We start from the raw sequence: 224956 nt of genomic DNA on the forward strand, positions 1-224956 counted from the left end.
CGGCACCGCCGCCGTACTGCTCGCCGTGCTGGTGTTCGCCCTCGGCGGGCTGCCGCTGCTGGCCATCCGGGTCGGCAAGCTGCCGCTGCCGCCGCTCACCCTGCCCAGCCCGGCCGGCACCCGGGACCTGCCGGACCGGGGGCGGGTGCACGCGGCGGTGGCCCGCGCGGAAGAGGTGCTGACCGGGATGCTGCTCGGCCACGCGGTGCTCGCGGTCGGCGCGGTCGCGGTGCTGGTCTCCGTCGGCCGGACCGCAGGGCTGCTGTTGGCGGCAGTCGCGTGCGGGGTGCTGCTGCTGCGTTCGCGCCTGTTCGTGGCGGTACGGCACCGGGTGCCGGCGATAGTCGCCGGGCTGACCGGGTTCGCCCTGCTCGGCGTGGTGCTGGCCGACCGGGCCGGTCCGGGTGGCCGGCTGGCGCTGACTGTGGGCGGGCTGGCCCTGGCCCTGACGGCGGTCACCGCCGGCGCCACCTACGCCCGGCGCCCGGTCTCCCCGTACCTCGGGCGGCTGGCCGACCTGACCGACACCGCGCTGGTGGTCGCGGTCGTGCCGGTGGCCTGCGCGGTGCTGGGCCTCTACGACCGGGCCCGCGACCTGCTCACCTGAGACACGCCGAGGCCCGGGTCGCGCGTCGCGACCCGGGCCTCCGGCGAAAGCGTGGGTGTCAGTGCAGCGTCTCGCCGCGCTCCTCGGCCTCCTTGGCCCGCCGGTACGAGTTGGCGATCTCCGCCTCGGCCTCGACCCGGCCGACCCAGGTCGCGCCCTCGACCGACTTGCCCGGCTCCAGGTCCTTGTAGACCTCGAAGAAGTGCTGGATCTCCAGCCGGTCGAACTCGCCCAGGTGGTGGATGTCGCGCAGGTGCTCCTGGCGCGGGTCCTCGTAGGGCACGCAGAGGACCTTGTCGTCGCCGCCCTTCTCGTCCGTCATCCGGAACATGCCGATGGTGCGGCAGCGGATCAGGCAGCCCGGGAACGTCGGCTCGGGCACCAGCACCAGCGCGTCCAGCGGGTCGCCGTCCTCGCCCAGGGTGCCCTCGATGAACCCGTAGTCGGCCGGGTACTGCGTGGAGGTGAAGAGGGTGCGGTCCAGCCGGATACGGCCGGTCGCGTGGTCTACCTCGTACTTGTTGCGGTGACCCTTGGGGATCTCAACCGTGACGTCGAAATCCATCTTCCACGCTCCCTCGTTTGCCCACGCTGGCTAACGGAAACCAGCGGCTCACCCCCGGCGCGGGGTGAACGCCCCCCGTCGGCTCCGGCCGCCGCATAGTGTTCGGACCGAAGTAGTGTCGCCCAAGGCGATTTCGAGCGGGGAGGAGGGGGCCGTGGGGAGGGAAGATTCACACTACCGCCCCGAGAGGGTTGACGGGCGCGGGTCCGCCGGTTCCGGTTCCGGCGGGGCCACCGGGCGGGTGTCCGTCCCGGGTGCCAACATCCCTCATCGTCCGGCTCCGGCCGCCGGGTCCGCCCGCGTCGGCCCGCCGCACGATCCGGCAGGCCCGGTGAGCCGGCCCGGCGTCCCGGGCTCGATTCCGGTCAGCCCGCCGGTTCCGCCGTCCGGCGCCGCGCCGCCCGTACCCTCCGGTCCGCCGCCGGGCCGGCCACGACGCCGCTCGCGGCTGCTCGCGGCGCTGGCCTGCGTGCTCGTGCTGGCCCTGGCGGTGGCCGGGCTCGCGGTGCTGCGCCCCGGCCCGGTCGCCGGGTGGCTGGGCGACCCCGACAGCACGGGTACGGCGGTCGCCGCGCCGCCCGAGCCGACCCCGCCGGCAGTGCTGGCCGGGCCGGACGGCAACGCCCCGCTGCCCACCGAGGCCGGCATCCGCGCGGCCCTCGACCCGCTGGTCCGCGCCGCCACGCTCGGCGACCGGGTGCACGTCTCGGTGGCCGACGTGAGCACCGGCCAGGCGCTCTACGGCAGGGGCCAGGACACCCCCACCGTGCCGGCCTCGGTGACCAAGCTGGCGACCGGGGTGGCGGTGCTCGCGGCACGCGGCCCGGCGTACCGGATCCCGACCCGCGCGGTGGCCGGGGCCAACCCGGGCGAGGTGGTCCTGGTCGGCGGTGGTGACCCCACGCTCGCCGTGAACAAGGACGGCTTCTACCCGGGCGCGGCCCGCCTGGACGACCTCGCCGCCCAGGTGCGCGACGCGCTCGGCGGCACCGCGCCGACCAAGGTGATCGTCGACTCGTCGCTGTTCAGCGGCCCGGTCTTCGAGCCCGGCTGGGACGCCGACATCCCCACCGGTGGCTTCGGCGCGGCGATCACCGCGTTGATGACCGACGGCGCTCGGAAGAACCCCGCCGAGGCGCGGCGCACCGCCGAGCAGACCAACCACGCCGCCGAGCGGGTGCCGCAGCCCGACCTGACCGCGGGCCGGCAGTTCGCCAAGCTTCTCGGCCTGACCGGCGCGGCCCAGGTGGCCCGGGGCACCGCGCCGGCCGAGTCCGGCGCCACGGGTACGGCTCCCGGCGCCGAGCTGGGCACTGTCGAGTCCCTGCCGATGATCCGGCTGGTCGACATCATGATCAGCGAGAGCGACAACGTGATCGCCGAGGCGATGGCCCGGCAGGTGGCGCTCGCCAAGGGCAAGCCCGGCTCGTTCGCCGGCGGCGCGGCCGCCACCGACCAGGTGCTCGGCGAGCTGGGCCTGCCCGCCGGTGAGATCAGCCTGGCCGACGGCAGCGGGCTGTCCCGCACCAACCGGATCAGCCCTTCGCTGCTCACCGACCTGATCACGATGGCCGGCAACGGCAGTCACCCCGAACTCGCCGCGATCTTCGGCGGCCTGCCCGTCGGCGGCTGGTCGGGCACGCTCGGCGAGCGCTACCGGGCGGCGGCCACGAGCGCCGGGGCGGGTGTGGTGCGGGCCAAGACCGGCACGCTGAGCGGCGTCAACGCGATCGCCGGCACGGTGACCACCGCCGATGGCCGGTTGCTCACGTTCGCCGTGCTCACCGACCGGACCCAGGGCTCGCTGGACGAGAGCCGCGCGGCGCTGGACCGGATCAGCTCGGCGCTGGCCGGGTGCGGCTGCCGCTGACCGACGGGCGTCGATCGGCCGGCGCGACCCCGGGTGGGGGTGTTCCGGCGCGGGTACGGTGGGTTCATGGCGCAGTTCGTGGACTGGGATCTGGCCGCCGCGACCGCGGGGGCGCTGAGTAAGTCGGGCCCTCGGGTGTCGTACGCCGAGGCCACCGACGTGGTCGGCGACCTGCGCCGGCTGACCGAGGAGGCGGCCGGTCACGTCGCCGACTACACCGGCCTGCGTGCGCAGGTCGCCCACCCGCCGGTACGCGTGGTCGACCGCCGCGACTGGGCGGCGGCGAACATCGCCGGGCTGCGTGAGGTGGTCTCCCCGCTGGTCGAGCGCCTCTCCGGCGACAAGCGGCCGGGCGCGCTCACCGAGGCGATCGGCTCCCGGGTGACAGGTGTGCAGGCCGGCACCGTGCTGGCGTACCTCTCCGGGCGCGTGCTCGGCCAGTACGAGGTCTTCGCCGGCGACCCCGGCCAGCTGCTGCTGGTGGCGCCGAACATCCTCGAGGTCGAGCGGAAGCTCGGCGCGGACTCGCGCGACTTCCGGCTCTGGGTGTGCCTGCACGAGGTCACCCACCGCACCCAGTTCACCGCCGTGCCGTGGATGCGCGCGTACTTCCTCGGTGAGGTGCAAGCGTTCGTGGACGCCTCGCAGGGCGGGGAGCACCTGCTGGAACGACTCCGCCGTGGGGTGGCCACGCTCTCCGACGCGGTCAAGGACCCGGAGAGCCGGGCCAGCGTGCTGGACATCGTGCAGACCCCGGCCCAGCGCGCGGTGCTGGACCGGCTGACCGCGCTGATGACGTTGCTCGAGGGCCACGCCGAGTTCGTGATGGACGGCGTGGGCCCGCAGGTCATCCCCAGCGTCGAGTCGATCCGCGCGGCGTTCAACCGCCGTCGCGAGTCCGGCAACCCGCTGGAGAAGGCGATCCGGCGGCTGCTCGGCATCGAGGTCAAGATGCGCCAGTACGCCGAGGGCCGCAAGTTCGTGCACGGCGTGGTCGACCGGGTGGGGATGCAGGGCTTCAACAAGATCTTCTCGTCCCCGCTGACGCTGCCCCGGCTGGACGAGCTGGGCGACCCGGACGCCTGGGTGAACCGCGTACACGGGCCCGCCGGTGCCACCCCGCCCGTCGTCTGATCCGGTCGTTTCGGCTGGTCCGGCCGGCTCGGCTGGTCCCGGCTCGGCCGACGGCACCGGCCCGGCTGATTCCGGCGCTCGGTCGCGGCGATCTCCGTCGCCCGCTCCCGCCGTCGCGGCCGTGCGGCTCGCCGTACGCCGGTTGCTGACCCGTCTGCCCGGCGGCGGCCCGGTGCTGGTGGCCTGCTCCGGCGGGGCCGACTCGCTCGCGCTCGCTGCCGCCACCGCGTTCGTGGCCCCCCGGCTCGGGCGCCCGGCTGGCCTGGTGACAGTCGACCATGGCCTGCAACCCGGGTCCGCCGAACGGGCCGAGGCGGTCGCCGGCTGGGCCCGCGCCGCCGGGCTCGACCCGGTCGAGGCGCTCACGGTACGGGTGGACGGCCGGCCCGGCGGCCCCGAGGCAGCCGCCCGGGAGGCCCGGTACGAGGCGCTGGTCACCGCCGCCCGCCGGTACGACGCGGCCGGGGTGCTGCTCGGGCACACCCGCGACGACCAGGCCGAGACCGTCCTGCTGGCACTGGCCCGGGGCGCCGGACCGCGCGGGCTGTCCGGGATGCCGGAACGGCGCGATCTCGACGGGGTGCCCCTGTTGCGCCCGTTGCTCGACGTCCCGCGTGCCGACACGCGGGCCGCCTGCGCCGCGCTCGGACTCGACCCGTGGGCGGACCCGCACAACGCCGATCCCGCGTACGCCCGGGCCCGGGTCCGGGCCGAGGCACTGCCCGCCCTCGTCGACGCGCTGGGCCCGGGGGTGGTGGCGAACCTGGCCCGTACCGCCGGGCTGCTCGCGGCCGACAACGCCGCGCTCGACGCGCTCGCCGCCGCCGCGCTGGCCGACGTCCGGACCGAGGGGAGCGGCCTGTCCGTCGCCGGGCTCGCCGGGCTGCCGGCCGCCGTCCGCACCCGGGCGCTGCACGCCTGGGCCCGTGAGCTGGGCGCGACACCGGCCGCCCTGTCCCACAGTCACGTGGCGGCGCTGGACGCCCTGGTCACGGCCTGGCACGGACAGGGCCCGGTGCACCTGCCCGGCGGCCTCCAGATCCGCCGCCGGGCAGACCACCTCCAACCCTGACCCGCTGTACCCGGCGCTGCGCCCGCCCTCACCCCTGCCTGCCCGCCGCCGTTCCGACCCTCCCCACCCCCCGGCCCCGCTGATCAAGGAGTTTGGGTCACGTTCCGGCCCTCCCCACCCCTCAAACTCCTTGATCACCGCTCCAGGCGTGCCGGCCGGGGCGTTGATCATGAGGTTGGCGGGGAGAAAATGGGCGGAAAGCGCGGTCAACCTCATGATCGACGAAGTGAGCGCGCCGGGGAGGGGGTGCACGAGACGGGGGTGGGTCAGGTGGATTGGCGGTCTCGGAAGGTGGTGCGGTAGGCCAGCGGGGTGGTGCCCACCCGGCGGGTGAAGTGGTGCCGCAGGGCCGCCGCGTCGCCGAATCCGGCCTGCTCGGCGACGCCCTCCACGCTCAGCGCGGTGTCCTCCAGCAGGTGCCGGGCCAGCAGCACCCGCTGGTTGGTCAGCCAGTCGTGCGGGGTGGTGCCGGTCTCGGCGCGGAACCGGCGGGCGAACGTACGCGGGGCCATCCCGGCGCGCGCCGCCAGCTCGTCCACTGTCACCTGCCGCCGGAGGTGACCCATCAGCCACTCCAGCACCGGTTCCAGGGTGGGCGCCTCCGGTGCCTTGGGGATGGGCGCCTCGACGTACTGCGACTGGCCGCCGTCGCGGTGCGGTGGCACCACCATCCGGCGGGCCAGCCGGGTCGCCACCGCCGAGCCGTGTTCCTGGCGTACGAGATGCAGGCAGGCGTCGATGCCGGCGGCGGTGCCGGCGCTGGTGAGCAGCCGGTCGTCCTGCACGTAGAGCGAGTCGCACTGGACCCGGGCGGCCGGGAAGCGCCGCTGGAGTTCGTCGGTGTACCGCCAGTGGGTGGTGCAGTCGCGCCCGTCGAGCACGCCCGCCTCGCCGAGGACGAACGCGCCGGCGCAGACGCTGAGCAGCCAGGCGCCCCGGTCGGCGGCGCGGCGCAGCGCGGCGAGCACCGGTTCGGGCACCGGGGTGCCGTCGGCGTGCGCGGGCACCGCCACCAGGTCGGCGTCCTCGACCGGGCCCAGGTCGGCGGTGGGGGTGAGCAGGAACCCGGAGCGGCTGCGTACCGCGCTGCCGTCGGCGGTGCAGACGTCGAACCGGTAGCCGGGGAAGCCGTCGGCGGTGCGGTCGGTGCCGAAGACCTCCGCGAGCACGCCGAGTTCGAACGCGGCGACCTGGTCCAGGGCGATGACGGCGACCGTGCGGAGCATGTGACGAGGGTAACCCGCCGGATGGCAGGAAATCGATGCCCACTGGCTTTCCTGCCACTGTCGGCCTCGGTCGGTGGTCCGCAGAATCAATGGTGTCCGGTGCGCACCGGCGGCGAAAACAGTCTCAACCATGTGAAAGCGAGCGCCGCCATGACCGTTCTCCTGCTTCTGCTCTTCCTGCTCCTCCTCGTTGGCGCCAGCGCCTTCGGGTTCACCGCCGACACCCGCGACTCGGCCGACTGGAAGCCGAGCGACGACGGGCAGCGCTGGCGCTCCCGTACCTGCTGAGGTGATTTGGTCACTTCGCGCCGAAAATCCCCGGCGGGACCGCGCCAAAAGGGGCGGCCCCGCCGACGGCGGCGCGGGCGCGTACGGCAGGCTAGGAGCATGGCTGACGGCTCCTGGTACGACGCCGACATCGACCACGTGATCATTTCGGAGGCGCAGATCCGCGACAAGACCGCGGAGCTGGCCAAGCAGGTCTCGGCGGACTACGCCCACGTCGAGGACGGCCTGCTGCTCGTGTGTGTGCTCAAGGGAGCGGTCATGTTCATGGCCGACTTCGCCCGCGCGCTGGGCCGCCAGGGCCCGCCCGCCGAGCTGGAGTTCATGGCCGTCTCCTCCTACGGCCAGGGCACCACCTCGTCCGGCGTGGTCCGCATCCTCAAGGACCTCGACCGCGACATCGCCGGCCGGCACGTGGTGGTCGTCGAGGACATCGTCGACTCCGGCCTGACACTGTCCTGGCTGCTGCGCTACCTGGAGTCGCGCTCCGCGGCGAGCGTCGAGGTGGTCGCGCTGTTCCGCAAGCCGGACGCGGTCAAGGTCCAGGTTCCGGTCAAGTACGTCGGGTTCGACATCCCGACCGAGTTCGTCGTGGGCTACGGGCTCGACTTCGGCGAGCGGTACCGCGAGGTGCCCTACGTCGGGGTGCTCAAGCCCGAGGTGTACGCCCGGGCCTGACCCTGCCGAGCCCTTCGTCAGCTGACATTCAGCGGGCTCTCAGTCTTCCGGTCTACGGTAGGGGCCGGTGACGTGGAGGCACCCTCCACGCCCGGCCCCTCGAACCGCGTGACCGTGCGGTGTGGGCGGGCCGGGTGGGAGCTCCCCGCCACGCCGGCTCAAACCCAGGTTCGCCCTACGCGTAAGCGCCGGGCTCGCAAGCTCGCTCAACGTGCGCGCCGAGGTTCCGAATGTGCGCGACTGCGGGGCTCGCAAGCTCACTCCTCGCGCGCACGGTGTACCGTCGAATGACCGTGGTGCGGCAGTTTGCGTGCCCCGGGGGTCGGGCCGGCCCGCACGGCGGCCCCGGCCGCCGCTCAAGGCGGCGACACCATTCAGACGGTCAGGACGTCGATCAGGAGGATGCGGGCGCCTCGGCACCCGACTACAGCATGGAACGTACGCGTTTCTTCCGCCGACCGGTGGTCTGGATCATCCTGGTCATCCTCGGCGCCGTCGTGCTCAGTCAACTGTTCACCGCTGGTCCCAGCTACCACCGGGTGGATACTTCCGTCGCGCTCGACCAGCTCAACAAGGGCGGCATCGAGAAGGTCGTCTTCCAGGACAAGGAGCAGACGCTCCAGCTCGACCTGAAGGACAAGGCCAAGTTCGGCGACGACACCACCACCGACAAGATCGAGGCGCAGTTCCCGTACGAGGTCGGCGGCCAGGTCTGGAACCAGGTCCGCGAGGCCGAGGCGGCGGACCGGATCACCGGCCCGGTCGACACCAAGGTGTCGTCGGACAGCATCTGGGTCAGCCTGCTGGTCAACCTGCTTCCCATCGCGCTTCTCGTGCTCCTGCTGCTGTTCTTCATGTCGCAGATGCAGGGTGGCGGCTCGCGGGTGCTCAACTTCGGCAAGTCCAAGGCGAAGATGATCACCAAGGACACGCCGAAGACCACCTTCGCGGACGTGGCCGGGGCCGAGGAGGCCGTCGAGGAACTGCACGAGATCAAGGACTTCCTGCAGAACCCGGCGAAATACCAGGCCCTGGGCGCCAAGATCCCGAAGGGCGTGCTGCTGTTCGGCCCGCCCGGAACCGGTAAGACGCTGCTCGCCCGCGCGGTGGCCGGCGAGGCCGGGGTGCCCTTCTACTCCATCTCCGGCTCCGACTTCGTCGAGATGTTCGTCGGTGTCGGCGCCAGCCGGGTCCGCGACCTGTTCGAGCAGGCGAAGTCGAACGCCCCGGCGATCGTCTTCGTCGACGAGATCGACGCGGTCGGCCGGCACCGTGGCGCCGGCATGGGCGGCGGTCACGACGAGCGGGAGCAGACGCTCAACCAGCTCCTGGTCGAGATGGACGGCTTCGACACCAAGGGCGGCGTCATCCTGATCGCCGCCACCAACCGGCCGGACATCCTCGACCCGGCGTTGCTGCGCCCGGGCCGGTTCGACAGGCAGATCCCGGTCGACGCCCCCGACATGGAGGGCCGCAAGGCCATCCTGCGGGTGCACGCCAAGGGCAAGCCGTTCACGCCCGACGTCGACCTCGACGCGGTCGCCCGGCGTACCCCGGGCTTCAGCGGCGCCGACCTGGCCAACGTGATCAACGAGGCCGCGCTGCTCACCGCTCGTAAGGAGCAGCGGGCGATCACGAACGACTCCCTGGAGGAGTCGATCGACCGGGTGATCGCCGGCCCGCAGCGCCGGACCCGGGTGATGAGCGACCAGGAGAAGAAGATCACCGCGTACCACGAGGGTGGGCACGCGCTTGTCGCCTGGGCGCTGCCGCACGCCGCGCCGGTGCACAAGGTGACCATCCTGTCCCGGGGTCGCTCGCTGGGCCACACGCTTGTCCTCCCGACGGAGGACAAGTACACCCAGACCCGGGCCGAGATGATCGACACCCTGGCGTACGCGCTGGGCGGCCGGGCTGCCGAGGAGCTGGTCTTCCACGAGCCGACCACCGGCGCCGGCAACGACATCGAGAAGGCCACCCAGCTGGCCCGCGCGATGATCACGCAGTACGGCATGAGCTCCAAGCTCGGTGCGATCAAGTACGGCACCAGCGGCGACGAGCCGTTCCTCGGCCGCAACATGGGCCACGAGCGGGACTACTCCGACGCGGTGGCCGCCGAGATCGACGGCGAGATGCGTGCGCTGATCGAGCTGGCCCACGACGAGGCCTGGGAGATCCTGGTGGAATACCGGGACGTCCTGGACAACATGGTCCTCGAGCTGATGGAGAAGGAGACGCTCTCCACCGCCGACATGGCCCGGATCTGCGCGCGCGTGGTCAAGCGCCCGCCGATGGCGCCGTACCACGGCTTCGGCAAGCGTCAGCCCTCCACCGAGCCGCCGGTGCTCACGCCGGCCGAGAAGGAGGCGCTGGCCGCTCAGGCCCGCGCCGACGGTGCCGCCTCGATCGGTGGTTCCAGCAACAACTCGGACGGTATGCACTGAACAGCGATCCGACGACGGCCGGCTCCCCGCACAGGGAGTCGGCCGTCTCCGCGACCGAGCCCGACGGCGACGACGCGCTCGACTACGTGGCCGCGCGGCTGATCAGCGGCAAGCTCACCGGTGGCCCGGTGGAGGAGAGCGTCGACCTCGCCCGGATCGAGAAGGCGGTCCGCGAGATCCTCATCGCGGTCGGCGAGGACCCGGACCGCGACGGTCTCCAGCAGACGCCGGCCCGGGTGGCCCGTGCGTACGCCGAGCTCTTCGCCGGCCTGCGGGTCGACCCGGCGCAGGTGCTCCGCACCACCTTCGAGGCCAACCACGAGGAGCTGGTGCTCGTCCGGGACATCGACGTGATGAGCCTCTGCGAGCACCACCTGCTGCCGTTCCGGGGCAGCGCGCACATCGGCTACATCCCCGGCCCGGACGGCCGGATCACCGGCCTGTCCAAGCTGGCCCGGCTGGTCGAGGTGTTCGCCCGCCGGCCCCAGGTGCAGGAGCGGCTCACCTCGCAGATCGCCGACCTGCTGATGTCCAGCCTCGCCCCGCGCGGCGTGATCGTCGTGCTGGAGTGCGAGCACATGTGCATGGCGATGCGCGGCATCCAGAAGTCGGGCGCGAAGACCATCACGTCCGCGGTGCGCGGCGGCCTGCAGAACGACGCCAAGTCGCGGGCCGAGGCGATGGCACTGATCATGGCCCGCTGACCCCGGACCGCCACCGACGGCCGCGTACTCCCGCCGGGAGCGCGGCCGTCGTCAGTCCGGCAGCATGGCGAGCAGCAGCCCGGCGGCGGTGAGCACCGCCGGCACCAGACAGACCAGGGCGCCGAAGCGGGGCGTCCGGTCCACCCGGTCGGTGGGACGCGGACGGAAGACACGCCCCACCGCCAGCCAGCCCAGCATGAACGCGACAGCCGGCAGCGGCAGCCCGACCAGCAGCGCCAGCACCGTCACCGGGCCCGGGCCGGCGACCGCGTACAGCACGAGCTGGAGCAGCGGCACCACGAGCGCCAGCGGCCCGTACACCAGCAGGTTACGGGGACGGGCCGGCCACCGCGCCAGCCGGGGCAGGCCACGCGCGCTCAGCGTGTCGTCCGCCGCGTCCGCCCAGTCTCCGGCCGCGCGCAGCGCCGCCAGCACCGCCGACGGCCCACCCGCCATCGACCGGGCCGCCTCGGTCACCTCCGGCGGCGTCGGAACCAGCGACAACGCCGGTACGCCCAGCTCACGCAGCCGGGACTGCTGCGGCGCCAGCCGTTCCCGTACCACGGTCAGCTCCTCGCGGGCCGCAGCCACCGACCGTGCCTGCTCCCCGGCGGCGGTGGCCGCCGCCCGGCGTACGCCGTCGAGCGCCCGCGCGGCGGCGACATACTCCGCCCAGGCCGACTCGGCGGGATCCGCCACCGTGGCCGGCCCACCCGAGCGGGGCCCCGGTACGGTCGTGCCGGTCTCACTCATGCCGTGCCCTCCCCGGTGCGGTCCGTCGGCCGCCGGTCCGGCTCGACCCGCGCGGTCGCCGCCGCCCCGGTCGTGCCGAACGGCACGAAAACCGTGCCCTGCTCGTCCGGGCCGTCCCAGAGCACCGCGCGGCCCGGCCGGGGCCGCCACCACACCGGGCGGTCGAAGAGCTGCTCCAGCCGGCCGCCCGGCACGTCCGTGACCGCCACGGCGGTGAGCTTGTCCACCTCGCCCTCCGGGCCGAGCAGCCCGGCCAGCGGAGCCGGCGCCCGCCACCAGCCGAGCAGGTGCCGGCCGGCCGGCGGGCCCTCCACCAGCAGCGACCGAAGCAGGTCGGGCGGCAGCTCGGAGGCGTCCGGCACGTCCAGCCCGAACACCACCAGGTAACCCGGCTCGTCCGACGCCATGGCGTCCCTCAGCCCGGCAGCGTCGACGGTCTCCACCCGGTGCCGTCCGGCCAGCTCGGCGGCGAGCGCCCCGGCCGGCTCGGCCGACCCGTTCGCCAGCGGCGCCAGCACGAACCGGACCGCGCCCGGCTGTGCCGCCGCCGCACTGCGAACAGCCGTCACCAGCAGGCGCTCCGCCTCCTCGTCCCGCCCCAGGACGGCCAGGTTCCGTCCCGCGCCCGGCCCCAGCGGCACCGTCACCGTGGACCGGCGCACGTCCACCGCCCGGCCCAGCAACGCGGCGGGCCCGTGGGCGCGGCCGGCGAGCGCGGCCCGGTGCCGAGGATCGTTCGCCAGCAGCGGGCGGGCGTACCCGGCGAAGACCACCGGCGGCGTCGCCGCCTCGTCCCGCGCCTCCCAGAGCCGTCGCCGCAGGTCGGTGAGGACCTCGGGGTCCTCGTACGGATCCGGGAAGCGGATCATCCGCTCGTGCCCCCGGGTCGCGCCGCGCGGCCCGCCAAGGCCACCCGCCGTGTTCACCACCGCGCTGCCCACCGGCAGCCCGGCCGCCGAGTCGTTCGCCGGTTCCAGCACCGCCGAGCCGCCGGGCAGCGCCACCCGCACCGGGAACTGCCCGAGCAGCGGGTCACGCGGACCGCCGATGCCCAGGTCACCCTCGCCGGCCAGCACCAGGTGGATCCCGTACGACCGGCCGGCGCGGGCGAGCGCGTCCAACCGGGCCAGCAGGTCGGCGGCGAGGCGGTCCCGCTCGCGTAGCGCCAGCGGGAAGTTGTCGACCACGCAGACGATCCGGGGCAGCGGCTGGTGCTGCCGCAGCTCGGTGTAGCGCTGCCCACCGGCCCGCCGGGACGCTTCCTCGCGGCGGCGCAGTTCCGCCTCCAGCTCGCCGAGCAGGTCGGCCACGTACTCCCGGTCGGCGGCCATCCCGGCGGCGCGCACCTGCGGCACCCAGGAACGGTCCCGCTCGGTCTGGAGGAACTCCACGAACGACTCGCCGTCGGCCAGGTCGGCCAGGTAGAGCGCCAGCTCGTCCGGGCCGTACCGGGCGGCGAGGCCAAACAACGCGTCGGTCAGGAACGCCGACCGGCCCGCCTGGCCCCGGCCGCTGACCAGCCAGTGCGGGGTCAGCTCGGTGAAGCCCAGGCTGACCGGACGCCCGGCGGCGTCACCCACTGTGGTGCTCAGCCCGTCCGCCGAGCCGGCGGCCCAGAAACCGTCCGCCGGCAGCAGGTCACGCAGGGACAGACGCGAGCCGTCCTCGATCTGCCGGGCCAGCCGCGCACACACGTCGGCGACCAGCTCGGCGGGCGGGTCCTCGTCGAGGAACACGGGCGAGTTCAGCCCGCCCGGCGGCTCGGCGCCGGGACTGCTGAAGCCGGCACCGGGCGGGTCGCCGACAAGCGCGTACGCGGTGCGCACCGTCACCGGTGTGGCACGCGGCAGCGGGCTGCCGTCCGGCCAGCCGGCGAGCACCAGATGCAGCCCGGCGCGCGGCCCACCCTCGGCCAGTCCGGCGAGCCGGTCCAGGTCGGCTGTGGTCGTACCGTCCGGCAGCGCGGCGACCACCAGCAGCAGCGTCCGGTCGTGCCCGCGCTGCCGGGCCGTTCCGGCCGCCATCCACTGCTCGGCCTCGGCCAGCACCGCGCGCATCCCGGCGAGGTCGGTGGCGGGCGGGGGCAGCAGGCCGGCGTCGGCCAGCGGCGCGTAGCCGGCGAATGTCGCACCGGAACAGCCGTCGACCGCGCGGGCCAGCAGCGCACCCGCCGGACTGGCGGCGAACACCCGCAGCAGCAGCGCCCGGAGCAGCCCGGCCACCCGGACGTCCGAGGCGTCGGCGTCGAGGCTCAGGTGGCCGCTGCCGAGCAACGGCACCAGCGCCGGGAAGCGGGCGTCGTCGAGCGGCGCGGCCGTGCCCACCCGGACCAGTGGCGGCAGGCCGTCACCGGGCGGTGTCGCCGCGCTGAGCGATTCCAGCGGCCCGCCGGCCCAGCCGGGTGCCGCCAGGTCGGCCGCCGACCGCAGACGCTCGGCCAGCTCGTACTGCCGGTGGTGGTCGGCCGGCGCGGGCCGGATCCGGACCTTGGGTGCGACAGCGGCCGGCGGGCTGGACAGCACGCCGTCGTCACCGGCCTCCGGGTCGGCTGTGCTGATCGGCTGGGAGGGGCGGCTGGCCAGGCCGGGGCCGGTGTCGCCCGGCCCGGCGACCAGACGCGCCGCGCCGATCACCCCGAAGACCAGTACGGCGATCACCAGGGCGACACCGATCCGGGATCGGAGGACCCGGGTGAAGAGGAATTCCAGCGCCCGACGCACCGGACTCACCGGGCCTCGGAGCGGACACGGGGCGCCGGCCGGGCCGGGGAGGTGCCGCGGCCCGCCGAGTCCGGCCGGTAGACGGCGTAGGAGGGCGACTCCTCCGGCACGTCCGGCTCGGTCCAGGTCGACGGCGCACGCCGGGGCCGGGGCGTGGCGGTGGGACGGCCGCCCGGCCGCCCGGTCGCGGGCGGGTCCTCCGGCCGTTCCCGTCCGTCCGGCCGTTCCCGCTCGGCGGGCGTGGCGCTGTGCGCCGGATCCTCGTGCCGGGCCTCCGGCCGGAGGCTGCGCTGGTCGGCCGTGACGGTGCGGCGCTTGCCGATCGCCGGCTCGTTGGTGCCACCGGGCTCGGCCACGTCCAGCCGGGCGGCGATCCGCATGTCCCGGAAGAACCGGCGGTGCCAGGACCCGGCCGAACTGACCGCCTCGCTGCTGTCCTTGCCGCCGAGCTGGGTGATCCGGCGGTACGGCCGCAGCAGCAGCCAGCCGACCACCCCGCAGAGCCAGACCAGCACCACCTGGAGCCAGCCGGGCAGCGTCGCGGTATTCATGATCAGGTCGACGGCGAAGAGGTAGATGGCCGCCCCGGTGCCGAAGATGGCGATGTTGAAGACCGCGGCGACCACCGCGTTCGCCAGCCGCCGGAGGCCGGCGCTGGCCGGGCGCATCAGGCCGACAGTGCCGAGGATCGGCGCGGCGATCACCGCCCAGCGGAAGATCAGGAAGCCGAGCAGCACCAGCAGCGACGCGGTGAGGTCGAACATGGCGAACAGCACCGAGGCCAGCACCGCGATGAACCCGGCACCGATCCGGTCCATGTCTTTAGTGCCCTGAAGGTACTCGTACGCCTCCGGATCCTCGGTTTTGATCTGCTCGGCGACCTTGGCCCACTGCTGCTGCTTGGCCTTGATGACGACATCGCGGGTGGCCGGGTTGGACCGGATCGACTCCGCCTCGTCCCAGTTGAGCGACTTCGCGTCGTAGAGCGCTTGGCCGTACTTCTTGGCGGTCTCGCTGTCCGCCGAGCCGAGCACACCGCGCAGCCAGTTCCGGTAGAGCATCGTCTCGGTGGCTGTGTCACTCGCGCGCACGGCGGGTGGCCGCTTGTCGACACAGGCGCTCGGGTTCGGCAGCGCGCACTTGTCCGGCGGAACGGTCTTGGAGGAGGGGCCGACCGCGTCGTGCACCACGCCCAGCGTGCTGATCAACGTGTTGTCGGCGATGTTCGCGGACTTGACCGGCCAGGCGGCCAGCGCGGTCACCGCCACCATCACCAGCAGCGCCCAGCCCGCTGTGGTCATCGCGTTGCTCATGTCCGACTGGCGGGACCGCCAGAGCAGGTAGAGGCCCACCACGCAGACGGTGATGATGCCGAAGACGCTGAACACCTTCTGGTAGACGGCCTTCGTGGCCTGTTCCACAAGCGGGTCGGCCCAGCTCCACATCGTGCGCGGATCCCACGCGCGCTCACGCAGCGCATTCGAGGCGCCGATCACCGCGTTGGCGAACATGAACTCGCCGTTGGCGACCATCGTGGTGAACCGGTAGTCCGGATGCAGCACCGAGGAGGCGCAGCCGCCGTCGATGTCGTACGTGTTGTAGCTGTACCCGGCGTAGCCGTAGTCGCTGTAGAGGCCCTTCGGGCCGGGCTCCTTCGCCGAGTCGGGCCGGGACGCGAACCAGCCGGCCAGGCCCGAGTCCGGCGCGGCGGGCACCGGCGCGTTGCGGCACTCGACCTGGTCCTCGCTGACGGCCTTGAGCTTGCCGACGCAGGACCGGAAGTCGGCCTGCCACTCCTTGGTGCTGCACAGCTCGGCGCGCGCCTGGGCGACCGGCGCGGCGGCGTACGCGGGTGTGGCACCCCCGATCACCGGCCAGGAGATCGTGGCCCCGGCGAGTACGCCGAGCGCGAGGAGGAGCGCCGTGATCCGTGCCCGGGCCCTCGCCATGTCACGCCTCCAGATCAGCCAGGACGGTCGGCAGTATCCCGGCGGCCTGGGCGACCGCGGCGGGGGTGGTGTCCAGGTGCTCCAGCAGCCCGTCGACGTACGACACGTCGACCCGGACCTTCTGCACGCGCCCGTCGACGTCGCGCATGACGAACTCGCGGAAGCCGAGCCGGTTGGCCGACCCGCTGTCGGCCTGGGAGAGGGAGGCGAGTGTCGCCTCGTACCCGTCGTCCACGGGCACCCGCAGCAGGCGTAGCGCCTCGGAGGCGATCTCGCTGTCCTCGGCGATCCGGCCGACGAAGACGGTGGAGACGAGGTTCTGCACGTCGAGGCCGAGGATGTCCTTCGGGTTCTGCGAGGCGACCAGCGCGGCCAGGTTCCACTTGCGGGAGTCGCGGGCGAGCCGGACCAGGAACGACCGGCCGGAGCGCCAGCCCTCCATGAAGTGCGCCTCGTCGAGGCCGACCAGCTTCCGCGAGGACATCGACCCGCCGTAGCAGCGGCGTACCGCGAGCCGGTGCGCGGTGTGCAGCATCGGCAACGCGAGGGCCTCCTCGGCCGACCAGTACTCCCGCTCGATCTTGAGGTCGGGGAGCCGCAGGCCGGCCATGGTGATGACGGTGAGCGCGGCGTCGGCACCGAGCAGCCCCTCCGGCGGCCGGCCGAAGAAGAGCATGGCCAGCGGCATCTCGGCGGTGTCGAGCAGCAGGTGGGCCAGCTCGCGACCGGCGTCGTCGTCGAGCCCTTGCAGGCAGGTGACCACGTCGTCGAGCGTGGAGGTCTCCTCGGCGGGCACCTGGCGTACGGCGTGCCGGAACAGCGTGGCGGTGGACGCCTCCCGGGCCACCTGCGGCGGCACCAGCATCATGCAGATGTCCTGCACCAGCATCCGGCGCTCGGCGCGGGCGTTCGACACGGCGATCTCGAACTCGCGGTCGCCCGCCGGGCCGGCGCCGAACTCGCTGCGCAGCGGCGTCGGGATCAGCGCGTACGGCGCGAGCGTGCCCTGCTCCGAGCCGGTCAGGTTGAGCACCCGGGAGTACGGTGCCAGCTCGGGCATGGCGCACAGCCGGGCCAGCGGACCGGACGGGTCGAGCAGCGTCACCTGTACGCCACGGCGTGCGGCCAGGTAGCCGAGCGCGCCGAGCAGCGTCGACTTGCCACCGCCGGGTTCGGCGACGAAGACGGCGAGGCCGGAGCGCTCGCGTACCTCCATCGGGAAGTGCAGGTCGAGGAAGACGGGCCGGCGGCAGGTGCCGGCGGTGCGCCCGATCAGGTCGCCGCGCCGGTCGCCGACAGTGGACGCGGCCTGCGGCAGCGCGGCGGCCAGCAGGTTGACGGGCATCCGCCGGACGTAGCCGGTGTTGGCGATCGGTTCGCCGGGGATGAACTCGCGGGCCAGCCAGTCCTGGTTCTTCGGGTGCTGGAGCGAGATCCGCAGCTCGCGGGAGTAGAGCTGGATGAGCCGCCGGGCCCGCTCCAGGCACTCCTCCCGGGTCCGCCCGCCGACCGCGATGCGGTGCCAGCCGTGTGCCCGGGCCGAGTCGACGGGCAGGCCGGTGGTCATCTCATCGCCGATCACCAGCGCGCGCTTGGCCAGCCGTTCCAGCTCCGGTGGCGCGTCGATGCCGTGCTCGGCGTAGTCGAGCTGCTGGGAGCGGATCATCCGGAGCCGGTGTTCGAGGTTCCGGAAGGAGTCGTTGGGACCGAGGATGTCGACCCGGGTGGACAACTCCATCGGCCACGGCAGCCGCTCGTGGAAGTGCAGCCAGGGCTCGTGCCGTTCGGGGATCTCCAGCGGCTCCATCCGGCCGACCGCGAGCACCGCGACGTGGCGCTCCTCGCCGGTCATCCGGTTGACCAGCTTCACCGTCGAGCCGTACGGGGTGCGGTAGCGCTCGACCTGCTCGGTGAGGGCCAGCAGATCGCCGCGTTCCCACCGGCCGTTCGTGATCGGGGAGAGGACGCCGGGCGGCGCCATGCACAGCGCCACCGACCGGTAGAGCAGCCATTCCAGCTCGGGCGCGGTGACCCGCCGCCCGCGCATGCCGAACGCGCCGAGGACCTCGTCGAACTGCTCGACGGTACGGCTCAGCCGGCGCCGCTCGCCGTCGGCGGTGCCCCGGCCGAACGTACGCAGCAGTCGTTCGGTGAGCGAGTCGCCGAGTGACCGGCGGGCGAACGTGACACCGAGGTAGGTCTGGCCCTCGGCGTGGTTGACCGCCATCAGGTGCCGCTGGGCGGCGACCAGGTGATCGGCCCAGCCGGTGGTGCCCGGCACGTCGGGCAGCGGGGCGACGGTGTGCGCGTCGATGGTGCGGGCCCACTCGTCGGCCGGGAAGGGCCTCGTGGTCCGGCGCAGGTGCAGCCGGAAGCCGGCGAGGCCGGCGTACTGCTCGGAGATCGCCGAGAGCAGCGCCTCGCGTTCCGCGTCCGGCCGGAACGCCCACCGCACCTCGGGCAGCCAGTACCAGGCGGTGACCGTGTTCGGAGTGAAGGTGAGGTGACCGGCGATCTCGGTGATGGCCAGCTCGACCGACGGGTCCCGATCGCCGAACTTGATCTTCGGGGCGCGGACCCGGGCCGGTTTGGTCGGCCGGTTCCGGCGTTCCGGCGTGCGTTGCCGGGGCGGCGTCACCTCGCGGTGCTCCGGGCGGCCCACCTCACGCGAGGGCGCCGTGCCGGCCGCGAGCGGCCCGGCCGGGGCGAGGTCCGGTTCCCGGTGCTCGGCCGGGGCGGGCGCGGCGACGGGCACGGGCGGCGCGGGGATCTGCGGGGGCGGCGGTAGCGCCGGCTCCGGCTCGGCCGGAGGGCGGAGCACGGGCAGCCGGTCACCGGCCTGCTGCGGAACCCGGCTACGGGACGGCGGCGGCGGGGCGAGGACCGCTGGCGGGTCGGGCAGGGACGGCTCGACCGGCGGCGGCGCGGCGTGCGTGGGCGCGGGCCGGGGACGCCCGACGGCGCGTACCCCCGGGGCCTGCTCGCGGACCGGCGGTTCCGGTTCGGGCCGCGGGGCCGGCTCGATCGGGACGGCGGGCTGGTGCGGGATCGGCAGGGGCTCGCGGCCGACGCCGCGGCGGGGCGGCGCCACCACCGGCTCGACCGGAGAGGGCGGCGCGGACGCGGCGGGTCGCCGCCGGGGCTGCGCGCCGCCGAACAGGTCGAGGAAGGGCGAGTCGATGTCGCCGTCGGGGCGTACCGGCTCACGCGGTGTCATCGGACGCGGCGGCTGGAAGACGCCGACGCGGCCGTGCCCGGGGCTGGTGACGAGCGCGCTGTCCAGGACCACCTCGTCCAGATCCTCGTCCGGTGGGTAGTCGAACGATCGCGCACGGTTACCGCTGGGCCCGGCCGGGCGCCCGGCCGGGGAACCCGGCGTGGAAGAGCGACTCATGCGACCGCCTCACCCGCATCGTTCGTCTGCACGGTTGTCGTACGCCCGGTCATGCCAGTTCCTCCCGGATCCTGATCCGGCTCGCCACGAGCCGCGGATCCCGCTGCTCGGTGGCCGGTTCCCGGGTGCGTCGCCAGTCGGTCAGCGCGGTCCGGATGACCATTCGCGCGGGCCGGTCCGGGTCGACGTACCGGAAGATGAACGAGGTCGTCACGATCGCCAGCGAGATCTCCCAGGCGGGGAACAGCTCGACCTGGAGCGTGAACAACCAGTGGATGAACATGTAGAGGGGTACGAGCAGCATGAACAGGCCGTACTGGGCGTACGGCAGATGGACGGGAAGGGTGTACCCGGGTGGCCCCAGGTAGACGAGGCGTGCCCGGTAGATGTCGTCGTCGGTGCGCAGCCGCATCGTCGCCCGCGCCCTACTCGAAGATCAGGTTGATCAGGTAGTCGCCGACGAAGAACAGTGTTGCCGCCCCGGCGATGAAGGCCAGGCCGATGATGGCGATGGCCGAGCTGGTCAGCACCTTCGAGATCTCACCCCGGCTGGCCCGGCCGATGAAGATCACGCCGAGGACCGCGAGCAGGATCGGCGCGATCTTGCTGGCGAAGAAGGTGACGACGTTGTCGGTGTCGATGCCCTTCGGGGCCGGCTCGGCGAGTGGAGTCGACGCCAGGGTGTGGAGCGCGTGGTCGACGGCACTGGATGCCGTTGCCATGAGCTCGATGGCGATCACTGGAAACCTCCCCAAGGTCGCGGCCGGCGGCGCCGCGTTGGTGCAAGTAGGCAAGCCTGGCGGGATGGTGCTCGTCAGAGACAGCGCCGTAAACGCTGCGTCCGTCACCCACCACGCAGAGTGGTGAGTTTTGGGGGGATTCTTCCCGCTTCGGCCCTCCCTCCAGGCTTCGCCATCTCGATGCTGGGCAATTCCAAAGCGTACGGCCCGGCCACCTTTGCGACAAGCCGTGAAGAGTCGACCCCCGAATGCCCGGATGACCGATCGTACACCTGTTCCAATGCGCACGTCAGGGGTGCCGCGTTCCGCGTTCGCCCGGTGGCCGGAAGCCCTGGCGGCGAACGGTACTGTCGGGCCGTGACCGATCTGGTACGGGCGGAGAACCCGGTGGTGATGGGCGTCCTCAACGTCACGCCCGACTCCTTCTCCGACGGCGGCAGATACGCCGATCTGGACGCGGCCGTCGCACACGGGGTGCGACTGCGCTCCGACGGCGCGGACCTGATCGACGTGGGTGGCGAGTCCACCCGGCCGGGCGCCGACCGGGTCGACCCGGAGACGGAGACCGCCCGGGTGCTGCCTGTGGTCCGCGAGCTGAGCGCCGCCGGGATTCTGGTCAGCATCGACACCAGTCGCGCCCGGGTCGCCGAGGCCGTTCTCGCCGCCGGCGCGTACGCGGTGAACGACGTCTCCGGCGGCCTCGCCGATCCGGACATGGCCCGGGTGGTCCGCGACGCGGGCTGCCCCTGGGTGCTCATGCACTGGCGGGGGCACTCCCGGGGGATGCGTGAGCTGGCCACGTACACCGACGTGGTGGCCGACGTCCGGGACGAGCTGAGCCGGCGCGTCGACGCCGCGCTCGCCGCCGGGGTCGCCGCCGACCGGATCATCGTCGACCCGGGCCTGGGCTTCGCCAAGACCGCCGCGCACAACTGGGCGCTCAGCGCCCGCCTGCCGGAGCTGGTCGAGCTGGGCTTCCCGGTGCTGTTCGGGGCCAGCCGCAAGTCCTACCTGGGCCGGCTGCTCGCCGACCCGGCGGGCGAACCCCGGCCCACCGCCGGGCGGGAGGCCGCGACCGTCGCGACCAGCGTGCTCGCCGTCGCGGCCGGCGCCTGGGGGGTGCGCGTGCACGACGTCCGCGGCACCGCCGACGCGCTCGCCGTCTGGCGGGCCACCGGCAGCCCCCGGCTGGCCACCGCGAGCGGCGCGCGGCCGGCGACCGCGTCGCGGACAGCAGCGACCACCGGCCTGAGCGGAGGCGACAGGTGACCGACCGGATCGAGCTGACCGGCCTGCGCGCGCACGGCCGCCACGGCGTCTACGACTTCGAGCGCGCGCAGGGCCAGGAGTTCGTGGTCGACGCGGTGCTCGAACTGGACCTCGGCCCGGCCGCCGGCTCGGACGAGGTGACCGACACCGTGCACTACGGCGAGCTGGCCGAACGTCTGGTCGCGGTCATCACCGGCGAGCCGGTGAACCTGATCGAGACACTCGCCGACCGGCTGCTCGCGGTCTGCCTGGCCGAGCCGCTGGTGGAGGCCGCGACGGTGACCGTGCACAAGCCCGAGGCCCCGATCCCGCACGCCTTCCGGGACGTCGCCGTCACGATGCGGCGTACCCGGTGACCCGGGCCGTGCTGTCGATCGGCAGCAACCTGGGCGACCGCCTCGGCCACCTGCGTGGCGCCGTGGCCGCGCTCGGCGACCGGGTGCTGCTGGTCTCCGGCGTCTACGAGACTCCACCGTGGGGGGACGCCGACCAGCCCGCGTACCTGAACGCGGTGGTGATGGTCGCGGACCCGGCGGCGGCGCCCGAGGACTGGCTGGCCCGCGCCCGGGCCGCGGAGGCGGCGGCCGGGCGCGACCGCGACCCGCGACGGCGGTACGGGCCGCGCACGCTGGACGTGGACGTGATCGCGGTCTGGGACGACGCCGGTGAGCCGGTGCTCCGCGACGACGCCGAGCTGACGGTGCCGCACCCCCGGGCCCACCTGCGCGCCTTCGTGCTGCGCCCGTGGATCGACATCGAGCCGCACGGCCGGCTACCCGGGCACGGCTGGCTGACCGACCTGCTCAACGCCGAGCCGCTGGCCGGGGACGCGCTGGAACTGAGCCCGCGACCGGATCTGACGCTAGAGTCGGAAACATGACCCGCTGGAGTGCGGCCCCGCCGTCGCGAGCCGAGGAGGCGCGGTGAGCACCGCGCGCTCCCCGCAGGGGCCCGACCGCTTCCGGATGGGCCCGACCCGGGCCTCCACGCTGGTGGTGGCCGGTCTGGCCGCCGCCGCGGTGGCCTGGCTGCTGATCAGCAGCTTCTATGGAGACCTCGGCTCCGACCTGCCCTGGCTGCCGGTGATCACGCTGGCCGGGCTGGCCGTGCTGGAGGGCTACGCCGCGGTCAACACGCGCGGCCGGATCGAGCGGCGGCCCGGCCGGGAGCCGGTGAACCCGCTGCTGGTGGCCCGGTTCGTGGTGCTGGCCAAGGCGTCCGCGCTGGCCGGCGCCATCTTCGCCGGCTTCTACGCGGGGCTGACCGGCTGGCTGTTCGTCGAGCGCACGAACGCGGCCATGAACGACCGGCCCGCCGCGCTCGGCGGCCTGATCGCCGCGCTCGCGCTGGTCGCTGCCGCGCTCTGGCTGGAACGCTCCTGCCGCGTCCCGGAGCAGGAGGACGACGAGGACCGCGAGCCGGGCGACCGGGAGACGCCCCGCGGCCGTCTCTGAGGGTTCCCCCCACCCCGGCCCGGCGGTACCGTCCCTGGGCGACCGGAGAGCGACGGCCGCCACCGGTCCGCCCGCCCGTGGGCCGGACGCGGCCACCTGGGGAGGCGCGAGCCAATGGCGTACGACGATGCGGGCCGGACAGCGCCGCCGGAGACGTCGTCCGGGGTGCCCGCTGCCGTACTGGAGAACGTCTTCGACGACCCGGCACACGGCGAACCCGGCCGGGACCGGATCGCGGTGCACGTGCTCTGGGAGTTCGTGCTGCTGGCCGCGCTGGTCGCGATGGCCTGGCTGCTCTGGCGGGAGGACTCGGACGCGCTGCGCGGCGGCGCCCTGAAGACGCTGCTCGTCGACGTGGCCGCGCTCGGCCTGTTCACCCTCGCCGCCGGCCTGAGCCTGCGGGCCGGCGCGGTGAACCTGGCGATCGGCCCGGTCGCGCTGGCCTCCGCGCTGCACTTCGCCGAGCAGGGCGACCGGGGCGTACGGGAGGCGCTGCTGCCGGCGCTCGGGGTGGCGGCGGTGGCCGGGCTGGCACTCGCCCTGGCCGTCGTGGTGCTGCACGTGCCCGGCTGGGCGGCGAGCCTGGCCGGGGCGGCCGGCGTGATCGTCTACCTGGAACGGCGGACCGGCCCGGTCACCGTGCAGGGGGACTACGACCCCCGCCGCAGCGCGCTGTACCTCTTCGTCGGCTTCGCCGCGGTCGCCGTCCTCGGTGGCCTGTTCGCCGCGATGAAGCCGGTACGCCGGCTGATCGGCCGGTTCCGGCCGGTCGCCGACCCGGCCCGGCGGCGCGGCGCGGTGGCCGCCACGGTGACCGCGCTGGCGCTCGTCGGGTCCACCGTGCTGGCGATGCTCGCCGGCGTGCTGCTCGCGGCGAACGGGGACGGTCAGGTCGCGCCCGGCACCGGGCTGGACTGGACCCTGCTGGCGGTCGGCACGGCGATGCTCGCCGGCACCAGCGCGTACGGACGCCGAGGCGGCATCTTCGGCACCCTGTTCGCGGTCTGCCTGGTGGTGGTGTTCCTGGCCTGGACCGTGCCGTACGGCTGGACGGTCAGCCGGTGGGCGCTGGGTGGTGCCGTGCTCGGCGTCGGCCTGCTCGTCACCCGGCTGGTCGAGACGTTCGGCCGGCCGCGCCCGGCGGCGCCGGTCGGACCCGGTCCGGTCCGCCCGGCCCGGGACGGCGCGTCGAGTGGCGGCTGGACGATGACCCCGGCGCCCCAGCCGGGCGACACCTGGCCGTCGGTGCTGCCGGTACGCGAGCACGACACCCCGGTCGAGGCATGGGAGGCCCAGCGCTGGGACAGCGAACCCCGGCGCTGGGACGCCGACGATCGCTGACCCGGCGGTGGCCGTGCGTCCCGCGCGCCGGGACTGATCTCTCCGGTTAGGCTCGGCGGCATGACCGATACTCCTGCCCCCGGCGGCCGCACCTTCGACGAGCTCGACAAGCTCTCCACCGAGGAACTGCGCGAGCAGGCGTTCAACCTGGCGCGCGACCGCCGCGACGTGGGCTTCTTCTGGTCGGTCCTGCGGCACCTGCCCAACGCAGACGAGGCCGCCGCGCTGGACGGGGCGCCGAACTCGATCGGCCCGACCATCGACGAGGCGAACGCGCTCTGGCGTGAGCTGACCGGGCACGGCTACGACGAGTCCGCGCCGCTGCTGCGCGCCGCCTTCATCGACTACCTGATGAAGCACTGAGGTCGATGACGGCCCGCCGGCCGGCGGCAGCCGCCCGCCTACGCAGGTTTGCCCGGCGGGACCGGCCGGGAACTGACCGCCGCATGGCTCTGAGCAACCGCCCTCGTACCGTCTCCCAGTACGGCACGGCCGCCGGCACCGGGATGCTCGCCGCGTTCCTGCTCGTCGCCGTCGGTGGCAGCCCGATGTACGTGGACTGGGCGCAGCGCGGCACCGACCCGACCGGTGCCGGTGGCTGGTTCCTCCGGCTGCTCGCCTGGCCGTCCTGGCGGTGGCAGGCCGACGAGGGCGTGTTCGCCACCAATCTCCGGGCGATCCTGCTCCTCGTGCTGGCCGCGGCGCTGCTGTACCTCCTGCCCGGCCCGCAGGTCGACCGGGTGACGTCCTCGGGCAGTCAGTTCCTCTCCGGCTGGGGCGCGTACGCGCTCGCCGCCGGGCTCAGTGCCCTGCTCGCCACGCTCCTCGGCCCGCACGGCTCGCTGTACGCCGCGTTCCAGGCCGCCAGCACCGGTGTCACGTACGGCTTCTTCGCGGGCTGGATCGTCGGCCTGGCCAGCCTCGGCGGCCGGGCCTGAGGTCAGTCCACAGCGCCCAGCGTCAGCACCCGGGCGCGGGCGAGCAGCCCCACCGCCCGGCCCTCCTCGGTGACCACCGCGTGCTCGGCGCCGGAGGTGAGCAGCGCGCCGAGCGCGTCGTACGCCGAGTCGCCGAGCGCCACAGTGGGCAGGCCGGCGCCGCCGTCGGCCGGGAGCGGGTCGAGCACCGCGCGGGTCACCGGGGTGACAGCGAGCCGCCGGATGCCCCGGTCGGCGCCGACGAACTCGCGGACGAAGTCCGAGGCGGGCGCGCCGAGCAGCGCGGCGGGCGTGTCGTACTGCTCCAGCCGGCCGCCCTCGGAGAGCACCGCGATCCGGTCGCCCAGCCGGACCGCCTCGTCGAGGTCGTGGGTGACCAGCACGATCGTCTTGCGTACCTCGGCCTGCAACCGCAGGAACTCCTCCTGCAGGCGGGTCCGGACGATCGGGTCCACCGCCGAGAACGGCTCGTCCATCAGCAGCACCACCGGATCGGCGGCGAGCGCCCGGGCCACGCCGACGCGCTGCCGCTGCCCGCCGGACAGTTCGTGCGGGTACCGCCTGCCGAACTGAGCCGAGTCCAGACCGACGAGTTCCAGCAGTTCGCCGACCCGGGCCCGGGTCCGCTGCTTCGGCCAGCCGAGCAGCCCCGGCACGGTCGCCACGTTCGCGGCGACGGTCTGGTGCGGGAAGAGGCCGACGTTCTGGATGACGTAGCCGATGCGGCGGCGTAGCGCCACCGGATCGACCCGGGTGACGTCGTCGTCGCCGAGCAGGATCCGCCCGCCGGTCGGCTCGATCAGCCGGTTGACCATCCGCAGCACAGTCGACTTGCCGCAGCCGGACGGGCCGATCAGCACCACCAACTCGCCGGCGGCGACCTCCAGGCTCAGCTCGCGTACCGCCTCGGTGCCGTCCGGGTAGCGCTTGCGGATGCGCTCCAGCGTGATCGACGCCGCGCCGCCTCCGGCGGTGCTCCCCGGGGTACCGTCCACGTGTGTCCCTCCACCTGAGCTACCGGGCCGACCCGGGTAATCCGTGGTTCTCCTGGCAGTACGTGCGGGACAACTCTGACACGATCCTGGCCGCGCTGCGGGAGCACACCTGGCTGACCGGCCGGGCCGTGGTGATCGCCGCGCTGGTGGCGCTGCCGCTGGCGGTGCTCGCGTACTGGTTCCGGTCGCTGTCGGCACCCATCCTGGCGGTGACCGGGGTGCTCTACACCGTCCCGTCGCTGGCGTTGTTCGCGTTCCTGGCGCCGTACCTGGGCATCGGCGCGATCACCGTGCTCACCGTCGTGGCGCTGTACGCGTTGCTGGTCATCGTGCGCAACGCGCTGGCCGGGCTGAACCAGGTGCCGCCGGAGGTGCGCGAGGCCGCCGAGGGCATGGGGTACGGCAGGTGGGGGCGGCTGCTGCGGATCGAGCTGCCGCTGGCGCTGCCGGGCATCCTCACCGGCGTACGGCTGGCGACCGTGTCCACCGTCGCGCTCGTCACGGTCGGGGTGGTGGTCGGCCGGGGCGGCCTGGGCCAGCTCATCTTCGCGGGCTTCCAGAACAACTTCTACAAGGCCCAGATCATGACCGGCACGGTGCTGTGCGTGCTGCTGGCGCTGGTGCTCGACCTGGTGCTGGCGGGCGTGGGCCGCCTGCTCACCCCCTGGCTGCGCGGGAGGTCCGCCCGGTGAACCCCGTCGAGCAGGCAGTGGTCTGGCTGAACGACCCGCTGAACTGGACCAACCCCGGCGGCGTGCTGGACCGCCTCGGCGAGCACCTGAGCATGTCCGCGCTGGCGGTGCTGCTGGGCTGCCTGGTGGCCTGGCCGATCGGGCTCTGGCTCGGGCACAGCGGCCGGGGCGGCGGGCTGGTCCTGCTGGTCTCCAACGTCACGCTGGCGATCCCGACGCTGGCGCTGCTGACCATCCTCCCGCTGACGTTCCTCGGCTTCGGCCGGCCGGCAGTGGTGGTGGCGCTCGCGGTCTTCGCGGTTCCGCCGCTGCTGGCGAACGCGTACACCGGGGTGCGGCAGGCCGACCCGGAGGCCCGGGACGCGGCCCGGGGGATGGGCCTGTCCGGCGGCCAGGTGCTGCGCCGGGTGGAGCTGCCGCTCGCGGTGCCCTACCTGGCGGCCGGCTTCCGTACCGCGGCGGTGCAGGTGGTGGCCACCGCGGCGCTCGCCTCCTTCGTCAACGGCGGCGGGCTGGGCCAGATCATCCGGGCCGGTTTCGGGCTCGACATCGCCGCCGGAGGGGGGCAGATCATCGCGGGCGGGGTGCTGGTGGCCGGGTTGGCGCTGCTCGTGGAGGGGGTGCTCGCGCTGGTGGAGCGGGCGGTCACGCCGCGCCCGCTGCGCCGGGTACGCCGGCGGGCGAACCGCCGCGCGACGGCGGCGACGACCGGCGGTTGAGCCGTCGGTGACGATCAGGTGACGAAAACCGCTCCGAGTTTGTCGGTCGGGTCTGGAGGATATTGGCTGGAGTCGCGGGTGGCCGTCCGGGTCGCCCGTCGGACACGCGGCCGGCCCGACGGGTCGCGCCGGGACACGGAAGGCGGGCACTCATGCGTGCGCGTACACGAATGGCCGCCGGGGCGATCGGCGCTCTCACCGCGGCCGCGCTGCTCACCGGCTGCGGCGACGCCGGCTCGTCCGGCACCGACGCGCCCGAGCAGGGCGCCTCGGGGGCGGGCTGTGCTCCGGTGGCCGGTGACCAGCTCGTCGTCCTGACCGACGACAAGAAGCTCCAGAACACCGACAACGTCATTCCCGCGATCAACGCGAAGGCGGCCACGCCGCAGCTCGTCGCCGCGCTCGACAAGGTCTCCGCGAAGCTCGACACCCCGAAGCTGATCCAGCTCAACCGGGCGGTCGACGTCGACCGCAAGACGCCCCAGGTCGCCGCGCAGGAGTTCGCCTCCGCCAACGGCGTGACCGACGGGATCGAGAAGGGCCCGGGCGGCCAGATCACAGTCGGCGCGGGCAACTTCAGCGAGAGCCAGACCATCGCCGAGCTCTACAAGATCGCGCTCACCGCCGCCGGCTACCAGGTCAAGGTGCAGACCATCGGCAACCGGGAGCTCTACGAGCCGGCGCTGGAGAAGGGCCAGATCCAGGTCGTCCCGGAGTACGCCGCCACCATGGCGGAGTTCCTCAACACCAAGAACAACGGCAAGGACGCGCAGCCCGTCTCCTCGCCGGAGCTGGACAAGACGGTCGCGGCGCTGAAGAGCCAGGGTGACAAGAACGGCCTGGTCTTCGGCCAGCCGTCCCAGGCGCAGGACCAGAACGCGTTCGCCGTCACCAAGGCGTTCGCCGACAAGTACGGCGTCTCGACGCTCTCCGAGCTGGCCGCCAAGTGCTCCGGCCAGGCGACCGTGCTGGCCGGGCCGCCGGAGTGCCCGCAGCGGCCGAAGTGCCAGGCCGGCCTGGTCGAGGTCTACGACTTCAAGGCCGGCTCGTTCAGCTCGCTCGACGCGGGCGGCCCGCAGACCAAGAACGCGCTGAAGACCGGCTCGGCGAGCGTCGGCCTGGTCTTCTCCTCCGACGCCGCGCTGGCCACGAGCTGACGCACCACCGCCGGCCGGTGCCACGCGTGCCGGCCGGCGGCCCGGGCATCGAGTCGTGCCGACCCGTTCCCCTCGGGTGGAACTCTCGGTAATCTGCTCAGCCATGCCCGCCTCGGTCGCGCCCACCGACAAGAGCACGCCCACAGTGCTCACCGTCCTGTTCTGGGTCGGTGTGGGGCTGGCGCCCCTGGCCGCGCTCATCCTGCTGATCGCCGACGGCAACGGCTCGCTCCGGTTCGGCGCGGTCCTGGCGATCCTCGCCGTCGTGCTCATCGGTTTGTCGATGGCGCTGCGGCCGGAGGGCGGTTCCGACGACGCGGCCACCGAGGAGCTGCGCGAGGAGCTGGCGCAGCTCCGGCGGGAGTTGCGAGCCGAGATCGTGGCCGCCGCGCAGCGCGGCAACCAGGCACTCGACCAGGCCCGCCGGGCGGAGGAGGCGGCCGGCGCGGTACGGCACCGGCTCGACGCGGCAGCCGCCGGACTGGCCGCCGCGCCCGCGCCCGCCGCAGCGCCCGTGCCCGCGTCCGTCGCCGTGCCCGCGTCCGCCGCCGTGCCCGCGTCCGCATCCGCCGCCGTGCAGGAGCGCCCGAGCGGTGCGGCACGGGTGCCGGTCACCGGCAGGTCCGACGCGGGACGGGCGCAGCCGACCGGCCGGGACGACGACGAACCGGCCTGGCCGGCGGGCGCCGCGAGCCGCTACGGAACCGACTCCGACTCACCCAGGGCGGGCGCCGAGCCGCCCCGGACCGGCCGTTACGACGATGAGCCGTCCCGGGCGGATTACTACGAATCCGAACAGCCCCGGTCCGGCCGTCACGAACCCGACCCGGTGCGGACGGGCCGGCACGACGCCGAGCCGGCGCGGGCCACCGTACGTCCGGACCGGCCGGCGAGCGGGGTGTACGGCGCGGCGCGGGTCTCCGATCCGGCGGCCCGTCCGGTCGGCGTGGTCCACCACACCGAGACGGTGCACGTCACCACCCGGCACACGATCGTCGGCGGTGGTGAGCCGGCCGGAAACCGGTACGGCGGATTCCCCGGCGGCTGGTCGGACGAGGACCGGTCGCGTGGCACGGACCCGGCCGATCACTGGCGTGCGGGACACCGCGACCCGGGCGACCGGCCGGGCCGTCGGGCCGCTCCTGATGATCGTGGTCGGGGTGCGGAGTCCGGCGACGACAGGCACTCGTGGAACGACCCCGGACGCCCAGGTGCCGACCATCCGTGGGCGGGCGTCGGCCGGACCGCGGACGGTGAACAGGGCTGGTCCGCGCGCACCGACGGTGAACAGGGCTGGTCCGCGCGTACCGATGGTGAACAGGGCTGGTCCGGGCGCACCGGCGGGGAACCGGGCTGGTCCGCGCGGACCGCCGGGGGCGGCTGGTCGAGCGACCAGGGCCGGACGGCGGCGGAGGAGCAGCGGCAGTGGCCCGGCGGGGGTGACGACCGGGCGGCGGGCGCGTGGCCGGCGGGCGGGCCGGGCGCCCCGGCGGGCCGGGCGAGCGACGGCGACCAGTGGTCCGAGATGAGTGCCGGCAACCGGTGGGCCGCCGTCCGCGACGACGGCGCGGGCCGGGAGATCCGGCTCGGAGAACGACGGGCGGCTGTGCACGCCGACGGCGGCGGCACCGAGTACCGGGTCGAGGACCGGTGGGCGTCGGTACGCGGCGGCGGTCCGGCCGCGAGCGGGCCGGGCGAGCCGGAGGGCCGCTGGTCGGCGGAGAGCAACCCGGCGCTGCCGGCCGGCGGGGTGCCGGTGCCGGAGGAGTGGCGGCCACCGGCGCGGCGCGGCGGCCAGCCGGAATGGCGGCAGCCGCCCCCCGAGTGGCGTCAGCCCGAACCGGAGTGGCGTCAGCCGGAGGAACGGCACCAGGCCGAGCCGGAGTGGCGGCAGCCGGAGACGCCGCAGCCCGAGTCGCAGTGGCGTCGGCCCGAGCCGGAGTGGCGGCCGGCGGAACCGGAGTGGCGCAGCCCGGAGCGCGGTGGACACGGCCGGCCGCACCGGGACGCCACCGACCGCTGGCGCTGAACCGCCCGCATCGACCGACAGCGCCCGGACGGCTGTTACTTGTCGATGTCGCCCACCACGAAGAACATCGAGCCGAGGATGGCGATCAGGTCGGGCACCAGGCAGCCGGGCAGCAGCGACGACAGGGCCTGCACGTTCGCGTACGAGGCGGTGCGCAGCTTCATCCGCCACGGCGTCTTCTCGCCCCGGGACACCAGGTAGTAGCCGTTGATGCCGAGCGGGTTCTCGGTCCAGGCGTACGTGTGCCCCTCGGGCGCCTTCAGCACCTTCGGCAGCCGGGTGTTCACCGGCCCGCTGATCCGGTCCACCCGGTCCAGGCACTGCTCGGCGAGGTCGAGTGAGACGTACACCTGGTCGAGCAGTACCTCGAAGCGGGCGTGACAGTCACCGGCGGTCTTCGTCACCACCGGCACATCGAGCTGGTCGTAGGCCAGGTAGGGCTCGTCGCGGCGCAGGTCGAGGTCGAGCCCGGAGGCGCGGGCGACCGGACCGGACGCACCGAACGCGGCGGCGTCGGCGGCGGACAGCACGCCGACCCCGACGGTACGGGCCAGGAAGATCTCGTTGCGCCGGATCAGGTTGTCGAGGTCGGGCATCCGTCGGCGTACCTCGGCGATGGCGGCGCGGGCGCGTCCGGTCCAGCCGGACGGCACCTCCTCCTTCAGGCCGCCGACCCGGTTGAACATGTAGTGGATCCGGCCGCCGGAGACCTCCTCCATCACGGCCTGGATGGTCTCGCGTTCCCGGAACGCGTAGAACATCGGCGTGATCGCGCCGATCTCCAGCGGGTACGAGCCGAGGAACATCAGGTGGTTGAGCACCCGGTTCAGCTCAGCCAGCGCCATCCGCAGCCAGGTGGCGCGCTCCGGCACCTCCATGCCCATCAGCCGCTCGACGGCGAGCACCACGCCCAGTTCGTTGGAGAACGCCGACAGCCAGTCGTGCCGGTTCGCCAGCACGATGATCTGCCGGTAGTCGCGTACCTCGAAAAGCTTCTCCGCCCCCCGGTGCATGTAGCCGACGATCGGTTCGGCGGCGACCACCCGCTCCCCGTCGAGCACCAGCTTGAGCCGCAGCACGCCGTGCGTCGACGGGTGTTGCGGCCCGATGTTGAGCACCATGTCGGTGCCGAGCTGCTCACCGCCCGCGCCGGTGCCGACTGTGAGCTCGCGGAGGTCGGCGGCGTCCGTGGTCATGCCCGTCATCGTGCCACGACCGCGTCGAGCGCGACGCCGACCGGCTGCCGCAGCCACAGGTGCCCGCCGAGCCCGGCCGGGTCGGTCAGTTCGGCCGCCGCCGACGCCGCGGCCAGCGCCCGCAGGTAGCCGGCCGGGTCGCGGGAGGCCAGGCTCAGCGGCGGTCGCCCGCCGTCGGCCCCGAGCGCCCGCAGCGCCTCCCGCTGCGAGACCAGGGAGTACGCGCACCGCGCGACCCGCTCACCGGCGGAGGCGACCGAGTCCATGGCGACGTGCGCCGTCACGTCGCACGATCCGTCCGGCACCGGCGGCACCTGCCGTCCACCCCGGTACCCGGTCAACGTCCCGTCCAGCGGACGCGAGTCCCGCAGATGCCCGTAGTCCACGGCGAGCGCCAGCCCCCGCGCGACCTTCCCCACGGCCCCCGCCCAAGCCAGATCCCGCCCCACCCCGATCTCCCCCCGTCCCCAGCCCTCGCGGCGACTCCCGCCCTCGCCCACCCCGGTGATCAAGGAGTTCGTGTCCTGATCCGGGCCCTCCGCCGACACGAACTCCTTGATCATCGGGGAGGGAGGCGGGGCGGACGGTGAGGGCCACCAGTGGGTCAGCCAGGTGGTGCCGGTGGGGGACGGGGGCGGGCCCACCGTCTCCTCGCCGGTTTTCGGGTTCACCAGGAGGAGACGCCAGCCTGCCTCGGTGTGGACCGCCACGTCCACGGGGACGTTGTCCAGCCACTCGGTCGCCAGGAGCAGGCCGGTTATCGCGTCCGGGATGTCGGCCTGCCAGGCGATCTCCGGCGGCAAGCCGGCCGGGCGGGGCGACAGTTCCACCGCTACCGGGTTGATCCGGGCGGCCAGCTCGGGTGCGGCCTGTGCCAGCAGCGCCCGGAGCAGTTCGCCCCGGCCCGCACCCACGTCCACCACGTCCAGCCGCGCGGGGTGGCCCAGCGCCGCGTCCACCAGTTCGAGTTGCCGCAGCAGGCAGGCGGCGAACGCGGGCGAGGCGTGCACGCTCGTGCGGAAGTGCGCGGCGGGCCCGCCGCCGGAGACGAAGAAGCCGTCCGGCCCGTACAGCGCCCGCTCCATCGCGTCGCGCCAGCGCAGCGGGGAGGTCACCGGGCCGACCCTACGGGACGTACCCGAACGGGCGGTTTGCCCGCCACCGCAGCGGCCGGTTCCGGCGGCCGGTGAAGGTTTTCACACCTCCTTGTTTCCGGTCTGTCACCCGGGCGCATACTTGCCATCGACCGGTACCCCCTTCGAGGACTGGATCGCTGCCATGAGCGCACCGCTGCGCCCTCGGGCCACCGCTGCCCCGCTCGTCTCTCCCCGTACCCTCACCGTCGGCGTGCTCGGCGCCGGCCGGGTCGGCGCCGTGCTGGGCGCGGCCCTCGCCGCCGCCGGCCACCGGGTCGTCGCCGCGTCCGGCGCCTCGGGCGCGACAAGGGCCCGGCTGGCGCTGCTGCTGCCCCGGACCCCGCACCACGAGGCGTCCGCCGTGGCGCGCGCCGCCACCGACCTGCTGATCGTCGCGGTCCCGGACGACGCGCTCGCGGACGTGGTCGCTGACCTGGTCGCGAGCGGCGCGCTGCGCCCCGGCCAGGTGGTGGCGCACACCTCCGGCGCGCACGGGCTGGCCGCGCTGGCCCCGGTCGTCGAGGCGGGCGCCCGGCCGCTCGCGCTGCACCCGGCGATGACCTTCACCGGTACGCCGGACGACCTGTCCCGCCTGCCGGGCATCTCCTACGGCGTGACCGCCCCGGCCGAGCTGCGTCCGTTCGCGGCGCGGCTGGTGGCCGACCTGGGCGGTGTGCCGGAGTGGGTGGGTGAGGCGGACCGGCCGCTCTACCACGCGGCGCTGGCGCACGGCGCCAACCACCTGGTGACGCTCGTCAACGAGTCCGCCGACCGGCTGCGTGACGCCGGGGTGGAGCGGCCGGAGAAGGTGCTCGCCCCGCTGCTGCGGGCCGCGCTGGAGAACGCGCTGCGGCTGGGCGACGACGCGCTGACCGGTCCGGTGTCGCGGGGTGACGCGGGGACCGTACGCCGGCATCTGGACCGGCTGGCGCGGACCGCGCCGGAATCCGTACCCGCGTATCTGGCGTTGGCACGACGGACGGCGGACCGCGCCGTCGCGGTCGGCCGCCTGCGCCCGGCGGACGCGGCCGCGCTGCGCAACGTGCTCGACGGAATCGAGGTGGCGGCCTGATGGCCGAGGTGCTGCACACGCGCAAGGAGCTGGCGGCGGCCCGCGAGGCGATGGCCGGCACCGTCGGCGTCGTCATGACCATGGGCGCGCTGCACGCCGGGCACGAGGCGCTGCTGCGGGCCGCCCGCGAGCGCGCCGGCCACGTCATCGTCACGATCTTCGTGAACCCGTTGCAGTTCGGCCCGAACGAGGACTTCGACCGCTACCCGCGCACGCTCGACTCCGACTTGGAGATCTGCCGCCGGGCCGGGGTGGACGTGGTATTCGCGCCCTCGGCGACCGAGATGTACCCAGAGGGACGCCCGACAGTGGGGCTGAACCCGGGGCCGCTGGGCGAGGACCTGGAGGGCCTGAGCCGTCCCGGCTTCTTCCACGGCGTGCTCACGGTGGTCATGAAGCTGCTCCAGCTCACCCGGCCCGACCTGGCGTTCTTCGGCGAGAAGGACTATCAGCAGCTCACCCTGGTGCGCCGGATGGTCCGCGACCTCGACGTGCCGACTGAGATCGTCGGCGTGCCGACCGTACGGGAAGCGGACGGGCTGGCCATGTCGAGCCGGAACCGGTACCTCTCGGCGGAGGAACGGCGGACCGCGCTGAGCCTGTCCGCCGCGTTGCGGGCCGGCGCCGAGGCGGCCGAGCGGGGCGAGGACGCGGGCGCGGTGCTGGCCGCCGCGCACCGGGCCTTCGACGCGCCGGACGCCCGCCTGGACTATCTGGTGCTCACCGACACCCAGCTGGAACCCGGCCCGGTCGACGGCCCGGCCCGGCTGCTGATCGCGGCCTGGGTCGGCGCCACCCGCCTGATCGACAACACGGCGATCCACCTCGCGCCGCGTCCCTGACCCCACCACGAATGCGGAAAGGCACCCCGATGTTCCGGACCATGCTCAAGTCGAAGATCCACCGGGCCACGGTGACCCAGGCCGACCTGCACTACGTCGGCTCGGTCACGGTGGACGAGGATCTGCTCGACGCGGCGGACCTGCTCCCCGGCGAGCAGGTCGCGATCGTGGACATCACGAACGGCGCCCGGCTGGAGACGTACGTGATCCCGGGGCGGCGGGGCAGCGGCGTGATCGGCATCAACGGCGCCGCCGCGCACCTGGTGCACCCCGGCGACCTGGTCATCCTGATCTCGTACGGCCAGATGGACGACGCCGAGGCGCGCGCGTACCGCCCCCGGGTGGTGCACGTCGACGCCGACAACAGGGTCGTCGACCTCTCGGCAGACCCGACGACGGCGGCCCCCGGCACCGCGGGCGCCCCCGTCCCCAACCCCCTCGCCGCCTCCCTGAGCTGACCCGCCCCGCCGTTCTCGCCCTTTCTCGCCCTTTCTCACCCCGTCGATCTTGCACTTTCGGCCCCTCGGATGCGTCTTTTGTCCGGCTGCCGGGGCGGCTAGTGCAAGATCGACGAGGGTGGCGGAGTGGGGAACGCGGTCTGTCACCGGAAGGTCATTTTCGGCTACCCTGAGCGGACCGTCGGGGATCGACGGTCGTCGGCTGGGGGAGGCCGCGATGCGCCGTGCGATGAGCGCCCTGGTCGCCGCGATTGTCGCGAGCGCCGCCCTGGCCGGTTGCGCCGGCACCGGCGGGCTGGACGGCGACCTCACCGACGACTGGGCCGCGATGGCGGCCCCCGCGCCGTTCACCCCGGCTGCCGGGGTCTGCCAGGTCGCCGACTTCACCGCGAGCGTCGGGCTGGCCGCGTACGCGCCGGTCGGCTGCGAGCTGCCGCACCGGGTGGAGACGGTGCACGTCGGCGCGTTCACCGCGGACCGGCCCACCCCGCCACCGCTCGCCTCACCCGAGCTGCGTACCGCGTTCGCCGACTGCGACAAGCGGGCCGCCGGGTACGTGGGTGACGACTGGCGGGCCGGGCGGCTCCGGCTGGCGGTGGCGCTGCCGACGGGTGTCGGCTGGACGGCCGGCTCCCGCTGGTACCGGTGCGATCTGACCGAGCTGACCACCACCGAGGCGGCGGCCACCGTGGTGACTCGGACGGGCAGCCTGCGCGACGCGCTCAGGACGCCGTCCCCGTTGCGGCTGGGCTGCCAGCGCACCATCCGGGAGACGGGCCGGGTGCAGCGGCTCACCCCGGTCGACTGCGCTGTCGCGCACGACGCCGAGTTCGTCGGCGTGTGGGCCGCGCCGGAGCGCCCGTACCCGAAGAAGCCGGAGGACTGGGTTCCCCTCTACGACGGCTGCTTCGGCGTGATCGCCCGCTACACCGGGGTGCCCGCCGACGCGTTCCTGCGCTACCGCAGCGACGTGGTGGTCCGCCCGCCCGCGGCCGGTCGCTGGGCGGTCGGTGACCGGGGCGTGCGCTGTTACCTGTGGCTCAGCGACCGTACGGTGACCACCTCGCTCAAGGGCGCCGGACCGGCCGCCCTGCCGCGCCGGACGAGGTAGCCGACCGCACTCGTCACGCCCCCCGCGCCCGAGCCGAGGACGCTTCGGGTTGACTGTGCTCATGGACCTACCCACAGTCGGCCTGCCGGCGCTGCCCCGGCTGCTCGCCGCGCCCGCCCCCGGCTGGGTGGAGACCACAGACGTGATCGTGGTCGGCTCCGGTGTGGCCGGGCTGACCGCCGCGCTGCACCTGCGCGAGGCGGGCCTGCACGTCACGGTCGTTACCAAGGTCGACATGGACGAGGGCTCCACCCGCTGGGCGCAGGGCGGGATCGCCGCCGTGCTGGACCCGGCGGACACGCCGGCCGCGCACGCGTACGACACGGAGGTCGCCGGCGTCGGTCTGTGCGCCCCGGCGGCGGTCCGCGCGCTGGTGGCCGAGGGGCCGACCCGGCTGCGTGAGCTGATGCGGATCGGGGCGGAGTTCGACCGCAACCCGGACGGCTCGCTGATGCTGACCCGCGAGGGCGGCCACCGGGCCGACCGGATCGTGCACGCGGGCGGTGACGCCACCGGCGCGGAGGTGCAGCGGGCGCTGCACGACGCGGTGCGCCGCGACCCGTGGATCCGGCTGGTCGAGCACGCGCTGGTGCTGGACCTGCTGCGCGCCCCCGGCGACGGGCCGGGCGGACTCGGCCCGGCCTGCGGCATCACACTGCACGTGCTCGGCGAGGGCAGCGAGGACGGCGTCGGCGCGATCCTCGGCCGCGCGGTGGTGCTGGCCACCGGCGGCATGGGGCAGGTCTTCGCCGCCACCACCAATCCGGCGGTCTCCACCGGGGACGGCGTGGCGCTGGCGTTGCGCGCGGGCGCTGCGGTCACCGACGTGGAGTTCGTCCAGTTCCACCCGACCGCGCTGATCGTGCCGGCGGGCGGCCCGGGCGCCGGGCTGGCACAGCAGCCGCTGGTCTCCGAGGCGCTGCGCGGCGAGGGCGCCCACCTGGTTGACGGCGACGGCAAGCGGTTCATGGTCGGCCAGCACGAACTGGCCGAGCTGGCCCCCCGGGACGTGGTCGCCAAGGGCATCCACCGGGTGCTGCTCGCGGCCGGCGCCGACCACGTGTTCCTGGACGCCCGGCACCTGGGCGGCGACTTCCTGGCCCGGCGTTTCCCGACCATCGTGGCGTCCTGTCTGGCCATCGGCGTGGACCCGGCGACCGACCTGATCCCGGTCGCGCCGGCCGCGCACTACGCCTCCGGCGGCGTCCGGACGGACCTGCGCGGCCGTACCTCCATCCCCGGCCTGTACGCGTGCGGCGAGGTCGCCTGCACCGGCGTGCACGGCGCGAACCGGCTCGCCAGCAACTCGCTGCTGGAAGGGCTGGTCTTCTCCCGCCGGATCGCCGAGGACATCGCCGCCGGCCTGCCCGAGCAGGCTCGCCCGGCGGAGACCGGCGCCTGGGTGGGCGGGCCGGGTCCGCTGGTGCCGGCGTCCGGCACGGCGGATCTGCAACGGGCGATGACCCGGGGCGCGGGCGTGCTCCGGTCGGAGCGAACGCTGGAGGCCACCGCCGCCACGCTCACCGCGCTGGGCGCGGGGCAGGGCTCGCCGCGTACCGCCGACTGGGAGGCCACGAACCTGCTCACAGTGGCGTCGACGCTGGTCGCCGCCGCGTACGCGCGCCAGGAGACGCGGGGCTGCCACTGGCGCGAGGACTTCCCGACGGCCGACGAGCGGTGGCTGGGCCACCTGGTGGCCGAGGTGGGGACGGACGGCATCGTGGTCGAGCGCTGGGAGGCGACCAGTGAGCGCGAGGAGTGAGCCGGTTTTGCGAGCCCCGCAGTCGCGAACGAAGGAGGCCCTGTGAGCGCGAGGAGTGAGCCGGTTTTGCGAGCCCCGCAGTCGCGAACGAAGGAGGCACAGTTCATGAGGGAGCCGACGGAGCGGGCGCTGCGGGAGGGTGGCCTGGACCCGGAGCGGGTCCGGCACGTCATCGTCGACACGCTGCGCGAGGATCTGGGGCCCGACTTCCTCGACGTCACGAGCGTGGCCACCATCCCGGACGAGCAGCACGACACGGCCGATCTGGTGGCGCGTGCCGACGGCGTGGTGGCCGGACTGCCGGTGGCCGCCGCCGTGTTCGAGCTGGTCGGCGAGGTGACCGGCGCGGGGCGTACGGTCGAGGTGTCGCTTGTGGCGCACGACGGGCAGCGGGTGACGCGCGGCGACGTGCTGGCGACCGTGACCGGGCCGACCCGGCTGCTGCTGACCGGCGAGCGCACGGCGCTGAACCTGCTGTCCCGCATGTCCGGCGTGGCAACGCACACCCGGGCCTGGGCCGACGCGCTCGCCGGCACGAAGGCGACGGTGCTCGACACCCGCAAGACCACGCCGGGCCTGCGGGCGCTGGAGAAGTACGCGGTCCGGGCCGGTGGCGGCACGAACAAGCGGATGGGCCTGTACGACGTCGCCATGATCAAGGACAACCACAAGCTCGCGGCGGGCGGGATCGCCGCCGCGTTCCGCCGGGTCCGGGACGCGTTCCCCGACGTCCCGGTGCAGGTCGAGGTGGACACGCCGGCCGAGGCGGTGGAGGCCGTCGAGGCGGGCGCGCGGTTCCTGCTGCTGGACAACATGACCCCGGCCCAGCTGCGCGAGGTGGTGGCGTCGGTGGGTGACCGGGCGGAGCTGGAGGCCACCGGCGGGCTGACGCTGCCGATGGCGGCCGAGTACGGCGCGACGGGCGTCGACTTCCTCTCGGTGGGGGCGCTCACCCACTCCTCGCCGATCCTGGACATCGCCCTCGACCTGCGCGCCGTCTAGGCTGCCGCTGTGCTGCTCTGCATCGACATCGGAAACACGAACACCGTGCTGGCGACCTTCGACGGCGACAAGCTGGTGCACTCGTGGCGGATCAAGACCGACGCCCGCTCCACCGCGGACGAGCTGGGCCTGATGTTCCGCGGGCTGCTCGCCGGCGACGCCGTGGAGATCACCGGCGTGGCCGCCTGCTCGACCGTGCCGGCCGCGCTGCGCTCGCTGCGCACCATGCTGGACAGGTACTACGCCGACCTGCCCAGCGTGATCGTCGAGCCGGGGGTGCGGACCGGCGTGCAGCTCGCCATCGACAACCCGAAGGAGGTGGGCGCGGACCGGGTGGTGAACACGCTCGCCGCGTACACGCTCTACGGCGGGCCGTCGATCGTCGTGGACTTCGGCACCACCACCAACTTCGACCTGGTCAGCAGCCGGGGCGAATTCCTCGGCGGCGCGTTCGCGCCCGGCATCGAGATCTCCTTCGACGCGCTGGCCGCCCGCGCCGCCCAGTTGCGCAAGGTGGAGGCGACCCGGCCGCGCTCGGTGATCGGCAAGAACACTGTCGAGTGCCTTCAGGCCGGGCTCTACTTCGGCTTCGCGGGCCAGGTGGACCGGATCGTCGAGCGCATGTCGGAGGAGCTGGGCGGCGTGAAGGCGGTCATCGCCACCGGCGGCCTGGCCTCGCTGGTGCTCGGCGAGTGCCACACCATCACCCACCACGAGCCGATGATCACGCTGATCGGCCTGCGGATGGTCTACGACCGCAACGTCTGAGGTGCAAGGAAGGGCCCCCTCTTAACGCCTCCGGTAGAGGAAGGGCCCCTTCTTAACGCCGCCGCTTCAACGCCGCCGCTTCAACTCCGGCACGCCCGGAGCACCATCGTGCGGTACGGCAGCTCGACGGCGTCCCGGCCGGCCAGGTCGGGGTGGGTGGCGAACAGCTCCGCCAGCTCCGCGTCCACCCGCCGCCGCTCGTCCGCGTCGGCGGTCAGCCAGAACGAGCGGGTGTGCAGCATCGCCACCACCTCGTCCGGCGTGAGCGTGGTGGCGTGCGCGAACTCGCCCACCTCGACCGCCGTGAAGGCGGGGCCGAAGTCCGCGTACCGCTGGGTCACGTCGCCCGCGTTGTCGCCGAGGTGGGCGATCCGGGTCAGCTCCGCGACCCAGTCGACCCGCTCGTCGCGGATGTTCCAGACCGGCGCGAACGTGCCGCCCGGCCGCAGCACACGGGCCACCTCGGCGTGCGCCAGCTCCCTGTCGAACCAGTGGTAGGCCTGCCCGGCCAGCGCCGCGTCCGCCGACCCGTCCGGCAGCGGCACCGCCTCGGCGCTGCCGGCCAGCGCCGTCGTGCCAGGCGTGGCGGCGGCCAGCTGCGCCCGCATCCCCGGATCGGGCTCCACGGGTACGACCCGCGCCACCGGCCCGCTCAGCGCCAGCAGCCCTCGGGTGAGGATGCCGGTGCCGGCGCCGAGGTCCACCACCCGGGCGGCGTGCAGCCCGTCCAGCGCCCAGCGCAACGCGGCCTCGGGGTAGCGGGGACGGAACCGGTCGTACTCGGCCGCGGCGGCGCCGAACGAGAGGGCCGCAGTGGGGTCGGTCATGGCGGGCAGGTTATCCCGTAACGGCCGCCCGGGCGCTTGAGTACGCTCATGTGCTGACCCCGCCGATGTTCCCCAAGGCCTGAGGAAGCGTGCCGTGACCGAGCAGAACGCCCTGCCAACAGACCCCGCCGACGACCTTCCCGAGCAGATGAAGGTCCGCCGGGAGAAGCGGGACCGGATGCTCGCCGAGGGCGTCGAGCCGTACCCCGTGGGCTTCCCGCGCACCACCACGCTCGCGCGGCTGCGGGAGCGCTACGCCGACCTGCCCACCGACACCGCCACCGGCGACCGGGTCTCGGTCACCGGCCGGGTGATCTTCATTCGCAACACCGGCAAGCTCTGCTTCGCGACGCTGCGCGACGGTGACGGTACCGAGGTCCAGGCGATGCTCTCGCTGGACCGGGTCGGTGCCGAGCGGCTGGCGGACTGGAAGCGTCTGGTCGACCTCGGTGACCACGTCGGCGTGACCGGCGAGGTGATCACCAGCCGGCGCGGCGAGCTGTCCGTCCTCGCCGAGGAGTGGGCGGTGACCGCCAAGGCGCTGCGCCCGCTGCCGGTGGCGCACAAGCCGCTCAGCGAGGAGTCCCGGGTCCGCCAGCGCTACGTGGACCTGGTCGTCCGCCCGCAGGCGCGGCAGATGGTACGCACCCGGTCCACCGCCGTACGCAGCCTGCGCGACACCCTGCACGGTCAGGACTTCATCGAGGTCGAGACCCCGATGCTGCAACTGCTGCACGGCGGGGCGGCGGCCCGCCCATTCGTGACCCACAGCAATGCGCTCGACACGGATCTGTATCTGCGAATCGCGCCGGAACTGTTTCTCAAGCGTGCGGTGGTCGGCGGCGTGGACCGCGTCTTCGAGATCAACCGCAACTTCCGTAATGAGGGCATCGACTCTTCGCACTCGCCCGAGTTCGCGATGCTGGAGGCGTACCAGGCGTACGGCGACTACCACACGATGGCGGAGCTGACCCGAAATCTCGTGCAGCAGGCCGCACTGGCGGTCGCCGGCTCGACGGTGGTGACCCACGCCGACGGGCGTGAGTTCGATCTGGGCGGGCAGTGGCGGTCGGTGTCGCTGTTCGGTGTTCTTTCCGAAGCGCTCGGTGAGGAGGTCACCGTCCGCACCGAAAGGGCACGCCTCGTCGAGTACGCGGACAAGGTCGGTCTCTCGGTCGACCCGAAGTGGGGGCCGGGCAAGCTGGCCGAGGAGTTGTTCGAGGAACTGGTGGTGCCGTCCCTTCAGGCGCCGACGTTCGTGATGGACTACCCGGAGGAGACCAGCCCGCTGACCCGGGCCCACCGCAGCGAGCCGGGCCTGGCCGAGAAGTGGGACCTCTACGTGCTCGGATTCGAGCTGGGCACCGCGTACTCGGAGCTGGTCGACCCGGTCGTGCAGCGCGAGCGGCTGGTGGCCCAGGCGCAGCTCGCGGCGCGCGGAGACGACGAGGCCATGCGGCTGGACGAGGATTTTCTCCGAGCGATGGAGTATGGAATGCCGCCGTCCGGAGGCATGGGAATGGGAATCGACAGGCTGCTGATGGCACTGACGGGGCTCGGAATTCGGGAAACGATCCTGTTCCCGTTGGTCCGGCCCGAGTAGGCGCTCCGCAAGCCTTCTCCGGCTCGTTACCCGGTCCTATTGACGGAGCAAGCGCCGGACGGGTTATTGTGCTCGGGGTATTGCAGGAGCACAACCCTGCTCGAAAGGAATGTAGGACGTGGCCAAGCAGATCATTCACAAGCTGGTCGATGACCTGGACGGTGGGGACGCTGACGAGACCGTCAAGTTCGCGCTCGACGGGGTGCAGTACGAGATCGACCTCTCCGCATCCAACGCCGGTAAATTGCGTGACGTATTCGCGCCGTACATCGCGAACGGAACGAAGGTCGGTCGCGGGGGTGTGGTCGTGGGTGGCCGGGCCGCTCGGGGCCGGGGCGGGGCGACCGCCGACCGCGAGCAGAACCGGGCCATCCGCGAGTGGGCCAAGAAGGCCGGCAAGGACATCTCCGACCGGGGCCGGATCCCGCAGGAGATTGTGGACGAGTACCACGCGAAGGCGGGGCACTGACCCCACCCTCGTCACGGGCGACGCGACGCCGGACCGGAGTGCCACTCCGGGCCGGCGTCGCCGTTTCCGCGTCGGTGTCCTGTTGCGCGCTGGTGTCCTGTTTCCGCGTCCGCGTCCCCGACCGGTCGCGCGGTCCCGTTTCGGCCGCGCCGCGCCGGCTGGCCGGTGCGGCCCGAGCGGGCCGGCCGGTCCACGGTCGGGGAAGAAATCTCCGCCGGGGACGGTTGTCCACAGGCGGTGGAGACTGCGTCCACAGGCTGTGGACGACCCGGCGGACGCGCCGGCGACGCACCGGGTCCACCTCGACCGGCCGTTCGGCCGCCGGTCGAATTTCGCTCTGCGCGTACAGGCAGGGGTCCCGGAACACCTCCTGAGCGTGGACGGTTGTCAGAAACGACGCCGGAACGGTCATTCGCGGGGGCACACGACCTCAGCGGAGGCGGTCCGCGGCGATAGAGTAAGGAGGCACGGACGCCCGTCCCGGACGTCCGCGCACCGGCCCCGCCGAGATCTGACCATCAAGGCGCACGGCACGTGAGGAGCACGAGGGCATGTTCGAGCGGTTCACCGACCGAGCGCGACGGGTTGTCGTCCTGGCCCAAGAAGAGGCCCGGATGCTCAACCACAACTACATCGGTACGGAACACATCCTGCTGGGCCTGATCCACGAGGGTGAGGGTGTCGCGGCAAAGGCCCTGGAGAGCCTCGGCATCTCCCTGGAGGGCGTGCGTCAGCAGGTCGAGGAGATCATCGGCCAGGGCCAGCAGGCGCCGAGCGGGCACATCCCGTTCACGCCGCGGGCCAAGAAGGTGCTGGAGCTGTCGCTGCGCGAGGCGCTGCAGCTCGGCCACAACTACATCGGCACCGAGCACATCCTGCTCGGCCTGATCCGCGAGGGCGAGGGCGTCGCCGCCCAGGTCCTGGTGAAGCTGGGCGCCGACCTGAACCGGGTGCGCCAGCAGGTCATCCAGCTGCTCTCCGGCTACCAGGGCAAGGAGCCGGCCGCGGCCGGCGCCGCGCCGGGCGAGGCCGCGCCGTCGACCAGCCTCGTGCTGGACCAGTTCGGCCGCAACCTGACCCAGGCCGCCCGCGAGGGCAAGCTCGACCCGGTCATCGGGCGCGAGAAGGAGATCGAGCGGGTCATGCAGGTGCTGTCCCGCCGCACCAAGAACAACCCGGTGCTGATCGGTGAGCCCGGCGTCGGCAAGACCGCCGTGGTGGAGGGCCTGTCCCAGAAGATCATCAAGGGCGAGGTGCCCGAGACGCTGAAGGACAAGCAGCTCTACACGCTCGACCTCGGTGCCCTGGTCGCCGGTTCCCGCTACCGCGGCGACTTCGAGGAGCGCCTGAAGAAGGTGCTCAAGGAGATCCGCACCCGGGGCGACATCATCCTGTTCATCGACGAGATCCACACCCTCGTCGGTGCGGGTGCGGCCGAGGGCGCGATCGACGCCGCCAGCATCCTCAAGCCGATGCTGGCCCGTGGTGAGCTGCAGACCATCGGCGCCACCACGCTCGACGAGTACCGCAAGCACCTGGAGAAGGACGCCGCTCTGGAGCGTCGTTTCCAGCCGATCCAGGTGGGTGAGCCGTCGCTGGCCCACACCATCGAGATCCTCAAGGGCCTGCGGGACCGCTACGAGGCGCACCACCGCGTCTCCATCACCGACGCCGCCCTGGTCGCCGCCGCGACGCTGGCCGACCGGTACATCTCCGACCGGTTCCTGCCGGACAAGGCGATCGACCTGATCGACGAGGCGGGCGCGCGGATGCGCATCCGCCGGATGACCGCGCCGCCGGACCTGCGCGACTTCGACGAGCGCATCGCCCAGGTGCGCCGCGACAAGGAGTCCGCGATCGACGCGCAGGACTTCGAGCGGGCCGCGCAGCTGCGCGACACCGAGAAGCAGCTGCTGGGCCAGAAGGCGCAGCGGGAGAAGGAGTGGAAGGCCGGTGACCTGGACGTCGTCAGCGAGGTCGACGACGAGCAGATCGCCGAGGTGCTCGGCAACTGGACCGGCATCCCGGTCTACAAGCTGACCGAGGAGGAGACCTCGCGCCTGCTGCGCATGGAGGACGAGCTGCACAAGCGCGTCATCGGCCAGGAGGACGCGGTCAAGGCGGTCTCGAAGGCGATCCGGCGTACCCGGGCCGGCCTGAAGGACCCGAAGCGCCCCTCCGGCTCGTTCATCTTCGCCGGCCCGTCCGGCGTCGGTAAGACCGAGCTGTCCAAGGCGCTCGCCGAGTTCCTGTTCGGCAGCGAGGACGCCCTCATCCAGCTCGACATGTCGGAGTTCCACGACCGGTACACGGTGTCCCGGCTCGTCGGTGCCCCTCCCGGTTACGTCGGCTACGACGAGGGCGGGCAGCTCACCGAGAAGGTGCGTCGCCGGCCGTTCTCGGTGGTCCTCTTCGACGAGATCGAGAAGGCCCACCCGGACGTGTTCAACACGCTCCTCCAGATCCTGGAGGACGGGCGCCTCACCGACGGCCAGGGCCGGATCGTGGACTTCAAGAACACGGTCATCATCCTGACCACCAACCTCGGTACGCGCGACGTCGCCAAGGCGGTCTCGCTGGGCTTCCAGCAGTCGGAGGACTCCGAGTCGAACTACGACCGGATGAAGCAGAAGGTCAACGACGAGCTCAAGCAGCACTTCCGGCCCGAGTTCCTCAACCGGATCGACGACACCATCGTCTTCCACCAGCTCCGCGAGAACGAGATCCTCTCGATCGTCGACATCATGATCCAGCGGATCGAGGGCCAGCTGCGCAACAAGGACATGGGTCTGGAGCTGACCGACAACGCGAAGAAGTACCTCGCGAAGAAGGGCTTCGACCCGGTGCTGGGTGCCCGGCCGCTGCGCCGCACGATCCAGCGCGACATCGAGGACAACCTGTCCGAGCGGATCCTGTTCAACGAGCTGACCCCGGGTCAGATCGTGGTGGTGGACTGCGAGGGCGACCCGGAGAACATCGACAAGTCCAAGCTCGTCTTCCGGGGTGCGGACCGGCCGGACGCCGTGCCGGACGCGGTCCCGGCGGACCTCGGCGGCACCGCCGCCACCGGCGCGGACGACGCCGCATAACGAGAGCACGAAGGGCGACGGCCCCGGTAGGCGAAAGCCACCGGGGCCGTCGCCTTTCCCATGCCCACCCACCCCACCCCGCCCGCCCCGCCCTTACCCGGTTGATCAAGGAGTTTGTGTCTCCCGATGGGCTTCTCGGGGACACAAACTCCTTGATCACCGCTTGCGGTGAGGGTGGGGGTGGGGCGGATGGGGTGGGGTGCGGTCAGGGGAGGGGGAGGGCGGGGCCGTCGCCGGTCAGGCGGAACGACTCCTCGCCAACCGGTTCCACCAGGCCGTCGGTGACCAGGCCGGCCAGGGCCCGGGCCCGCTGCACGTCGTCGTGCCAGACCTGGTCCAGCCGCCGGTGCGGCACCGGGCCGGTGGACTCCCGCAGCACCGCGAGCAGCAGTCCGCGTACCTGCCGGTCGGTGCCCGCGTAGCGCTGCGGCCGGCGGGTCGGTCCGGCCGGGGCGGCCTGCCCGGAGGCCCGCCAGGCGCAGCTCGACTCGACCGGGCAGACCGCGCAGCGCGGCGTACGGGCGGTGCAGACGACGGCGCCGAGTTCCATGAACGCGGCGCTGGCGAGCGCGGCGGCGGCCGGCTCGATCGGCAGCAGCTCCTCGGTGGCGACCAGGTCGGCCGGGCGGGTGGTGGGGCCGGCGTCGGGTTCTCCGGCGATCGCCCGGCACACCACCCGCCGGACGTTCGTGTCCACCACCGGGTGCCGCTGCCCGTACGCGAACGCGGCGACCGCGCGGGCCGTGTACGTGCCGACACCAGGTAGCGCCAGCAGCTGGTCGAGCCGGTCGGGCACCACGCCGCCGTGCCGTTCCACTATTGCCACCGCGCACTCACGCAGGCGGATCGCCCGGCGGGGGTAGCCGAGCCGCCCCCACATCCGGATCGCCTCGGCCGGGGTGTCCTCGGCGAGCGCGCGCGGCTCGGGCCAGCGGGCCAGCCATGCCTGGAAGGCGGGTACCACCCGGACCACAGGGGTCTGCTGGAGCATGACCTCGCTGACCAGGATCGCCCAGGCGCCGATGCCGGGCTTGCGCCAGGGCAGGTCGCGGGCGTTGCGCTCGTACCACCGGCTGACCAGGGTGGCGAATGTGGGCTCGGACATCGCGCCGCCGATCATGTCACGACTGCCTTTCCCGCAGGTTGGGCGGGCGGGTGGCCGGTGTCGATCGATCATGGACGACGGGGCAGAATGTCCGAATGAACGAGCTCGCGATCACCGTCATCGGCCGGGACCGGCCGGGCATCGTGGCCGACGTCGCGGAGGTCCTCGCCCGGCTGGGCGCGAACCTCACCGACTCGACGATGACCCGGCTGCGTGGACACTTCGCGATGACCCTGATCTGCGTTGGCCCGGCCGCCGCCGACGTCGAGGCCGCGCTGGCCCCGCTCGCCGCCGACGGTCACCTGCTGGCCACCGTACGCGCTGTCACGCCGGACGGCGGCAGCGAGCCCACGGGCGAGCCGTACGTGCTGGCGGTGCACGGCGCGGACCGGATGGGCATCGTCGCGGCGATGACCCGGGTGCTCACCGACGCGGGCGGGAACGTCACCGACCTGAGCACCCGGCTGACCGGCTCGCTCTACGTGGTGGTCGCCGAGGTCGAGTTGCCGCCCGGCGTGTCGGACGAGGTGGCCGGCCGGCTCACCCGGGTCGCCGCGGATCTGGGCGTGGGGGTCAGCCTCCGCCCGGCGGACACGGATCTGCTGTGACCGGGCCGGAGTACGCGGGCCTGGGCGGCTGGACCCCGGAGAAGCTCGGCGTCTCCGGTGCGGTACGCCCGGTGGTCACGGCCCCGGAGCCGGTGCTGAGCCAACCCGGCCCGGAGGTCGACCCGACGTCTGCCGAGGTGGTGCGCCTCGCCGCCGACCTGGTGGCCACGATGCGCGTCTCGCCCGGCTGTGTGGGCCTGGCGGCGCCGCAGGTGGGGGTGAGCGCGCAGGTGTTCGCGGTGGACGTGACGGGGCATCCGAAGGCGGTCACGGTGCACGGCACGTTCGTGCTCTGCAACGCCCGGGTGGTGGAGGCGTCCCGGTGGAAGGCCGGCCGGGAGGGCTGCATGTCGGTGCCGGACCTGACCGGCGATGTGAAGCGGGCCAGCCGCCTGGTGGTCGAGGGTGTGCTTCCGGGCAGCGGCGAGCCGGTCCGGCTGGTGACCGACGGCTTCGAGGCGCGTGCGCTCCAGCACGAGATCGACCACTGCGCGGGGCTGCTCTTCCTCGACCGGGTGGCCGGCGCGCACGCGATCTACCAGCGCAAGGTCTACCTCTGACGGTGATCGTCGCACTCCACTGTGGACGGCTGTCCGGGTGCCGCGGCGGGTTCCCGGCGCGTCGGACCGGCGAGCCGTGCGCCGCGCGGCTACGGTAGGCGCATCATGCGTCTGACGGTCGGCCCCCTGCCCCCTGCCGTGTACTGGCGGCGTCGTGCCGTCGTGCTCGGAGCAGGGCTGCTCTTCCTGATTGTCCTGCTCTATTCCTGCACCGGCACGGACCGCAACACCGGTGCGCCGGGTACGGACCCGTCCCCGAGCGGTTCCGCCGGCGCTCAGCCCGACCCGTCCGGTTCGGTGCTGACCCCGCAGTCGGGCGGCCCGTCACCGACGGCCGGCGACAGCGGCGGCGGCGCGAACACCGGCGGCGGCACCGGCGACGGTGGCGCGAGCAGCGGCGGCGCGAACACCGGCGGGGGCGTGAACAACGGGGGTGGCAACGGCAACGGCGGCGCCACCGGCCAGCCGGTCTCCGATGACGGCACCTGCACCGACTCCGAGTTGCTGGTGACGCCGGTGGCGGTGCCGCCCACCGCCCAGCGGGGCACTGTGGTCACGCTGCGCCTCAAGGTCAAGAACGTGTCGAACCGTACGTGCAGCCGGGACGTCGGCGCCGATCTCCAGGAGCTGTACCTGAAGTCGGGCGCGGAGAAGGTCTGGTCGTCGGACACCTGCGGCACCGGCAAGGGCTCGGACGTGCAGTCGTTCACGCCGAACTTCGAGCGCTCCTACGAGCTGGGCTGGAACGGCCGGCGGGACAACAGGTGCGCCAACGGGGTCGCGAGCGGTGAGTTCGCCGCGATCGGGGCGTACCAGCTGTTCGCCCGGGTCGGCACCAAGATCAGCGAGCCGGTGAAGCTGACCGTCACCGGCTGAGCGGTCGGTCAGACGTACCGTTCGAGGATGCTCGCCTCGGCGAGCCGGGACAGGCCCTCGCGGACGCCACGGGCGCGGGCGTCGCCCACACCCTCGACCGCCTGGAGGTCTTCCACTGTCGCGCCGAGCAGCCGCTGGAGGCTGCCGAAGTGCACCACCAGCCGGTCGACCACGGCGACCGGCAGCCGGGGCACCTTCGCCAGCAGGCGGAAACCGCGCGGGCTGACCGCCGCGTCGAGCGCGTCCGAGGCGGACGGGTAACCGATCGCCTTCGCCACCGCCACGAGGTCGATGAGTTCGGTGGCGCTGAGCAGGTCGAGCTCGACGAGCGCCTCGTCGAGCGTGCGCGACTTGCGGCCGGTCGGCAGGTAGTCGCGGATGACCAGGGTGCGGTCGGCGTCCACGCCGGCCATCAGCTCGTCGAGCTGAAGGGCCAGCAGGCGGCCGTCGGTGCCCAGTTCCACCACGTAACCGGCGATCTCGTCGGCGATCCGGCGGACCATCTCCAGCCGCTGCACCACCGCCACCGCGTCGCGGACGGTGACCAGATCCTCGATCTCCAGCGCGGAGAGCGTGCCGGAGACCTCGTCCAGCCGCAGCTTGTAGCGCTCCAGCGTGGCGAGCGCCTGGTTGGCACGGGACAGGATGGCCGCCGAGTCGTCCAGCACGTGCCGCTGGCCGTTGACGTAGAGGCTGATGATCCGCATCGACTGGCTGACCGAGATGACCGGGTAGCCGGTCTGCCGGGCCACCCGCTCGGCGGTGCGGTGCCGGGTGCCGGACTCCTCGGTGGGGATGGACGGGTCGGGCATCAGGTGCACGCCGGCCTGCACGATCCGGGTGCCGTCGCTGGAGAGCACCACCGCGCCGTCCATCTTGCACAACTCCCGGACCCGGGTGGCGGAGAACTCCACGTCCATCGGGAAGCCGCCGGTGCAGATCTGCTCGACCACCTTGTCGTAGCCGAGCACGATCAGCGCGCCGGTGCGGCCGCGCAGGATCCGCTCCAGGCCGTCGCGCAGGGCGGTCCCGGGCGCCATCAGGGCGAGATTGGCGCGCAGCGGATCGGCGCCGGCCCCGCCGCCGACGCTTCCGTTGACGCTCACGCTGATGGCACGAGCGGGGTTGCCGCTCACGGCGCCGGTACGGGCGTGCGGCGTCGCCGTTGCGGGCTTTGTGGCATCGCGGTCGATCGGCACGGGCACAGTCTACGGACTGCCATGCGGTGGGTGCTCTCGTGGTTACTGTGATGTGTCACGATGCCCGGCTCGGGCGGGTCGGTGCGGCCTGCGTGGCCTGCCCGGAAACGCCCGGCGGATCCCACCCGTGTCACTCCGCCGACGCGCGGGCGGCCGCCTGGAGGGCGGCTCGCACGTCGGTGACCTCGATCACCCGCATGTTCTCCGGCCCGGCGCCGCTGCTCTCCGGCCCGCAGCCGGGCGGCACGAGGGCCAGCCGGAAGCCGAGCCGGGCGGCCTCGGCCAGCCGGCGGGGGACCGCGCCGACGCGGCGGACCTCGCCGGTGAGGCCCACCTCGCCGATGGCCACCAGATGCGGGTTGAGCGCCAGGTTGAGCCCGCCGGACGCGACGGCGAGCGCCACGGCCAGGTCGGCCGCCGGCTCCACCACCCGGATGCCGCCGACGGTGGCGGCGAAGACCTCCCGGTCGTGCAGCGTGAGCCGCTCGGTGCGGCGCTGGAGAACCGCGAGGACCATGGCGAGCCGGGCGCTGTCGAGGCCGGAGACGGTGCGCCGGGGCGAGCCGGCGACAGTTGCCCCGATCAGCGCCTGCACCTCGGTCACCAGCGCCCGGCGCCCCTCCATCGCCACCGTCACGCAGGTGCCCGGCACCGGCTCGGAGTAACGGGTCAGGAACAGCCCGGACGGGTCGGCCAGGCTGCTGATGCCGCCCTCGTGCATCTCGAAGCAGCCCACCTCGTCGGCCGCGCCGAAGCGGTTCTTCACGCCGCGCACCATGCGCAGCGAGGAGTGCTTGTCGCCCTCGAAGTGCAGCACCACGTCGACCAGGTGCTCCAGCACCCGGGGACCGGCCACCTGGCCGTCCTTGGTGACGTGCCCGACCAGCACGGTGGCGATGCCGCGCTCCTTGGCCACCGCGACCAGCGCGGCGGTGACCGCGCGGACCTGGGTGACGCCGCCCGGCACGCCCTCGGTGCCGGTGGTCGAGATGGTCTGCACCGAGTCGAGCACCAGCAGCCCCGGCTTGACCGCGTCGAGGTGGCCGAGCACCGCCGACAGGTCGCTCTCGGCGGCCAGGTAGAGCTGGTCGTGCAGGGCGCCCATCCGCTCGGCGCGCAGCCGCACCTGGCTGACCGACTCCTCGCCGCTGACCACCAGCGACGGGCTGCCGGCACCGGCCGCCCACTGCTGGGCCACGTCGAGCAGCAGCGTCGACTTGCCCACGCCGGGCTCACCGGCGAGCAGCACCACAGCGCCGGGAACCAGCCCGCCGCCGAGCACCCGGTCGAGCTCGCTGACGCCGGTGGGGCGGGCCCGGGCGGGCGCGGCGCTGATCGTGGCGATCGGCCGGGCCGGCTCGGCCGGCATCCGTGAGCTGACCACCCGGCCGGAGACCATGGGGCCGGTGACCGTGCACTCGACCACCGAACCCCACTCGCCGCACTCGGGGCACCGGCCCACCCACTTCGGCGGCTGGTGGCCGCAGGCGTCGCACTCGTAGGCCGGGCGGGGGTCGCGGGTGGCGGCGCGACCGCGGCCGGCGCCGGCACGGGAGGGGGTCGATCGGGGCGAGGTCACCACCGGACGCTAACCGGCCCGTACGACGAAAGCCCACCCGAAACGGCGACACCGCCGGCGTGGCGCTGGCCACGGCGGCGGTGCCGACGGAAGGAGGGGGAGGTCAGTGGCCGCCCTCGGCGCCGCCGTCCTCACCGGCGTGCTCACGCGGGTTCACGATCTTCGACGGCGTGGCCTCCGCCGTCAGCGGGATGCCGATCGGGGCCGGGGTCTTGACGACCTTGCCGTCGCCGAAGTCGAAGGTCAGGTTGACCTGCTGGCCGACGAGCAGCTTCTCGTTCAGGCCGACGAGCTGGAGGAACCGCGGGTTGCCGGCGTTGAGCTGGGCGTAGCTGAGCGCCGGGATCTCGATCCGGGCCGGCTGACCGGCGGGCGCGGACTCGCTCTCGCTCGGCGACGGGCTGGCCGACGGCGACCCGGTCACCTCCAGCGACTGGCTCGGCGAGGCGCTCGGGTCGGACGCGGTCGGCGAGGTGGTCACCGGCTCGGTGGGCGAACCGGTCGGGGTGGCCGCGCCGCTCTCGCCCGCGCCGGAACCGGTGAGCACGATCTCCCGCGCGCTGTCGGTCGTGACCGTCACGGTCACCGGCTTCTCGCTGTCGTTGTAGATCACCACGTTGACCGGCGCGTTCGACCCGGCCTCGTAGCCCTTGGGGCCCGGGAACTGCACGTAGAGCCCGCGCACCTTGTAGAGGTTGTCGGAGGTCTGGACGTTGACGCCCTGTACCGACGGGATCTTGTTGGCGGTCTCGGAAATCTGCCCGGCGCCGCACCCGGACAGCAGCAGGCTCGCCGCCGCCGCCGTGCCGGCCAGCAGCAGGGCCGGCCCCCGGGAACCCCTGATCGAGCGCGTCACGTCGGTCCTCCTCGTCACGATCCCCGCCCGGTCGACCACCGGGCACGGGGTGGCCATACCCGCGCAGACCGCGCTCCAGGGTAGTTGGAGCTGATCGAGGCCCGCACGCGGACCCGGCAATACCACCTCGGAGGGACCTGCTCAGACCACCCGGCCGCTCGTCACCAGCAGCACCACATCGATGAGCGCCACCACCAGCACCGCCCGGAAGGCGGCCGCCGAGCGTCCGGGCGCGGAGCGTCCCGCGTACCAGCCGGCCGCCGGCACGGCGACGGCGGCGGCGACCGCCGACAGGCCGGTCCACGACGGCGGCCCGGGCGGGCCGAGGACCAGCGTGACGGTGGCCGCGAGCAGCAGCCCGGCGGCGGCCAGCCGGCTGCCCACCGGCCCGATCCGGTGCGGCAGCCCGCGCACCCCGGTCCGGGCGTCGTCGGCCAGGTCGGGCAGCACGTTGGCGAAGTGCGCGCCGGCGCCGAGCAGCGCGGCGGCGGCCACCAGCCAGACCGGGGGCGCCGGCGAGCCGGGCAGCGCGAGCACCACGAACGCGGGCAGCGCGCCGAACGAGACCGCGTAGGGCAGCACCGAAACCGGCGTCGACTTCAGCGGCCGGTTGTAGAGCAGCGCGGAGACCAGGCCCAGGGTGGCGCAGGCCGCCGCGGCCGGGCCGCCGGCCAGCGCCAGCAGGGGCACGGCGAGGGCGGCCACCGCGGTGGCGCGGGCCAGCGTCGGCCGGGCCACCGCGCCGGTGGTCACCGGTTTGTCGGTACGCCCCACCGCGGCGTCCCGGTCGGCGTCGATCAGGTCGTTGCTCCACCCGACCGCGAGCTGACTGGCCAGCACCGTCAGCCCCACCGCGACGACACCGGCCGCGGAGTGCCCGACACCGGCGGCGAGCAGCGCGGCGACCACGGTGACCGCCGCCGCCGGCTCCGGATGGCTCGCCCGGACGAGCCCTGACACCCGTGTCGACATACCGGAAGTCTGGTCGTTACCGGGCAGTCGTGCCACGCTCGACGCATGCCCGACGCGTCCCCGGTGTCCACTCCGTACCGGGTGCTGCCGCCGAACGACCCCCGGCAGTACGACGACCTGGCCGGCGAGTGGTGGCGGCCGGACGGAGCGTTCGCGATGCTGCACTGGCTGGCGCGGGCGCGCGCGGCACTCGTGCCTCCGGCGTCCACGCCGGACGATCCGCTCGTCGACCTGGGTTGCGGCGCCGGGCTGCTGGCGCCGCACCTGGCCGGGAAGGGCTACCACCACGTCGGGGTGGACCTGACCCGCTCCGCGCTCGACCAGGCCGCGAAGCACGGCGTGACCGTGATCCAGGGCGACGCGACGGCGGTGCCGCTGGCCGACGGCTGCGCCGCGGTGGTCTCCGCCGGGGAGGTGCTGGAGCACGTACCGGACTGGCGGCGGGCGGTCGCCGAGGCGTGCCGGCTGCTGCGACCCGGCGGCCTGCTGGTGCTGGACACGCTCAACGACACGCTGCTGGCCCGGCTGGTCGCGGTGGAGCTGGGCGAACGGCTGCCCACGGTGCCGCGCGGCATCCACGACCCGCGGCTGTTCGTCGACGCCCGCGCACTGGTCGCCGAGTGCGCCCGGCACGGCGTGTCGCTGACGGTGCGCGGGGTCCGCCCGGAGCTGGGCGGGACGCTCGCGTGGCTGCTGCGCCGCATGCGCGGCGGCGACCGTCCGGGCCGGACCGAACCGCGCATCGTGCCGACCCGGTCGACGGCGGTGCTGTACCAGGGCTGGGGGCGCCGGAGCGGGTAGCCGGGGCCGCCCGGGGTAAAGGACGCGAGAAGGGGGCGACATGACTGTGCACGCGCTGGAGGCGGCCCGCCGGTTGGCGCCGCGACTGGCCGCCCGCGCGGCCGGGCACGACCGGGACGGCTCGTTCCCCGTGGACGACTTCGCGGACCTGCGGGAAGCAGGGCTGTTCGGCCTGATGGTGCCCCCCGAGCTGGGCGGCGCGGGCGCGAGCTTCGCCGAGTACGCAGCTGTCGCCACCGAACTGGCCCGGGGCAACGGCGCGACCGCGCTGGTGTTCAACATGCACGCCTCGGTCACCGGGGCGCTGGGCGCGGTCACCGAGGAACTGGCCGAGGCGCTCGGCGTACCGGACGAGGCGCTGGCGGCGCGGGACCGGTTGCTGCGCGCGGCGGCCGACGGCGCCTGGTACGCGGTCGCGATGAGCGAACGCGGCGCCGGCGCCCGGTTGTCCCAGCTCAGCACCGTCTACGAGCCGGTCGAGGGTGGCTGGCACATCAAGGGCAGCAAGACGTTCTGCTCCGGGGCCGGCCACCCGGACGGCTACCTGGTGGCCGCCCGCAGCGCCGCCGACCAGTCGGTGGTGTCGCAGTTCCTGGTCCCGGCCGGGGACGGGATCACCGTCGAGCCCACCTGGGACTCGCTCGGCATGCGGGCCACCTCCTCGCACGACGTGCACCTGGACGTGACGGTCCCGGCCGACCGGCTGCTCGGCGGCGTCGAAGGGCTGGCCCTGGTCGTCGCCCAGCTCATGCCGCACTGGCTGGTGGCGAGCTACGCGGCGGTCTACGTCGGCGTGGCCCGGGCCACCGTCGACGCCGCGGCCGAGCACCTCAACGCGCGCAACCTGGCCGGCCTGCCCGCCGTGCGGGCCCGTCTGGGCCGGGCCGACGCGGCCACCGCCGCCGCCGAACTGGTGGTCACCGAGGCGGCCCGGCGGGTCGACGAGGCGCCCGGCGACGCCGAGACGAACCGCTGGGTGTGGCGGGCCAAGCTGCTCGCCGGCACCAACGCCGCCGACGTCGCGGCCTCCATGCTGGAGGCGGCGGGCACCTCGGCGACGCGGCGTGGGCATCCGCTGGAGCGGCTCTACCGGGACGCCCGCTGCGGTTCGCTGCATCCGGCCACGTCCGACGTGTGCGCCGACTGGCTCGGCATCGCCGCGCTGGGCGGCGACCCGGACCGCGACAGCACGCTCCCTCGTTGGTGAGCGCGAGGAGTGAGCCGGTTTTGCGAGCCCCGCAGTCGCTGACGAAAAGCGGCACGGTGACCAGAGTCGGTGCGAGTGAAGGGCGAGGGTGGGGACGTGGGCATACCGGTGATCGCGGGTCTGGGTACGGCACAACCGCCGGCGGCGGCGCAGGACGAGCTGTGGACGGGCTTCTTCGCGGGGCACTTCCAGGGGAACACCCGGGCACTGGCCGAGCGGATCTTCGCGAACTCCGGCGTGACCCGGCGGCAGGCGGCGGTCAACCCGCTGCTGGAGGACGTCTCGGAGTGGCCGACCGAGCGCCGGATGCGCCGCTACCAGGTGGAGGCGCTGCCGCTGGGCAAGGAGGCGGTCGGCCGGGCGCTCACCGCCGCCGGCCTGGACGCCGCCGACATCGGGCTGTTCATCGTCTGCTCCTGCACCGGGTACGCCACCCCGGGGCTGGACATCCTGCTCGCCCGGGACCTCGGCATGTCTCCCGCCACCCAGCGCATGTTCGTCGGGCACATGGGCTGCTACGCGGCCCTGCCCGGGCTGGGCGCGGCGAGCGACTTCGTCACCGCCCGGGGGCGGCCGGCGCTGCTGCTCTGCGCGGAGCTGACCAGCCTGCACATCCAGCCGCCGGGCGCCCGGGTGGACACCCAGCAGATCGTCTCCCACGCGCTGTTCTCGGACGCCGCGGTCGCCGCCGTGGTCGTCCCGGGCGGCCGGGGGTACGCGCTGCGCGAGGTCACCTCGGTCACCGACACCTCCACTGCCGACCACATGACCTGGGACGTCACCGACACCGGCTTCCGGATGGGGCTGTCGCCGAAGGTGCCGCAGGTCCTCTCCCGGCATGTCCGGACGCTGATCGACGACCTGCTGGCGCGGCACGGGTGCGAACGTTCCGACGTGGACGGCTGGGCGGTGCACCCGGGCGGTCCGCGGATCCTCAACGTGGTGGAGCGTGAGCTGGCTCTGCCGCCGGACGGGCTCGACGCGTCCCGGGGCACGCTCGCCGAACACGGCAACTGCTCCTCCCCGACGGTGCTGCTGATCCTGGACCGGCTGTGGCGCGCGGAGCCGTCCCCGCGCTGGGTGGTGATGCTCGCGTTCGGGCCGGGCCTGACGCTCTACGCGGTGTTGCTGGAACGGGTGGGCTGACGGCTCGCCCCGCCTCGGCCGCGCCGATACGCTGCCGTCATGGCCTCCGACGAGCGGGACGGGCGGGTACCGCTGGCCGTGCTGACCGCCCTGGCGTTGGCCGCCGGCGCGGCCTGGTGGCGGGCGGCGGCACCGGAGCCCGGTCCGGCCACCGCGGCACCGGCCGCGAGTGCCGAGGCGTTCTTCCGCACTGTGATGGTCGACCCGCCGACCGGCGTCGTCTGGCCGTCCCGCCCGGGAAGCGATCTGCCGCCGGGGGTGCGCCGTGGGGCGGTCACCGAGCCGGAGCGGTCGGTGGTGATGCGGGTGGAGGCGGACGGCACCGCGCGCGTTCTCAGGATGTCGCACGTGGTGTGGCGGGAGACGTCAAGCCTGACGCCGGACGGCCCACCCGTCGTACGGCAGGTGAACCCCTCGCGCGGCGACGACTACCGGCTGACTGTGAGCTGCTCGGGGGACGGTGTGGTCGCCGTCCGGCTCTCCGGCGCCGGGGACGGCGACGCGCGGCGGGTGCTCCGGTGCGGCGGGCGGCTGGAGCTGCCCGTGCTGGGCGGCACGGGCGCACCGGTGCTGGTGCGGTTCAGCGGTGTACGCGGCCGGGCCGAACTGGACGCCCGGCTCGAAGCGCTCTACTGAGCGCGGTCGGGCCGGTGGCTCAGCCGCCCAGCCGGGCGAGGTCGGCGCCGTAGGCCGACAACGGGCCCAGCTCCGGCACCACCCGCACCAGCGTGCCCTGCCGGTCCACGAGCAGCGCGGCGGCGGTGCCGGGGTGGGGCGACAGGTGCAGGTAGGAGCGCAGGCCGCCGGCCGGGTCGCCGAGCGGGCGTACTCCCGGGACGCTCGCGGGCCCGGCACTGCGGCCCTCGGTCACGGTGACCACGGTGACGCCGGGCGGGGCGGCGCGTGCCGCGGTGCCGACCTGCTCGGCGCAGGCGCAGGCGTCGACCAGGATGATCACGGCGGGCAGCAGGCTACGCAGCGGCACCGGCGTGTCGTCCGCGCCGACCAGGTCCAGCGCGGGCAGCGGGCCGACCGGCTGCGGCGCGGCGGTGGAGCGCGGGAGCACCGTCGGCGCACCGGACCGGGTGCCGGTACGCGGCCATGTGACGGCGGCCAGCCCGGCGAGCGTGACGAGCACCGACACGAGCAGGATCAGCACCGGCAGCCCGAGCCGGGCCGGAGTCGTACGCCGGCCGGAGCCCCGCCGCGCGCGGCGCAGCTCCCGGCGGACCTGCCGGGCCTCGTCGGCGAGCGCCGAGGCGTCGTCCGGGACGACCACCCGTCCCCACTCCGGGGGCAGGCCGGGCAGCCCGTCCGACGACCCCTGGCCGTCAGCGTCAGGCACGCCCATCGGACCCCCAGGAACGTCTCGGTGAGCGGACGTCACGTCCCTCACCAGCGTCCCGCAACGGCCGCCGTAACGCCACACCTGGGCGCGGATGGAGTTGCGGAGCTACCATGGAAGGAGCGCATAGCCCTAGATCCGGACGCTCCCGTCGCCCTTACCGGGTTGTCACGTGTTCCTCACGGAGCGTGTCGAAAGCATCGGTTTGACCGCCTGTCAAGCTGAAGAAATACCTCTCACAGGGCCCCTGAGCTGCGCCAACGATCAGGACAGCGGTGAGACATCGGTGCCTGAGCGTGTTACCCTAGACACAGCGAAAGGGGTTTCGAACCTATGGTTTTCAGTGTCGGCGAGACCGTTGTTTACCCCCACCACGGGGCCGCACTCATCGAGGCAATCGAGACTCGGGTCATCAAGGGCGAGCCCAGGGAATACCTCGTCCTGAGGGTCGCGCAGGGTGACCTGACGGTCCGGGTGCCCGCCGAGAACGCCGAGATCGTGGGTGTGCGCGAAGTGGTTGGCGAAGAGGGCCTGGGCAAGGTCTTCGACGTGCTCCGTGCACCGCACACCGAGGAGCCGACCAACTGGTCGCGGCGTTACAAGGCGAATCTGGAGAAGTTGGCCTCCGGTAACCCGCTGAAGGTGGCCGAGGTCGTCCGCGACCTGTGGCGCCGGGAGCGGGAGCGGGGCCTGTCGGCGGGCGAGAAGCGGATGCTCGCCAAGGCTCGTGACATCCTCGTCGGCGAGGTCGCGCTGGCGGAGAAGAGCACCAAGGACGAGGCCGAGACGCTGCTCGACAAGGTGCTGACCGAGGCCTGATCCACGCCTCTGCCTCTACCCACCCCGCAGCGAACGAATCCGAGGACCGCGACGTGACCGCGCAGCTCAATCCGCGCGGTGACGTCGCGGTCCTCGTTCCTGCGGCAGGTGCCGGCGTACGCCTCGGACCCGGCGCCCCCAAGGCACTCCGGTTGCTCGCCGGTGAGCCGCTACTGGTGCACGCGGTCCGCCGGATCGCCGCCGCGCCCTCGGTGCACACGATCGTGGTGGCCGCACCGGCGACCGAGGTCGAGGCGGTACGCGCGATGCTCGACCCCGTGGCCCCGGTGACAGTCGTATCCGGTGGCGCCGAACGCCAGGCGTCGGTGGCGGCGGCCCTCGCAGCAGTTCCCGCCGGCCCGGACATCGTCCTGGTGCACGACGCGGCCCGCGCGCTCACCCCGCCCCACCTGGTCGAGTCGGTGGCCGCGGCGGTCCGCGACGGGCACGACGCGGTGATCCCGGTGCTTGCGGTGGTCGACACGATCAAGGAGGTCGACGCGGCCGAGCGGGTGCTCGGCACTGTCGACAGGTCAGCGCTGCGGGCGGTGCAGACGCCGCAGGGCTTCCGTCGGTCGGTGCTGATCGCGGCCCACAGTTCGGCTGGTGACGCGCTCACCGACGACGCCGGGCTGGTCGAGAAGCAGGGGGGCACGGTGACCTGCGTACCCGGCTCCGAGCTGGCCCTGAAGATCACTCGCCCGTTCGACCTGGCCCTGGCCGAACACCTGCTTGCCACCGGCGCCTGACCGCCTCACAGGTCGGCGGTGGATCGAGCCCGGCGGAGGCGGTCTCGGACGACATGCCGCTGGCCTTGCGTGAAAGCGCTACCTCTGCCTCGGCCGTGGTGCGGGATCGGCGTCGGTAGCGTCAGATGGCCCGCCGACCCCGGCGCCGTGAGTCCGAACACCTGATAACGCCCCTCGGTCCACCCGTGCTTCCGGCTGACCTCGATGATGTCGGCGAGGAGTGCGTCGCGTGGTTCACCCGCCGCTCGGAGCCGGTTCACCTCACCGACCGTCCAATCGACGTTGTCGAGCCGGAAGAGGATCTTGGGCACCTCTGGAAGGCGCGTTGCGGGTAACGACCTCGACGTAGTGGAACGCCTCGAACGACGCGCCTGTGAGGGCGACGCTCCACTCGTACAACTCGCAGGCTTTGCTTTCGTCGCCACCGGCGGCAGCCAGATAGGGGTGGAACCTGCCGGGCGAGATCCAGTGGTGCACCGTGCGAGCATGGGGGTGATGCGTCACGGAACGGATGCTAAGCGTGACGATCGCGAGGGATCGCCCGCCGCGCCGACGGCAACGAAAGAGCCCCAGGCGCTTGCACGAGGCAGAGGCGACACTGGGGCGTACAACAACCAAAGCTAACCACAGCCCAGGCCGCCGTCAAGGCGCGACGCGTACCCTCTGGTCATGATCGTTCCTCGGGTGGCCGTCGGCACCGACGTGCACGCGTTCGCTGCCGGACGACCCTGCTGGGTCGCCGGCCTGCACTGGCCCGACCAGGACGGCCTGGCCGGCCACTCCGACGCCGACGTGGCGGCACACGCCGCCTGCAACGCCCTGCTCTCCGCCGCCGGCCTCGGCGACCTGGGCGCGAACTTCGGGGTGGACCAGCCGGAGTGGGCGGGCGCGTCGGGGGTGGCGCTGCTGACCGAGAGCGCGCGCCGGGTACGGGCGGCGGGCTTCCACATCGGCAACGTGTCGGTGCAGGTGGTGGGCAACCGCCCCAAGATCGGGCCGCGCCGGGAGGAGGCGCAGCGGGTGCTCTCCGAGGCGGTCGGCGCCCCGGTGACCGTCTCCGCCGCCACCACCGACGGGCTGGGCTTCACCGGGCGCGGGGAGGGGCTGGCCGGAATCGCTGTGGCCCTGGTCTACGAGGCGCCGGCCGACTGACGCGGTGACCGGGGACGCCGGTCACCGCGTCACCCGATCAGTCGACGTCGGTGCAGACGTTGTGGGTCGTGCCGTGGAGCATCGTGATCGTCTTGTCGTAGGTGGGGGAGAACTCCACCCGGAACTGGCCGTCGACGATCCACAGCCCCTTCGGCAGCGTGCCGGCGTTCTCCCGGAAGCCGAGCAGCACCGGCCCGGTCACGTACCAGGTCATCGAGCCGTCGGTGCGGTAGACGACGAGGGCGGTGCCGCTCGCGTCCGCCGTCGAGGTGGCGCCGGTCTCCAGGTTCGTCACCCGGTTGATCAGAGCGCCGGTGAACAACTCCCGCTTCGGGGCGCCGTCCGGGTAGGTCTCGATCGTCAGCTTCCGCACCTCGTCCACGATCGGCTCGACCCGTACGGCGAACTCGCACCGCGCGCCGGCGGGCATCTCGAACGGCGCCTGGGGTGCCGGCTCCCAGGCACCCGGGGCGGGATGCCGCTCCGGCGCGGCGGATGCCGACCCTGGTAGGGCCGCGACCACCGCCACCACGACGCTCGCCACCGCGATACTCATCCTGAACCGCATGTTCCACTCCATCCCTCGCTGGTCCGGGCGGCGAGCATCGCCGTGCCCGCTCACCACCGGCTCACCGTGTCGAGCGGCAGGCGTCGCGCGGGCGGACCCGGTCGGCCGGGTCCCTCACCACGCGATCACCGTCGGGCGACAACCCACGGCCGGTACCGGGTCGTCCTGTTCGGTATGGAGTTCCGCCTGCTCGGGCCGTTCGAGGCCCGCCACGACGGCCGGCCGGTCGACGTCGGCAGCCGGCGCCAGGAGCGTTGCCTGCTCGGGGTGCTGCTGCTCGACGTGGGCCGGGTGGTGCCGACCGATCGCCTCATCGACCTGCTCTGGAACGGCCGGCCGCCGGCCACGGCCCGGAGTGCGGTGCAGACGTACATCGGGCGGCTGCGGGGCTCGCTCAACCCGTACGGGGTTCTGATCAGCACCCGGGGTGAGGGCTACGCGGTGGAGGAGGACGGGCACCGGGTCGACGTCGACGAGTTCGCCGACCTGGTCCGGGCGGCCGGGCGGACCGCCGATCCCGCCGGGCGGGTGCGGTCGCTCGACCGGGCGCTCGCCCTCTGGCGCGGGCCGTTGCTCGCCGACGCGGCGGACGACGAGTTGCGGGACCGGCTGCACGGCACGGTCGAGGAACTTCGCCTTGTCGCCGTGGAACTACGGGCCGAGGCGCAGCTCGCGCTGGGCCGGCACACGCGCGCGATAGCCGACCTGATGCCGCTGGCCGCCCAGCACCCGACGCGGGAACACCTCGTGGCGGTCCTGATGACCGCCCTGTACCGGGGCGACCGGCGGGCCGACGCGTTGCGCCTCTACCGCGCCACCCGGGACCTGCTCGCGGCCGACTTCGGCGTCGAGCCGGGGCCCCGCCTCCGGGAGGTGCAGCGCCGGGTGCTCGCGGGCGACGACCGGCTGGACCGGACCACCCGGCCGATGCACGAGATCCGGGTCGGCGACGAGAGCCTGCCGTGGAGCGTGGGCGGCCACCCGGCCCTGGACTTCTGCAACACCCTCGCCGGGTGGGGGCACGAGCCGCCGCTGCCCGGCGCCGAGTGGCTGCGCGGCTACCGCACCCTCGCCGTCTGGGCCGGTCACGTCGGGCTGGTGGACGAGGTCTCGACGAACCGCCTGCTGCACCTCGCGCGCCGCGACCCGGCAGCGGCGGAGGCGGTGCTCGACGAGGCCCGTACGCTCCGCGCCGCGCTCTACGCCAGCCTGGTCGACCCGGACGACGGCCCTGCCTTCGAGAACGTCGCGCGGGCCGCCGAGGCCGCCGCCCGTACGCTCGTCTTCCGGCGCGAGGCAGACGGACGCGGCAGGTGGTGGCCCGACCTGGCGGCCGGGCTCCGGCTGCCGGTGCACGCCGCCGCGTTCAGCGGCGCGCAGCTGCTCGCCGATCCGGCGCGGTTCACGGTGCGGGTCTGCCCGGACCGGCGGTGCGGATGGCTGTTCCTGGACGAGAGCGGGCTGCGCCGGTGGTGCAGCCTGGGCACGTGCGGCGGCCGGGCGGGCGCGTCCTGCCGGAGTGCCTGACGCCGGGCACCCTCGGCGCGCGGTGGGTCGGGGCGGATACGCTCGCCGGGATGCCGAGTGACGCCGCCCCCGACCAGTCCGCCGCCGACGGTTACCTGCAACGCGCCCACCTGCTCGCCGAGCTGGGGCGCTACGACGAGGGGATCGGCGAGCTGACCGCGCTGCTCGCGGCCGAGCCCGGGCACCTGTCCGCGCTGACCATGCTGGCCCGGATGCACCTGGCCGCAGGCCGGCCGGCCGAGGCGCTCGCCGCCGTCGAGACGCTCGTGCCCGCCGTCGAGACGCCCACCGTGGACGGCACCGCTGAGACACCCGGCACGTCGCCCGCCGCCCCGCCCGAGGCGGTCGTGCCGGCGCTCGTGGCGCGCGGGTTCGCGCTGCTCGACCTGGAACGCTGGAAGCCCGCCGCGGCCACCGCCGACGAGATCCTGGCGCGTGCGCCGGGCGACGCGTACGCGCAGCGCAGTGCCGCCGCCCTCCTCTCCGCGTCGCGCAACGGGCAGGCGGCGCTGGACGCGGCCTGGCGCGGGGTGGAGCTGGCCCAGGACGAGCCGGAGGCGCACCTGGTGCTGGGCCTGGTCGCGGTGCGGCTGCAACTGTTCGACCTGGCCGAGCGGGCCTACCGGGAGGCGCTGCGGCTGGACCCGGAGCTGGGCGAGGCGGGGCAGGATGTGGGCGTGGCCCGGCTGGAACGACGCCGCTACGCCGAGACGCTGGAGCATCTGACCGCGCTGGCCGACCTGCCGGTGGCCCGGCCCGACCCGGCCCGGACGGTGGACGCCGGCATCCGGCGCCTCATGCTGTCGGTGGCCGGATCGTCCCTGGTCGCGAGCGTGCTGGTCGCCGCCCTGGCCCCGGCCTCGCCGGGCGCGTCCCGGCTGCTCGCGGTGCTGTCGGTGGCCGGGGTGGCGGTGCTGCTGCGGCGCCCGGCCACCTGGCAGCCCGGCCTGCGCGAGGCGATGTCGCGCGGCCTGGCCGTGCCGGTCTACGCGGCCGCCGCCGCGGTGCTGCTGCTGCTCGTGTACGCGCTGGTCGGCGGCCCGTGGCCGCTCGCCGGGGCGATCACCGCGTCGGTGGTGGCCGGACTCACCGCGTTCACTCGCCGGTGAGAGGGTAGGAGCACCGGAAACACCGGCTGAAGGAAGCGGGAACCAGTGCTCACCGTCAACGCCTACGCGGCGACGTCCGCGACCGAACCGCTCGCCCCGACCACCATCGAGCGGCGCGATCTCGGACCGGACGACGTCCTCATCGACATCAAGTTCTCCGGCATCTGCCACTCCGACATCCACACCGCGCGCAGCGAGTGGGGGCCGACCCGCTACCCGATCGTGGTGGGTCACGAGATCGCGGGCGTGGTGCGGGAGGTCGGTTCCGCTGTCACGAAGTTCGCCGCCGGCGACCGGGTGGGCGTCGGCTGCCTCGTCGACTCCTGCCGGGAGTGCGACAACTGCCGCAAGGGCCTGGAGCAGTACTGTCTGAAGGGCAGCACCGGCACGTACGGCGGGGTGGGCCGGGACGGCAAGCCGACCCAGGGCGGCTACTCGCAGGCCATCGTGGTCACCGAGGACTTCGTGCTGCGCATCCCGGACGGCATCGAGCTGGACGCCGCCGCGCCGCTGCTCTGCGCCGGCATCACCACGTACTCGCCGTTGCGGCACTGGAACGCCGGGCCGGGTCGCCGGGTGGCGGTGATCGGCTTGGGCGGCCTCGGCCACATGGCGGTGAAGCTGGCGCACGCCATGGGCGCCGAGGTGACTGTGCTGTCGCAGTCGCTGAAGAAGCAGGAGGACGGGCTGCGGCTCGGCGCCGACCACTACTACGCCACGGCGGACGAGGACACGTTCACCGAGCTGGCAGGCTCGTTCGACCTGATCATCAACACGGTGAGCGCGACCCTCGACATGGACGCGTACCTGCGGCTGCTGGCTGTGGACGGGACGCTGGTCAACGTGGGCGCGCCCGAGGATCCGCTGTCGGTGCACGCGTTCTCGCTGATCCCGGCCCGCCGGTCGTTCGCCGGATCGAACATCGGCGGCATCGCGGAGACCCAGGAGATGCTCGACTTCTGCGCCGAGCACGGGCTGGGCGCCGAGATCGAGGTCATCCCGGCGGAGAAGATCAACGAGGCGTACGAGCGGGTGCTCGCCTCCGACGTGCGCTACCGCTTCGTCATCGACGCGTCCACGTTCTGACGACCGCGTGCGAAGGGGCCGCGTCCGTGCCGGGCGCGGCCCCTTCTCGCGTACGTCAGGACTTGCGCGCCCAGGTCCAGGCGTAGCCGTCGTCCTCGCAGTCGGCGGCCGCGTCGCAGAGGTCCAGCGGCCGGAACGTGTCCACCATGACGGCCAGCTCGTCGAAGAACTCCGCCCCGATCGACCGCTCGGCCGCGCCCGGCTGGGGGCCGTGGGTGAAGCCGGACGGGTGCAGCGAGATCGAGCCCTGCTCGATGCCGGAGCCGCGCCGGGCCTCGTAGTTGCCGCCGGTGTAGAACAGCATCTCGTCGGAGTCGACGTTGTGGTGGTTGTACGGCACCGGGATGGCGGCCGGGTGGTAGTCCACCTTGCGCGGCACGAACGAGCAGATCACGAAGTTCGGGCCCTGGAACGTCTGGTGGACCGGCGGCGGCTGGTGGATCCGCCCGGTGATCGGCTCGAAGTCGTGGATGGAGAACGCCCACGGGTACATGTGCCCGTCCCAGCCGACCACGTCGAACGGGTGGTTCGCATAGACATGACGCGTCCAGGCTGTGCCGCTGCCACCCGGGCCTGCGGCCCGAGACCGGTGCTTGACCAGCACCTCCACCTCCTCGCCGTCGACGAGCAGCGGGGTGTCCGGTCCTCGGACGTCGCGCTCGCAGTAGGGCGCGTGCTCCAGGAACTGCCCGCGTACGGAGAGGTAGCGCTTGGGCGGCCCGATGTGGCCGGCGGCCTCGACGGCGAGCAGCCGGGTCGGCTCGTCGCCGGTGGGCACCAGGCGGTGGATGGTCGAGGTGGGGATGACGACGTAGTCACCGGCGACCGCGTCCAGCACGCCGAACGGCGACTCGACCCGCATCGACCCGGCCTCCAGGTAGAGGCAGTGGTCGCCGGTGGCGTCGCGGAACAGCGGCGACGGGCGGTCGGCGAGCACGTACGCGATGCGTACGTCGTCGTTGGCGAGCAGGTACTGCCGGCCGAGCACCGGGTCCGCGCCGGTGCCGTCGAGCTTGTGTGTGCGCAGGTGGCGCGGCTTGAGCGGCAGGTTCGGCACGCGGGTGACTGTGGGCGGGGCGTACTCCTCGGCGGCGAGGATCGCGGTCGGGGCGTGCCGGTGGTAGAGCAGCGACGAGTCGGAGGAGAAGCCCTCCTGGCCGACCAGTTCCTCCGCGTAGAGCGTGCCGTCGGGCTGGCGGAACTGGGTGTGGCGCTTGCGCGGCACGTCGCCGACGCTGCGGTAGTACGGCATTTCGCCTCCCGATATGTCCCGTTCTCCGGCCGGTGGCGTCCGATAATCGGACGCTGTTGTCCGTTCCTCGTAGCGTCCCGTACATTCTTGTCTCGTGTCAACGCAGGTGCCCCGCCTCCTCTCCGGTCTGGTGGACGACGCCGCGGTCTTCCCGCCCGGCAACGCCCCGCTGCCCGACGCGGTGACCGCGCACCGCACCCACCGCACCGCCTGGTACGCGGACATGGTCGGTCCGCTGCTGCTGCCCGCCTCGGAGATCCAGCGCGGGTCGCTGCGCGGCCTGGTGGACCCCGCCGAGGGGCTGGTGATCGGGCTGGTCGGCGACACCGGCCTGGACCAGCTCCCGCAGGCGCTGGACGCGCTCGCGCCCGACGGGGTGGCCGCCCGGCAGATCGAGGCGCCGGTGGCCAAGCGCGGCGAGGACCCGCAACCGGGGTTGTCCGCGCTGATGACGCTCGCCGGCCGGCTCGACACCACCGCCGTGTACGCGGAGATCCCGCTCACCTTCGGGCTGATGGGCGCGCTCGACACGCTCGCCGAGGCGCGTGCCGGCGGGCTGCCGGTGGCCGCCAAGTTCCGCACCGGCGGGCTCGCCGCCGAGCTGTTCCCGACCCCGGTCGAGCTGGCCGCGGTGATCTGCGCCTGCCGGGACCGGAAGCTGCCGTTCAAGCTCACCGCCGGGCTGCACCACGCGATCCGGCACCGCGACCCGGAGACCGGCTTCAACCACCACGGTTTCGTGAACGTGCTGGGCGCGACGCTCGCCGCCGTCGGTGGCGCCGAGGTGGACGCCGTGGCCGAGCTGCTCGCCGCCACCGACCCGGTACGCGTGGTCGAGCCGGCCCGGGCGCACCGCGACGCCGAGCGCCCGCTCTGGGTCGGGTACGGCTCGTGCAGCATCTCCGACCCACTTACCGATCTGATCCGGCTGGGGCTGGTGAACGGAGGCTTCGAGGCATGAGCGAACGCACCGAGCGAAGCGGAGTGCTGGCATGACCTGGGTACCAGGGGCGGCGGGGTCGCCGTACGGGGTGACGAACCTGCCGTACGGCGTGTTCCGGCACGGCGAGGGCGAGCCGCGCGTCGGCGTCCGCATCGGTGACTTCGCGCTGGACCTGGCCGGCGCGGAGGCCGCCGGTCTGGTGCTGGCCGGCGGCGCGCTGGGCCGGCCGACGCTCAACGCCTTCATGGCGCTCGGCCGCCCGCAGTGGACGGCGGTCCGGCAGCGGGTCGTCGAGCTGCTCACCGAGCCGGAGCACCGGGCGGCCGTCGAGCCGTTGCTGGTGCCGCTGCGTGAGGTCGAGATGGCGCTGCCGTTCGAGGTGGCCGACTACGTCGACTTCTACTCCTCCGAGTACCACGCCTCGAACGTCGGGCAGATCTTCCGGCCCGGCCAGCCGCCGCTGCTGCCGAACTGGAAGCACGTGCCGATCGGCTACCACGGCCGGGCGGGCACGGTGGTGGTCTCCGGCACGCCGGTGATCCGCCCGACCGGGCAGCGGGCCAGCGCGCAGGGCCCGACCACCGGTGCCTCGGTCCGGCTGGACATCGAGGCCGAGGTGGGCTTCGTGGTGGGCGTGCCGAGCCGCCTCGGCGAGCGGGTGCCGGTGGCCGACTTCGACGACCACGTCTTCGGCGTGGTGCTCGTCAACGACTGGTCGGCCCGGGACATCCAGGCGTGGGAGTACCAGCCGCTCGGGCCGTTCCTCGGCAAGTCGTTCGCCACCTCCGTCTCGGCCTGGGTGACGCCGCTGGAGGCGCTGGCCGACGCGTTCGTGCCCGCGCCCGACCAGGACCCGCCGGTGCAGGACTACCTGCGCGACACCCCGCGCCTCGGGCTGGACCTGACGCTGTCGGTGCAGTGGAACGGCGAGCGGGTAGCCGAGCCGCCGTTCGCCGGCATGTACTGGACCCCGGCGCAGCAGCTCGCGCACCTCACCGTCAACGGCGCGTCGCTGCGTACCGGCGACCTCTACGCCTCCGGCACCGTCTCCGGCCCGGAGCGCGGTCAGGTCGGGTCGTTCCTGGAGCTGACCTGGGGCGGGTCCGAGCCGGTCAAGTTCGCCGACGGCAGCGAGCGGACGTTCCTGGAGGACGGCGACACGGTGACGATCACCGCCACCGCGCCCGGCCCGGACGGCACCACAGTCGCGTTGGGCGAGGTCACCGGGACGATCCTCCCGGCCCGCTGACATCCGGCCTGCCACGGCCCCGGTCGCACCAGATGTGCGACCGGGGCCGTTTCCTTCGCCGTTGATCGGTCCGGATCACGTACGCCCGGCCGGTGGCTCCCGGTCGAGCCGGGAGCCGCCCGCGGTGCCGGGCCGGGGCGTACCCGGGAAGCCGAACAGGAAGGACCGAGCATGACCGAGTTGACCGGTGCCGTCTGGCGCACCAGCAGCCGCTCGAACGATCAGGGCCTCTGCGTCGAGGTGGCGACGAACGTGGTCGCCGCGCACGGCGTGGTGGGCGTACGCGACTCGAAGGACCCGGACGGCCCGGCGCTGGCGGTGAGCCCACCGGGCTGGGCCGCGTTCGTCACCGCGCTGCGGGGCGGCTCGTTGCGCGGCTGACCGTCCGTGCCACACCCCGGTGCCCCGGATCGGGGCACCGGCGGTGGAAATGTCACAGCGAGGCTCCCCGTTTCCCGTCACGCCCCGTACCGTGTACGACACGGGAGGTGCCATGTCGACGGTGACGGTATCCGCATTCATCGAAGCGCAGCACGCCGACCTGTGGCGGCTGCTCACCGACCTCCCGGCCCGTGCCGACTGGCTCTCGGCGGTGGACGCGGTCGAGGTCCTCGGCGCCGGCGGGTTCGGGCCGGGCACTGTGTGGCGGGAGACCCGCGTCCGGCCGGACGGCGGCACCGAGCCGGAGGAGTTCGAGGTGATCGAGTCGGTCGCCCCGAGCCGTCTGGTGCTCGGCTCGCGCGGCGCCGGCGCCGACTACCGGATCACCTGGACGCTGCGCACCGTCGAGCGGCGGCGGCGCGGCTGCACCGAGGTCACCGTCGAGCAGGAGGCGGTGCCGACCCGGGCGTACGGGCGGGTGCTGGCCCTCATCCTCGGCGGCCTGGCCGCCCGCGCGGTCGAGGGCGCGCTCCGGCGTGACCTGGCCGACCTGGCACTAGCGGCCGGTTCCGCCCAATCCACCGAGGCCGCCTGAGCCGACCCGGCCGCTCCCCGTACCCGGCCCGCACGCGGCCGGTAGGGTGCCGGGGCGGAGGTGACGGATGGCGAAGGCCGCGAAGCGGCGGGCCGTGGTGGCGCTGGTGGCGGTGCTCGCCGTCGCGGCGTCGGTCGCCGTGGTCGTCCGGGTGCTGGCACCCGCTGAGGTCGACACGCCGGCCCGCAAGCCCTACCCGGAGGCGCCCGCGCCGACCGCCGGGGTGCTCGCCCGGCTGCCGGTGGCGCCGCTGGTCGTGGACGGCCGCCTCCGCGTCTACGCGGGCACCCGTCAGGTGTACGCGGACCAGCCGGTCACCGGACGGCACCGGGTCACCCCGTTCTGGTCCTTCCGCCGCTGGCCGGCGAAGCTGGCCGGAGTGCTCGCCGAGCAGACCACAGTCGTCAGCCGCTGGTCCGACGGGAGGCTGGTGGCGCTGGACGCGCGTACCGGCCGGGTGGCCTGGCGGGCCGACGGCCCGGTGCCGGGGTCGGTGCCGGAGCCGCGACGCACCTTCGCCGCCACGGTCTGGGATCCGGCGGGTCTGCACGTGGCGCGCACCGCGGACGGGCGGACCGTGCTGGTGGCGGCCGGCCCGGGCGGGGTCGGCGGGTACGACCTGGCCGACGGCCGCCGGCTCTGGCACGTCGACGTGGGCCGGGGCTGCCGGTCCGACGTGGGTACGACAGCGAGCGGTGAGCTGGTCGGCGTGGACCGTTGCGACGGCCCGGCCGCCGTCGAGTTGCGGGACGCGGCGACCGGCGTGGTGCGGACCCGCTGGCGTCCGCCGGACGCGCCGGAACAACTCGCCGTGACGCCGGTGGGCTGCCGCGACGGGCACTCGGGTTGTCGCGGGCTGCGTACCGCCGGGCCGGACGGCGCGGGCAGCCGGGGCTGGCTGGTCACCGACCCGGGCGAACCGGCCGCCGCGCCCGGCCTGGACCACCCGGACACGGTGCTCGACGGCGAGCGGGCGGTGGACACGTCCGGCGGCGTGGTGGTCGGGCGTTCGGCGCGTACCGGCGAGGAACTGTGGCGCCGGGCGGACATCCATCCGGCCCGGGTGCTCGCGACCGAGCCGGGACGGGTGCACCTGCTGACCGACCGGCGGGAACTGGTCACCGTCGACCCGCTCACCGGCACGACCCGGTCGAGCTTCGTGCTGGACCTGGGACGGGACGGGATCGGCTGGCGGCCGGGGCGGGCGTACGCGGTGGACGGCTACGTCGCGGTGGAGCGGCTGCGGGAGAGCGCCACCGCGGAGGACGACGACCAGGGGTACTTCCTGATGGCCGAGCCGGTGCTGTTCGCGGTGACCTGACTCGGCGAGTCGAGCGTTACAAAACGGACAAAAGCCCCTAGGGTTCTCTTGTCTGATCGGTCTTCGGACGAAGACGCCCGGGCCGGTCCGTAGGGGGTTGACGGACCGGCCCGGGCGCGCCCGGTCAGGCCAGCGCGGCCTCGGCGGCGGCCAGGAACGCGTCGTTCTCGGCCGGGGTGCCGATGGTGACCCGTACGCCGTCACCGGGGAACGGGCGGACGATCACGCCGCGCGCCTCGCACGCCCGGCCGAACTCCACCGCCCGCTCGCCCAGCGGCAGCCAGACGAAGTTGGCCTGGCTGTCCGGCACGTCCGGCACGAACTTGCGCAGCGCCTCGGTGACCCGGTCCCGCTCGGCCACGACCAGCGCGCAGCGCCGTTCCACCTCGTCGGCCTGTGCGAGCGCGGCGAGCGCGCCGGCCTGGGCGGCCATGCTGGTGGAGAACGGGGTGACCACCTTGCGCACGGCGGCGGCCACCTCGGGCGCCGCGACCAGCCAGCCGATCCGCAGGCCGGCCAGGCCCCACGCCTTGGACAGCGTGCGCAGCACCGCCACGTTCGGCCGGTCCAGGTAGGTCAGGCCGTCCGGCACCTCCGGGTCGGTGACGAACTCCCGGTACGCCTCGTCGATCACCACGAGCACGTCGTCCGGCACCGCGTCGAGGAAGCGGTCCAGCTCGGCGCGGCGCACCGCCGTACCGGTGGGGTTGTTCGGGTTGCAGACCAGCACCATCCGGGTCCGGTCGGTCACCGCCGCCGCCATCGCGGCCAGGTCGTGCCCGTGGCCGGCGTCGTTCGGCACCCGCACGCTTGTCGCGCCGCTGGTCGCCGCGATGATCGGGTACGCCTCGAAGGAGCGCCACGAGTAGAGCAGCTCGTCGCCAGGCAGGCAGGTGGCGCGCACCAGGTGCTCGGCCAGCGCCACCGAACCGCAGCCGGTGGCGATCCGGTCCGCGTCCACGCCGTACCGCTCGGCGAGCGCCTGGCGCAGCGCCACCACGCCCATGTCCGGGTAGCGGTGCGAACCGGCCACCGCCTCGGCCACCGCCTCCACCACGCCCGGAAGCGGGCCGTACGGCACCTCGTTGCTGGCCAGCTTGATCGCCTCGGCCAGGCCCAGCTCGCGGGCCAGGTCGGCCGGGCTGCGGCCGGGCACGTAGTTGGGCAGCGCGTCCAGGTCGGCGCGGGTCAGCCGCAGCGCGGGCTGCTGGCGTCCGGTGTCGGTCATGGGGTGTCTCCCGGGGTGTCGGCGCTCTCGGGCGGGGTGGTACGGGGGTCACGCTTGCGGGGGAGTTGGACCACCACCGTCTGCGCCCGCTTGTCGTGCAGGGCCTGGCGCAGCGGATGGTCGAACAGTGGCGAGATCGCGTCGATGAGCTGGAGCAGCAGGCCCAGCCCGCAGCAGTACCAGAGCAGCGTCGGCAGGCCGAGCGTGCTCCAGCGCCGGGTGGCCCGGCCGAAGCCGAGCGGCTGGTCCGCCTCGACCGGCAGCGCGCGAATGCCCATCAGCCGCTTGCCGAAGGTCTGACCGCGCGCCGCCATCGACGGCACCTCGTACGCGTACCAGAGCGCGGTGGCGATCACCAGGATGGCGATCTGGAGCCCGCCGGCCTGGTCGTCGATCTGGGGCAGCCCGTCGGTGGACGTGTCGCCGTTCAGCGCCCGGCGCACCGACTCGCGCAGGTACGGGGAGACGGCCTCGATGTAGCGCCAGACGAACCAGCCGTTCACCACGGCGTTGAGCAGGAACACGATGCCCAGGTCGATCAGGCGCGCGACCAGCCGGGCGCCGTAGGAGGCGAGCGGCAGCCCGTGCGGGCGCGGGATCGGCTGCGCGCCGGGCCAGTGCGGGTACGGCCAGCCCGGCGGCGGCCCCTGCGTGCCCGGTCCGGCCTGTCCCGGCTGCCCGGGCTGGCCCGGCCACGGGTTCACCTGGCCGGGCTGGCCCGGCTGACCCGGCCAGGGACCGGCCTGACCCGGCTGGCCGGGCCACGGGCTCGGTCCGCCCGGCGTGCCGGACGTCGGGGTCGCCTCGGGCCGGTCGCCGGGCCCGGAGGCCGGGCGCTCGGCGGCGGCCGGCGCGGGCTCGGGTTCCGCGGGCGGCGGACCCTCGGGCGGGGTGACGTCGACCGGAATCGGCGCGCCGATCCAGCCCTCGCCGTCCCACCACCTGCGGGTCTCCGTGTCGGCGGGGTCGACGTACCAGCCAGGTTCCAAACTCACGATGCCGTCCTTGTTCGCGACTGCGGGGCTCGCAGACCCGGCTCACTCCTCGCGCTCACTGGCCAACCTTAACGACGACCGTTCCGGCGAACTTGTCGTGTAGGCACTGCTGCCAGGGCTTGTCCCAGAGTTGCCACAAACCGTCGAGGTAGCTGAGGAACGGCACGAACATCCCACCGGCGAACTCGACGAGCCAGCGCTTGCCGAGCATGCCCCGGGTCAGTGGGGCGTCCGGCTGCATCGGCACGATCCGCAGCTTCATCACCTTCTTGCCGAGCGTCTGCCCGGTCCGGCGGGCGTACTCGACGTGGTAGACCCAGTAGAAGGCGAGCATCAGAAGCAGGATTCCGAACTCGGCGGCGAGCAGCGGCAGCAACACGTCCGTCCAGATGTCGGCCGGGTCCGGGCCGTTCGGGCCGGCCTGCTCGATCTGGTCGACCATCCAGAAGATGAGCAGGAGGAAGACCGGCATGAACAACACCAGCGTCACCGCCATGGCGACGGCGACGTCGATCAGGTAGGCCAGCAGCCGGTCGCCGAAGCCCGCCAGCGGCTGCCCGTTCGGCGCCACCGGAGGCGGGGCGGGCGCCGGGGCGTACCCGGGGGGCGGGTAGCCGGGCGGGCCGGCGTACCCCGGAGGAACGTGTTGTGCGGGCACCGCCGGTCCGCCGGGCGGCGCGAAGCCGCCGCCCGCGAATGGATGTCCGGCGGGCGGCGGCGTCGGGTTCGGAGGAGGCTGGGTCACGCGGACAGTGTTACAGGTTCCCGCGCTTCTCCTGCTCGCGCTCGATGGCCTCGAACAGGGCCTTGAAGTTGCCCTTGCCGAAACCGAGCGAGCCGTGCCGCTCGATCAGCTCGAAGAAGACGGTGGGGCGGTCCTGCACCGGCTTGGTGAAGATCTGGAGCAGGTAGCCGTCCTCGTCCCGGTCGACCAGGATCTTGCGGGACTGCAGCTCCTCGATCGGCACCCGGACGTTGCCGATACGGGCGCGCAGCTCCGGGTCCTCGTAGTACGAATCCGGCGTGTCCAGGAACTCGACACCCGCCGCGCGCATGGCGTCCACGCTGGCCAGGATGTCGTTGGTGGCCACCGCGATGTGCTGGGCGCCGGGGCCCTGGTAGAACTCCAGGTACTCGTCGATCTGCGACTTCTTGCGGGCCACGGCCGGCTCGTTGAGCGGGAACTTCACCTTGCGGGTGCCGTTGGCGACCACCTTGCTCATCAGCGCCGAGTAGTCGGTGGCGATGTCGTCGCCGATGAACTCCGCCATGTTCGAGAAGCCCATGACGCGCTTGTAGAACTCGACCCACTCGTCCATCCGGCCCAGCTCCACGTTGCCGACCACGTGGTCGACCGCCTGGAAGAACCGCTTCGGCTGGAGCCCGGCGTCGATCATCGGCTGCCGGTCCACGATCGGGCCGCGAGCGACGAAGCCGGGCAGGAACGGGCCGGTGTAGCGGGACCTGTCGACCAGGCTGTGCCGGGTGTCGCCGTACGCGGCGATGGAGGCCATCCGCACGGTGCCGTGCTCGTCGCTGACGTCGTGCGGCTCGACCACGCCGGTCGCGCCCTGCGCCAACGCGTGCGCGTACGCGGCGTCCACGTCCGGCACCTCCAGCGCGATGTCGCAGACGCCGTCGCTGTGCTTCGCCACGTGGTCGGCGCCGTCGGCGTCCGGGCGTACCGCGCCGGTCAGCACGAAGCGGGCCGAACCGCTGGTCAGCACGTACTGCGCGTGGTCCCGGTAGCCCTGCTCCGGACCCCGGTACGCCACGCAGGTCATGCCGAACGCGGTGGAGTAGTAGTGCGCCGCCTGCTTGGCGTTGCCCACCAGGAAGTGGACGTGGTCCATGCCCTTGACCGGGAACGGGTCGCGGGTGATGTCGTGGTCGACCGCGCCGACGAGAGCGTCGACGTCGACCTCCTCGGTCGACTGGGGTCGGTCGATCGCCTGGGTCATGGTGGCCTCCCTCGCGTACCGGCCGGCCTCGGGGGCCGCCGTGGATGTGCTCTTCCGGCGAGGATCTACGGGTCACGGTGAGTTGGGCAACAGTTAGCGTTATTCCTGGTCAGGTTGTGCATTCGGTACCGTCGGGCACCATGAACACTGGTCAGGATGTACAGCTCGACGACCTGGACGCGCGCTTGATCGAACTGCTGGCGGAGGAGCCGCGGATCGGTGTGCTGGAGTGCTCCCGCCGACTCGGCGTGGCCCGGGGCACGGTCCAGGCCCGGCTCGACAAGCTCGTCGGCCGGGGCGTGGTGACCGGGTTCGGGCCGGACATCACGCCCGCCGCCATCGGCTTCGGGGTGACCAGCTTCGTCACCCTGGAGATCAGCCAGCGGCACGGCCACGACCAGGTCACCGCGCACCTGGCCGCCATCCCCGAGGTGCTGGAGGCGCACACCATCACCGGCTCCAGCGACATGCTCTGCCGGATCGTCGCCCGGTCGAACGCCGACCTCCAGCGGGTCATCGACCAGATCGTCGCCTCGGAGGGCATCCGGCGCGCGTCCACGATCATCGCGCTGGCCGAGCAGATCCCGTACCGCACGTTGCCGCTCGTCCGCTCCGCCGCCCGCGGGTAAGGAAGGGCCCCCTGTTAACGCATTCGGAGGTGGAAGGGCCCCCTATTAACACCTCACCCACCCAAGAAGCGCCGCGACACGCGCCGCACGCGGCCCGGGGGACAGGTGATCGTCGCTACCGTGTGCGGTGTGAAGGGCCTAGGCGTACGCGGCTGGTTGCTGCTCGGGCTCGTCACCGTGGTCGTCCTCGCCGCGACAGGCGTCTGGAACCCCTTCCCGGCACTGTGGGACTGGGTCGACCGCAGCAAGCCGATCTCCGAGCCGGATGTGGCCTGGCAGCAACGCGTCGGCGGCACGCCGCGCAGCGTCACCATCGCCGGCGACACCGTGATCGTGGAGCAGCGCACCCGCATCGAGGCGCGCAACCTCGCCGACGGCAGCCGGCTGTGGGAACGCAAGGCCGACTGGTCGGCGGTCGCGGGCGGCGACCGGGACCCGGTCGTCGCCGTGGGCCGGCTGCTCGACAAGGGGTACGAGGTGCTCGACCCGGTCAGCGGCGTGACCCGCCGCCGCGACGACCGCGCGATCGCCGTCTGGACGTACCGGAACCTGCTGCTGGACGCGTACTGCGTGCAGCCCACCGACTGCACGCTGCGTGCCTGGGAGCCGCGTGGCACCGTCCCGTTGTGGAGCGCGTTCCTGCCCGGCGTGCACAGCGGCGTGCTCGCCGACAACCCGGAACTGCTCGGTACCCGGCGACTGGGCGCCAACCGGATCGACGGCGGGGTGGCCGGGCCGGAGTCCGTCCCACCGCTGCTCGGCTTCCCGGTCGACGGGCGGGTGCACGTGGTGGACACCGCCACCGGCCGGGTGTTGCAGAACGTCCAGCCCGGCCGGGAGGAGCGGCTCGCCGTGGTCGGCGGCCGGCTGCTCCGGATCGCCGCCACCTCCCGGGACGGGGGTTGCTACTACGCGGTCACCGCTGTGGACCCGGCCAACGGTCAGCAGGTGTGGCGGCGTACCGGGCTCAACCTGCGCACCGCCGACTACGCCGGCTGCGTGCAGCGGGAGGATCCGCAGGGCGGGCGCAACGTACTCATCGGGGTGGCCCCGGACGGGCGCGAGGCGGTGCTCGACGGGTACGACGGACGCCTGCTCCAGGTCGGCGCGGACGGCGAGAAGCTGCTCGCCGTGGACGACCGCTACGCCGTGGTGCGCAGCGCCGACAAGGGCTCGCTGCTGGGCCGGGAGCTGTCCGCCGACCGGACCCGCTGGACCCGGCCGGCAGGCGGCAAGAGCGGCGCGGCACTCACCCCGTACGCGGCGGTGATCACCGAGGAGAAGCCGTCCCGGCTGATCGCTGTCGAGCCGCGCGGGGGCCGGGTGCTGGTCGAGCTGCGCACGTCGGCGAACGCGCTGGCGGTCGGCCCGAACGGCATGATCATCGGCGAGGGACGGGAGATCGGGTACGTTCGCTGGGGCGCCGGTACGGCAGCGGTGCCGGGACCGGAGCAGGACGGCGCACCGGTCGCGCCGGACCCGGACGGCAGCTGGCGCCCGCCGACCGGCCAGGGCAGTTGCGGGCCGAAACGGGAACTCTGCGCCGACGGCGGGTGACTGCCTGTGAGAGCGTCGTCCCACCACCCACCTGCGGGTGCCACCGATCGACGCCTCTGCCCTAGGCTTTTCGGTCATGAGCAGTGCCGCCGCATTCTCGTACGCACCCCTGCTGCCGACCGGCCCCGACGAGACCGAATACCGCCTGGTCACCGACGAGGGCGTGGACGTCGTCAACGGCCCGGGAGGCCGCCGGTTCCTGACCGTGGATCCGGGCGCGCTGACCGCGCTCACGGCGGAGGCGATGCACGACATCGCCCACTTCCTGCGCCCGGCGCACCTGGCCCAGCTCCGGTCGATCATCGACGATCCGGCGGCCTCGCCGAACGACCGCTTCGTCGCGCTCGACCTGCTGCGCAACGCGAACATCGCGGCCGGTGGCGTGCTGCCGATGTGCCAGGACACCGGCACCGCGATCGTGATGGGCAAGCGCGGCCGGCACGTGCTCACCGACGGCACCGACGCGGAGGCGATCTCGCGCGGCGTCTACCAGGCGTACACCCGGCTCAACCTGCGTTACTCGCAGCTCGCCCCGCTGACCATGTGGGACGAGCGGAACACCGGCAGCAACCTGCCCGCCCAGGTCGAGCTGTACGCCGAGGACCCGGACGGCCACCCCGACGCGTACAAGTTCCTGTTCATGGCCAAGGGCGGCGGCTCGGCCAACAAGTCCTACCTCTACCAGGAGACCAAGGCGCTGCTGAACCCGACGCGGATGATGCAGTTCCTGGAGGAGAAGCTGCGGCTCATCGGCACCGCCGCCTGCCCGCCCTACCACCTGGCCATCGTCATCGGCGGCACCTCCGCCGAGTACGCGCTGAAGACCGCGAAGTACGCCTCCGCGAAATACCTGGACGCGCTGCCCACTCAGGGCTCGATGAGCGCGCACGGCTTCCGTGACCTGGAGCTGGAGGCCGAGGTGCTGGAGCTGACCCGCAACTTCGGCATCGGCGCGCAGTTCGGCGGGCGCTACTTCTGCCACGACGTACGGGTGGTGCGGCTGCCCCGGCACGGCGCCTCCTGCCCGGTCGCGATCGCGGTGTCCTGCTCGGCCGACCGGCAGGCGGTGGCGAAGATCACCCCGTCGGGCGTCTGGCTGGAGCGGCTGGAGACCGACCCGGCGCGCTACCTGCCCGACGTGACCGACGAGACGCTGGAGACCGAGGAGGTCGTCCGCGTCGACCTGAACCGGCCGATGGACGAGATCCGGGCCGAGCTGTCGAAGTACCCGGTGAAGACCCGGCTGTCCCTGACCGGCCCGCTCGTCGTGGCCCGGGACATCGCGCACGCGAAGATCGCCGAGCGGCTGGACGCGGGCGAGCCGATGCCGCAATACCTGCGTGACCACGCGGTCTACTACGCCGGCCCGGCGAAGACCCCCGAGGGCTACGCCTCCGGCTCGTTCGGTCCCACCACAGCGGGCCGGATGGACGCGTACGTGGAGAAGTTCCAGGCGGCCGGCGGCTCGATGGTGATGCTCGCGAAGGGCAACCGGTCCGCCCAGGTCACCCGCTCCTGCCAGGCCCACGGCGGGTTCTATCTCGGCTCGATCGGCGGCCCGGCCGCCCGCCTCGCGCAGGACTGCATCAAGCACGTCGAGGTGCTGGAGTACGCCGAGCTGGGCATGGAGGCGGTCTGGAAGATCGAGGTGGAGGACTTCCCCGCCTTCATCGTCGTCGACGACAAGGGCAACGACTTCTTCGCCGAGGTCACCAAGCCGGTGCTCACCGTCGGGCGGCGCTGAGTCCGGACATACGCCGAGGGGCGCCCGGGAGAGATCCCGAGCGCCCCTCGGCGTGTTCGTCGTGCATCGACATCGGTGCGCCTGCCCGGCCGCGTGGCCGGACAGGCGCACCGCCCCCGTCGGATGCCGTAACCGACAACCCGCGGCAAGTCTGGGTGAGGCCGCTGCCGAACCGCTATCGAATCGCTATCGCCTGCTCGGAGCACCCGGTGATCATCGGGCTACTCTGCTGAATGTTGCTCGTGACGGGTGGGAGCGCGGATGCGGTTCGGAATCCTGGGGCCCCTGCGGGTCGGTGGCGGTGAGGCCACAGTCACCGCGGGACGGGATCGGACCGTGCTCGCCGTCTTGTTGTTGCGCCCGGGACGAGTGGTACCGGTCGAGGACCTGGTCGACGCCGTCTGGGACGAGCGCCCACCGGCCACCGCGCGTACCCAGCTCCAGAGCTGCGTGTCGCGCCTGCGGCAGCGGTTCGTGCGGCTCGGACTGCCGGCCGGGACCATCGTCACCGATCCGGCCGGCTACACCATCCGGGTCGAGGCGGGGGACCTCGACGCCGAGGTGTTCGCGAGCACTGTGGAGACGGCCCGCCGGAATGCCGCCGCCGGCCGGCTGACCGAGGCCCGCCAGCACTACCGGGCCGCGCTGGCGCTGTGGCGTGGCCCGGCGCTGGCCGGCGTCCCCGCCCGCAGTGTGCGGCAGCGGGCCCGGGCGCTGGACGAGCAGCGGCTTGGCGTGCTGGAGGACTGCGTCGACATCGAGCTGCGGCTGCGCATGGCCGCCGATCTGATCGACGAGCTGACCGAGGCGGTCGAGCGCAACCCGCTGCGGGAGCGCCTGCGCGGGCAGTCGATGCTGGCTCTCTCGGCGGTCGGCCGCCACGCGGACGCGCTCGCCGTCTACCGGGAGGGGCGGCGGATCTACGCCGAGGAGCTGGGCATCGAACCCGGCGCGGCGTTGCAGGAGCTGCACCAGCGGATCCTCGCCGGTGACGTGGCGCTGGGCGGGCCGGAGAACCGGCCCACCGCCCCGGTGCGGGCGCTGCCCCGCACGATCAGCGACTTCACCGGGCGGCAGCAGACAGTGTCCAGGTTGGTGCGGGAGATCGTCGAGGACGGAATCCGGGTCCAGCTCATCGACGGCATGGCCGGTAGCGGCAAGACCACACTCGCGGTACAGGTGGCGACCGCTGTCGCCGACCGGTTCCCCGACGCGCAGCTCTTCGTCGACCTGCACGGACACAGCGAACAGAGCCCGCTCGCCACGACCGCGGCGGTGGCCACCCTGCTCCGGCAACTCGGCGTGCCGCCCGAGCGGGTTCCCGCCGACCTGGCGGACCGGCTGGCGGTGTGGCGGTCCGAACTGGCCGGCCGGCGGGCGGTGGTGGTGCTCGACAACGCCGCCGACGCGGACCAGGTGGCGCCGTTGCTGCCGAACGGCCCGGACTGCCTGGTGCTGATCACCAGCCGCCGCCGACTGGTCGGCCTGGACTCGGGCCGGCCGTCGTCGCTGCCGGTACTCGACAGCGATGAAGCGGTCGAGCTGCTGGCCCGGGTGGCCGGCACGGAGCGGATCGCCGCCGAGCCCGAGGCGGCGGCGGAGGTGGCCCGGCGCTGCGGTCACCTTCCGCTCGCCCTGCGGCTGGCCGGGGCCCGGCTCGCGCACCGGCCGCGCTGGCGGGTGGCGGACCTGGCGCAGCGGCTGGCCGGCGCGTCCGATCCGCTGGCCGAGCTGGCCGCGGGGGAGCGCTCGGTCGCCCGCGCCTTCGCGCTGTCGTACGAGCAGGTGTCAGCGGTCGCGCAGCGGGTCTTCCGGCTGCTCGGGCTGCACCCCGGCGTCACCGCCGACAACCGGGTGGCGGCGGTGCTCACGGAGCTGTCGGTGCCGGATGCTCAGGATGCCCTCGACGAACTCGTCGACGCGCACCTCGTCGACGAGGCGGAGCCGGGCCGCTACCGGCTGCACGATCTGATCCGGGAGTACGCGCGCATGCTCGTCGCGCAACGCGAGACCGTCGAGGAGCGAAGGGCGGTGACGGCACGGCTCCTCGACTTTCACCTGCACGTCGCCGCGGCGTTGGGGAAGGCGATCGATTCGGTCGGGTGCCCGTCACTGCCCGAGCCGGTGCGATCCGACCTGGTGGACGGCACCGTCGCCCTCGGCCGTCCGTGGCTGGAGGAGAATCGGCCGGCGATGACGGCCCTGGTCCGGCTGGCCGAGCAGGAGGGTTTCCTCCAGCAGAGCTGGCAGCTCGCCCGGGTGGGCTGGTCGATAAACTTCTACGGCGGTCACCTCGACGATCTGGTGGAGACGCACCAGATCGGTCTGCGTGCCGCGGAGCGCCTGGGCGACGACGAAGCAGTGGCCACGATGCTCAACTATCTGGCTTCGGCGGACTACCGCCGGGCGAGGTTCGCAGAGGCCATCCGGCGGATGGAGGCGGCGGTCGGCATCTACCGGCGGCTCGGCCGCCGGGACGACCTGGTCAAGGCGCTCGGCAACCTCGGCACCGCGTACGGGGTCGACGGACAGCCCCAGCGGGCCATCAAGGTGTTCGAGTCGCTGCTGGTGCCCGCTCGCCGGATGCCGGACCCGACCTCGTTCTTGAGCTGGTTGAACAACCTGGCGTTCACGCTTATCGAGATCGGCCGCTACGACGAGGCGGTGCGGATGTGCCGCGATCAGATGGCCGTGGCCCGGCAGGCCGGCGATCTGCGGCAGGTCGGTAACGCCATCGGCCACCTCGGGATGGCGCGGCACCGAAGGGGCGAGCGCGGCCCCGCGCTTCGGCTCCTGGGTGCCGGTGCAAGGCTCAAGCGCCAGGTGGGCAACCGCTACGGCGAGGGTGAGCTGCTCAACGAGCTGGGCACGATGGAGCGCGAGGAAGGCCGGCCGGAACTGGCCGCCGAGCTGCACTGGGAAGCGCTCGTGGCCATGACCGACGCCGGGGATCTGGTCGGGCAGTGTGCCACCCGGAACCTGCTGGCCCGGGCGATCCTCGATCAGGGCGACGTCGCCAGCGCGCTGGACCTGCACCGACGGGTGCTCTCTGATGCCGCTCGGCTCGGCGCTCGCTACGAGCAGGCTCGTGCGCTCGACGGCATGGCCCGCTGCCTGAGGCACACCGACGCCGAGCGGGCTCGCCGGTACGCCGGGCGGGCGCTGGCGCTGTTCCGCCAGGTCGAGTCGCCGGACCAGCGGGAGGCGGAGAGGCTGCTGGCCGAGCTCGGCTGAGGGCCGCGCCACTTTCCCTGCACACCGGCCAGTGGCGCGGCAGGATGGTACGCGTGACGACTCCAGAGGCGACCGGCTACCGGATCGAACGCGACTCGATGGGCGAGGTGGAGGTGCCCGCCGACGCGCTGTGGCGGGCGCAGACCCAGCGCGCGGTGCAGAACTTCCCGATCTCCGGGCGCGGGCTGGAACCGGCCCAGATCAAGGCCCTGGCGCAGATCAAGGGGGCGGCGGCCCTGGTCAACGGTGAGCTGGGCGTGATCGACGCGGACGTGGCGCAGGCGATCGCCACCGCCGCCGCGCACGTGGCCGAGGGCGGCTACGACGACCAGTTCCCGGTGGACGTCTTCCAGACCGGGTCCGGCACCTCGTCCAACATGAACACGAACGAGGTGATCGCCACGCTGGCGAGCCGCGAGCTGGGCCGGGACGTGCACCCGAACGACCACGTCAACGCGTCGCAGTCCAGCAACGACGTGTTCCCCACCTCGATCCACCTGGCCGCCACCCAGTTCGTGGTGGAGGATCTGATCCCCTCGCTGAAGCAGCTCGCGGGCGCGCTGGAGGAGAAGGCGGCCGAGTTCGAGACGGTGGTCAAGGCCGGGCGTACCCACCTGATGGACGCCACGCCGGTCACGCTCGGGCAGGAGTTCGGCGGTTACGCCGCGCAGGTGCGTTACGGCGTGGAGCGGCTGGAGTCGGCGCTGCCCCGGCTGGCCGAGCTGCCGCTGGGCGGCACCGCCGTCGGCACCGGCATCAACACGCCGCTGGGCTTCGCCGACCGGGTGATCGGCAAGCTGCGGGAGTCGACAGGGCTGCCGCTGACCGAGGCGCGCAACCACTTCGAGGCGCAGGGCGCCCGGGACGCGCTGGTGGAGACGTCCGGCCAGCTCCGTACCATCGCGGTCGGCCTCTACAAGATCGCCAACGACGTGCGCTGGATGGGCTCCGGCCCGCGCGCCGGGCTGCGCGAGCTGCGCATCCCGGACCTCCAGCCGGGATCGTCGATCATGCCGGGCAAGGTGAACCCGGTGGTCGCCGAGGCGATGCGGCAGGTCTGCGCCCAGGTGGTCGGCAACGACGCGGCGGTGGCGTTCGCCGGGTCGCAGGGCGACTTCGAGCTGAACGTGATGCTCCCGGTGATGGGCCGCAACCTGCTTGAGTCGATCAAGCTGATCGCCGCGTCCAGCCGGCTGTTCGCGGAGCGGCTGGTGGCCGGCCTGGTCGCGGACGCCGAGGTCTGCCTGGCGTACGCGGAGGGCTCGCCGTCGATCGTCACCCCGCTCAACCGCCATCTCGGCTACGACGAGGCCGCCTCGATCGCCAAGGAGGCGCTGGCCAAGCAGGTGTCCATCCGCGAGGTGGTGATCTCCCGGGGGCACGTCGACTCGGGCACGCTCACCGAGACCCAGTTGGACGAGGCACTGGATCTGCTGCGGATGACCCACCCCTGAGCCGGTGCCGGTAATTGCCTCGACCGGCCACAGTGAGCGCGGCATGATCCGACCGTGCGTGACGACGGCGACGTGTTGCTGGAGACCGCGCGGCTGACGCTGCGCCGGTTCACGATGGACGACGTGGACCGGCTGGTGGCGCTGGACGCCGACCCGGAGGTCATGCGCTTCCTGACCGGTGGCGCGCCGACGCCGGCCGGGACGTTCCGGGACGAGGTGCTGCCCCGGGTGCTCGCCGGGTACGACAGGCATCCCGGGCTCGGCCGCTGGGCGGCGCTGGACCGGTTCAGCGGCGAGTTCCTCGGCTGGTTCGCGCTCGACCCGTCCGAGGACGGCACCGAGGCGGAGCTGGGCTACCGGCTGCGCCGCGCGGCGTGGGGACACGGGCTTGCGACCGAGGGCGCGCGGGCGCTGGTGCGGCACGCGTTCGACACGGTGGGCGTCCGCCGGGTGTGGGCCGAGACGATGACGATCAACGACCGCTCCCGCGCGGTGATGGCCCGCGCCGGGCTGCGCTACGTCCGTACCTTCCACCTGACCTTCGACGACCCGATTCCGGGTACGGAGCACGGCGAGGTGGAGTACGAGCTGCGCCGCGACGACTGGCCCGCGACGCGTCAGGAGTGGGACGCGGCGGCCTTGCGGGCCCGGTAGGCGCTGACCGCGGCCCGGTTGCCGCAGCCGGCGTCGCAGAACCGGCGGGACCGGTTCCGGGACAGGTCGACGAGCACGTTGTCACAGTCGGGGTGGTCGCAGTGCCGCAGCCGGCTCAGTTCGCCCGCCCGGACCAGGTCGGCCATCGCCATCGCGGCCTCGACCGCCATCCGGGTCGCCAGCGGCGCGTCCCGTGGCACCGCGTGCAGGTGGTACGGCTCGTCGTCGTGCCGGACGAGTTGCGGCAGCGCCTGCGACTCGCGCAGCAGTCCGTTGACGATCGCCACCACCTCGTCGGTGTCGGCGTACCAGATGCGGCGCAGCCGGGGCCGCAGCGCGCGGACCTGGCGCAGTTCGGCGTCGGTGTGCTCGTGCCGGCCGCTCCACCCGTGGGTGGTGAAGAAGGCGTCCAGGGCGGCCACGTCGGGCAGCCCTTCCCGGTCGCCGTCGGCGGTGTTCACCAGTGCCGCGGCGCTGACCAGCGCACATTCGGTGTCATGAGCGAAAAGCAACTTGACTCCTGTCGGAGGCTACGCCTAGCGTCATCAGCATAACCTCCATTCACTCATGACCAGGAGTTGCCGATGCGTGAACGGTCCAGCGTCGGGCTCGGCCTGGCACTGCTCTCCGCGATCACGTTCGCCACGTCGGGCACTTTCGCCCGCCCACTGATCACCGGGGAGTGGTCGGCGGTAGCTGTGGTGATCGCCCGGGTCGGCATCGCCGCGCTGGTGCTCGCCGTCCCCGCCGTGCTGGCGCTGCGCGGCAGGTGGGCGGTGCTGCGCCGCAACGCGTTCAGCGTGGTGCTGTTCGGGTTGCTCGGCGTGGCCACGGCGCAGGCGTGCTTCTTCAACGCGGTCCGCTACCTCCCGGTCGGTGTGGCGCTCCTGCTGGAATACCTCGGCATCGTGCTCGTGGTCGGATGGATGTGGCTGGCCCACGGGCAGCGACCCCGGCTGCTGACAGTGGCCGGCTCCGTCACCGCCCTGTGTGGACTGGTGCTCGTCCTCGACCTCACCGGTGCCGGGCGACTCGACCCGGTGGGCGTGCTCTGGGGGCTCGGTGCGGGCGTCGGGCTTGCCGGATACTTCGTCATCGCCGGCCGGACCGACGCGCGTCTGCCCTCGGTGGTGATGGCCAGCGGTGGCATGGCGGTCGGCGCGCTGGCGTTGCTCCTGCTCGGCGGCATCGGCGCGCTGCCGCTCACCGCCGGCACCGCCGACGTCACCTTCGGCGGGCACCGGGTGAGCTGGCTGGTGCCGGTCGCCGGGCTGTCGCTCATCGCCGCGGTGGTCGCGTACCTCGCCGGTGTCGCCAGCACCCGGCTGCTCGGAGCGCGGCTGTCCTCCTTCGTGGGGCTGACCGAGGTGATGTTCGCGGTGCTGATCGCCTGGCTGGTGCTCGACGAACTGCCCGGCCTGATCCAGCTGGCCGGCGGCGTGCTCATCCTCGGCGGCGTCGCCCTGGTCCGGGCAGACGAACTGCGGGGCGCGCCACAACCGGTGCCGACGCCGGCGGCGGCCGAACCGGTGCCGGCCGGTGACCGGTGAGCGGGCCACGCGGCGCCGTCGTCTTCGACGCCGACGAGACCCTCGTCGACCTGCGCCCGGCGGTCACCGGCGCCCTCGTCGCCGTACTCGAGGAGATGCGGCGGCGGACCCCGGCGGCGGCCGCCGTGGCGCTCGCGGACCTGGAGGAGGACTGGGGTGCGGTCTTCGGCGCGCTCAGCGCCGCCCCGGTGCAGGAGATCCGGCGGGCCGCGCTGGTCCGTTCGCTGGCCCGGGCCGGGCTGGAGGCGGACCTGGACGAGTTCGCGGCGTTGTTCTTCGCCCGCCGGTACGCGCTGAGCCACCCCTTCCCGGACGTGCTGCCCGCGCTGGCGGCGTTGCGCCCGCACCACGTGCTGGGCTTCGCCACGAACGGCAACAGTCGTGCCGAACGCTGCGGCCTCGACGGGCAGTTCGCGTTCGAGCTGTACGCGCACGAGGGCGGTCTGCCCAAGAAGCCCGCCGCTGAGTTCTTCGGCGCGGTGGTGGCGGCGTCCGGGCTGCCGGCGTCCCGGATCGTCCACGTCGGTGACTCGCCGGAGCACGACGTGGTGGCCGCGCAGCGGGCCGGGCTGCGTGCGATCTGGCTCAACCGGGCCGGACTGCCCCGTCCACGGGGCCTCGAACCCGACGCCGAGGTGGCCACGCTCGCCGACCTGTCCGAGGTGCTTATCGCCTTGACGAACGCGAATGCCTAGTTGCCGCCGATAACGGACGTCGATCTGGCGGAACGCGCTCCCGTGATGTGGGATGACACCACGTCCCTCAACGAGAGGATCTGATGTGGTGAGCAAGCGCTTCACCGTCGGCGCGGTCGCGGCTGCGGCCTCGCTGGCACTCACGGTGACCGGCCTGAGCATTCCGGCGAGCGCCGCGCCGTCGGACACCCGGACCTTCACCGTGCTGGCCGAGAGCGGCGTCTCCACCGACGCCGCGATCGCCGCGATCGCCGCCGCCGGTGGCAAGGTCGTCGCCCGCACCGACGACGTCGGCCTCTTCCAGGTCACCAGCGACCGGGCGGACTTCGCCAGCCGGGCCAACGCGGCCGGCGCGCTGGTCGGCGCCGCCGAGGAGAAGGCGATCGGCCGCAAGCCGAAGCTGGACCGGGTCGAGCAGGAGCACCTGCTGGCCGCCGCGGCGACGAAGGGCAAGGTCGCCAAGGGCAAGAACAAGAAGATGGACCCGCTCGACGACAAGCTCTGGGGTCTGGACATGATCCGGGCCGACAAGGCCCGCAAGATCGAGCCGGGCGACCGCCGGGTCACCGTCGGCATCCTGGACACCGGCGTCGACGCCAGCCAGCCCGACCTGGCACCGAACTTCAACTGGGCGCTGTCGCGCAACTTCGCCCCGGACATCCCCGAGGTCGACGGGCCGTGCGAGGTGGCGAGCTGCCTCGACCCGGTCGGCACCGACGACGGCGGGCACGGCACGCACGTGGCCGGCACCATCGGCGCCGCAGCCAACGGCTTCGGCCTGTCCGGCGTGGCCCCGAACGTCTCCCTTGTGGAGCTGAAGGGCGGCCAGGACAGCGGGTACTTCTTCCTCAACCCGGTGGTGAACGCCCTGGTGCACGCGGGCCGCTCCGGGCTGGACGTGGTGAACATGTCCTTCTACGTCGACCCGTGGCTCTACAACTGCACCGCCAACCCGGCCGACTCGCCGGAGGCGCAGGCCGAGCAGCGCACCGTCATCGAGGCGATGAAGCGGGCGCTGAACTTCGCGCACCGCAAGGGCGTCACGCTGGTCGGCTCGCTCGGCAACAACCACGAGGACCTGGGCGCGCCGCGTACCGACGTGAGCAGCCCGGACTACGGCGCCGACCCGTACCCGCGCCCGATCGACAACGCGACCTGCTGGGACCTGCCGGTCGAGGGCCCGCACGTGATCGGCGTGTCGGCGGTCGGCCCGTCCGGCAAGAAGTCTGACTACTCGAACTACGGCACCGAGCAGATCTCGGTGGCGGCGCCGGGTGGCTGGTTCCGGGACGGCTTCGGCACCGACACGTACCGCACCGACGCCAACATGATCCTCTCCACGTACCCGAAGAAGGTGCTCCAGGAGGAGGGGTCGGTCGACGAGAACGGCAACATCGTCGCCGGCTTCGAGGAATCGGTGTTCAAGCAGTGCACCGCCAAGGGTGAGTGTGGCTACTACACCTACCTGCAGGGCACCTCGATGGCGTCCCCGCACGTCTCGGGTGTGGCCGCGCTGATCGTCAGCAAGCACGGCAAGAAGGAGGGCCGCAACGGCTACGGCATGGCGCCGAACCTGGTCGAGCAGCACCTCTACCGGACGGCGGCCGAGCACGCCTGCCCGGAGCCGCGTCTGCAGTCCTACACCAACGAGGGCCGGGACGCCGAGTTCGACGCGTACTGCGCGGGCTCGCTGAACTTCAACGGCTTCTACGGCTACGGCATCGTCGACGCCTACGCCGCGGTGAAGACCCCGGTCAAGCCGAACGTCCGACCGTAACGACCGTTTCCCCGAAGTGGCGGTGTCCGGAGTTCCCGGACGCCGCCACTTCGGCGTTCCGGCTTCCTTCCGGACGGCGGGCGTCACGGCCGCCATCCCCGGGCCACCAGTGCGGCGCGGATCTCCCGGACCAGGGCGGGGAACTCCTTGCGCAGGCGGCTGCCGGTCACGTGCAACACCAGCCAGCCGGCTTCGACAAGCTGGTTGAGCCGCCTCCGGTCGAGGTGCGTGCGGTCCGCGTCGGCGCGCCACTGACCGTCGTACTCGACGGCGACCCGGAACCCCGGCCAGGCCAGATCGGAGTGCAGGATCAGGCCGGTCGACACGCGCACCGGATGCTGGGCCACCGGGCGCGGCAGGCCGGCGAGGACAAGGCGTACCCGCAGGTGGGACTCGGGCGGTGACTGGGCCAGCCCGTCGGTCAGGCCGACCACCCACGCCGCCCGCCGCCCACCGGGGCGACAGGCGTTCCGGGCCGCCTCGCCCGCCAGTGCCGAGCGGCTGACCGAACCGGTACGCAACAGCCCGTCGATGATGCCGACCGCCTTCACCGGATCGGCCCAGACCGCTGTCTCCCAGGCACAGGCGACCGGCTCGGTACGCGGCGGCGGGCCGTCCAGGATCATCACCGCGCCGGGGGACGACTCTGCGAAGGGGTTCGATGCGGCGGGCGACCCCGTGCCGACGAATGGGCTCGTTCGCGCGGGTGCCGCGCCGCCGACCGGGACCAGGAGGCCGCTGCGTGTGCTCGACATCGGGGCGTGGTGCACCCGGACACCCGGCTGGGAGTCGGCCCGGACCGTGGCCGGCAGCAGGACGTGCACGTCGTCGGTGAGGCCGGCGGCGTGCTCGACCCCGTGCAGGTAGGCCGCCGAAGGGCCGGCGACCACCGCGCCCGGCGGCATGCGCAGCAGCGCGGCGCGGCAGGCCAGCGCGTGGTCGCGGTCGAGCCGCGCGTCGGCGTACACGTCCTGCCGGAGCCGGATCCAGGACGCGCCCCGCAGGTGGTGCCGGGACAGCAGCCCGCGCCGGATCGCTTCCGAGCCCCGGAAGACCTGCCAGGCCAGCTCCGGCGGTCGATGAGGTTGAGGTGGCATGGGACGAGCGTGGCGGCGCACGGGTGGAGATCGATACCCCTGTGGACGGCCGCAGCCGTGCCGCCCTTCGCGCCCTGTGGACAACCCCCGAGCGGCCTGCCGATGTGCTAGGGCCTGTGTCGAAGTCGGTCACAGCCATTCGTTGATGGCGGCGACGTGCACGGTGGCCGCGTAGCGCACGGCGAGTTTGTCGAAGCGGGTGGCCACGGCGCGGTGGCGTTTGAGGCGGTTGATGCCGCACTCCACGGCGTGACGCTGCTGGTACCGCTGTGGGTCGAAGGCCGGTGGCCGGCCGCCCTTCGACCCCTTCTTACGCCGGTTCGCGTCCTGGTCGGCCTTCGACGGGATCGTCGCGGCGATCCCACGTCGGCGCAGGTAGCGGCGGTTGGCCTTCGACGTGTACGCCTTGTCAGCGAGGACCCGGTCCGGGCGGGTCCGGGGCCGGCCGCTACCGAGGCGGGGCACCCGGATCCCGTCGAGCACCGGGATGAACTGCGGGCTGTCCCCGCGCTGCCCGGCGGTCAACACGATCGACAGCGGCTTCTGCCCCTGCTCACACGCGAGGTGCACTTTCGTGGTCAGGCCGCCCCGCGAGCGACCGAGCGCATGATCGTCCGGTTCGACCGTGACCCCGCCCGGCGGCTCGGCCTGCAGATCCCCTTTTTACGCGCTCCAGCGGCATGCTGATGCGCTCGGGCGACCGTCGAGTCCACCGACACGTCCCAGACGACGCGTCCGGCTCCGTCAGCCAGGGCCTGCAGGGCGATCAGGATCTTCGCCCAGGTCCCATCCCGCTGCCAACGCCGGAACAACGCGTACGCCGCAGCCCAGGACCCGTAGCAGTCCGGGACGTCCCGCCACGGGGCGCCAACCCGTGTCCGCCACCGGATCCCATCGATGAGCTGCCGTTTCGTCCATGTCGACGGCCGGCCTGGCCTACGCCCCGCGGGCAGCAACGGCTCCAGCGCCGCCCACTGTACGTCGGTCAGGTCGTGCCGCCTCGTCACCGCTAGGGTGTCCACGAGGTCTCCGGTGTTCGGGTTCTGCTTGGTCGCTGAACCAGATACCGGAGACCTCGCTACATCTCGAACACCGACACGCCAAGATCCTCACCCAACAGCTCAAGCCCTCGCACGGACTTCGACACAGGCCCTAGGAGAGCGCTGCGGCTACCGCTTCGGCGGCGGCCGTGACCTGGGCGCCGACGTCCGCCACGTCGAGCGGGGTCAGCGACACCACCCCCACGCTGCCCTCCAGACCCGGCACGCCGAGCACCGGGGCGGCCACTCCGTACGCGCCGGACTCCAGCTCGCCGCTGGTGCTCACCGGCCCCGGATCGCCGGCCCGCCCGGCCAGCACCGCCCGGCCCGCCGCGCCCCGCTCCAGCGGGTGCCGGGTGCCGGTCCGGTACGCCACGTGGAAGGACGTCCAGCTCGGCTCGACCACCGCCAGCGCGACCCCCTCGCCGCCCTCGACCACCGTCAGGTGGGCGGTCGCCCCGGTGCCCTCGGCGAGGCGGCGCAGCGCGGGCAACGCCCCCTCGGCCAGCAGGGGCTGGGCGCGGCGGGCCAGGTGCAGCACGCCCACGCCGATGCGCAGCCGGCCCTCGCCGTCGCGCCGGAGCATGCCGTGGCCGGTCAGCGCGCCGACCAGCCGGTAGACGGCCGCCCGGCCGATGCCCAGCCGGTGCGCCGCCTCGGTGACTGTCAGCCCGCCCGGCGCGTCCGCGACCAGGTGCAGCAGCCGCAGACCCCGGTCCAGGGTCTGTGCGGTCTCTCCCGTGCGTGCCGCCGTGTCCACAGCACGCAGCGTACGACCCGGCTCCGGCCAACCCGGAAATGTGTGGACGGCTACCCTTGTGAGGTGACGCTACGCCTGTATGACACCGCCACCCGATCGGTGCGGGACTTCGTCCCGCGGGAAGCCGGCAAGGTGGGGGTCTACCTGTGTGGTCTCACGCTCCAGGCCCCGCCCCACATCGGCCACCTTCGCTCCGGCGTCAACTACGACGTGCTGCGCCGCTGGCTGCTCAGCAAGGGCTTCGAGGTCACGTTCATCCGCAACCTGACCGACATCGACGACAAGGTCCTGGCCAAGGCGATGGAGCAGGACCGGCCGTTCTGGTCGATCGCGTACGCCAACGAGCAGATCCTCACCGCCTCCTACCGGGCGCTCAACGTGCTCCCGCCGACGTACGAGCCGCGCGCCACCGGGCACATCCCGGAGATGCACGAGCTGATCGTCCGGCTGATCGAGACCGGCCACGCCTACCCGGCCACCGACGGCTCCGGCGACGTCTACTTCGACGTGGCCTCCTGGCCCGCGTACGGCTCGCTGTCCGGCCAGTCCCCGGCGGACATGCAGCCCGCCGGCGACGCCCCCGACCGGGGCAAGCGGGATCCGCGTGACTTCGCGCTCTGGAAGGGCGCCAAGCCGGGCGAGCCGGCCGACGCCTACTGGCCGTCGCCGTGGGGGCGCGGGCGCCCCGGCTGGCACATCGAGTGCTCGGCCATGTGCTGGCGCTACCTGGGCCCCGAGTTCGACATCCACGGCGGCGGGCTCGACCTGACGTTCCCGCACCACGAGAACGAGATCGCCCAGTCGCAGGCCGCCGACCTGCCGTTCGCCCGCTACTGGGTGCACCACGGCCTGCTCGGCATCGGCGGCACCAAGATGGGCAAGTCGCTCGGCAACACGCTCGACCTCGACTACGTGGCCTCGCTCGGGGTCCGTCCGGTGGAGCTGCGCTACTACTACGTCGCCGCGCACTACCGCTCCCGCATCGACTACTCCGAGGACGCGTTGCGCGAGGCCGCCGTGGCGTACCGGCGGATCGAGGGCTTCGTGCAGCGGGCGGCCGAGCGGGTCGGCACGGGCCGGCCCGGCGGCCTGCCGGACGCCTTCGTGGCCGCGATGGACGACGACCTCAACACGTCGGCGGCGCTGGCGGCGCTGCACGAGGTGGTTCGTGACGGCAACACCGCGCTCACCGCCGGGGACGATGTGACCGTCCGCACGGCGCTCGCCGCCACCCGGGCGATGCTGGATATCCTCGGCGTCGACCCCCTGGACCCGGCCTGGACCGGCGGCGGCCGCGCGGACGACCTGCGCGGCGTGGTGGACTCCCTGATCGCGCTGGCCCTGGAGCAGCGCGCGCAGGCCCGCGGCCGCAGGGACTGGGCCGCCGCCGACGCCGTACGCGACCAGCTCAAGCAGGCCGGCGTGGTCGTCGAGGACACCCCCCAGGGCCCGCGTTGGACTATTGGAGAGCAGGACTGATGGCCGGCAACTCGCAGCGCCGTGGCCGGCGACTGACGCCGAAGGCGGGCGCCCCCAAGGGCACCGGTGGCAAGAACAAGGACTCCCTCGCCGGGCGGGGCCGCACGCTGCCCGCCGACGAGCGGCCCTGGCACAAGGCGTACTCGGGCACCGAGAAGCTGCCCCAGCGCACCGCCTGGAAGCAGGACAAGGAGCGCCGCACCGCCGCCGAGGAGGGGCGTGCGCCCAAGATCGGCCAGCCCGGCACCAAGGACACCACCTGGGGCAAGGGCAGCCGGGCCGGTGTGCCGCTCAAGGGCGGCAAGGGCAAGCCCGCCGGCCGGGGCGGCCCCCGGGTCGCGCCGGGCCGTAAGGCCAACCCGGCGAAGGACAGCCCCGAGCTGCTGGTCGGGCGCAACCCGGTGCTGGAGTCGCTGCGCACCCAGGTGCCCGCGACCGCGCTCTACACCGCGCAGGGCATCGACATGGACGACCGGGTCAAGGAGATCGTCCGCACCGCCGCCGACCGGGGCATCGCGATCCTGGAGGTCAGCCGCGCCGAGCTGGACCGGATGACCGGCGGGGTGCTGCACCAGGGCGTCGGCCTCCAGGTGCCGCCGTTCGCCTACGAGCCGTTCGACGACCTGGTCGCGGCGGCGCTGGAGCAGGCCGCTCCGCTGCTCGTCGCGCTGGACGGCGTCACCGACCCGCGTAACCTCGGCGCGGTCATCCGCTCGGCCGCCGCGTTCGGCGCGCAGGGTGTCTTCGTACCCGAACGGCGTGCCGCCGGGATCACCGCGACCGCCTGGCGGACCAGCGCCGGCGCGGCCGCGCGCGTGCCGGTGGCCCAGGTCACCAACCTGACCCGGTCGCTCAAGGCGTGCAAGGAGGCCGGCTTCGTCGTGGTCGGCCTGGACGCCGACGGGCAGACCGACCTGTACGACCTGGAGGCCGCCGTCGGCCCGCTCGTCGTGGTGGTCGGCTCGGAGGGCCGAGGGCTGTCCCGCCTGGTCGGGGAGACCTGCGACCTGACCGTCAGCATCCCGATGGTCTCCGAGGTGGAGTCGCTAAACGCCAGCGTCGCCGCCGCGGTCACGCTCGCCGAGGTCGCCCGCCGCCGGTCCGTCGAGGCCTGACCGAGAGCAACGAAAAGGGCGGTCCGCCGTGGCGGGCCGCCCTTTTCGCGTACGTCAGATCCGCTGGCCGGTGGCGGCGTGGAAGACGTGGCTGCGGCCGGTACGCGGCTTGACGAACACGGTGTCGCCCATGTTCGGCATGCTGCGCCGGTCGGTACGGACCACGAACCGCTCGTTGTGGCCCTCCAGCGCGGCGTGGCCGTAGATGTTCGCGTCCGAGCCCAGGTCCTCGACCAACTCGACCACGACCGGCATGCCGCCCTCGGACGGGCTGACGAGGTCGCAGTCCTCCGGCCGGAAGCCGACGGTGACCTTGCCGTCGCCGCCCTCGGCGTTGGCCGCCTGGACCTGCTCGCGGGTCAGCGGCACGATCATCTCGGCGAACGCGCCGCCCTGTTCGGTCAGCTTCACCGTCTTGATGTTCATGGCCGGGGAGCCCATGAAGCCGGCGACGAAGACGTTGGCCGGGGTGTCGTAGAGCGCCCGCGGGGTGTCCACCTGCTGGAGTACGCCGTCCAGCATGACCGCCACCCGGTGACCCATGGTCATGGCCTCGACCTGGTCGTGGGTGACGTAGACGGTGGTGACGCCCAGCTTCGCCTGGAGCGAGGCGATCTGGGTACGGGTCTGCACACGCAGCTTGGCGTCGAGGTTCGACAGCGGCTCGTCCATGAGGAAGACCTGCGGCTCGCGGACGATCGCGCGGCCCATGGCGACACGCTGGCGCTGCCCGCCGGAGAGCGCCTTCGGCTTGCGGCTGAGGAACTCCTCCAGCTGGAGCAGCCCGGCCGCCTCCTTGACCCGCCGGTCGATCTCCGCCTTCGAGGTCTTGCGCAGCTTGAGGGCGAACGCCATGTTCTCGTACACCGTCATGTGCGGGTAGAGGGCGTAGTTCTGGAAGACCATCGCGATGTCGCGGGCCTTCGGCGGGAGGTGGGTGACGTCCCGGTCGTCGATGTAGATCGCGCCGTCGTCGACGTCCTCCAGGCCGGCGAGCATCCGGAGGCTGGTGGACTTGCCGCAACCGGACGGGCCGACCAGGACGAGGAACTCCCCGTCACCGATCTGGAGGTCGAGCTGGTTGACGGCGGGGCGCTCGGTGCCCGGATAGATCCGGGACGCCTTCGAGTAGGTGACCGTAGCCATGATGGAGCGCTTCCTTTCACCGGCAGGAACGTGCCGGACGATCCGAGTGAAGGAGCGACCGGCGCCCAAGGCGCCGGCCAACGGGGTCGTCGCTCAGGCAGCCGAGGCCGGCCGGAGTGTCGTCCGTGTCACTGCACGGTAAACGGCTTTCGCGATCGTGCCAAGACGTGGCGCGACGGATGGGACGGACGGCATACGCATAACGGGCACAGAGGCACGGCGAGGCATCAATCTCCCCGGCTGGGAGCGCGGCCGGGTGATGATCCATCGTCATCCCGGTCGGGATACCGACGTTTTCCGTGCTCGGGACCCCTGCGAGGCGGGATTTCCGGGGCTCAGTCGCTATGCTGACCCCTACGCACGCGCCCCTGTAGCTCAGCTGGCCAGAGCACTCGCCTTGTAAGCGAGATGTCGCCGGTTCGATCCCGGCCGGGGGCTCCAATTCCATCAGGCATTTCGCGGCGGCAGTCGCTGCGATCTGGCCAGTGACAGCGGCGGGCTCATGAGAGCCCGCAGGCGATCCGGCTGACCTGGAGCAGCCATCACCACTGGGCATGACGATCAGGCGGCGCCACGCTCGCTGACCGGCCGGCGGCGCAGGTTCGGGTTCAGCAGGGCCGGGGGCAGATAGGCCTGGTCGAGCCGGGTGACATCGGTGCCGGGCGCGACGATCTCATCGATCCGGTCGAGGATCTCGTCGGTGAGCGTGACGTCGACGCCGGCGAGCAGGTCGTCGAGGTGCTCCATCGTGCGCGGGCCGAGGATTGCGCTGGTCACGCCGGGGTGTGCGATGGCGAATGCCATGGCGAGGTGGGTCAACGGCAGGCCTGCCTCGTCGGCGAGCGGGATGAGTTGTTCGACGATGTCGATCCGGCGCTCGTCGGTGAGGTGTTTGGAGAAGCGGGCACGGCGCAGGTCGTTCTGCTCGCCCTTGCGGACCCGGCCGGTGAGCATTCCCTGCCCGAGTGGGCCCCACACCAGCGTGCCCATCCCGTAGCGCTGCGCGGCCGGCAGCACCTCGCTCTCGATGCCGCGGTTGAGGATCGAGTAGGGCGGCTGCTCGGTGTGGAAACGTTCCAGCCCGCGCCGCTCGGCGACCCACTGGGCGTCGACGATGTCGGAGGCGGGCATCGTGGATGATCCGATCGCCCGGACCTTGCCACTGCGGATCAGGTCGGAGAGCGCCGAGAGCGTCTCCTCGATGTCGGTGTCGGGGTCCGGGCGCTGGATCTGGTAGAGGTCGATGTGGTCGGTCTGCAGGCGGCGCAGCGAGTCCTCAACCGCGGTCATGATCCAGCGGCGGGAGGCGCCTCGCCGGTTGGGGTCGGTGGCCGCACCCGGCGTCCGGGGCAGCGCGATCAGCCTGGGCAGGCCCACCTTGGTCGCGAGGACGACGTTGTCCCGGCGGCCCTTGAGGGCCCTACCCACGATCTCCTCCGAGTCGCCGTAGGCATCGGCGGTGTCGACGACGTTGATCCCCGCGTCCAGCGCCTTGTGAATGACCTTGATCGAGTCGCCGGGGTCGGGATTCCCGATCACGGTGGCGAACATCAGCGTGCCGAGCGCGTACGGGCTGACCTTGATGCCCGTCCGGCCCAGGGTGCGGTACTGCATGAGCGTCTCCCTGCGGTATCGTCGTTAGGTGGAAAGTCTTTCCGGAACTGAACTATACGGAAAGGCTTTCCGGAAAAGCAAGGGAGGTGTAGCTGTGTCCGACAACAGAGCAGATTCCGGTGTTCGCGACCGCGCCCCGCGCCGGATGCGCACCGACGCGCGCCGCAACATCGAGTCCCTGCTCGAAGCTGCGAAGACGGTCTTCGGCACCGTCGGCGTCGACGCCCCCGCCAAAGAGATCACCGATCTGGCCGGCGTCGGCGTCGGCACGCTCTACCGGCACTTCCCGCAGCGCGCGGACCTGATCAAGGCCGTCATCGAGCGGGAGATCGACGCATGCGCCGACGCGGCCCCGGCCCTGGCCGCCACGCACGAACCGGGGGTAGCCCTCGCGAAGTGGCTCGACCGGTTCACCGCGTTCGTCGCGACGAAACGCGGATTTGCCGTGGCCCTGCACTCCGGCGATCCGGCGTTCGACGGCCTGCCCGGATATCTCCTGCAGAAGCTGGGACCGGCCCTCGAGTCGTTGCTCAAGGCCGCGACAGCCAGCGGTGAGGTCCGGGCCCGGATCAGTGCCCAGGACCTGCTGTACGCCGTTGCGAAACTGTGCGCGCCCATGCCGGACGAGGAACCCGACTACGGGCGGCGCATGGTCGCGCTCCTCGTCGACGGACTGCGGTCCGGCGAGCCCCCGCACTGACACACACCAGTCGACTCGGGCGGAGCTGAACGGACGATCGGGCCGTCCCGAGGTCGCCCGGGTGCCCTCCGCCGGGAGCCGACGGGGCGGATCGTCGGCGAGCGACCGGGTTAGTCTCGCGGTCCCCGACCGTGGAGGTGCCGATGCCCAGCCGCCTGCTCTACCTGGTCCGTCACGGCGAGCAGGACCGCCCGGAGGAGGAGGCGGACACCGGACTGTCCGAGCGGGGCCGGCGACAGGCGACGCTGCTGGGTGAGCGGCTGCGCGGCACGCGCTTTGCCGCCGTACACCATGGGCCGGCCCGCCGGGCCGCGGAGACCGCCGGGCTGGTCGCGGCGTCGCTGCCGGGTGTTCCGGTACGCGAGGACGACCGCGCGGGCGACCACATGCCGCACGACACCGAGCCGGCCGGCCTGCCGGAGTCGTACGTGGCGTTCCTGGCCGGCTTCACCGAGCGGGAGCGGCGGGACGGGCCGCGCGTGACGGCGGAGGCGGTGGCCCGGTTCGCCGCCGCCCCCGCGCAGGGTGACGTACGCGAGCTGGTCGTCACCCACAACTTCCTGGTCGCCTGGCTGGTGCTGAGCGCGCTGGAGGCGCCGGCCCGGCGGTGGATCGGGCTCAACCAGCAGAACTGCGGGTTGACCGTGATCCGTTACAGCTCGGGCGGCCCGCCGGCGCTCATCGCGTTCAACGACGTCGCCCACCTGCCGCCCGAGCTGCGTGCCACCGGCCTGCCCGACGACTACCGGATCTGACCGGCGCTCAGGCGAGCAGCTTCACCACGGCGTCGGCCACGGCGCGGGCGGACTGCGGGTTCTGGCCGGTCACCAGACGCTCGTCGACCACCACGTGCTCGGTGAAGTCGGGTGCCGGCACGTGCTGCGCGCCGGCCTCGGTGAGCTTGTCGGCGAGCAGGAACGGCACCTCGTCGGTGAGGCCGACGGCCGCCTCCTCGCTGTTCGTGAACCCGGCCACCCGCTTGCCGGCGATCAGCCGGGAGCCGTCGGTGAGGGTGAGGTTCACCAGCGCCGACGGGCCGTGGCAGACGGCGGCCACCACGCCGCCGCGCTCGTAGATCGAGCGGGCGATGCGGGCCAGGTCGGGGTCGTCCGGGAAGTCCCACATGGTGCCGTGACCGCCGGCGAAGAGGATCACGTCGTACCCGTCCGGTTCGACGTCGGCGGCCTTCGGCGTGTCGGTGACGCCGGCGGTGGCGAGGAAGTCGTTCTGGGTGCTGTCGTTCTCGTCCCGGCCGTCGACGGGCGGCTCCCCGCCGGCCACCGACACCAGGTCGACGTCGTACCCGGCGGCCCGGAACACCTCCCACGGCTCGGCGGCCTCGCCGACGTAGTAGCCGGTCGAGCGGCCGGTGCGGCCCAGCTCGGAATGACTGGTCATGGCGATGAGTGCGCGAGTCATGCCTTCCATGCTGGCCCGCTCGTCCGCCGACCGGCCATAGGCCGATGTCACAGCCGGAACGGGTTTGAGGTCGGGCCGGGTCAGCCGGTGGCGCCGTTGAGCAGGTCCACCACCTGCGCGGTGACGGCCGGCGGCGTGGCCTTCGGCGGGCAGTCCACGTAGCCGACCTGGTTCGGCCCGATGGTGAGCCGGTAGGTGAACGCGTCGGCGCACATGGGCGGCGGCACTGTCACGGCGGCCTCGGCGGCCAGCCGGGGGTCGGCGGTGAGCTGCCGCAGCCGGGCGAGTTCCGTGTCGCTGAGCCGCCCCTCCCGGGAGGCGCCGGCGCGGTCGGTCCTCGTCCACTGACCGTGCGGCTCGACCCGGACGGTGTCGGTCACCCCGGCGATGCCGCCGGACTTCTCCAGCACCACCTCGGCGGCCAGCGGCGGGGGGCCGTCAGTGATCACCGGTGGCTCGTCGGCACGGGCGCAGCCGGCGAGCGGGACGAGAAGGGCGGCGACGGCCGCCACGGCGGCGGGGGCAGCTCTCATACCGGATCGGACGCGCGACGGGACCACCCGGTTCCGGGTCACCGCTCCTCCTCATCCGTTCGGTCAGTGTCTCCGGCGGGAGCTCGCCAGCCTCTTTCACGTTCTTCGATGTATCGCTATATCTACACCAGTGACAACCCCCGTCACAACATCCGCCTTCCAGGAGGGCCCGTGAAAAGATCCGTCGCCGCCGTCAGCGCAGCGCTGCTCACCAGCAGCGTGCTGGCCTGCGTCACCACCTCTGCGCAAGCGGCAGCGCCAAGCGCACCCAGTCCCGAGACCTCGGCCGCAGCCCGGTCCGCGAGCCTGCTGCGCGCCAACCCCGGCGCCGTCCAGGGCGCCAGCGGTGAGGCCTACCAGGCCGTCCGCACCAAGGTCGACCCGTCCGGGGCCGCGCACACCCGCTACAGCCGGACCTATCAGGGTCTCCGGGTGTACGGCGGTGACTTCGTCATCCACACCGCCGCGAACGGCAGCATGACCGGCGCGTCGGTCAGCCTCTCCGCCCCGCTGACCCTGAGCACCACCGCGAAGGTCGGCGCGGACGCGGCGAAGGCCAGCGCCCGCAAGACGTTCTCCGGCTCGGTCACCTCGGTCGGCGCGCCGGAGCTGTTCGTCGACGCCAGCAGCGGCAAGGGCCGCCTCGCCTGGGAGACCGTCGCGACCGGCTGGAAGGCGGACAAGCAGACGCCGTCGAAGCTGCACGTCATCACCGACGCCACCACCGGCAAGGTGATCGGCTCGTACGACGAGATCGAGACGGTGGCCGGCACCGGCCAGGGCATCTACACCGGCTCGGTCACCATCGACACGACGCTGTCCGGCAGCACGTACCAGATGATCGACCCGGTACGCGGCAACGGCCGTACCTGCGACATGAACAACGGGACCTCCACCTGCACCACGTTCACCGACGCGGACAACGCGTGGGGCACCGGCGCCACCTCGAACCGGCAGTCGGCCGCCGTGGACGCCCACTTCGGCGCCGCCAAGACGTTCGACTACTTCAAGAACGTGCACGGCCGCAACGGCATCTTCGGCAACGGCCAGGGTGTGCCGAGCCGGGTGCACTACGGCAACAACTACGTGAACGCCTTCTGGGACGGTGCCCAGATGACGTACGGCGACGGTTCGGGCAACTCCCGTCCGCTGGTCTCGCTGGACGTGGCCGGGCACGAGATGAGCCACGGTGTCACCGAGGCGCTGGCCGGGCTGGTCTACTCGGGCGAGTCCGGTGGCCTCAACGAGTCCACCAGCGACATCTTCGGCAACATGGTGGAGTTCTACGCCGCCGCGCCGAGCGACCCGGGCGACTACCAGGTCGGTGAGAAGATCAACATCAACGGCAACGGTACGCCGCTGCGCTACATGTACAACCCGTCGCTGGACGGCTCGTCCGACTCCTGCTGGTCCACCAGCACGAAGAACAAGGACGTGCACTACTCCTCCGGCGTCGGCAACCACTTCTTCTTCAACCTCGCCGAGGGCACCGGCGCCACCGCGTACGGCACCTCGCCGGTCTGCGGCTCGGCCCCGGCGGTCACCGGCATCGGCCGCACCAAGGCGGAGAAGATCTGGTACCGGGCGCTCGACGTGTACTTCACCTCGAACACCTCGTACGTGAACACCAGCAACCCGGCCAACACCGCCCGCGCGTACACCCTGCGGGCCGCGACCGACCTGTACGGCAACTGCTCGACCGAGTACAAGACCGTCCAGGCCGCGTGGACCGCGGTGAACGTGGCCGGCAACGACGCGCCGTGCAGCTCCACCGGCAACGACTACTCCGTCTCGCTCTCGCCGACCGCCGGGTCCGTGACCGCGGGTGGATCGGTCTCCGCCACCGTCGCCACGTCCACCACCAGCGGCACCGCGCAGACCGTGACGTTCTCCGCGTCCGGCCTGCCGACCGGCGCCACCGCGTCGTTCAGCCCCACCTCGGTGACCTCGGGCGCCTCGTCCACCCTCACCATCGCCACCGGCTCCGGCACCCCGGCCGGCACCTACACGGTGACCGTCACCGGAAGCGCGGCGTCGGGCACGAAGACCGCCACCTACTCGCTGACCGTCAGCAGCGTCGGCGGCGGCTGCACCGGTGCCGGGCAGAAGCTCGGCAACCCGGGCTTCGAGTCCGGCAACACGGTCTGGAGCTCCACCTCCGGCGTGATCGGCCAGCACGGCACCAGCCAGCCGGCCCGCACCGGCACCTGGAGCGCGTGGATGAACGGGTACGGCAGCACCCGTACCGAGACGCTGTCGCAGTCGGTGAGCCTGCCGAGCGGCTGCTCCGCGTACACCCTCTCGTTCTGGCTGCACATCGACTCGGCCGAGAGCACCACCAGCGTCCAGTACGACAAGCTGAACGTGCAGGTGCTCAACTCGTCCGGCTCGGTGCTGGCCACGCTGGCGACCTACTCGAACCTGAACAAGGCCGCCGGCTACAGCCAGAAGTCGTTCAACCTGGCGGCGTACGCCGGGCAGACCGTCACGCTGAAGTTCACCGGCACCGAGGACGTCTCGCTGCAGACCTCCTTCGTGCTCGACGACACCGCGATCAACGTCTCCTGACCTGATCGCCGATCCCGGGGCCCGGCGGCCACCCCACGCGGGTGGTCGCCGGGCCCCGGCCGTTACGGTCGCACCATGTCCGACGCGGAACTCACAGTCACCCTGGACGGCCCGGTGGCGACAGTGGTCATCCACAACCCGGCCCGGCGCAACGCGATGACCCCGGCCATGTGGCGGCAGCTCCCGGTGCTGCTGGACGGCCTGGAGGCGGACCCGGCCGTACGGGTGCTGGTGCTCACCGGCGCGGGCGGCACGTTCTGCGCCGGCGCCGACCTGGGCGACCTGGACGAGCTGCTGGCCGCCGGTGACGGCAGCATCGCGGTGGCCGCCGAGGAACGGCTCGCCGCGTTCGGCCGTCCCACTGTGGCGGCTATCGAGGGCGCCTGCGTGGGCGGCGGATGCCAGCTCGCCGTCGCGTGCGACCTGCGGCTGGCCGCCGCGGACGCCCGGTTCGGCGTACCCCCGGCGCGGCTCGGCCTGGTCTACCCGGCGCCGACCACCCGTCGGCTGGCCGCGCTGGTCGGTCCGTCGGCGGCCAAGCACCTGCTGTTCACCAGCGAGCTGGTGAACGCCGAGCGGGCGCTGCGGATCGGCCTGGTGGACGAGGTGCTGCCGGCCGGTGAGCTGGCCGGGCGGGTGGCGGCGCTGACCGCCACCGTCGCGGAACGGTCCCGGCTCACAGTGACCGCCGCCAAGGAGATCGTGGACGGGCGCGCCGCCGCCGACCGGCTGGTCTGGTGGCACGGCCAGGTGCGGGACAGCGGCGAGGCCCGCGAGGGGGTGGCGGCGATAAACGAGCGCCGGCCGCCGCGCTTCGGTTGGACTCCGCCGGCCACGCGCTGACCGCCGAGGCGGGCAGGCGAACGGGACCGGCGGGCGCGGCGCCGGGGCGTACCCCCGGCACCGCCCCCTGTGCCCGCCGGCCGTCCGTCACCGCGCCAGCGCGGCCCAGCTCGGCGTCACCGGCTCCCGCCGCAGCGGCATGCCCGCCTCGGCCGGGGTCCGGTCACCCTTGCGCTGGTTGCACGCGTAGCAGGCGGCGGTGGTGTTCCCCCAGGTGTTCCGGCCACCGCGCGAGCGGGGCAGGACATGGTCGATCGTGCTGGCCGCTCCGTCGCAGTAGGCGCACCGCCGCCGGTCGCGCGCCAGCACCCCGGCCCGGGACCAGGCCGGGCCGGCGCTGAACCGCCAGCGGGTCACCACGTACCGGACGAGGCGGACCACCCGCGGCAGCGGGAAGACGCCGATCACCCGGTCCGGCTCGGCCTCGTGGATCTCGGCGACCCGGCGGCAGAGCATCCGGATCGCGTGCTTGACGGTGACCCGGTGCAGCGGGCCGAGGTCGGCGTTTATGACGAGGACGGCGTCCACCGGGCTCTCCCTTCACGATCGGCGGTACGGCGACGAAAAAAGCCGCCCGGTCCACGGGACCGGGCGGCGACGACGGGGACGCGTAAGACGCGTCAGTCGTGCCCTCCGGGCCAGGGACCGTGTTCCCGGCAACCGTCGCCGAGCAGCCACGACGTCATCGTGGTGGCGTATCGCAGCGACATGGACGGCTCCTGGAACGGTGGTTGACCTTGCGCGCTCACGGTAGATCGATCCGGGAGTCGTGGCCAACGTATTTCGATCCGTCGTCGGCGGGCCGCCGCTGCCGTCCGGCCCGTCCGGTGCGCCGGGCGGCGGTGAGCGGCCTGTCGATCCGGGCGGTCATCTGCACCACCAGCTCGCTGTCCAGCAGCGGGCGGTTCACCTCGGCGGCCACCGACAGCGTGGGCGTGGAGATCGACCGCCAGATCGCGGTGAGCCCGGCGCCGAGGCCGACGAGCGCCACCGCCGCCCGGGTGGTGGGGGAGCCGGCCGCGGCGGCGGCACTGACCCCGACCACCGCGAGCAGCACCACCAGCAGCGGCGCCAGCACCGGCCAGAAGATGCCCCGGGCCGCCTGCGCGACCAGCTTCCGGTCCCGGATGATGACGTTGCGGGCGACCACCGCCCAGTTCTCCTCGTCGAGCAGGTCGCGCGGGTGCAGGCCGCCGGTCAGCACGTCCTGCCACAGGTCGCCCTGGTTGCGCAGCTCGCGGGCCAGCTCGCCGAGTCCGGCCTCGGCCGGGTCGCCCACTGTGGCGCGGCCGACAGCGGTGGCCCAGGCGGCGAGCGAGCGGCGCACCACGGCGGCCGAGTACGGCGGCAGTACGCTCGCCAGCTCGTCCAGCCACCTGCTGATCTGGATGTGCCGGCCACCGAAGCGCCCGGCGAGCTGGTCGGCGTCGCCGCGCCGCACGGTGTCGGCGAGCGAGCGCCCGAGCCGGTACGCCACGCCCACCCGGTGGTTCGTCGCCATCGTCCAGCGCAGCACGTCGATGTTGAGGTCGTCGAGCGCGCGCAGCAGCGGCTCCCGGTCGGCTCCGGTGGCACCCCGGGCGGCGGCGGTGCAGGGCACCGTACGACCGGCCGGGGTCAGCGGCGCGATCTGGGTCAGCGCGACGTCCACGCCGTCGAGGTACATGCCGAGCCGGTGCCGCCCGGCCAGCTCGGTCAGGTTCGACAGCTTCGGCGGCGCGGGCGCCGGCCGGTCCCCGTCCCCGGTCAGGTCGGCGGTCTGCGCGTGGTGGTAGGCGTCCGCCATGGACCAGCCGAGCCGCAGCGCGGTGACCACCGCGGTCCGTTCGTCCCGCGGTGTCCCGTGTTCCTCGTCGCGCGGCTCGCGCGTCGGGGTGCTCACCGCCCGACCTCCCGTGTCACCGGATCAGTCGAGCGTAAAGCCGTTCTTGTCGGCCTATGACCGTTTCGGGCCAGTCCTGCTGGCCAGCAGGCCGCGCGGACGGATCGACCGGACCGGCTCGGCCGCCGCCCCCTCGGCACGCAGGATGTGGTTCGCCGCGATGATCCCGGTGGCCGCCGAGCGTTCCATCAGCGCGCTCGGGAATTCGGTGCGGATGCCGTCCCCGGCCAGATAGAGGCCGGGCGCGTCGGTCTCCACCCCCGGACGCCAGGCGTGGCTACCCGGCGTGAACGCCGGGGCCTGCGCCTCGACCCGGGCGCGCAGCTCGCGTACCCGCAGGTCGGCGACCTCCGGCCAGAGCGCGGTCAGCTCCCGCAGCATCCGCGCGGCCAGCTCGTCGGCCGGCACGTCCGGCTCGCAGGCGTACGCGTGCAGCTCCACCACCGAGCCGCCGGTCCGCTCGGCCCAGCGGCGGGGCTCGTCCTCCAGCCGGTGGTAGAGCGTCACCGAGTCCAGCGTGGGCTGCCGGGAGACACCGCTGAACACCGCCCGGTCGGCCCGGACGTCCCCGTCCATCCAGTAGCGCGCCACCGCGTACGGCGGACCGGGCCTGCCGAACGCGGGCATCCGCGCCACCAGCTCGGGGGCCGCCGCGACCAGGCCGGGCGAGGCGTCGACAAGCGCGGCGAGCGCGGGCGGGTCCACCGCGAGCACCACGTGCGGCGCCTCCCAGACGTCACCGTCGGCGCCGGTCACCCGCCAGCCCTCCGGGGTACGGTCCAGCCGGGCCGCCGCCGCGCCGGTCGTCACCCGGCCGCCGTGCTTGCCCACGTACCGGGTCAGCGGCTCCCAGATCGCCGTGCCGTAGTCCCGGTCCGGGCAGTCGAAGGCCAGCCCTTCCGGATTGCCGAGCAGGTAGAAGTGGAACTGGGCGATCATCTCGGCGGCCGACATCTCCGCCTCGTGGTTGAAGAACGAGTGCGAGAAGACCTCGAACAGCATGGCCCGCGCCCGGTCCGGCAGCCGCAGCGAGGTGAGCAGCTCGTCGGCCGTCCGCTCGTCGAAGTCCTCGTAGGTGCGTACCGGGTCGTAGGTGAGCAGCGGCAGCGCGGCGTCCCGGTCCATCGAGCGCAGGTCCGCCAGGCGCAGGCTGGGACTGCGCAGCAGCAGCGCCAGCAGGTTCGCCGGCGGCGCGGGCGGCAGCTTGCCGAACTCCTCGGTCGGCCACCGCTCGGACAGGATCGGGTAGCCCGGGATCGGCTTGAGGAAGCCCAGCGCGGGATCGACCCGGCGCAGGATCGACCGCCAGTTCCAGTACTGCCGGAAGAACGCGTGGAAGCCGTGCTCGTTGCGCTGGACGCCGTCGGGCAGCTCCTCCGGCCAGGCGCCGAGCCGCCCGCCGAGGTGCGGCGCCGCTTCCAGCACCGTCACCGCCACGCCCCGCTCGGCCAGCACCACCGCCGCCGACATGCCCGCGATGCCGCCGCCGACCACCAGCGCCGCGACCGGCCGCGGCACGCGGTCGGCGCCTCCGCCGCCCGGGTCCACCAGGTGCTCGCGTACGCCGATGAGGCGACCTACCACTTGCGACAGACTCACGGGGCATCCTTCGGTCGGCGGTCCCCCAGTCTGCCCGAGGTGAAAGGAAGGGGCCCCTTTTAACGCATACGGAGGTGCAGGGGCCCCTTCTTAACGCCGGGCGATCCGTGCGGCGCGTGCGTCGGGTGGGCGCGTGGGGTGAGGCGTTAACAGGGGGCCCTTCCTCTACCGGAGGCGTTAACAAGGGGCCCTTCCTTTCACGGCAGGCAGCGGCGCGGGCGGTCCGAGGGCGGCCAGACGTACTCCAGGTCGGGGGAGACGTCGGTGAACAGCGGTGCGTAGTGGACGGGGTCCTTGCGCAGCAGCGACGACCGGTGGCTGCGGTGCAGGTCGTCGCGGCCCAGCCAGGGCGGCAGCTCACCGGCGACGGCCAGCTCGTCCTGGGTGCGGATCACCGACACGCCGCAGGCGGCGGCGAGGTCGGTGGCGAGCGTGCCGGCGCAGGTGTCGGCCCGGCCCGGCTCGCACCACACCGCGCACATGTCCAGCCCGTACCGGGTCAGCGCCTCCTCGTACCCGGCCCACATCTTCACCGCGGGGTGGTTGCGCCAGCCGTAGTCGGGCCGGGTCAGCCCGCGCAGCACCTGGATCGCCTCCACGCGCTGCTTGCCCAGCCGCTTCTGGTCCAGCGTGCGCGCGCTGCCCAGGAAGTCCGGATACGGCAGGAACGTCTGCATGCCGGTGCGTTACCCGTACCCGGACCCGCCATGCGTTCATGATCGTCGGGGCTGCGCGCATCGCGAGCGGCTGACTACGATCCGGACATGGCCGAGCCACTGCGTGACCGTGCGCGCCGCGCGACCGGCTGGCGGCTCCGGATGAACGGGGACGAACGCCCCCACTACGTGGTCTGCGGCTCCGATCCGCTCGCCTACTGGGTGGTCCGGTCGCTGCTCGCCACCGACAACGCCGACGGCCGGGTGCGGGTCACGCTCGTGGTGCCGGGCCGCCGCCGGTCCGAGGGCCCCGACGGGCGGGACGTGCCGGGGGTGCGGGTCGTCACCGCCGAACGCCTCGACGAGGCGGCGTTCCGCCGCGCCGGGCTGGCCGGCGCGGCCGGGCTGGCCCTGCTGCACCAGGACGACGTGGGCAACATGCACGCCGCGCTCTGCGCCCAGGAGGTCGAGTCGCGGCTGCGCCTGGTGGTGCGGATGTTCAACACCAACCTGGCGGACGGCCTGCGGCAGCTCTTCCCGGACTCGGCGGTGCTCTCCGACGCCTCGATGGCCGCGCCCGCCTTCGTGGCCGCCGCGCTCGGCGAGGTGGCGCCGACCCACTTCCGGCACGCCGGGCGCACGCTCTACGTGGCCCGCCGCGACGACGTACGCCCGCAGGACGTGGTCTGCGGCCTGGCCGTCACCACGGATCCGGACCTGGTGCGTGTGCTGCCCGCCGACGAGGCGACGGCCGACGTGGTGCTGGCCGAGGCGACCGGGCGGCCGGCGGGCACCGAGGTGGCCGCGCGGCGGCTGGTACGGGCGCGACGGCGACGGCAGCCGGCAGCCGTGCTGCTGCGCGCGGTCCGCCACTTCGCCACCCGCAAGATCGGCATCGCGGTGCTGGTGCTGCTCGCGGTGATCGCGGTGCTGGGCTGGCTCAACGCGCGGGCCGCCGACGTGAGCTGGAGCGAGGCGGTATACCTGACCCTGGTCACCACGCTCACCGGCCAGGATCCGGACGTCAACAAGCCGGTCGCGGCCCAGGTGATGCAGGTGGTGCTCAACCTGGCCGGGCTGGCGCTGATCCCGCTGATCACGGCCGCGGTGGTCGACGGCATCGTCAACGCCCGGCTCGCGCTGCACGCCGGCCGGGTCCAGCCGGACCGCTCCGGGCACGTGGTGATGGTCGGGCTGGGCAACATCGGCACCCGGGTGATGGCGCAGCTGCACGACTTCGGCGTCGAGGTGGTGGCGATCGACAAGAACCCGGACGCGCGTGGCGCCGCGCTGGCGCACCGGCTGGGGGTGCCGCTGATCGTGGGCGACGCGGGCCGGGAGGAGACGCTACGGTCCGCCTCGGTGGACACCTGCCAGGCGCTCGTGGTGGTCTCCACCGACGACGGGACGAACCTGCGGGCCGCGCTGATCGCCCGGTCCCTCGACCCGGACCTGCGCGTGGTGCTGCGGCTGTTCGACGGCGACTTCGCCGAGCGCATCCAGCAGGCGTTCGGCATCGGCATCTCGCGCAGCGTGTCCTATCTGGCCGCACCGGCGTTCGCGGCGGCTCTGCTCGATCGCGCGGTCATCGCCACCATCCCGGTGGACCGGCACGCGCTGCTGGTCACCGAGGTGCCGGTGGTGGCCGGTTCGCCGCTGGACGGGAGTCCGCTGGGCGCGGTGGCCCGGCCCGGCGAGGTGCGTCTGCTCGCGCACACCCGGCCCAATCAGAAGGCCGACTGGGCGGCCGACCCGCGCATGGTGGTCCAGGCCGGTGACCGGCTGACTGTGGTGGCCCGGCGGGCCGGGCTGACCGCGCTGCTGCGGGAGACCACGCCCGCGCCTCCTCCGGCGCCCACCGGCCCGCCCGCCGCCCGCCGCCCGCAGGAGTGACCGGATGCGTCAGGCCGGTCGGCGGCGGCGGACCGCGTACCCGAGCGCGCCGAGGGTGAGCACGCCGAACCCGGCGAGCACGCTCGGCAGCGGCAGGTTGACCGCCAGCACCAGGCAGCCGACCAGCCCCAGCGCGGCGAGCAGCCGGACCGGGACGCGCCCGTCCCGGTCGGGGCCGAGCGTCAGCGCCGACGCGTTCGTGATCGCGTAGTAGACCAGCACCGTGCAACTGGAGAAACCGATCGCGCCCCTGATGTCGCCCACGGCCACCACGGCGATCACCACTGCGGCCACCACCAACTCGGCGCGGTGCGGCACCCGGTGGCGCGGATGGACCGCCGCCAGCGCGCCCGGCAGATCCCGGTGGCGGGCCATCGCCAGCGTGGTGCGGCCGACGCCGGCCAGCAGGGACAGCAGCACGCCGGTCACCGCGACGGCGGCACCGGCCCGGACCAGCCAGGCGAGCCCGGGATGCCCGGCGGCGGTCACCACCTCGACCAGCGGCGCGTCGGTGGCGGCCAGCCGGTCGGCGCCGAGCACGCCGAGCGCGACCACTGCCAGCGTCAGGTAGATCGCCAGCACCGCGCCGAGCGCCAGCGGCACGGCGCGGGGGATGGTGCGTTCCGGGTCGCGTACCTCCTCGCCCAGCGTGGCGATCCGCGCGTAGCCGGCGAAGGCGAAGAACAACAGGCCGGCGGCGGTCAGCACGCCGCCCGCCCCGATCTCGGCGGGGGCGGTGAGCCGGTCGGCGGCGACCTGCGGAGCGCCGGTCACCGCCACCATGGCGAGCACCGTGAGCACGACAGCGACGAGCACCCGGGTGGCGGCGGCGGTCTTGCCGATGCCGCGCAGGTTCACCACCGTCACCGCCACCACCGCGAGGACCGCGACGAGCCGCGCCCGCCCGGGCCACAGGTACGCCCCGACGGTCAGCGCCATGGCCGCGCAGCTCGCCGTCTTGCCGACCACGAACCCCCAGCCGGCGAGGAAACCGGCGAACGGGTGCAGCCGTTCCCGGCCGTAGACGTAGGTGCCGCCGGACTCGGGGTAGCGGGCGGCGAGCCGGGCCGAGCTGGTGGCGTTGCAGTAGGCGATGAAGCCGGCGAGCGCCAGCGCGACGAGCAGGCCGGGGCCGCCGGCCGCCGCGGCGGCCGGGGCGAAGACCACGAAGATGCCCGCGCCGAGCATCGAGCCGAGACCGATGACCACCGCATCGGGTACGCCGAGTCGCCGTGCCAGCCGTTCCACACCGCGCAGCCTAGAGCGCTCAGGTGAACGGCGGGTGCCCGGTTCGGAGAATTGGCGAAAATCATTTGCATAATTAATCCGCCTTCGCCGGGTGGCCGCTGTCCGGCGACCTCGGTAGAGTCGTTTACGCAGGTCAGTGCGGATAGCGAGGCAATCCGCACGCACGTCTCTCGAATTCCTCTCACCGATTATCCATTGACGATGACCAGATTTTTCATGCGTCGATCGGGCAATGCTGCCCTCGAATCGGCTCCGGCAGTTTCGGGAACGTCAGATCCGCGAGCGCGGGAGGTACCGCACATGACGCTGTTCGGCTGGGACGCGAGCGACTACGACGTCGACCGGGGGTTGACGACCGACCGGATCCGGGAGGCCCGCGCCGCGGGCATCGACTTCATGACCTACAAGGGCACGGAACAGTCGCGCGACGGCACGTTCCACAGCCAGTACTACGGGGTGATGCTCACCGCCGCGAAGGACGCGGGAATCCCGTTCCTGGGCATGTACGTGGTGGTGCACTCCGACGTCTCCATCGACGACCAGGTCACCACGGCGATCGACTACGCCGACAAGCACACCCCCTGGTGGCGCGACTACGACAGGTTCTTCTGGCAGATCGACCTGGAGCGCTGGCCGACCGACGACGTGCCCCCGCACATCGGCGTCGACGTGGGCCACGAGTTGGAGGAGCGCACCGGCAAGGTGGCGGTGATGTACGCCTCGCGCGGCGAGTACGGCGACGACGACCTGGGCGACTTCCCGCGCTGGAACGCCGACTACCCGTACCGGGTGGCCGAGGACTTCAAGGCCGCGTACGCGCGGGCCGGCGGGGACTCCGGCCCGGGCTGGGCCCGGTACGGCAAGCCGGAGCAGACGCCGCGTATCTGGCAGTACACCGACTCGGCGATCATCGGCCGCCAGCACACCTGCGACGCGGACGCGTTCCGCGGCACCGCCGACGACTTCGCGAAGATGATCGGGGAGAAGACGTCCACGCCGGCGAAGCGGGACGTGATCGCCACCTTCACCAGTACCGCGCACGCGGGCGACACGCTCGACACCACCGACCGGTTCCACGCCATCCGCTGGGCGACCGGGCTTTACCACTGGACCGTGCCGGAGACCGGGCTGGTGAGCATCCAGGCGACAGTCGACCTGCGCGGGTTGCGGCGCGACGACCTGGTTCGGATCCGCGCCGAGTACACCAGGCCCGGGGACGGGGAGACCGACACCCCGCTGCTGCGGCAGGAACGGGTGTCTGTCGACCCGGACACGACGGGCGGGGTGTTCGTCGTGAGCACGCCCGACGAACGTGTCGAGCTGCCGAAGGGCACCCAGATCCGGATCCAGGTGGCGGTGCGGCCCGCCGACGACGACCACCGCCGCCGGCTCACCTACAGCACCAGGACCCGGATCAGCATCGTGGAGATCCGGACGGTGGGCTGAGCGCCGCGCCCGCCCGTCACCGCGTCGCCGCGGTGGCGGGCGGCGGCGCGGACCAGCCGACCGGGCGCCGCCAGTCGCCGAGCCGCCGGGGCAGCGGCAGGTCGTCCCAGGGCACCCGGTGCAGCAGGCGGTCCAGCAGCAGGCCGAGCAGCAGCCCGGCGATCGAGTCGGTCAGCCAGTGCCAGCCCAGGTAGACGGTGGTGCAGAAGACAACTGCCGGGGGCACCACCCGGACCACTGTGACCAGCCGGGGCGGCACGGTACGGCCGAGCGTGCGTACGAGCGGGGCCAGCAGCAGGGCCAGGACGCCGTACCAGACGATCGAGTTGGCGACGTGCCCGGACGGGTACGACTGCGCGAAACGCACCGGCAGGTCGTGCTGGAACAGCGGCAGCGTCTGCTCCGGCGACAGGAACGGCTCCTTGATCGAGGCGCTCGGCGCGGGCCGGGCCGTCCACACCTTCAGCGGGCCGATCGTGAAGAACGTGAGCACGAACCCGACCACCGGCGGCAGCAGCGGCCGTACCGAGCGCCGCCGCCACGCCAGCAGCACGCCCAGCCCGGCCGCGAGCAGCGTCAACGGGGTGCCCTGGCCGAGCAGGTTCAGCGTCATCGCCACCCAGCGGGCGGCGGTCGGACGGTTGTCGTCGGACCAGTCGGCCACCGCCCGGTCGAGGCCGAACAGGTGACCGGAGGCGAGCGCGACGGTCAGCGCCACCAGTGCCGCGAGCAGCAGCCCGTCGAACCACCACCCGGCCGGCCGGACCGGCCGCAGCCGCAGGCCACCGCGTACCCCCGAGGTCTGACGCACGCGACCACGCTACCGGCCGCCGACGGCGTCGCGGCGGCGCGGGCATCGGCGGCTGTGTGCCCAGCCACGAAGGGGAGCGCGGCGCGGGGGTCAGCGGTCACACTGGTTGCCGTGCGGATCACCTCGGCCCTCGTCGACCCGGCGCTGCTCGACCTCCCCTGGTCGACCCCGCTGGAGCAGTGGCCTGCCGAGCACCTGGTGGCGCTGCCCCAGGGCATCTCCCGGCACATCGTGCGGTTCGTCCGGCTCGGCGGGTACGTCTACGCGGTGAAGGAGACCGGCGAGCGGGTCGCCGAGCGCGAGTACGACCTGCTGCGGGCGCTGGAACGGATCGACTTCCCGTCGGTCGAGGCCATCGCGATCGTGGCCGACCGGCAGACCGACGACGGCGAGCCGCTGGACCCGGTGCTGATCACCCGGCACCTCCAGTTCTCGCTGCCCTACCGGGCGCTGTTCTCCAACACGCTGCGCCCGGAGACGATGAACCGGCTGCTGGACGCGCTGGCCGCGCTGATCGTGCGGATGCACCTGACCGGCTTCTTCTGGGGCGACTGCTCGCTGTCGAACACGCTGTTCCGGCGCGACGCGGGCGCGTTCGCCGCCTACCTGGTCGACGCCGAGACCGGGGCGCTGCACCCGTCGCTGTCGAACGGCCAGCGCGGCGAGGACCTGGAGATCGCCCGGGTCAACATCTTCGGCGAGGCGCTCGACCTCCAGGCCGCCGGCCTGCTGCACGAGTCGATCGACCCGGAGGTGGTCTGCGAGGAGGTCGTGCGGCGCTACGAGCGGCTCTGGCACGAGATCACCTACGAGCAGCAGGTCGAGCGCGCCGCCCGGCACGACATCGAGCGCCGCATCCGCCGGCTCAACGAGCTGGGCTTCGACGTGGCCGAGGTGGCGATGTCCACTGTCGACAACGGGCGCTACCTGGTGCGGCCGAAGGTGGTGGACGCCGGCTACCACACCCGGCGGCTGCTGCGCCTGACCGGCCTGGACGCGGAGGAGAACCAGGCCCGCAGGCTCCTCAACGACCTGGACGCCTACCGGCTGGAGAGCGACCTGACCGACGAGCAGCAGGCGGCGCACCGCTGGCTGACCGAGGTCTTCGAGCCGGTGGTCCGGGCCGTCCCCGCGCACCTGCGCAACAAGCTGGAGCCGCAGGAGCTGTTCGCCCAGATCATCGAGCACAAGTGGCTGCTCTCCGAGCAGGCCGGACGGGACGTCGGGATGCGCCGGGCGGTGCAGTCGTACCTGGCCGACGTGCTGGTGCACCGCCCGGACGAGCAGGCCGTGCTCGGCGTCGAGGTGCCCACCGTCTGACGGCCGGGCAGCTCACTCCACCCAGTCGCCGCCGCGCATCACCCGTACCACGTTCAGGTCGTCGTCCAGCTCCACCAGGTCGGCGCGCAGCCCCGCGCGCAGCGCGCCCACCCGGTCGCCCAGGCCGATCGCGCGGGCCGGGGTGGTGGCGACCATCCGGCAGGCGTCCGGCAGGCTCACGCCCGCGCCGACCGCGTGCCGCAGCGCCGCGTCCATGGTGAGCGTGCTGCCGGCGATCGCGCCGCCACGGCTGAGCCGGGCCACGCCGTCGGCCACCGTCACCGCCTGACCGCCCAGCTCGTACTCGCCGTCCGGCATCCCGGCGGCGGCCATCGCGTCGGTGATCAGCGCGGCCCGCTCCGGACCGGCCACCGAGGCGGCGAAGCCGAGCATCCCGTCGTGCAGGTGAACCCCGTCGGCGACCAGCTCGCACACCACGCTCGGGGCCTCCAGCAGCGCCACCACCGGACCGGGCTCGCGGTGGTGCACCGGGCGCATCCCGTTGAACAGGTGGGTGCCGACAGTCGCGCCGGCCGCCACCGCCGCCCGGGTCTGCTCCCAGGTGGCGTCGGTGTGCCCGACCGCCGCCACCACGCCGTGCGCCACCAGCAGCTCGATCGCCTTGGTGGCGCCGTCGCGCTCGGGGGCGATCGTGACCATGCGTACCGCGCCGCCACCCAGCTCGATCAGCTCGGTCAGCTCGGCGACCGACGGGTCACGCAGGAACTCCGGGTTCTGCGCGCCGCAGCGGTCGGCGGACAGGTACGGGCCCTCGAAGTGGACGCCGGCCAGCACGCCGGACTCCACCAGCGGGCGGTACGCGGCGGTGGCGTCGCGCATCAGCGCGAACGGGGAACTGACCAGGCTCGCCAGCAGCGTGGTGGTGCCGTGCCCGAGGTGGAACGCGGCGGCCTGCCGGGCCGACTCCGCGTCACCGGTGGTGAACGTGTGCCCGCCGCCGCCGTGGGTGTGCATGTCCACGAAGCCCGGCACGATCCAGTGGCCGTCGCGCGCCGACGGGTACTCGGCGACAGCTGTGATCCGCCCGTCCGCGATCTCCACGCAGCCCTGCCGGACGACGCCGGTCGGGGTCACCACCTTGCCGGTCACGCGCCGGGTCATCGACTCTCCTTCGCCAGGGTGTCCAGGGCCAGCAGGGCGGCGCCCAGGCAACCCGCCTCGTCCCCGAGACCGGCCGCGACCAGGCGCGGCTCGCGGTGGAACGTCAGCCGCTCGCGCAACGCCCGCCGCAGCGGGTCGAACAGCAGGGGACCGGCCTGGGCCAGACCGCCGCCGAGCACCACCGTCGACACATCGTAGAGCGCCTGCCCGGTGGCGAGTCCATCGGCGAGCGCCTCGACCGCCTCCTGCCACACCTCCACGGCGAGCGGTTCCCCGGCCGCGGACCGGTCGGCCACCTGAGCGGCGGTGGTGGGTGCGCCGGACAGCTCGGCGTACCGGCGCCCGATCGCCGAGGCCGACGACACCGCCTCCAGGCAGCCGGTCCGCCCGCAGCCGCAGCGCGGGCCGCCGGGGCGTACCAGGATGTGGCCGATCTCCCCGGCGGCGCCGTGCGCGCCGGTGGCGGCCGACCCGTCGACCACGTGGGCGGCGGCGATGCCGGTGCCGATCGCGACGAACAGCACGTGGCCGGCGTCCCGCCCGGCGCCGAGCCGCGCCTCCGCCAGGCCGCCCGCCCGCACGTCGTGGCCGAGCGCCGCCGGCAGTCCCAGCCGCGTGCGTGCCAGCTCCCGCAGGGGTACGTCCCGGAAGCCCACGTTCGCCGACCAGACCGCCACCCCGCGCGCCTCGTCGACCACTCCGGGTACGGCGATGCCGCAGGCCACCGGCGTGCGGCCGTCGGCGCGGGCCTTGCCGGCGAGCCCTTCGGCCACGTCGAGGATCGTGCCGGTCACCGCCTCCGGGCCGCGCTGCGCGCCGGTGGCGTGCCGTTCGGTGTGCACTGTCGTGCCGTCCGGCCGGACCAGGGCGCACTTCATCCCGGTGCCGCCCACGTCCAGCGCGACGACGACCTCGTCGCGGGCACTCACGCCAGGACCACGGACCGGGTCAGGTGACGCGGCGCGTCCGGGTCGAGGCCGCGGCTGGTGGCCAGCGCGACCGCGAACCGCTGGGCCAGGATCAGGTCGGCCATCGGATCGACCGGGTTGCGCCCCGCCGACCAGCTCGTCAGCACCGTGCGCCAGCCGTGCGTGCGGCTGTGCACGAACGCGGCGCCGGTGGCGGCCACGTCCTCGGGCAGCCCGTCCGGGATCTCGCCCAACGCCCAGACCAGCCGGCCGGGCGCGGCCACCGAGATCGGGCCGTGCCGGTAGTCCATGGCCGGGTACGCCTCGGCCCAGAACGTGGCCGCCTCGCGGCACTTCAGCGCGGCCTCCTGGGCCAGCCCGACGGTCCAGCCGCGACCGAGGAAGGTGACCTGCTCGATACCGGCCGGGTCGATCGGCAGCGGGGCGCGTACGGCGACCTCGGCGTCGGCGGCCAGGCGGCCCAGGTCCTCGCCGAGGTGGGCGCGCAGCAGCGCGAGCGCTGTGGTGGCGAAGCGGGTCTGCACCACCGCCCGCTCGTCGGCGAAGGGCAGCGCGACAGTGGCGTCGGCGAGCGCGACGGCGGCCGAGTCCGGGTCGCCGACCAGGACCGTGGTGGGGATCCGCCCGCGCAGCGCGGTGAGCAGGTCGAGGACCTCGGTGGTGGTGCCGGAGCGGGTGATCGCGATCAGCCGGTCGTAGTGGCGGCCGGCCGGGAACTCACTGGCCTGGAAGGCGTCGGTCTCGCCCTGGCCGGCGGCCTCGCGCAGCCCGGCGTACGCCATCGCCATGAACCACGACGTGCCGCAACCGACCACGGCGACCCGCTCGCCGGGGCGCGGCAGGTGCTCCGCGACGGTCGGGGCGAGTCGCGCCGCCTCCCGCCAGCAGTCGGGCTGGCTCGCGATCTCCGCGTGCACGTACGCCATGACAACTCCTCCCCAGGGGAGACCTTGCGCAATACGGCGCGATACGGCCGCCTTTCGCGCGTCATTCTGCGTGAAACCCTGTGGTCGTGGCAACCGTCTCCCAGTTCGCGCAGCGCAGGGTTTTGCGCGGACCCAGTTTCGCGCACTAGTGTGCACGCAACCGATCACCGTTCACGCACAGTCTGGGGAGGGCCCCGCGGTGGACCGCTACGCGCGCTGGAACGCGCTGCTGGAGATGCTGACCGACAGCGGCCGGGTCAGCGTCGAGGAGGCGGCCGGGCGGCTGGACGTCTCCCAGGCCACCATCCGGCGTGACTTCGACCAGCTCGCCCAGCAGCAGATGATCACACGGACCCGGGGTGGCGCGGTCGCCAACGGCGTCTCCTACGACCTGCCGCTGCGCTACAAGACCGCGAAGCACTCGGCCGAGAAGCAGCGGATCGGCGCGGCCGCCGCCGCGCTGGTGTCGCCGGGCACAGTGGTCGGCCTCAACGGCGGCACCACGAGCACCGAGGTGGCCCGGGCGCTGGCGGTCCGTCCGGATCTCAACACCAGCGCCGAGGGCGCCCAGCTCACAGTGGTGACGAACGCGCTGAACATCGCCAACGAGCTGCTGGTGCGTTCGCGGATGAAGGTGGTGGTGGCCGGCGGCGTGGTCCGGCCCAAGTCGTTCGAGCTGGTCGGCCCGCTCGGCGGGGCGCTGCTGCGCGAGGTCACGCTCGACGTCGCGCTGCTCGGCGTGGACGCGATCGACCCGCAGCTCGGCGCCGCCGCGCACCACGAGGGCGAGGCGGCCATGAACAGCCTCATGGTGGCCCGGGCCAAGCGGGTCGTGGTGATAGCCGACTCCTCGAAGCTGGGCGGGCACGCGTTCGCGCGGATCTGCTCGGTGGACCGGGTGGAGACGCTGGTGACCGACTCGGGCGCGTCCCCGGAGGTGGTGGCGGCGTTCCGCGACGCGGGCGTGCACGTCGTCTGCGCCTGACCTCCCCCGACACGCCGACACTGCATACCGGGTATTGCCATCGCGTGCATACCGCGTATGGTGTCGCTGACGCCTACTTATCGGGGGAGGTCAGCTGTGTCGGCTGTCCTGGAGATCGAAGGTCTCCGTAAGACGTACCGGAGCCGGAAGCGCGGGGTACGCCACGCGCTCGACGGCTTCGACATGCGAGTGGAAGCCGGCCAGGTGCACGGCTTCCTCGGTCCGAACGGTTCGGGCAAGACCACCACGCTGCGTACGCTGCTCGGCCTGATCAAGCCGAACGGCGGCCGGATGGCCATTCTCGGCCAGGAGCTGCCGCACGCGCTGCCTGCGGTCGCCGGCCAGGTCGGCGCCATCGTGGAGAGCCCGCAGTTCTTCCCGCACTTCACCGCGCGGGACACCCTGGGCCTGCTCGCCCAGGCCGGCGAGCTGCCCAAGCAGCGCGTCGACGAGGTGCTGGAACTGGTCGGGCTGCGCGACCGGGCCGGCGAGCGGGTCAAGACCTACTCGCTCGGCATGAAGCAGCGCCTGGCGGTCGCCTCCGCGCTGCTCAAGAACCCCAAGCTGCTGATCCTCGACGAGCCGGCCAACGGCCTCGACCCGGGCGGCATCCGGGAGATGCGCGGGCTGATGCGGGAGCTGTCCGAGGCCGGGATGACAGTGGTGCTCTCCAGCCACATCCTCGGCGAGATCCAGCTCATCTGCGACTCGGTCACCATCATCTCGCTCGGCCGCCGGGTCGCGTTCGGGCCGGTCGAGGAGGTGCTCGCGGCCCATTCCCAGGGCTCCGTGCGGGTCCGCCTGGAGGCGGTCGGCGACCTGCCGCAGGCCGCCGACGCGCTCAGCCGTGCCGGGGTCCGCGTGGCCGCCGAGCCGGACCACCTGATGCTGTCCGGCGTGGACAAGCCGGCCACCGTCAGCCGGCTCCTCGCCGAGCAGGGCCTCTACGTCAGCGAGCTCACCCCGGTCGCTGTCGACCTGGAGAGCGTCTTCCTCGAACTGACCGCCACCGCGCCGGTTCCCGGCCAGCACCGTCAGGTCGATCAGTCCGCCAAGGTCGACCAGACCGGCACCGCAGGAGGTTGGGGCGCATGAGCCTGTTCGTCACCGAGCTGCGCCGGCTCGGCAAGCGCCGGGTCACCCGGCTGATGCTCGTGCTGCTGGTGCTCGGGCTGGCCACCGTCGCGACCGCGTTCAGCTTCTCCAGCGAGAAGCTCTCGCCCGTCGTGGTGGCCGAGGCCGAGGCCAAGGCGACCAACGACTACCAGTCCGCGCTGACGGAATGGAAGCGCACCATCGCGGAGTGCGAGGCGGCCCAGGCGCGCGGCGAGAAGACCGAGGAACGGTACGGCCCGAACTGCGGCAAGGACTACCAGCCGCAGCCCGACATGTTCGAGGCGAAGTGGTACCTGCCGTACCAGTTCGACTTCCGGGCCGAGTTCCCCCTGTTCATCGCCGTGTTCGCCGCCTCCGTGGCGCTGTTCGGCTTCATCGTCGGCGCCTCCTTCGTGGGCGCCGAGTGGAACACCGGCGGGATGATGAACCTGCTGCTCTGGCGGCCGAAACGGCTCACCGTGCTGGGCACCAAGCTGGCGGCCCTGCTCACCACAGTGTTCGGCCTGACGGTGGTGCTCGGCGCCCTGTGGACGGCGGCGTTCTGGCTGATCGCCAGCCAGCGCGGCAGCACCGCGAAGATGACCTCCGGAGTGTGGCAGTCGATCGGGCTGGACGGGCTGCGGGCGCTGGGGATGACGCTGCTCGTGGCGGCGGTCGGGTTCGCGCTGGCCTCGCTCGGCCGGCACACGGCGATGGCGCTGGGCGCGGCGGTGGGCATCTTCGCGGTGAGCGAGATCGGCATCCGGATCGCGGTGGCGGTGCTCGGGGTCCAGTTCGGGGACCGGTACGTGCTGTCCACGTACGCCCAGTCGTGGTTCCTGAAGCAGGCGGAGCTGTTCGACTACGACACCTGCCAGTTCTCCCAGGGCTCCTGCGAGCCGGCGACGTACCTGGTCACCTGGCAGCAGTCGGCGGTGGTGTTCGGCGTGGCGCTGGTGGGCGCGCTCGTGGCCGCGTTCTGGACGATGCGGCGGCGGGACATCGCCTGACCTGGTCCGCGCCGCCGGCTCCGGCCGGCGGCGCGGGCCCCGCGTCCGATGCGGCCGGGGGCGGCCCTGGTTACGCTGGGGCTCCCCCGGCCGGCGCGTTCCGCGTGCCGGTCACCCGCCGTCGGAGAGGAGCGCCATGTCCGCCGACGCACCGCAGCGGGCCGCCGTCGACCGGTCCGGCCCGGCAGCGGGTACGCGCCACGCGGGCGGGACCGTTCCGCCGCCGCGCACCGCTCCTCCCGTCGAGTCCACGGCACCGCCGGAGCCGGACGCGCCGTCGGAGTCCGCGCGACCGGCCGAGCCCGGGTCGTCGCCCGTCGAGTCCGCCGCGCCGGTCGAGCCGGATGCGGCAGACGCGACCGACGCGGTCGCCACGCCGACCGGCCTCACCGAGCGGGAGCAGCGGATCCTCGCCTTCGAGGCGCAGTGGTGGAAGCACGCCGGCGCCAAGGAACAGGCCATCCGGGACACGTTCGGGCTCTCCGCGACCCGCTACTACCAGCTGCTGAACGCCCTGCTCGACCAGCCGGCCGCGCTCGCCGCCGAGCCGGTGCTGGTCGGCCGGCTGCGCCGGCTGCGGTCGTCGCGCGCCCGTAACCGGCGACGCTGACCGGGCTCACTTCTCGTATGTGCGCAGCCCGTTGCCGATGGCGAAGAACGTCGGCGCCCACTCGCCGATGAAGATGCCCCAGCGGTCCGCCCGCGCCACCCCGGCGCGCTCCATGTGCTTGGAAAGGAACCAGCTCGTGACCGAGAGGCCGATGCTGACGAATCCGGCGAGGTAGGCGTGCTCCGCCCGGATGCCACCCTCGTGCAGCCGCTCCAACATCTCGTACCCCCTGTCACCGCCACCGACCCGTCGCGTTCGACGCTACCGAAGGTCTGGCGTCGATGACGCACAGTTACCTCGATCGGGTCGGCGGCGGATGACCGGGCGCGGTCCGGGTAGGCGGCCGGCGACGACGGACGGAGGGCGACGATGGGGGCACCAGACCGGCAGTACGCGATCGGCGGCGGACCGGCCCGCCCGGCCGGGGAGGCACCGGTGATGCGTGTGCGTTCCGCCTCCGACCCGGCGCCGGGCCGCGCGGAGAACGAGGACGTGGTCTTCCGGTTCGGCCCGCTCGTCGGCGTCCTCGACGGGGCCACGGTGCCCGAGGGCTTCGACACCGGCTGCGTACACGGTCCCGCCTGGTTCGTCCGGCACCTGGCCGCCCGGATCGGCCTGGCGATCGCGGCCCGCCCCGCCGCCACGCTGGTGAGCAGCCTCGCGGCGGCGATCCTCGCGGTCCGGGCCGACCACGGCGGCGCGTGCGACCTCGACCATCCCGGCACCCCGTCGTCCACCGTCTGCCTGCTGAGGGAAAGCGGCGACCGGGTCGACTACCTGGTGCTCTGCGACAGCCCGTTGGTGCTCGACACCGACCGCGGGATCGAGGTGGTCACCGACGACCGGCTGGCGGCCGCGGTGACGGACCTGCGCCGTACCGCCGCCGCGCTGCCCGACGGCGAGACCGATCCGGCGACCCGGTTCCGGCGCGCGACGACAGTGCAGCGGACCCGGATGAACCGCACCCACGGCTACTGGGCGGCGGCGACCGACCCGGACGCGGCGTACCACGCGCTGACCGGGACGCTTCCGCTGCGCGGGCCGGGGGCGCTGCGCCGGGCCGCGCTGCTCAGCGACGGCGTGTCCTGCGTGGTCGACCAGTTCGGCCTCCTCGACTGGGCCGGGCTGCTGGAGGTGCTCACCCGGGAGGGCCCGGAAGGGCTGATCGACCGGGTCCGCGCGGCCGAGCGGGAGCACCCGGACCGGTTGCGACGGCACAAGCGCACCGACGACGCCTCGGCCGTGCTCTGCGAGTTCGATCCCCGCCCGTGACCACGCTCACCCCGGAACGACCGGTCGGATGACAACGCAGCGTGAGGTGGGAACACCCCGGGGGTACGACCGGACGAGGCGTTCGGCCATAGCGGCAATCCCTCTCCAAAGCGGTGGACGACTCGGACAGCGGGCGGCAGACTTCGCGACGTGACGGGTGCGGTACGGCTGGAGCCAGTGGACGAACGGAACCTGGAACCGTTGCTCTCCGTAGCGGCGGCTGAGGCGGAACCGGAGGACGTCATGCCTCCGGTGGACGCCCCGGCGGGCTGGTCGCTGGCCCGCCGCGACGCGTTCCGCGAGTTCCACCGCGCCAGCCTCGGCGGACTGAACGGCCCCACCGGCACGGTCATGTACGCGATCGTCTCCGGCGGCGAGGTGGTCGGCATGGTGCGGATGACGCGCCGGGACGAGCCGGGAACCGTGGAGACCGGCATGTGGCTCGGCCGGTCGGCGCGCGGCCGGGGCCTGGGCGTCGCCGCGCTGCGCCAGTTGCTGCACGCCGCCGCCGCGGCCGGGATGCACACAGTGGTAGCGGACACCACCCCGGACAACGCGGGTGCGATCTCGGTGCTGCGTAAGTGCGGCGCGGAACTGCGCGAGGAAGACGGGAAACTCCGCGCTCGGATGTCCCTGGACTCCGCCCTGCCGATCCGCTGAATCCCCGCATCCGGTCCTTCCGCCCGGCACCGCCTCGGTGGGCGGCCCGCGCTCGTGCGGAGACGTTTCTCCGACGGGCTGACGGGTAGCCCGCGTCTCCGGGCCCGCGACTTCCCGGGGAGCGCGAAGGAGAGCGGATGAGAAGCGGAGCACGGGTGGCGTTCGCCGTCGGGTTCGGCTACCTGCTGGGTCGCCGGAAGAAGATGCGTACCGCGTTGACGCTCGCCGCGGCGGTCGCCGCCGGGCGGGCCAGCCGGCACCCCGGGGGCCTGAAGCAGCTCGGCGCGGACCTGATGGCCGCGAGCCCGCAGTTGCGCAGCCTCGGTGGGCTGGGCCCGCCGCTGGTGGCCGCCGGGCGGGCGGCCGCGACCGCCGCCGCCGGCAACGGCATCGACGCCATCGGCGGACGGCTGCGCGGGGGCGCCGACGCGTTGCGCCGCAGGACCGGCACCGCCCGCCCGGCCGCCGAGCGCTCCGCGCCGGGGAAGGAGCGTTCCGCGCCCGATGAGGAGCCGGAGCTGGACGACCAGCCGGACGAGCCGGTGCCGGCCCCTGCCGAACGGGGGCGGTGAGCCGTGGCGACGAGCAGCCTGGCCGACCGGGCCCGCGACCAGATCGGCGGCGAGCTGCGCAACCTCGCCACCGCACTCGGTGAACGGGCCGTGCAGGTGGTCACCGACCGGGTCACCGACGCCACCGGGCGGCTGAGCGAGTACGCGAAGCGCGACGGCGATCCGGGCCTGGTGGCCGCCGCCACCGGCGCGCACCGGCTCGCCGAGGGCGCCTCCCCGGTCAAGGCGATGGTCCAGGCCGGCCTGGCCGGCGGTAGGGAGAAGCTGATGGCGGCGTTCGGCGTGCGCAGGGGAGGCCGGGAGGGCGGCCGTACGCCAGGGGTCACGAACATCGTCGAGGCGATCGAGGTCGGCGTGCCGGTCCGGGTCGCGTACGACCAGTGGACGACGTTCGGCGACTTCCCGAGCTTCATGCGGAAGGTCGAGCGGGCCGACTGCGACGCCGACGAGAAGATGACCTGGACGGCGCGGATGCTCTGGTCGCGCCGGAGCTGGCAGTCCACGATCGTCCGGCAGGTCCCGGACCGGCTCGTCCACTGGCGGTCCACAGGCGAGAAGGGCTCCGTCGACGGCACCGTCAGCTTCCACGAGGTCGCCCCGGAACTGACCCGGATCCTGGTCGTGCTGGAGTACCACCCGCGCGGCCTCGTCGAGCACACCGCCAACCTGTGGCGGGCCCAGGGCCGCCGGGTCCGGCTGGAGCTGAGGCACTTCGTCCGGCACGTGATGACCCGGACCGTGCTCGACCCGGACGCGGTCGAGGGCTGGCGCGGCGAGATCGAGGACTCCCGGGTGGTCAGGGACCACGCGACCGCGCTCCGGGAGGAGCGGGGTGACGCCGGGCCTGCGGACGACGAGTACGCCGCCTACGACGAGGGCAACGACTTCGGCGACGACGAGTACGCCGGCCAGCCGGTCCGGTCGGCGGCGGAGCGTTCCCGCGACCGGCAGGCGCGCGGGCGCGGGGAACCCGGGCGCCGCCGCCGTGTCCCGGAGCCGCCCCGCCGCCCGGCCGCGCGCCGCCGCGGCGAGAGCTGACCGGCCGCGCGCCCTCGCGCTGGGAGCTGACCGGCCGCCCGGGGAGCCGGCCGGTCGCTACCGGCCGGTGGCGTACGACTCCAGGTGTGCGAGCTGCACCGGGTCCAGGGAGGGCCGGACGCGGGCCCGGGCCGCCTCGACGTGCGCGGCGGTCACGGTGCTCGCGTTCAACGACTCCCGCATGGCGGCGAGCGCCGCCTCCCGGATCAGCGCGGCGCAGTCGGCGGCGGAGAAGCCGTCCAGCTCGGCGCCGAGCGCGTCGAGGTCCACGTCCGGCGCGAGCGGGACGTCCCGGGCGGACGCGCGGAGGATCTCCGTACGGGCCGGACCGTCCGGCGGGGGCACGTAGACCAGCCGTTCCAGCCGGCCCGGACGCAGCAACGCCGGGTCGACCAGCTCAGGGCGGTTGGTCGCACCGACCACCACCACGTTGCGCAGCGCCTCCACCCCGTCCAGTTCGGTCAGCAGCGCCGCCACCACCCGGTCGGTCGTACCGCCGTCGGTGGCCTGCCCGCGTACCGGGGCCAGCGCGTCCACCTCGTCCAGGAACACCAGCGTGGGCGCGGCCTGGCGAGCGCGGCGGAACAGCTCCCGGACCGCCCGCTCGCTCTCACCCACCCACTTCGAGAGCAGCTCCGCGCCCTTGACCGACAGCACGTTCGCCCGTCCGGAGCCGGCCAGCGCGGTCACCAGGTAGGTCTTGCCGCAGCCGGGCGGACCGTAGAGCAGCACCCCGCGTGGCGGCGTCACGCCCAGCCGGGCGAACGTGTCCGGATAGGTGAGCGGCCACAGCACCGACTCGGTGAGCGTCTGCTTGACCTCGTGTAGCCCGCCCACGTCGTCGAGCGTCACCGACGCCAGCTCCAGCGTGGACGCGGACATCGTGGTCGGCCGGACCACCTCCAGCGCGGCGGTGAAGTCGGCCATCGCCACGCTCGGGGTCTCCGCCGTCTTCTGGCGCAGCGCCGCGCGTACCCCGGCCTCGCGCACCAGCGCCGCCAGGTCCGCCGCGACGAACCCGGGGGTACGGCCGGCCACCTCGTCCAGCCGGACGTCACCGGCGAGCGGCACCTCGCGGGTCAGCACCGTCAACTGCTCGCGGCGCAGCGCCGCGTCGGGCAGCGGCACGGTGATCCGCAGCGCGAGCAGGTCCGGGCCGCGCAGCGCCGGGTCCACCGCCTCGGGGCGTCCGGTCGTGCACACCACAGCCACGCCGGCCCGCAGCGTCTCGGCCACCACCTGCCGGAACACGGTGGCCAGCGGACCCGGCTCGTCGGCCGGGGCGATCGCCTCCACATCGGTGACAAGCAGCACGGCGGTGCCACCGGCGCGTACCGCCGAGGCCGCCTCGCGCAGCCGGCCGGCCGCCGCGTCGTCGGTGAGCGCGGCCAGCTCCGGCGCCCAGAGCGGCCGGACGCCCGCGCCGACCCTGGCGGCGACGGCGCGCACCAGCGCGGACTTGCCGGACCCGGCCGGGCCCTCCACCAGCACACCGAGCGAGACGGTGGTGCCGAGCCGGCCCAGCACCTCGCGGTGGTGGAAGCCCAGGTCCAGCAGTTCGGTCAGCTCCTCGGCCTGGGCGCGCAGGCCGGGCAGCTCGTCCACGTCGGGCGCGTCCTCCGGGCCGAGCAGGTCCCTGTCGGGTTCCGTCCCGGGCGGCGTGGCGGGGGCGGAGACGCGTGCGGTGGAGGCCGAGGACGCCGGGCCGGAGCCGCGGGTGGCGGGGCCGTGTTCCCAGCCCACTACCGTGTCCATGGTGACGAGCGCGCCGACCGCCGGTTCGGCCGACACGACGGTGAGCAGCGTGCTGGTCCAGGCGTACCCGACGGAACTGGCGAGACTGCGCCGCGCGGCCTCGATCAGGCCGCGCACGGCGGCGTCCGGGAGCACGTCCTGCGGCAGCAGCGAGACGTCGTCCCCGGCGGTGACCACCTTGCCCAGCAGCGCGAGCCGCAGCATCTCCGGCGGGACCGCGGCGACCACGGCGGGCGGGCCGGACAGGGTGAGCCGGCGTGCCGGGGTCGCCGGTAGCGGGCTCACCGTGACCTGACCGCCGGCTCGCAGGCCGAGGTTGCCCAGCAGCAGGTCGTCGGCGTGCAACAGGGCGCCGCTGGTGCTCGCCTCGGCGGCGGCCGCGATCCCGGCGGTGACCCGGCGGCCGGTCAGGCGTACCGGGTCGCCGGGCCGCAGCGCCAGCGCGGTGAGCACCTCGGGGTGCAGGCGCACCACGCCGCGGCGGGCGTCCAGCGCGGCCGGCCGCAGCGTCGCGGTCAGGGTCAGGTCGGGTTCGGCCACCCGCCGACAGTAGCCGCCCGGATCATCAGGTGCCCGGTCACCGCGGGCCCGGGTCGTCCAGCAGCGAGGGGTCGCGCCGGATCATCTCGGCCAGCCGGGCCGCCGGGTCGGACTCCAGCGGGTCGTGGCCGGGTGCCGGCACCGTCTTCACCGACATGGGCCATGCCGGTGGCGGCGCGGGCGGCGCCGCCGGGCCCACCGTCACCGCGGTGCCGGACCAGGAGACCCGCAGCGGGTACGCCTGCTCGCCCAGCTCCACGCGGAGCGTCACGGCCAGTCCGGGGTGCTCGGCCACCACCCGGCGGACCGCCTCGGCGACCTCCTCGACCGGGTCACGCCGTACCGGAGCGTCGCCGCCGCGCAGCCGGTACGCGCCGTGCCCCGCCCGCCCGTCGCCCGGCTCGTCCGCCGGCTCCGCCATCTCCGCCGGCACGTCCCGCTCGGGCGTACCGGCGGGCTGCCCGGCCATCGGCCCCCGGCGGCGCAGCGCCTCCTCGCGCCGGGCCATCCGGGCCAGTGTCTCGTCCAGATCACCTCTCATGGCGTCCACCCCTTCGCCAGACAACGGATCGAAACGACTGCCGGTTCTCAGCCTGCCCGGGATCGGGTCGCCCGGTCCAGCGCGCGGTCCAGGACGACGAGCAGGGCGTCCCGTACCGAGAGGCGGTCCCGGGCGTCGAACTGCACGAGCGGCACGTGCTCACCGATCGCCAGCGCCCAGCGGATCGACGGCAGGTCCAGGGCCAGCCGGCCGTCGAAGGCGTTGACGCCCACCGCGAACGGCAGCCCGGACCGCTCGAAGAAGTCGATCGCGGGGTAGCAGTCGTCGAGCCGGGCGCTGTCCACCACCACGAGCGCGCCGAGCGCGCCCCGGGCCAGGTCGTCCCACATGAAGCCGAAGCGCGCCTGGCCGGGCGTACCGAAGAGGTAGAGCTTCAGGCTGCGGTCGATCGTCACGCAGCCGAAGTCCATGGCCACGGTGGTGGTGGTCTTCCCGGCGACCCCGCCCGGGTCGTCGATGCCGATGCCGGCGGTGGTCATCTCCGCCTCGGTGGTCAGCGGCGCGATCTCGGAGATCGCGCCGACTGTGGTGGTCTTGCCGACCCCGAAGCCGCCGGCGATGAGGATCTTCACCGGGATCGGCGGCCGGGGCGCCGGCACCCGGCTGACGATCGGGGCCGGTTCGGCCGGCGGCACACCCGGCGGCAGGTACGGCAGCGGCGGGGTGGGCGGGGGTGGTGTGGCCCGGCCGATCAGCGGCGCCGGGCCGCCGTAGCGGCTCGGCGCGCTGTTGGCGGCCGGCCCGCCCGTGGCGGCTGCCGGCCATTCAGGAGATCGCACGAAGTCCATCAATCACTCGCAGGATGATGTCGGGATCGAGGGCGTCGTCGACGTCCGCGACGTGCACGTCGAGATGGCCGGCGGCGCGCAGGTCGCCGACCAGCACCCGGGTCACCCCGAAGTGCATCCGGGTCCGGGCGGAGATCTCGGCCACCGAGACGGGCTCGGCGCAGATCGCGACGATCGCCGCGAGTTCCGGGGCCAACCGGGCGGTCACCGCCCACGAGGTGCTGCCCGGGTGAGCGGTGACCTGGGTCTCCAGGCCGATCGCCGGGTCGCCGTCCACCCGTCCGGAGGTCAGCACGAAGGGGCGTGGGCCGGTCGGCTCCCCGTCGACCGCGTCCGGCTCCGGTGCCGGAGCGGACGCGTTCAGGAAAGGGCGGATCCGGATGCCGGGTTCCGGCTCCGGGTCCGCGCCGGCGGCCCCCGGGATCATTGCTGTACGGCGTTCTTCAGCTCGGCGATCAGGCGGGGACTCAGCGCGCCGCCGGCCCGGCCGGCGAACAGCGTCATCTCGTACGCCACGGTGCCCAGGTTGGCCGTGCGGTCGGCGACGACGCCGAGGACCGAGCCGCTGCTGATCGCGCTGATGAGCAGGTACCCCTCGGCCATGTCGACGATCACCCGGTTGAGCGCGCCGAGCGCGTACCAGCTGGCGGCACCCCCGGCGAGGCTGGTCATGCCGGAGACGACGGCGGCGAGCCGTTCCGCGTTGGACCGGTCCTTGATCGCGGACATGGCCATCAGCAGCCCGTCCGAGGAGACCGCGATCGCCTCCATCACCCCGGCGGTGCTGGAGGTGAACGAGTCGAGCAGCCAGTTGAAGGTGCGTGCCTCGGGACTGAGGTCGCCGGTGGCGGTGCTCTGTTCGACGTTCTCGTGGAGGAAGGGGCTGGTCACCGTGATGGGTCCTCTTCGTAGCGGCGGTCGGTACTGACTTCGCGCAGAGCACGGGCGACGCCCGCCTCGAACTCGCTGATCCGGTTGCGGACCTCGACGGGATCGCCGGGGTCGGAGCTGGTGGGGGGCACGGACTGCGTCGGAGCGACGGACAGGTTCGCGCCGGGCACCCGCCGGCTGAGCCGGGGACGTTCCGCCACCGGAGGTGTGCCGCCGACGTCGCCCTGGGCCCGCCGTACCCCGTCCTCGAACTCCTCGACCAGGGCCCGGACGCTCGACGGATCCGCCGGCACGCCGATCAGCGGACCGCCGGTGGCCGGACCGGCCGGCGCGGCCGGCGGGGCGGCCGGCAGGTTCGCGCCGGGTACCCGCTGCCGGATCGGCGACCGGGTGCCGGGCCGGCCGGCGGGCGGGCCGACCGGGTTCGGCCCGGTCGGCGCCGGCATGGCCGGCGGTGACCCGGCCGGTGCCGGCGGGCGGGCACCACCCGGCGGCGGCGCGGGTGCCGGCCGGTGCTGCGGTGCGAGCCCGGGACGGTGCTGCGGTGCGAGCGCCGGGGCCGCGGCCGGGCCCGCCGCCGGCGTTTGCGCCGGACGGTGCGGCGGCACAAGCGCCGGGCCGGTGGGCGGCGGCACCAGGGCCGGGCCGGTGGGCGGCGGTGCGAGCGTCGGCCCGGCGGACGGCGCCAGGGCCGGGCGGGCGGGCTGCGGGGTCCGGGTCGGGCCGGTCGCCGGCCCGGCGGCCGGGGGAGCGGCCGGGGCCGGGCCGACGACCGGGGTCGGCGGGGCGACGTGCCCGGCACGCGCGGCCGGGCCGACAAGCGGTACGGCCGACGGCGGCCAGACCGGCGGCGGGCCGCCGGCGGGCTGTCCCGGCTCCTCGGCCGGTTCTGCCTCGCCGGCCTGGCTGCCGAAGGCGTTCCACGGGTCACCGCTGGACATGCTGCGGGTGGCCCGGCTCAGCAACTCGACGTCGAAGCCGGCCGGCGCCTCCACTGCCGGCGGCTCCGGCTCGCGGGTGCCGGGCACAGCGGCCCGGCCGGCGCTGACGCCGACCGGCTCGGGGCGGCGGATCACGAGCGAGGCGGCCGGGATCTCCAGGGCTGCGGTGACGCCACCACCGGGGGTGTGGCTCAGCCGGGCGCTCCAGCCGTGCCGGCGGGCCAGCCGGCCGACCACGAACAGGCCGAGCACCTCGGTCGGGGCGAGGTCGAGGCGTTCCCGCCGGGTGAACCGGGCGTTCTCCTCGACCATCCGGTCCTCGGTCAGGCCGATGCCGTGGTCGACCACGACCAGCCGGGCCCCGCCGTCGGTCAGCTCACCGGTCACCACCACGCGGGTGTGCGGCGGCGAGAACGAGGTGGCGTTCTCCATCAGCTCGGCGAGCGTCAGCACCAGGTCGCCGACGATGGCGGGTGCCGCCGCCACGCCGGGCGCGACCTCCACGTCGACGCGGGTGTAGTCCTCGATCTCACCGAGCGCGAGCCGGACCACGTCGGCCAGCGGGACCGGCGCCACGTGGCCGTCCGAGCCGGTGGCGCCGGAGAGCACCACCAGGCTGCCCGCGTTGCGGCGCAACCGGCTGGAGATGTGGTCCAGCCGGTAGAGGTGCTCCAGGCGGCCCGGGTCGGTCTCCTGCCGTTCCAGCCGGTCGATGAGCGCGATCTGACGGCCGACGAGGTTCTGCGTACGCCGGCCGACATGGCCGAACATCTGCGCCACGTTGCGCCGGCCGGCGACCTGCCGCTCGACCAGCCGGGCGGCGGTGTGCTGCACCCTGTCGAACGCGCGGGCCAGGTCGCCGATCTCGTCCCGGGCGCTGACCTCCACCGGGTCGAGGCGTACCGGGGGGACGCTCTCGGACTCGTCGTCGGCGACCCGCGTCAGCTCGGCCTCGGTGACCCGGGCGACCCGCTCGGCGGAGCGGGTGAGCCGGCTCAGCGGCCGGGCCACCGTACGCGCCACCGTCATGCTCAGCAGCACCACGACGAGCAGGATCGCCGCCGCCGCGAGACTGACCAGCCAGGCCGCGGTCAGCGCCTCCCGTTCCCGGGCGCGCGTCTCGGCGATGACGTCCGCGACGACCTTCTTCTCCACGAACTGGCCCAGCGTGATCATCGACCGGGCCGAGGGGAACAGCACGTCCAGCGGCACCGGCGCGATCGCCCCGTCCGGGTCGCGGAGGCTGTCCACCAGGAACGTCGGGCTGGTCCGGGCGGCCACCGCCGCGTCGTCCAGCTCGGCCACCTTGAGCTGCTCGGGCGTGATCAGCTTGCGGAACCGCCGGTTGTCGACGTTGAGCGCCGCCATGCAGGCCACGAACGCCCGGGACACCAGCGGGTCGCCGGTCGCCTTGACCAGCACGATCTGGGTGGTGCACGAGCTGAGGGCCTCGTCGACGCGCAGCAGCGCGTCCAGGGCGAGCACCTGCCGTCCGGCGGCGGTGTCGGTGTCCACCTGGAAGGGCAGCCGCAGCGCGTCGATCAGGGCGGTGTCGACCTCGCCGAACACGGTCAGGATCTGTTGCGGCGTGGCGCGGCCGGCGAGCGTGGCGTTCCGGACGTCCTCCAGCCGGCGTACCTGGTCGAGGCTCGCCCGGACCGGCGCCGGCAGCGGCTCGGCGCGCAGGTCGGCGACCCGGTCGTCGACGGTCGCCGACTTCTGGATCAGCTCGGTGCGGCTCACCCGCCGCAGCAGCAGCCCGACCGAGAGCAGGCGTTCCTGCTGGAGATCCTGGACCAGGCTGCCGACCCGGCTGGCGATGCGGACGGTCTCGGCGGTGTCGGCGGCCTGCCGGGCGGCGGACACCCGGTCGATGACCACGGGTACGGCCAGCCCGACCATGCTGAGCAGCGGGATGATCACCAGCAGGGCGAGCTTGCCCCGGATCCGCAGGCTACCGAGCAGCATCGAACGGCCTCCACCCGTCGGAGTCGATGCCGCGCCCCACCGCGACCGGCCGGCGGTCGGTCTCGGGCGCGGCGAGCGGCGGCGCCGGCGGGGCCTCGGCCGGCTCCCGGCGTGCCGCGGCCGTGCGGAACTGGTCCCGGCGCAGCGCGGCCACCTGCAGAGCGACGATCCCGGCGATCAGCACCAGCGCCGCCCCGGCCGCGATCCGGCCCAGCAGCCGGTCCCGATCCAGGTCGTCGAGCCGTTCCCGCAGCAGCGCGTCGAGCTGGTCGAGGATGACCGTCCGGAGCTGCTTGGCGGCGTTCTGCGCGCTGAGCCCGGCGCGGGTGAGCTGGTCGGTGCCCGGGGCGGACCGGCCGCCGCCGGGCGCCGAGTAGACCGCGAACGTCTCCAGCGAACGCTGGTAGGTGTCCAGCGGGGTGAGTACGTTGGCGCCCAGGTCGGTGCTCTCCGAGTTGTCCACCGCCGAGCGCAGGTCGGTGACCAGGTCGGTGGCGGGACCGAGCGCGGCGACCCGCAGCTCGGCCAGCTCCGCGCCCGTCCTCGCGCGTTGGTCGGCGGGGCGCTTGGCGGCCAGCCGGGCCAGGTCGACGAGCCGTCCGGCCAGCACCGTCGCGGTGGGCAGGTCGCCGCCGATGCCGTCCTGGAGGAAGAACGAGTCGGCGCGGGGGTCGCGGATCAGGCCGGAGCTCTCCCGTACCTTGCGGTAGAGGGCCAGCAGCAGGTCGGACGCCTCGCCGTAGGCCCGGTACGCCGCCTCGGGGTCGCCGATCCCGCGGTCGGGCAGCGACTCCAGCTTGGCCCGCAGCCCGGCCCAGCGTTCGTGGGTGCGCAACTCGTCGCCGACGGCGTTGTCCACCTCCGCGACGCCCTCGATGGCGGCAGCGAGCGAGGCGCGGGACACGGCGCCTTCGGCGACGGCGATGGCCTGGGCCTCCACCAGGGTGTCGGTGACCGGCCCGAGGGCGCGCAGGTAGCGGACGCCGAGCCGTTCCCGGCTGGCCAGGTCGTGGTCGTCGGAGTAGTCGCGCTCGGCCTGGATGAAGATCAGCCCGAGCGGGGCCAGCAGTGCCAGTGCCAGCACCAGGGCGAGCGTACGGCCCGGTACGGCGGGCCGCCGACGGACCCGCGACGCGGGGACTGTCATGGTGTGTCTCCTCCGGCGACGGCGGGGCGGTCGGTGCGCCGGGAGGTCGCCGTACGCAGTCCCGTGCACCGGACCGGAAAATTAGTCGAACCGGATGCGGGTGTGACCTCGGCCGATGAGTCGGCTTCACGTCAGTCCACTTCGGGTCACCCTGTGTCGGGGCGAAAGGCACGTAGCGTGTGATCGTGCTGCCGAGAAATGACATCGACGCTGGTTTGCGCCGGTAGATGTGAATTCACATGATCCGAATACGTCTCGCTGGGATGCTCTGGACCTTTGGCGGATGAGGGACGCCACGCGACGAACGGTGCAACCGGACAGACGTACGGCGGATCTCAGCGAATGCTCAGCCGCCGGCCCGTACCGTGTGCCGCATGAGATCAACCGCCGCGCGGCTCCGGCGCGCCCTGGCCGGCCGTCCGCGCCGCACCGTCGCCGCAGTGGTGGTGATCGTTCTCGTCGCCGCCGCGCTGGTCTGGACGGCCCGGCCGCGCGGCGCGGACTTCCGGACCGAGTCGACGACTGTGACAGTGCGTTCCGGGCCCTCCGGCGACGAGCCGGTCGATCTGGACACGACGCTATACCTGCCGGCGGACGCGTCGGCGTCGAAGCGGGTGCCGGCGGTGCTGCTGGCGCACGGCTTCGGTGGCACCAAGGACTCGGTCCGCCCGGACGCCGAGGACCTGGTCGCCCGTGGGTACGCGGTGCTCACCTGGACCGCCCGCGGTTTCGGGCGCAGCGGCGGTCAGATCCACCTGGACAACCCCGACTACGAGGTGCGGGACGCGCAGCGCCTGCTCGACCGGCTCGCCGAGCGCCCGGACATCCGCCTCGACTCGCCGGGCGACCCCCGGGTCGGCGTGGTCGGCGGCTCGTACGGCGGCGGCCTGGCGCTGCTGCTGGCCGCGCAGGACCAGCGGATCGACGCGATCGTCCCGATGATCACCTGGAACGACCTGTCCCGCGCCTTCCTGCCGGAGAGCAGCGGCCGGCAGCCTGCCGACGGCGTGTTCAAGAAGGGCTGGGCCGGCATCTTCTTCGGCGGCGGCGGAAACGCCGGCTCCGGCCCGGCCGGGCTCTCCGGGGCCACCGCCGCCGCGCCGGAGGGCGCTCCCGAGTCGGCCGGCCCGCCGAGCCCGCAGCCGGGCGCCGGGCCGGGCACCGGTTCCGGTCGCGCGCCAGCCGGCGCCGCCGACCCGGCGTGCGGGCGCTTCGCGGCCGACGTCTGCGCCGCGTACCTGCGCATCGCCACCACCGGCCGAGCCGACGCGGCGGCGGTCGAGCTGCTGCGCCGGTCGTCACCGGCCGGCGTGCTGGACCGGATCAAGTCGCCGACGCTGCTGGTGCAGGGCGAGGCGGACACGCTGTTCCCGCTGGCCGAGGCGGACGCCAACGCCCGGGGCATCGCCGCCGCCGGCACGCCGGTGCGGGTCGCCTGGTTCACCGGCGGCCACGACGGCGGCTCCGGACCCACCTCCGACTCCGACCGGGTGAAGTTCCTGACCGCGCAGTGGCTCGACCACTACGTCAAGGGGGACGGGGCGGCGCCCGGCGACACGTTCACGTTCTCCCGGATCGCCGGGTTCGACGCGCTGGACCGGGGCCTGGTGGCGACCGGCTTCCGTACCGCCGACTATCCGGGCCTGACCGGTGAGGGCCGCCGCGAGGTGACGCTCGCCGGTCCGCCCCAGCCGGTCGCCGTACCGCCCAACGGCAACCCGGCGGCGATCTCCTCGGTGCCGTTCGCTGGCGCGCTCGGTTCGCTGCTGGACGGCGTGGCCGGTGACATCCCCGGCCAGCACGCCCGCTTCGAGTCCGCGCCGCTGGACGAGCCGGTGGACGTGGTGGGCGCGCCCACCGTGCGGATCAGGGCCGCCTCCGCGACCGGCGAGGCGGTGCTGTTCGTGAAGCTCTACGACGTCGACCCGCAGGGCGCCGCGACGCTGCCGTCCGGCCTGGTCGCGCCGGTGCGCCTGACCGGCCTGCCGCCCACCGTCGAGGCGGCCACGCCGGTCACCGTCACGCTGCCGGGGATCGTCCGGCGGGTCGAGGCCGGGCACCGGCTGCGGCTCGTGGTGGCGACGTCGGACCAGGCGTACGCCTCGCCGGCCGAACCGGCCGTGCACACGGTGGCGCTGGCCGACGGGCCGCTGACGCTGCCCACCGTCGACGCCGCGCCGATCCCCACCACGGCGGCGATCTGGCGCTGGGCGCTGGCCGGCCTGCTGGCCGCGATCGCGGCCGGGCTCGTCGTGGTCGTGCTGCTCACCCGCCGCCGGCACCGCCGCCAGGACGACTCCGTGCACCCGGAGTACGCGGGCGTCCCGCTCGCCGTGCGCAACCTGCGCAAGGAGTACGCGGACGGCTTCGTCGCGGTCTCCGACGTCGACTTCGAGGTGCACCCCGGCCAGGTGGTCGGCCTGCTCGGGCCCAACGGCGCGGGCAAGACCACGACGCTGCGGGTGCTGATGGGGCTGACCCAGCCCACCGCCGGGGAGATCTACGTCTTCGGTCACCGGCTGGTGCCCGGCTCGCCGGTGCTCTCCCGGATCGGCGCGCTGGTCGAGGGGCCGGGCTTCCTGCCCCACCTGTCCGGGCTGGACAACCTCAAGGCGTACTGGCGGGCGACCGGCCGGCCGTGGGAGGACGCGCACTTCGACCAGGCGCTGGAGATCGCCGGCCTGGGCGACTCGGTGCACCGGCGGACGAAGAAGTACAGCCACGGCATGCGGCAGCGGCTGGCCATCGCCCAGGCCATGCTCGGCCTGCCCGAGCTGCTGGTGCTGGACGAGCCGACGGACGGGCTGGACCCGCCGCAGATCGCCGAGATGCGCCGGGTGCTCCAGCGCTACGCCACGGACGGCCGGGCGGTGCTGGTCTCCAGCCACCTGCTGGCCGAGGTGGAGCAGACCTGCACGCACGCGGTGGTGGTGAACAAGGGGCGGATCGTGGCGTCCGGCCCGGTGGAGGAGATCGTCGGCGAGTCGCCGAGCGTGCTGTTCGAGGTGAGCGACCCTGATGCGGCGCGGACGGTGCTCGACCGGCTCGACGGCGTACGGGTGCTGCCCGACGGCGACGGCGGGCTGGTGGTCGACACCAACGGCACCGCCCGCAGCGAGGTGGTGGCCGAACTGGTCCGCGCCGGTATCGGGGTGGACCGGGTGGTGCCCCGGCGCCGCCTGGAGGACGCGTTCCTCGCCCTGGTGGGCGAGAACTCTCGGGGAAGCGGGGACCGGTGATGGCGGGTTCGTCTGTGGCATCGTCGCCTGGTGGCGGCACGTTCGGTAGGCCGGGGCCGGGCGCGGGCGGGGCGGCGGCGGGCTACCGGCCCTCGGCCACGCTCCCGTTCGGCGCGGAGTTCCGGCGGCAGGCGTCGCGCCGGCGTACCCAGCTCGCGCTGGGGTTCATGGTGCTGCTGCCGCTGATCATCCTGGTGGCGTTCCAGTTCGACGCCGGGGACGACGACGGCGGCGGGCGGGGCGAGTTCTCCAGCCTGGCCGACCTGGCGACCTCGGGCGGGCTCAACTTCACCCTGTTCTCGATCCTGGTGTCCGCTTCGTTCCTGCTGGTCGTGGTGGTCGCGCTGTTCTGCGGTGACACGGTGGCGAGCGAGGCGAGCTGGGGCAGCCTGCGCTACCTGCTGGCCGTGCCGGTGCCCCGGGCCCGGTTGCTCGCGGTGAAGCTGGTCGTCGCGCTCGCGTACTCCGGGCTGGCCCTGCTGTTGCTCGCCGGCACCGCGCTGCTGGCCGGCACCCTGCGGTACGGCTGGAAGCCGCTGAGCAGCCAGGTCTCGGCCGAGCTGGCACCGGCGGACGGGTTGTTGCGGCTGCTCGGCGTGCTCGGCTATCTGGCGGTGGTGCTGCTGGTCGTGGCCGGGCTGGCGTTCCTGCTGTCGGTGACCACGGATGCCGCGCTCGGCGCGGTCGGTGGCGCGGTGCTGCTGTGGATCCTGTCCAGCATCCTGGACCAGATCACCGCGCTGGGCGGGCTGCGCAACCTGCTGCCGACCCACTACAGCAGCGCCTGGCTGGGGTTGCTGTCCACGCCGATGCAGACCGACGACGTCGTCAAGGGCGCGTTCTCGGCAATCGTCTACGCCACGTTGTTCTGGAGCCTGGCCTTCTGGCGCTTCACCCGCAAGGACGTCACCAGCTGAGGTGACCGCCGGGGTACCCGCATTGGCGCGTCCGCCCATATCATGGGAGCGTTCCCATGCAATTGTCCCGCCTGCAAAGAAATTGATTAACATCGATACATGTGATCGCCATCCTGGAGCCGTCAAACACCCGCCCCAGGAGGTCACACATGATTCCGACCCAGCTCAGCGGCCCTGTCCTGTCCCTGTTCCGCGTTGTTGTGGGGTTGCTGTTCCTATGCCACGGCGCGGCGTCGATATTCGGCGTCCTCGGCGGCAACCGAGGCTCCGGCGAGGCCGTCCCGTTCGCCACCTGGCCCGGTTGGTGGGCGGCGCTGATCCAGCTCGTCTGCGGCGTGCTGGTCCTCGTCGGCCTGCTCACCCGTCCGGCCGCGCTGCTCGCCTCCGGCTCGATGGCGTACGCGTACTTCGTGGTGCACCAGCCCCACGGCCTGCTGCCGATCCGCAACGGCGGCGAGCTGGCCGCGCTCTTCTGCTGGTCGTTCCTGCTCGTGGCAGTGCTCGGCCCGGGCAGCTGGGCGCTGGACGCGCTGCTTGCCCGCCGCCGCTCCGCCCCGGCCGAGCCCGCCGCCGCGTCGCCCGCCTCGGTTCCGGTCTGATCGGCCGCCCGACGGGATCGCGGTACGGGAGGGCGCTTCCGTACCGCGATCCCTGTCAGAGCGGGTTGACCGGCGAGGTCGAGGGGGCCGGTGGATCGGAGCGTGGGGGCGCCTGCGTCGCCGGGTCGGCGTCGCGGCGCTTCCAGGCGCTGACGCCGAGCCGGCCGGTGTTCCCGAGGTCGATCGGCCCGTCCAGCGTGACCGGGTACGCCGGCCGGCCGGTCGACGGGGCGACGTCGAGTTCGGCGCCCGCGGTGGCCACCACCGTCGGGTCAGTGACGAGGTTGCGCCAGATCAGCGCCGCGCCGGCCCGTTCACCCGGCGCCAGCACGATCCGCGTGGGCGGGTGGTCGAAGCCGGCGGTGATCGGCGCCGCGCCCGGGATGATCCGTACCGTGATCGCATCCCCGTCCGCGTCCCGGAGCGCGACCGCCGGATAGCCGCGCAGCTCGTACGGGCGGTCGCCGCAGTTGACCAGCTCCAGGCCCATCGCGCGCAGCCCCATGGCCGCGCTCACGCCGAGCCCGGTGATCCGGATGCCCTCCGGGGAGCAGGCGGCGGTAGCGGGTGGGGCGGCCTCGGCGCCGGGCCGGGGCGGCGCCGACGGCAGCCCGTCGACCGGGTCGGGTGCCGGCGCGCAGCCGGCGAGCAGTGTCGCGCCGGTGAGGAGCCCGATCCGGGCCGCCGCCTTCCGCATCAGGCGATCATGTCACCCCGCCGGGAGCGCTCCCCGCCCCCCGCGCGAGCGCGCGCACGATCTGCCGCCGGACGTCGTCGGCCGGCGCCGCCAGCACGGCGGTGACCGGTGACCACGACGGCGCCGGAGCCGCTCGCGGTGGTGGACCGGCCCGCCGTGGTGGAGCCGGCCGCGGTGGTCGGACGCTGAGCCGGCCCACAGCGTGGGATACCCGGGTGGCGCGCCCGTGAGCAGCGCATAGACTCGGCGGCACAACTGAATACCTCATCCAGAGGGGCTGAGGGATACGGCCCGACGACGCCCCGGCAACCACCCGCACGCTCGACGACGAGCGACAGCGGGCAGGTGCCAATTCCGTCCCCGCCGCACCCGGCGATGCGGGGAAAGATGAGAGGAACCTCCTCGACATGACGTCGACGCTTCCCGTCGCCACCGGTATCGACACCACCCTCAGCCCGGCCCGCGCCCTGGTCTGCCGCGCCTGTTCGGCGCGGTACCCGCTGGCCGCACAGCACGCCTGTTACGAGTGTTTCGGGCCGCTGGAGGTCGACTACGACACCGCCGCCCTGGCCACCGTCACCCGCGAGCGGATCGAGTCCGGCCCGGAGAACATCTGGCGGTACGCGCCGCTGCTGCCGGCCGGTCAGGACCCGGCCACCCGGGTCACGCTCGACCCGGGGCTGACCCCGCTGGTGGCCGCCCCGCACCTGGCGGCCGAGCTGGGGCTCACCGCGCCGCTCTGGGTCAAGGACGACAGCGCGAACCCCACTCACTCGTTCAAGGACCGGGTGGTCTCGGTGGCGCTCACCGCGGCCCGGTCGCTCGGCTTCACCCGCTACGCCTGCGCCTCCACCGGCAACCTCGCCAACTCCGTCGCCGCGCACGCGGCCCGGGCGGGCGTGCCGTCGATCGTCTTCATCCCCGGTGACCTGGAGCAGGGCAAGGTCGTCACCACCGCCGTCTACGGCGGCGACCTGGTCGCCATCGACGGCTCGTACGACGACGTGAACCGGCTCTGCGGCGAGCTGGTGGAGACCGACGAGTTCGAGGACACCGCGTTCGTCAACGTGAACGTGCGGCCCTACTACGCCGAGGGCTCCAAGACGCTCGGCTACGAGGTGGCCGAGCAGCTCGGCTGGCGTATCCCGGCCCAGGTGGTCATCCCGATGGCCAGCGGCGAGCTGCTCACCAAGATCGACAAGGCGTTCGCCGAGCTGGTCGAGATCGGGCTGGTCGAGGCACCGGCCGGTGGCTGGAAGGTGTTCGGCGCGCAGTCGGCCGGGTGCAACCCGATCGCCACCGCGCTGCACGGTGACACCGACACGATCACGCCGGTCAAGCCGACCGGCATCGCCAAGTCACTGAACATCGGCGACCCGGCGGCCGGGCTGTACGCGCTGGAGGCGGTACGCCGTACCGGCGGCTGGATGGACTACGCCGACGACGACGAGATCCGCGCCGGCATCCGGCTGCTCGCCCGTACCACGGGAGTGTTCGCCGAGACGGCGGGCGGCGTGACTGTCGCGGTGCTGCGCAAGCTGGTGGAGTCGGGGCGGCTCGACCCGGCCGCCGAGACGGTCGTCTTCAACACCGGCGAGGGCCTGAAGACGCTCGACGCGGTGGCCGGCGAGGTCGGCCCCACCCACCGCATCAAGCCCAGCCTGCGTGCCGCCCGCGACGCCGGCCTCCTCGCCTGACGGTCCCTTCTCCCGCCACCCCGGCCGGGCCGGGGTGGCCGGGTGGGGGAGGACGGCTCGCCCGGGTGGGGGATCGGGTAAGACCGGTGGGTAACCGGTGATGTGCGCTGAGTGCCAGAAAACCGCCCTCAGGGACTTGACGGCAGGAACCGGACGGCGCAAGATGCTTCGTGCGGGAGGGCATCCGCCGGAGACTTTTCAAGTTCTTGCGACCCAACGCCGGAGGCGTTGTGCGGACGTCCCTCCCGACCAACGTCCGAAGAGGCCAGCGGAAACCGCTGGCCTCTTCGCTGTGTCCGGCGCACCCTGGGTGACATGACGCTGACCGTGACACCGCTGGATCCCGCCGACCGGCAGACGCTCGACGCGGCGTACCGGATCGCGTGCGCCGCCCAGGCCGTCGACGAGCCGGACCTTCCGCCGACCTGCCGCCGCCGCTTCGAGGCGCTGCTGTCGCACCCGATGCCCGGCATCGAGGGACGCTGGCTCGTTGCCCGCCTGAACGGCCTGCCGGTGGGCTGGCTCCGGCTGCACCTGCACACGATCGAGAACACCGAGAACGCGACCGTCGAGCTGACCGTCGACCCGGCGTACCGGCGGCGCGGCATCGGCCGCGTGCTGCACGAGCACGGCGTGCGGCTGCTCCGCGAGCACGGCGGCAAACGCCTTGTCGGCTCGACCACCGCCGCGCTGCCCGGCGAGGAGGACCGGGTCTTCCCCGGTGCCGCGTTCGCCGCCGCCATGGGCGCGAAACCGGCGCTGGCCGACGTCCGCCGCCGCCTCGACGTGGCCGGGCTCGACCGCGACCGGCTGGCCGCGCTGCTGGCCGGAGCCCGCGCCGCGGCGACCGGTTACCGGCCGGTGCGGTGGCGCGACCACACCCCCGAGGAGTACGTCGCGGACGTCGCCTACCTGGACGGTCGGCTGCTGCTCGACGCCCCGATGGGCGAGCTGGACTGGGAGCCGGAGCAGGTGGACGCGGCGCGGGTACGGGACGCGGAGCGGGCGCTGGACGCCCGGGGCGTACGCCGCTACAACACCGGCGTGGTGCACGAGGCGACCGGCCGCCTGGTCGGGTGGACGCAGCTCAGCATTGACGCGAGCAGCACCGACCATGCCTGGCAGCAGATCACCCTGGTCGACCCCGACCACCGCGGCCACCGGCTCGGCCTGCTCTGCAAGGCCGGGAACCTGGCGTACGCGCTGGCGCACGAACCGGCGCTGCGGGCCGTCGACACCTGGAACGCGGTGGCGAACCGGCACATGGTCGCGATCAACGACCAGCTCGGGTACCGCCCGGCCGCCGGGTCCGTCGACTGGCAGTTGACGATCTAAAGTTGTGACACGCCCCTACTGATCTGGTGCCTTTCTGTTGCATGATGGCGGGCATGACGGAGACCCCGCACCCCCTGTACGACAGGCACCGCGAGACCCTCGACCGGGCGCTGACCGCCATCGCGGAGCGCGGGTACTGGTCGGCCTACCCCGAGTCGCCCAGCCCCCGGGTGTACGGCGAGACCGCCGCCGCCGACGGCAAGGCCGCCTTCGGGGCGTACCTGGGCGGCGACTTCCCGCTCGACCAGGCCGGTGACGGCACCACAGTGGCCACCGAGGTCAGCCCGTTCGGGCTGGCGCTGGACGTGCGCTACCCGCACGCGGGCGCCGACCAGCTGGTGTCCGCCGCGAGCGCCGCGCTGCCCGCCTGGCGTGACGCCGGCCCGCAGGCCCGGGTCGGTGTCTGCCTGGAGATCCTGGACCGGCTGCACAGGAACATCTTCGAGCTGGCGAACGCGGTGCAGTTCACCAGCGGCCAGGCGTTCGTGATGGCGTTCCAGGCCGGTGGCGCGCACGCGCTGGACCGGGCCCTGGAGGCGGTCGCGTACGCGTACGCGGAGATGACCCGCCACCCGGGGACCGCCGGATGGGAGAAGGCCGCCGGCAAGGGCGACCCGCTGCGGATGACGAAGACGTTCCACGTGGTGCCGCGCGGGGTCGCGCTGGTCATCGGCTGCAACACGTTCCCGACCTGGAACTCGTACCCCGGTCTGTTCGCCTCGCTCGCCACCGGCAACCCGGTGGTGGTCAAGCCGCACCCGCGCGCGGTGCTGCCGCTGGCGATCACCGTCAGGTACGCCCGCCAGGTGCTCGCCGAGGCCGGGTTCGACCCGAACCTGGTGCAGCTCGCCACCGAGACGGACGGTGAGAAGCTCGCCACCACGCTCGCCCTGCACCCGGCTGTGAGGATCGTCGACTTCACCGGCTCCACCGAGTACGGCGACTGGCTGGAGGCGAACGCCCGGCAGGCCGCCGTCTACACCGAGAAGGCCGGCCTGAACACGGTGGTGATCGACTCCACCGACGACTTCGCCGGGCTCTGCCGCAACCTCGGCTTCACGCTGACGCTCTACAGCGGCCAGATGTGCACCACCTCGCAGAACCTGCTGATCCCGCGCGACGGCATCGCCACCGACCAGGGGCACAAGAGCTTCGACGAGGTGGCCGCCGGGATCGCCGGCGCGGTCGCCAAGCTGACCGCCGACCCGGCCCGGGGCGTCGAGCTGACCGGCGCGATCGTCAACGACGGCGTGCTGGAGCGGCTGGAGGAGGTCACCAAGGTCGGCGAGCCGGTGCTGGAGTCGCGCACCGTCGAGCACCCGTCCTTCCCCGGCGCCGTGGTGCGTACGCCGACGGTGGTGAAGCTGGACGCGTCCGACACCGCGATCTACTCGCGGGAGTGGTTCGGCCCGATCTCGTTCGCCATCGCCACCGACTCGACCGAGCACAGCCTGCGCATCATGCGCGAGACGGTGGGGGAGAAGGGCGCGCTGACCGCCGGCGTCTACTCGACCGACGAGGCGGTGCTGGACGCGGCCGAGGCGGCGGCGATCGACGCCGGGGTGCACCTGTCCTGCAACCTGACCGGCGGGGTGTTCGTCAACCAGTCGGCGGCGTTCTCCGACTTCCACGGCTCGGGTGCGAACGCGGCGGCCAACTCGGCGCTCACCGACGGCGCGTACGTCGCGAACCGGTTCCGCATCGTCCAGAGCCGCCGCCACTCCTGAAAGGAGGGGCCCCTTCTTAACGCCTCCGGTAGAGGAGGGGCCCCCTTTTAACAACTGCGCCCGGTCGGCCTCACGCGGGGCGGCGCATCTGGAGTTCGTACAGACCGGTGATGCGGGGGTGCGGCACCCGTACCCCGGTGTCCACGAAGCCCAGCTTCTGATAGGCCCGGTAGGCGCGGTCGTTGCCGACCACCACCTCCATCATCAGCTCGGGCCGCCCGCAGGCGCGCGACCAGGCGGCCACCTCGTCGACGAGCGCGGCGAGCAGGCCGCTGCCCCGCCGGGCCGGTGTCACGTAGACCGCGTAGACGAGCGTCAGGCCCGGCTCGTCCGGCGCGGCGGTGCCGCCGGCGTGGCCGACCAGGCGGCCGCCCGGGTCGGCCACGAACTGCGCGGTGTGGTCGCCACGGGAGACGGCCGCGATCCGGGCCGCGAACTCGGTGTGCGGCCGGGCCGCGGCCTCGGCCACTGTCTCCAGGAACGCCAGCGGGGCGTCGGCCAGCATCTCCAGCCGGAGCGCCCGCATCCGTGCGGCGTCCTCCGGCCGGACCCGGCGGACGGTGGTCATGGTGGTCGCGCTGGTCATGCCGCATGCATACCGGACGGCCCGGCGCGCGTGTGCGACCGGGCCATCCAACCCCCGGAATATGCCCGATTTGTGGTCGTGCGCCGTCGTCACGCCTCGTGTAGCGTGCGATTTCGGTCACTGAATTCAGCATCGCCGATTGCTGAGCCTGTGCACCGCCGGTGCCGGTCCGCCGGTTTCCGGGTCTTGGAACGCCGCGCAGAGTGAGGAAGTGCACCGTGGCACAGGGCACCGTGAAGTGGTTCAACGCCGAAAAGGGCTACGGCTTCATCGCCGTCGACGGCGGGCAGGACGTCTTCGTCCACTTCTCCGCGATCGAGATGGACGGCTACAAGGCGCTCGACGACGGCCAGCGGGTCGAGTTCGAGATCGCGCAGGGGCAGAAGGGTCCGCAGGCCGAGCGGGTCCGCGTCATCGCCTGACCTCCGCCCGCCGGGCGGTTCCGCAGCCGGGTCCGCCGATCGGGGGGCTGCGGTGCGAGCGCGCACAGTGGAAGATCGAGAGCCGTTCCAGCCGTAGCCGCTGAGGAGGGCTCGTGTCCGATCTGCCTCCGCCGGGTCCCGCCGAACCGGTGCCGCCGACGCCGTCCGGTCCACCGGCCGACCCGACCGCGCCCCCGGCCACCGATCCGACGTCGTCGAGGGCCACCGGGCCGTCCGTGCCCGCTCCCGACCCGGCACCCGCCGATCCGTGGGCCGACCAGACCGGCCACGGCCCGAGCATTCCGCAGCAACCCGGGCCCGGAGCGCAGCCCCCCCACCCGAACCCGCCCGGCCCGGCCGCGCCCGCCGACCCGGCCACCCCGCCCGGTGGAGGCGGTCCGCCCGCCACGTACCCGCCGGGCCAGAGCGGATCACACGGCACCCCGACCCCGGGCTGGGGCGCCCAGTCCGGCTGGACCGCGCCGGGTGCCGTCCCGCCCTCCGGCTACCCCCCGATGCCCGGCTACCCCACGCCGGGCCACCCGAGCGGTGCTCCGCAGGCGGGCTGGCCCGGCCCCGGGTACCCGCCGCATCCGATGCCCGGCGCCGCCTACCCGATGCCCGGCGGCTGGCCTTCCGGCATCAACCCGCAGGACCCGCTCGTCAACCCGCCGCACGCGGGCATCGGCCCCTGGTTCGCCCGTTGCTGGGGAGCGCTGCGGCGCGGCTGGCGGCAGCTCGTGCCGATCGTGCTGCTCACCCAGGTCCTCCCGGCGGCGGTGATCGGCGTCCTCACGCTCCTCGTCGCCCCCGACGGGCAGATGGCGACCGCGCCGGACGGCTCGCCGAGGCTGCCGGAGGGCTTCTGGCAGCAGACGCTCGGCTTCTACGGCACGATCCTGTTCGCCGGGCTGATCTTCGGCGCGCTCCAGGCGATGGGCTGGGCGGCGGGAACCTGGGTGATGACCCGGCAGGCGGCCGGTGAGCCGGCCGGGCTCGGTGCCGCCCTCCGGTACGGGCTGAGCCGTGCCCTCGGGCTCTGGGGCTGGACCATCGTGGTGTCGCTGCTGGTCACGCTCGGCGCCTGCTTCTGCCTGCTGCCCGGCGTCTACGTCGCCGTCGCGCTCGTCCTGTTCGGTCCGGTCTACCTGTTCGAGCGGAGTGATCCGGTCGGGCGGTCGTGGCGGTTGTTCCACAGCCGGTTCCTCATGGTGCTGGGCCGGGTCATGCTCGTGGTGGCGGCGCTGGTCGCGGCGGCGCTGCTGGACGTCGTGCTGAGCGGGATCAACACGGCGGTGTTCGGGGTCGAGCCGTTGGGTGCGGTGGGCACCGCGATCGGCGCGGTGACGATGACCGTTCTCAGCGCCGTGGTGGCTGTCCCGGCCTACCTTGCGCAGCAGGTGGGGCTGGTCGTCACGTACGCCGAGCAACGGGCCCAGGAAGGCCCGGTGAGCGCGGCCCAGCTGGCGGCGGAACTCGGCTGAGCGGGGCTGTCGTGCTTGCACTCGGCTAGGGAGAGTGCTAAACAAGTCATTGGCACTCGCGTACGGTGAGTGCCAGAAGGTCGGGGCGGTAGGGCCACGGCCGCACCGGTGTCCCAGGTGGCGCCGGAGCGGTACGAGGCCGGTCGTCGCGGGCTGTCCGGCCCGACCGAGGAGACGTCGTCGTCGCCAGGTGGCGACGTCCCCAAGGTGCGTACACCAGACGGCCCATCCGGGCATCCCGGGTGGCCCGTGAGTGTCCAGGAGGACAACGCCGTATGGCCAAGATGATCGCGTTCGACGAAGAGGCGCGCCGCGGCCTCGAGCGGGGCATGAACCAGCTCGCCGACGCCGTGAAGGTGACGCTCGGCCCCAAGGGCCGCAACGTCGTGCTCGAGAAGAAGTGGGGTGCCCCCACCATCACCAACGATGGTGTGAGCATCGCCAAGGAGATCGAGCTCGAGGACCCGTACGAGAAGATCGGCGCCGAGCTGGTCAAGGAGGTCGCGAAGAAGACCGACGACGTCGCCGGTGACGGCACGACGACGGCGACCGTCCTGGCCCAGGCCCTGGTCCGTGAGGGTCTGCGCAACGTGGCCGCCGGCGCCAACCCGATGGCCCTGAAGCGGGGCATCGAGGCGGCCGTGGCCAGCGTCTCGGAGGAGCTGCTCAAGCTCGCCAAGGACGTGGAGACCAAGGAGCAGATCGCCTCCACCGCCTCCATCTCCGCCGCCGACCCCAGCGTCGGCGAGATCATCGCCGAGGCGATGGACAAGGTGGGCAAGGAAGGTGTCATCACCGTCGAGGAGAGCAACACCTTCGGCCTGGAGCTCGAGCTCACCGAGGGCATGCGCTTCGACAAGGGCTACATCTCCGCCTACTTCATGACCGACCCGGAGCGTATGGAGGCCGTCTTCGACGACCCGTACATCCTGATCGTCAACAGCAAGATCTCGTCGGTGAAGGACCTGCTCCCGATCCTGGAGAAGGTCATGCAGTCGGGCAAGCCGCTGCTGATCATCGCCGAGGACCTGGAGGGCGAGGCCCTGGCCACCCTGGTGGTCAACAAGGTCCGTGGCACCTTCAAGTCGGTCGCCGTCAAGGCGCCGGGCTTCGGTGACCGCCGCAAGGCCATGCTGACCGACATCGCCATCCTCACCGGTGGCCAGGTCATCAGCGAGGAGGTCGGCCTCAAGCTGGACGCGACCGGCCTCGAGATGCTGGGCCGCGCCCGCAAGGTCGTGGTGACCAAGGACGAGACCACCATCGTCGACGGTGCCGGCGACGCCGACCAGATCCAGGGCCGGGTGAACCAGATCCGGGCCGAGATCGACAAGAGCGACTCCGACTACGACCGGGAGAAGCTGCAGGAGCGTCTGGCCAAGCTGGCCGGCGGTGTTGCGGTGATCAAGGTCGGCGCGGCCACCGAGGTCGAGCTGAAGGAGCGCAAGCACCGCATCGAGGACGCCGTCCGCAACGCGAAGGCCGCCGTCGAGGAGGGCATCGTCCCGGGTGGTGGCGTCGCGCTGGTGCAGGCCGGCAAGACCGCCTTCGACAAGCTGGACCTGGCCGGCGACGAGGCCACCGGCGCGCAGATCGTCAAGGTCGCGCTGGACGCCCCGCTGCGGCAGATCGCCGTCAACGCCGGCATGGAGGGTGGCGTCGTCGTCGAGCGGGTCCGCAACCTCGACCCGGGTCACGGCCTCAACGCCGCGACCGGCGAGTACGTCGACCTGCTGGCCGCGGGCATCATCGACCCGGCCAAGGTGACCCGTTCCGCCCTGCAGAACGCCGCCTCGATCGCCGCGCTGTTCCTCACCACCGAGGCCGTCGTGGCGGACAAGCCGGAGAAGACCCCGGCCGCCCCGGCTGGCCCGGGTGGCGGGGAGATGGACTTCTGAGTCCAGCTCCATCCAGTACGCCGAAGGGGGCGGGCCGCGTCAGCGGTCCGCCCCCTTCCGCGTACCCGTCAGGTGGGCAGCCGACGCTGGTTGCGCCGCTTGTGCGCCCTGTCGTACGGCGGTGGCAGCCGCCTCGGCTCGTCCACCGGCTGCCGTGGCTCCTCCACCGGCTGCCGGTCCGCGCCGCTGCGTTCGGCGAGCTGCTCGGCGTCGCCGATGTCGAGCCGGTCGAACGGGAGCTGGGCGGGACGCTCGTCGGCCGGATCCTCGGCCCGTTCGTCATTCGTGGTCATGCACCGCCTCCTCTGCCCCGACGTAGAGCCCGACCGTAGAGCCCGGTCGATGACGAAGGAGACCGAATGGCGCTATTGGCGTCTATGCGCCGCTTATGGCTTTCCGGTAGAGGAAGAACACCCGCTCGATCCGGGCCCCGGCCGCGTTCGAGTAGAACGGCACCGGCCCCACCCAGCCGATCTGCGCCGCGCCGATCCCGGCCGCCGCCTGGTCGCGCAGGCAGCGGCGCAACAGCACGCCGCCGATACCGGAGCCCTCCGCCTCCGGCGCGGTGCCCATCGGCCCGAACCAGCTCGGCCGGGCCGACCCGTACGCGGCGAACCCGAGGATCGCGCCGTCGCGCTCGGCGAGGTGCGCGCCCGCGTCCGGCCGCCCGACCGAACCGGCCAGCTCGCCGTCCCAGGTGCCGCCGAACGTGGACCTGGCGAACGCGGTGAGCGCCGGCAGGTCGTCCGGGGTCGCGCGGCGTACCGTCACGCCCCGCCCGGCCAGTCGCTGCTCGGCGGCCTCGGTGGAGCGCAGCGCCGCCGACCCCTCGGCCAGGTCGGCGGTCATGTTCCAGGCGGTACGGTCCTGCCGGTAGCCGAGCCGCAGCGCGGCGCAGACCGCCGGCGTGTAGCGCACGTCGATGCCCGGCCAGGCGTAGTGCGGCGGGTTCCCGGCGAGCAGCACCTCGGCCGCCCCGAGCGCGCCCAGCCGCCGTTCCGCCTCGCCCAGCAGCGCCTGGCCCACGCCCTGACGGCGTTCCGTCGGCGCGACCGCGATCAGGTCGACGTGGCCGAGGCGCGGATCCGCCGCCGACAGCGACCCGACGAGTACGCCGGCCAGCGCGCCGTCGCGTACCGCGCCGAGGCGCAGCACCGGGCGGTCGGCGTCGGCCCGCTCCGCCACGGTGGCCACCACCGCTGACGCCTCGGCCGCGTCCTCCGGCAGGTCGAGCGACAGCCGGCACAGCTCGACCATCTCGGGCAGCCGGTCCCGGCCCAGCTCGATGATCCCCACGTCCATGGACGCCGACCCTAGGGCATACGGCAGGTCAATGGACAGGGTTGTTAACCGGTCGTGGCCGCGCGCACCGCCGCGTACGCGTCGACCAGCCCGGCGCCGGAGACGTCACCCGGTCCGCCGCACGCGTCGGTGGGCGACGCGACCGGCCGGGCGGTGTCGCGCAGAATCGCCCGGGTCCGCTCCAGGTCCCCGATCAGTGCCGGGTTCGCCGACCACATCAGCGCCACCACGCCCGCCACCTGCGGCGTGGCCATCGAGGTGCCGTCCAGGGCCGCGTACCCGCCACCCGGCATCGCCGAGACCACATCGGCGCCGGGGGCGACCAGGTCCGGCTTGTCCTTGCCGTCCGGTGCCGGGCCCCGGCTGGAGAAGGCGGTGACGCGGCGCTGCCGGTCCACCGCCCCGACGGTCAGCACGTCCGGGTACGGCGCGGGCGGGTCGGCGATGGAGCCGCACGACGGGCCGGTGTTCCCGGCGGCGGCGACCACCAGGATGCCGGCGGCGGTCAGCGCGGCGGTCGCCGGTCGCAGCGCGCCCGGGTCGCAGCCCTCCACCGGCGGGCAGCCCCACGAGTTGGTCAGCACGTCCGGGGCGCGGGAGGGCCGGCCGTCGGTGAGCGGGTTCCCGCCCGGCGGGAACGGGGCCAGCATGAACTGGAGACAGTCGAGGTAGCGGGCCGGGCTGCCCATGTTGCGGTCCAGGTTGACGCAGCCGACCCAGCTCGCGCCGGGCGCGACCCCGATCCCGTCCCGGCCGACCGCGCTGCCGAGCGTGTGGGTGCCGTGGCCACCCCTGTCGGCCGGGGCGCGGCGGCCCTCCCACGGGTCGTACCAGGAGTCGTCGCCGCCCCGGAAGCCGCCCGCGAGCGCCGGGTGCCGGCCGTCCACCCCGGAGTCGGAGCTGCCCACCACCACACCGGACCCGGTGACCCCGAGATCCGACCAGACGCGGTCCGCGCCGATCAGTGAGATGTTCCAGGCCGGCCCGGCCGGGGCCGGCAGGTCGCCGCGCGCCTGCGGGGCGGGCGCGGGCAGCGGGCGCACCCGCTGGCTGACCAGCACCCGGGCCACCTCGGGGCGGCTGGACAGCCAGGCGCGCACCGCCGGCCCGCCGTCCGTCTCGATCGCGTTGACCAGGTAGTACGGCGTCGGGTTCAGCCGCATCCGGGTCAGCGTGCCGCGCAGGTCGTCCTGCGTGCGGTCGGCTGTCGCCACCAGCCGCCGGTAGACCTCCGTCGCCCGGGCGTCCCGCCCGGCCCGGCCCGGCGTGCCGGCCGGCAGGCCGGTCAGCTCGGCCTGCTCGCGCAGCACCACCAGTAGCCGCTCGCCGTACAGTCCGGGCTGGCCGGGGACGACGTACACGACGGCGACGGCGGCGAGCAGCGCGGCGGCGGCCAGCGCGGCCGGGCCGCGCCGGGGCGCGCGGGCGCGGGACCGGGCGAGCAGGACGCCGTACCCGACGGCGAGGACGACCGCGACGGCGAACGTCACGCCGGTGCCCACCGCGACCCAGAACGGCGTGTCGCGGGTGGTGGCCAGCAGGATGCTGATCTCCTCCGGGTCGGTGAAGGCGAGCGGTCCCACCAGGGCGAGCCCGACCAGCCAGCGTGCCGGCGCGGGCCCGGCCGGCCGGCCCGCGTGGCGGGCCGCCGCCTCCAGTGCGGCCAGCACGAAACCGAGCGGCGGCAGCAGGAGCAGCGCCGGCAACTGCACGCCCGACTGCCCGGCGCCGGCCGCGAGCGGCGTCAGCGCGACGCCCGCGACCAGGCCGCCGACCAGCACCAGCCGGGCCGGGCCGGGCCCGAACGAGGCCCAGAAACCGGTGCCGAGCAGCACCCCGGCGAGCGCGCCCAGCGCGGCGGCGGCCAGTCCGGCGAGAAGCGTCTCCAGCGCACCGCCCAGCGCGCCGACCCAGGGCCACGGCAGCAGCACGGCCAGCCCGGCCGCGACCGCGAGCAGCGACACCGGCCCGAACCGGCCCTCCGGGACCGTGTCCACGACGACCGGTGGCCGGACGCGGCCGAGGCGGGCGGCGACGAGCGCGAGCACCGCGCCGGTGATCGCCAGCGCGGCCAGGTACGCCTCGTGGTGCACCGGCGGCACCGCCCGCAGCAGCGTGGTCGCGCCGAGCGCCACCACGGCGGAGGTCCAGGCCCGGCCGGTCGCCCGCAGCGCCGGGGAACGCGGCGCGAGCGCCAGCGCCAGCGCCGGTGCGCCGGCCAGCAGCACCGTCGCCACCGCGACCACCGGCCACGCCACCACCGGCCGGTCCGTGCCGGTCACCAGCGCCACCTGGTCGGCCAGCCAGCCGATGATCTGGCCCGGCACGGTGAGCAGCACGATCCACACCCCGGTCGCCACCGCCGCGACGACCGGCCACGGCCCGCTCGGACGCGGTGGCGACGGCGGTACGGGGACGAGCGGCGGACCGGTCAGCATGGTCATCACGGTACGGCCGGGCCGTGTCGCCGCGCGCCCTGGACGGTTACCGTTGACTGGTGCGTGACCCGAGTGTGTCCCGATCCACGGCCGGCCGGCTCTCCGCCGAGCGCCGCGCCGACGACCTGCGCCGGCTCCGGGCCGAGCGGTTCGACGTGCTGGTCATCGGCGGTGGCGTGACCGGAGCGGGCGCCGCGCTCGACGCCGCGTCCCGAGGGCTGAAGGTCGCCCTCGTGGAGGCGCGTGACTACGCCGCCGGCACGTCCAGCCGATCCAGCAAGCTGATCCACGGCGGCCTGCGCTACCTGGAGCAGTTGGAGTTCCACCTGGTCCACGAGGCGCTGACCGAGCGCGGGCTGCTCGCCACCCGGCTCGCACCGCACCTGGTCCGGCCGGTGCCGATCCTGGTGCCGCTGCCCGCCGAGGGCGGTGCGCGGGACCTGCCCCGGCGGTTCTTCCGCCGCTCCTACTACGGCCTCGGCGTGGCCGCGTACGACGCGTTCGCCGGGGTGTTCGGCGGCGGGCGGGGCATGCCGCTGCACCGGCACCTCACCCGCGAGGGCGCCCGGCGGATCTTCCCCAGCCTGCGGCCGGACAAGCTGGCCGGCGCGATCCGCTACTACGACGGCCAGGTCGACGACGCCCGCCTGGTGGTGACGCTGGCGCGCACCGCGGCCAGCCTCGGCGCGACTGTGGTGACGAGCGCCCGCGCGGTCGGCCTGACCCGGCAGGCCCGGGAGGTCACCGGCGTGCGGGTCCGCGACCTGGAGGCGCCCGCCGGCTCGCCGGACACCGAGTTCGAGGTACGCGCCCGCACCGTGATCGCCGCCACCGGTGTGTGGAGCGACGACATGTCGCGGATGCTCAACGACGTCGGGCTGCGCCCGAAGCTGCGGGTCCGCGCCTCCAAGGGGGTGCACCTGGTGGTGCCCCGCTCGGCGATCGTCGGCGAGACCGGCCTGATCCTGCGTACCGCGACGAGCGTGCTGTTCGTGATCCCGTGGGGCGGGCACTGGATCATCGGCACCACGGACACGGACTGGCAACTCGACAGGTCCCACCCGGCCGCCACCGCGAGCGACATCGACTACCTGCTGTCGCAGGTCAACATGGTGCTGGACCGGCCGCTGACCACCGCCGACATCGAGGGCGTCTACGCCGGGCTGCGCCCGCTGCTGGCCGGCGAGGCGGACTCCACCTCGAAGCTGTCCCGCGAGCACGCCGTGGTGGAGCCGATGCTCGGCCTGCTGCTGGTGGCGGGCGGGAAATACACCACCTACCGGGTGATGGCCTCCGACGTGGTGGACCGCGCGATGCACCGGCTCGGCCGGGCCCGCTCCTCGCGTACCGCCGACCTGCCGCTGCTCGGCGCCGACGGGTACGCGGCCATGTGGCGGGACCGGGCCGACCTGGCCCGCCGGCACGGGGTGGCGGTCGGGGTGGTCGAGCACCTGCTGGAGCGCTACGGCACGCTCACCCTCGACCTGCTCGCCCTGGTCGACGCCGATCCGTTGCTCGGTTCGCCGCTGGCCGGCGCACCCGAATACCTGGCCGCCGAGGTGACGTACGCCGCCCGCGCCGAGGGCGCGCTGCACCTGGAGGACGTGCTGACCCGGCGTACCCGGATCTCGATCGAGACCAGCCACCGCGGCCTGGAGTCGGCGGAGCACGCCGCGGAGCTGATGGGCGCGGTGCTCGGCTGGGACGCGGCGACCCGGGACCGGGAGGTCGCCCACTACCGGGCGCGGGTGCTGGCCGAGCGGGAGTCGCAGCTCATGCCGGACGACATCGCTGCCGACGCGGCCCGCCTCGGAGCGCCCGACGTACGCGGGTTCGCGGCCGACCGGGGAACCGACGGCCCGGGCGTTGAACTTCCGGCCTCCCCCAGGTAGGGGATCCCCGACCCGGGCCGCTCGGCCGGTAGTGCGCGCTACCTACGGAAGTGTAGGTTTCCCGGCGTGGTCCGCCCGTCCTGGTTGCGCCTCCCCGCCCTGTCCGCAGTGGTCCTGCTGGCTCTGACCGGTTGCTCCTTCGGCCGGGCCGAGGGTGCCACGACACCCGGGGCGGCGGGCGCTGCCGCTCCGACCCCGGACGGCAGGCGCGTCTCCCTGGTGCAGCGGCTCGGCGACGGCCCGGTCCGCCACCTCGACGTGGACCCGTCCGGCCGCTGGCAGTGCCGCGACTGCGCCGGTGACGGCGTGGACGCCACCGGCACGCTGAACCCGGAGCAGACGAAGCGGCTCCAGCGGATGCTCGCGGACCCGGCGATCGCGAAGGAGACCGACCAGGCCCGCGGCTACAAGCAGGGCTGCATCGGTGTGCTGACGTCGACGCTGCTCGTGCCGCCGGACCTGACGGTCACCATCCAGGACTGCCCGGGCGAGCCCAAGCCGAAGGTCGCCTACGACGTGCTGCTGCTCGTCACCCAGGCCACGCCGGCCGAGGACAAGGGCTAGAAGACCTTCCCGGGGTTGAACAGCCCCGCCGGGTCCAGCGCCGCCTTGATCGCCTGGTGCACGCGTACGCCCACCGGGCCGATCTCGTGGGCCAGCCAGTCCCGCTTGAGCAGCCCGACGCCGTGTTCCCCGGTGCAGGTGCCGCCCAGTTCCAGCCCCAGCCGCATGATCTCGTCGAAGGCCCGCCGGCCCCGGGCCAGGCTCGCCGGATCCGCCCGGTCGACCACGATGTTCGGGTGCATGTTGCCGTCGCCGGCGTGCCCGACCACCCCGATCGGCACCTGGCACGCCTCGGCGATCCCGGCCACCCCGTCGAGCAGCTCCGCGAGCCGGCCGCGCGGCACCGCCACGTCGTCGATGACCAGGCCGCCGTTGCCGCCCGGGAACGTCTGCGCCGCGAACCGCTCCATCGCCGGGTGGGCCAGCCGACGCGCCTGGAGCAGGGCGGCGGCCTCGGTCGCGTCGGTGGCCGCGTAGACCTCGTCGGCACCCGCCGCGGTGCACACCTCGGCCAGCCGGGCCAGGTCGTCGGCGGCCCGGGAGCCGGTGTCCACCGCCGCGAGCAGCAGCGCCTCGGCGTCGGTGCGCAGACCCATCGGCCGGTACGCCTCGATAGCCAGCAGATGGGTGCGGTCCAGCAGTTCCAGCAGGCTCGGCGTGAGCCCGCGCTCGGCGATCCCGGCGACCGCGCCACCTGCCGCCGCCACCGTGGGGAAGACCGCGACCAGGGTCAGCGACTCCTCCGGGGCCGGACGCAACGCCACAGTCACCTCGGTGATCACGCCGAGCGTGCCCTCCGAGCCCACGAAGAGGCGGGTCAGGTCGTACCCGGCGACCCCCTTGGCGGTGCGCCGCCCGGTGCGCAGCACCTCACCGGAGGCGAGCACCACCTCCAGGCCCAGCACGTACTCGCTGGTCACGCCGTACTTCACGCAGCACATGCCACCGGCGTTGGTGGCCACGTTGCCGCCGATCGTGGACGACTCCCACGAGCCGGGATCCGGCGGATACCAGAGGCCGTGCTCCCGTACCGCGCGGGCCAGCGCCGCGTTCACCACGCCCGGCTGCACCACGGCGATCCGGCCCACCGGGTCGATCTCCCGGACCTGGTCCATCGCCACGGTGCTCACCACCACCGCGCCGTCGACCGCGTTCGCCGCGCCGGCCAGCCCGGTCCGCGCGCCCTGCGGCACCACCGGTACGCCGTGCCGGCCGGCCGCACGGACCACCGCCACCACCTCATCGGTGCCGCGGGGACGCACCACCACCAGCGGGGTACCCGAGTCGCACAGGTCGGCCTCGTCGCGCTCGTGCCCGGCCAGCAGGTCCGGATCGGTCAGCACGGCGGCGTCGCCGAGCGCGGCCCGCAGGTCGTCGAGCAGGGGATGGGCGGCCATGCCGGGAAGGCTACCGGCGTACCGTCTGTTGCCGTGCTCTACCTGGACCCGCCCACCGTGCCCTGGCGTGGCCGGCTCTGGTCGCACCTGATCAGCGACGTGTCGTACGCCGAGCTGCACGCGTTCGCCGAGCTGCTCGGCGCACCCCGGCGCGGCTTCGACCGCGATCACTACGACCTGCCCGCCGAGCGGTTCCGGGCGGCGGTCTGGCTGGGCGCCACTGTCGTGCCGTCACGGGAGATCGTCCGGCTGCTGCGGGACGCCGGCCTGCGCCGCCCGAAGCACCGCGTCTCAGCTGAGCGTGGTCAGCTCCCGGGACAGGTTGGCCCGGGCCCGGACCTCCCAGCGGGCGTGCGGCTCGGGTAGCCGGTAGAGCGCCGGCAGGGCGAGCAGGTGCCGCAGCACGGCGGCCCGGCCGGTGCGGAAGTCCGGCTCGGGCACGTGCGCGTACTCGGCGCGGATCGCGGCGGCGTACCTGTCGTAGCGCTCCGCCGGGGCCGCGAGCACCGCCAGGTCCGCGTCGCACAGCAGTGCGCCGTCCGGGTCGTCCGGCCCGACCGCGTGACCGGCGGTGAGCAGCACCAGGCGGCGTACCCCGGTCACCGTCGCGGCCGGGAGCCCGGCGGCGGCCAGCAGTTCGCCGGCCAGGTCGGCGCTGGCCCGCTCGTTGGCGTCGCCCGCCGCGCGCGGGTCGTAGACCGCGTCGTGGCACCACGCCGCCAGCCGGACCAGGTCCGCGTCGCGGGCCAGACCGGCGTACGCGTCGACCACGTCGAGCACCGCGCGCAGGTGCGCCTCGTCGTGGTAGCGCCGGTGCGGCTCCCGCCAGGCCGCCAGCAGCCGGACGCCGGCCCGGTCGGCCGCCGCCGGATCCGTCGCGCCCGCCGCCCGTGCCGTGTCCCGCCACCGCGCCCTCAGGTCGTCCACCGGGTGCAGTCTGCCCCACCGGGCAGTGGACCGGGGATTCAGCGGGTTCGTCGCGGGTAGTACCCGCCATGGCCCGGGACCGACGTCTGCCGTTCCTTCGTCGCGGCAACCCGCGTGACGGGTCGGCCGACCGCGACGGGCAGCGGATCGCCTCCGCGATGGAGGGGCTGCGGCACCGGGGCAAGGCCACCCTGCACGACCGGCTGCACCGGGTCCGTACCGCGTTCGGCCTGGCGGTGCAGGCCGGGCTCGCCGCCGGCCTGGCGTACCTGGTCTCCCACCGGCTGCTGAAGAACCCCCAGCCGGTCTTCGCCCCGATCTCCGCGGTGGGCACGCTCGCCGCCTCGGTGGGGCAGCGGTTCCGGCGTACGGTCGAGCTGATCGCCGGGGTGGCGGTCGGCGTGCTCGTCGGCGACGTGCTGATCTACTTCGTCGGCACCGGCGCGTGGCAGCTCGCCCTCGTGGTGACCTCGGCGATCCTGCTGAGCATCTTCGCCGGGGCGAGCGTGGCCATCGTGATCCAGGCCGCGGCCACGGCGGTGCTGATCGTGACGCTCAGCCCGTCCACCGAGAACCTGGAGTTCCCCCGCTTCGTCGACGCGTTGCTCGGCGGCGGCATCGCGCTGCTGGTCACCGCCATCCTGCTGCCGCTCAACCCGCTGCGGGTTATCAACCGGGCCGCCCGGCCGGCCCTCGACCTGCTCGCCGACCAGCTCGACGCGGGCGCCGAGGCGCTGCGCAACCGGGATCGGGACGCGGCCCAGCGGGCCCTGTTCCGGCTGCGCGAGAACAAGGAGGAGCTGGCCGCGCTCTCCGAGGCGATCGAGGGCGCCAAGGAGACGAGCACGCTCTCACCGGCCCGGTGGCACCGGCGCAGCGAGCTGACCCACTACGCCGAGGCGGCCGACCCGATCGACCGGGCCATGCGTAACAGCGGCACGCTGGTCCGCCGCGCGGTCACCATGATCGAGGACTCCGAACCGGTCCCGGAGCCGATGCCCGACGCCATCGGTCACCTGGCCGAGTCGGTACGTCTGCTCCGGCAGGAGTTCGCCGCCGGGCAGGAGCCGGAACACGCCCGGGAACGGTCGCTGCGCGCGGTGAGCGAGGCCGGCCGGGCGTACGCCGACGGGGTGGGCTTCTCCGGCAGCGTGGTGATCGCCCAGGTGCGCACCACGGCGAGCGACCTGCTGGTGGCGTCCGGGATCGAGCAGGAGGAGGCGAACCGACTGGTCCGGCAGGCGTTCGGCGAGAAGGAACACCGGACCGGCGGCCCCACCGACCGCAGCCCGGCCGCCCATCCCCCCACAGCCCCACCCGTCGGCTGACCCCCGCCTCCTCGCCCCCCGCCCTCCCGCACCCAATCGCGTTGATCAAGGAGTTAACGGCCCCGCCAGATCGACTGGTACGCAAACTCCTTGATCACCGCCTCGATGCCGGTGGGGCGGGTGAACTCGTCCTGATCGACGGGGTGGGAGTGGGGTGGGGGCCGGGGGCGGCCGGTAGGCGGGTGCTCGTGAGCTGTTCGGGGGGCGCGGGCGTCGTGATGCGACCGGAACGGTGGGGCGCGGGTGACTACGCTGACCGCATGGCCGACACCCCGTCCGGCGGAGCCCTGCCGCCACCGTACGCGCCCGCCGCACCGCCGCCGGGGGCGCCGACGCCCGGGATGCCGCCGCGCCGGATCGGCTGGCGGCGGGTGTTCGTGCTGGCCGGGGTGGTGCTGCTGATCGCGGCAGGCGCGCTCTACATGGTCTACGAGCTGAGTGAGAGCCTGGGCGCGGAGGCGCTGCTGGTGGGCGCGGCCGCGTCGGTCCTGCCGGTGCCGGTGCTGGTCGCCTGCCTCCTGTGGCTCGACCGCTACGAACCCGAGCCGCTGCCCTACCTGGTCTTCTGCTTCGCCTGGGGCGCCTTCGTCTCCACCGCCCTCTCGCTCATCGTCAACCGGACCGGCGCGCGGCTCTTCGAGGACTGGGGGCTGCCCGCCGCGCTCACCGCGGTGCTTGTCGCGCCGTTCATCGAGGAGCTGACCAAGGCGGCCGGCCCGCTCCTGCTGCTGATCTTCCGGCGCCGGGAGTTCTCCGGGATCACCGACGGCCTGGTCTACTGCGGGCTGTCCGCGGTCGGCTTCGCCATGGTGGAGAACATCCTCTACCTGGGCGGGTACGGCTACCGCACCGGCGTGGAGCAGTACGGCCCGGCCACCGGCACGCAGCTGGTGATCGCGCTGTTCATCGGCCGGATCCTGCTGTTCGGCTTCGCCCACCCGCTGTTCACCTCGATGACCGGTGTCGGGCTCGGTATCGCCGCGCGTACCGCCGACCGGCGGGTACGGGTGCTCGCGCCGCTCGCCGGGCTGCTCCTGGCGATGATCCTGCACGGCACCTGGAACCTGCTGCCGACGCTGGCCCAGGCCATCGGGCAGCCGGTGATCGCGCTCTACGGCTTCATCGGCCTGATGATGCCGATCTTCTTCGCGATGGTCGGGCTGGCGGTCTGGCTGCGCGCCTGGGAGGGCCGGCTCACCGAGCGCACACTGCCCGACTACGTACGCGCGGGCTGGCTCACACCGCCCGAGGTGGCGGCGCTGGGCAGCCTGGGCCGGCGGCACGCGGCGCGTACCTGGGCGCGGCGGGTGGCCGGTGACGGCGGGCTACGCGCGATGCGCGGCTACCAGTTCGCCGCGACCCGGCTGGCGCTGCTGCGCGACGGGATGCGCCGGGGACTCGATCACAAGCCCGCCGAGCGGGAGCGGACGGCACGGGAGGAACGGGAGTTGCTGGACGCGATCGCCGCGTACCGGGAGTTCTTCGTCGGTCGTGACCCGCAGGCGCCGGTCGGGGTGTGGGACGGTCAGCGCTATCACCTGCGGTTCCCGGACGGTTCGCAGCGCCCGGTCGAGGCGCCGGACGACCCGGTGGTGCCGATCCCGGTGGTGCTGGCCCCGCCGCCCGCCTTCCCGCCGGGCGGCTACGGCCCGAGCGGTCCCGGTCCGGCCGGCTGGCACGGACCGGGCGCCGGCCACGGTCCGGGCGGCTGGCAGGGACCGGGTGCCGGCCACGGTCCGGCCGGCTGGCACGACCCGGGCGCGCCCTGGCATCCCGGGCGCTGACGCGGCATCCCGGCTGCTGGCCGCGCTCGGTGGCGGGGGTCAGCTCATCAGGCCGGTCAGGAAGTCACCGAGCCCCTGGGCGATGGCCATCAGCGCGGCCCCGATGCCCTTGAACACCTGCGCCGCCCCGTCCGGCCGGAACGCCATGAAGTAGATCAGGAACGCGAGGAATCCCCAGGCGAGGATCTTTTTGATCACTACCGGCATGGTGTCCCTCCCCAGGGGCGCGCTGAGGTGCCTGGGCTTCCCGCCGGGCAGCGCCGCAAACGGCGCCGCCGCGCAGCTACCGCCGCCAGAGGGGTGGGGCTACAGGTAGAGGCCGGTGGACCCGGCCGCGGTGCTCTCCACCCGCTCGGCCGCCACGGCGTGCACGTCCCGCTCACGCAGCAGCACGTACGCCCGCCCGTGCAGCTCGACCTCGGAGCGGTCGTCCGGGTCGAACAGCACCCGGTCGCCGGCCACTATCGCGCGGACGTTCGGCCCGACGCCGACCGCTGTGGCCCAGGCCAGCCGCTTGCCCACGGCGGCCGTCGCGGGGATCACGATGCCGGCGGTGGAACGGCGTTCGCCCTCACCACCCTCGGTACGCACCAGCACGCGGTCGTGCAGCAGGCGGATCGGCAGCCCGGCGTCGAGACTCTGGTCGGCGGTCACGCGAAGACGCTACCGCGTGGCCGTCAGCCGATTCCGGCGTGGTTGGTGAGAGTGCCGGGCGGGCAATGTGTGGCCGAGTCGCCCTAGGGTGGGGCGTACGGACGTTTCCTGTGCCCCCTGCGACCCGGTGGGGCTGATTTTGCCGGAGGTGCGCTTGAGCCGCATGGAGCGGATGCGCGGACGGCTCCGCCGTGCGTACGAGTCGGGCCGCGAAGCCGCCCGGACCCGGCGAGCAGCCGCCGCGGAGGCGGCGGACGGGGGCGTGGCCTCGCCCGCCTCACCGGGCCCGGCCGCCTCGCCGGAGGCGGCCGTGGTGGGCGTCGAGCCGCCGGCGGCGTTGCACTCGTCGACTGTGAGCCGGGACGACACCGAGGTGCCGCACGCGCTGCGCATCGCCGCCGCGTGGTGCTGGCGGCTGATCGTGATCGGCATCGTCACCTGGGCCCTGCTCAAGATCGTCGGCACGATCAGCATCGTGATCATCCCGTTGGCCGTCGCGCTGCTCCTCTCCGCGCTGCTCGCCCCGGCGGTCGGCTGGCTGCTCCGGGCCCGGCTGCCCCGCTCGCTGGCGACCGCCGTGGTGCTGGTCACCGGCCTGGCCGCTGTCGTCGGCACGCTCACGTTCGTGGTCAACGAGTTCATCAAGGGCGTACCGGAGCTGAGCCAGAAGTCCTCCGAGGGCGTACGGCAGATCCAGGACTGGTTCAAGACCGGGCCGCTGCACCTGTCCGACAGCCAGCTCAACCGCTACATCGACGAGGCGCAGAACTGGATCAACGGCAACACCGAGCGGTTCACCAGCGGTGCGCTCAGCACCGCCGCCACGCTCGCCGAGGTGCTCACCGGCACCGTCCTGGTCCTGTTCGCCACGTTCTTCTTCCTGCGCGACGGCAACAACATCTGGCGGTTCCTGGTCCGGCTGCTGCCGGTAGCCGCCCGCTGGAAGGTCGACGACGCCGGCCGCGCGTCCTGGGCGACGCTCGGTGCCTACGTGCGGGCCACGGTGCTCGTGGCCTTCATCGACGCGGTCGGCATCGGCATCTTCCTGGTGCTGTTCGACATCCCGTTCGCGTTCCCGCTGGCCGCGCTGGTCTTCCTGGGCGCGTTCATCCCGATCGTCGGCGCGTTCCTGTCCGGCGTGGTGGCGGTGCTGGTGGCGCTGGTCGACAGCGGCCCGGGCATCGCGCTGGTCATCCTCGCCGCGGTGGTCGGGGTGCAGCAGATCGAGGGCCACGTGCTCCAGCCGCTGATCATGGGCCGCGCGGTGGCCATCCACCCGCTCGCCGTGATCATCGGCATCGCCGCCGGAGTGGTGCTCGCCGGGATCGCCGGCGCGCTGGTCGCGGTGCCGCTGATCGCCGTACTCAACACGGCGGTGCGCCGGCTCTCCGCGCGTACCGTGCCGGACACCCCACCGGACGCGGTGGTGGTCGCCTCCCAGGCGCCCTGATCAGGCAAGACCCGCCGACGCCCGCGTCACCCCCGCCCGGGGAGGCGCGGGCGTCAGCTCTTGGCGAGCCGTTCCAGCGCGCCCCGGGCCACCTCCGGCCGGGTGGTGTACCAGAACGGCGGCAGCGAGCGGCGCAGGAACGGGCCGTACCCGCGGGCCGTCTCCAGCCGTGAGTCGAGCACCGCCACCACGCCCCGGTCGCCGGTGGCCCGGATCAGCCGGCCGACGCCCTGGGCCAGCCGGACCGCCGCGATCGGCACGCTCACCGCCGCGAACCCGGACCCGCCGCCGGCGTCCACCGCCGCCGCCCGTGCCGCCGCGAGCGGTTCGTCCGGGCGGGGGAACGGCAGCCTGTCGATCACCACGAGCTGGCAGGCGTCGCCCGGCACGTCCACCCCCTGCCAGAGCGACATCACCCCGAACAGGCAGCTCTCCCGCACCTCGCGGAACCGGCGCACCAGCAGCGGCAGCGCCTCCTCGCCCTGGAGCAGCACGGGCAGGTCGGTCCGCGCGCGGACCAGCTCCGCCGCCTGCTGCGCGGCCCGTCGCGACGAGAAGAGCCCGAGGGTACGACCACCGAGCGCCTCGACCAGCGCCAGCAGCTCCTCACCCGCCGGCCCGGGCAGCCCGGAGACGCTGGGGCGGGGCAGGTGCGCTGCCACGTACAGGATGCCCTGCCGGGCGTAGTCGAACGGCGAGCCGACGTCGAGCGAGCTCCAGCCCGGCCCCTTGGTCGCCGGTACGGTGCCGATCGATGCCCGGCTGCCCTCGGTGGCGGCCACCGGCGGCGTGACCGGTGAACGGCCGGCAGCGGCAGTGGTGGCGAGCGCGGCGGCGGCCGGGGACGGCGGGGCGGGCGGCGGCGCGTCCAGCCCCAGCGCCCGGGCCACCGTGTCGAAGCGGCCCCCCAGCGCCAGCGTCGCCGAGGTGGCGACCACCGTGCGCTCGTCGTACAGGTGGGTGGCGAGCGTGCCCGCCACCGACAGCGGCGCCACGACGAGCGCCCGGCGGCTGCCGTTGTCCGGCTTCTCGACCCAGGCGACGTCGTGGTCGGCCTCCTCCAGCAGCCGCTGGGCGGTGGTGGACAGCTCGTCCAGCACCGCCTTGGCCTGCTGCTTGCGTACCGGATCGGGGTCGTCGGCCTTCACGTCGCCGATCGCCTCCAGCGCGGCCCGGGTCGCCGAGTCCAGCAGCGTGCACGCCTCGCGCAGCGCGGGCGGCAGACCGGCGGTGAGCCGCCCGGCCGGCGCCTCGGCCAGCCCCACGGCGAGCGCGTCACCGGCCTCGGTGAGCCGCTCGGCCACGTCGGGGCGCAGCAGCGGCCGGGCCCGCCGGGTGGACCTGTCGATCAGCTCCGGCACCAGCTCGGCCTGGGCGGCCGACGACACCCGGTCGGCCAGCTCGTGCGCCTCGTCGACCACGAGCAGCCGGTGCGGCGGCACGATGTGCCGCCCGGCGAGCATGTCGACCGCGAGCAGGCTGTGGTTGGTGACCACGATGTCGGCCTCACGGGCCCGGGCGCGGGACGCCTCGGCGAAGCACTCCTGCCCGAACGGGCAGCGGCTCGCGCCGACGCACTCCCGGGCCGGCATGGACACGCTGCGCCACACCTGCTCGTCCACGCCCGGGTCCAGCTCGTCCCGGTCGCCGGTGGCGGTCTCCTCGGCCCAGTCGCGCAGCCGCTGCACCTGCTTGCCCAGCCGGCCCGCCTCGCCGAGCCACTTGGTGCCGCCGTTGCCGGGGCGCGGCGCGTCGAACAGCGCGTCGTCCGGCTCGTCCTCGACCGAGCTGTCCAGCCGGGCCAGGCAGAGATAGTGGTGGCGGCCTTTCAACACGGCGAAGGTGGGGCGGCGGCCCAGCACCGGCTCGACCGCGTCGGCCAGCCGGGGCAGGTCGTGCTCGACGAGCTGGGACTGCAACGCCAGCGTGGCGGTGGAGACCACCACCGGCCCGTCCACGGTCAGTGCCGGAGCGAGGTAGGCCAGGGACTTGCCGGTGCCGGTGCCGGCCTGCACCAGCAGGTGCTCACCGGAGGTGATGCTGCGCTCGATCGCCTCGGCCATCTGCTGCTGACCCGGCCGGGCCGCGCCGCCCGGAACCGCGCCCACCGCGGCGGTCAGCAGCTCCCCGGCACCGGGTCGGTTGCTCCGGCGCTTCCTGGGGACGGCCGGGCCGGTGGCGGTGCGGGACGGGGTCACCGTGCGACCGTACCCGCCGGCACCGACGGCGGTCCGGCCCCTCCGGCGGCGTGGCGGACGGCGGGTCGCGTCCGGTTACTTCCCGATCGCGTGGCGTGGCCGGAATCGGTTAGGGTGCCAGGCATGCCGAGCGACGTGGTCCGCGTGATCTACCGCAAGTACGACGGCAGCGCCCACCGCGACTACCCCGCCCGCCGGCTGGCCGAGGACGACCTCGGCGTCTGGCTCGGCGTGCCCGCCGGCACCGAGTCCGTCTACCACGGCCGCCCCTCGGTCGAGCAGATCCCGTTCGTCCTGCTGGTGCCGCACCACGGCTGGTGGACCGGCATGTTCAACCCGCCGCCGCGCACCAGCGAGGTCTACTGCGACATCGCCACCCCGGCCCGCTGGGAGGGCGAGGACACGGTCCACCTGATCGACCTCGACCTGGACGTGGTGCGCCGCCGCGAGACCGGCCTGGTCGAGCTGCGCGACGAGGACGAGTTCGCCGAGCACCGGGCCCGCTGGGGCTACCCGGACGACGTGGTCACCGAGGCCGAGGCGGCGTCCCGCTGGCTGCTCGGCGCGCTCGGCGACGGCACCGAGCCGTTCGCCACGTCGTACCGGAAGTGGCTTGCCGTGGTGGTCTGAGCCGGGTCACCAGCGCGGCGGCCAGACGGCGTCCGTCCCCAGCGGCGGCAGCTCACCGACCTTGTCCGGGTTGAGCTGGTTGAACACGCCGGTGATCCGCCCCTCGTGGACGGCGAACGAGGTGACCAGCCGCATGATCCGTCCGTCCCGGTAGGGGACCTCCCCCTGCCAGCCCAGCGCGCCGTCGACGAGCACCGGCCGTACCCGCATCGCGCCCCACTTGCGGGCCTGGCCGAACAGGCCGAGGAGCAGGCGTCCGGCCGCCTCCGCGCCGACCACCGGGCGGCGGGCCGCCGGGAAGTGGCCGCCGGAGTCGCCGATCGCCACCACGTCCGGGGCGAGCACCCGCACCAACTGCTCCAGCTCACCCGACTCCACCGCCGCGACGAACGCGTTGAGCACCCGTCGCTGCTCGGCCAGGTCGGCGCTGTGCCGGGGCGCGTCCGGCCCCTGCACCGCCCGGCGGGCCCGGGAGGCGAGCTGACGCGCCGCCTCCGGGGTCACCGCGAGCACGTCCGCCACGTCGCCGAACGGCACCGTGAACACGTCGTGCAGCACGAACGCCACCCGCTGCTCCGGCGTCAGCCGTTCCAGCACCACCAGCAGGGCGGTGCCGAGCTGGTCGGCCCGCACCGCCCGCTCGGCGGGGTCGGGCGCGAACCCGTCCGGCGTGGGCGCCGCGGTCACCACCGGCTCGGGGAGCCACTGACCCGGGTACGCCTCCCGGCGTACCCGGGCGGAGCGCAGCACGTCCAGGCAGATCCGGGAGCAGGTGGTGACGAGCCAGCCCCGCAGATCGCGTACGCGGGCGCGTTGCTCCGGATCGCTCAGCGCCCCGGAGAAGCGCAGCCAGGTCTCCTGCACGGCGTCTTCGGCCTCGCCGCGGCTGCCGAGCATCCGTCGCGCGATTGCCAGGAGACGCCCCCGTTCCGCCTCGAACTCCCCCGCAAGCTCGTCCACCCGCCCATTCTCCCGCCCACCGCCCGCGCCGGCTGCCCCGCCGCCCGCCGCCCCGCCCCCACCCCGCCCCCACCCCGCCCCCGCCCCGCCCCCGCCCCGTCCCGCCCACCCCGTCGATCTTGCACTTTCTGCCCCGACAAACGGCGCTTTCCGGGCGTGTCGGGGGCCGCAACCGCAAGAGCGACGGGGTGGGCGGGCGGGAATGGCCCGAGGGGGTGAGGATCGGGGGATGAGTGAGGTGGTGGGGCCCGAGGGCGGGCGGATGCGGGAGTTGCTGCGGGTGGGGTCCGGGGCGGTGGATCTGGCGGCGATCGATCCCCGGTCCACGCCGGGTCTGCCGGCGGCGGCCGGGCGCGGGCCCGGGCGCAAGGAGTGGGCGCGGGCCCAGGTCGAACTGGTCGGCGGGGAACTGGGGCGGCAGCAGGAGATGTTGTACGCCTCGGCGCAGGGCGCCGCCGGTCCGGGCAGCGCCACCAGCGCGCCGGCTCAGGCGGACGCCGGACTGGACGGGAACCGGCCGCGCCGGGTGCTGCTGGTGCTCCAGGCGATGGACTGCGGCGGCAAGGACGGCACCGTCAAGCGGGTGGCGGGCGCGATGAACCCGCTCGGGCTGCACATCCGCTCGTTCGGGCCGCCGACCGAGGAGGAGTTGCGGCACGACTTCCTGTGGCGGGTGCGCCGGGCACTGCCGCCACCCGGATATGTGGGCGTGTTCAACCGCTCGCACTACGAGGACGTGCTCATCGCCCGGGTCGAAGGGCTGGTCGACGAGGCGACCTGGCGATCCCGGTACGAGGTCATCAACGACTTCGAGCGGGAGCTGACCGAGCAGGCGGTCACAGTGGTGAAGGTCATGCTGCACATCTCGTACGCCGAGCAGGGCGAGCGGCTGATGGAGCGGCTGACCGACCCGACGAAGTTCTGGAAGTTCAACCCGAGTGACCTGGACACCCGGGCCCGCTGGGACGACTACCAGGCGGCGTACGCCGAGGCCATGGAGCGTTGCGGCACGGACGCCGCGCCCTGGTTCGTGGTGCCGGCGGACCGCAAGTGGTATCGCGACTGGGCGGTCGCCCACCTGCTGCGTGAGACGTTCGACGGGTTGGATCTGGGGTATCCGCCTGCCGATTTCGACGTTGAACGGGAGCGTGACCGGTTACGGAACCAACTCGGCGGGTGATCAGGTGAACGGAAGGTGAACGAGCGGTGAATCGGGCTTGACCACGGGTGGGCCGATCGAAAGCCGCCTGGACGCGGTCCCTAGCATGCGCAATGCAGACGCCCCGGAGGGCGACGGCCACCCTTCCACCGACACGACGAGGTCCGTGCTGTGAAGTTTTCCTTCCGTCCCACCGAGGGCGCTTTCTACGAGCTCTTCACCAGGGCCGCGCAGAACCTGGTGAAGGGGACCGACCTGCTCAACGAGCTGGGCCTGCCCGGCGCCGACGTGCAGTCGATCAGCGAGCGGCTGACCGACATCGAGCACGACAGCGACCAGATCACGCACGAGCTGTACAAGAAGATCAACTCCACGTTCATCACGCCGTTCGACCGCGAGGACATCTACCGGCTGGGCTCGCTGCTCGACGACGTGATGGACCACCTGGAGGCGGTCGGCAACCTGCTCTACCTGTACGGCCTGACCAAGCTCCCGTCGCTCCCACGCGAGCTGCACGAGCTGGTCAACGTGCTCGACCTGCAGGCCAAGCTCACCGCCGAGGCGATGCCCCGGCTGAAGTCGATGAAGGATCTCGAGGACTACTGGATCGAGTGCAACCGGCTCGAGAACGACGGCGACCAGGCGTACCGGATGCTGCTCGTACGTCTCTTCTCCGGCGAGTACGACGCGCTCACGGTGCTGAAGATGAAGGAGGTGGCCGACGAGCTGGAGGCCGCCTGCGACGCCTTCGAGCACGTGGCCAACACGGTCGAGACCATCGCGGTCAAGGAGTCCTGAGCCAGTGAGTCCCGAACTCATCGCCGTGCTGGCGGTGATCGCGGTCGCCATGGCGTTCGACTACACGAACGGCTTCCATGACGCGGCGAACGCGATCGCCACCAGCATCTCGACCCGGGCGCTGACCCCCCGGATCGCGCTCGCGCTGGCCGCCGTCGGCAACTTCGTCGGCGCGCACTTCGGCGCCGGGGTGGCAAAGACCGTCGGCGACGGGCTGGTGACGTTGCCGACCGGGGTGGAGAGCCTCGGCGTGGTCTTCGCCGGTGTGCTCGGTGCGATCATCTGGAACCTGATCACCTGGTACTTCGGCCTGCCGTCCTCGTCGTCGCACGCGCTCTTCGGCGGCCTGGTCGGCGCGACCCTGTTCGCCGCCGACGGCATCGTGCAGTGGGCCACCATCATCGAGAAGGTCCTCATCCCGATGGTGCTCTCGCCGGTGGTCGGCCTGGTGCTGGGCTTCCTGATGATGCTGGCGATCATGTGGCTGTTCCGGAAGGGGCAGCCGGGCAAGCTCAGCCGTGGCTTCCGGTGGGCGCAGACCGCCTCCGCCGCCGCCATGTCGGTCGGCCACGGCATGCAGGACGCCGCCAAGACCATGGGCATCATCGTGCTGGCGCTCTACACCGGTGGTTTCCAGGAGAGCAAGACCCACATCCCGGGCTGGGTCTTCTGGACCTCCGCCGCGATGCTGGCCGCCGGCACGTACGCGGGTGGCTGGCGGATCATCCGGACGCTCGGCCGGAAGATCATCGACCTCGGCCCGGCGGAGGGCTTCGCCGCCGAGACCGTGGCCAGCGCGGTGCTCTACTTCAACGCGCTGGTGCTCAAGGCGCCGATCTCCACCACCCACACGATCACCTCGGCGATCATGGGTGTGGGCGCGACGAAACGGCTATCCGCGGTGCGCTGGAACGTGGCCGGCAACATCGTCATCGCCTGGATCATCACGTTCCCGGCCGCCGCGGCGATCGCCTGCCTGGCGTACCTGCTGGTCCGGCCCTTGTTCTGAGTGACCTGACGCCGAGGGGTTCCCCGCCGTGGCGGGGGACCCCTCACGCGTAGGAGACGCCGATCCGGGCCTTGACGTCGTCGATCAGGCCCATCACCTCAAGCGTGGCGGAGTGCGGCACCAGCGGGCTCTCGGTCAGCCCGGCCGCCAGGCAGCGCTGCACCTCGATCGCCTCGTACTGGTAGCCGCCGCCGGTCAGGTCCGCCGGAACGGTCTCCGGTTCGGCGCCGGCCCGGTGCAGCACCGCGTGCGCGGGCCGGAAGAACAGCTCGGGCAGGTCGATCCGGCCGGTCGTACCGGTGATCGACGCGGTGATCGCTGTCGCGCCGACCATGCCGCAGCTGAGCGTCGCCACCGCGCCGGAGTCCCAGCCGAGGACCATTCCGGTGTTCTCGTCCACCGCCTCCGGGGTCAGCTTCGCCCAGGCCTGCACGTGCTGCGGCACGCCGAGCACCAGGTGGGCCAGGCTCAGCGGGTAGACGCCGAGGTCGAGCAGCGCGCCGCCGCCGAGCGTACGGGCCCGCATCCGGTGCTCCGGCGGGAACGGCCCGGCCACGCCGAAGTCCGCCCGTACGTGCGTGACCTCGCCGATCGCGCCGTCCCGGATCAGCTCCAGCACGCGCAGGATCAGCGGGTTGGTCCGCATCCACATGGCCTCCATGAGGAACAGACCTCGGGCTCGAGCCGTCTCCATCAGCTCGACGGTGGTCGGCAGGTCCAGCGTGCACGGCTTCTCCACCAACACGGCCTTGCCGCCGGCCAGACAGGCGAGCGCCGCCTCGTGGTGGGCGGCGTGGGGGGTGGCCACGTAGATCGCGTCCAGGTCCGGGTCCGCGGCCAGTTCCGCCCACGAGGCGTACGCCTGCGGCACGTCGTGCCGCTGCGCGAACAGCTCGGCGCTCTCCCGGGTACGCGAGCCGACCGCCAGCAGTTCGGCGTCCGGCACCAGCCGCAGATCCTCGGCGAAGCGGGCGGCGATGTTTCCGGTGGCCAGGATTCCCCAACGCGTCATGCCCGGCACGCTATCCCGTACCGCTCGGAGGCCGGGAGGGTGATCCACCGGTCGGGACGGCTCAGCCGTGGGCGTCGGCGGCGGCCCGGGCGGCCCGTTCGATCATCGCCCGCCGCGTCGCCAGCGTCGGCGGTTCGGGTTCCAGGTGCGCGTACGCGGCCCACGCCCCGGTCGAGCCGTCGAGCTGCTCGCGCAGGATGTCGGCGTGCCCCGCGTGCCGGCTGGTCTCGGCGAGCACGTGGACCATGACGTTGAACAACTTGACGTCCGGCCGGGGCCACCACGGCACGTGGCCGGGAGCGTCGATGGCGAGGGCGTCGATCGTCGCGTCCGCGTGCTCGGTCGCCCGCCGGTAGCGGCCGAGCACCCCTGCCCGGCTCTCGTGCTCGGTCGCCCACATGTCGGCGCCGTCCGGATCAGGATCGTCCCATCGGGGCAGGGGTTCCGGGAACGGCCTGCCGAACACCTCGCCGAAGTACCGAGCCTCCGTGAACGACAGGTGCTTGACCAGGCCGAGCAGGTTGGTGCCGGAGGCGGTCAGAGGGCGGCGTACGTCGTACTCGGACAGCCCGTCGAGCTTCCACAGCAGCACCTCGCGGATCTGACGCAGGTCGTGGTGCAGGTACTGCTTCGCGAAGTCGTCGATTACAGGTCACCACCCTGCCAGGCGTGGCCGGCCGCCGTAGCCCCGTGCCGACGGCCCGCTGGGCCGCCCGGAGGTGCGCGACTGGCCGCGCGGTGCGGGGAAAGGGCTTCCGCGGTCTCTGTCGCTGAGCCCTCGAACCGTCCATCTGAACATCGGACCGGCGCACACGGAGCGTGCAGATTGCACAGCGTCACGGCGGTTGTCTGCTACTCGTCAGGGTCGAGTCTCCAGAAGGGGTTTACCGGGCATAAGCCCACCTTGCTCCCGGCTCGGTGAAGGTCCCCCCGGCCCCTTTGCTCTGCAGCCGTTTGCGCACCGCTCGCGGAGGGTCACCGTTGCGGATTCGGCTGCAGAGCAAAGGCGGCGGAGGAGTGTGCCAGTGGCTGGGCGAAAACTACCCGGTGTGATTGGGGCACCCGTGTGTGGAGCGTGAGTTCCGCGTGCGCCGGCGAGCACGACCGGACTGCCCACCGCGTCATGCCCGGCACGCCATCGCCTCGTGCTCCGGGACCGGCAGGTGATTCACCCGTCGGGACGTCAGGCGTCTCCCGTGCCATCGCGCCCGGCCCTGGATGCTCCGGGCTGCGGCGCGGCCACCAACCGCTGGCTCGCCCGGGCCGGACGGCCGTTCATCGTCTCCACCGCGACCTCGCGGCTGGCGACGAGGTGGAAATCGCCTCGCTCCTGGCGCGGCTGACGAGACGGGGCGCGACATCCACCCCCCCTCGACATTTTCGAAGCCCTGCCGCACGAGCAGCCCTGCCAGCCGGCCGTAGCCGCACCCGTAGTCGAGAACGCGTGCCCGCCGATCGATGCCGTTCAGCCACGGAAGTGCGACCGGGTGGAGTACTGCTGCAATCGGAGGAGGGCGGCATCGGGCGGCGGGGCGGCGTCGCCCGTCACGGCACTAGGCTCGGGCGCATGACGATCGACGGCTTCGCCGCACCCCCCGCCCTGGTGGAGCACGCCCGCCGATTCCGGGCCGAGGGCGCCGTACCGGCCGTGCCCCGGGTCGCCGCCACCGTGCTGCTGCTCCGTCCGGCCGGCGACGGATTCGAGGTCTACATGATCCGCCGGGTGGCGGCGATGACGTTCGGCGGCATGTACGCCTTTCCCGGCGGCGGGGTGGACCGCTCCGACTCGGAGGCGCATCTCGGCTGGGCGGGCCCGGACCCGGCGGCGTGGGGGGAGCGGCTCCGGCTCGATCCGGCCGCAGCGCAGGCGGTGGTGTGCGCCGCCGCCCGCGAGGTCTTCGAGGAGGCGGGTGTGCTGCTCGCCGGGCCGGACCCCGACAACGTGGTCGGCGACGTGAGCGGCGACGACTGGGAGGCGGCCCGGCAGGATCTGGAGGGACGGCGGGTCGGCTTCGCGGACCTGCTGGCCGGTCGCGGCCTCACGCTCCGGTCCGACCTGCTGCTGCCGTGGAGCCGCTGGATCACCCCGGAGTTCGAGCCGCGCCGCTTCGACACGTACTTCTTCGTCGCCCTGCTGCCCGAGGGGCAGCGGACCCGGGACGTGTCCGGCGAGGCCGACCACACGCTGTGGCTGCGCCCGGCGGACGCGCTGACCCGGGCGGAGGCCGGCGAGCTGACCATGCTGCCGCCGACCATGGTCACGCTCGCCGAGGTCGTCGCCGCGGGCGACCTCGCCGGCGTGGCCCGCGCCGCCGCGGAGCGCGATCCGGGTACGCCGATCCTCCCGTACATCGAGGGCCTGGACGGCGCCGAGCCCAGCTTCCGCCTCAGCTGACCGCAGGCGGCGGCGGTGTTAAAAAGGGCCCCTTCCTCTACCGGAGGCGTTAACAGGGGGCCCCTCCTTACATCTCAGCCGAAGCGGCCGGTGATGTAGTCCTCGGTCTTCTTCTGGGCCGGGTTGCTGAAGATCTTCTGGGTGTTGTCGTACTCGATGAGGCGGCCCGGGTCGCCGGTCTTCTCGATCGAGAAGAAGGCGGTCCGGTCGGACACCCGGGCGGCCTGCTGCATGTTGTGCGTGACGATGATGATGGTGAACTTGTCCTTGAGCTGGAACATCAGGTCCTCGATGGCCAGCGTGGAGATCGGGTCCAGCGCCGAGCAGGGCTCGTCCATCAGCACCACCTGCGGCTCGACGGCGATGGTGCGGGCGATGCAGAGCCGCTGCTGCTGGCCGCCGGACAGTCCCGCGCCGGGCTTGGCGAGGCGGTCCTTGACCTCGTCCCACAGGTTCGCCGAGCGGAGCGCCTTCTCGGCCGCCTCCTCCAGGATCGACTTGCGCCGCACGCCGTTGAGGCGCAGCCCGGCCACCACGTTCTCGAAGATGCTCATGGTGGGGAACGGGTTCGGCCGCTGGAAGACCATGCCGATCATCCGGCGGACCGCCGTGACGTCCACGTCCCGGTCGTAGATGTCCTGGTCGTCGATGGTGAGGCTGCCCTCGACCCGGGCGCCGGGCAGCACCTCGTGCATCCGGTTGATCGACCGCAGGAAGGTTGACTTGCCGCAGCCGGACGGCCCGATCAGAGCGGTGACGGTCTTCGGCTCGACGGTCAGGTTGATGCTCTCGATCGCCTTGAACCCGCCGTAGTAGGCGGTCACGTTCGTGGCTTCGATGCGCTTGGCCATGGTGGCGGTACCTCCGGGGTTCATCGGCCGAGCCGGTTGCGGCGGGACAGCAGCTTCGCCGCCACGGTGAGGACGAGGACGAGGGCGACCAGGGTCAGCGCCGCGGTCCACGCCCGTGCCGGCGAGTACCTCGACGCCTCGCCGGCCTGCTGGTAGACGAAGAGGGCGAGCGACGACTGGTTGTTCTCGAACGGGTTGAAGTTGATCGCCGCGCCGCCACCGGCGACGAGCAGCACCGGCGCGGTCTCACCGGCGGCCCGCGCGATGGCGAGCATGATGCCGGTGACGATGCCGGGCAGCGCGGTCGGCAGCACGACGCGCAGGATCGTCTTCCACTTCGGTACGCCCAGCGCGTACGCGCCCTCGCGCAGCGGCGCGGGCACCAGGCGGAGCATCTCCTCGGTGGAGCGGACCACAGTGGGCAGCATCAGCACGCTCAGCGCCAGCGCGGCGGCGAAGCCGGAGAAGCCCGGCCGCCCGTCGTTGAACCACGGCGAGACGATCAACACCCAGAAGGCCAGCACGAACAGGCCGGTGACGATCGACGGGATGCCGGTCATCACGTCCACGAAGAAGCGGATGGTGAACGCGAACCGGCCCCGGCCGTACTCGACGATGTAGATCGCGCAGAGCACGCCGAGCGGCACCGTGATCAGCGTGGCGATGCCCACCTGCTGCAAGGTGCCGACGATCGCGTGGTACGCGCCGCCGTTGGCGTCCCGCGACCCGATGTTGTTCATCGAGGTGCCGAAGAAGTCGGCGTCCAGCCGTTCGGAGCCCTTGCTGACGAGCGTCCAGACCACCGACGCCAGCGGCAGCACCGCCAGCACGAACGCGGAGTGGATCAACGCGCTCCAGGTCCGGTTGCGGGCCGACCGGCGGCCCTCCACCGCGTTGGCCGCGGCGAAGAGACCGGCCAGGTAGAGCAGCGCGCCGACCACCACGACCAGGACCGGGCCGCCGATGCCGGCGCCGTACACGATGCCCGCCGCGAGCAGCAGCGCCGCGACGGCGATGGCCGGAGCGGCGTACGCGGGAAGCCGTCTCGCCCGCAGCGTGGCCGGCTGGGCCGGCGGGCGCGGGCGGCGGGGGGTAAGGGTGGTTGTCATGCGGCCGACTCCGTGAACTCGCGCCGCCGGTAGATGATCGCCCGAGCGGTGATGTTGACGATCAGCGTGATCGCGAACAGCACCAGGCCGGAGGCGATGAGCGCGCCGCGGCCGGTGTCGTTCGCCTCGGCGAACCGGTTGGCGATGTTGGCGGCGATCGAGTTCCCGCCGCTCTGAAGGATGTTGAACGAGATGGCGTACGTGGAGCCGAGCGTGAGCGCCAGCGCGATGGTCTCGCCGAGCGCCCGGCCCAGGCCGAGCATCACCGCGGCGATGACGCCGGGCCGGCCGTACGGCAGGACGGCGGTGCGGATCATCTCCCAGCGGGTGGCGCCGAGCGCGAGCGCGGCCTCCTCGTTCGCGGTCGGGGTCTGCCGGAACACCTCGCGGGACAGCGAGGTGATGATCGGCAGCACCATGATGGCGAGCACCACGGAGCCGAGCAGGATCGAGTTGCCGTACGGGCCGTCGCCGAAGATGGGGATCCAGCCGAAGTACCTGTTCAGCCACGCGGACAGGTCGGCGACCGGCTGGGCGAAGTAGTCCCGTCCCCAGAGGCCGAAGACCACACTGGGCACAGCGGCCAGCAGGTCGATCAGGAAGCCCAGGGCGTTGCCGAGCCGCCGGGGCGCGTAGTGCGACAGGTACAGGGCGATGCCCAGCGCGACCGGCACCGCCATGAGCAGCGCCAGCAGCGAGCTCAGGACGGTGCCGAAGGCGAGCGCGCCGATGCCGAACTGCGGCGGGTTGTCGTTCGGGAACCAGCCCTCGAATGTCCAGAACGACTCGGTGTTGGCCCGCAGCGCCGGGACGGCCCGGGCGACGAGGAAGATCGCGATGGCCGCGATGACCACCAGGACCGTGGTGCCGGCGGCCAGGGTCAGGCCGCGGAACGCCCGTTCCGCGCCGAAGGCGCGGGCCCGGGGGAGGGCACCGCCGCCGCCGAGGCCGCCGTCGGGGCGGCCCGGGTTACCGGGGCGCTCGGCCAGACGCGCCGAGGCACCGGCGGGTCGCTCGTGGCTCGTGGCCACGGGGTTCCCGCCGGTGCCGGCGTCGGCCGAGCGGTGAGGGGTGTCACCCATCTGCTCGCTCGCTTCGTGTTGAGGAGGTGTCGGTCAGAGCGTCAGGAGAGGCTCGTGACCGCGGCCTCGACCTTGGTGCGGACGGTCTCGGGCAGCGGCGCGTAGCCCAGCTCGACGAGCTCCTTCTGCCCCTCGGCGCTGGCGGCGTGGCCGAGCAGGCCCTTGACCAGCGGCAGCTTGTCGGCGGCGAGCCCCTTGCTGCAGACGATCTCGTAGGTCGCCAGGACGATCGGGTACGCCCCGGCCTCCTTGGTGTTGTAGTCGATCGACATCTTGAGGTCGTTGCCCTGACCCTCGAACTTGGCGCCGGCGATGGTCTTGCCGGCCGAGTCGCCGGTCAGCTCGACGAACTCGCCGTTACCGTTCTTGATCTTGGCCATCTTCAGGTCGGAGTTCTCGGCGTACGACCACTCGACGTAGCTGATGGTGCCGTCGGTGCTCTTGACCTTGCTGGCCACACCGTCGGACTTGGCCGCGCCGACGCCGCCCGGGGCCTTCCACGCCTTGGAGTTGCCGAGCGTCCAGTCCGCCTCGGCGGTCTTGGAGAGGTACTTGGTGAAGTTGTCGGTGGTGCCCGACTCGTCGGAGCGGTGCACGGCCTGGATCGCGGTCGACGGCAGCTTGGCGTCCGGGTTGTCGGCCTTGATCGCCGGGTCGTCCCACTTGGTCACCTTGCCGGCGAAGATCTTCGCCAGGGTGGCCGGGCTGAACTGGAGGTTGTCCGCGCCGTCGATGTTGTAGACGACAGCGACCGGGCCGATGACCATGGGCAGGTTGAGCGCCTGGCCGCCGACGCACTTGGCGTCGGCCTGCGGCTGCTCCTCCGGCTTGAGGGCGGAGTCCGAGCCGGCGAAGTCGGCGGTGCCGGCGATGAACGCCTGGATGCCGGCGCCCGAACCGCTGGGCTCGTAGTTGATCGTGGTACCGGCGCACTTCTGCTGGTAAGCCTTGATCCACTCGGCCATGGCGTTCTTCTGGGCGGAGGAGCCCTGCGCGTTCAGCGTGCCCGTCGCGCAGTCCGCCGCTGCGGTGGTGCCGGAGGCGCCGGCCGGCTCGTTGTTGTCCGAGCCGCAGGCGCTGAGACCGAGAACCGCGGTAAGAGCGAGACAGGCGATGGCGCCGTGCCGCTGGAGCTTCACTTCAGGGGTTTCCCTTCACGTCTTTGGTCAGGTCGCCCGGAGTACCGGGCGCCGGCGCTGACCGGCTGACACGAAAGGTAGGAGGGCCAGGTGGACGGTTCGCCGGACGCAAGTGAACGCGCGGTGAACACGTTCAGCCGACGAGGTGGCCGTACGCTGAGGAAGGGTTGTCCATTTCGTGAACTAGCGCCCCGGCATCGCCTTTGTGACGATTTTCCCGGGCGGGCGAAGGCTCAGCCCAGCTGGTAGTTGACGTGCGCGGACCAGCGCGCGAAGCCCAGCCGCTGGTAGAGCGCGACAGCTGCGGTGTTGCTCTCGTCCACGTAGAGCATCACGCGGTCGAGCCCGCGCTCGTCGCGCAGGTGCGTCAGGCCGGCGGCGGTCAGCACCCGGCCGAGCCCGCCCCGGTGCGCGGACGGGTCCACGCCGAGCACGTACACCTCGCCGATGCGGGCCGAGCCCTGCTGCTCGTGCACCTTGGTCCAGTGGAAGCCGAGCAGCCGCCCGGTGCCGGAGTCGACGGCGAGCAGGAAACCGGCACTGTCGAACCACGGCTCGGCGATCCGGACGCGCAGGTCGTCGAGCGTCCACTTGCCCTGCTCGGGGTGCTGGGCGAAGGCGGCGTTGTTCACCGCCAGCCAGGCCTCGTCGTCCTCGCCCGGGCGGAACGCGCGCAGCGTCACGCCGTCCGGCACGACCGGCGCCGGCAACTCGGCGGTGAGCGGGCGGCGCATCTGCCAGAGCACCCGCGCCCGGGAGAAGCCCAGGTCGACGGCGAGCGCGGCGGCCGAAGGGTGGTCGCCGTGCGCCCAGGCGCGCAGCGGCCCGGACGCGGCGTCCACCACGCCCCGGGCCAGCGCCCGCCCGGCGCCCCGCCGCCGGTACGCGGGGTGCACCACCATCTCCACGCCCACGCCGTCGGCCGGTGCGGTGGTGTCGAGGTGCGCGTACCCGGTGAGGGTGCCGTCGGAGGTCCGGGCGGTGAGGTGCACGGCCGGCGCCTCGGGATCGCGCATCCGCAGCAGCACGTGCTCGTCGAGGGGGTCGGCGCCGTCGGCGTCACCGGCGGCGCGGGCCAGCGCCAGCACCTCGGCGACCTCGTCGGGCGTCAGCCGGTCCGTCCGGGCGATTCCGTCCGGCGTCAGCCGGTCCCCCCAGGCGATCCGGTCGGCCGCGGGACCACTCGTCGGCTCGGTGCTGCTCATCTGAGTCACGGTAGCGGGCGGTGGGCCGTGGTTCGCGGTGGACGACGACGGCGGTCGGTGGCGCTCGTCACGGCCTGCCGGCGGGCAGCGGCTCCAACTCGAACCGGGCCAGCAGTTCGGGCAGGAGTTCCTGCAGCGCGCTGACGGTGCCGGACCGGTCCCCGCCCGCGTCGTGCATGAGCACTATCGCGCCGGGACCCATCTGCGCGCGGACACTCGCCTCGATGGTGGTGGCGCCCGGCGCCCTCCAGTCCGACGGGTCCACGCTCCAGTGCAGCGGGGTGAGACCCAGGTCGGCGCAGGCCGACATGACAGACGGTGTCCAGGCCCCGCCGGGCTGGCGGTAGTACGCGATCCGCGCGTCCGGCGCGGCGGCCACTATCGCGTCCCTGGTCCGCAGCAGGTCGGCCCGGATCGTCGCCGGGGATCGCTTGCCCAGGTTGACGTCGTGGCTCCAGGAGTGGTTGCACAGCGTGTGTCCGTCGGCCGCGATCGACCGGACCAGGTCCGGGTAGGCCTCGGCGTTCTCGCCCACGACGCAGAATGTCGCCTTCACGCCGTACCGGGCCAGCAGCGAGAGCACCTGCGGGGTCCAGCGGGGGTCGGGGCCGTCGTCGAAGGTCAGCGCGACGCGGGACGAGCCGGTGGCGATCAGGGCGCCGTACGGGCCGTCGCCGCCGGGCTCGACCGGGGCGGTGTCCGGCGCGGCGTCGGGGCTCGGCCGGGCGCTTGCCGTGCCGCTCGGGAGGTCGGTGCTGGGTGGCTGGTCGCCGTAACGCGGGCCGTTGAGCGTGGTGGCCACCCCGGCGTCGGACCGGCGCGGCTCCGGCACCAGGCTGCGACCCAGCACGAACGCCGAGCCGAGCAGGCCCGCCAGCACGACGCTCACGAGCCCGGCGGCGCGCAGCCTTGAGCCCCGCATCAGCGGCACCGGCCGTTCGTCGCCCCCGTGTTCACCGCACGCACCGCCGCCCCCTTAGCCCGACAATTCCGTCAGCCAGGATATGGCTGACTTGTCGGGCAAAAAGGGCATACGAGAAAAGTGCCCTCTAGCGGGGTGGGGCGTGGGCGGTCAGACCGGCAGCGGGGCGGGCTCCGACTCCGGCAGCGAGCGCGACGGCGGGACGACGAACTTGTAGCCCACCTGGCGGACGGTGCCGATCATCGACTCGTACTCCGAGCCGAGCTTGGCGCGCAGCCGCCGCACGTGCACGTCCACAGTGCGGGTGCCGCCGAAGTAGTCGTAGCCCCAGACCTCGCGCAGCAACTGGTCCCGGGTGAACACCCGCCCGGGGTGCTGGGCCAGGAACTTCAACAGCTCGAACTCCTTGTAGGTGAGGTCGAGCGGCCGGCCCTTCAGCTTGGCGGCGTACGTGTCCGGGTCGATGTTCAGCTCGCCGGCCCGGATCGAGCCACCGGCACCGGCGGTGGCGTTACTGAGGCGGCCGACCGCCAGCCGCAGCCGGGCCTCCACCTCGGCCGGCCCGGCGCCGGCCAGGATCACGTCGTCGACGCCCCAGTCCGCGTTCAGCGCGATCAGCCCCGCCTCGGTGACGACCGCGACCAGGGGTACGCCGAGCCCGGTGGCGTGCAACATCCGGCAGGTGGCCCGCGCCTCGCTCAGCTCGGAGCGGGCGTCCACCAGAACGGCGTCCGGCGTCGGGCCGGAGACCAGCGTGCGGACGTCGCGGGGTGCGGTGCGAACCGAGTGCGGTAGCAGGTCGAGTGCCGGCAACACCGCCGACGGCTCACCGGCCCGTGCGGTCACGAGCAGCAGGAGCTCCACGATCACCTCCGTCCCGGCGGCCTTTCGGCCGCGCGCGACCAGCGACACGCCCGGGTGGGGGCGGCACTGTGAACTTGCGTGGGTCCCGGCGTCGTCGACGGGCGGGGTAACGGCCTGAGCGTAACCGATGGGCCAGCCGTCACCTTCGCGCGATTTACCGTTTGCCCTTTCTGCCCTTGATCGCGCCGCAGGTTTTAACGTCGCCGAAACCGGGACCTCCGCCGAGCCGCCCGGGTCTGGCACGATCGGGGCGTGTTTCCCTCCACCTCGCGCGACACCGGTCGTGAACCGTGGGCCGGCGACCCGTCCGCCGGGCCGCCCGGCCCCGCCCGTGGCTACCCGCCCGCCCCGCGTACCGGCCCCGCCGACGAGGACGGTGACCGGCGGGAGCGCAAGGGTCCGCGCCGGCTGCGTAAGGGCGGCCCCGGCCGGCGTCCCGACGACGAGTCCGACGAGGAGCCCGAGGAGGAGGTGCCGCCGGTCCCCGTCCGCCGGCCTCTGGCGCTCACCGTGGCGGGCTTCGCCGCGCTGCTCGGCGTCGGCCTGGTGCTCGGCGCGCAGACCGCGGGCCCGGGGCACCGGCTGCCGTTCGCGGCGATCATCTTCGGCGTCCAGTTGCTGTTCGTGCTGGCCTGGACGATGGCCATGCGACCGCCCGCGCTGCTCGTCGTCGCGCTCGTCAGCGCCGGCACGGCCGTGATCGCCGACGTCGCCGCCGTGCGGTCGGACATCGCCGGCCTCGCCCCGCTCGGCTACGCCGCGGCCGCCGGCTTCCTGCTCGGCGTGCTGGGGCAGCTCGTGCGGCGGGTGGACCGGGTCCGGGTGACCGACTCGCTCGGCGGCACGCTGTTCATCGTGGTGGGCGTGGTCGCCTTCGCCACGCTCATCGTGCTCAGCCGGATCCCCAAGGGCACCCAGGCGATCACCGTCTGCCTCACCGCCGCCGGGGTGGCGCTGCTCGTCGCCCGGCTCACCGACGCGGTCGCGCCGTGGCCCCGGCTTGCCCCGCAGGTGCCGCGCGGCGCGGCCGGTGTGGTCGCCGGCGCCATGATCGGCACCCTCACCAGCGCCGTGCTCGGCAGCTACCTGGTCGGCTTCACCCCGACTAGCGCCGCCCTGGTCGGGGTGGTCAGCGCGGCCACCGCCGTCCTGGCCGACCTCGCCGTGGGGTACGCCGAGGCGGGCCGGCTGATGGCCGGCGAGCCGCCGACGATGTGGGTGGCCCGGCACATGCAGGGGCCGCTGGGCGGGTTCGCGCTGGCCGCGCCCGCCGCGTACGCCATGTGCGTGCTGTTCCTCTGACGCGGTTGGGGAGGATTCGCCTCGGGTAAGTACGGTTGCGCCGCGAGGCGCGGTGACGGCGGCGAGGACTGGAGGCGGCGTGGCAGAGGCGTACCCGGCGGAGGGCCGACCCCGGCGACGGGGCCGGAAGGTGCTGATCGGCTTCCTCGTCCTGCTGCTGGTGCTGGCCGGGCTGCTCGTCGTAGCCGACCGGGTCGCCGCCGGGGTGGCCGAGCGTGCCATCGCCGACCAGGTCCGGCAGGAGGTCGCCAAGCAGGACGCGCAGTCCTCCGCGCCGCAGGTCGAGGTGGCCGGTTTCCCGTTCCTCACCCAGGTGCTCGACGGCCGGTACGAACGCATCTCGATCCAGCTCACCGACGTGCGCGGGAACGTGCAGGGTGACGCGGTGGAGGTGCCGAAGCTGGACGTGGACGCGCGCAACGTGACCGCGTCGCTGGACACGCTGCGCTCCGGCCGGGGCGACGTGGTGGCCGAGAGCGTGGACGGGCGGGGCACCGTCACCTACGAGAGCCTGGCCAAGCTGCTGGACCGGCCCGGGCTGACGCTGGGCGAGCGCAACGGCAAGCTCGCCGTGACCGCCCCGGTCGACGTCCTGGGCATCAAGCTCACCGTCAACGGCACCGCCGACGTCACGGTGACCGGCAACAAGGTGGCGCTGCGGTTCAACGACCTCACCGCCGATGGCCTGCCGAACCTGCCGCTGGCCCGGGCCGCGCTGACCCGGTACGCGCAGGGCATCTCGATCGACGTGCCGCTGCCGGAGCTGCCGTTCCAGCTCAACCTGCGCAAGGTGGAGCCGAAGCCGGAGGGCCTGGTGGTCACGGCGGACGCGGCGAACGTGCCCATCAACTCCGCCGGCTGACAAGCCGGCCTGCCATCAACTCCGCCGGCTGACAAGCCGGCCTGCCATCGACTCCGCCGGCTGACAAGCCGCACGCGCCCGGTCCGGTGACCGGGCCTGCCGTCCCGGATGCTGGTCGGCCTGGTGGCGTCCGTGGCGCGGGCTGGTAATCTCCCTGCCCATGGGGACCCTCCTCACCAAACGGCGCGCGGTCGACCTGTGCCGCGTGGCCACCTGCCTGTGTCGCCCCGTCATCTGACGGCGGGGCTGTCTCCGGCCGCCTGAACGGCGGCCCCAAGGGTCCACGAACCTCCCCTCAACGCCCGGCAGCGGCGCCGTCGCACGTACCCGTGATCCGTTCCTAGCTCAGGGTCCGCGTGTGGTGCGACAATCACCGAGATCGATCCCCACGCGCAGGCTCACCAAACCATCCTCACCAGGGAGTGATCTGATGAGTCGCGACACCGCACTCGTCTCGGCCGAGTGGGCCGAGAAGAACCTCGGCGCCCCGGGCGTCGTCTTCGTCGAGGTCGACGAGGACACCTCGGCCTACGACACCGGGCACATCGCCGGCGCCGTCAAGCTCGACTGGCGTACCGACCTGCAGGACCAGGTCCGCCGGGACTTCGTCAACAAGACCCAGTTCGAGGCGCTGCTGTCCGACCGGGGCATCGCCAACGACGACACCGTGATCCTGTACGGCGGCAACAACAACTGGTTCGCCGCGTACGCGTACTGGTACTTCAAGCTCTACGGCCACCGCGACGTGAAGCTGCTCGACGGCGGCCGCAAGAAGTGGGAGCTGGACGCCCGTCCGCTCGTCACCGACGCGGTGGAGCGGCCGAAGACGCAGTACGTCGCGCAGGAGCCGGACACCTCGATCCGGGCGTTCCGCGACGAGGTGGTCGACGCGATCGGCACCAAGAACCTGGTCGACGTGCGCAGCCCCGACGAGTTCGCGGGCCGCCTGCTCGCCCCCGCCCACCTGCCGCAGGAGCAGGCGCAGCGGGCTGGCCACATCCCGACCGCGATCAGCGTCCCGTGGTCCAAGGCGGCGAACGAGGACGGCACGTTCAAGTCCGACGACGAGCTGCGCAAGATCTACGCCGACGCCGGGCTGGACGACGGCAAGGAGACGATCGCGTACTGCCGGATCGGCGAGCGCTCCTCGCACAGCTGGTTCGTGCTCCAGGAGCTGCTCGGGCACCGCAACGTGAAGAACTACGACGGCTCCTGGACCGAGTACGGCTCGCTCGTCGGCGTGCCGGTGGCGCTCGGCGACGAGCCGGGGGAGGCCTGATGACCGCCGCCTCCGCCGCCTCGACGGCTGCCGCCGGCTGCGCCGCGCCGGACCAGTCCGCTCCGCTCCCGGCCAGCCTGGACCTGGAGAAGGAGACCGTCATCACCGGCCGCGTGCTGGCCGAGTCCGGTGAGGTAGTGCCGGGCGCGTACGTGCGTCTGCTCGACTCGACGGGTGAGTTCACCGCCGAGGTGGTGACGTCGGCGGCCGGGCAGTTCCGGTTCTTCGCCGCGCCGGGTTCCTGGACGCTGCGCGCGCTGTCCCGCCACGGCAACGGCGACACCGCCGTGTCGGCGACCCGCGGGATCAACGAGGTGACCGTCTCGGTCGCCGCCTGACCCACGCTCTGATCGTGGCCCGCCACCTGACCGGGTGGCGGGCCACGAGCCGTTCCAGGGTGCCGAGGCGCGGCCGGGCAGCTCGCCGGTACGTGACACCATTGCCGGGTGACTGCCGTCGAGACGGGCTACGCCCCGCCCAACCCGCCCGGCCCCGGACCGGGTGCCCGACGCCGGCCGCGCTGGCCGGTGGTCGCCACCGTGGCGTGGGCAGTGCTGCTGGCCGGCCTGACCTGGTGGTCGGTGCGCACCGATCCGCCGACGGTCAAGGAGCAGCGGTCGCTGGAGCAGGCCGGCCCGGTGGTGGACCGGGCGATCGGCGAGCTGACCGCCGCGGTGGGCGGTGCGGGCGTACCGGCGCTCCTGCCGGACCGGCTGGAACGCGGCTGCCGGATCACGCCGATGGACGACGGCGCGACGCTGGAGCGCGGCGTCGAGGTGGCGATCGGCGGCGACGACGTGCGCGCGGTGCTGCGCGGCATCGCCGACCGGCTGCCGGCGCCGTGGCGGGCCGGGGTGTCGACGCTCGACGGCGAGCCGCTGCTGCGCGCCGACGCGGGCGAGTTCGTCACCGTCGAGGGCCGGGCCGGTGGACCGGGCCGGCTACTGCTCACCGCCGACACGGGCTGCCGCCCGGTGGGTTCCGGTTACCGGGCCCCGTCCGCCGACGCCGCCGCCGAGTCGGCAGTGCTGGCCGCGGCGCTGGGCCGGTGGGGCGGCGCGACCGGCCCGGTCCAGGTGCTGGCCGCGCCCTGCCCGGGCGGCGGGACCGCCCGCACGGTCCGGTCCGAGGCGGCCGCACCGGCCGATCAGCCGCTGGCCGTCGCGTTCGGCGGCGGCGCCGCGCCGGTCGTGGACTCGGCCGACAGGTACGCGCGCCCGGGCGACCCGGCGGTGCTGGCGCAGCGGGTCGGCGAGCGGGTCCGGGTGGCGGTGACCACGTCCTGCCCGGCCTGACGTCACTGGTCGGGCAGCGTGAGCGGCGGCGGCGCGGGTTCCTCGTGTGGCTCGCGGCTGCGGCCGAGCGCGTCCACCCGGCCCCAGCGTCCCGGGATGTCGAGCAGTTCCACCCGGCCCATCCCCGCCGGTACGGCCGGGTCGATGATCAGGTGCTCGCCCTGCGGTTCCAGGCCCAGGATCACCCGTAGCAGCAGCAGGGGCGTGCCGGCGGACCACGCCTGCGGGCTGCACGCGGTGGGGTACTCCACCGGGTACTCGGTCAGGTCGCGCGCGTAGCCGGCGAACACCTCGGGCAGCCGCCCGTCGAAGTACTGCGACGCGCTGAGCAGGGCGTCGCAGATCCGTCCGGCCTCCTGCCGGAAGCCGTACCGCCACAGGCCCCAGGCGATGATCGAGTTGTCGAACGGCCACACCGTGCCGACGTGGTAGCCGACCGGGTTGTACCGGCCCTGCCCGTCGGCGAGCGTACGCACGCCCCACCCGGAGAACAGGCGCGGGCCGAGCAGGTGGGCGGCGACGGCCGGGGCCCGGGATTCGTCGACGATGCCGCTCCACAGCAGGTGGCCGATGTTGGAGGTGAGCGCGTCCACCCGACGGCCCCACGGGTCGAGCGCCAGCGCGTAGTACTCACGGTCCGGGATCCAGAAGTCGTTGTTGAACCGTTCCTTCAGCGCCGACGCCTCGCGTTCCAGCCGGTCGGCGTACGCCGGGTCGTTCCAGTGGGTGCGGGCCATGCGGGCACCGCGCAGCTTCGCGTCGTACGCGTACCCCTGAAGTTCGCACGTCGCCCGGGGGAATTCGGGCATCCGCCCGTCGGCGTAGGAGATGGCGTCCGGCGAGTCCTTCCAGCACTGGTTCGGCAGGCCGGTCTCCGGGTTGCGGGACATGTACCAGACGTAGCCGGTGCCGAGCAGGTCGCCGTACGTGTCCAGCCAGGTCAGCGCCGCCCGCGTCTCGTGTTCCAGCTGGCGCACCAGCGCGGCGTCACCGGTCCACCGCTCGTACTCGTCGAGCAGGATCACGAACAGCGCCGTGGTGTCGGCGGCGCCGTAGTATGGCGAGTGCGGCTGCTCCTCGAAGCCGGCGGTCTCGCCGTAGCGCAGCTCGTGCAGGATCTTGCCGGGCTCCTCGTCCCGGAAGTCGTCGATCCGGCTGCCCTGGAGGCCGGCGAGCATGACGATCGTGGGCTTGACCAGTTCCGGCAGGAACGGCAGCACCTGTAACGAGGTGAAGATGCTGTCCCGGCCGAACAGCGTCATGAACCAGGGCAGGCCGGCGGCGAGCAGCCGGACGCCGAGCGTGATCGACTCGTACCGGAGGGCGGCCAGGTCGTTGAGGCTGCGCCGGTACGCACCGGCCAGCGGCTCGCAGTCGCAGCCCAGCTTGGGCGCGCGGCTGATCAGGTCGCTCTGTTCCGCGTCGATGTCGTCGGCCGTGCGCCGGCGGCCGAGGGGAAGGGCGGCCCGGATGTCCTCGCCCCGGGCACCGTAGATGACCGTCTCGATGTGCAGCGTGGTGGTCCACTCGCTGTGCGGGCCGACCCGGATCCGGAACGTCATCCCGCCAGCGTCGACCTCGGCCGGCGCGCTGCTCGTCACCAGCGTCTCGCGGTGGAACGCCTGCCTGCGGTAGGTCAGCCGCAGCGCGTTGCGCTCCACGGTGGGTGTGGTGCGTCCCTTCTTGTCCCGCTTGTGCTTGATCTCGAAGAGGTCGGCGAAGTCGGAGCCGATCTCCAGCCGGAGCCGGAACTCCTTCTCCTGCTCGGAGTGGTTGAGCAGGGTCAGTTGCTCGTCGAGGCCGCCGCCGATCGCGCGAGCGCGGATCAGCGAGACGTCCGCGTCCAGATAGTGCGTCGGCTCGCCGGGGACCAGGAAGAACCGCGTCTTGTACGACAGCGAGTCGTCGATCGAGAGCGCGTGCAGGCGTTGCCCGTCGAGGGTGAGGAACCAGGTGGAGAGGAACCGGGTGTCGAAGGAGAAGAGCCCGGTGGGGAAGTCGTACGACGGCTCGATGTTGCCGCGATCGTCGCTGACCAGGAACGTGTTGCCGTCGAGGATGCTGACCCGGTCCTTCACACCGGCCGCCGGACGTGTTCGCGGGCGGTGTCCCGCGGATCCCGTGCGTCGGGCCGGGCCGGCAGGAAGCGGCGGAACGCGAGGAAGAGCACGACGTGCCCGCTGAACGTGGCCTCGTTGCGCAGCACCGCTGCCATGCCTGCTTCCCGGCCGGTGACCAGCTTCTCGAACAGCTCGGTGGAGAGGGTCAGCACGCCGTCGGCCGGCCGTTGCTCCTCCCGGCTGACCTTCGCTGATCCGGGACTCAGCGTCACGTACCAGTGCTCGGTGCGGTTGCCGTCAGCCAGATCGATCTGGAGCGTGCCGCCGATCGGGCTGTTGAGCACCACCGCGGCGCGCGCCGGCAGCGACGCGAAGAACCGTTTGATCGCCTCACTCACATGCGCATGGTAGGCGCAATCCGGACATGTCGGGCCAGGATCGGCCCACCGGGCAGAGTGGACAAGCTGGTTGGTGGCTCAGTAGACGAGCGCCTGCGCGCCCTCTGCCATCGCCTCCTCGACGAACACCGCTGCTCCGGCGATGCGTACGCCGGGGATGACGTCGCCCGGTCCGATGTCCCGCCGGGCCGCGCACTGGGTGCAGGCGGTCAGCCGGCCGGTGGCCAGGACGACGTGCAGCAGCTCGCCGAGCGGCGCGGAGTGCGGCAGCTCGAACGTCTCCGCTCGCCCGGGAAGCGCGAACCAGGTGGACTCACCGGTGAGCCAGAGCGACACGTCCACCCCGGCCGCGGCCGCGGTGGAGGCGACTGTGAACGCCTGGGCGCAGCGTTCCGGGGAGTCCGCGCCGGCGGTGGCCTTCACGACGAGAGTGCGCGCCATGCCGCCAGCATAGGATGGCCGGGATGGTTACCGAGATCGGGTTCGTCAGCCTGCTGGTCGCCGGCCTGGGCGCGCTCGCCGGTGGCCTGGTCTATCTCGCGGTCCGCATAGCTAGAGGTAAGTGGTGAATCTGTGAGTGAGAATCCGCTTCAGCCGCCCTGGTTGAACGCGCCGCCGGTCGACCCGTACCCGTACGAGGAGAGCCACGACCTGCGCGTCGGCCCGAAACTGCACCCGAGCCTGGACGGGCTGCTGCCGTACGTCGGGGTGTGGCGCGGCCGGGGCCGGGGTGGGTTCCCGACGATCGAGGACTTCGACTACGCGCAGGAGATCCGGATCAGCCACGACGGCCGGCCGTTCCTGTTCTACGAGTCACGGGCCTGGCTCCTGGACGAGCAGAGCCGCCCGGTCCGCCCCGCCGGCCGCGAGGTGGGCTGGTGGCGTCCGGTGCTCGACGGTGAGCGGGTCACCGACGAGCTGGAGGCGTTGATGACCGTGCCGACCGGCGTGATGGAGCTGCACATCGGCAAGCGCAAGGGCACCCAGATCGAGTTCGCCACCGACGCCGTCGTGCGTACCGCCACGGCGAAGGAGGTCACCGCCGGTGCCCGCCTGTTCGGCATCGTGGAGGGCGCCCTGCTGTACGCCCAGGAGATGGCCGCCGTGGGTCAGCCGCTGAGCCCGCACCTCTCCGCCCGTCTCACCCGGGTGGCCGGCTGACCCCGCCCCGCCGTCGATCCCGGCGATCATGAAGTTGGCGGCGACGAATCGGGCAGCCGACGCCGCCAACTTCATGGTCAACGGGGTGGGGTGAAGCGCAGGAGGGCCTGGACGCGGTGGGTCAGGTGGTGCCTGGGGCGGGGATCGCCGTCCAGGCTGGTCACCTCGACCGGGCCGCGTAGGGAGCTGGTCAGCCAGATCGCCTCGGCCTCGTGCAGGTCGGGCACCGTGGGCAGGTGCTCGCCGGCCGCCAGGCCCAGTTCGGCCGCGCGTTCCAGCAGGTGGTGGGCGGTCACGCCGGGCAGGATCCCGGTCTGCGCCGCCGGCACCGTGAGGAGACGGCCTCCGCTGCACCACACCACGTTGGCGGTGGGCCCCTCCAGCACGTAGCCGTCGGACGAGACCCAGAGCACGTCGTCCACGCCGGTCCGCCGCGCCCACCGCCGGGCGGCGGTGCTCAGCGCGTACGAGGTGGACTTCACGCCGCTGGGCAGCCACCCCAGCTCCGGGCGGGACCGGGCGGCCACCCCGAGCGGCAGCGTGGCCACCGTCACCCCGTCGCGCCGGGCGGCCCGGGCCGACGCGGGCACCTCGCCGAGCGTGGCGTACACCGTCGGCGGCCCGCCGCCCTCCGGCCCCCGGGTGCAGACCAGCCGCAGCGCGCCCTCGGTCCGCGCGGGCCAGCCGGCGCACACCGCGTCCAGCAGTTCGACAAGCGCGGCGTCCGGGGGCAGCGGCAGGTCGATCGCCGCGGCGCCGGCCCGCAGCCGGGCCAGGTGCGGCTCCAGCAGCCAGGGCCGCCCGTCGCGCAGGTGCAGCGTCTCGAACAGGCCGTCGCCGTGCAGCACGCCCCGGTCGTCGCCGCGCAGCACCGGCTCACCCGCCGGTACGAGCCCCCGGCCGAGCACCGCCACCCGCGTCGCCTCCACGGCCGCAGCGTAGTGGCGTACCCCGGCGGCGGACGGACCGGCGCGGCGGCCGAACTATGATCGAAGGGTGTCCGAATCCTCCCTGGCGGAAATGCTCCGCGCGCGCGGGCTGCGGCTGACGGCGCAGCGGCAGCTGGTGCTCCAGGCCGTCCTCGACCTCGGGCACGCCACCCCGGAGCAGGTGCACACGGCGGTCCGTGAGGTGGCGGCCGGCGTCAACATCACCACCATCTACCGCACCCTGGAGCTGCTGGAGCGGCTCGGTCTGGTCACGCACACGCACCTGTCGCACGGTTCGCCGACCTACCACGCGGCCGGCGAGCACCAGCACGTGCACCTGGTGTGCCGGGAGTGCGGGGCGATCGACGAGATCTCACCCGAGATGTTCCGCCCGCTCGCCGACCAGCTGGCCGACCAGCGCGGGTTCCAGGTCGACATCGGGCACGTCGCGCTCTTCGGGGTCTGCGGCCGCTGCGCACAGGACGGGGAACACACATGATCGACATCGCCGGCGCGGTGACCACCGACGCCATCGACGACAAGACCCGGGACCAGCCCGAGCCGGCCCACCGCGCCGCCGGGGTCGGCCCGGTGGCCGCGCACTACGGCGACCCGATGCGCGAGCAGCGGCTCCTGGCCACCGGCGTGGGGCTGGTCGACCGCTCGCACCGGGGCGTGGTCGCCGTGCCGGGCGAGGAGCGGATCGGCTGGCTGCACACGCTCACCAGCCAGCACCTGGCCGCGCTGGCGCCGTGGCAGGGCACCGAACTGCTGGTGCTCTCCCCGCACGGGCACGTCGAGCAGCACGCGATGGTCGCCGACGACGGCGAGACCACCTGGCTGGACACCGAGCCGGGGATGACCGAGGGCCTCCTGTCATTCCTGGAGAAGATGCGGTTCTTCAGCCGGGTCGACCCGCGCGACGCCACCGCCGAGCACGCGTTGCTGTCGCTGGTCGGGCCGGAGGCGTCCGGCGCGCTGGACACGCTCGGCGTCACCGGGCTGGCCGCACCCGACGTGGTCGCGGTGCCGGGTCCGAAGTTCCGTTCCGGTGAGCTGCCCGCGCGGCCCTCAGTGGTGTACGACGTGAAGCCGCTCCCCGTCGGCGGCTGGGCCCGGCGGGTGGCGCTCGGCGTCGACCTGCTGGTGCCCCGGCCCGCCATGGACGAGGTGGTCGCCGAGCTGCGCGGCGCCGGGGTGCCGGTGGCGGGGCTGTGGGCGTACGAGGCGATGCGGGTGGCCGCCAGGCGGGCCCGGGCCGGCGTGGACACCGACCACCGGACGATCCCGGCCGAGGTGGACCTGATCGCCCCGGCCGTGCACCTCGACAAGGGCTGCTACCGGGGTCAGGAGACCGTGGCCCGGGTGCACAACCTGGGCAAGCCGCCCCGCCGGCTCGTCCTGCTGCACCTGGACGGCGTGGCGACCGACCAGCCGCCGGTGGCCGGTACGCCGGTGACGCTCGACGGCCGGACCGTCGGCTTCGTGGGCACCGCCGTGCAGCACTTCGAGCTGGGCCAGGTGGCGCTCGCCGTGTTGAAGCGCAACACGCCCGACGACGCCCGCCTGCTGGTGGGTGAGAGCGCCGCCGCCATTGACGTGTAAGGAAGGGCCCCCTATTAACGCCTCCGGTAGAGGAAGGGTCCCTTCTTAACGCCGCTCGCACCGGAAATCCTCCGGTCGACCCGGCGTCGGGCACCGGTCTAGGATCCGGGGCATGACGACAGGGACGTTGATCACGGTTGCCCCCACCGGCGCGGAGTCGGCGAAGGCGGAGGTGCCGGCGCTGCCGGTGACGCTCGACGAGCTGCTGCTGACCGCCAAGGAGTGCGAGGCGCTCGGCGCCGCCGTGATCCACGTCCACATCCGCGACGACGACGCGCGGCCCACGCTCGACCAGGGGCGGCTGCGCGACACGGTGGCGGCGCTGCGGGAGAGCACCGACCTGATCGTGCAGCTCTCCTCCGGCGGTGCGGTGACCGACCCGGAGGCCGCCCGGCTGGCGGTGCTCGACGCCGGGCCGGACATGGCCTCCTGCACCATGGGCACCGTCAACTTCGGCGACGACGTGTTCCTCAACCGGTGGGAGTTCATCGTCGACCTGCACACCCGGATGCAGGAGCGGGGCGTCGTCCCCGAGTACGAGATCTTCGACCTGGGCCACCTCACCGCGTTGCAGCGGCTGCTCGGCAAGTACGGCCTGCCGCACGGCGGGCACGTGCACGTCGACTTCGTGATGGGCGTGCCGGGCGGCATGCCGGGCACCACGGCGACCCTGGTGGCAGCCCAGCAGATGCTGCGTGACCTGCCCGAGGGCACCACGTTCTCGGCCACCGGCATCGGGCGTAGCACCATCCCGGTGATGCTGGCCTCGCTGTCGACCGGTGGTCACCTGCGCGTCGGCATGGAAGACACGGTCACGTACGCCAAGGGGCGCCCGGTGGAGTCCAACATGCAGCTCGTCGCGCGGGCGGTGGGCTTCGCCCAGCTCGCCCAGCGCCCGCCGCTGACCACCGCCGAGGCCCGTACGCTGCTCGGCCTCCCGGCTACCGCCAGGTAAGCGGCGCACCCCGCTGCGGCCCCGTACCGCCTCGGTCGACGTCGCAGGTCACCCCGCCGCCGACCGGGCCCGTCCCCTCGGTACCGTCCATAACGTGGGAAAAACGTACGAGGGCGGCGTGCCGCTCGCCGAGGTGGTCCGGTCCGGGTTCGTGGAGGGCGTCCACCGGGGTTCAGTGGTGGTGCTCGACGCCGCCGGTGAGCCGGTCGCCGGGGCCGGTGACGTCACCTCGCCGATCTTCCCCCGCTCGTCGAACAAGCCGATGCAGGCGATCGGCATGCTCCGGGCGGGGTTGCCGCTGACCGACCCGGCCGACGTCGCGCTCGTCGCGGCCAGTCACGCCGGCGAGGAGTTCCACGTCGAGCGGGTGACAGCGCTGCTGCGCGACGCCGGCCTGAGCGGGGACGCGTTGCACAACCCGCCGGACCTGCCGTTCGGCGAGGCGGCCCGGGAGGCGGTGCTGCGGGCCGGCGGCGGCCCGGCCCGGGTGCTGATGAACTGCTCCGGCAAGCACGCGGGCATGCTGCGCACCTGCCTGGCCGCCGGGTGGCCGCTGGACGGCTACTGGCGGCCGGAGCATCCGCTCCAGCAGCACCTGACCGCCACCATCGAGGAGTTCACCGGCGAGCGGGCGGCTGCGGTCGGGGTGGACGGCTGCGGCGCACCGGTGCTCGCCGTCTCGCTGACCGGGCTGGCGCGGGCGTTCCTGCGGCTGGTCGGCGCCGAGCCGGGCACCGAGGAGCGGACGGTGGCGGACGCGATGCGGGCGTACCCGGAGCTGGTCGGCGGCACCCAGGCGGAGGACACGCGGCTGATGCGCGGCGTACCCGGTCTGCTCGCCAAGATCGGCGCGGAGGGTGTGATCGCGGCGGCGATCCCGGAGGTCGGCGCTGTCGCCCTGAAGATCGACGACGGCGCCGCGAGAGCCCGCACACCTGTCCTGGTGTCCGCCCTGGCCCGCCTGAACGTACGCGCCCCCATCCTCACCGAGTACGCCGAGCCCCCCTTGCTGGGCGGCGGCCTCCCGGTAGGAGCCATCCGCCCCCTCTGGTGACCCTCACCTCCACCCCTCTCGCTGATCTTGCACTTGCTGCCCCGGCGAACCGGGTATTCCGGGCGCGCGGAGGGCCGTAAGTGCAAGATCGGCGAAAGAGGGGGTCAGGGGAGGAAGGGCAGGAGGGCGGCGTTCGTCTCGGTGGGGCGCTCGACGGGGAGCAGGTGGGCCGCGTCGGGGACGTCGGGGAGGCGTACGCCGTTCGGGGCCTCGTCGGCGATGCGGTCGGCCAGGCGGCGGATGTCGGCCAGGTCGTCGGCGCCGGCGGCGACGAGCACCGGTACGCGCAGCTCGCCCAGCCGGTCGATGGCCGGCGGGTCCAGCTCGCCCACCTCGATCGCGCTCAGCGCCTGCTCGGCGGCGAGCGCCCGGCGGTCCATCTCCTCGGCGAACCGGATCAGCTCCGGATCGACGTCCTCCGGGCGGCGGGTCGGGCCGACCACCCAGAAGCGCACCTCCCCGGCGGCGGTGGCGGCGAAGTCCTCCGGGTCCACGTCGCCGACCAGCTCCTCCCAGAGCTGCTCGGTCTCCTCCGACCACTCGTTGCCGGAGATGGCGGCGCCGAACAGCGCCAGCGCCGAGACCCGCTCCGGGTGGGCGAGCGCGGTGTCCACGGCGACCCGGCCGCCGAACGAGCAGCCGACGAGCGCGGCCCGCTCGATGCCGAGGGCGTCGAGCAGCCCGATCACGTCGTCGTGGTGGGCGAACGGCGCGGGCGGCAGCTCCGACTCGCCGTAGCCGCGCAGGTCCAGGGCGAGCACCCGGTGCCGCTGGGCGAGCGCCGGGACCTGCTCGCGCCACATCCGCCGGTCGGCGATGCCGGCGTGCAGCAGCACCACGGTGGTGCCGGCGCCGCTCTCGTCGTACGCGAGCTGGGCGCCGTTGATATCGATCTTGGTCACGGACGGGAACGGTACGGACCGGACATCGGCTCCGCAACCCACCTTCGGTGACCCTGCTAACTCTGGCTAGCGTTTTGCTTGCAGCAGTTAGCGGACCGAGCTAGCGTTGAGTCATGGCCACCAGTAAGGACCTTCCCGATGTCGGCGGGTTCATTCGCGACCTGCGGCGCAACGCGAAGATCTCACTGCGCCAGCTCGCCGAGCAGGCGGGTGTCAGCAATCCCTACCTGAGCCAGATCGAGCGCGGGCTGCGCAAGCCGAGTGCCGAGGTGCTCCAGCAGCTCGCCAGCGCGCTTCGTGTCTCCACCCCGGCGATGTACCTGCGCGCCGGGCTGCTCGACGACAAGGAGGGCCAGGGCGTGCTCGCGGCGATCGCCGTCGACCCCGAGCTGACCATGGCCCAGAAGCAGTCGCTCACCCAGATCTACGAGACGTTCCGGCGCGAGAACGCCCGCCTGGCCGAGGCGACCGAGGCGGCCACGGCGGCGGAGACGGCCGCCACGGCCGAGAAGGCCGCCACGACGGGGACAACCGCGACCGAGGCGGCCGGTGCGCCGGAGGCCCCGGCGACCGTCGCGGCGGCCGCCACCGGTCCGGTCACGCCGGAGGGCACCCCGACCGAGGCGGTCCTCGAATCGGTGGCCGTCACCGAAGCGGGTGCCGCGCCGGCCCCGACCACCGCCGCCCCTGAGCACACGACCGCCCGCCGGGCGGCCCGGAAGGCCGCCGGTGCGGCCGAAGAGGAGCAGTCATGACCACCCAGCCGAAGACCAACCGCATCCCCGCACCCCTCTACGCCGCCGCCGGCGCCGGTGAGCTGGCCCTGGAGCAGCTGCGCAAGCTGCCCACCGTGGTCAGCGGCCTCGGCACCCGGGTCGTCGCCGACCTCGGTGGCAAGGCCGTCGTCACCGGCTTCGAGCTGCGCCAGAAGGCCACCGAGACGCTGAAGACGGCAAACCAGACCGCCACCGGGCTGCGCGAGCGGGCCGTCGCCACCGACCTCGACCAGCTCCGCGAGGCGGCCAACCTGGAGAAGCTGCGCGAGGCCGCCAACATCGAGAAGCTCCGCGAGGCCGCCACCCGCAACGCCGCCGTCGTGGTGGCCGGTGCGCACGCCGCGCAGGAGCGCGCCCTCGCCGCGTACGCCGAGCTTGTCGCCCGGGGTGAGCGTGTCGTCGGCGCCGGGGTGCTGGAGGCCGCCGACACCGTGAACGCCGACATCGAGGCCACCGAGGCCACCGGCGTCGACGTGGCCCCGAAGACCGAGGCCGCCCCGAAGCCGGCCGCCACCGCGCCGGCCGAGGTGCCCAGCCCGGCCGAGGTGGCCGAGGCTGTGGCCGCCAAGCCGGCCGCGGTGAAGCGGACCCGCGCCACCAAGGCGACCGCCACCAAGGCAGTCACCAAGACGACCGCCACGAAGGCGACCAAGCCGGCCACTTCGGCGGCGAAGCTGCCGAAGACCACGAAGCGGACCCGCCCGGCCGCCGAGTGATCCGATGCTCCACCGGGACCCCGGACAACGTCCTGTCGGACGTTTCCGGGGTCTCGGCTTAAGCTTGCACCCATGGCCACCGCCGCGCCGATCTTCGCGTTCGCAGTCCAAAGCGTGATCCAGCTGATCCTGCTCGTCTTCGCCCTCGTCGTTCAGGGGGTGGCGCTGGTGCACGCGGTCACCCAGCGCGGCGACGGATTCGCCGCGATCGGCACGCTGCCCAAGGGCGGCTGGGTCGCCATCCTGGCGGTCTGCCTGGCGCTCACCCTGCTCGGCTTCGGCCCGATCAGCCTGTTCGGACTGATCGGCATCGCGGCCGGTCTCATCTACCTGCTCGACGTGCGGCCCGGCCTGCGGGACCTGCACGACGGCCGAGGGTCCTGGTGAGAGGTTTCCGCTGGCCTCCGCCGCCGGACGGCGGCCCCCGCACCTGGGGGCCCGGTCCCGGTGCGCCCCGGACCGGGCGGCCCGCGCTGCCCGAGCCGGAGACGGAACTGGTCGCCACGCCGCACGGGGTGAGCCTGGAACGGCTGGTCACCGGCACCGGTGACCCGGTAACCGTGTTCGCCCACGGGCTCGGCAGCGGCATCGCCACCACCCGCCCGTTCGGCAGCGGCGTCGCCGGGCGGCGCGTCTTCTTCCAGTTCCGCGGGCACGGCCGATCCGACTCCCCGCCCGGGCCGTGGAGCTATCTCGACCTCGCCCGTGACCTGCGCGCGATCGCCGACCTGAGCGGCGCGACCCGGGCGTTCGGCGCCAGCCTCGGTGCGGGCGCGCTCTGCCGGCTGCTCGCGGAGAGCCCGGAGCGCTTCGAGCGGCTCGTCTTCTTCCTCCCCGCCGCACTGGACACGCCGCGCGGCGAGGTGGCCCGTGCCCGGCTCACCGGCCTGCTCGACGCGGTGGCCGAGGGCGACGCCTCGGCGCTGGCCGACGCGGTGTCGCTGGAGCTGCCGCCGTCGGTGCGCAACACCCCGGCCGGCTGGGCGTACCTGCGGCAGCGGCTCGACCAGTTGCTGCGCGACGGGCTCGCACCAGGGCTGGCCGACCTGCCCGCCCAGGCGCCGCTCGACGACGCCGGGTCGCTCGCCTCGGTCACCGCGCCGGCCCTCGTCATCGCCGCCGCCGAGGACGACCTGCACCCGGTCGCCGTCGCCGAACGGCTCGCCGCCGCGCTCCCGAACGCCACACTGCACGTGTACGACCGTCCCGGCGTGCTCTGGACCGAACGCGCCGACCTGCGGGGGCGCGTCTCGGAGTTCCTGAACGGGTAACGTCGCCGACCATGGGCGTCACACACCACGGCCGTACGCACCGGCTCGACCTCGCCGACCCGACCCTGCGGGAGTGGACCTGCCGGGTGCTGGCGGCCGATCCCGAGCAGGGCATCGTGCTGGACCGGTCCGCGTTCTACCCCGGTGGCGGCGGGCAGCCGCCGGACCACGGGGTGCTGCTCTGGCAGGGCGTACAGACCCGGATCGTCGGCACCCGCAAGGGCGACGACCTGTGGCTGATCCCGGCCGAGGGCGACCCGGTGCCGCCGGTGGGCGCCGAGGTGGTCGGCGCGGTGGAGGACGACCGCCGGACCATGCTGATGCGCACCCACTCCGGGCTGCACGTGCTCTGCGGCGTGGTGTTCCGCGACTTCGGCGCGCTGGTCACCGGCGGCAACATGGAACCGGGCGAGGCGCGGATGGACTTCAACCTGCCCGAGGTGCCGCCGGACTTCAAGGCTCGCATCGAGGAACTGGTGAACGCCGAGGTGGCCGCCGACCGGTCGGTGGCCGTGCGGGTGCTGCCGCGCGCCGAGGCGCTCGCCCTGCCGGACATCATCCGTACCCAGTCGAACCTGATCCCGCCGGAGGAGCAGGAGGTGCGGATCGTCGACATCGTCGGGCTGGACGTGCAGGCCGACGGCGGCACGCACGTCGCGTCCACCGCCCAGATCGGAAAGGTCCAGGTGGTCAAGGTGGAGAGCAAGGGCCGGGCCAACCGCCGGGTACGCGTACGCCTGGCGGACTGACGGCTCAGCGCGGCAGGTACGCCGCCCGGACGGCGAGCAGCCAGCGTTCCACCGTCTGCTCGTCCGGGCGCTCCGGCAGCGGCGACCGGATCCGGTCGAATTCCGCCTCGGCTTCCGCCACCAGCGCCTGCGCCTCGTCAAGCGCGCCGCCGGCGACCCGCTCGCCGAACGCGCGGAACCAGCCCGGGTCGGCGAGGCGGATCTCCAGCACGCCCGTCGCGTACAGCACCCGGCCCTGGTGCAGCAGCCGGGCCAGGTGCCGGGCGTGCTTGGCCGAGCGCCGTCGCCCGCCGTCGTCCGCCGAGCGGGTGGCGAGCTTGCGGAACTGCTGCGAGGCGTACCCGAGGTAGGCGTCACGGACGCGCGGCGCGCTGAGGAACGCCGACCGGATGGCGATCAGCTCGTCGCCGAACCCGGTACGGGTCTCGTAGCAGTCGCCGGGCAGCCACATCAGCTCGGTGGCGGTCGGGTTGCCGCTCAGCGCCAGCAGCGCGTACTTGCGGGCCTCGTGCAGCGTGACGTCCGGGTCGGTGGTGACCACCGACTCGCGGGGCGGGCGCAGGCCGTGGAACGCGACTGTGGGCGCGGCGAACACGCCGATCCGGTCGGTGTCCGAGCCGGGACCGGCCAGCCCGTACGCGACCGAGCCGACGATCCCGGACAGCAGCAGGTGCATACCGGTGATGATCGCCCATCCGGATCGTCCGGCAAACCGGACTTCCGCTGTCAGGTATCAAGGCCGGTAAGCCGGCCGACGCCACCGGCTACCGCTGACCGTCGGACGGCGGATCGGTGTAGAGCGCCGCCGCGCGGCGGGTCGCCTCGGCGAAGCGCGCCCGCAGCTGCGGCGGCGCCAGCACCTCCACCTCCGGGCCGAGCGCCAGCAACTGGCCGTACGCGACGTCCACCGACTCGACAGGCAGCCGCAGCACCAGCCGGCCCTGCTCGTCCGGCGGCCCGGCCGCCTCCACCGCCTCGGTGTGGACGAACGGCGCGTCCACCAGGTGCCGCAACGCCCGCAACCCGGCCGGGCCCAGCCGCACCGTCACCCGCTCCCGCAGCAGCTCACGCAGGAACGCGCCCGCCTGCTCCCGCCAGTACGCCCCGAGGTCGAAGTCCTCGTCCCGCTCGAACCCGTCGGCGCTCACCTCGACCGAGACCACCCGGTCCACCCGGTACGTCCGCCAGCCGTCCCCGACCCGGCCGACCAGATACCAGACCCCGTTCTTCAGCACCAGCCCGTACGGCGCCAGCGTGCGGGTCACCTCCCGGTCCCCGCGCCGGTAGCGCAGCTCCACCAACCGGTCCCGCCAGACCGCCCGGGCCAGCTCGGTCAGGGCCGGCGGCGGCGCGGTCTCCCGGAACCAGCCGGGCACGTCCAGGTGGAACCGCTGCCCGGTACGCGCGGGCGCGTCCCGCAGGCTCGGCGGCAGCGCGGCCAGCACCTTCAGCTCGGCGGCGGCGACCGAGTCGGCAAGTCCCATGTCCCCTGCGGGACCGGGCAGCCCGGCCAGGAACAGCGCCTCGGCCTCGTCCCGGCTCAACCCGGTCAGCCGGGTCCGGTAGCCGCCCAGCAGCCGGTAGCCGCCGGCCCGCCCCCGGTCCGCGTACACCGGCACACCGGCGGCGGAGAGCGCCAGCACGTCCCGGTAGACGGTGCGCTCCGACACCTCCAGCTCGCGGGCCAGCTCGGCGGCCGTCATCGTCTCCCGGGACTGGAGCAACAACACCAGCGAGATCAGCCGCGACGCACGCACAGGCCCATTGTGGTGCACCGGCGGATTAGGCTGTGCCGTCGTGAACGCCTCCCGTACCGTCGCGCCCGTCACCGGCGCGGCCACCCGCTTCCTCGGCGGCGCCGGGCTGCTGCTGCGCGGCTTCGGCATGTACGTCCGCAGCCCGAAGCTGATGCTGCTCGGCGTGATCCCGGCGCTGATCACCGGCGCGCTCTACGTGGCCCTGTTCGCCACGCTGCTCTACTTCGTGGACGACCTGGCGGGCTGGCTCACCCCGTTCGCCGACGACTGGTCGTCGCCCTGGCGCGGGCTGCTGCGGGTGGCCGCCGGGCTGGCGGTGGTCGGGGTCGCCGGGCTGGTCGGGGTGCTCACGTTCACCGCCGTCACGCTGGTCATCGGTGACCCGTTCTACGAGGCGATCTCCGAGCGGGTCGAGGACCGGCTCGGCGGCACCCCCGGTGCGGTGGACGTGCCGTTCTGGTCCTCGCTGCGACGCAGCCTCGCCGACTCGCTGCGCCTGGTGGCGCTGTCCGCGCTGATCGGCGTACCCCTTTTCGCGGCCGGTTTCATCCCGGTGGTGGGGCAGACGATGGTCCCGGTGGTCGGTGCCCTGGTGGGTGGCTGGTTCCTGGCGCTGGAGCTGGTCGGCGCGCCGTTCTACCGGCGGGGGATGCGGCTGCCGGACCGGCGGGTGCGGCTGCGGGCCGACCGGCCGACGGCGCTCGGCTTCGGGGTGGCGGTCTTCCTGTGCTTCCTGATCCCGCTCGGCGCGGTGCTGGTCATGCCGGCCGCCGTCGCCGGGGCCGCGCTGCTGGCCCGCCGGTCGCTGGGCCAGCCCATCGAGGAGAGCTGAGATGGACACCGTCCTGATCGAGGGCGACATCACCGCGCAGCAGGTCGACGCGATAGTCAACGCCGCCAACTCGTCGCTGCTCGGCGGCGGGGGAGTGGACGGCGCGATCCACCGGCGCGGCGGCCCGACCATCCTGGAGGAGTGCCGGGCGCTGCGCGCGTCCCGCTACGGGCGCGGGCTGCCCACCGGCCAGGCCGTCGCCACCACCGCCGGCAACCTGCCCGCCCGCTGGGTGGTGCACACGGTCGGCCCGGTCTTCTCGCCGCACGAGGACCGGTCGGCGTTGCTGCGCGACTGCTACGCCAACAGCCTGCGGGTCGCCGACGGGCTGGGCGCGACCCGGATCGCGTTCCCGCTGATCAGTGCGGGCGTCTACGGGTGGCCGGTCGACGACGCGGTGGCGCAGGCGCTCACCGTGCTGCACGCGGCCAACCCGGAGCACGTCACCGAGGCCCGGCTGGTGCTGTTCGGCGGCGACACGTACGCCACGGCGGTGCGGGTTGCCGCCAGGCTCAGCTGAGCGTGCGCCGGCACGACCACTGGCTGTCCACCGGCCGGTAGCCGAGCCGCTCGTTCACTGCCAGCATCGGCGCGTTCGCCCCGTCGTTCGAGGTGTACGCGGTGCGTACCCCGCGCGTCGCGGCGGTGTGCAGCGCGGCCTGCTTGGCCAGCCGGGCCAGCCCTCGCCCCCGGTACGCGGGCAGCGTGCCGGTGAAGTCCGACCACATCCGGTCGCCGTCCCGCTTGACCAGGCTCAGCGCGACGAGTTCGCCGTCCACCTCGGCAAGCGTGCTGGCCTCCCGGTCCAGACCCGGGTTGTCCCAGCACTCGTGGAGCCACAGGTCGAAGCCGAGCGAGTCCGTGGGCACGTCTCCCGGCTCGTCCCGGGCCGCCTCGGCGTCGACCCGGTGCACCTGGCGCGGGTCGAGCGCGGCGGCGGACACCAGCCGTACGCCCGGCGGCGGCTGCGGCATCGGCGGGGCGGTGGTGAGGTCCAGCGCCGAGTAGCGCAGCTCCCGGCTGGGCTCGAAGCCGTGCCGCCGCGCGAACGGCAGCGAGTCGGTACGCGCATGGGTGAGCACGCGTGTCGTCCCGAGCGTCAGCAGGTGGTCGAACGCGGTCTCGAACAGCGCGGTGCCGGTGCCCCGGCGGCGGTGCCGCGGGTGGACGTGCAGCAGGGCCATCTCGCCCACGCCGGGCGTCGAGGTCTGCGTGTTGCGGTACGCCGACACCCAGCCGATCACCTGCCCGCCCGCCTCGGCGACCCAGGCCGACCAGTCCTCGCCGGCCGGCGGGTCGGCGATCATGCGACGGGTCGACTCGACGCCGCGCACCAGGTACGGGTAGACGAGCGCGCGCAACGCCACCACTGCGGGCGCGTCGTCGGGGCGGGCGGGACGGATCTCGGCTCCACTCATCCGGCGGACCCTAGCCCCGCGCCCGCCAGCCCCGCGACCGGTTAACGCGCGGCGGGCTGCCCCGCAGGCTGTTAAGAGGGGCCCCCTCCTCTACCTGAGGCGTTAAGAGGGGGCCCTTCCTTAAGCCGACTCGCGCAGCACCAGCTCCGTGGGCAGCACCAGCGCCTGCTCGACCGTCTCGCCCGCGGCGATGCGCAGCAGTTGCCGGGTCATCGACCGGCCCAGCTCCACTATCGGCTGCCGCACTGTGGTCAGCGGCGGCTCGGTGTACGCGGCCGTCTCGATGTCGTCGAACCCGATCACCGCCACGTCCTCGGGCACCCGCCGTCCCGCCTCCCGCAGCGTCCGCAGGGCGGCGTGCGCCATCAGGTCGGAGGCGGCGAACACGGCGTCCAGCTCCGGGTCGGCGGCGAGCAGTTCGCGCATCGCGGCGGTGCCGGACTCCCGGGTGAAGTCGCCGTACGCGACCAGCTCCGGCAGCCCGGCCCCGGTGATCGCGTCGCGGTAGCCGATCAGCCGCTCGATCCCGGCGACCATGTCCTGCGGCCCGGCGATGGTGGCGATCCGCCGCCGCCCGCTGGTGATCAGGTGCTGGACCGCCGTGCTGACGCCGCCGGTGTGGTCGACGTCCACGTACGGCACGTCGGCGCCGTCGAGCGGCCGTCCGCTGCACACCACCGGGATGCCGAGGCGGGCCAGCCGGCCGGGCAGCGGGTCCTCGCCGTGCAGCGAGGCGAACAGCACCCCGTCGACGTGCCGGCCGGTGGTGTACCGCTCGACCCGTTCGTGCCCGGCCGGCGAACCGGCGAGCATCAGCACGAGCTGCTTGTCCGCCGCCTCCAGCTCCTGCGCCGCGCCCCGGATGATGCCCGGGAACACCTGGTCGTCGGAGAAGACCCGGGTGGCCGCCTCGGGCATCACCAGCGCGACCGAGTCGGTCCGCTGGGTGACCAGGCTGCGGGCGGCGAGGTTCGGGACGTACCCGAGTTCCTCGACCGCCCGGCGTACCGCCTGCCGGATCGGCTCCGCGACTGTGGTCGAGCCGTTCACCACCCGGGAGACGGTGGCCCGGGACACGCCGGCCAGCCGGGCCACCGCCTCCAGGGTCGGTCGCTGTGCCGTCGTCATCCCCGTTACCACCACCTCGTCACAGCCCGTTCCGGGCGATCACCTCCTGGTACCAGCGGGCACTGCGCTTGGGTGTGCGCCGCTGGGTCAGGTAGTCGACGTGGACGATCCCGAACCGCTTCCGGTAACCCTCGGCCCATTCGAAGTTGTCCAGCACCGACCATACGAGATAACCGCGCAGGTCCACGCCGCGGGCGATGGCTTCGTGCGCCGCGCGCAGGTGCCCGTCGAGGTAGGCGACCCGGTCGGCGTCGGCCACCGCGCCGTCGGTGTCGCTGTCGGTGTCCGGGAACGCCCCGCCGTTCTCGGTGATCATCAGCGGGAGCCCGGGGTGGTCGGCCGCCACCCGCTCCAGCAGCCGGGTCAGCCCGGCCGGCTCGATCGACCAGCCCATGTCGGTGAGCGGCTCCTCGGGCGGCAGGAACTCGACCAGCCCGGCGGTGCCCGGGTAGGCGTCGCTCCCGGCGCCACCCGGCCGCCCGGCCACGTAGGTGGGCGCGTAGTAGTTCAGGCCGAGCAGGTCCAGCGGCGCGGCGATCAGCTTCTCGTCCCCGTCCCGGACGAAGTCGGGCGCGACGATCCGGCTGACGTGGGCCAGCACGTCCTCCGGGTAGCCGCCGCCGGTGAGCGGGTCCAGGAAGATCCGGTTGTGCAGGCCGTCGACGAGCCGGACCGCTTCGGCGTCCGCGGCGCTACCGGCGTCCGCCGGCTGCACGTCGGCCAGGTTGAGCGTGACCCCGAGCGTCTGCGCGCCGGCCGCGCGCAGCGCCCGCGCCGCCAGGCCGTGGCCGAGCAGCAGATGGTGTACGGCCCGGAACGCGTCACCGGCGTCGCGGCGGCCCGGGGCGTGCACCCCGTTGCCGTACCCGAGGTAGGCCGAGCACCACGGTTCGTTGAGCGTGGTCCAGGTGCGGACCCGGTCGCCGAGGCGGCCGTGCACGGTGAGCGCGTACTCGGCGAAGTGCTCGGCGGTCTCCCGGACGGTCCAGCCGCCCCGGTCCTCCAGCGCCTGCGGCAGGTCCCAGTGGTAGAGCGTGACGATCGGGTCGATGCCGGCGTCCAGCAGCGCGTCGGTCAGCCGGTCGTAGAAGTCGAGTCCGCGCGGCTCGACCGGGCCGGTGCCGTCCGGCCGCACCCGGGGCCAGGACACCGAGAACCGGTACGCCCGCAGCCCCAGCTCGGCCATCAGCGCGACGTCCTCGGCGTACCGGTGGTAGTGGTCGCAGGCCACGTCGCCGGTGTGTCCGGAGAACACCGCGCCGGGCGTACGGCTGAAGGTGTCCCAGATCGACGGGCCGCGACCGTCGTCGCGGGCGGCGCCCTCGATCTGGTACGCGGCGGTGGCTCCGCCCCAGACGAAGCCCTCCGGGAATCGGACGTTGCTCATGCCTTGACCGCACCTTCCATGATGCCGCCGATGATCTGGCGGCCGAAGACGATGAACACCAGCAGCAGCGGCAGCGTGGCGATGGCCGTGCCGGTGAACACCTGCGACATGTCCTGGTAGTACCCGTCGGAGAGGGCCCGCAGCGACAGCTGCACCGTCGGGTTCTCCGGGTCGTTCAGCACCGCGTACGGCCACAGGAAGTCGTTCCAGGTGGTCATGAACGTGAGCAGGCCGAGGACGGCGGCGGCCGGGCGCAGCGCGGGCAGCACCACGTTCCAGTAGATCCGCGCGGTGTTGCAGCCGTCCATCCGGGCCGCCTCGATCAGTTCGGTGCTGACCGCCTGGCCGGCGTACTGGCGCATCATGAACACGCCGAATCCGGTGACCAGTGCCGGCACGATCACGGCGGGCAGCCGGTCGTTCCAGTTCAGCTTGGTCATCAGCAGGTAGAGCGGGATGACGCCGAGCTGGGTTGGGACCATCATGGTGGCGACGATGACCAGCAGCAGCGCGTTGCGGCCACGGAAGCGCAGCTTGGCGAAGGCGAACCCGGCCAGGGTGGAGAAGAACACCACCGAGACCGTCACGGTGACGGCTACGATCGCCGAGTTGATCAGGCCGGTCAGGAAGTACGCGTCGGTGTTGTCGAACAGCCGGGCGATGTTGGCGCCGAGGTTGCCGCCGGGGGTGAGCGGCGGCGGCACCTGGCCCATCGTGTCGCTGGTGCGGCTGGCGACGACGAACATCCAGTAGATCGGGAAGATCGACAGGACGGCCGAGAGCGTCAGCGCCAGGTAGGTGAGCCGGCTTGCCGACCAGAGGCGGGTCATCGGGAGACCTCCTTGCGGGAGCCGCCGCCGAGCCGGCGCAGGAGCAGGACGTTTATGGCGGCGACCACGGCGATCAACGCGAACAGCAGCCAGGCGACGGCCGAGCCGTAGCCGAAGTTGTAGTGCGGCGCGAAGGCGTTCTCGAACATGTACATGGTCACCGTCTGCGACTCCCGCAGCGGCCCGCCGCGGATCGCGTTGGTGCCGGAGTTGAACATCCGCGGCTCGGTGAAGAGCTGGAGGCCGCCGATGGTGGAGATGATGACCGCGAAGATGATCGTCGGCTTGAGTAGCGGCACGGTGATGGCCCAGAACTGGCGTGCCCGGCCGGCGCCGTCGATCGCCGCCGACTCGTACAGGTCGCGGGGGATGGCCTGCATGGCGGCCAGGAAGATCAGCGCGTTGTAGCCGGTCCAGCGCCAGTCGACCATGGTGGAGATGGCGACCCAGGCGGCGAACCGGTTCGCCTTCCAGTCGATCGCGTTGATCCCGATGTGGTCGAGCAGCCAGTTGATCATGCCGAACTCGCGGCCGAACAGCACCGCGAACACGATCGCCACGGCGGCGGTCGAGGTGACGTTCGGGATCAGCACCGCCATCCGCCAGGTGGTACGGGCGCGCAACTGCCGGTTGAGCAGGTTGGCCAGCCAGAGTGCGGCGAGCAGCTGGGGAACCGTGGAGATCACGAAGATGCCCAGCGTGTTCACCACCGAGTGCCAGAAGTCCGTGTCGGCGAGCAACTGCGTGTAGTTGTCGAAGCCGATGAACGGGTGCTCCGCGCCGAGCAGGTCCCAGTCGTGCAGCGAGACCCAGAACGTGTACGCCAGCGGGTACGCCCCGAAGACGCCGAACAGCAGGAAGAACGGGGCGATGAACAGGTACGGCGAGTATTTGGTGTCGAGCCGGCTGAGCCGGTTGCCCAGGCCGGGACGGGTGGGACGGGGTGCCGGTGCGACCGGCGGGCGGGCGTCGAGCTGGACGGCCATGACCCGGGACTCCTTTCCGCCGTGCGGGCGGCCCCCGTGGCCGGGTGGCCGCCCGCACGCGCTGCTCGGGTTACTTGGCGGCGGCCTTCTCGGCGTTGGCGACCGCGTCGGTCCAGCCCTGCTCCGGGGAGCGCTTACCCAGCTCCACCGAGCGGACGGCGTTCTCCACCTCGGTGCGTACGGCCTGGTTCTTCGGTCCCATGTAGACCGGCTTCAGGCTCTTGGCGCCGGTGGCGAAGATCTTGCCGACGGGCGCCTCGGAGAAGTAGGCGTTCTTCGAGTCGAGGATCGCCGGGTCCTCCAGCGCCTGCGGCGAAGAGGGCAGGGGACCCTTCGCCTTGAACGCGCCGATCTGGCCCTTGGTGCTGGTCAGGAACTTGGCCAGCTCGATCGCCTCGGCCTGGTGCTTGCTCTGCTTCGGCACGGCGAGGAACGAGCCGCCCCAGTTGCCGCCGTTGCCGGGGATCTGGGCGATGTCCCACTTGCCCTTGGCGGCGGCGCCCGCGTTGCCCTCGATCACGCCGGTCATCCAGGCCGGGCAGGCGATGGTGGCGAACTTCGACTGCTTGAACGCCGACACCCACTCCTCGGACCAGGAGCCGTACTTGCCGGACAGCCCGGAGTCGATGATGTCCATCGTGGTGTCGTACGCCTGCTTCACCGCCGGGTTGCTGCCCACGACCAGGTTGTTGCCGGTGTCGTAGTAGCTGTAGCCGCTGCTGTTGCCGGCGGTCTGGAGCAGGATCGTGTTGAACGTGTTCGTCGCGGCGTCCAGGAACGACGCGCCGGTCTTCTTCGCGGTGAACTGCTCGCCGACCTTGATGTAGTCCTGCCAGGTGGGCCAGAGCTTGGACACCGCCTCCCGGTCGGTGGGCAGGCCGGCCTTGGCGAACAGGTCCGTGCGGTAGCACATCGCCATGCCGCCGACGTCGGTGCCGAGGCCGATGAGCTGCTTGCCGTCGGCGGTGAGCCCCTGGTTCCACTTCCAGTCGAGGAAGTTCCCCTTCAGGTCGGCCGCGCCGTGGTCGAGGAGGTTGACGAAGTTCTGCGGGTTGGCCTTGTACTCGACGAGCAGGCCCTCCTCGATGGCGACCACGTCACCGGCGCCCTTGCCCGCGGCGAGCCACTGGGTGAGCTTCGGGGAGTACTCGTCGAGGTTTCCGCCGGTGCCCCGCTCGACGATCTTCACGCCGGGGTGGCTGGCCATGTACTCCTGGTAGAGATCGGCGTAACCGAACTGGCCGAAGACGTCGACGGTGAGCGTTATCGGCCCGTCGGCTGCGGCGTCGTCGTCACCGCCGCCGCAGGCGGTGGTGCCGAGCAACGCGGTGGCGGCGACCAGGGCCACCGCCGCCAGGCGGCGGCGCGTGAAGGTGAGCATCTGTCCTGACCTCTCGGGTCGTCGAAACGGGTGGTGGAAGGCGGTTCCGGAACTAAGAGAGCGCTCTCACGACAGCGTGGTGGAGGGTCCCGGACCTTGTCAAGAGAGCGCTCTCAGAGCTGTCCGAAAAGAAACGGAGAGGGACGGCCGCCGTCCCTCTCCGTCCGGTGCCCGTCGTCAGCCGACCCGCAGGCCCCCCAGCAGGGCCGAGTCGCCCGCCACGTCCAGCGCGTCGAAGCTGATCCGGCCCATCAACGCCAGCAGCAGATCGCTCGCCGTGCCGGACACCTGCGCCCGCGCCCGGTGGTCGTCGTGGTCGAGGATCGTCGCGGTGTCCAGCAGCGCGACCCCCTCGCCCCGCAACCGCAGATACCACTCCTGCGCGGCGTCGGTCGCGTTCAGATGCACCACGCCGTGCCACTGCCCGGGCCGTACCCGCCGTCCCGCCGGCAGCCAGGTGTCCAGCACCTCGCTCACCCCGTCGGCCGCGAGCTTCGCCTCGATCGGGTCACCCGCACCGATCGCGAGCTGGGCGTCCCAGCGGTGGACGGCGGTCTCGTGCGCGACCCGGCGCGGCCAGAAGGCCGCCTTCTTCGGCTGGGGCGCGAAGTTCCAGGCCGGCGCCTCCGGATCCGTCGCCTCCAGCAGCGCGCTGATCCGCTCGTACTCCCGCGTGTACCACTGCGCCGCGGTCAGACCCGCGGGCGGCTCCGGGTCGTGCCGCTCCGGCCGGGCCGTCCCGCCGGCGGTCAGGACGGTGCCCACCCAGATGTACGCGCGGGTCAGGTGATGAGCGAGGTCGGTGACCGTCCAGCCGGGACAGGACAGCACGGGTGTCTCGGGCGGCGCCTCTGTCACCGCCACGGCGAAGGCGGGGCCCTCCGTGCGCAGCGCGCCGATCCAGAAGTCCTTCGTGTGGTGCAGTCTGCTCATCGCCATCCTCCCGGGGGTGACCGGGCCACCAGTGGGTGCTCCGGCTACCCCTCAGCCTAGGGTGAAAGGCGTGTCAGACGTCTACGCCGAACCGGCGACTGCCGGTGACCCGACCGATCCGGCCACCCTGGCGCGCTACACCACGCTCCGGCTCGGCGGCCCCGCCGGGCGGCTGGAGGTCGCCGGGGATGCCTCCCAGATCGTATTAAAGGTGCAGGAAGCGGAAGCCCGTGAGCAGGCGGTGCTGGTGCTGGCGGGCGGCAGCAACGTCGTGATCGGCGATCAGGGCTTCCCCGGCACCGTCGTGCTCGTCCGCTCCCGGGGGTTCCAGGTCGTCGCCGAGGACGGCGACACCGTCACGGTACGTGTGCAGGCAGGCGAGCCGTGGGACGACCTCGTCGCCGCCACCGTCGAGCGCGGCTGGTCCGGACTGGAGTGCCTCTCCGGCATCCCCGGGTCGGCCGGCGCGACCCCGATCCAGAACGTCGGCGCGTACGGCCAGGAGGTCGCCGAGACGATCGTCGCCGTCGAGGCGTACGACCGGACGGAACGCCGGGTGGTGCGGATCGCGGCGGCCGACTGCGGGTTCGCCTACCGGGGCAGCATCTTCAAGTACAGCGACCGCTGGGTGGTGCTAGCGGTCGACTTCCAGCTCACCAGGTCGCCGCTGTCCGGTCCGGTCCGCTACGCCGAACTGGCCCGGGCGCTCGGCGTCGAGGTGGGCGACCGGGTGCCGCTCGCCGACGCCCGGGCCACCGTGCGCGAGCTGCGCGCCGGCAAGGGCATGGTGCTCGACCCGGCCGACCCGGACACCTGGTCGGTGGGCTCGTTCTTCACCAACCCGGTGCTGCCGGTCGAGGCGTTCGCGCAGGTGCGGGAGCGCGCCGCCGACCTGGGGGAGCCGCCGCACTGGCCGGGCGCCGACGGCACGGTGAAGCTCAGCGCGGCGTGGCTGATCGACAAGGCCGGGTTCGGCAAGGGGTACGCGGGCCCGGAGGGCGTCGCCATCTCCAGCAAGCACACGCTCGCGCTCACCAACCGCTCCGGCACCGCCAGTACGGCCGGGCTGGTGGCGCTGGCCCGCGAGATCCGCGACGGCGTGCAGTCCCGCTTCGGCGTCCCCCTCCACCCCGAGCCGGTCCTCATCAACTGCACCATCTGACCCCACCCCGCCCGCCTCACCCCCGCGATGTTGCACTTCCGGCCCTTGGTGCGGGCGGTTCAGCGGGGGGAGACGGCGGGCCAGGGGAGGGTCAGGTAGCCGTGGCGCCAGGTGCGGGGGGTGTCCTGGATCGGCCAGCCCGCCTCCTTCACCACCTCGACCGTACGCAGCCAGCGCTGGCGAGGGCCGAACGGGGCGTACCCGGCGGCCGAACGCCAGGCGTGTTCCAGCGCCTCGATGAGGTCGTGGACGCGTTCCCCCGGCACGTTGCGGTGGATCAGCGCCTTCGGCAGCCGCTCGGCGAGCGTGGCCGGGCTCTCCAGCGTGGTCAGCTTCGCCGACAGGGTGAGCGTGCGCGGGCCGGTGGCGTCCAGCAGCACCCAGGAGCCGAGCCGCCCCAGCTCGTCGCAGGTGCCCTCGACCAGCAGCCCGCCCGGCGCGAGCCGCCCGGTGACGGTACGCCAGGCGTCGGCCACCTCGCTCTCGTCGTACTGGCGTAGGACGTTTAACGCCCGGACCAGCGCGGGACGCAGCCCGGCCAGCTCGAAGCCGCCCCGGGCGAACGTCAGCCCGGGTGGGTCGGCGGCGGCCGAGGCGGCGGTGACGCGTACCGGATCGATCTCCAGGCCGACCACCCGCACGTCGGCGCGGACCCCGGCGGCGAGACGGGCCCGCAGTTCGACGGGGGTGACCGGGGTGGCGCCGTAGCCCAGGTCCACCACGAGCGGGTCGGCGGCGGCGCGCAGCGCGTCGCCGCAGGTCTCGACGATCCAGTTGTCCACCCGCCGGAGCCGGTTGGGGTTGGTGGTGCCCCGGGTGGCCACGCCGAGCGGACGCTCCATCAGGAGATCCGGTGCACCTTGTGCTGCGCGGCCTGGGCCAGCGGGCGGACCACGAGCCGGTCGATGTTGACGTGGTGCGGGCGGGTCGCGCACCAGGCGACGCAGTCGGCCACGTCGTCGGCCACGAGCGGTTCGGCGACTCCGGCGTAGACCGCCTCGGCCCGGTCGGCGTCGCCGCCGAAGCGGACCAGGCCGAACTCCTCGGTCTTCACCATGCCGGGGTCGATCTCGACCACCCGGACCGGGCGGCCGCACAGCTCCAGCCGGAGCGTTCCGGCGATCGCGGTCTGCGCGTGCTTGGCGGCCGTGTAGCCGCCGCCGCCCTCGTAGACCACGTGCCCGGCGGTGGAGCTGACGATCACGACAGTGCCGGCGCCGGAGCGCTCCAGCGCCGGGAGCAGCGCCTTGGTGACGCGGAGCGTGCCGAGCACGTTCACGTCGTACATCCATTGCCAGTCGCCCACGTCGGCGGACTCGACCGGGTCCAGGCCGCGCGCGCCGCCGGCGTTGTTCACCAGCAGCGTGACCGGCCCGGGGGCGGCCTCGGCGGCGGCGGCCAGGGCGGCCACCGACTCGTCCGAGGTCACGTCGCAGGCCACCGCCGTCGCCGCGCCGCCGGCCGCCTCGATCTCGGTGACCAGCGCGGCCAGCCGGTCGGTACGCCGGGCGGCGGCCAGCACGTGGAAGCCCTCGGCGGCGAGCCGGCGGGCGGTGGCCGTGCCGATGCCGCTGGACGCCCCGGTGACGATGGCGATGGAAGTCATCCGGTCATTGTCTCCCGTCGCCGCGCCGGGCGGCGGGATGAGGTCCGTCACGCCCGGGACCCGGCGGAAAGCATTTCCGTACCCCGATGGGGAAGATGACATCCGGCACACGGGTTGACCGAGAAGCGCCGGTCGTGCGGGACGGCATCAACCGTGACAGAGGGAGCGGACGTGGCGGATTTGCACACCGGTGTCGGTCGTCAGCGAGGTGCCCTTCCGTGGCCGCGGCCCCGCCGTATCGCCACCCTGTCGGTGCACACGTCGCCGCTGCACCAGCCCGGCACCGGTGACGCGGGCGGCATGAACGTCTACATCCTGGAGGTGGCCCGGCGGCTGGCCGAGGCCGACGTCGAGGTGGAGATCTTCACCCGGGCCACCGCCGGTGACCTGCCCCCGGTGGTCGAGGTGGCGCCCGGGGTGTCCGTCCGGCACGTCACCGCCGGCCCGCTGGAGGGGCTGACCAAGGAGGAGCTGCCGGGTCAGCTCTGCGCCTTCACCGCCGGGGTGCTGCGCGCCGAGGCCGCCCGCCCGCCGGGCCACTACGACCTGATCCACTCGCACTACTGGCTCTCCGGGCAGGTCGGCTGGCTGGCCAAGGAGCGCTGGGGCGTACCGCTTGTCCACACCGCGCACACCCTGGCCAAGGTCAAGAACGCCCGCCTCGCCGCCGGCGACCGTCCCGAGCCGAAGGCCCGGGTGATCGGCGAGGAGCAGGTGGTCACCGAGGCGGACCGGCTGGTCGCCAACACCCGGGTGGAGGCCCGCGACCTGCTCGACAGGTACGCGGCCGCCCCGGACCGGGTGGCGGTCGTGGAGCCCGGCGTCGACCTGGACCGGTTCCGCCCGGCGCCCGGCGACCGGGACGCCGCGACCCGGGCCGCGCGCCGCCGGCTCGGCCTGCCGGCCGACGGGTACGTGGTCGCGTTCGTCGGCCGGATCCAGCCGCTCAAGGCGCCGGACGTGCTGGTCCGCGCCGCCGCCGCGCTGCGCGAACGGGACCCGGCGCTGGCCGACGAGCTGACCGTGGTGATCTGCGGCGGGCCGAGCGGCAGCGGCCTGGACCGGCCCACCGCCCTGATCGAACTGGCGCACGCGCTCGGCGTCGCCGACCGGGTGCGTTTCCTCCCGCCGCAGACCGGCGGTGACCTGCCCGCCCTCTACCGCGCCGCCGACCTGGTCGCGGTGCCGTCGCACAACGAGTCGTTCGGGCTGGTCGCGCTGGAGGCCCAGGCGTGCGGCACGCCGGTGCTTGCCGCCGCCGTGGGCGGCCTGGTCACCGCGGTACGCGACGGCGTCAGCGGCGTGCTCATCGACGGGCACGACCCGGTCGACTGGGCCCGGGCGCTCGCCCGCCTGCTGCCCGACCGGGCACGCCGTGCCGCGCTGGGCCGGGGCGCCGAGCGGCACGCCCGGGACTTCTCCTGGCAGCGCACCGCCGCCGGCCTGCTCGCGGTCTACGGGGAGGCGATCACCGAGCACCGGGCCCGGCTGGCGCGGCGGTGCGGCGACCCGGCCCTGCTGTGCTCCTGGTGACCGTCACCGGCCACCGGGCGGCCCCGGTCCGCCGGTCGTAGAGTGGGTGCGATGAGCCGCAGGAGTGAGGTCGCCGCGCTGATCGAGTCCGTCTGCGCGGAGCGCGAGCTGGAGTGGGAGTCCACGGGCGAGGCGTCGTACGCGGTGACGCTGCCCGGCACGCACAAGCTCAAGACGATCTGCAACCTGATCGTGGGTGAGCACGCGCTGCGGGTCGAGGCGTTCGTGATGCGCCAGCCCGACGAGCGCCGCGAGGAGCTGTGGGCCTGGCTGCTCCAGCGCAACGCCCGCATGTACGGCGTCTCGTTCTCCATCGACTCGGTCGGCGACGTCTACCTGACCGGGCGGGTCAACCTGGCCGGGGTCGACGCCGACGAGCTGGACCGGCTGCTCGGTTCCGTGCTGACGTACGCCGACGAGTCGTTCGACAGCATGCTGGAGATCGGCTTCGGCACCGCCATCCGCCGGGAGTGGGAGTGGCGGGTCAAGCGCGGCGAGTCGACGGCGAACCTGGCCGCGTTCGCGCACCTCTTCGAGCCCTCCGCGACCGCCGGTTCGTCCGCCGGAGGTTCGGAGCCCTCCTGACGGGTATGCCGCCCCGCGCGGTGCGGAGCACTGGGACCCACCGCGGGCCGAGGACGGACTGTCGAGGAGCGTGTCCCATGGCTCAGCGCAACAGCTCAGGTCGCGGCACGACTGCGACCCGGACCAAGCGGCAAACCGGCAACCAGACGCCGAACACCCCGAGGGTGTCGGAGTCGGCGATCTCGCGGATGAAGGTCGACGACCTCCGCAGCCAGCTTCGGCGGCGCGGTGTCTCCGGGATCTCCGCGCTGCGGAAGCCGGAACTGGTGAAGACCCTGGCGCGCACCATGCGGGGGGAGGGCGGCGCGGCCCGGCGCAGCTCCGGCCCGGCCGGCCGGCCGTCGGCCACCCGCAAGAGCACCGCCGCGAAGAAGACCACAGCCCGCCGGGCGACGTCGCCGGCCAAGTCCGCGCCGGCCGCGCGGGCCACCGGCGCCAGGGCCAAGGCGGCGGGTACGCGCAAGGCGGCACCCGCCCGCGCGAAGGCGACGTCGTCGCGGGCAACGGCGACGTCGGCTCGGGCGAAGGCAGCCCCGCCGCGCGCGAAGGCAGCCCCGCCGCGCGCGAAGGCGGCCCCGTCACGGGCGAAGGCCGCTCCGTCGCGGGCGAAGGCAGCTCCGTCGCGCGCGAAGGCGGCGCCGGCTCGGAAGGCGTCGTCCGCTCGGGCGCAGAGCGCGCCGACCCGTGGCCCGGCATCCAGCCGGTCGATCGGATCGTCGCAGCTCATCACGTCGCTCGCGGACCGGCCGGAGCGTCCGGGCCGGAGCCTGGTCACCCGTAACCACGAGGTGATCCAGCGCTGGGCGCGGGCGCGGGGCGCGAAGCCCGCCACCATCGCCGGCACCGAGCGCGGCAACCGGCCCGGGGTGCTCACGTTCAACATCCCCGGCTACCGGGAGAGCAGCCGGATCCGGGAGATCACCTGGGACGACTGGTTCCGCACGTTCGATCTCCGGCGGCTGAACCTGATCTATCAGGAGCAGATGCGGGACGGCCGGCAGAGCAACTTCTTCCGGACCGAGAACCCGAATCGCGAGGACGGCTGAGGTTTACGGGAATGGCGGACGGGAACGCCGTGTTTGCCACTCCAGGGACGACAACAGGGACAGCCGGGTTTCCGACAGGGCGCTGTGACGGGCAAGACAGCGATCTGGGTTGAATCCGGAATCCGGGCGAACTAACTTTATTGCACCGCGTCACGCTTGTTTCCGTTCGGGGGAGCGGTGGATCGATCAGGTCCGCGCAGGCGAGACGCGAAGATCGGGTGGAGCACACCGTTGGGGGACGGTGCCACCCGTGGAACCGGCGGCGCGAGCGGGCGACGCTTACGGGGGTGAGTGTCGCCCGCCGCCGCCGGGCGTACGGTCAGAGCGCCCATCTCGACGGGGGTCGGGGTGGGCGCTCTGCCGTTGTCCCGAGCCCCTTCAGCCGGTGGCACCGACCGGCTCCGCAGCCGCCGCCCGCAGCGCGGCCACCCGCCGTTCCCGGCGCGGCCCGGCGAGCAGGTGCCCGGCGGCGGCCAGCAGACCGAGCGCGCCCACCACCAGCCAGTGCCGCTCGCCGAGGTGTTCCAGGCTGATCCCGCCGAGCGCGGGCGCCACGAACGACGCGGCCGGGAACGTCAGGTAGAAAACCGACTGGTAGCGGGCGCGCAGTTCCGGCGGCGCGAGGTCCGCGTTGATCTGTGCGTTCGGCGGCGCGGCGAGCATCTGCCCGACCGTCCAGACCACCGCCGCGCCGAGGTAGAGCGGCAGCCCGTCGGCCATCGTCAGCGCACCGAACCCGAGCGCCATCAGCCCGGTGGAGGCGGCCAGCACGCTCGACTTCCGGTACGGCTCGATGAGCCGCGGCACGAACAGTTGCCCGGCCACGATCAGCGCCCCGCCGAGTGCCACCACCAGCCCGTACGCCGACGGGCGCAGGCCGTCCGCGCGCATCGCCAGCGGCATGATCGTCGAGGTCTGCATGGTCAGCACGGCGAGCAGGAACGTCAGCCCGACGAACACCAGGAACGTGCGGTCGGTGAGCGCGGTGCGTAGCCCGGGACGGCGTCCGACCACCGCCCGTGGGGTGAGCGCCGGCCGCCGGGTGAGCGTCTCCGGCACCTTCAGCGCGATCACCACCGCCGCCGCCAGCGTGGCACCGGCGTCGACCAGGAACAGCGCCGTGAAGCTCGCCTCGGCGAGGATGCCGGCCAGCAGCGAGGCGACCGCCATGCCCAGGTTGAACGCCCAGAACTGGAGGTTGAACGCGCGGGAGCGGCGGGCCTCCGGCACCACGTCCACGATGGCGGCCACGAACGCCGGGCTGGGCATCGAGTGCGCCACCCCGACCAGCGTGGCGAGTACGGCGATCGCCGCCAGGTGCGTGCTGAACGCCAGCGCCGCCATCAGCCCGGCGGCGGCCAGGTGGGCGGCGAGGAGCGTGGCCCGCCGTCCCCAGCGGTCGGCCAGGACGCCGCCGAGCAGCGTGCCGGCCGCGCCGCCGATGCCGTACGCGCCGACCACCAGCCCGGCCAGCGACGGCGGGGCGCCTCGCGCGGCGGTCAGGTAGAGCGACAGGAACAGCAGCGCGAACGCGCCCGCCCGGTTGATCAGCAGGCCGGACCAGAGGTACCAGAACGTGGCCGGCAGTCCGCCGGCCGTGTCGTCCCACCAGCGCCCCAGGCCGCGCACACGTCCTCCAGAAAGGTTTCCTTACGATTCCTCCCCGTACCGTATCGATCCGCCTCGGGCAGGGCGCGCGCGGGCGCACTCAGGAACCGGCCCGGACCGGTTCGGCGGGTGCGGTGGCAGCGGCCTCGCCCGCCTCGGGCGCCGGGGCGGCGGTGACGGTGACCGGCGCGACCGGCGTGCCTGCGGCGCGCAGGGCGACCGCGCGGCGCTCCCGGGCCGGGCCGGAGACCAGGTGGGCGACCGCCGCCACGACACCGATGCCCGCGCAGCCGAGCCAGAGCGCGCTGTTGCCGGCGTGCTCGCGCACCAGGCCGCCGAGGATCGGCGCGGCGGCGCCGGCGAGCTGCCAGGACAGCGAGAAGGCGCCCTGGTAGCGGCCGCGCAGCGCGGCCGGCGACAGCTCCGCGATCAGGGTGGCGTTCGACGGCGAGTTGAGCATCTCGCCGACGGTCCAGATCAGCACGGTGAGGCCGTAGAGCCAGACCGTGTCGGCGAACGCGGTGAGCCCGAACCCGGCGCCCATCACCAGCGCCGCGAGCGCCAGCACGTGCGAGCGGCTGCGGCCCTTGATGAGCCGGGGTACGAACAACTGGCCGAACACGATGAGCACGCCGTTCAGTGCGATCACCGAGCCGTAGGTGGCCGGGCTGAGCCCGGAGTCGCCCATGGCGATCGGCAGCATCGAGATGTGCTGGAGGAACACCAACGCGGCGAGCAGGTTGAGCGCGACGAAGCCGAGGAACACCCGGTCGGCAAGGATGGTGCGCAGCGCGCCGGCCGGCGCCGGCATCCCCTTGGCCGGGAGCGCGGTCACCGGGCCGCGTGTCTCGCCGACCCTGGCGAAGATGATCAGCGCGGTGACCAGCGTGGTGGTCGCGTTGACCAGGAACAACAGCAGGTAGCTGCTCTGCGCGGCGAAGCCGGCGAGCACCGCGGCGCAGGCGAAGCCGAGGTTGATCGCCCAGTAGTTGAGCGAGAAGGCACGCAGCCGGTCCTTGTCCGGCACCACGTCGATCATCATCGCGCCGAAGGCCGGGCGGGCCGCCTCGGCGAACGCGCCGAGGAGCAGCGCGCCCACGGCGACCGCCCACAGCGGACGGGCGAGGCCCAGCGCGACCATCATCCCGGCCGCGCCGACGTGCGCGACGAGCAGCGTGGGCCGCCGTCCCCAGCGGTCGGTCAGGGTGCCGCCGATAGTGGTGCCGACTGCGCCGCCGGCACCCCAGAGGCCGATCACCAGACCGGCCTGTGCGGCGGAGAAGCCGCGTTCCTGGGTGAGGTAGATGGCCAGGAAGATCAGCACGAAGGAGCCGAGGCGGTTGATCAGCGTGCCGGCCCAGAGGTACCAGAACGTCCGTGGCAGGCCACCCGCCGTGTCCTGGAACCAGCCCCGTACCGTCCGCATCCCGACGCCCCCGATTGGTAATGACCGACCCCTGTAAGACGCCTTACAACCTAGTGCCGGGCCGGAGCCGTGGTCATCAGGATTTCCACGTGGTGGTCGTCACCACAGGTCGCCGCGTGTCCGCCCGCGCCGTACGGCAGGATGATCGGCATGACTGCGAGCGAGGGGCCCACCGTCGGGACGCTGGTCCTGCTGCGGCACGGCGAGAGCGACTGGAACGCCAAGAACCTCTTCACCGGCTGGGTCGACGTCGACCTGACCACAAAGGGGGAGACCGAGGCGCGGCGCGGCGGCGAACTGCTGCGCGAGCACGACCTGCTGCCGGACGTGGTGCACACGAGCCTGATGCGCCGGGCCATCCGCACCGCCGAGCTGGCGCTGAACGCCGCCGACCGGCACTGGATCGCGGTACGCCGGTCGTGGCGGCTCAACGAGCGCCACTACGGCGCCCTGCAGGGTAAGGACAAGAAGCAGACCCTTGACGAGTACGGCGAGGAGCAGTTCATGCTCTGGCGCCGCTCGTACGACACGCCGCCGCCGCCGATCGACGACGCCGACGAGTGGTCGCAGGTCGGCGACCCCCGGTACGCGCTGCTGCCGACCGAGCTGATGCCGCGCACCGAGTGCCTGAAGGACGTCGTCGACCGGATGCTGCCCTACTGGTACGACTCGATCGTGCCGGACATCCTGGCCGGCCGGACCGTGCTGGTGGCCGCGCACGGCAACTCGCTGCGCGCCCTGGTCAAGCACCTCGACCAGATCTCCGACGAGGCGATCGCCAAGCTGAACATCCCCACCGGCATCCCGCTGCGCTACGACCTGGACGCCGATCTGCGTCCGCAGGTGCTCGGCGGGACCTACCTGGACCCGGACGCGGCGAAGGACGCCGCCGCCGCGGTGGCCAACCAGGGCCGCTGAGGTGTAAGGAAGGGCCCCCTATTAACGCCTGAGGTAGAGGAAGGGCCCCTTGTTAACCCGACGCGTTAACAAGGGGCCCTTCCTTGCACGCGGTCAGGCGGAGGTGGAACCGGTGATCAGGTAGACCACGTGCTCGCCCGCGTTCACCGCGTGGTCGGCGAAGCGCTCGTAGAAGCGCCCCAGCAACGTCGCGTCGATCGCCGTCTCCACCCCGTACGGCCAGTCGTCGCCGAGCAGCACGCCGAACAGGCTCTTGTGCAGGTCGTCCATCGCGTCGTCGTCACGGTCCAGCTCGGCGGCCACGGCGGCGTCCGGCTTGGCCAGCACCGAGCCGATCTTCTCGGCCATCCGGTCGGCGATCCCGGCCATGTCGGTGAAGACCGGCCGCAGCTCCGCCGGCACCGCCGGGGACGGGTGCCGGCGCAGTGCCGTCTTGGCCACGTGGTCGGCCAGGTCGCCCATCCGTTCGAGGTCGGCGGCCACGTGCAACGCGGTGATCATCGCGCGCAGGTCGGAGGCGACCGGCGCCTGCCGGGCCAGCAGGTCACAGACCCGCTCCTCCACGTGCCGGTACAGCTCGTCGATCTCGGCGTCCCGCGCGATCACCGTCTCGGCGGCCGTCCGGTCGGCGGTGAGCAGCGCCTTCGTGGCCTGGCGCATGGCCGCGCGTACCGCCTCGGCCATGTCCACCAGCAACTGGCTGACAATCTGCAGGTCGGCCCGGAACTCGTCGCGCATCGTCACTTCCTGGGGTCGGTTGCCGCCACCTGGAGGGGTACGGCAGGAGCAGGTGCGCGACCCACGCTAGGCCGAACGGTCGGCACCAGGGTGAACGCGGGTGAACGACGCTGGGCCCGCAGGTGAACTTTGCCGAAAGCGAGAGTGATTCGTCCCCCTGTGACCGATCTCCGGGTTAACAATGACCCTACGATCGCCGGGTGGAATGGGCGGTGGCCGTCGTGGTGGCCGGAGCGCTGGTGACCGGGCTGGTCGCCGGGGCGCTGCTGTCCGGACCCGTTGACGAGTGGCGGCGCCGCAGGGCGTCGCAGGGCGGCGGGATCCTCCGTCGTGACGCAGGGAGGACGAACATTCCGGACGACCAGCAGGGGGGCCTGCCCGGGCTCGGCCGCAAGACGATCGACTCGCTGCGCGCCGGCGTGGTGGTGCTCGGCCCGGACGACGTGCCGGTGCTGGTGAACCCGGCCGCCCGGGCGATGGGTCTGCTCCGTACCGGGGCGACGCCCGGGTCGATCGCGGCACACCCGTTGATCCGTACCCTCGCCGGGCAGGTCCGCCGCACGGGCGTGCGGCGCGAGATCGAGCTGGACCTCCCCCGGGGTCGCGACGGCGGTGGGGACAACCCGCTCGGCGTGCACCTGCGGGCGATGGGACTGGGCTCCGGCTACATCTCCGTCGAGGCGGTGGACGTCACCGAGTCACATCGTCTCGCCCGGGTACGCCGGGACTTCGTCGCCAACGTGAGCCACGAGCTGAAGACGCCGATCGGCGCGCTGCAACTGCTCGCCGAGGCGCTCGTCGACGCCACCGAGCCGGCCGCCGACGGCGCACCCGACCTGTCCGAGGACCTGGTCGCCGCGCGGCGGTTCGCCGAGCGGATCCAGCACGAGTCGACCCGGCTCGGCCGCCTGGTGCAGGAGCTGCTGGAACTGACCCGTCTCCAGGGCGCCGAGCCGCAACCCGCCCCCGAGCCGGTCTCGGTGGACTGGGTGCTCGCCGAGGTCGTCGACCGGACCCGCACCGCGGCCACCGCCCGCCGGGTGGAGATCGCCGTCGGTGGGCAGCGGGGCCTGACCGTGTACGGCAGCGACAGCCAACTGGCCACGGCGGTGGCGAACCTGGTGGAGAACGCGATCAACTACTCCGGCGAGGACACCACGGTCCGGGTGACCGTCACCGGCACCGAGGAGCACGTCGAGATCGCCGTGGCCGACCAGGGCATCGGCATCGCCCCGAACGAGGTCGACCGGATCTTCGAGCGCTTCTACCGGGCCGACCAGGCCCGCTCCCGGTCCACCGGCGGCACCGGCCTGGGCCTGGCCATCGTCAAGCACATCGCCAGCAACCATGGCGGCCGGGTGGACGTGTCGAGCACCCTTGGTGGGGGATCGACGTTCACTCTCCGGCTGCCCGCACGCCCCCCGGACGACCTGGAGACGACACTCGCCTCCGCTGGGATCGAGGCCGGCCCGGCCGAGCTCCGGCAGGTCTGACCACAGGAAAGGAAACACCCGTTGAGCCGCGTACTGGTGGTCGAGGACGAGGAGTCGTTCTCCGACGCCCTGTCCTACATGCTCCGCAAGGAGGGGTTCGAGGTCTCCGTCGCCGCGACGGGCCCCGCCGCCCTCACCGAGTTCGACCGGACCGGCGCCGACATCGTGCTGCTCGACCTGATGCTGCCGGAGATGTCCGGCACCGAGGTCTGCCGGCAGCTCCGCCAGCGCTCGCACGTGCCGATCATCATGGTCACCGCGCGGGACAGCGAGATCGACAAGGTGGTTGGCCTGGAGATCGGCGCCGACGACTACGTGACGAAGCCGTACTCGCCGCGTGAGCTGGTCGCCCGCATCCGGGCGGTGCTGCGCCGGCAGAGCGCCGAGTCGAACGAGACGGGTGCGCCGACGCTCGCCGCCGGGCCGGTGCGGATGGACATCGAACGGCACGTGGTGACGGTCGGCGGCGCCGGGGTGCAGCTCCCGCTCAAGGAGTTCGAGCTGTTGGAGCTGCTGCTGCGCAACGCCGGACGGGTGCTCACCCGGGGGCAGCTGATCGACCGGGTCTGGGGCGCCGACTACGTGGGCGACACCAAGACGCTGGACGTGCACGTGAAGCGGCTGCGCTCCAAGATCGAGCCGGAGCCGTCCGCCCCGCGCTACATCGTCACGGTCCGCGGCCTCGGCTACAAGTTCGAGCCCTGACCCCTCCGCCGCCGTGGCTCGCGCGCCGACCCACGCCGATCTTGGAGTTGTGGCTCCCCGAATTGCCCTTTTGGTGCAGGTTCGCGAGGTACCACAACTCCAAGATCGATGAACTCGCCCCAGACCGCAGCGGATCCTCGTACGCGCTGACCGCTACCACCCCCTGAACGCCGCGATCTTGCACTTCGGTACCCCGCATAGCGCGCGAATGGGGCATCCGATGGGCTCAAACTGCAAGATCGCCGGTTTGTCCCGCAGTGCCCGCCTCCCGCCCACGATCTGCCCCGCCCGAGGGCGTCGATCATGAAGTTGACGGCGCTCGGTGTCCGTTTTGTCGCCGCCAACCTCATGATCGCCGGGCACCGGGTGCCGGGTGACCCGGGAGTGCCTCTCGGGGGTGATCAAGGGGTTTGTGTCGTCGTTGGCGCAGAAGGCTGCCGCAAAGTCCTTGATCACGGGTGGCAGGGCGCGGTGCTGGGGGCGGGACTTGGGGGTTTGGGGTGGGTGTCTGGTTCGGGGGTGGTGGGCGGCACTCTGGGGGTGGAATCGTCGGCGGGCCGGTGGCGTTGTAACCGGGTGAACGACCGAGCGCGGCTCGCCCCAGGCGGGGCGGGTCCCGGGGAATCTCGCCGGGCCGCCACGCGTTGAGTACGGTTCTGGCGGCGTGAGGCCCGCACCTGCTATCCCGGGTGCGTGAGACGTCCTCGGGAATCATCCCGGGCCGCCGGTCGTTGGACATCCTTCCGGCGCCGCGAGAGGCCCCGCCCCGTGAGTAGCCGAACCCCCTTGAGACTTTGAGCGCCTGACGGTGCCCCCGCATCCCGTCCCTCGGGTGCGTCGACCCCCGAATGGAGCCCCATCATGAACACGATCCTGCGTAAGAGCGTCCTGGGTATCGCTGGTCTGGCTTTCACCGGTGGCGTGTTCGCCGGCCCGGTCGCGGCCCACGCGGCGGACACCACCCACGCGGCCAAGCCGGTCTCGGCCACCGTGCAGCAGGGCGACAAGCTGGTCCCGCACGGTGTGCAGGGCAACCAGTCGCGTATCGAGTTGAACGACGAGCAGACCGCCAATGTGAAGGCGATCATCGCGGCGACGAAGAAGGCCGGTATGGACGAGCGTGCCGCTGTCGTGTCGATCGCGACGGCGTTGCAGGAGTCGAAGCTGGAGAACCTCGGCCACCTCGGTGACCGTAACGACCACGACTCGCAGGGCCTGTTCCAGCAGCGCCCCTCCAGCGGCTGGGGCACGGTCGAGCAGATCACCGACCCCGAGTACTCCACGACCGCGTTCCTGAAGGGTCTCAAGCAGGTCGACGGCTGGCGCGACATGCCGCTGACCAAGGCCGCCCAGACCGTCCAGGTGTCGGCCTACCCCGACCACTACGCCCAGTGGGAACAGCAGGCCGCCGACCTCGTCGCCGAGCACTGGAACAAGTAAGCGAGACAGGCCGGCACCCCGAACGGGGTGCCGGCCTTCACGCGCTTGCCGGGTGCGGGGCGACCTGGCCCTGGCGCTGCCGGGCGGCGCAGAGCTCGGCGAGCTTCGCGTACGCGGGCGCGCCGATCAGCGCGGTCAGCTCCGGGCCGTACGAGACGTACATCGGGTCGGTGCCGACGTGCGCGTCGGTGGAGGACGTGCACCACCAGTCGAGGTCGTGCCCGCCCGCGCCCCAGCCGCGCCTGTCGAACTCGGCGAGCGTGGAGATCAGCACCTTCGTGTTGTCCGGCCGCTTGTGCCACTCCTGGTCGCGGCGTACCGGCAACTGCCAGCAGACGTCCGGCTTGTACTCCAGCGGGTGCACCCCGTCGCGCAGCGCCTGGGCGTGCAGCGCGCAGCCGCCACCGCCGGGGAAGTCGGCGTCGTTGAGGAACACGCACGGGGCGTCCACGTCGCGGGTGGCGGTACGCCGGGCCGGGGTCTTGCCGTCGACCGTGTCGTTCTCGGTCCAGTTCTTGAACCCGCGCCGGAAGTGCTGCCACGTCTCCGGCGTCAGCCGCTTCACCGCGGCCCGGACCCGCTTCTCGTCGTCGGAGTCGGTGAAGAACGCGCCGTGCGAGCAGCAGCCGTCGGCGGCCCGGCCGGCGATGATGCCGTGGCAGCCCTGGCCGAAGACGCACGTCCAGCGGGACAGCAGCCAGGTGAGGTCGGCGCGGACGACATGCTTCGGGTCGGCCGGGTCGACGAACTCGATCCACTCCCGTGGGAAGTCCAGCCCGACCTCGCGGCTGCGCGGGTCCTCGGGGTCGTCCACCAGCACGTGAAGCTCGATCTGCCCTGTCACTCGGACCAGCGTACGCGCGGTGACCCCGCCCGGCCGTCGAGCCGACGAAACGTGTTGGCCCTAGGGTCTTTCCCATGCGACTGGGTGTCCTCGACGTCGGTTCCAACACGGTGCACCTGCTGGTGGTGGACGCCCACCACGGCGCGCATCCCTGGCCGGCGCACTCGGAGAAGGTGGTGCTGCGGCTGGCCGAGCAGATCGGGCCGGACGGCGCGCTCACCGTCGGCGGCGCGGACGGCCTGGTCAAGGCGGTCGGCATGGCCAGGGCGGCGGCGGACGGGCTGGGCGCCGAGGATCTGCTGGCGTTCGCCACGAGCGCGGTCCGCGACGCCACGAACGCCGCCGACGTGCTGGCGCGCGTCCGCGACGAGACCGGCGTACGCCTGGAGGTGCTCTCCGGCGCGGACGAGGCGCGGATGACGTTCCTGGCGGTGCGGCGGTGGTTCGGCTGGTCCGCAGGGCGGCTGCTGGCGATGGACATCGGCGGCGGCTCGCTGGAGCTGGCCGCCGGCATCGACGAGCACCCGGACGTGGCGATCTCGCTGCCGCTCGGCGCGGGGCGGCTCAGCCGGGAGCGGCTCGCCGTCGATCCGGCCGGCGCGGCGCCGCCGCCGGCCGAGGCCGTGGAGGAACTGCGGGCGTACGTGGACGCGCAGCTCGACCCGGTGGTGGAGCAGTTGACAGCGGTGGGCTGGGAGCGTCCGGTCGCCACCTCGAAGACCTTTCGCACGCTGGCCCGGCTGGCCGGAGCGGCACCCTCCGGCGCGGGACTGTGGGCTCGGCGCAGCCTGACCCGTACCGGCCTGCGGCAGGTGCTCGGGTTCATCAGGCACATCCCGCCGGCCCAGCTGCCCGAGCTGGAGGGGGTCAGCGCGCAGCGGGCGCACCAGCTCCTCGCGGGCGCGGTGGTGGCCGAGGCGGTGATGCGCCGGCTCGACGTGGACTGCGTGGACATCTGCCCGTGGGCGCTACGGGAGGGTGTGATCCTGCGCCGGCTGGATCAGCTCGCGCCGATGTGACCGTACGAGCGCTCTGGGTAGTTTTGCGGTTGCTCGTCCCGATGCTCGCTGGCGGTTGGGGCTACCCTCGAAAGCGTGACCTACCGCGTTCCGGTGCTCCTGTCCACGTCCTCGGTCTTTCCCGAACGGACCGCGGCGGCGTTCCAGCTCGCCGCCGAACTCGGCTACGACGGCCTCGAAGTGATGGTCTGGACCGACCCGGTCAGCCAGGACGCGGGCGCGCTGCGCGGCCTCGCCGAGCACTACGGCGTACCGGTGCTGTCGGTGCACGCCCCGTGCCTGCTCGTCACCCAGCGGGTGTGGAGCCCCGACCCGTGGGAGCGGCTGCGCAAGGCCGCCGAGCTGGCCGAGACGCTGGAGGCGCCGACGGTCGTGGTGCACCCGCCGTTCACCTGGCAGCGTGACTACGCGCGCACCTTCGCCGACGGGCTCGACACCATCGCCGGGCAGTTCGGTGGGCTGCACTTCGGGGTGGAGAACATGTACCCGGTGCGGATGGCCGGGCGGCAGTTCGTCCCGTACGCGCCGGGCTGGGATCCGACCGAGATCGGGTATGCCTCGTACACGCTCGACCTGTCGCACTGCGCGGCCTCGCACACCGACGCGATGGCGATGGCCGACCGGATGGGCTCCGGGCTGGCACACGTGCACCTGGGCGACGGCACCGGCGAGGGGCGCGACGAGCACCTCGTGCCGGGTCGCGGCGGCCAGCCCTGCGCGGAGATGCTGCGCTCGCTGGCCGGGCGGGGCTTCACCGGCTCGGTGGCGGTGGAGGTGACCACCCGGGGCGCCAAGAGCCGCGCGGTCCGTGAGGCGGACCTGCGGGAGTCGCTGGAGTTCGCCCGGGCGAACCTGACCGCGCCCTCGCCTGTCGACGTCTGACCGCGACGCGTCGCCCCGGCCGGGCGGCGGGTCAGCTCACCGGGGACAGCGGCTGCGCCGGTACGGCCTGCTCGCCGACCGCGGCCCGCTTGCGGGCCCGATGCGCCGCCACGTGGGAGCGGGTGGCGCAGCGCTCGGAGCAGAACCGGCGGCAGCAGTTGGACGAGGTGTCCAGGTAGACGTTGCCGCAGCGGTCGTCGGCGCAGACCCCGAAGCGGGCGCTGCCGTACTCGCAGAGCCACACCGACAGGCCCCAGACCGCACCCGCCAGGTATTCGGCGGAGACCGACGCGCCCCGGCTGGTCACGTGCATGTGCCAGTCGGAGGAGTCGTGGCCGGAGATGCGCGGCTGCACCGGGAACGCCTCCAGCAGCGCGTTCAGCTCCGCCACCGCCTCGTTGTCCCGGCCGGAGGTGCCGTATTCGAAGACGTCCCGGAGGCGCTTCTGCGCCCGCCGGAAGATCGCGAGGTCCCGTTCCGCGACCTCGTCGCGCATCCAGGCGTTCTCGTCCGGGAAGAGGGCCCGCAGGCCGTCGAGGTCGTCCAGCCGGGCGTTGACGAGCTCGACCCCGGTCCGGGCGTACGCGTCGAAGTTCACGACACCAACGGTAGACGACTCACGGCAGACGCGGTGCGTCGATGTAGTGGGGCAGGAACCGCGCGTAACCGTCGGTGATGAGGCTTTCGCTTTCCCGTACGCCCGCGCCGGCCGACTCGCCGTCCACGATCCAGCTACCGAGCACCGTCCGGTTGCCCTCGAACTCGGGCAACGCGCGGAACTCCTGGAAGCAGAAGCCCTCCTCGCCGTAGATCCCCGGGTTGGTGATCTCCGTGTCGCCGGTCACGATGCGTACCGATCCGCCTTCGCGGCCGAGCAGCGGCTTGGCCACGTACTCGGTCATGCCGCGCGGCGAGTCCAGGTACGCGGGCAGCAGGTACTCGTGCCCGGGGTACAGCTCCCAGAGCACCGCGAGCAGCGCCTTGTTCGACAGCAGCAGCTTCCAGGCCGGCTCGATCCAGGTGGTGGGCGTGCCGGGGTCGAGTGCCGGCCGCCCGTACGGCTCGGCGAGCATCCACTCCCATGGGTAGAGCTTGAAGCAGGTGGTGATCGGCCGGTCGTCGGCGTCGACGAAGCGCCGCCCGTCCCAGCCGACCCGCTGGATCGGCATGAGCGTCACGTCCAGCCCGGCCTGGCGGGCCGTCTCGGCCAGGTAACCCGCGGTGATCTGGTCCTCGCCCGACTCCTCCTCGGAGGACCAGAGCACGTGCGCCCGCGGCTCGTGCAGCCCGGCGCCGATCTTGGCCCAGGCGCCGACGAGGCGTTCGTGCAGGCTGTTCCACTGGTCCGCGTCCGGGCGGGTGTGCTCCAGCCAGTACCACTGCACGATGCTCGCCTCGACCAGCGCGGTCGGGGTGTCGGCGTTGTACTCCAGCATCTTCGGCGGCCCGCTGCCGTCGTACCAGAGGTCGAACCGGCCGTAGAGCGTCGGCGGGGACTCGCGCAGCGAGCGTGCGACCGCCTCGGCGGCCCACTCGGGGATGCCGAACTCGGCGTACCGGTTGCGGGCCACCACGTGCTCGGCGGCGGCCACCGACATCCGGTGCAACTCCTCGGTGGCCTCCTCCAGCCGGAGCACCTCGTCCAGCGTGAACGCGTACGCCGCCGTCTCGTCCCAGTACGACATGATCTCGCCGTCGGGCAGCTCGGTGTCGACGTACACCAGGCCCTGGGCCCGGATGGTCTCGTCCCAGCCGGGGCGCGGTGTGCTCGCCTCGCGACGC

213 protein-coding genes, 1 tRNA gene and 1 riboswitch (2 of these 215 cut by a window edge) are annotated in these 224956 nt (G+C 73.3%); of the genes, 123 read left to right on the forward strand and 91 right to left on the reverse strand.

Going from position 1 to position 224956, the window contains the following annotated elements:
* Positions 1-607, forward strand: the 3' portion of a protein-coding gene (eccD, locus tag ACGFIA_RS12970; RefSeq protein WP_357468796.1) for a type VII secretion integral membrane protein EccD. The gene continues 776 nt to the left of window position 1, outside the view; 607 of the gene's 1383 nt are visible here — the last part of the coding sequence; its start codon lies beyond the left edge, outside the window; its stop codon occupies positions 605-607.
* A gap of 58 nt (positions 608-665) precedes the next feature.
* Here eccD and ACGFIA_RS12975 read toward each other — a convergent pair whose 3' ends face one another.
* Positions 666-1172, reverse strand: a complete 507-nt coding sequence (locus tag ACGFIA_RS12975) for an inorganic diphosphatase (RefSeq protein WP_181570752.1) — start codon at positions 1170-1172, stop codon at positions 666-668.
* Between the two features lie 358 nt (positions 1173-1530).
* On the opposite strand from ACGFIA_RS12975, the gene dacB reads away from it, so the two are divergent.
* The 3 genes from dacB (at position 1531) to tilS (ending at position 5248) form a co-directional block, all read left to right on the forward strand.
* On the forward strand, positions 1531-3042 hold the full coding sequence (gene dacB, locus ACGFIA_RS12980) for a D-alanyl-D-alanine carboxypeptidase/D-alanyl-D-alanine-endopeptidase (protein WP_393260435.1): 1512 nt from the start codon (positions 1531-1533) through the stop codon (positions 3040-3042).
* Positions 3043-3108: 66 nt separating this feature from the next.
* Complete coding sequence (locus ACGFIA_RS12985; RefSeq protein ID WP_357385449.1) at positions 3109-4176, forward strand: zinc-dependent metalloprotease; 1068 nt, start codon at positions 3109-3111, stop codon at positions 4174-4176.
* 121 nt (positions 4177-4297) lie between these two features.
* Positions 4298-5248 (forward strand): tRNA lysidine(34) synthetase TilS, encoded by a 951-nt coding sequence (gene tilS, locus ACGFIA_RS12990; RefSeq protein ID WP_357468799.1) that lies wholly within the window; start codon positions 4298-4300, stop codon positions 5246-5248.
* Between the two features lie 266 nt (positions 5249-5514).
* On the opposite strand, the gene ACGFIA_RS12995 is transcribed toward tilS, so the two are convergent.
* Positions 5515-6474, reverse strand: coding sequence for a GlxA family transcriptional regulator (locus ACGFIA_RS12995; protein ID WP_393259972.1), 960 nt, complete (start codon positions 6472-6474; stop codon positions 5515-5517).
* 150 nt (positions 6475-6624) lie between these two features.
* On the opposite strand from ACGFIA_RS12995, the gene ACGFIA_RS13000 reads away from it, so the two are divergent.
* The 4 genes from ACGFIA_RS13000 to folE all read left to right on the forward strand — a co-directional run bounded on the left by ACGFIA_RS13000 (position 6625) and on the right by folE (position 10585).
* Positions 6625-6762, forward strand: a complete 138-nt coding sequence (locus ACGFIA_RS13000; protein ID WP_018786602.1) for a hypothetical protein — start codon at positions 6625-6627, stop codon at positions 6760-6762.
* A gap of 99 nt (positions 6763-6861) precedes the next feature.
* A complete protein-coding gene (gene hpt / locus ACGFIA_RS13005; protein WP_013288988.1) occupies positions 6862-7437 on the forward strand; it encodes a hypoxanthine phosphoribosyltransferase in 576 nt (191 codons plus the stop codon).
* 431 nt (positions 7438-7868) lie between these two features.
* Positions 7869-9881: an ATP-dependent zinc metalloprotease FtsH gene (ftsH, locus tag ACGFIA_RS13010; RefSeq protein WP_357468805.1), complete on the forward strand. Its 2013-nt coding sequence runs from the start codon at positions 7869-7871 to the stop codon at positions 9879-9881.
* An 86-nt stretch (positions 9882-9967) separates the two neighbouring features.
* The gene (gene folE / locus ACGFIA_RS13015; protein ID WP_259275967.1) at positions 9968-10585 is read left to right on the forward strand and encodes a GTP cyclohydrolase I FolE; all 618 of its coding nucleotides are present in this window, start codon (positions 9968-9970) and stop codon (positions 10583-10585) included.
* 51 nt (positions 10586-10636) lie between these two features.
* Here folE and ACGFIA_RS13020 read toward each other — a convergent pair whose 3' ends face one another.
* From ACGFIA_RS13020 to ACGFIA_RS13045, 6 genes are all read right to left on the reverse strand, one after another.
* Positions 10637-11338 carry a hypothetical protein gene (locus tag ACGFIA_RS13020; RefSeq protein WP_357385457.1) on the reverse strand — a complete coding sequence of 234 codons (702 nt, stop codon included), beginning with the start codon at positions 11336-11338 and terminating at the stop codon, positions 10637-10639.
* A complete protein-coding gene (locus ACGFIA_RS13025) occupies positions 11335-13860 on the reverse strand; it encodes an FtsK/SpoIIIE domain-containing protein (RefSeq protein WP_393260438.1) in 2526 nt (841 codons plus the stop codon). The genes ACGFIA_RS13020 and ACGFIA_RS13025 overlap by 4 nt, the downstream gene beginning before the upstream one ends.
* A gap of 203 nt (positions 13861-14063) precedes the next feature.
* Positions 14064-16007, reverse strand: coding sequence for an MFS transporter (locus ACGFIA_RS13030; RefSeq protein ID WP_393259977.1), 1944 nt, complete (start codon positions 16005-16007; stop codon positions 14064-14066).
* A gap of 1 nt (position 16008) precedes the next feature.
* Positions 16009-19401, reverse strand: a complete 3393-nt coding sequence (locus tag ACGFIA_RS13035) for an ATP-binding protein (protein WP_393259980.1) — start codon at positions 19399-19401, stop codon at positions 16009-16011.
* Between the two features lie 49 nt (positions 19402-19450).
* Positions 19451-19813: a hypothetical protein gene (locus tag ACGFIA_RS13040; protein ID WP_013288977.1), complete on the reverse strand. Its 363-nt coding sequence runs from the start codon at positions 19811-19813 to the stop codon at positions 19451-19453.
* Between the two features lie 13 nt (positions 19814-19826).
* Positions 19827-20141 carry a hypothetical protein gene (locus ACGFIA_RS13045; RefSeq protein ID WP_013288976.1) on the reverse strand — a complete coding sequence of 105 codons (315 nt, stop codon included), beginning with the start codon at positions 20139-20141 and terminating at the stop codon, positions 19827-19829.
* Between the two features lie 357 nt (positions 20142-20498).
* On the opposite strand from ACGFIA_RS13045, the gene folP reads away from it, so the two are divergent.
* From folP to ACGFIA_RS13080, 7 genes are all read left to right on the forward strand, one after another.
* Entirely contained in the window at positions 20499-21410 is a 912-nt protein-coding gene (gene folP / locus ACGFIA_RS13050; RefSeq protein ID WP_357385470.1) for a dihydropteroate synthase, read from the forward strand.
* Positions 21407-21766: a dihydroneopterin aldolase gene (folB, locus tag ACGFIA_RS13055; protein WP_357385472.1), complete on the forward strand. Its 360-nt coding sequence runs from the start codon at positions 21407-21409 to the stop codon at positions 21764-21766. The genes folP and folB overlap by 4 nt, the downstream gene beginning before the upstream one ends.
* Positions 21763-22290, forward strand: a complete 528-nt coding sequence (gene folK, locus ACGFIA_RS13060) for a 2-amino-4-hydroxy-6-hydroxymethyldihydropteridine diphosphokinase (protein WP_357385474.1) — start codon at positions 21763-21765, stop codon at positions 22288-22290. The genes folB and folK overlap by 4 nt, the downstream gene beginning before the upstream one ends.
* 85 nt (positions 22291-22375) lie before the next feature.
* Positions 22376-22864, forward strand: coding sequence for a DUF3180 domain-containing protein (locus ACGFIA_RS13065; protein WP_357479471.1), 489 nt, complete (start codon positions 22376-22378; stop codon positions 22862-22864).
* Between the two features lie 114 nt (positions 22865-22978).
* Positions 22979-24205: an ABC transporter permease gene (locus ACGFIA_RS13070; protein WP_357385476.1), complete on the forward strand. Its 1227-nt coding sequence runs from the start codon at positions 22979-22981 to the stop codon at positions 24203-24205.
* A 60-nt stretch (positions 24206-24265) separates the two neighbouring features.
* Positions 24266-24568 (forward strand): hypothetical protein, encoded by a 303-nt coding sequence (locus tag ACGFIA_RS13075; protein ID WP_135242344.1) that lies wholly within the window; start codon positions 24266-24268, stop codon positions 24566-24568.
* An 83-nt stretch (positions 24569-24651) separates the two neighbouring features.
* Positions 24652-25143: a hypothetical protein gene (locus tag ACGFIA_RS13080; protein ID WP_357385478.1), complete on the forward strand. Its 492-nt coding sequence runs from the start codon at positions 24652-24654 to the stop codon at positions 25141-25143.
* Between the two features lie 2 nt (positions 25144-25145).
* On the opposite strand, the gene ACGFIA_RS13085 is transcribed toward ACGFIA_RS13080, so the two are convergent.
* Positions 25146-26138: an ABC transporter ATP-binding protein gene (locus ACGFIA_RS13085; RefSeq protein ID WP_393259984.1), complete on the reverse strand. Its 993-nt coding sequence runs from the start codon at positions 26136-26138 to the stop codon at positions 25146-25148.
* Positions 26139-26140: 2 nt separating this feature from the next.
* Here ACGFIA_RS13085 and ACGFIA_RS13090 point away from each other — a divergent pair, with 2 nt between their 5' ends.
* The 4 genes from ACGFIA_RS13090 (at position 26141) to ACGFIA_RS13105 (ending at position 30735) form a co-directional block, all read left to right on the forward strand.
* On the forward strand, positions 26141-26830 hold the full coding sequence (locus tag ACGFIA_RS13090; RefSeq protein ID WP_357385482.1) for an ABC transporter permease: 690 nt from the start codon (positions 26141-26143) through the stop codon (positions 26828-26830).
* A complete protein-coding gene (locus ACGFIA_RS13095) occupies positions 26827-27549 on the forward strand; it encodes an ABC transporter permease (protein WP_091047687.1) in 723 nt (240 codons plus the stop codon). The genes ACGFIA_RS13090 and ACGFIA_RS13095 overlap by 4 nt, the downstream gene beginning before the upstream one ends.
* 152 nt (positions 27550-27701) lie before the next feature.
* The gene (locus ACGFIA_RS13100) at positions 27702-28706 is read left to right on the forward strand and encodes a glycine betaine ABC transporter substrate-binding protein (protein WP_357385484.1); all 1005 of its coding nucleotides are present in this window, start codon (positions 27702-27704) and stop codon (positions 28704-28706) included.
* Positions 28707-28809: 103 nt separating this feature from the next.
* Positions 28810-30735, forward strand: coding sequence for a hypothetical protein (locus ACGFIA_RS13105; protein ID WP_393259987.1), 1926 nt, complete (start codon positions 28810-28812; stop codon positions 30733-30735).
* Between the two features lie 35 nt (positions 30736-30770).
* Here ACGFIA_RS13105 and ACGFIA_RS13110 read toward each other — a convergent pair whose 3' ends face one another.
* Positions 30771-31940, reverse strand: a complete 1170-nt coding sequence (locus ACGFIA_RS13110; RefSeq protein WP_013288963.1) for an NADH-quinone oxidoreductase subunit D — start codon at positions 31938-31940, stop codon at positions 30771-30773.
* Positions 31937-33016, reverse strand: coding sequence for an SAM-dependent methyltransferase (locus ACGFIA_RS13115; protein WP_393260442.1), 1080 nt, complete (start codon positions 33014-33016; stop codon positions 31937-31939). The genes ACGFIA_RS13110 and ACGFIA_RS13115 overlap by 4 nt, the downstream gene beginning before the upstream one ends.
* A gap of 193 nt (positions 33017-33209) precedes the next feature.
* On the opposite strand from ACGFIA_RS13115, the gene ACGFIA_RS13120 reads away from it, so the two are divergent.
* From ACGFIA_RS13120 to ACGFIA_RS13150, 7 genes are all read left to right on the forward strand, one after another.
* The gene (locus ACGFIA_RS13120; RefSeq protein ID WP_357385488.1) at positions 33210-34139 is read left to right on the forward strand and encodes a Rossmann-like and DUF2520 domain-containing protein; all 930 of its coding nucleotides are present in this window, start codon (positions 33210-33212) and stop codon (positions 34137-34139) included.
* Complete coding sequence (gene panC, locus ACGFIA_RS13125) at positions 34139-34981, forward strand: pantoate--beta-alanine ligase (RefSeq protein WP_357468837.1); 843 nt, start codon at positions 34139-34141, stop codon at positions 34979-34981. The genes ACGFIA_RS13120 and panC overlap by 1 nt, the downstream gene beginning before the upstream one ends.
* 29 nt (positions 34982-35010) lie before the next feature.
* Positions 35011-35439, forward strand: a complete 429-nt coding sequence (gene panD / locus ACGFIA_RS13130) for an aspartate 1-decarboxylase (RefSeq protein ID WP_357385492.1) — start codon at positions 35011-35013, stop codon at positions 35437-35439.
* Between the two features lie 217 nt (positions 35440-35656).
* A complete protein-coding gene (locus ACGFIA_RS13135; RefSeq protein WP_393259992.1) occupies positions 35657-36550 on the forward strand; it encodes a septum formation family protein in 894 nt (297 codons plus the stop codon).
* Between the two features lie 61 nt (positions 36551-36611).
* Positions 36612-38312, forward strand: a complete 1701-nt coding sequence (locus ACGFIA_RS13140; RefSeq protein WP_393259995.1) for an L-aspartate oxidase — start codon at positions 36612-36614, stop codon at positions 38310-38312.
* 105 nt (positions 38313-38417) lie between these two features.
* A complete protein-coding gene (gene nadC, locus ACGFIA_RS13145) occupies positions 38418-39314 on the forward strand; it encodes a carboxylating nicotinate-nucleotide diphosphorylase (protein ID WP_357385498.1) in 897 nt (298 codons plus the stop codon).
* Positions 39315-39323: 9 nt separating this feature from the next.
* On the forward strand, positions 39324-40082 hold the full coding sequence (locus tag ACGFIA_RS13150; RefSeq protein ID WP_013288955.1) for a type III pantothenate kinase: 759 nt from the start codon (positions 39324-39326) through the stop codon (positions 40080-40082).
* Between the two features lie 80 nt (positions 40083-40162).
* On the opposite strand, the gene ACGFIA_RS13155 is transcribed toward ACGFIA_RS13150, so the two are convergent.
* Positions 40163-40909 (reverse strand): class I SAM-dependent methyltransferase, encoded by a 747-nt coding sequence (locus ACGFIA_RS13155; protein WP_393259998.1) that lies wholly within the window; start codon positions 40907-40909, stop codon positions 40163-40165.
* 94 nt (positions 40910-41003) lie between these two features.
* On the opposite strand from ACGFIA_RS13155, the gene lysS reads away from it, so the two are divergent.
* The 3 genes from lysS (at position 41004) to ACGFIA_RS13170 (ending at position 46070) form a co-directional block, all read left to right on the forward strand.
* Positions 41004-42512, forward strand: a complete 1509-nt coding sequence (gene lysS / locus ACGFIA_RS13160) for a lysine--tRNA ligase (protein WP_357385502.1) — start codon at positions 41004-41006, stop codon at positions 42510-42512.
* Positions 42513-42630: 118 nt separating this feature from the next.
* A complete protein-coding gene (locus ACGFIA_RS13165) occupies positions 42631-42981 on the forward strand; it encodes an Lsr2 family protein (protein ID WP_013288952.1) in 351 nt (116 codons plus the stop codon).
* A 551-nt stretch (positions 42982-43532) separates the two neighbouring features.
* Complete coding sequence (locus tag ACGFIA_RS13170) at positions 43533-46070, forward strand: ATP-dependent Clp protease ATP-binding subunit (protein ID WP_357468850.1); 2538 nt, start codon at positions 43533-43535, stop codon at positions 46068-46070.
* A 205-nt stretch (positions 46071-46275) separates the two neighbouring features.
* Here ACGFIA_RS13170 and ACGFIA_RS13175 read toward each other — a convergent pair whose 3' ends face one another.
* The gene (locus tag ACGFIA_RS13175) at positions 46276-47175 is read right to left on the reverse strand and encodes an A/G-specific adenine glycosylase (protein WP_393260001.1); all 900 of its coding nucleotides are present in this window, start codon (positions 47173-47175) and stop codon (positions 46276-46278) included.
* 95 nt (positions 47176-47270) lie between these two features.
* Here ACGFIA_RS13175 and ACGFIA_RS13180 point away from each other — a divergent pair, with 95 nt between their 5' ends.
* The 3 genes from ACGFIA_RS13180 (at position 47271) to ACGFIA_RS13190 (ending at position 49219) form a co-directional block, all read left to right on the forward strand.
* Positions 47271-47783: an ACT domain-containing protein gene (locus ACGFIA_RS13180; RefSeq protein WP_357385506.1), complete on the forward strand. Its 513-nt coding sequence runs from the start codon at positions 47271-47273 to the stop codon at positions 47781-47783.
* The gene (locus tag ACGFIA_RS13185; protein ID WP_357385508.1) at positions 47780-48343 is read left to right on the forward strand and encodes a peptide deformylase; all 564 of its coding nucleotides are present in this window, start codon (positions 47780-47782) and stop codon (positions 48341-48343) included. The genes ACGFIA_RS13180 and ACGFIA_RS13185 overlap by 4 nt, the downstream gene beginning before the upstream one ends.
* A 105-nt stretch (positions 48344-48448) precedes the next feature.
* The gene (locus tag ACGFIA_RS13190) at positions 48449-49219 is read left to right on the forward strand and encodes a hypothetical protein (protein WP_357385510.1); all 771 of its coding nucleotides are present in this window, start codon (positions 48449-48451) and stop codon (positions 49217-49219) included.
* 8 nt (positions 49220-49227) lie between these two features.
* Here the strand turns inward: ACGFIA_RS13190 and disA are convergent, their stop codons facing one another.
* The 4 genes from disA to ACGFIA_RS13210 form a co-directional block, all read right to left on the reverse strand.
* On the reverse strand, positions 49228-50418 hold the full coding sequence (gene disA / locus ACGFIA_RS13195; protein WP_349880028.1) for a DNA integrity scanning diadenylate cyclase DisA: 1191 nt from the start codon (positions 50416-50418) through the stop codon (positions 49228-49230).
* Between the two features lie 130 nt (positions 50419-50548).
* The gene (gene radA, locus ACGFIA_RS13200; protein WP_393260005.1) at positions 50549-52000 is read right to left on the reverse strand and encodes a DNA repair protein RadA; all 1452 of its coding nucleotides are present in this window, start codon (positions 51998-52000) and stop codon (positions 50549-50551) included.
* A 100-nt stretch (positions 52001-52100) separates the two neighbouring features.
* A complete protein-coding gene (locus ACGFIA_RS13205) occupies positions 52101-52853 on the reverse strand; it encodes a hypothetical protein (RefSeq protein WP_357385516.1) in 753 nt (250 codons plus the stop codon).
* Positions 52854-52994: 141 nt separating this feature from the next.
* A complete protein-coding gene (locus ACGFIA_RS13210; RefSeq protein WP_357385518.1) occupies positions 52995-53825 on the reverse strand; it encodes a UbiA family prenyltransferase in 831 nt (276 codons plus the stop codon).
* A 45-nt stretch (positions 53826-53870) separates the two neighbouring features.
* Here ACGFIA_RS13210 and ACGFIA_RS13215 point away from each other — a divergent pair, with 45 nt between their 5' ends.
* From ACGFIA_RS13215 to ACGFIA_RS13230, 4 genes are all read left to right on the forward strand, one after another.
* Positions 53871-54626: a methyltransferase domain-containing protein gene (locus tag ACGFIA_RS13215; RefSeq protein WP_357468864.1), complete on the forward strand. Its 756-nt coding sequence runs from the start codon at positions 53871-53873 to the stop codon at positions 54624-54626.
* A 40-nt stretch (positions 54627-54666) separates the two neighbouring features.
* Positions 54667-55833, forward strand: coding sequence for an acyl-CoA dehydrogenase family protein (locus tag ACGFIA_RS13220; protein ID WP_393260009.1), 1167 nt, complete (start codon positions 54667-54669; stop codon positions 55831-55833).
* A 96-nt stretch (positions 55834-55929) separates the two neighbouring features.
* Positions 55930-56979, forward strand: a complete 1050-nt coding sequence (locus tag ACGFIA_RS13225; RefSeq protein WP_357468870.1) for a type III polyketide synthase — start codon at positions 55930-55932, stop codon at positions 56977-56979.
* Positions 56980-57018: 39 nt separating this feature from the next.
* Positions 57019-57615 (forward strand): hypothetical protein, encoded by a 597-nt coding sequence (locus tag ACGFIA_RS13230; RefSeq protein WP_357385526.1) that lies wholly within the window; start codon positions 57019-57021, stop codon positions 57613-57615.
* 19 nt (positions 57616-57634) lie between these two features.
* On the opposite strand, the gene ACGFIA_RS13235 is transcribed toward ACGFIA_RS13230, so the two are convergent.
* Positions 57635-58330 carry a hypothetical protein gene (locus tag ACGFIA_RS13235; protein WP_357385528.1) on the reverse strand — a complete coding sequence of 232 codons (696 nt, stop codon included), beginning with the start codon at positions 58328-58330 and terminating at the stop codon, positions 57635-57637.
* 327 nt (positions 58331-58657) lie between these two features.
* Between ACGFIA_RS13235 and ACGFIA_RS13240 the strand changes: the two genes are divergently transcribed.
* From ACGFIA_RS13240 to ispF, 3 genes are all read left to right on the forward strand, one after another.
* The gene (locus ACGFIA_RS13240; RefSeq protein WP_013288937.1) at positions 58658-59143 is read left to right on the forward strand and encodes a CarD family transcriptional regulator; all 486 of its coding nucleotides are present in this window, start codon (positions 58658-58660) and stop codon (positions 59141-59143) included.
* Positions 59144-59196: 53 nt separating this feature from the next.
* Entirely contained in the window at positions 59197-59892 is a 696-nt protein-coding gene (gene ispD / locus ACGFIA_RS13245) for a 2-C-methyl-D-erythritol 4-phosphate cytidylyltransferase (RefSeq protein ID WP_393260013.1), read from the forward strand.
* A 669-nt stretch (positions 59893-60561) separates the two neighbouring features.
* A complete protein-coding gene (ispF, locus tag ACGFIA_RS13250) occupies positions 60562-61044 on the forward strand; it encodes a 2-C-methyl-D-erythritol 2,4-cyclodiphosphate synthase (RefSeq protein ID WP_357468882.1) in 483 nt (160 codons plus the stop codon).
* Between the two features lie 37 nt (positions 61045-61081).
* Here the strand turns inward: ispF and ACGFIA_RS13255 are convergent, their stop codons facing one another.
* A complete protein-coding gene (locus ACGFIA_RS13255; protein WP_357385534.1) occupies positions 61082-61612 on the reverse strand; it encodes a hypothetical protein in 531 nt (176 codons plus the stop codon).
* A 174-nt stretch (positions 61613-61786) separates the two neighbouring features.
* On the opposite strand from ACGFIA_RS13255, the gene ACGFIA_RS13260 reads away from it, so the two are divergent.
* The 3 genes from ACGFIA_RS13260 to ACGFIA_RS13270 are packed head-to-tail and all read left to right on the forward strand — an operon-like array spanning position 61787 to position 65334.
* On the forward strand, positions 61787-63139 hold the full coding sequence (locus ACGFIA_RS13260; protein WP_357385536.1) for a BTAD domain-containing putative transcriptional regulator: 1353 nt from the start codon (positions 61787-61789) through the stop codon (positions 63137-63139).
* 50 nt (positions 63140-63189) lie between these two features.
* A complete protein-coding gene (locus ACGFIA_RS13265) occupies positions 63190-64248 on the forward strand; it encodes a tetratricopeptide repeat protein (RefSeq protein ID WP_393260018.1) in 1059 nt (352 codons plus the stop codon).
* A gap of 45 nt (positions 64249-64293) precedes the next feature.
* A complete protein-coding gene (locus tag ACGFIA_RS13270; protein ID WP_357468894.1) occupies positions 64294-65334 on the forward strand; it encodes an NAD(P)-dependent alcohol dehydrogenase in 1041 nt (346 codons plus the stop codon).
* A gap of 55 nt (positions 65335-65389) precedes the next feature.
* Here the strand turns inward: ACGFIA_RS13270 and ACGFIA_RS13275 are convergent, their stop codons facing one another.
* Positions 65390-66586 (reverse strand): homogentisate 1,2-dioxygenase domain-containing protein, encoded by a 1197-nt coding sequence (locus ACGFIA_RS13275; protein WP_357385542.1) that lies wholly within the window; start codon positions 66584-66586, stop codon positions 65390-65392.
* A gap of 94 nt (positions 66587-66680) precedes the next feature.
* On the opposite strand from ACGFIA_RS13275, the gene ACGFIA_RS13280 reads away from it, so the two are divergent.
* The 5 genes from ACGFIA_RS13280 to ACGFIA_RS13300 all read left to right on the forward strand — a co-directional run bounded on the left by ACGFIA_RS13280 (position 66681) and on the right by ACGFIA_RS13300 (position 71075).
* Entirely contained in the window at positions 66681-67547 is an 867-nt protein-coding gene (locus ACGFIA_RS13280) for a hypothetical protein (RefSeq protein WP_357385544.1), read from the forward strand.
* A 31-nt stretch (positions 67548-67578) separates the two neighbouring features.
* Positions 67579-68778: a fumarylacetoacetase gene (gene fahA / locus ACGFIA_RS13285; RefSeq protein ID WP_393260022.1), complete on the forward strand. Its 1200-nt coding sequence runs from the start codon at positions 67579-67581 to the stop codon at positions 68776-68778.
* A 171-nt stretch (positions 68779-68949) separates the two neighbouring features.
* Positions 68950-69159 (forward strand): DUF397 domain-containing protein, encoded by a 210-nt coding sequence (locus ACGFIA_RS13290; protein WP_104114857.1) that lies wholly within the window; start codon positions 68950-68952, stop codon positions 69157-69159.
* Positions 69160-69271: 112 nt separating this feature from the next.
* On the forward strand, positions 69272-69754 hold the full coding sequence (locus ACGFIA_RS13295) for an SRPBCC family protein (RefSeq protein ID WP_393260025.1): 483 nt from the start codon (positions 69272-69274) through the stop codon (positions 69752-69754).
* 67 nt (positions 69755-69821) lie between these two features.
* Entirely contained in the window at positions 69822-71075 is a 1254-nt protein-coding gene (locus tag ACGFIA_RS13300; protein WP_393260028.1) for a PQQ-binding-like beta-propeller repeat protein, read from the forward strand.
* Between the two features lie 124 nt (positions 71076-71199).
* Here the strand turns inward: ACGFIA_RS13300 and hisC are convergent, their stop codons facing one another.
* The 4 genes from hisC to hppD are packed head-to-tail and all read right to left on the reverse strand — an operon-like array spanning position 71200 to position 75259.
* Positions 71200-72303, reverse strand: a complete 1104-nt coding sequence (gene hisC, locus ACGFIA_RS13305; RefSeq protein ID WP_357385551.1) for a histidinol-phosphate transaminase — start codon at positions 72301-72303, stop codon at positions 71200-71202.
* Positions 72300-73298 (reverse strand): RDD family protein, encoded by a 999-nt coding sequence (locus ACGFIA_RS13310; protein ID WP_393260031.1) that lies wholly within the window; start codon positions 73296-73298, stop codon positions 72300-72302. The genes hisC and ACGFIA_RS13310 overlap by 4 nt, the downstream gene beginning before the upstream one ends.
* Positions 73299-73353: 55 nt before the next feature.
* Positions 73354-74043 (reverse strand): RDD family protein, encoded by a 690-nt coding sequence (locus ACGFIA_RS13315; protein WP_357385555.1) that lies wholly within the window; start codon positions 74041-74043, stop codon positions 73354-73356.
* 10 nt (positions 74044-74053) lie between these two features.
* Entirely contained in the window at positions 74054-75259 is a 1206-nt protein-coding gene (hppD, locus tag ACGFIA_RS13320; protein ID WP_357385557.1) for a 4-hydroxyphenylpyruvate dioxygenase, read from the reverse strand.
* Positions 75260-75399: 140 nt separating this feature from the next.
* Between hppD and ACGFIA_RS13325 the strand changes: the two genes are divergently transcribed.
* The 6 genes from ACGFIA_RS13325 to ACGFIA_RS13350 all read left to right on the forward strand — a co-directional run bounded on the left by ACGFIA_RS13325 (position 75400) and on the right by ACGFIA_RS13350 (position 84531).
* A complete protein-coding gene (locus ACGFIA_RS13325) occupies positions 75400-75888 on the forward strand; it encodes an Lrp/AsnC family transcriptional regulator (RefSeq protein ID WP_357385558.1) in 489 nt (162 codons plus the stop codon).
* Between the two features lie 120 nt (positions 75889-76008).
* Positions 76009-77445 carry a PQQ-binding-like beta-propeller repeat protein gene (locus ACGFIA_RS13330; protein ID WP_357385560.1) on the forward strand — a complete coding sequence of 479 codons (1437 nt, stop codon included), beginning with the start codon at positions 76009-76011 and terminating at the stop codon, positions 77443-77445.
* 76 nt (positions 77446-77521) lie between these two features.
* On the forward strand, positions 77522-79189 hold the full coding sequence (locus ACGFIA_RS13335; protein ID WP_357385562.1) for a fumarate hydratase: 1668 nt from the start codon (positions 77522-77524) through the stop codon (positions 79187-79189).
* Between the two features lie 261 nt (positions 79190-79450).
* Positions 79451-82423, forward strand: a complete 2973-nt coding sequence (locus tag ACGFIA_RS13340) for a BTAD domain-containing putative transcriptional regulator (RefSeq protein WP_357385564.1) — start codon at positions 79451-79453, stop codon at positions 82421-82423.
* 44 nt (positions 82424-82467) lie between these two features.
* Positions 82468-83877 (forward strand): class II fumarate hydratase, encoded by a 1410-nt coding sequence (locus tag ACGFIA_RS13345; protein ID WP_393260037.1) that lies wholly within the window; start codon positions 82468-82470, stop codon positions 83875-83877.
* 54 nt (positions 83878-83931) lie between these two features.
* A complete protein-coding gene (locus tag ACGFIA_RS13350) occupies positions 83932-84531 on the forward strand; it encodes a GNAT family N-acetyltransferase (protein ID WP_357385568.1) in 600 nt (199 codons plus the stop codon).
* On the opposite strand, the gene ACGFIA_RS13355 is transcribed toward ACGFIA_RS13350, so the two are convergent.
* A complete protein-coding gene (locus ACGFIA_RS13355) occupies positions 84495-85043 on the reverse strand; it encodes a CGNR zinc finger domain-containing protein (RefSeq protein WP_357385570.1) in 549 nt (182 codons plus the stop codon). The two genes, ACGFIA_RS13350 and ACGFIA_RS13355, sit on opposite strands and share 37 nt — an antisense overlap.
* A 72-nt stretch (positions 85044-85115) precedes the next feature.
* On the opposite strand from ACGFIA_RS13355, the gene ACGFIA_RS13360 reads away from it, so the two are divergent.
* The 3 genes from ACGFIA_RS13360 (at position 85116) to ACGFIA_RS13370 (ending at position 88553) form a co-directional block, all read left to right on the forward strand.
* Positions 85116-86081: a DMT family transporter gene (locus tag ACGFIA_RS13360; RefSeq protein ID WP_393260041.1), complete on the forward strand. Its 966-nt coding sequence runs from the start codon at positions 85116-85118 to the stop codon at positions 86079-86081.
* Positions 86078-86776 (forward strand): HAD family hydrolase, encoded by a 699-nt coding sequence (locus tag ACGFIA_RS13365; RefSeq protein ID WP_393260044.1) that lies wholly within the window; start codon positions 86078-86080, stop codon positions 86774-86776. Before ACGFIA_RS13360 ends, ACGFIA_RS13365 begins: the two co-directional genes overlap by 4 nt.
* Before the next feature lie 88 nt (positions 86777-86864).
* Complete coding sequence (locus ACGFIA_RS13370; RefSeq protein WP_357385576.1) at positions 86865-88553, forward strand: S8 family serine peptidase; 1689 nt, start codon at positions 86865-86867, stop codon at positions 88551-88553.
* An 83-nt stretch (positions 88554-88636) separates the two neighbouring features.
* Here the strand turns inward: ACGFIA_RS13370 and ACGFIA_RS13375 are convergent, their stop codons facing one another.
* From ACGFIA_RS13375 to ACGFIA_RS13385, 3 genes are all read right to left on the reverse strand, one after another.
* On the reverse strand, positions 88637-89650 hold the full coding sequence (locus ACGFIA_RS13375; protein ID WP_393260047.1) for a hypothetical protein: 1014 nt from the start codon (positions 89648-89650) through the stop codon (positions 88637-88639).
* Between the two features lie 129 nt (positions 89651-89779).
* Positions 89780-90657 (reverse strand): IS5 family transposase gene (locus ACGFIA_RS13380; protein WP_393260445.1). Its coding sequence is split into 2 segments (ribosomal slippage): positions 89780-90265 and positions 90268-90657, totalling 876 coding nucleotides; the frame shifts between segments, so codons are not numbered across the junction.
* Positions 90658-90802: 145 nt separating this feature from the next.
* Positions 90803-91450 (reverse strand): helix-turn-helix domain-containing protein, encoded by a 648-nt coding sequence (locus tag ACGFIA_RS13385; RefSeq protein WP_357389935.1) that lies wholly within the window; start codon positions 91448-91450, stop codon positions 90803-90805.
* Between the two features lie 63 nt (positions 91451-91513).
* Here ACGFIA_RS13385 and cysS point away from each other — a divergent pair, with 63 nt between their 5' ends.
* On the forward strand, positions 91514-92929 hold the full coding sequence (gene cysS / locus ACGFIA_RS13390; protein WP_357468913.1) for a cysteine--tRNA ligase: 1416 nt from the start codon (positions 91514-91516) through the stop codon (positions 92927-92929).
* Positions 92929-94044 (forward strand): 23S rRNA (guanosine(2251)-2'-O)-methyltransferase RlmB, encoded by a 1116-nt coding sequence (gene rlmB / locus ACGFIA_RS13395; RefSeq protein WP_357389931.1) that lies wholly within the window; start codon positions 92929-92931, stop codon positions 94042-94044. Before cysS ends, rlmB begins: the two co-directional genes overlap by 1 nt.
* 54 nt (positions 94045-94098) lie before the next feature.
* Here rlmB and ACGFIA_RS13400 read toward each other — a convergent pair whose 3' ends face one another.
* On the reverse strand, positions 94099-95190 hold the full coding sequence (locus ACGFIA_RS13400; RefSeq protein WP_357389929.1) for a sn-glycerol-3-phosphate ABC transporter ATP-binding protein UgpC: 1092 nt from the start codon (positions 95188-95190) through the stop codon (positions 94099-94101).
* A gap of 364 nt (positions 95191-95554) precedes the next feature.
* On the opposite strand from ACGFIA_RS13400, the gene ACGFIA_RS13405 reads away from it, so the two are divergent.
* Positions 95555-95631, forward strand: a tRNA-Thr gene (locus tag ACGFIA_RS13405).
* A 120-nt stretch (positions 95632-95751) separates the two neighbouring features.
* On the opposite strand, the gene ACGFIA_RS13410 is transcribed toward ACGFIA_RS13405, so the two are convergent.
* Positions 95752-96804 carry an aldo/keto reductase gene (locus tag ACGFIA_RS13410; RefSeq protein ID WP_357389927.1) on the reverse strand — a complete coding sequence of 351 codons (1053 nt, stop codon included), beginning with the start codon at positions 96802-96804 and terminating at the stop codon, positions 95752-95754.
* A 94-nt stretch (positions 96805-96898) separates the two neighbouring features.
* On the opposite strand from ACGFIA_RS13410, the gene ACGFIA_RS13415 reads away from it, so the two are divergent.
* Together ACGFIA_RS13415 and ACGFIA_RS13420 are read left to right on the forward strand one after the other, a co-directional pair.
* Positions 96899-97504, forward strand: a complete 606-nt coding sequence (locus ACGFIA_RS13415; protein ID WP_393260052.1) for a TetR/AcrR family transcriptional regulator — start codon at positions 96899-96901, stop codon at positions 97502-97504.
* Between the two features lie 143 nt (positions 97505-97647).
* Positions 97648-98259: a histidine phosphatase family protein gene (locus ACGFIA_RS13420; protein WP_393260055.1), complete on the forward strand. Its 612-nt coding sequence runs from the start codon at positions 97648-97650 to the stop codon at positions 98257-98259.
* 7 nt (positions 98260-98266) lie between these two features.
* On the opposite strand, the gene ACGFIA_RS13425 is transcribed toward ACGFIA_RS13420, so the two are convergent.
* The gene (locus tag ACGFIA_RS13425) at positions 98267-98923 is read right to left on the reverse strand and encodes a type 1 glutamine amidotransferase domain-containing protein (protein WP_357389921.1); all 657 of its coding nucleotides are present in this window, start codon (positions 98921-98923) and stop codon (positions 98267-98269) included.
* A gap of 80 nt (positions 98924-99003) precedes the next feature.
* Positions 99004-99372, reverse strand: coding sequence for a hypothetical protein (locus ACGFIA_RS13430; protein WP_357479409.1), 369 nt, complete (start codon positions 99370-99372; stop codon positions 99004-99006).
* Between the two features lie 255 nt (positions 99373-99627).
* Between ACGFIA_RS13430 and ACGFIA_RS13435 the strand changes: the two genes are divergently transcribed.
* Positions 99628-102024, forward strand: coding sequence for a M4 family metallopeptidase (locus ACGFIA_RS13435; RefSeq protein ID WP_357389917.1), 2397 nt, complete (start codon positions 99628-99630; stop codon positions 102022-102024).
* Positions 102025-102099: 75 nt separating this feature from the next.
* Positions 102100-102867, forward strand: coding sequence for an enoyl-CoA hydratase/isomerase family protein (locus ACGFIA_RS13440; protein WP_393260060.1), 768 nt, complete (start codon positions 102100-102102; stop codon positions 102865-102867).
* Positions 102868-102954: 87 nt separating this feature from the next.
* Here the strand turns inward: ACGFIA_RS13440 and ACGFIA_RS13445 are convergent, their stop codons facing one another.
* The 4 genes from ACGFIA_RS13445 to ACGFIA_RS13460 form a co-directional block, all read right to left on the reverse strand.
* Positions 102955-103395 carry an HNH endonuclease gene (locus tag ACGFIA_RS13445; protein ID WP_357389913.1) on the reverse strand — a complete coding sequence of 147 codons (441 nt, stop codon included), beginning with the start codon at positions 103393-103395 and terminating at the stop codon, positions 102955-102957.
* 217 nt (positions 103396-103612) lie between these two features.
* Positions 103613-104749 (reverse strand): hypothetical protein, encoded by a 1137-nt coding sequence (locus tag ACGFIA_RS13450; protein ID WP_357468930.1) that lies wholly within the window; start codon positions 104747-104749, stop codon positions 103613-103615.
* 54 nt (positions 104750-104803) lie between these two features.
* Entirely contained in the window at positions 104804-106348 is a 1545-nt protein-coding gene (locus ACGFIA_RS13455) for an FAD-dependent oxidoreductase (protein ID WP_393260063.1), read from the reverse strand.
* 197 nt (positions 106349-106545) lie between these two features.
* Entirely contained in the window at positions 106546-107025 is a 480-nt protein-coding gene (locus ACGFIA_RS13460) for an MSMEG_6728 family protein (RefSeq protein ID WP_357468933.1), read from the reverse strand.
* An 87-nt stretch (positions 107026-107112) separates the two neighbouring features.
* Here ACGFIA_RS13460 and ACGFIA_RS13465 point away from each other — a divergent pair, with 87 nt between their 5' ends.
* On the forward strand, positions 107113-108897 hold the full coding sequence (locus tag ACGFIA_RS13465) for a potassium channel family protein (RefSeq protein WP_393260066.1): 1785 nt from the start codon (positions 107113-107115) through the stop codon (positions 108895-108897).
* A gap of 9 nt (positions 108898-108906) precedes the next feature.
* Here the strand turns inward: ACGFIA_RS13465 and ACGFIA_RS13470 are convergent, their stop codons facing one another.
* Positions 108907-110145 carry an APC family permease gene (locus tag ACGFIA_RS13470; protein ID WP_357468936.1) on the reverse strand — a complete coding sequence of 413 codons (1239 nt, stop codon included), beginning with the start codon at positions 110143-110145 and terminating at the stop codon, positions 108907-108909.
* Positions 110146-110445: 300 nt separating this feature from the next.
* On the opposite strand from ACGFIA_RS13470, the gene ACGFIA_RS13475 reads away from it, so the two are divergent.
* Positions 110446-111591: a hypothetical protein gene (locus tag ACGFIA_RS13475; RefSeq protein ID WP_357479428.1), complete on the forward strand. Its 1146-nt coding sequence runs from the start codon at positions 110446-110448 to the stop codon at positions 111589-111591.
* Between the two features lie 16 nt (positions 111592-111607).
* Here the strand turns inward: ACGFIA_RS13475 and ACGFIA_RS13480 are convergent, their stop codons facing one another.
* On the reverse strand, positions 111608-112402 hold the full coding sequence (locus tag ACGFIA_RS13480; protein WP_357479431.1) for a phosphatase PAP2 family protein: 795 nt from the start codon (positions 112400-112402) through the stop codon (positions 111608-111610).
* Between the two features lie 111 nt (positions 112403-112513).
* Here ACGFIA_RS13480 and ACGFIA_RS13485 point away from each other — a divergent pair, with 111 nt between their 5' ends.
* Positions 112514-113722, forward strand: coding sequence for a DUF4032 domain-containing protein (locus ACGFIA_RS13485; RefSeq protein WP_357479434.1), 1209 nt, complete (start codon positions 112514-112516; stop codon positions 113720-113722).
* A 12-nt stretch (positions 113723-113734) separates the two neighbouring features.
* Here the strand turns inward: ACGFIA_RS13485 and nagA are convergent, their stop codons facing one another.
* Genes nagA through ACGFIA_RS13500 form a run of 3 tightly spaced genes read right to left on the reverse strand, consistent with a single transcriptional unit; the run spans position 113735 to position 116699 of the window.
* The gene (gene nagA, locus ACGFIA_RS13490; RefSeq protein WP_357389897.1) at positions 113735-114844 is read right to left on the reverse strand and encodes an N-acetylglucosamine-6-phosphate deacetylase; all 1110 of its coding nucleotides are present in this window, start codon (positions 114842-114844) and stop codon (positions 113735-113737) included.
* A complete protein-coding gene (locus tag ACGFIA_RS13495) occupies positions 114841-115773 on the reverse strand; it encodes an ROK family protein (protein WP_357389895.1) in 933 nt (310 codons plus the stop codon). Before ACGFIA_RS13495 ends, nagA begins: the two co-directional genes overlap by 4 nt.
* The gene (locus ACGFIA_RS13500; protein WP_357389894.1) at positions 115770-116699 is read right to left on the reverse strand and encodes a sugar isomerase; all 930 of its coding nucleotides are present in this window, start codon (positions 116697-116699) and stop codon (positions 115770-115772) included. The genes ACGFIA_RS13495 and ACGFIA_RS13500 overlap by 4 nt, the downstream gene beginning before the upstream one ends.
* Positions 116700-116898: 199 nt before the next feature.
* Between ACGFIA_RS13500 and ACGFIA_RS13505 the strand changes: the two genes are divergently transcribed.
* The 4 genes from ACGFIA_RS13505 to ACGFIA_RS13520 all read left to right on the forward strand — a co-directional run bounded on the left by ACGFIA_RS13505 (position 116899) and on the right by ACGFIA_RS13520 (position 120399).
* A complete protein-coding gene (locus ACGFIA_RS13505; RefSeq protein ID WP_357389893.1) occupies positions 116899-117684 on the forward strand; it encodes a DeoR/GlpR family DNA-binding transcription regulator in 786 nt (261 codons plus the stop codon).
* Positions 117685-117780: 96 nt separating this feature from the next.
* Entirely contained in the window at positions 117781-118779 is a 999-nt protein-coding gene (locus tag ACGFIA_RS13510; RefSeq protein ID WP_357389891.1) for an ATP-binding cassette domain-containing protein, read from the forward strand.
* Complete coding sequence (locus ACGFIA_RS13515) at positions 118776-119789, forward strand: ABC transporter permease subunit (protein ID WP_357389889.1); 1014 nt, start codon at positions 118776-118778, stop codon at positions 119787-119789. Before ACGFIA_RS13510 ends, ACGFIA_RS13515 begins: the two co-directional genes overlap by 4 nt.
* Positions 119790-119925: 136 nt before the next feature.
* Positions 119926-120399, forward strand: coding sequence for a DUF3263 domain-containing protein (locus ACGFIA_RS13520; protein ID WP_357389887.1), 474 nt, complete (start codon positions 119926-119928; stop codon positions 120397-120399).
* A 6-nt stretch (positions 120400-120405) separates the two neighbouring features.
* Here the strand turns inward: ACGFIA_RS13520 and ACGFIA_RS13525 are convergent, their stop codons facing one another.
* A complete protein-coding gene (locus tag ACGFIA_RS13525) occupies positions 120406-120618 on the reverse strand; it encodes a hypothetical protein (RefSeq protein WP_013288875.1) in 213 nt (70 codons plus the stop codon).
* 150 nt (positions 120619-120768) lie between these two features.
* On the opposite strand from ACGFIA_RS13525, the gene ACGFIA_RS13530 reads away from it, so the two are divergent.
* The 4 genes from ACGFIA_RS13530 (at position 120769) to ACGFIA_RS13545 (ending at position 123941) form a co-directional block, all read left to right on the forward strand.
* Positions 120769-121671, forward strand: a complete 903-nt coding sequence (locus tag ACGFIA_RS13530) for a hypothetical protein (RefSeq protein ID WP_357389883.1) — start codon at positions 120769-120771, stop codon at positions 121669-121671.
* A gap of 150 nt (positions 121672-121821) precedes the next feature.
* Positions 121822-122331 (forward strand): GNAT family N-acetyltransferase, encoded by a 510-nt coding sequence (locus ACGFIA_RS13535; protein ID WP_357389881.1) that lies wholly within the window; start codon positions 121822-121824, stop codon positions 122329-122331.
* 137 nt (positions 122332-122468) lie between these two features.
* Positions 122469-122903 (forward strand): hypothetical protein, encoded by a 435-nt coding sequence (locus tag ACGFIA_RS13540; RefSeq protein ID WP_357389879.1) that lies wholly within the window; start codon positions 122469-122471, stop codon positions 122901-122903.
* Positions 122904-122906: 3 nt separating this feature from the next.
* Positions 122907-123941: an SRPBCC family protein gene (locus ACGFIA_RS13545; protein ID WP_357389877.1), complete on the forward strand. Its 1035-nt coding sequence runs from the start codon at positions 122907-122909 to the stop codon at positions 123939-123941.
* Between the two features lie 57 nt (positions 123942-123998).
* On the opposite strand, the gene ACGFIA_RS13550 is transcribed toward ACGFIA_RS13545, so the two are convergent.
* The 7 genes from ACGFIA_RS13550 to ACGFIA_RS13580 are packed head-to-tail and all read right to left on the reverse strand — an operon-like array spanning position 123999 to position 132533.
* On the reverse strand, positions 123999-126236 hold the full coding sequence (locus tag ACGFIA_RS13550; RefSeq protein ID WP_357389875.1) for an AAA family ATPase: 2238 nt from the start codon (positions 126234-126236) through the stop codon (positions 123999-124001).
* A 37-nt stretch (positions 126237-126273) separates the two neighbouring features.
* Positions 126274-126777 (reverse strand): hypothetical protein, encoded by a 504-nt coding sequence (locus ACGFIA_RS13555; RefSeq protein WP_357389873.1) that lies wholly within the window; start codon positions 126775-126777, stop codon positions 126274-126276.
* Positions 126778-126824: 47 nt separating this feature from the next.
* Positions 126825-127586 carry an ATP/GTP-binding protein gene (locus ACGFIA_RS13560; RefSeq protein ID WP_013288868.1) on the reverse strand — a complete coding sequence of 254 codons (762 nt, stop codon included), beginning with the start codon at positions 127584-127586 and terminating at the stop codon, positions 126825-126827.
* Positions 127564-128013, reverse strand: a complete 450-nt coding sequence (locus ACGFIA_RS13565; protein WP_357389871.1) for a DUF742 domain-containing protein — start codon at positions 128011-128013, stop codon at positions 127564-127566. Before ACGFIA_RS13565 ends, ACGFIA_RS13560 begins: the two co-directional genes overlap by 23 nt.
* On the reverse strand, positions 128010-128477 hold the full coding sequence (locus tag ACGFIA_RS13570) for a roadblock/LC7 domain-containing protein (RefSeq protein WP_357389869.1): 468 nt from the start codon (positions 128475-128477) through the stop codon (positions 128010-128012). The genes ACGFIA_RS13565 and ACGFIA_RS13570 overlap by 4 nt, the downstream gene beginning before the upstream one ends.
* Positions 128474-131386 carry a nitrate- and nitrite sensing domain-containing protein gene (locus tag ACGFIA_RS13575; RefSeq protein ID WP_393260077.1) on the reverse strand — a complete coding sequence of 971 codons (2913 nt, stop codon included), beginning with the start codon at positions 131384-131386 and terminating at the stop codon, positions 128474-128476. Before ACGFIA_RS13575 ends, ACGFIA_RS13570 begins: the two co-directional genes overlap by 4 nt.
* Positions 131373-132533 (reverse strand): hypothetical protein, encoded by a 1161-nt coding sequence (locus ACGFIA_RS13580; RefSeq protein WP_393260080.1) that lies wholly within the window; start codon positions 132531-132533, stop codon positions 131373-131375. Before ACGFIA_RS13580 ends, ACGFIA_RS13575 begins: the two co-directional genes overlap by 14 nt.
* A 374-nt stretch (positions 132534-132907) precedes the next feature.
* On the opposite strand from ACGFIA_RS13580, the gene ACGFIA_RS13585 reads away from it, so the two are divergent.
* The 3 genes from ACGFIA_RS13585 to ACGFIA_RS13595 all read left to right on the forward strand — a co-directional run bounded on the left by ACGFIA_RS13585 (position 132908) and on the right by ACGFIA_RS13595 (position 137288).
* On the forward strand, positions 132908-135772 hold the full coding sequence (locus tag ACGFIA_RS13585) for an alpha/beta fold hydrolase (protein WP_393260083.1): 2865 nt from the start codon (positions 132908-132910) through the stop codon (positions 135770-135772).
* Complete coding sequence (locus ACGFIA_RS13590) at positions 135772-136689, forward strand: ABC transporter permease subunit (RefSeq protein ID WP_357390163.1); 918 nt, start codon at positions 135772-135774, stop codon at positions 136687-136689. The genes ACGFIA_RS13585 and ACGFIA_RS13590 overlap by 1 nt, the downstream gene beginning before the upstream one ends.
* 149 nt (positions 136690-136838) lie before the next feature.
* A complete protein-coding gene (locus tag ACGFIA_RS13595; RefSeq protein ID WP_393260086.1) occupies positions 136839-137288 on the forward strand; it encodes a DoxX family protein in 450 nt (149 codons plus the stop codon).
* 55 nt (positions 137289-137343) lie between these two features.
* Here the strand turns inward: ACGFIA_RS13595 and ACGFIA_RS13600 are convergent, their stop codons facing one another.
* Positions 137344-137985 (reverse strand): DUF4232 domain-containing protein, encoded by a 642-nt coding sequence (locus ACGFIA_RS13600; protein WP_393260089.1) that lies wholly within the window; start codon positions 137983-137985, stop codon positions 137344-137346.
* 261 nt (positions 137986-138246) lie between these two features.
* Positions 138247-138379: riboswitch (SAM riboswitch) on the forward strand.
* A gap of 13 nt (positions 138380-138392) precedes the next feature.
* Between ACGFIA_RS13600 and thrC the strand changes: the two genes are divergently transcribed.
* The 3 genes from thrC to paaN all read left to right on the forward strand — a co-directional run bounded on the left by thrC (position 138393) and on the right by paaN (position 142744).
* Positions 138393-139682, forward strand: a complete 1290-nt coding sequence (thrC, locus tag ACGFIA_RS13605; protein ID WP_357390157.1) for a threonine synthase — start codon at positions 138393-138395, stop codon at positions 139680-139682.
* Positions 139683-139997: 315 nt separating this feature from the next.
* Positions 139998-141017 carry a GNAT family N-acetyltransferase gene (locus tag ACGFIA_RS13610; protein ID WP_393260092.1) on the forward strand — a complete coding sequence of 340 codons (1020 nt, stop codon included), beginning with the start codon at positions 139998-140000 and terminating at the stop codon, positions 141015-141017.
* Between the two features lie 53 nt (positions 141018-141070).
* The gene (gene paaN, locus ACGFIA_RS13615) at positions 141071-142744 is read left to right on the forward strand and encodes a phenylacetic acid degradation protein PaaN (protein ID WP_393260095.1); all 1674 of its coding nucleotides are present in this window, start codon (positions 141071-141073) and stop codon (positions 142742-142744) included.
* Positions 142745-142814: 70 nt separating this feature from the next.
* On the opposite strand, the gene ACGFIA_RS13620 is transcribed toward paaN, so the two are convergent.
* Positions 142815-143330 carry a GNAT family N-acetyltransferase gene (locus ACGFIA_RS13620; RefSeq protein WP_357468977.1) on the reverse strand — a complete coding sequence of 172 codons (516 nt, stop codon included), beginning with the start codon at positions 143328-143330 and terminating at the stop codon, positions 142815-142817.
* 218 nt (positions 143331-143548) lie between these two features.
* Here ACGFIA_RS13620 and ACGFIA_RS13625 point away from each other — a divergent pair, with 218 nt between their 5' ends.
* The 3 genes from ACGFIA_RS13625 to groL all read left to right on the forward strand — a co-directional run bounded on the left by ACGFIA_RS13625 (position 143549) and on the right by groL (position 147134).
* On the forward strand, positions 143549-143752 hold the full coding sequence (locus ACGFIA_RS13625; protein WP_013288855.1) for a cold-shock protein: 204 nt from the start codon (positions 143549-143551) through the stop codon (positions 143750-143752).
* A gap of 113 nt (positions 143753-143865) precedes the next feature.
* On the forward strand, positions 143866-145236 hold the full coding sequence (locus tag ACGFIA_RS13630; RefSeq protein ID WP_357390149.1) for a hypothetical protein: 1371 nt from the start codon (positions 143866-143868) through the stop codon (positions 145234-145236).
* Positions 145237-145511: 275 nt separating this feature from the next.
* The gene (gene groL, locus ACGFIA_RS13635; RefSeq protein WP_357390147.1) at positions 145512-147134 is read left to right on the forward strand and encodes a chaperonin GroEL; all 1623 of its coding nucleotides are present in this window, start codon (positions 145512-145514) and stop codon (positions 147132-147134) included.
* A 68-nt stretch (positions 147135-147202) separates the two neighbouring features.
* Here the strand turns inward: groL and ACGFIA_RS13640 are convergent, their stop codons facing one another.
* The 3 genes from ACGFIA_RS13640 to ACGFIA_RS13650 all read right to left on the reverse strand — a co-directional run bounded on the left by ACGFIA_RS13640 (position 147203) and on the right by ACGFIA_RS13650 (position 150880).
* Complete coding sequence (locus tag ACGFIA_RS13640; RefSeq protein ID WP_357468983.1) at positions 147203-147427, reverse strand: hypothetical protein; 225 nt, start codon at positions 147425-147427, stop codon at positions 147203-147205.
* A gap of 82 nt (positions 147428-147509) precedes the next feature.
* The gene (locus ACGFIA_RS13645) at positions 147510-148436 is read right to left on the reverse strand and encodes a GNAT family N-acetyltransferase (protein WP_357468986.1); all 927 of its coding nucleotides are present in this window, start codon (positions 148434-148436) and stop codon (positions 147510-147512) included.
* 44 nt (positions 148437-148480) lie between these two features.
* Positions 148481-150880: a S8 family serine peptidase gene (locus ACGFIA_RS13650; protein WP_357468989.1), complete on the reverse strand. Its 2400-nt coding sequence runs from the start codon at positions 150878-150880 to the stop codon at positions 148481-148483.
* A gap of 68 nt (positions 150881-150948) precedes the next feature.
* On the opposite strand from ACGFIA_RS13650, the gene ACGFIA_RS13655 reads away from it, so the two are divergent.
* Complete coding sequence (locus ACGFIA_RS13655; protein WP_357390173.1) at positions 150949-152766, forward strand: glycerol-3-phosphate dehydrogenase/oxidase; 1818 nt, start codon at positions 150949-150951, stop codon at positions 152764-152766.
* Positions 152767-152832: 66 nt separating this feature from the next.
* On the forward strand, positions 152833-153330 hold the full coding sequence (locus ACGFIA_RS13660) for a hypothetical protein (protein ID WP_357390139.1): 498 nt from the start codon (positions 152833-152835) through the stop codon (positions 153328-153330).
* On the opposite strand, the gene ACGFIA_RS13665 is transcribed toward ACGFIA_RS13660, so the two are convergent.
* Complete coding sequence (locus ACGFIA_RS13665; protein ID WP_357468992.1) at positions 153327-154727, reverse strand: FAD-linked oxidase C-terminal domain-containing protein; 1401 nt, start codon at positions 154725-154727, stop codon at positions 153327-153329. The genes ACGFIA_RS13660 and ACGFIA_RS13665 overlap by 4 nt on opposite strands.
* Positions 154728-154760: 33 nt before the next feature.
* Here ACGFIA_RS13665 and ACGFIA_RS13670 point away from each other — a divergent pair, with 33 nt between their 5' ends.
* Positions 154761-155093 carry a DUF4031 domain-containing protein gene (locus ACGFIA_RS13670; protein WP_357481011.1) on the forward strand — a complete coding sequence of 111 codons (333 nt, stop codon included), beginning with the start codon at positions 154761-154763 and terminating at the stop codon, positions 155091-155093.
* On the opposite strand, the gene ACGFIA_RS13675 is transcribed toward ACGFIA_RS13670, so the two are convergent.
* A complete protein-coding gene (locus tag ACGFIA_RS13675; RefSeq protein WP_357481008.1) occupies positions 155019-155654 on the reverse strand; it encodes a metal-dependent phosphohydrolase in 636 nt (211 codons plus the stop codon). The two genes, ACGFIA_RS13670 and ACGFIA_RS13675, sit on opposite strands and share 75 nt — an antisense overlap.
* 68 nt (positions 155655-155722) lie before the next feature.
* Between ACGFIA_RS13675 and ACGFIA_RS13680 the strand changes: the two genes are divergently transcribed.
* Entirely contained in the window at positions 155723-156982 is a 1260-nt protein-coding gene (locus ACGFIA_RS13680) for an aromatic acid exporter family protein (protein ID WP_393260102.1), read from the forward strand.
* A 215-nt stretch (positions 156983-157197) separates the two neighbouring features.
* Positions 157198-158766, forward strand: coding sequence for a PrsW family intramembrane metalloprotease (locus tag ACGFIA_RS13685; RefSeq protein WP_393260448.1), 1569 nt, complete (start codon positions 157198-157200; stop codon positions 158764-158766).
* 39 nt (positions 158767-158805) lie between these two features.
* Here ACGFIA_RS13685 and ACGFIA_RS13690 read toward each other — a convergent pair whose 3' ends face one another.
* Both ACGFIA_RS13690 and ACGFIA_RS13695 read right to left on the reverse strand, forming a co-directional pair.
* Positions 158806-158964: a hypothetical protein gene (locus ACGFIA_RS13690; protein ID WP_357469085.1), complete on the reverse strand. Its 159-nt coding sequence runs from the start codon at positions 158962-158964 to the stop codon at positions 158806-158808.
* Positions 158965-159072: 108 nt separating this feature from the next.
* Entirely contained in the window at positions 159073-159420 is a 348-nt protein-coding gene (locus tag ACGFIA_RS13695; RefSeq protein WP_357390128.1) for a co-chaperone GroES, read from the reverse strand.
* A 163-nt stretch (positions 159421-159583) separates the two neighbouring features.
* Here ACGFIA_RS13695 and ACGFIA_RS13700 point away from each other — a divergent pair, with 163 nt between their 5' ends.
* Complete coding sequence (locus ACGFIA_RS13700) at positions 159584-160870, forward strand: AI-2E family transporter (protein ID WP_357469076.1); 1287 nt, start codon at positions 159584-159586, stop codon at positions 160868-160870.
* A gap of 53 nt (positions 160871-160923) precedes the next feature.
* Here ACGFIA_RS13700 and ACGFIA_RS13705 read toward each other — a convergent pair whose 3' ends face one another.
* On the reverse strand, positions 160924-163068 hold the full coding sequence (locus tag ACGFIA_RS13705; RefSeq protein ID WP_357481000.1) for an ATP-dependent DNA helicase: 2145 nt from the start codon (positions 163066-163068) through the stop codon (positions 160924-160926).
* Positions 163069-163191: 123 nt separating this feature from the next.
* Here ACGFIA_RS13705 and ACGFIA_RS13710 point away from each other — a divergent pair, with 123 nt between their 5' ends.
* Positions 163192-163698, forward strand: coding sequence for a DUF402 domain-containing protein (locus tag ACGFIA_RS13710; protein WP_357390124.1), 507 nt, complete (start codon positions 163192-163194; stop codon positions 163696-163698).
* 6 nt (positions 163699-163704) lie between these two features.
* On the opposite strand, the gene sigJ is transcribed toward ACGFIA_RS13710, so the two are convergent.
* Complete coding sequence (gene sigJ, locus ACGFIA_RS13715; RefSeq protein ID WP_357390122.1) at positions 163705-164658, reverse strand: RNA polymerase sigma factor SigJ; 954 nt, start codon at positions 164656-164658, stop codon at positions 163705-163707.
* Positions 164659-164887: 229 nt separating this feature from the next.
* On the opposite strand from sigJ, the gene ACGFIA_RS13720 reads away from it, so the two are divergent.
* The 3 genes from ACGFIA_RS13720 (at position 164888) to ACGFIA_RS13730 (ending at position 167624) form a co-directional block, all read left to right on the forward strand.
* Positions 164888-165838 carry a PPK2 family polyphosphate kinase gene (locus ACGFIA_RS13720; RefSeq protein WP_357389276.1) on the forward strand — a complete coding sequence of 317 codons (951 nt, stop codon included), beginning with the start codon at positions 164888-164890 and terminating at the stop codon, positions 165836-165838.
* Positions 165839-165988: 150 nt separating this feature from the next.
* On the forward strand, positions 165989-166615 hold the full coding sequence (locus ACGFIA_RS13725; RefSeq protein ID WP_030504473.1) for a DUF47 domain-containing protein: 627 nt from the start codon (positions 165989-165991) through the stop codon (positions 166613-166615).
* A 4-nt stretch (positions 166616-166619) separates the two neighbouring features.
* Positions 166620-167624, forward strand: a complete 1005-nt coding sequence (locus tag ACGFIA_RS13730) for an inorganic phosphate transporter (protein WP_357389274.1) — start codon at positions 166620-166622, stop codon at positions 167622-167624.
* Positions 167625-167667: 43 nt separating this feature from the next.
* On the opposite strand, the gene ACGFIA_RS13735 is transcribed toward ACGFIA_RS13730, so the two are convergent.
* Both ACGFIA_RS13735 and ACGFIA_RS13740 read right to left on the reverse strand, forming a co-directional pair.
* On the reverse strand, positions 167668-168636 hold the full coding sequence (locus ACGFIA_RS13735) for a Gfo/Idh/MocA family protein (RefSeq protein ID WP_393260108.1): 969 nt from the start codon (positions 168634-168636) through the stop codon (positions 167668-167670).
* Positions 168637-168697: 61 nt separating this feature from the next.
* Complete coding sequence (locus ACGFIA_RS13740) at positions 168698-169282, reverse strand: DinB family protein (protein ID WP_393260451.1); 585 nt, start codon at positions 169280-169282, stop codon at positions 168698-168700.
* Between the two features lie 921 nt (positions 169283-170203).
* On the opposite strand from ACGFIA_RS13740, the gene ACGFIA_RS13745 reads away from it, so the two are divergent.
* Entirely contained in the window at positions 170204-171031 is an 828-nt protein-coding gene (locus ACGFIA_RS13745) for an NUDIX hydrolase (RefSeq protein ID WP_393260111.1), read from the forward strand.
* A gap of 74 nt (positions 171032-171105) precedes the next feature.
* Here ACGFIA_RS13745 and pstB read toward each other — a convergent pair whose 3' ends face one another.
* The 7 genes from pstB to ACGFIA_RS13780 form a co-directional block, all read right to left on the reverse strand.
* Entirely contained in the window at positions 171106-171882 is a 777-nt protein-coding gene (gene pstB, locus ACGFIA_RS13750) for a phosphate ABC transporter ATP-binding protein PstB (protein WP_357389268.1), read from the reverse strand.
* Between the two features lie 20 nt (positions 171883-171902).
* Positions 171903-172991 (reverse strand): phosphate ABC transporter permease PstA, encoded by a 1089-nt coding sequence (gene pstA / locus ACGFIA_RS13755; protein WP_357389266.1) that lies wholly within the window; start codon positions 172989-172991, stop codon positions 171903-171905.
* Complete coding sequence (gene pstC, locus ACGFIA_RS13760) at positions 172988-174073, reverse strand: phosphate ABC transporter permease subunit PstC (protein WP_357389264.1); 1086 nt, start codon at positions 174071-174073, stop codon at positions 172988-172990. The genes pstA and pstC overlap by 4 nt, the downstream gene beginning before the upstream one ends.
* 41 nt (positions 174074-174114) lie before the next feature.
* Positions 174115-175212 (reverse strand): phosphate ABC transporter substrate-binding protein PstS, encoded by a 1098-nt coding sequence (gene pstS / locus ACGFIA_RS13765; RefSeq protein WP_357389262.1) that lies wholly within the window; start codon positions 175210-175212, stop codon positions 174115-174117.
* A gap of 233 nt (positions 175213-175445) precedes the next feature.
* Positions 175446-176417: a mycothiol synthase gene (mshD, locus tag ACGFIA_RS13770; RefSeq protein ID WP_357389260.1), complete on the reverse strand. Its 972-nt coding sequence runs from the start codon at positions 176415-176417 to the stop codon at positions 175446-175448.
* A 67-nt stretch (positions 176418-176484) separates the two neighbouring features.
* Entirely contained in the window at positions 176485-177339 is an 855-nt protein-coding gene (locus ACGFIA_RS13775; RefSeq protein ID WP_393260116.1) for a polysaccharide deacetylase family protein, read from the reverse strand.
* A gap of 150 nt (positions 177340-177489) precedes the next feature.
* The gene (locus ACGFIA_RS13780) at positions 177490-178209 is read right to left on the reverse strand and encodes a response regulator transcription factor (RefSeq protein WP_176722767.1); all 720 of its coding nucleotides are present in this window, start codon (positions 178207-178209) and stop codon (positions 177490-177492) included.
* 246 nt (positions 178210-178455) lie between these two features.
* On the opposite strand from ACGFIA_RS13780, the gene ACGFIA_RS13785 reads away from it, so the two are divergent.
* The 6 genes from ACGFIA_RS13785 (at position 178456) to ACGFIA_RS13810 (ending at position 182941) form a co-directional block, all read left to right on the forward strand.
* Positions 178456-179505 carry a hypothetical protein gene (locus tag ACGFIA_RS13785; RefSeq protein ID WP_357469015.1) on the forward strand — a complete coding sequence of 350 codons (1050 nt, stop codon included), beginning with the start codon at positions 178456-178458 and terminating at the stop codon, positions 179503-179505.
* A gap of 79 nt (positions 179506-179584) precedes the next feature.
* Positions 179585-180367, forward strand: a complete 783-nt coding sequence (locus ACGFIA_RS13790) for a DUF2993 domain-containing protein (RefSeq protein ID WP_357389254.1) — start codon at positions 179585-179587, stop codon at positions 180365-180367.
* A 160-nt stretch (positions 180368-180527) separates the two neighbouring features.
* Positions 180528-180605 carry an Ms5788A family Cys-rich leader peptide gene (locus tag ACGFIA_RS13795; protein WP_311202345.1) on the forward strand — a complete coding sequence of 26 codons (78 nt, stop codon included), beginning with the start codon at positions 180528-180530 and terminating at the stop codon, positions 180603-180605.
* 192 nt (positions 180606-180797) lie between these two features.
* Positions 180798-181646 carry a sulfurtransferase gene (locus ACGFIA_RS13800; protein ID WP_393260119.1) on the forward strand — a complete coding sequence of 283 codons (849 nt, stop codon included), beginning with the start codon at positions 180798-180800 and terminating at the stop codon, positions 181644-181646.
* On the forward strand, positions 181646-181984 hold the full coding sequence (locus ACGFIA_RS13805; RefSeq protein ID WP_354868562.1) for a DUF1416 domain-containing protein: 339 nt from the start codon (positions 181646-181648) through the stop codon (positions 181982-181984). Before ACGFIA_RS13800 ends, ACGFIA_RS13805 begins: the two co-directional genes overlap by 1 nt.
* A gap of 108 nt (positions 181985-182092) precedes the next feature.
* Positions 182093-182941 carry a hypothetical protein gene (locus tag ACGFIA_RS13810; protein ID WP_393260122.1) on the forward strand — a complete coding sequence of 283 codons (849 nt, stop codon included), beginning with the start codon at positions 182093-182095 and terminating at the stop codon, positions 182939-182941.
* Positions 182942-182943: 2 nt separating this feature from the next.
* On the opposite strand, the gene ACGFIA_RS13815 is transcribed toward ACGFIA_RS13810, so the two are convergent.
* The 3 genes from ACGFIA_RS13815 to ACGFIA_RS13825 all read right to left on the reverse strand — a co-directional run bounded on the left by ACGFIA_RS13815 (position 182944) and on the right by ACGFIA_RS13825 (position 185840).
* On the reverse strand, positions 182944-185019 hold the full coding sequence (locus tag ACGFIA_RS13815; RefSeq protein WP_393260125.1) for a glycogen debranching N-terminal domain-containing protein: 2076 nt from the start codon (positions 185017-185019) through the stop codon (positions 182944-182946).
* Positions 185016-185399, reverse strand: coding sequence for an SCP2 sterol-binding domain-containing protein (locus tag ACGFIA_RS13820; RefSeq protein WP_357389246.1), 384 nt, complete (start codon positions 185397-185399; stop codon positions 185016-185018). The genes ACGFIA_RS13815 and ACGFIA_RS13820 overlap by 4 nt, the downstream gene beginning before the upstream one ends.
* 78 nt (positions 185400-185477) lie before the next feature.
* The gene (locus ACGFIA_RS13825; RefSeq protein ID WP_357389244.1) at positions 185478-185840 is read right to left on the reverse strand and encodes a DsrE family protein; all 363 of its coding nucleotides are present in this window, start codon (positions 185838-185840) and stop codon (positions 185478-185480) included.
* Between the two features lie 23 nt (positions 185841-185863).
* Here ACGFIA_RS13825 and mtfM point away from each other — a divergent pair, with 23 nt between their 5' ends.
* Both mtfM and ACGFIA_RS13835 read left to right on the forward strand, forming a co-directional pair.
* On the forward strand, positions 185864-185968 hold the full coding sequence (gene mtfM, locus ACGFIA_RS13830; RefSeq protein WP_030504452.1) for a small membrane protein MtfM: 105 nt from the start codon (positions 185864-185866) through the stop codon (positions 185966-185968).
* 4 nt (positions 185969-185972) lie between these two features.
* A complete protein-coding gene (locus tag ACGFIA_RS13835; RefSeq protein WP_357389242.1) occupies positions 185973-186560 on the forward strand; it encodes an FABP family protein in 588 nt (195 codons plus the stop codon).
* Between the two features lie 77 nt (positions 186561-186637).
* Here ACGFIA_RS13835 and ACGFIA_RS13840 read toward each other — a convergent pair whose 3' ends face one another.
* Positions 186638-187489 (reverse strand): aminotransferase class IV, encoded by an 852-nt coding sequence (locus tag ACGFIA_RS13840; RefSeq protein ID WP_357389240.1) that lies wholly within the window; start codon positions 187487-187489, stop codon positions 186638-186640.
* Between the two features lie 91 nt (positions 187490-187580).
* On the opposite strand from ACGFIA_RS13840, the gene ACGFIA_RS13845 reads away from it, so the two are divergent.
* The 4 genes from ACGFIA_RS13845 to ACGFIA_RS13860 all read left to right on the forward strand — a co-directional run bounded on the left by ACGFIA_RS13845 (position 187581) and on the right by ACGFIA_RS13860 (position 191103).
* Entirely contained in the window at positions 187581-187988 is a 408-nt protein-coding gene (locus tag ACGFIA_RS13845) for a Fur family transcriptional regulator (protein WP_357389280.1), read from the forward strand.
* Entirely contained in the window at positions 187985-189094 is a 1110-nt protein-coding gene (locus ACGFIA_RS13850; RefSeq protein ID WP_357469030.1) for a folate-binding protein, read from the forward strand. The genes ACGFIA_RS13845 and ACGFIA_RS13850 overlap by 4 nt, the downstream gene beginning before the upstream one ends.
* 112 nt (positions 189095-189206) lie before the next feature.
* On the forward strand, positions 189207-190049 hold the full coding sequence (locus ACGFIA_RS13855) for a 3-keto-5-aminohexanoate cleavage protein (RefSeq protein WP_357389236.1): 843 nt from the start codon (positions 189207-189209) through the stop codon (positions 190047-190049).
* Between the two features lie 94 nt (positions 190050-190143).
* Positions 190144-191103, forward strand: a complete 960-nt coding sequence (locus tag ACGFIA_RS13860; protein WP_357389234.1) for an asparaginase — start codon at positions 190144-190146, stop codon at positions 191101-191103.
* A gap of 104 nt (positions 191104-191207) precedes the next feature.
* On the opposite strand, the gene ACGFIA_RS13865 is transcribed toward ACGFIA_RS13860, so the two are convergent.
* Positions 191208-192005, reverse strand: a complete 798-nt coding sequence (locus tag ACGFIA_RS13865) for an alpha/beta hydrolase (protein WP_357389232.1) — start codon at positions 192003-192005, stop codon at positions 191208-191210.
* Positions 192006-192118: 113 nt separating this feature from the next.
* Here ACGFIA_RS13865 and ACGFIA_RS13870 point away from each other — a divergent pair, with 113 nt between their 5' ends.
* From ACGFIA_RS13870 to ACGFIA_RS13890, 5 genes are all read left to right on the forward strand, one after another.
* Positions 192119-192760: a helix-turn-helix transcriptional regulator gene (locus tag ACGFIA_RS13870; RefSeq protein WP_357389230.1), complete on the forward strand. Its 642-nt coding sequence runs from the start codon at positions 192119-192121 to the stop codon at positions 192758-192760.
* A complete protein-coding gene (locus ACGFIA_RS13875; RefSeq protein ID WP_393260135.1) occupies positions 192757-193497 on the forward strand; it encodes a hypothetical protein in 741 nt (246 codons plus the stop codon). Before ACGFIA_RS13870 ends, ACGFIA_RS13875 begins: the two co-directional genes overlap by 4 nt.
* Positions 193498-193569: 72 nt before the next feature.
* The gene (locus ACGFIA_RS13880; RefSeq protein ID WP_357389226.1) at positions 193570-193884 is read left to right on the forward strand and encodes a DUF2516 family protein; all 315 of its coding nucleotides are present in this window, start codon (positions 193570-193572) and stop codon (positions 193882-193884) included.
* Positions 193881-194768 (forward strand): alpha/beta hydrolase, encoded by an 888-nt coding sequence (locus ACGFIA_RS13885; RefSeq protein ID WP_357389224.1) that lies wholly within the window; start codon positions 193881-193883, stop codon positions 194766-194768. Before ACGFIA_RS13880 ends, ACGFIA_RS13885 begins: the two co-directional genes overlap by 4 nt.
* Before the next feature lie 11 nt (positions 194769-194779).
* Positions 194780-195517 carry an alanyl-tRNA editing protein gene (locus ACGFIA_RS13890; RefSeq protein WP_357389222.1) on the forward strand — a complete coding sequence of 246 codons (738 nt, stop codon included), beginning with the start codon at positions 194780-194782 and terminating at the stop codon, positions 195515-195517.
* Positions 195518-195521: 4 nt separating this feature from the next.
* Here ACGFIA_RS13890 and ACGFIA_RS13895 read toward each other — a convergent pair whose 3' ends face one another.
* Together ACGFIA_RS13895 and ACGFIA_RS13900 are read right to left on the reverse strand one after the other, a co-directional pair.
* Positions 195522-196193 (reverse strand): DNA polymerase beta superfamily protein, encoded by a 672-nt coding sequence (locus tag ACGFIA_RS13895; protein WP_393260139.1) that lies wholly within the window; start codon positions 196191-196193, stop codon positions 195522-195524.
* Between the two features lie 88 nt (positions 196194-196281).
* On the reverse strand, positions 196282-197274 hold the full coding sequence (locus ACGFIA_RS13900; protein WP_357389218.1) for a YafY family protein: 993 nt from the start codon (positions 197272-197274) through the stop codon (positions 196282-196284).
* Positions 197275-197314: 40 nt separating this feature from the next.
* Between ACGFIA_RS13900 and ACGFIA_RS13905 the strand changes: the two genes are divergently transcribed.
* Both ACGFIA_RS13905 and ACGFIA_RS13910 read left to right on the forward strand, forming a co-directional pair.
* Entirely contained in the window at positions 197315-198106 is a 792-nt protein-coding gene (locus ACGFIA_RS13905) for an EI24 domain-containing protein (RefSeq protein ID WP_357469042.1), read from the forward strand.
* 1 nt (position 198107) lies between these two features.
* A complete protein-coding gene (locus ACGFIA_RS13910; RefSeq protein WP_357389215.1) occupies positions 198108-198626 on the forward strand; it encodes an O-acetyl-ADP-ribose deacetylase in 519 nt (172 codons plus the stop codon).
* Here ACGFIA_RS13910 and ACGFIA_RS13915 read toward each other — a convergent pair.
* From ACGFIA_RS13915 to ACGFIA_RS13945, 7 genes are all read right to left on the reverse strand, one after another.
* The gene (locus ACGFIA_RS13915) at positions 198619-199524 is read right to left on the reverse strand and encodes a GNAT family N-acetyltransferase (protein ID WP_357389213.1); all 906 of its coding nucleotides are present in this window, start codon (positions 199522-199524) and stop codon (positions 198619-198621) included. The genes ACGFIA_RS13910 and ACGFIA_RS13915 overlap by 8 nt on opposite strands.
* Positions 199525-199644: 120 nt before the next feature.
* Positions 199645-200652 carry a LacI family DNA-binding transcriptional regulator gene (locus ACGFIA_RS13920; RefSeq protein ID WP_357389211.1) on the reverse strand — a complete coding sequence of 336 codons (1008 nt, stop codon included), beginning with the start codon at positions 200650-200652 and terminating at the stop codon, positions 199645-199647.
* Positions 200653-200671: 19 nt separating this feature from the next.
* Complete coding sequence (locus ACGFIA_RS13925; RefSeq protein ID WP_393260145.1) at positions 200672-202039, reverse strand: GH1 family beta-glucosidase; 1368 nt, start codon at positions 202037-202039, stop codon at positions 200672-200674.
* Positions 202036-202869, reverse strand: a complete 834-nt coding sequence (locus tag ACGFIA_RS13930; RefSeq protein WP_393260148.1) for a carbohydrate ABC transporter permease — start codon at positions 202867-202869, stop codon at positions 202036-202038. Before ACGFIA_RS13930 ends, ACGFIA_RS13925 begins: the two co-directional genes overlap by 4 nt.
* A complete protein-coding gene (locus tag ACGFIA_RS13935; RefSeq protein ID WP_357389205.1) occupies positions 202866-203855 on the reverse strand; it encodes a sugar ABC transporter permease in 990 nt (329 codons plus the stop codon). Before ACGFIA_RS13935 ends, ACGFIA_RS13930 begins: the two co-directional genes overlap by 4 nt.
* 70 nt (positions 203856-203925) lie before the next feature.
* Positions 203926-205236, reverse strand: a complete 1311-nt coding sequence (locus tag ACGFIA_RS13940; RefSeq protein WP_357389203.1) for an extracellular solute-binding protein — start codon at positions 205234-205236, stop codon at positions 203926-203928.
* Positions 205237-205413: 177 nt separating this feature from the next.
* A complete protein-coding gene (locus ACGFIA_RS13945; protein ID WP_357389201.1) occupies positions 205414-206169 on the reverse strand; it encodes a maleylpyruvate isomerase family mycothiol-dependent enzyme in 756 nt (251 codons plus the stop codon).
* 70 nt (positions 206170-206239) lie between these two features.
* Here ACGFIA_RS13945 and ACGFIA_RS13950 point away from each other — a divergent pair, with 70 nt between their 5' ends.
* Positions 206240-207331, forward strand: a complete 1092-nt coding sequence (locus ACGFIA_RS13950) for a UDP-N-acetylmuramate dehydrogenase (protein WP_393260152.1) — start codon at positions 206240-206242, stop codon at positions 207329-207331.
* Positions 207332-207390: 59 nt separating this feature from the next.
* Here ACGFIA_RS13950 and ACGFIA_RS13955 read toward each other — a convergent pair whose 3' ends face one another.
* Together ACGFIA_RS13955 and ACGFIA_RS13960 are read right to left on the reverse strand one after the other, a co-directional pair.
* The gene (locus ACGFIA_RS13955) at positions 207391-208173 is read right to left on the reverse strand and encodes a class I SAM-dependent methyltransferase (protein WP_357389197.1); all 783 of its coding nucleotides are present in this window, start codon (positions 208171-208173) and stop codon (positions 207391-207393) included.
* Positions 208173-208937 (reverse strand): SDR family NAD(P)-dependent oxidoreductase, encoded by a 765-nt coding sequence (locus tag ACGFIA_RS13960; RefSeq protein ID WP_393260155.1) that lies wholly within the window; start codon positions 208935-208937, stop codon positions 208173-208175. Before ACGFIA_RS13960 ends, ACGFIA_RS13955 begins: the two co-directional genes overlap by 1 nt.
* 171 nt (positions 208938-209108) lie before the next feature.
* Here ACGFIA_RS13960 and mshA point away from each other — a divergent pair, with 171 nt between their 5' ends.
* The 3 genes from mshA to ACGFIA_RS13975 all read left to right on the forward strand — a co-directional run bounded on the left by mshA (position 209109) and on the right by ACGFIA_RS13975 (position 212101).
* Positions 209109-210470, forward strand: a complete 1362-nt coding sequence (gene mshA, locus ACGFIA_RS13965) for a D-inositol-3-phosphate glycosyltransferase (protein WP_357389193.1) — start codon at positions 209109-209111, stop codon at positions 210468-210470.
* Positions 210471-210521: 51 nt separating this feature from the next.
* Positions 210522-211055, forward strand: coding sequence for a YbjN domain-containing protein (locus ACGFIA_RS13970; protein ID WP_354868468.1), 534 nt, complete (start codon positions 210522-210524; stop codon positions 211053-211055).
* Between the two features lie 188 nt (positions 211056-211243).
* Positions 211244-212101, forward strand: coding sequence for a hypothetical protein (locus tag ACGFIA_RS13975; RefSeq protein ID WP_393260454.1), 858 nt, complete (start codon positions 211244-211246; stop codon positions 212099-212101).
* 378 nt (positions 212102-212479) lie between these two features.
* On the opposite strand, the gene ACGFIA_RS13980 is transcribed toward ACGFIA_RS13975, so the two are convergent.
* Together ACGFIA_RS13980 and ACGFIA_RS13985 are read right to left on the reverse strand one after the other, a co-directional pair.
* Positions 212480-213730: an MFS transporter gene (locus ACGFIA_RS13980; protein ID WP_357389189.1), complete on the reverse strand. Its 1251-nt coding sequence runs from the start codon at positions 213728-213730 to the stop codon at positions 212480-212482.
* Between the two features lie 79 nt (positions 213731-213809).
* Entirely contained in the window at positions 213810-215135 is a 1326-nt protein-coding gene (locus ACGFIA_RS13985; RefSeq protein WP_357389187.1) for an MFS transporter, read from the reverse strand.
* Between the two features lie 150 nt (positions 215136-215285).
* Between ACGFIA_RS13985 and ACGFIA_RS13990 the strand changes: the two genes are divergently transcribed.
* Positions 215286-216053, forward strand: coding sequence for a phosphoglyceromutase (locus ACGFIA_RS13990; RefSeq protein ID WP_357389185.1), 768 nt, complete (start codon positions 215286-215288; stop codon positions 216051-216053).
* Positions 216054-216146: 93 nt separating this feature from the next.
* Here the strand turns inward: ACGFIA_RS13990 and phoU are convergent, their stop codons facing one another.
* A complete protein-coding gene (phoU, locus tag ACGFIA_RS13995; protein ID WP_357389184.1) occupies positions 216147-216791 on the reverse strand; it encodes a phosphate signaling complex protein PhoU in 645 nt (214 codons plus the stop codon).
* A 200-nt stretch (positions 216792-216991) separates the two neighbouring features.
* Here phoU and ACGFIA_RS14000 point away from each other — a divergent pair, with 200 nt between their 5' ends.
* The 3 genes from ACGFIA_RS14000 (at position 216992) to ACGFIA_RS14010 (ending at position 220429) form a co-directional block, all read left to right on the forward strand.
* Positions 216992-218284: a sensor histidine kinase gene (locus ACGFIA_RS14000; RefSeq protein ID WP_393260161.1), complete on the forward strand. Its 1293-nt coding sequence runs from the start codon at positions 216992-216994 to the stop codon at positions 218282-218284.
* Between the two features lie 21 nt (positions 218285-218305).
* Positions 218306-218989: a response regulator transcription factor gene (locus ACGFIA_RS14005; RefSeq protein WP_030272198.1), complete on the forward strand. Its 684-nt coding sequence runs from the start codon at positions 218306-218308 to the stop codon at positions 218987-218989.
* A gap of 861 nt (positions 218990-219850) precedes the next feature.
* The gene (locus tag ACGFIA_RS14010; RefSeq protein ID WP_393260163.1) at positions 219851-220429 is read left to right on the forward strand and encodes a hypothetical protein; all 579 of its coding nucleotides are present in this window, start codon (positions 219851-219853) and stop codon (positions 220427-220429) included.
* 37 nt (positions 220430-220466) lie between these two features.
* On the opposite strand, the gene ACGFIA_RS14015 is transcribed toward ACGFIA_RS14010, so the two are convergent.
* The gene (locus ACGFIA_RS14015) at positions 220467-221273 is read right to left on the reverse strand and encodes a hypothetical protein (protein ID WP_357389666.1); all 807 of its coding nucleotides are present in this window, start codon (positions 221271-221273) and stop codon (positions 220467-220469) included.
* Between the two features lie 74 nt (positions 221274-221347).
* Between ACGFIA_RS14015 and ACGFIA_RS14020 the strand changes: the two genes are divergently transcribed.
* Together ACGFIA_RS14020 and ACGFIA_RS14025 are read left to right on the forward strand one after the other, a co-directional pair.
* Complete coding sequence (locus ACGFIA_RS14020; RefSeq protein WP_357471763.1) at positions 221348-222292, forward strand: Ppx/GppA phosphatase family protein; 945 nt, start codon at positions 221348-221350, stop codon at positions 222290-222292.
* A 75-nt stretch (positions 222293-222367) separates the two neighbouring features.
* Entirely contained in the window at positions 222368-223174 is an 807-nt protein-coding gene (locus ACGFIA_RS14025) for a sugar phosphate isomerase/epimerase (protein WP_357389670.1), read from the forward strand.
* A gap of 31 nt (positions 223175-223205) precedes the next feature.
* Here the strand turns inward: ACGFIA_RS14025 and ACGFIA_RS14030 are convergent, their stop codons facing one another.
* A complete protein-coding gene (locus tag ACGFIA_RS14030) occupies positions 223206-223772 on the reverse strand; it encodes a CGNR zinc finger domain-containing protein (protein ID WP_357389672.1) in 567 nt (188 codons plus the stop codon).
* Positions 223773-223791: 19 nt separating this feature from the next.
* Positions 223792-224956, reverse strand: the 3' portion of a protein-coding gene (locus tag ACGFIA_RS14035; protein WP_393260168.1) for a glutathionylspermidine synthase family protein. Its footprint extends 2 nt past the window's final position; the window shows 1165 of its 1167 coding nt (coding positions 3-1167); only part of the start codon is in view: it crosses the right edge, with 1 base visible at position 224956; it ends in the stop codon at positions 223792-223794.

The organism is Micromonospora sp. NPDC049203 (genome assembly GCF_043197215.1).
Classification (GTDB): Bacteria; Actinomycetota; Actinomycetes; order Mycobacteriales; family Micromonosporaceae; genus Micromonospora.

Coding starts and splice junctions, on each gene's coding strand:
- ACGFIA_RS12975 (WP_181570752.1), bottom strand. CDS start 1,172: ATGGATTTCGACGTCACGGTTGAGATCCCCAAGGGTCACCGCAACAAG.
- ACGFIA_RS12985 (WP_357385449.1), top strand. CDS start 3,109: ATGGCGCAGTTCGTGGACTGGGATCTGGCCGCCGCGACCGCGGGGGCG.
- ACGFIA_RS12995 (WP_393259972.1), bottom strand. CDS start 6,474: ATGCTCCGCACGGTCGCCGTCATCGCCCTGGACCAGGTCGCCGCGTTC.
- ACGFIA_RS13000 (WP_018786602.1), top strand. CDS start 6,625: ATGACCGTTCTCCTGCTTCTGCTCTTCCTGCTCCTCCTCGTTGGCGCC.
- hpt (WP_013288988.1), top strand. CDS start 6,862: ATGGCTGACGGCTCCTGGTACGACGCCGACATCGACCACGTGATCATT.
- ftsH (WP_357468805.1), top strand. CDS start 7,869: ATGGAACGTACGCGTTTCTTCCGCCGACCGGTGGTCTGGATCATCCTG.
- ACGFIA_RS13020 (WP_357385457.1), bottom strand. CDS start 11,338: ATGAGTGAGACCGGCACGACCGTACCGGGGCCCCGCTCGGGTGGGCCG.
- ACGFIA_RS13030 (WP_393259977.1), bottom strand. CDS start 16,007: ATGGCGAGGGCCCGGGCACGGATCACGGCGCTCCTCCTCGCGCTCGGC.
- ACGFIA_RS13035 (WP_393259980.1), bottom strand. CDS start 19,401: ATGAGTCGCTCTTCCACGCCGGGTTCCCCGGCCGGGCGCCCGGCCGGG.
- ACGFIA_RS13040 (WP_013288977.1), bottom strand. CDS start 19,813: ATGCGGCTGCGCACCGACGACGACATCTACCGGGCACGCCTCGTCTAC.
- ACGFIA_RS13065 (WP_357479471.1), top strand. CDS start 22,376: ATGGGCCCGACCCGGGCCTCCACGCTGGTGGTGGCCGGTCTGGCCGCC.
- ACGFIA_RS13070 (WP_357385476.1), top strand. CDS start 22,979: ATGGCGTACGACGATGCGGGCCGGACAGCGCCGCCGGAGACGTCGTCC.
- ACGFIA_RS13075 (WP_135242344.1), top strand. CDS start 24,266: ATGACCGATACTCCTGCCCCCGGCGGCCGCACCTTCGACGAGCTCGAC.
- ACGFIA_RS13080 (WP_357385478.1), top strand. CDS start 24,652: ATGGCTCTGAGCAACCGCCCTCGTACCGTCTCCCAGTACGGCACGGCC.
- ACGFIA_RS13100 (WP_357385484.1), top strand. CDS start 27,702: ATGCGTGCGCGTACACGAATGGCCGCCGGGGCGATCGGCGCTCTCACC.
- ACGFIA_RS13105 (WP_393259987.1), top strand. CDS start 28,810: ATGCCCGCCTCGGTCGCGCCCACCGACAAGAGCACGCCCACAGTGCTC.
- ACGFIA_RS13110 (WP_013288963.1), bottom strand. CDS start 31,940: ATGACGGGCATGACCACGGACGCCGCCGACCTCCGCGAGCTCACAGTC.
- ACGFIA_RS13115 (WP_393260442.1), bottom strand. CDS start 33,016: ATGGAGCGGGCGCTGTACGGGCCGGACGGCTTCTTCGTCTCCGGCGGC.
- ACGFIA_RS13120 (WP_357385488.1), top strand. CDS start 33,210: ATGAGCGCACCGCTGCGCCCTCGGGCCACCGCTGCCCCGCTCGTCTCT.
- panC (WP_357468837.1), top strand. CDS start 34,139: ATGGCCGAGGTGCTGCACACGCGCAAGGAGCTGGCGGCGGCCCGCGAG.
- panD (WP_357385492.1), top strand. CDS start 35,011: ATGTTCCGGACCATGCTCAAGTCGAAGATCCACCGGGCCACGGTGACC.
- ACGFIA_RS13135 (WP_393259992.1), top strand. CDS start 35,657: ATGCGCCGTGCGATGAGCGCCCTGGTCGCCGCGATTGTCGCGAGCGCC.
- ACGFIA_RS13140 (WP_393259995.1), top strand. CDS start 36,612: ATGGACCTACCCACAGTCGGCCTGCCGGCGCTGCCCCGGCTGCTCGCC.
- nadC (WP_357385498.1), top strand. CDS start 38,418: ATGAGGGAGCCGACGGAGCGGGCGCTGCGGGAGGGTGGCCTGGACCCG.
- ACGFIA_RS13155 (WP_393259998.1), bottom strand. CDS start 40,909: ATGACCGACCCCACTGCGGCCCTCTCGTTCGGCGCCGCCGCGGCCGAG.
- ACGFIA_RS13170 (WP_357468850.1), top strand. CDS start 43,533: ATGTTCGAGCGGTTCACCGACCGAGCGCGACGGGTTGTCGTCCTGGCC.
- ACGFIA_RS13175 (WP_393260001.1), bottom strand. CDS start 47,175: ATGTCCGAGCCCACATTCGCCACCCTGGTCAGCCGGTGGTACGAGCGC.
- ACGFIA_RS13180 (WP_357385506.1), top strand. CDS start 47,271: ATGAACGAGCTCGCGATCACCGTCATCGGCCGGGACCGGCCGGGCATC.
- ACGFIA_RS13190 (WP_357385510.1), top strand. CDS start 48,449: ATGCGTCTGACGGTCGGCCCCCTGCCCCCTGCCGTGTACTGGCGGCGT.
- ACGFIA_RS13210 (WP_357385518.1), bottom strand. CDS start 53,825: ATGTCGACACGGGTGTCAGGGCTCGTCCGGGCGAGCCATCCGGAGCCG.
- ACGFIA_RS13215 (WP_357468864.1), top strand. CDS start 53,871: ATGCCCGACGCGTCCCCGGTGTCCACTCCGTACCGGGTGCTGCCGCCG.
- ACGFIA_RS13220 (WP_393260009.1), top strand. CDS start 54,667: ATGACTGTGCACGCGCTGGAGGCGGCCCGCCGGTTGGCGCCGCGACTG.
- ACGFIA_RS13230 (WP_357385526.1), top strand. CDS start 57,019: ATGGCCTCCGACGAGCGGGACGGGCGGGTACCGCTGGCCGTGCTGACC.
- ACGFIA_RS13235 (WP_357385528.1), bottom strand. CDS start 58,330: ATGGGCGTGCCTGACGCTGACGGCCAGGGGTCGTCGGACGGGCTGCCC.
- ACGFIA_RS13240 (WP_013288937.1), top strand. CDS start 58,658: ATGGTTTTCAGTGTCGGCGAGACCGTTGTTTACCCCCACCACGGGGCC.
- ispF (WP_357468882.1), top strand. CDS start 60,562: ATGATCGTTCCTCGGGTGGCCGTCGGCACCGACGTGCACGCGTTCGCT.
- ACGFIA_RS13255 (WP_357385534.1), bottom strand. CDS start 61,612: ATGCGGTTCAGGATGAGTATCGCGGTGGCGAGCGTCGTGGTGGCGGTG.
- ACGFIA_RS13260 (WP_357385536.1), top strand. CDS start 61,787: ATGGAGTTCCGCCTGCTCGGGCCGTTCGAGGCCCGCCACGACGGCCGG.
- ACGFIA_RS13265 (WP_393260018.1), top strand. CDS start 63,190: ATGCCGAGTGACGCCGCCCCCGACCAGTCCGCCGCCGACGGTTACCTG.
- ACGFIA_RS13275 (WP_357385542.1), bottom strand. CDS start 66,586: ATGCCGTACTACCGCAGCGTCGGCGACGTGCCGCGCAAGCGCCACACC.
- fahA (WP_393260022.1), top strand. CDS start 67,579: ATGACCTGGGTACCAGGGGCGGCGGGGTCGCCGTACGGGGTGACGAAC.
- ACGFIA_RS13290 (WP_104114857.1), top strand. CDS start 68,950: ATGACCGAGTTGACCGGTGCCGTCTGGCGCACCAGCAGCCGCTCGAAC.
- ACGFIA_RS13295 (WP_393260025.1), top strand. CDS start 69,272: ATGTCGACGGTGACGGTATCCGCATTCATCGAAGCGCAGCACGCCGAC.
- ACGFIA_RS13300 (WP_393260028.1), top strand. CDS start 69,822: ATGGCGAAGGCCGCGAAGCGGCGGGCCGTGGTGGCGCTGGTGGCGGTG.
- hisC (WP_357385551.1), bottom strand. CDS start 72,303: ATGACCGACACCGGACGCCAGCAGCCCGCGCTGCGGCTGACCCGCGCC.
- hppD (WP_357385557.1), bottom strand. CDS start 75,259: ATGACCCAGGCGATCGACCGACCCCAGTCGACCGAGGAGGTCGACGTC.
- ACGFIA_RS13325 (WP_357385558.1), top strand. CDS start 75,400: ATGAACACTGGTCAGGATGTACAGCTCGACGACCTGGACGCGCGCTTG.
- ACGFIA_RS13335 (WP_357385562.1), top strand. CDS start 77,522: ATGAGCAGTGCCGCCGCATTCTCGTACGCACCCCTGCTGCCGACCGGC.
- ACGFIA_RS13340 (WP_357385564.1), top strand. CDS start 79,451: ATGCGGTTCGGAATCCTGGGGCCCCTGCGGGTCGGTGGCGGTGAGGCC.
- ACGFIA_RS13345 (WP_393260037.1), top strand. CDS start 82,468: ATGGTACGCGTGACGACTCCAGAGGCGACCGGCTACCGGATCGAACGC.
- ACGFIA_RS13360 (WP_393260041.1), top strand. CDS start 85,116: ATGCGTGAACGGTCCAGCGTCGGGCTCGGCCTGGCACTGCTCTCCGCG.
- ACGFIA_RS13375 (WP_393260047.1), bottom strand. CDS start 89,650: ATGCCACCTCAACCTCATCGACCGCCGGAGCTGGCCTGGCAGGTCTTC.
- rlmB (WP_357389931.1), top strand. CDS start 92,929: ATGGCCGGCAACTCGCAGCGCCGTGGCCGGCGACTGACGCCGAAGGCG.
- ACGFIA_RS13400 (WP_357389929.1), bottom strand. CDS start 95,190: ATGGCTACGGTCACCTACTCGAAGGCGTCCCGGATCTATCCGGGCACC.
- ACGFIA_RS13410 (WP_357389927.1), bottom strand. CDS start 96,804: ATGCAGTACCGCACCCTGGGCCGGACGGGCATCAAGGTCAGCCCGTAC.
- ACGFIA_RS13420 (WP_393260055.1), top strand. CDS start 97,648: ATGCCCAGCCGCCTGCTCTACCTGGTCCGTCACGGCGAGCAGGACCGC.
- ACGFIA_RS13425 (WP_357389921.1), bottom strand. CDS start 98,923: ATGACTCGCGCACTCATCGCCATGACCAGTCATTCCGAGCTGGGCCGC.
- ACGFIA_RS13440 (WP_393260060.1), top strand. CDS start 102,100: ATGTCCGACGCGGAACTCACAGTCACCCTGGACGGCCCGGTGGCGACA.
- ACGFIA_RS13460 (WP_357468933.1), bottom strand. CDS start 107,025: ATGCAGACGTTCCTGCCGTATCCGGACTTCCTGGGCAGCGCGCGCACG.
- ACGFIA_RS13465 (WP_393260066.1), top strand. CDS start 107,113: ATGGCCGAGCCACTGCGTGACCGTGCGCGCCGCGCGACCGGCTGGCGG.
- ACGFIA_RS13475 (WP_357479428.1), top strand. CDS start 110,446: ATGACGCTGTTCGGCTGGGACGCGAGCGACTACGACGTCGACCGGGGG.
- nagA (WP_357389897.1), bottom strand. CDS start 114,844: ATGACCCGGCGCGTGACCGGCAAGGTGGTGACCCCGACCGGCGTCGTC.
- ACGFIA_RS13500 (WP_357389894.1), bottom strand. CDS start 116,699: ATGGCGTACGTGCACGCGGAGATCGCGAGCCAGCCCGACTGCTGGCGG.
- ACGFIA_RS13515 (WP_357389889.1), top strand. CDS start 118,776: ATGAGCCTGTTCGTCACCGAGCTGCGCCGGCTCGGCAAGCGCCGGGTC.
- ACGFIA_RS13520 (WP_357389887.1), top strand. CDS start 119,926: ATGTCCGCCGACGCACCGCAGCGGGCCGCCGTCGACCGGTCCGGCCCG.
- ACGFIA_RS13525 (WP_013288875.1), bottom strand. CDS start 120,618: ATGTTGGAGCGGCTGCACGAGGGTGGCATCCGGGCGGAGCACGCCTAC.
- ACGFIA_RS13530 (WP_357389883.1), top strand. CDS start 120,769: ATGGGGGCACCAGACCGGCAGTACGCGATCGGCGGCGGACCGGCCCGC.
- ACGFIA_RS13540 (WP_357389879.1), top strand. CDS start 122,469: ATGAGAAGCGGAGCACGGGTGGCGTTCGCCGTCGGGTTCGGCTACCTG.
- ACGFIA_RS13555 (WP_357389873.1), bottom strand. CDS start 126,777: ATGAGAGGTGATCTGGACGAGACACTGGCCCGGATGGCCCGGCGCGAG.
- ACGFIA_RS13560 (WP_013288868.1), bottom strand. CDS start 127,586: ATGGACTTCGTGCGATCTCCTGAATGGCCGGCAGCCGCCACGGGCGGG.
- ACGFIA_RS13565 (WP_357389871.1), bottom strand. CDS start 128,013: ATGATCCCGGGGGCCGCCGGCGCGGACCCGGAGCCGGAACCCGGCATC.
- ACGFIA_RS13575 (WP_393260077.1), bottom strand. CDS start 131,386: ATGCTGCTCGGTAGCCTGCGGATCCGGGGCAAGCTCGCCCTGCTGGTG.
- ACGFIA_RS13580 (WP_393260080.1), bottom strand. CDS start 132,533: ATGACAGTCCCCGCGTCGCGGGTCCGTCGGCGGCCCGCCGTACCGGGC.
- ACGFIA_RS13585 (WP_393260083.1), top strand. CDS start 132,908: ATGAGATCAACCGCCGCGCGGCTCCGGCGCGCCCTGGCCGGCCGTCCG.
- ACGFIA_RS13590 (WP_357390163.1), top strand. CDS start 135,772: ATGGCGGGTTCGTCTGTGGCATCGTCGCCTGGTGGCGGCACGTTCGGT.
- ACGFIA_RS13595 (WP_393260086.1), top strand. CDS start 136,839: ATGATTCCGACCCAGCTCAGCGGCCCTGTCCTGTCCCTGTTCCGCGTT.
- ACGFIA_RS13600 (WP_393260089.1), bottom strand. CDS start 137,985: ATGCGGAAGGCGGCGGCCCGGATCGGGCTCCTCACCGGCGCGACACTG.
- thrC (WP_357390157.1), top strand. CDS start 138,393: ATGACGTCGACGCTTCCCGTCGCCACCGGTATCGACACCACCCTCAGC.
- ACGFIA_RS13610 (WP_393260092.1), top strand. CDS start 139,998: ATGACGCTGACCGTGACACCGCTGGATCCCGCCGACCGGCAGACGCTC.
- paaN (WP_393260095.1), top strand. CDS start 141,071: ATGACGGAGACCCCGCACCCCCTGTACGACAGGCACCGCGAGACCCTC.
- ACGFIA_RS13620 (WP_357468977.1), bottom strand. CDS start 143,330: ATGACCAGCGCGACCACCATGACCACCGTCCGCCGGGTCCGGCCGGAG.
- groL (WP_357390147.1), top strand. CDS start 145,512: ATGGCCAAGATGATCGCGTTCGACGAAGAGGCGCGCCGCGGCCTCGAG.
- ACGFIA_RS13640 (WP_357468983.1), bottom strand. CDS start 147,427: ATGACCACGAATGACGAACGGGCCGAGGATCCGGCCGACGAGCGTCCC.
- ACGFIA_RS13645 (WP_357468986.1), bottom strand. CDS start 148,436: ATGGACGTGGGGATCATCGAGCTGGGCCGGGACCGGCTGCCCGAGATG.
- ACGFIA_RS13650 (WP_357468989.1), bottom strand. CDS start 150,880: ATGACCATGCTGACCGGTCCGCCGCTCGTCCCCGTACCGCCGTCGCCA.
- ACGFIA_RS13665 (WP_357468992.1), bottom strand. CDS start 154,727: ATGGCCGCCCATCCCCTGCTCGACGACCTGCGGGCCGCGCTCGGCGAC.
- ACGFIA_RS13680 (WP_393260102.1), top strand. CDS start 155,723: ATGGCCCGGGACCGACGTCTGCCGTTCCTTCGTCGCGGCAACCCGCGT.
- ACGFIA_RS13700 (WP_357469076.1), top strand. CDS start 159,584: ATGGAGCGGATGCGCGGACGGCTCCGCCGTGCGTACGAGTCGGGCCGC.
- ACGFIA_RS13710 (WP_357390124.1), top strand. CDS start 163,192: ATGCCGAGCGACGTGGTCCGCGTGATCTACCGCAAGTACGACGGCAGC.
- ACGFIA_RS13720 (WP_357389276.1), top strand. CDS start 164,888: ATGAGTGAGGTGGTGGGGCCCGAGGGCGGGCGGATGCGGGAGTTGCTG.
- ACGFIA_RS13735 (WP_393260108.1), bottom strand. CDS start 168,636: ATGACGCGTTGGGGAATCCTGGCCACCGGAAACATCGCCGCCCGCTTC.
- ACGFIA_RS13745 (WP_393260111.1), top strand. CDS start 170,204: ATGACGATCGACGGCTTCGCCGCACCCCCCGCCCTGGTGGAGCACGCC.
- pstB (WP_357389268.1), bottom strand. CDS start 171,882: ATGGCCAAGCGCATCGAAGCCACGAACGTGACCGCCTACTACGGCGGG.
- pstA (WP_357389266.1), bottom strand. CDS start 172,991: ATGACAACCACCCTTACCCCCCGCCGCCCGCGCCCGCCGGCCCAGCCG.
- pstC (WP_357389264.1), bottom strand. CDS start 174,073: ATGGGTGACACCCCTCACCGCTCGGCCGACGCCGGCACCGGCGGGAAC.
- mshD (WP_357389260.1), bottom strand. CDS start 176,417: ATGAGCAGCACCGAGCCGACGAGTGGTCCCGCGGCCGACCGGATCGCC.
- ACGFIA_RS13775 (WP_393260116.1), bottom strand. CDS start 177,339: ATGCGGGGCTCAAGGCTGCGCGCCGCCGGGCTCGTGAGCGTCGTGCTG.
- ACGFIA_RS13795 (WP_311202345.1), top strand. CDS start 180,528: ATGGGGACCCTCCTCACCAAACGGCGCGCGGTCGACCTGTGCCGCGTG.
- ACGFIA_RS13800 (WP_393260119.1), top strand. CDS start 180,798: ATGAGTCGCGACACCGCACTCGTCTCGGCCGAGTGGGCCGAGAAGAAC.
- ACGFIA_RS13805 (WP_354868562.1), top strand. CDS start 181,646: ATGACCGCCGCCTCCGCCGCCTCGACGGCTGCCGCCGGCTGCGCCGCG.
- ACGFIA_RS13825 (WP_357389244.1), bottom strand. CDS start 185,840: ATGGCGCGCACTCTCGTCGTGAAGGCCACCGCCGGCGCGGACTCCCCG.
- mtfM (WP_030504452.1), top strand. CDS start 185,864: ATGGTTACCGAGATCGGGTTCGTCAGCCTGCTGGTCGCCGGCCTGGGC.
- ACGFIA_RS13845 (WP_357389280.1), top strand. CDS start 187,581: ATGCTCCGCGCGCGCGGGCTGCGGCTGACGGCGCAGCGGCAGCTGGTG.
- ACGFIA_RS13850 (WP_357469030.1), top strand. CDS start 187,985: ATGATCGACATCGCCGGCGCGGTGACCACCGACGCCATCGACGACAAG.
- ACGFIA_RS13855 (WP_357389236.1), top strand. CDS start 189,207: ATGACGACAGGGACGTTGATCACGGTTGCCCCCACCGGCGCGGAGTCG.
- ACGFIA_RS13870 (WP_357389230.1), top strand. CDS start 192,119: ATGGCCACCAGTAAGGACCTTCCCGATGTCGGCGGGTTCATTCGCGAC.
- ACGFIA_RS13875 (WP_393260135.1), top strand. CDS start 192,757: ATGACCACCCAGCCGAAGACCAACCGCATCCCCGCACCCCTCTACGCC.
- ACGFIA_RS13880 (WP_357389226.1), top strand. CDS start 193,570: ATGGCCACCGCCGCGCCGATCTTCGCGTTCGCAGTCCAAAGCGTGATC.
- ACGFIA_RS13890 (WP_357389222.1), top strand. CDS start 194,780: ATGGGCGTCACACACCACGGCCGTACGCACCGGCTCGACCTCGCCGAC.
- ACGFIA_RS13895 (WP_393260139.1), bottom strand. CDS start 196,193: ATGCACCTGCTGCTGTCCGGGATCGTCGGCTCGGTCGCGTACGGGCTG.
- ACGFIA_RS13910 (WP_357389215.1), top strand. CDS start 198,108: ATGGACACCGTCCTGATCGAGGGCGACATCACCGCGCAGCAGGTCGAC.
- ACGFIA_RS13915 (WP_357389213.1), bottom strand. CDS start 199,524: ATGAGTGGAGCCGAGATCCGTCCCGCCCGCCCCGACGACGCGCCCGCA.
- ACGFIA_RS13920 (WP_357389211.1), bottom strand. CDS start 200,652: ATGACGACGGCACAGCGACCGACCCTGGAGGCGGTGGCCCGGCTGGCC.
- ACGFIA_RS13925 (WP_393260145.1), bottom strand. CDS start 202,039: ATGAGCAACGTCCGATTCCCGGAGGGCTTCGTCTGGGGCGGAGCCACC.
- ACGFIA_RS13930 (WP_393260148.1), bottom strand. CDS start 202,869: ATGACCCGCCTCTGGTCGGCAAGCCGGCTCACCTACCTGGCGCTGACG.
- ACGFIA_RS13935 (WP_357389205.1), bottom strand. CDS start 203,855: ATGGCCGTCCAGCTCGACGCCCGCCCGCCGGTCGCACCGGCACCCCGT.
- ACGFIA_RS13940 (WP_357389203.1), bottom strand. CDS start 205,236: ATGCTCACCTTCACGCGCCGCCGCCTGGCGGCGGTGGCCCTGGTCGCC.
- ACGFIA_RS13945 (WP_357389201.1), bottom strand. CDS start 206,169: ATGAGCAGACTGCACCACACGAAGGACTTCTGGATCGGCGCGCTGCGC.
- ACGFIA_RS13955 (WP_357389197.1), bottom strand. CDS start 208,173: ATGGAGCGTCCGCTCGGCGTGGCCACCCGGGGCACCACCAACCCCAAC.
- ACGFIA_RS13960 (WP_393260155.1), bottom strand. CDS start 208,937: ATGACTTCCATCGCCATCGTCACCGGGGCGTCCAGCGGCATCGGCACG.
- ACGFIA_RS13970 (WP_354868468.1), top strand. CDS start 210,522: ATGAGCCGCAGGAGTGAGGTCGCCGCGCTGATCGAGTCCGTCTGCGCG.
- ACGFIA_RS13975 (WP_393260454.1), top strand. CDS start 211,244: ATGAAGGTCGACGACCTCCGCAGCCAGCTTCGGCGGCGCGGTGTCTCC.
- ACGFIA_RS13985 (WP_357389187.1), bottom strand. CDS start 215,135: ATGCGGACGGTACGGGGCTGGTTCCAGGACACGGCGGGTGGCCTGCCA.
- ACGFIA_RS13990 (WP_357389185.1), top strand. CDS start 215,286: ATGACTGCGAGCGAGGGGCCCACCGTCGGGACGCTGGTCCTGCTGCGG.
- phoU (WP_357389184.1), bottom strand. CDS start 216,791: ATGCGCGACGAGTTCCGGGCCGACCTGCAGATTGTCAGCCAGTTGCTG.
- ACGFIA_RS14010 (WP_393260163.1), top strand. CDS start 219,851: ATGAACACGATCCTGCGTAAGAGCGTCCTGGGTATCGCTGGTCTGGCT.
- ACGFIA_RS14020 (WP_357471763.1), top strand. CDS start 221,348: ATGCGACTGGGTGTCCTCGACGTCGGTTCCAACACGGTGCACCTGCTG.